This is a genomic window from Saccharopolyspora sp. ASAGF58 (genome assembly GCF_012277335.1).
GTDB lineage: Bacteria > Actinomycetota > Actinomycetes > Mycobacteriales > Pseudonocardiaceae > Saccharopolyspora > Saccharopolyspora hattusasensis.
This window is the reverse complement of the sequence record NZ_CP040605.1, coordinates 57,672-288,357: the sequence shown is the minus strand read 5'-3', so window position 1 is coordinate 288,357 and position 230,686 is coordinate 57,672. Positions and strand designations below refer to the sequence as shown.

187 protein-coding genes and 10 pseudogenes (1 of these 197 running past the window's edge) are annotated in these 230,686 nt (G+C 68.2%); 88 read left to right on the top strand and 109 right to left on the bottom strand.

Translation table 11 applies throughout. The annotated features are described in order from the left end of the window. The first annotated feature begins 155 nt into the window (after positions 1-155). A complete protein-coding gene (locus FDZ84_RS01085; protein WP_246868718.1) occupies positions 156-347 on the top strand; it encodes a hypothetical protein in 192 nt (63 codons plus the stop codon). An 86-nt stretch (positions 348-433) separates the two neighbouring features. Here FDZ84_RS01085 and FDZ84_RS01080 read toward each other — a convergent pair whose 3' ends face one another. Both FDZ84_RS01080 and FDZ84_RS01075 read right to left on the bottom strand, forming a co-directional pair. Then, positions 434-1,135 (bottom strand): Mut7-C ubiquitin/RNAse domain-containing protein, encoded by a 702-nt coding sequence (locus tag FDZ84_RS01080; protein ID WP_246868717.1) that lies wholly within the window; start codon positions 1,133-1,135, stop codon positions 434-436. Between the two features lie 513 nt (positions 1,136-1,648). Further along, the gene (locus FDZ84_RS01075) at positions 1,649-1,843 is read right to left on the bottom strand and encodes a hypothetical protein (RefSeq protein ID WP_168584311.1); all 195 of its coding nucleotides are present in this window, start codon (positions 1,841-1,843) and stop codon (positions 1,649-1,651) included. Between FDZ84_RS01075 and FDZ84_RS01070 the strand changes: the two genes are divergently transcribed. From FDZ84_RS01070 to FDZ84_RS01060, 3 genes are all read left to right on the top strand, one after another. Further along, positions 1,842-2,333: a hypothetical protein gene (locus FDZ84_RS01070; protein WP_168584310.1), complete on the top strand. Its 492-nt coding sequence runs from the start codon at positions 1,842-1,844 to the stop codon at positions 2,331-2,333. The two genes, FDZ84_RS01075 and FDZ84_RS01070, sit on opposite strands and share 2 nt — an antisense overlap. Before the next feature lie 94 nt (positions 2,334-2,427). Then, positions 2,428-2,781, top strand: a complete 354-nt coding sequence (locus FDZ84_RS01065) for a VOC family protein (protein ID WP_210435388.1) — start codon at positions 2,428-2,430, stop codon at positions 2,779-2,781. 572 nt (positions 2,782-3,353) lie between these two features. Continuing rightward, positions 3,354-4,046 (top strand): hypothetical protein, encoded by a 693-nt coding sequence (locus FDZ84_RS01060; RefSeq protein ID WP_246868716.1) that lies wholly within the window; start codon positions 3,354-3,356, stop codon positions 4,044-4,046. A gap of 122 nt (positions 4,047-4,168) precedes the next feature. On the opposite strand, the gene FDZ84_RS01055 is transcribed toward FDZ84_RS01060, so the two are convergent. The 5 genes from FDZ84_RS01055 to efeU form a co-directional block, all read right to left on the bottom strand. Continuing rightward, on the bottom strand, positions 4,169-5,314 hold the full coding sequence (locus FDZ84_RS01055; protein WP_168584309.1) for a cation:proton antiporter: 1,146 nt from the start codon (positions 5,312-5,314) through the stop codon (positions 4,169-4,171). A gap of 6 nt (positions 5,315-5,320) precedes the next feature. Beyond that, on the bottom strand, positions 5,321-5,800 hold the full coding sequence (locus FDZ84_RS01050; RefSeq protein WP_168584308.1) for a cation:proton antiporter regulatory subunit: 480 nt from the start codon (positions 5,798-5,800) through the stop codon (positions 5,321-5,323). Positions 5,801-6,041: 241 nt separating this feature from the next. After that, positions 6,042-7,274: an iron uptake transporter deferrochelatase/peroxidase subunit gene (efeB, locus tag FDZ84_RS01045; protein ID WP_168584307.1), complete on the bottom strand. Its 1,233-nt coding sequence runs from the start codon at positions 7,272-7,274 to the stop codon at positions 6,042-6,044. After that, complete coding sequence (gene efeO, locus FDZ84_RS01040; RefSeq protein ID WP_168584306.1) at positions 7,271-8,386, bottom strand: iron uptake system protein EfeO; 1,116 nt, start codon at positions 8,384-8,386, stop codon at positions 7,271-7,273. Before efeO ends, efeB begins: the two co-directional genes overlap by 4 nt. Beyond that, entirely contained in the window at positions 8,383-9,228 is an 846-nt protein-coding gene (efeU, locus tag FDZ84_RS01035; protein ID WP_168584305.1) for an iron uptake transporter permease EfeU, read from the bottom strand. The genes efeO and efeU overlap by 4 nt, the downstream gene beginning before the upstream one ends. A gap of 803 nt (positions 9,229-10,031) precedes the next feature. Between efeU and FDZ84_RS01030 the strand changes: the two genes are divergently transcribed. The 4 genes from FDZ84_RS01030 (at position 10,032) to FDZ84_RS01010 (ending at position 13,063) form a co-directional block, all read left to right on the top strand. After that, the gene (locus FDZ84_RS01030) at positions 10,032-10,268 is read left to right on the top strand and encodes a biotin/lipoyl-containing protein (RefSeq protein WP_168584304.1); all 237 of its coding nucleotides are present in this window, start codon (positions 10,032-10,034) and stop codon (positions 10,266-10,268) included. Positions 10,269-10,342: 74 nt separating this feature from the next. Beyond that, positions 10,343-11,419 carry a J domain-containing protein gene (locus tag FDZ84_RS01025; protein WP_168584303.1) on the top strand — a complete coding sequence of 359 codons (1,077 nt, stop codon included), beginning with the start codon at positions 10,343-10,345 and terminating at the stop codon, positions 11,417-11,419. Between the two features lie 100 nt (positions 11,420-11,519). Further along, positions 11,520-11,921, top strand: coding sequence for a DoxX family protein (locus FDZ84_RS01020; RefSeq protein ID WP_168584302.1), 402 nt, complete (start codon positions 11,520-11,522; stop codon positions 11,919-11,921). Between the two features lie 455 nt (positions 11,922-12,376). Next, positions 12,377-13,063 (top strand): dienelactone hydrolase family protein, encoded by a 687-nt coding sequence (locus FDZ84_RS01010; protein ID WP_210435387.1) that lies wholly within the window; start codon positions 12,377-12,379, stop codon positions 13,061-13,063. Positions 13,064-13,152: 89 nt separating this feature from the next. On the opposite strand, the gene FDZ84_RS38450 is transcribed toward FDZ84_RS01010, so the two are convergent. Continuing rightward, entirely contained in the window at positions 13,153-13,533 is a 381-nt protein-coding gene (locus FDZ84_RS38450) for a hypothetical protein (RefSeq protein WP_246868715.1), read from the bottom strand. Between the two features lie 659 nt (positions 13,534-14,192). Here FDZ84_RS38450 and FDZ84_RS00995 point away from each other — a divergent pair. Further along, positions 14,193-15,521 (top strand): MFS transporter, encoded by a 1,329-nt coding sequence (locus FDZ84_RS00995; protein ID WP_168584300.1) that lies wholly within the window; start codon positions 14,193-14,195, stop codon positions 15,519-15,521. 66 nt (positions 15,522-15,587) lie between these two features. Here FDZ84_RS00995 and FDZ84_RS00990 read toward each other — a convergent pair. The 3 genes and pseudogenes from FDZ84_RS00990 to FDZ84_RS40460 form a co-directional block, all read right to left on the bottom strand. Further along, positions 15,588-15,779: pseudogene (locus FDZ84_RS00990) on the bottom strand (ATP-binding cassette domain-containing protein); the annotation flags it as partial. Positions 15,780-16,003: 224 nt separating this feature from the next. Beyond that, complete coding sequence (locus FDZ84_RS00985; protein WP_246868714.1) at positions 16,004-16,456, bottom strand: Imm1 family immunity protein; 453 nt, start codon at positions 16,454-16,456, stop codon at positions 16,004-16,006. Continuing rightward, complete coding sequence (locus FDZ84_RS40460) at positions 16,369-16,599, bottom strand: DddA-like double-stranded DNA deaminase toxin (protein ID WP_168584298.1); 231 nt, start codon at positions 16,597-16,599, stop codon at positions 16,369-16,371. The genes FDZ84_RS00985 and FDZ84_RS40460 overlap by 88 nt, the downstream gene beginning before the upstream one ends. A 100-nt stretch (positions 16,600-16,699) precedes the next feature. Between FDZ84_RS40460 and FDZ84_RS00975 the strand changes: the two genes are divergently transcribed. Together FDZ84_RS00975 and FDZ84_RS00970 are read left to right on the top strand one after the other, a co-directional pair. After that, the gene (locus FDZ84_RS00975; protein ID WP_168584297.1) at positions 16,700-16,945 is read left to right on the top strand and encodes a hypothetical protein; all 246 of its coding nucleotides are present in this window, start codon (positions 16,700-16,702) and stop codon (positions 16,943-16,945) included. 325 nt (positions 16,946-17,270) lie between these two features. Further along, a pseudogene (locus FDZ84_RS00970) lies at positions 17,271-17,930 on the top strand (MFS transporter); the annotation flags it as partial. Between the two features lie 256 nt (positions 17,931-18,186). Here the strand turns inward: FDZ84_RS00970 and FDZ84_RS00965 are convergent. The 5 genes and pseudogenes from FDZ84_RS00965 to tnpA (FDZ84_RS00945) form a co-directional block, all read right to left on the bottom strand. After that, the gene (locus FDZ84_RS00965; RefSeq protein WP_168584296.1) at positions 18,187-18,675 is read right to left on the bottom strand and encodes a histidine phosphatase family protein; all 489 of its coding nucleotides are present in this window, start codon (positions 18,673-18,675) and stop codon (positions 18,187-18,189) included. 326 nt (positions 18,676-19,001) lie between these two features. Further along, a complete protein-coding gene (locus FDZ84_RS00960) occupies positions 19,002-19,529 on the bottom strand; it encodes a GNAT family N-acetyltransferase (protein ID WP_168584295.1) in 528 nt (175 codons plus the stop codon). After that, a complete protein-coding gene (locus FDZ84_RS00955) occupies positions 19,505-20,026 on the bottom strand; it encodes a GNAT family N-acetyltransferase (protein WP_371812754.1) in 522 nt (173 codons plus the stop codon). Before FDZ84_RS00955 ends, FDZ84_RS00960 begins: the two co-directional genes overlap by 25 nt. Then, positions 20,023-20,508: a GNAT family N-acetyltransferase gene (locus FDZ84_RS00950; protein WP_168584294.1), complete on the bottom strand. Its 486-nt coding sequence runs from the start codon at positions 20,506-20,508 to the stop codon at positions 20,023-20,025. The genes FDZ84_RS00955 and FDZ84_RS00950 overlap by 4 nt, the downstream gene beginning before the upstream one ends. A gap of 76 nt (positions 20,509-20,584) precedes the next feature. Continuing rightward, positions 20,585-20,957 (bottom strand): annotated as a pseudogene (tnpA, locus tag FDZ84_RS00945) (IS200/IS605 family transposase). 73 nt (positions 20,958-21,030) lie between these two features. On the opposite strand from tnpA (FDZ84_RS00945), the gene FDZ84_RS00940 reads away from it, so the two are divergent. After that, the gene (locus tag FDZ84_RS00940; protein ID WP_168584293.1) at positions 21,031-22,233 is read left to right on the top strand and encodes an RNA-guided endonuclease TnpB family protein; all 1,203 of its coding nucleotides are present in this window, start codon (positions 21,031-21,033) and stop codon (positions 22,231-22,233) included. A gap of 474 nt (positions 22,234-22,707) precedes the next feature. On the opposite strand, the gene FDZ84_RS37580 is transcribed toward FDZ84_RS00940, so the two are convergent. Beyond that, a complete protein-coding gene (locus tag FDZ84_RS37580) occupies positions 22,708-22,941 on the bottom strand; it encodes a hypothetical protein (RefSeq protein ID WP_210435386.1) in 234 nt (77 codons plus the stop codon). Between the two features lie 190 nt (positions 22,942-23,131). On the opposite strand from FDZ84_RS37580, the gene FDZ84_RS00930 reads away from it, so the two are divergent. Both FDZ84_RS00930 and FDZ84_RS00925 read left to right on the top strand, forming a co-directional pair. Further along, positions 23,132-23,587, top strand: coding sequence for a DUF4383 domain-containing protein (locus tag FDZ84_RS00930; RefSeq protein ID WP_168584292.1), 456 nt, complete (start codon positions 23,132-23,134; stop codon positions 23,585-23,587). Between the two features lie 362 nt (positions 23,588-23,949). Beyond that, positions 23,950-26,313 (top strand): xanthine dehydrogenase family protein molybdopterin-binding subunit, encoded by a 2,364-nt coding sequence (locus tag FDZ84_RS00925; protein WP_168584291.1) that lies wholly within the window; start codon positions 23,950-23,952, stop codon positions 26,311-26,313. A 54-nt stretch (positions 26,314-26,367) separates the two neighbouring features. Here FDZ84_RS00925 and FDZ84_RS00920 read toward each other — a convergent pair whose 3' ends face one another. Next, positions 26,368-26,907, bottom strand: coding sequence for a CGNR zinc finger domain-containing protein (locus tag FDZ84_RS00920; protein ID WP_168584290.1), 540 nt, complete (start codon positions 26,905-26,907; stop codon positions 26,368-26,370). An 80-nt stretch (positions 26,908-26,987) separates the two neighbouring features. On the opposite strand from FDZ84_RS00920, the gene FDZ84_RS00915 reads away from it, so the two are divergent. The 3 genes from FDZ84_RS00915 (at position 26,988) to lysX (ending at position 31,722) form a co-directional block, all read left to right on the top strand. Beyond that, positions 26,988-27,806 carry an alpha/beta fold hydrolase gene (locus tag FDZ84_RS00915; RefSeq protein ID WP_168584289.1) on the top strand — a complete coding sequence of 273 codons (819 nt, stop codon included), beginning with the start codon at positions 26,988-26,990 and terminating at the stop codon, positions 27,804-27,806. 156 nt (positions 27,807-27,962) lie between these two features. Continuing rightward, positions 27,963-28,349 (top strand): hypothetical protein, encoded by a 387-nt coding sequence (locus tag FDZ84_RS00910; RefSeq protein ID WP_168584288.1) that lies wholly within the window; start codon positions 27,963-27,965, stop codon positions 28,347-28,349. Between the two features lie 118 nt (positions 28,350-28,467). After that, a complete protein-coding gene (lysX, locus tag FDZ84_RS00905) occupies positions 28,468-31,722 on the top strand; it encodes a bifunctional lysylphosphatidylglycerol synthetase/lysine--tRNA ligase LysX (protein WP_371812947.1) in 3,255 nt (1,084 codons plus the stop codon). On the opposite strand, the gene FDZ84_RS00900 is transcribed toward lysX, so the two are convergent. Both FDZ84_RS00900 and FDZ84_RS00895 read right to left on the bottom strand, forming a co-directional pair. Then, a complete protein-coding gene (locus tag FDZ84_RS00900) occupies positions 31,694-31,834 on the bottom strand; it encodes a hypothetical protein (RefSeq protein WP_168584286.1) in 141 nt (46 codons plus the stop codon). The two genes, lysX and FDZ84_RS00900, sit on opposite strands and share 29 nt — an antisense overlap. 360 nt (positions 31,835-32,194) lie before the next feature. Further along, positions 32,195-33,316 carry an esterase family protein gene (locus FDZ84_RS00895; RefSeq protein ID WP_168584285.1) on the bottom strand — a complete coding sequence of 374 codons (1,122 nt, stop codon included), beginning with the start codon at positions 33,314-33,316 and terminating at the stop codon, positions 32,195-32,197. Between the two features lie 163 nt (positions 33,317-33,479). Here FDZ84_RS00895 and FDZ84_RS00890 point away from each other — a divergent pair, with 163 nt between their 5' ends. Beyond that, positions 33,480-34,574, top strand: a complete 1,095-nt coding sequence (locus FDZ84_RS00890; protein WP_168584284.1) for an alpha/beta hydrolase family protein — start codon at positions 33,480-33,482, stop codon at positions 34,572-34,574. Between the two features lie 137 nt (positions 34,575-34,711). Here the strand turns inward: FDZ84_RS00890 and FDZ84_RS40455 are convergent, their stop codons facing one another. Continuing rightward, positions 34,712-35,140 (bottom strand): UbiD family decarboxylase domain-containing protein, encoded by a 429-nt coding sequence (locus FDZ84_RS40455; protein WP_210435385.1) that lies wholly within the window; start codon positions 35,138-35,140, stop codon positions 34,712-34,714. Positions 35,141-35,153: 13 nt separating this feature from the next. Here FDZ84_RS40455 and FDZ84_RS00880 point away from each other — a divergent pair. After that, positions 35,154-35,484, top strand: a pseudogene (locus FDZ84_RS00880) (molybdopterin cofactor-binding domain-containing protein); the annotation flags it as partial. A 91-nt stretch (positions 35,485-35,575) separates the two neighbouring features. On the opposite strand, the gene FDZ84_RS00875 reads toward FDZ84_RS00880, so the two are convergent. The 8 genes from FDZ84_RS00875 to FDZ84_RS40445 form a co-directional block, all read right to left on the bottom strand. Continuing rightward, the gene (locus FDZ84_RS00875) at positions 35,576-36,244 is read right to left on the bottom strand and encodes a maleylpyruvate isomerase family mycothiol-dependent enzyme (RefSeq protein WP_246868713.1); all 669 of its coding nucleotides are present in this window, start codon (positions 36,242-36,244) and stop codon (positions 35,576-35,578) included. Positions 36,245-36,426: 182 nt separating this feature from the next. Continuing rightward, entirely contained in the window at positions 36,427-36,801 is a 375-nt protein-coding gene (locus FDZ84_RS00870) for a Zn-ribbon domain-containing OB-fold protein (protein ID WP_168584282.1), read from the bottom strand. A 217-nt stretch (positions 36,802-37,018) separates the two neighbouring features. After that, positions 37,019-38,197, bottom strand: coding sequence for a thiolase family protein (locus tag FDZ84_RS00865; RefSeq protein ID WP_371812753.1), 1,179 nt, complete (start codon positions 38,195-38,197; stop codon positions 37,019-37,021). Positions 38,198-38,915: 718 nt separating this feature from the next. Further along, positions 38,916-40,055: an LLM class flavin-dependent oxidoreductase gene (locus tag FDZ84_RS00860; protein ID WP_168584281.1), complete on the bottom strand. Its 1,140-nt coding sequence runs from the start codon at positions 40,053-40,055 to the stop codon at positions 38,916-38,918. Between the two features lie 61 nt (positions 40,056-40,116). Further along, on the bottom strand, positions 40,117-41,127 hold the full coding sequence (locus tag FDZ84_RS00855) for an ABC transporter substrate-binding protein (protein ID WP_371812752.1): 1,011 nt from the start codon (positions 41,125-41,127) through the stop codon (positions 40,117-40,119). Positions 41,128-41,219: 92 nt separating this feature from the next. Next, positions 41,220-41,300 carry a putative leader peptide gene (locus tag FDZ84_RS40450; RefSeq protein WP_371812946.1) on the bottom strand — a complete coding sequence of 27 codons (81 nt, stop codon included), beginning with the start codon at positions 41,298-41,300 and terminating at the stop codon, positions 41,220-41,222. Positions 41,301-41,377: 77 nt separating this feature from the next. Further along, positions 41,378-42,235 carry an NAD(P)-dependent oxidoreductase gene (locus FDZ84_RS00850; protein WP_168584279.1) on the bottom strand — a complete coding sequence of 286 codons (858 nt, stop codon included), beginning with the start codon at positions 42,233-42,235 and terminating at the stop codon, positions 41,378-41,380. Positions 42,236-42,332: 97 nt separating this feature from the next. Further along, on the bottom strand, positions 42,333-42,590 hold the full coding sequence (locus FDZ84_RS40445; protein WP_371812950.1) for a hypothetical protein: 258 nt from the start codon (positions 42,588-42,590) through the stop codon (positions 42,333-42,335). On the opposite strand from FDZ84_RS40445, the pseudogene FDZ84_RS00845 reads away from it, so the two are divergent. Continuing rightward, positions 42,487-43,010 (top strand): annotated as a pseudogene (locus FDZ84_RS00845) (aldo/keto reductase); the annotation flags it as partial. The gene FDZ84_RS40445 and the pseudogene FDZ84_RS00845 sit on opposite strands and share 104 nt — an antisense overlap. A gap of 26 nt (positions 43,011-43,036) precedes the next feature. On the opposite strand, the gene FDZ84_RS00840 reads toward FDZ84_RS00845, so the two are convergent. Continuing rightward, positions 43,037-43,303, bottom strand: a complete 267-nt coding sequence (locus tag FDZ84_RS00840) for a DUF3040 domain-containing protein (RefSeq protein ID WP_168589706.1) — start codon at positions 43,301-43,303, stop codon at positions 43,037-43,039. A 136-nt stretch (positions 43,304-43,439) separates the two neighbouring features. On the opposite strand from FDZ84_RS00840, the gene FDZ84_RS00835 reads away from it, so the two are divergent. Beyond that, on the top strand, positions 43,440-43,796 hold the full coding sequence (locus FDZ84_RS00835) for an arsenate reductase family protein (protein ID WP_168584278.1): 357 nt from the start codon (positions 43,440-43,442) through the stop codon (positions 43,794-43,796). A 56-nt stretch (positions 43,797-43,852) separates the two neighbouring features. Here the strand turns inward: FDZ84_RS00835 and FDZ84_RS00830 are convergent, their stop codons facing one another. Beyond that, positions 43,853-44,203, bottom strand: coding sequence for a gamma-glutamylcyclotransferase (locus FDZ84_RS00830; protein ID WP_168584277.1), 351 nt, complete (start codon positions 44,201-44,203; stop codon positions 43,853-43,855). A gap of 97 nt (positions 44,204-44,300) precedes the next feature. Next, complete coding sequence (locus tag FDZ84_RS00825; RefSeq protein ID WP_168584276.1) at positions 44,301-46,790, bottom strand: ATP-dependent Clp protease ATP-binding subunit; 2,490 nt, start codon at positions 46,788-46,790, stop codon at positions 44,301-44,303. 199 nt (positions 46,791-46,989) lie between these two features. Between FDZ84_RS00825 and FDZ84_RS37575 the strand changes: the two genes are divergently transcribed. From FDZ84_RS37575 to FDZ84_RS00810, 3 genes are all read left to right on the top strand, one after another. After that, positions 46,990-47,319, top strand: coding sequence for a hypothetical protein (locus tag FDZ84_RS37575; protein WP_210435384.1), 330 nt, complete (start codon positions 46,990-46,992; stop codon positions 47,317-47,319). A gap of 819 nt (positions 47,320-48,138) precedes the next feature. Then, positions 48,139-48,768, top strand: a complete 630-nt coding sequence (locus FDZ84_RS00815; protein WP_168584275.1) for a class I SAM-dependent methyltransferase — start codon at positions 48,139-48,141, stop codon at positions 48,766-48,768. Positions 48,769-48,829: 61 nt separating this feature from the next. Further along, positions 48,830-49,330 carry an XdhC family protein gene (locus tag FDZ84_RS00810; protein WP_168584274.1) on the top strand — a complete coding sequence of 167 codons (501 nt, stop codon included), beginning with the start codon at positions 48,830-48,832 and terminating at the stop codon, positions 49,328-49,330. A 409-nt stretch (positions 49,331-49,739) separates the two neighbouring features. Here FDZ84_RS00810 and recQ read toward each other — a convergent pair whose 3' ends face one another. After that, complete coding sequence (gene recQ / locus FDZ84_RS00805; protein ID WP_168584273.1) at positions 49,740-51,593, bottom strand: DNA helicase RecQ; 1,854 nt, start codon at positions 51,591-51,593, stop codon at positions 49,740-49,742. Positions 51,594-52,252: 659 nt separating this feature from the next. Here recQ and FDZ84_RS00800 point away from each other — a divergent pair. From FDZ84_RS00800 to FDZ84_RS00790, 3 genes are all read left to right on the top strand, one after another. Beyond that, complete coding sequence (locus FDZ84_RS00800) at positions 52,253-53,368, top strand: LLM class flavin-dependent oxidoreductase (protein ID WP_168584272.1); 1,116 nt, start codon at positions 52,253-52,255, stop codon at positions 53,366-53,368. Next, complete coding sequence (locus tag FDZ84_RS00795; protein WP_168584271.1) at positions 53,365-53,976, top strand: FMN reductase; 612 nt, start codon at positions 53,365-53,367, stop codon at positions 53,974-53,976. The genes FDZ84_RS00800 and FDZ84_RS00795 overlap by 4 nt, the downstream gene beginning before the upstream one ends. A 138-nt stretch (positions 53,977-54,114) precedes the next feature. Then, positions 54,115-55,491 carry a glutamine synthetase family protein gene (locus FDZ84_RS00790; protein ID WP_168584270.1) on the top strand — a complete coding sequence of 459 codons (1,377 nt, stop codon included), beginning with the start codon at positions 54,115-54,117 and terminating at the stop codon, positions 55,489-55,491. Here FDZ84_RS00790 and FDZ84_RS39895 read toward each other — a convergent pair. Continuing rightward, the gene (locus tag FDZ84_RS39895) at positions 55,472-55,597 is read right to left on the bottom strand and encodes a hypothetical protein (protein WP_256413641.1); all 126 of its coding nucleotides are present in this window, start codon (positions 55,595-55,597) and stop codon (positions 55,472-55,474) included. The two genes, FDZ84_RS00790 and FDZ84_RS39895, sit on opposite strands and share 20 nt — an antisense overlap. Positions 55,598-56,389: 792 nt before the next feature. Between FDZ84_RS39895 and FDZ84_RS00785 the strand changes: the two genes are divergently transcribed. From FDZ84_RS00785 to FDZ84_RS00770, 4 genes are all read left to right on the top strand, one after another. Continuing rightward, positions 56,390-57,583: a TetR/AcrR family transcriptional regulator gene (locus FDZ84_RS00785; RefSeq protein ID WP_168584269.1), complete on the top strand. Its 1,194-nt coding sequence runs from the start codon at positions 56,390-56,392 to the stop codon at positions 57,581-57,583. Between the two features lie 286 nt (positions 57,584-57,869). After that, positions 57,870-59,510 carry an acyl-CoA carboxylase subunit beta gene (locus FDZ84_RS00780; RefSeq protein WP_168584268.1) on the top strand — a complete coding sequence of 547 codons (1,641 nt, stop codon included), beginning with the start codon at positions 57,870-57,872 and terminating at the stop codon, positions 59,508-59,510. A 28-nt stretch (positions 59,511-59,538) separates the two neighbouring features. After that, the gene (locus tag FDZ84_RS00775) at positions 59,539-59,790 is read left to right on the top strand and encodes an acyl-CoA carboxylase subunit epsilon (RefSeq protein WP_168584267.1); all 252 of its coding nucleotides are present in this window, start codon (positions 59,539-59,541) and stop codon (positions 59,788-59,790) included. Between the two features lie 69 nt (positions 59,791-59,859). After that, a complete protein-coding gene (locus FDZ84_RS00770) occupies positions 59,860-61,623 on the top strand; it encodes an acetyl/propionyl/methylcrotonyl-CoA carboxylase subunit alpha (protein WP_168589705.1) in 1,764 nt (587 codons plus the stop codon). A gap of 1 nt (position 61,624) precedes the next feature. Here the strand turns inward: FDZ84_RS00770 and FDZ84_RS39890 are convergent, their stop codons facing one another. From FDZ84_RS39890 to FDZ84_RS00760, 3 genes are all read right to left on the bottom strand, one after another. Next, positions 61,625-61,759: a hypothetical protein gene (locus FDZ84_RS39890; protein WP_256413639.1), complete on the bottom strand. Its 135-nt coding sequence runs from the start codon at positions 61,757-61,759 to the stop codon at positions 61,625-61,627. 137 nt (positions 61,760-61,896) lie between these two features. Then, complete coding sequence (locus FDZ84_RS00765) at positions 61,897-62,073, bottom strand: DUF397 domain-containing protein (RefSeq protein ID WP_168584266.1); 177 nt, start codon at positions 62,071-62,073, stop codon at positions 61,897-61,899. Then, positions 62,070-62,906 (bottom strand): helix-turn-helix transcriptional regulator, encoded by an 837-nt coding sequence (locus FDZ84_RS00760; protein ID WP_168589704.1) that lies wholly within the window; start codon positions 62,904-62,906, stop codon positions 62,070-62,072. The genes FDZ84_RS00765 and FDZ84_RS00760 overlap by 4 nt, the downstream gene beginning before the upstream one ends. A gap of 349 nt (positions 62,907-63,255) precedes the next feature. Here FDZ84_RS00760 and FDZ84_RS00755 point away from each other — a divergent pair, with 349 nt between their 5' ends. Next, positions 63,256-63,528: a hypothetical protein gene (locus FDZ84_RS00755; protein WP_168584265.1), complete on the top strand. Its 273-nt coding sequence runs from the start codon at positions 63,256-63,258 to the stop codon at positions 63,526-63,528. A 3-nt stretch (positions 63,529-63,531) separates the two neighbouring features. Here FDZ84_RS00755 and FDZ84_RS00750 read toward each other — a convergent pair whose 3' ends face one another. Genes FDZ84_RS00750 through FDZ84_RS00740 form a run of 3 tightly spaced genes read right to left on the bottom strand, consistent with a single transcriptional unit; the run spans position 63,532 to position 64,763 of the window. Beyond that, on the bottom strand, positions 63,532-64,149 hold the full coding sequence (locus tag FDZ84_RS00750) for a hypothetical protein (RefSeq protein WP_168584264.1): 618 nt from the start codon (positions 64,147-64,149) through the stop codon (positions 63,532-63,534). Continuing rightward, the gene (locus tag FDZ84_RS00745) at positions 64,091-64,480 is read right to left on the bottom strand and encodes a hypothetical protein (protein WP_168584263.1); all 390 of its coding nucleotides are present in this window, start codon (positions 64,478-64,480) and stop codon (positions 64,091-64,093) included. The genes FDZ84_RS00750 and FDZ84_RS00745 overlap by 59 nt, the downstream gene beginning before the upstream one ends. 25 nt (positions 64,481-64,505) lie before the next feature. Beyond that, positions 64,506-64,763, bottom strand: coding sequence for a hypothetical protein (locus FDZ84_RS00740; RefSeq protein ID WP_168584262.1), 258 nt, complete (start codon positions 64,761-64,763; stop codon positions 64,506-64,508). Positions 64,764-64,920: 157 nt separating this feature from the next. On the opposite strand from FDZ84_RS00740, the gene FDZ84_RS00735 reads away from it, so the two are divergent. From FDZ84_RS00735 to FDZ84_RS00715, 5 genes are all read left to right on the top strand, one after another. Continuing rightward, entirely contained in the window at positions 64,921-66,774 is a 1,854-nt protein-coding gene (locus tag FDZ84_RS00735) for a hypothetical protein (RefSeq protein WP_168584261.1), read from the top strand. 18 nt (positions 66,775-66,792) lie between these two features. Then, on the top strand, positions 66,793-68,307 hold the full coding sequence (locus FDZ84_RS00730) for an ABC transporter substrate-binding protein (RefSeq protein WP_168584260.1): 1,515 nt from the start codon (positions 66,793-66,795) through the stop codon (positions 68,305-68,307). A 453-nt stretch (positions 68,308-68,760) separates the two neighbouring features. After that, on the top strand, positions 68,761-69,789 hold the full coding sequence (locus FDZ84_RS00725) for an MBL fold metallo-hydrolase (protein WP_168584259.1): 1,029 nt from the start codon (positions 68,761-68,763) through the stop codon (positions 69,787-69,789). 58 nt (positions 69,790-69,847) lie between these two features. Next, a complete protein-coding gene (locus FDZ84_RS00720; protein ID WP_168584258.1) occupies positions 69,848-70,159 on the top strand; it encodes a hypothetical protein in 312 nt (103 codons plus the stop codon). A gap of 77 nt (positions 70,160-70,236) precedes the next feature. Continuing rightward, positions 70,237-70,515, top strand: coding sequence for a DUF3040 domain-containing protein (locus FDZ84_RS00715; protein WP_168584257.1), 279 nt, complete (start codon positions 70,237-70,239; stop codon positions 70,513-70,515). 26 nt (positions 70,516-70,541) lie between these two features. On the opposite strand, the gene FDZ84_RS00710 is transcribed toward FDZ84_RS00715, so the two are convergent. Next, positions 70,542-70,739, bottom strand: coding sequence for a DUF2795 domain-containing protein (locus FDZ84_RS00710; protein WP_168584256.1), 198 nt, complete (start codon positions 70,737-70,739; stop codon positions 70,542-70,544). Between the two features lie 228 nt (positions 70,740-70,967). Here FDZ84_RS00710 and FDZ84_RS39885 point away from each other — a divergent pair, with 228 nt between their 5' ends. Next, a complete protein-coding gene (locus tag FDZ84_RS39885) occupies positions 70,968-71,096 on the top strand; it encodes a hypothetical protein (RefSeq protein WP_256413638.1) in 129 nt (42 codons plus the stop codon). An 84-nt stretch (positions 71,097-71,180) separates the two neighbouring features. On the opposite strand, the gene FDZ84_RS00705 is transcribed toward FDZ84_RS39885, so the two are convergent. From FDZ84_RS00705 to FDZ84_RS00695, 3 genes are all read right to left on the bottom strand, one after another. Continuing rightward, the gene (locus tag FDZ84_RS00705; RefSeq protein ID WP_168584255.1) at positions 71,181-73,004 is read right to left on the bottom strand and encodes a transketolase; all 1,824 of its coding nucleotides are present in this window, start codon (positions 73,002-73,004) and stop codon (positions 71,181-71,183) included. Between the two features lie 139 nt (positions 73,005-73,143). After that, positions 73,144-73,656 carry an ATP-binding protein gene (locus FDZ84_RS00700; RefSeq protein ID WP_168584254.1) on the bottom strand — a complete coding sequence of 171 codons (513 nt, stop codon included), beginning with the start codon at positions 73,654-73,656 and terminating at the stop codon, positions 73,144-73,146. Between the two features lie 475 nt (positions 73,657-74,131). Further along, entirely contained in the window at positions 74,132-75,394 is a 1,263-nt protein-coding gene (locus FDZ84_RS00695) for an aspartate aminotransferase family protein (protein WP_168584253.1), read from the bottom strand. 219 nt (positions 75,395-75,613) lie between these two features. Here FDZ84_RS00695 and FDZ84_RS00690 point away from each other — a divergent pair, with 219 nt between their 5' ends. The 3 genes from FDZ84_RS00690 (at position 75,614) to ssuE (ending at position 77,624) form a co-directional block, all read left to right on the top strand. After that, positions 75,614-76,606, top strand: coding sequence for a hypothetical protein (locus tag FDZ84_RS00690; RefSeq protein ID WP_210435381.1), 993 nt, complete (start codon positions 75,614-75,616; stop codon positions 76,604-76,606). A 36-nt stretch (positions 76,607-76,642) separates the two neighbouring features. Further along, complete coding sequence (locus FDZ84_RS00685; RefSeq protein ID WP_168584252.1) at positions 76,643-76,894, top strand: hypothetical protein; 252 nt, start codon at positions 76,643-76,645, stop codon at positions 76,892-76,894. 169 nt (positions 76,895-77,063) lie between these two features. Next, complete coding sequence (gene ssuE, locus FDZ84_RS00680) at positions 77,064-77,624, top strand: NADPH-dependent FMN reductase (protein WP_168584251.1); 561 nt, start codon at positions 77,064-77,066, stop codon at positions 77,622-77,624. A 213-nt stretch (positions 77,625-77,837) separates the two neighbouring features. On the opposite strand, the gene FDZ84_RS00675 is transcribed toward ssuE, so the two are convergent. Together FDZ84_RS00675 and FDZ84_RS00670 are read right to left on the bottom strand one after the other, a co-directional pair. Then, positions 77,838-78,422, bottom strand: coding sequence for a TetR/AcrR family transcriptional regulator (locus FDZ84_RS00675; RefSeq protein ID WP_168584250.1), 585 nt, complete (start codon positions 78,420-78,422; stop codon positions 77,838-77,840). 10 nt (positions 78,423-78,432) lie between these two features. Further along, entirely contained in the window at positions 78,433-79,887 is a 1,455-nt protein-coding gene (locus FDZ84_RS00670; RefSeq protein ID WP_168584249.1) for an MFS transporter, read from the bottom strand. Between the two features lie 447 nt (positions 79,888-80,334). Between FDZ84_RS00670 and FDZ84_RS00665 the strand changes: the two genes are divergently transcribed. The 3 genes from FDZ84_RS00665 (at position 80,335) to FDZ84_RS00655 (ending at position 82,809) form a co-directional block, all read left to right on the top strand. Then, entirely contained in the window at positions 80,335-81,492 is a 1,158-nt protein-coding gene (locus tag FDZ84_RS00665) for an LLM class flavin-dependent oxidoreductase (protein WP_168584248.1), read from the top strand. A gap of 316 nt (positions 81,493-81,808) precedes the next feature. Beyond that, positions 81,809-81,979, top strand: coding sequence for a hypothetical protein (locus FDZ84_RS37570; protein ID WP_210435380.1), 171 nt, complete (start codon positions 81,809-81,811; stop codon positions 81,977-81,979). 23 nt (positions 81,980-82,002) lie between these two features. Continuing rightward, positions 82,003-82,809 (top strand): GNAT family N-acetyltransferase, encoded by an 807-nt coding sequence (locus FDZ84_RS00655; RefSeq protein ID WP_210435379.1) that lies wholly within the window; start codon positions 82,003-82,005, stop codon positions 82,807-82,809. A 128-nt stretch (positions 82,810-82,937) separates the two neighbouring features. On the opposite strand, the gene FDZ84_RS00650 is transcribed toward FDZ84_RS00655, so the two are convergent. Beyond that, positions 82,938-83,105 (bottom strand): hypothetical protein, encoded by a 168-nt coding sequence (locus FDZ84_RS00650; RefSeq protein WP_168584247.1) that lies wholly within the window; start codon positions 83,103-83,105, stop codon positions 82,938-82,940. Positions 83,106-83,176: 71 nt separating this feature from the next. On the opposite strand from FDZ84_RS00650, the gene FDZ84_RS39880 reads away from it, so the two are divergent. After that, entirely contained in the window at positions 83,177-84,106 is a 930-nt protein-coding gene (locus FDZ84_RS39880; RefSeq protein ID WP_168584246.1) for an STAS domain-containing protein, read from the top strand. Positions 84,107-84,424: 318 nt separating this feature from the next. Here the strand turns inward: FDZ84_RS39880 and FDZ84_RS00640 are convergent, their stop codons facing one another. Both FDZ84_RS00640 and FDZ84_RS00635 read right to left on the bottom strand, forming a co-directional pair. Next, positions 84,425-86,713 carry a cation-translocating P-type ATPase gene (locus tag FDZ84_RS00640; RefSeq protein ID WP_168584245.1) on the bottom strand — a complete coding sequence of 763 codons (2,289 nt, stop codon included), beginning with the start codon at positions 86,711-86,713 and terminating at the stop codon, positions 84,425-84,427. Between the two features lie 244 nt (positions 86,714-86,957). Continuing rightward, entirely contained in the window at positions 86,958-87,167 is a 210-nt protein-coding gene (locus FDZ84_RS00635) for a heavy-metal-associated domain-containing protein (RefSeq protein ID WP_168584244.1), read from the bottom strand. A 241-nt stretch (positions 87,168-87,408) separates the two neighbouring features. Between FDZ84_RS00635 and FDZ84_RS00630 the strand changes: the two genes are divergently transcribed. Beyond that, entirely contained in the window at positions 87,409-89,031 is a 1,623-nt protein-coding gene (locus FDZ84_RS00630; protein ID WP_168584243.1) for a UDP-N-acetylmuramoyl-L-alanyl-D-glutamate--2,6-diaminopimelate ligase, read from the top strand. A 96-nt stretch (positions 89,032-89,127) separates the two neighbouring features. Here the strand turns inward: FDZ84_RS00630 and FDZ84_RS00625 are convergent, their stop codons facing one another. The 14 genes and pseudogenes from FDZ84_RS00625 to FDZ84_RS00560 all read right to left on the bottom strand — a co-directional run bounded on the left by FDZ84_RS00625 (position 89,128) and on the right by FDZ84_RS00560 (position 99,796). After that, on the bottom strand, positions 89,128-89,877 hold the full coding sequence (locus FDZ84_RS00625) for a bifunctional 2-polyprenyl-6-hydroxyphenol methylase/3-demethylubiquinol 3-O-methyltransferase UbiG (protein ID WP_168584242.1): 750 nt from the start codon (positions 89,875-89,877) through the stop codon (positions 89,128-89,130). 310 nt (positions 89,878-90,187) lie between these two features. Then, a complete protein-coding gene (locus tag FDZ84_RS00620; RefSeq protein WP_168584241.1) occupies positions 90,188-91,009 on the bottom strand; it encodes an ABC transporter permease in 822 nt (273 codons plus the stop codon). Beyond that, on the bottom strand, positions 90,969-91,778 hold the full coding sequence (locus FDZ84_RS00615) for an ABC transporter ATP-binding protein (protein WP_168584240.1): 810 nt from the start codon (positions 91,776-91,778) through the stop codon (positions 90,969-90,971). The genes FDZ84_RS00620 and FDZ84_RS00615 overlap by 41 nt, the downstream gene beginning before the upstream one ends. Further along, complete coding sequence (locus tag FDZ84_RS00610) at positions 91,702-92,235, bottom strand: MarR family winged helix-turn-helix transcriptional regulator (protein ID WP_168584239.1); 534 nt, start codon at positions 92,233-92,235, stop codon at positions 91,702-91,704. Before FDZ84_RS00610 ends, FDZ84_RS00615 begins: the two co-directional genes overlap by 77 nt. A 281-nt stretch (positions 92,236-92,516) precedes the next feature. After that, positions 92,517-93,608 carry a pyrroloquinoline quinone biosynthesis protein PqqE gene (pqqE, locus tag FDZ84_RS00605; protein ID WP_168584238.1) on the bottom strand — a complete coding sequence of 364 codons (1,092 nt, stop codon included), beginning with the start codon at positions 93,606-93,608 and terminating at the stop codon, positions 92,517-92,519. Beyond that, positions 93,601-93,882: a pyrroloquinoline quinone biosynthesis peptide chaperone PqqD gene (pqqD, locus tag FDZ84_RS00600; RefSeq protein ID WP_168584237.1), complete on the bottom strand. Its 282-nt coding sequence runs from the start codon at positions 93,880-93,882 to the stop codon at positions 93,601-93,603. The genes pqqE and pqqD overlap by 8 nt, the downstream gene beginning before the upstream one ends. Then, complete coding sequence (pqqC, locus tag FDZ84_RS00595; RefSeq protein WP_168584236.1) at positions 93,879-94,589, bottom strand: pyrroloquinoline-quinone synthase PqqC; 711 nt, start codon at positions 94,587-94,589, stop codon at positions 93,879-93,881. The genes pqqD and pqqC overlap by 4 nt, the downstream gene beginning before the upstream one ends. Then, positions 94,586-95,482, bottom strand: a complete 897-nt coding sequence (gene pqqB, locus FDZ84_RS00590) for a pyrroloquinoline quinone biosynthesis protein PqqB (RefSeq protein WP_168584235.1) — start codon at positions 95,480-95,482, stop codon at positions 94,586-94,588. Before pqqB ends, pqqC begins: the two co-directional genes overlap by 4 nt. A 143-nt stretch (positions 95,483-95,625) precedes the next feature. Next, positions 95,626-95,769, bottom strand: coding sequence for a pyrroloquinoline quinone precursor peptide PqqA (gene pqqA / locus FDZ84_RS00585; RefSeq protein ID WP_168584234.1), 144 nt, complete (start codon positions 95,767-95,769; stop codon positions 95,626-95,628). A gap of 42 nt (positions 95,770-95,811) precedes the next feature. Beyond that, positions 95,812-97,497, bottom strand: a complete 1,686-nt coding sequence (locus FDZ84_RS00580; RefSeq protein WP_168584233.1) for a PQQ-dependent dehydrogenase, methanol/ethanol family — start codon at positions 97,495-97,497, stop codon at positions 95,812-95,814. Positions 97,498-97,510: 13 nt separating this feature from the next. After that, positions 97,511-97,972, bottom strand: a complete 462-nt coding sequence (locus FDZ84_RS00575) for an MSMEG_3727 family PQQ-associated protein (RefSeq protein ID WP_168584232.1) — start codon at positions 97,970-97,972, stop codon at positions 97,511-97,513. Between the two features lie 500 nt (positions 97,973-98,472). Continuing rightward, entirely contained in the window at positions 98,473-98,643 is a 171-nt protein-coding gene (locus FDZ84_RS38440; RefSeq protein WP_168584231.1) for a hypothetical protein, read from the bottom strand. A 176-nt stretch (positions 98,644-98,819) separates the two neighbouring features. Beyond that, positions 98,820-99,260 (bottom strand): annotated as a pseudogene (locus FDZ84_RS00565) (MFS transporter); the annotation flags it as partial. Positions 99,261-99,301: 41 nt separating this feature from the next. After that, the gene (locus tag FDZ84_RS00560; protein ID WP_168584230.1) at positions 99,302-99,796 is read right to left on the bottom strand and encodes a MarR family winged helix-turn-helix transcriptional regulator; all 495 of its coding nucleotides are present in this window, start codon (positions 99,794-99,796) and stop codon (positions 99,302-99,304) included. 75 nt (positions 99,797-99,871) lie between these two features. Between FDZ84_RS00560 and FDZ84_RS00555 the strand changes: the two genes are divergently transcribed. Continuing rightward, positions 99,872-100,294 (top strand): SPW repeat protein, encoded by a 423-nt coding sequence (locus FDZ84_RS00555; RefSeq protein ID WP_168584229.1) that lies wholly within the window; start codon positions 99,872-99,874, stop codon positions 100,292-100,294. 348 nt (positions 100,295-100,642) lie between these two features. Here FDZ84_RS00555 and FDZ84_RS00550 read toward each other — a convergent pair whose 3' ends face one another. The 3 genes from FDZ84_RS00550 to FDZ84_RS00540 all read right to left on the bottom strand — a co-directional run bounded on the left by FDZ84_RS00550 (position 100,643) and on the right by FDZ84_RS00540 (position 103,410). Then, positions 100,643-101,368 (bottom strand): class I SAM-dependent methyltransferase, encoded by a 726-nt coding sequence (locus tag FDZ84_RS00550; protein ID WP_168584228.1) that lies wholly within the window; start codon positions 101,366-101,368, stop codon positions 100,643-100,645. 648 nt (positions 101,369-102,016) lie between these two features. Beyond that, a complete protein-coding gene (locus FDZ84_RS00545) occupies positions 102,017-102,475 on the bottom strand; it encodes an RICIN domain-containing protein (RefSeq protein WP_246869283.1) in 459 nt (152 codons plus the stop codon). Positions 102,476-102,579: 104 nt separating this feature from the next. Beyond that, the gene (locus FDZ84_RS00540; protein WP_246868712.1) at positions 102,580-103,410 is read right to left on the bottom strand and encodes a YncE family protein; all 831 of its coding nucleotides are present in this window, start codon (positions 103,408-103,410) and stop codon (positions 102,580-102,582) included. Between the two features lie 12 nt (positions 103,411-103,422). Between FDZ84_RS00540 and FDZ84_RS00535 the strand changes: the two genes are divergently transcribed. The 6 genes from FDZ84_RS00535 (at position 103,423) to FDZ84_RS00510 (ending at position 111,307) form a co-directional block, all read left to right on the top strand. Continuing rightward, on the top strand, positions 103,423-104,820 hold the full coding sequence (locus tag FDZ84_RS00535) for a sugar porter family MFS transporter (protein WP_168584226.1): 1,398 nt from the start codon (positions 103,423-103,425) through the stop codon (positions 104,818-104,820). 16 nt (positions 104,821-104,836) lie between these two features. Beyond that, the gene (locus FDZ84_RS00530) at positions 104,837-105,922 is read left to right on the top strand and encodes a glycoside hydrolase family 172 protein (RefSeq protein ID WP_168584225.1); all 1,086 of its coding nucleotides are present in this window, start codon (positions 104,837-104,839) and stop codon (positions 105,920-105,922) included. Positions 105,923-105,954: 32 nt separating this feature from the next. Beyond that, a complete protein-coding gene (locus tag FDZ84_RS00525) occupies positions 105,955-107,748 on the top strand; it encodes a DUF4185 domain-containing protein (RefSeq protein WP_168584224.1) in 1,794 nt (597 codons plus the stop codon). A gap of 953 nt (positions 107,749-108,701) precedes the next feature. Further along, complete coding sequence (locus FDZ84_RS00520; protein ID WP_168584223.1) at positions 108,702-109,316, top strand: hypothetical protein; 615 nt, start codon at positions 108,702-108,704, stop codon at positions 109,314-109,316. A 71-nt stretch (positions 109,317-109,387) separates the two neighbouring features. Continuing rightward, positions 109,388-110,809 carry an MFS transporter gene (locus FDZ84_RS00515; protein WP_168584222.1) on the top strand — a complete coding sequence of 474 codons (1,422 nt, stop codon included), beginning with the start codon at positions 109,388-109,390 and terminating at the stop codon, positions 110,807-110,809. A 309-nt stretch (positions 110,810-111,118) separates the two neighbouring features. Further along, a complete protein-coding gene (locus FDZ84_RS00510; RefSeq protein WP_168584221.1) occupies positions 111,119-111,307 on the top strand; it encodes a CsbD family protein in 189 nt (62 codons plus the stop codon). A 369-nt stretch (positions 111,308-111,676) separates the two neighbouring features. On the opposite strand, the gene FDZ84_RS00505 is transcribed toward FDZ84_RS00510, so the two are convergent. Both FDZ84_RS00505 and FDZ84_RS00500 read right to left on the bottom strand, forming a co-directional pair. After that, the gene (locus FDZ84_RS00505; RefSeq protein WP_168584220.1) at positions 111,677-113,479 is read right to left on the bottom strand and encodes a glycoside hydrolase family 15 protein; all 1,803 of its coding nucleotides are present in this window, start codon (positions 113,477-113,479) and stop codon (positions 111,677-111,679) included. Between the two features lie 437 nt (positions 113,480-113,916). Continuing rightward, a complete protein-coding gene (locus tag FDZ84_RS00500; RefSeq protein ID WP_168584219.1) occupies positions 113,917-114,795 on the bottom strand; it encodes an alpha/beta hydrolase in 879 nt (292 codons plus the stop codon). A gap of 289 nt (positions 114,796-115,084) precedes the next feature. Here FDZ84_RS00500 and FDZ84_RS37565 point away from each other — a divergent pair, with 289 nt between their 5' ends. Next, on the top strand, positions 115,085-115,516 hold the full coding sequence (locus FDZ84_RS37565; RefSeq protein WP_210435378.1) for a transposase: 432 nt from the start codon (positions 115,085-115,087) through the stop codon (positions 115,514-115,516). 87 nt (positions 115,517-115,603) lie between these two features. On the opposite strand, the gene lexA is transcribed toward FDZ84_RS37565, so the two are convergent. Beyond that, positions 115,604-116,278, bottom strand: a complete 675-nt coding sequence (lexA, locus tag FDZ84_RS00490; RefSeq protein WP_168584218.1) for a transcriptional repressor LexA — start codon at positions 116,276-116,278, stop codon at positions 115,604-115,606. Between the two features lie 948 nt (positions 116,279-117,226). Here lexA and FDZ84_RS00485 point away from each other — a divergent pair. The 4 genes from FDZ84_RS00485 (at position 117,227) to ppk2 (ending at position 120,358) form a co-directional block, all read left to right on the top strand. Continuing rightward, complete coding sequence (locus FDZ84_RS00485; RefSeq protein WP_168584217.1) at positions 117,227-117,463, top strand: hypothetical protein; 237 nt, start codon at positions 117,227-117,229, stop codon at positions 117,461-117,463. Positions 117,464-117,558: 95 nt separating this feature from the next. Continuing rightward, entirely contained in the window at positions 117,559-118,545 is a 987-nt protein-coding gene (locus FDZ84_RS00480; RefSeq protein ID WP_168584216.1) for a nitroreductase family protein, read from the top strand. Between the two features lie 46 nt (positions 118,546-118,591). Then, a complete protein-coding gene (locus tag FDZ84_RS00475; protein WP_168584215.1) occupies positions 118,592-119,476 on the top strand; it encodes a universal stress protein in 885 nt (294 codons plus the stop codon). Positions 119,477-119,518: 42 nt separating this feature from the next. Next, positions 119,519-120,358, top strand: a complete 840-nt coding sequence (gene ppk2, locus FDZ84_RS00470; protein ID WP_168584214.1) for a polyphosphate kinase 2 — start codon at positions 119,519-119,521, stop codon at positions 120,356-120,358. Positions 120,359-120,384: 26 nt separating this feature from the next. Here the strand turns inward: ppk2 and FDZ84_RS00465 are convergent, their stop codons facing one another. The 4 genes from FDZ84_RS00465 to FDZ84_RS00450 all read right to left on the bottom strand — a co-directional run bounded on the left by FDZ84_RS00465 (position 120,385) and on the right by FDZ84_RS00450 (position 124,683). After that, positions 120,385-120,816 carry a universal stress protein gene (locus FDZ84_RS00465; protein WP_168584213.1) on the bottom strand — a complete coding sequence of 144 codons (432 nt, stop codon included), beginning with the start codon at positions 120,814-120,816 and terminating at the stop codon, positions 120,385-120,387. 171 nt (positions 120,817-120,987) lie between these two features. Further along, the gene (locus tag FDZ84_RS00460) at positions 120,988-121,473 is read right to left on the bottom strand and encodes a (2Fe-2S)-binding protein (RefSeq protein ID WP_168584212.1); all 486 of its coding nucleotides are present in this window, start codon (positions 121,471-121,473) and stop codon (positions 120,988-120,990) included. Then, positions 121,466-122,317: a xanthine dehydrogenase family protein subunit M gene (locus FDZ84_RS00455; RefSeq protein ID WP_168584211.1), complete on the bottom strand. Its 852-nt coding sequence runs from the start codon at positions 122,315-122,317 to the stop codon at positions 121,466-121,468. Before FDZ84_RS00455 ends, FDZ84_RS00460 begins: the two co-directional genes overlap by 8 nt. Next, on the bottom strand, positions 122,314-124,683 hold the full coding sequence (locus tag FDZ84_RS00450; protein WP_168584210.1) for a xanthine dehydrogenase family protein molybdopterin-binding subunit: 2,370 nt from the start codon (positions 124,681-124,683) through the stop codon (positions 122,314-122,316). Before FDZ84_RS00450 ends, FDZ84_RS00455 begins: the two co-directional genes overlap by 4 nt. Positions 124,684-125,119: 436 nt before the next feature. Between FDZ84_RS00450 and FDZ84_RS00445 the strand changes: the two genes are divergently transcribed. Continuing rightward, complete coding sequence (locus FDZ84_RS00445; RefSeq protein WP_168584209.1) at positions 125,120-130,645, top strand: biotin carboxylase N-terminal domain-containing protein; 5,526 nt, start codon at positions 125,120-125,122, stop codon at positions 130,643-130,645. 573 nt (positions 130,646-131,218) lie between these two features. On the opposite strand, the gene FDZ84_RS00440 is transcribed toward FDZ84_RS00445, so the two are convergent. Beyond that, a complete protein-coding gene (locus tag FDZ84_RS00440; protein WP_168584208.1) occupies positions 131,219-131,905 on the bottom strand; it encodes a DUF899 family protein in 687 nt (228 codons plus the stop codon). Positions 131,906-132,104: 199 nt separating this feature from the next. Here FDZ84_RS00440 and FDZ84_RS00435 point away from each other — a divergent pair, with 199 nt between their 5' ends. The 4 genes and pseudogenes from FDZ84_RS00435 to FDZ84_RS39875 form a co-directional block, all read left to right on the top strand. Continuing rightward, positions 132,105-133,229 carry a GMC family oxidoreductase gene (locus FDZ84_RS00435; RefSeq protein WP_246868711.1) on the top strand — a complete coding sequence of 375 codons (1,125 nt, stop codon included), beginning with the start codon at positions 132,105-132,107 and terminating at the stop codon, positions 133,227-133,229. Between the two features lie 341 nt (positions 133,230-133,570). Next, the gene (locus FDZ84_RS00430) at positions 133,571-134,257 is read left to right on the top strand and encodes a DddA-like double-stranded DNA deaminase toxin (protein WP_168584207.1); all 687 of its coding nucleotides are present in this window, start codon (positions 133,571-133,573) and stop codon (positions 134,255-134,257) included. Then, positions 134,254-134,670 carry an Imm1 family immunity protein gene (locus tag FDZ84_RS00425; protein ID WP_168584206.1) on the top strand — a complete coding sequence of 139 codons (417 nt, stop codon included), beginning with the start codon at positions 134,254-134,256 and terminating at the stop codon, positions 134,668-134,670. Before FDZ84_RS00430 ends, FDZ84_RS00425 begins: the two co-directional genes overlap by 4 nt. Positions 134,671-135,041: 371 nt before the next feature. Continuing rightward, positions 135,042-135,308 (top strand): annotated as a pseudogene (locus tag FDZ84_RS39875) (GH25 family lysozyme); the annotation flags it as partial. 44 nt (positions 135,309-135,352) lie between these two features. Here the strand turns inward: FDZ84_RS39875 and FDZ84_RS38425 are convergent. Continuing rightward, a complete protein-coding gene (locus FDZ84_RS38425; RefSeq protein WP_246868710.1) occupies positions 135,353-135,649 on the bottom strand; it encodes an Imm1 family immunity protein in 297 nt (98 codons plus the stop codon). A gap of 472 nt (positions 135,650-136,121) precedes the next feature. On the opposite strand from FDZ84_RS38425, the gene FDZ84_RS38420 reads away from it, so the two are divergent. Continuing rightward, on the top strand, positions 136,122-136,307 hold the full coding sequence (locus tag FDZ84_RS38420) for a hypothetical protein (RefSeq protein WP_246868709.1): 186 nt from the start codon (positions 136,122-136,124) through the stop codon (positions 136,305-136,307). A 29-nt stretch (positions 136,308-136,336) separates the two neighbouring features. On the opposite strand, the gene cutA is transcribed toward FDZ84_RS38420, so the two are convergent. The 11 genes from cutA to FDZ84_RS00355 form a co-directional block, all read right to left on the bottom strand. Continuing rightward, complete coding sequence (gene cutA / locus FDZ84_RS00405) at positions 136,337-136,597, bottom strand: divalent-cation tolerance protein CutA (protein ID WP_246868708.1); 261 nt, start codon at positions 136,595-136,597, stop codon at positions 136,337-136,339. Positions 136,598-136,808: 211 nt separating this feature from the next. After that, positions 136,809-137,585, bottom strand: a complete 777-nt coding sequence (locus FDZ84_RS00400; protein WP_168584204.1) for an IclR family transcriptional regulator C-terminal domain-containing protein — start codon at positions 137,583-137,585, stop codon at positions 136,809-136,811. Positions 137,586-137,676: 91 nt separating this feature from the next. Next, a complete protein-coding gene (locus FDZ84_RS00395; protein ID WP_168584203.1) occupies positions 137,677-139,977 on the bottom strand; it encodes a PQQ-dependent sugar dehydrogenase in 2,301 nt (766 codons plus the stop codon). Between the two features lie 210 nt (positions 139,978-140,187). After that, the gene (locus FDZ84_RS00390) at positions 140,188-141,063 is read right to left on the bottom strand and encodes a sugar phosphate isomerase/epimerase (RefSeq protein WP_168584202.1); all 876 of its coding nucleotides are present in this window, start codon (positions 141,061-141,063) and stop codon (positions 140,188-140,190) included. Further along, the gene (locus tag FDZ84_RS00385; RefSeq protein WP_168584201.1) at positions 141,060-142,217 is read right to left on the bottom strand and encodes a dihydrodipicolinate synthase family protein; all 1,158 of its coding nucleotides are present in this window, start codon (positions 142,215-142,217) and stop codon (positions 141,060-141,062) included. Before FDZ84_RS00385 ends, FDZ84_RS00390 begins: the two co-directional genes overlap by 4 nt. Further along, entirely contained in the window at positions 142,214-143,368 is a 1,155-nt protein-coding gene (locus FDZ84_RS00380; RefSeq protein ID WP_210435377.1) for a Gfo/Idh/MocA family protein, read from the bottom strand. The genes FDZ84_RS00385 and FDZ84_RS00380 overlap by 4 nt, the downstream gene beginning before the upstream one ends. Continuing rightward, a complete protein-coding gene (locus FDZ84_RS00375) occupies positions 143,365-144,159 on the bottom strand; it encodes an ABC transporter ATP-binding protein (RefSeq protein WP_168584200.1) in 795 nt (264 codons plus the stop codon). The genes FDZ84_RS00380 and FDZ84_RS00375 overlap by 4 nt, the downstream gene beginning before the upstream one ends. Beyond that, positions 144,149-144,883, bottom strand: a complete 735-nt coding sequence (locus FDZ84_RS00370; RefSeq protein ID WP_168584199.1) for an ABC transporter ATP-binding protein — start codon at positions 144,881-144,883, stop codon at positions 144,149-144,151. Before FDZ84_RS00370 ends, FDZ84_RS00375 begins: the two co-directional genes overlap by 11 nt. After that, positions 144,880-145,932, bottom strand: a complete 1,053-nt coding sequence (locus FDZ84_RS00365) for a branched-chain amino acid ABC transporter permease (protein ID WP_168584198.1) — start codon at positions 145,930-145,932, stop codon at positions 144,880-144,882. The genes FDZ84_RS00370 and FDZ84_RS00365 overlap by 4 nt, the downstream gene beginning before the upstream one ends. Beyond that, positions 145,916-146,800, bottom strand: coding sequence for a branched-chain amino acid ABC transporter permease (locus FDZ84_RS00360; RefSeq protein ID WP_168584197.1), 885 nt, complete (start codon positions 146,798-146,800; stop codon positions 145,916-145,918). Before FDZ84_RS00360 ends, FDZ84_RS00365 begins: the two co-directional genes overlap by 17 nt. 259 nt (positions 146,801-147,059) lie before the next feature. Beyond that, positions 147,060-148,238, bottom strand: a complete 1,179-nt coding sequence (locus FDZ84_RS00355; protein WP_168584196.1) for an amino acid ABC transporter substrate-binding protein — start codon at positions 148,236-148,238, stop codon at positions 147,060-147,062. Between the two features lie 181 nt (positions 148,239-148,419). Here FDZ84_RS00355 and FDZ84_RS00350 point away from each other — a divergent pair, with 181 nt between their 5' ends. Next, positions 148,420-149,460 (top strand): LacI family DNA-binding transcriptional regulator, encoded by a 1,041-nt coding sequence (locus FDZ84_RS00350; RefSeq protein ID WP_168584195.1) that lies wholly within the window; start codon positions 148,420-148,422, stop codon positions 149,458-149,460. 111 nt (positions 149,461-149,571) lie between these two features. On the opposite strand, the gene FDZ84_RS00345 is transcribed toward FDZ84_RS00350, so the two are convergent. Then, complete coding sequence (locus tag FDZ84_RS00345; protein WP_168584194.1) at positions 149,572-149,886, bottom strand: universal stress protein; 315 nt, start codon at positions 149,884-149,886, stop codon at positions 149,572-149,574. Between the two features lie 121 nt (positions 149,887-150,007). Here FDZ84_RS00345 and FDZ84_RS00340 point away from each other — a divergent pair, with 121 nt between their 5' ends. The 5 genes from FDZ84_RS00340 to FDZ84_RS00325 all read left to right on the top strand — a co-directional run bounded on the left by FDZ84_RS00340 (position 150,008) and on the right by FDZ84_RS00325 (position 152,169). Further along, positions 150,008-150,265, top strand: coding sequence for an SHOCT domain-containing protein (locus tag FDZ84_RS00340; RefSeq protein WP_210435376.1), 258 nt, complete (start codon positions 150,008-150,010; stop codon positions 150,263-150,265). 223 nt (positions 150,266-150,488) lie between these two features. Continuing rightward, positions 150,489-151,085 carry a hypothetical protein gene (locus tag FDZ84_RS00335; RefSeq protein WP_168584192.1) on the top strand — a complete coding sequence of 199 codons (597 nt, stop codon included), beginning with the start codon at positions 150,489-150,491 and terminating at the stop codon, positions 151,083-151,085. A 46-nt stretch (positions 151,086-151,131) separates the two neighbouring features. After that, complete coding sequence (locus FDZ84_RS40440) at positions 151,132-151,308, top strand: universal stress protein (RefSeq protein ID WP_371812945.1); 177 nt, start codon at positions 151,132-151,134, stop codon at positions 151,306-151,308. Further along, positions 151,305-151,748: a helix-turn-helix transcriptional regulator gene (locus FDZ84_RS00330; RefSeq protein WP_168584191.1), complete on the top strand. Its 444-nt coding sequence runs from the start codon at positions 151,305-151,307 to the stop codon at positions 151,746-151,748. The genes FDZ84_RS40440 and FDZ84_RS00330 overlap by 4 nt, the downstream gene beginning before the upstream one ends. Positions 151,749-151,758: 10 nt before the next feature. Next, the gene (locus tag FDZ84_RS00325) at positions 151,759-152,169 is read left to right on the top strand and encodes a VOC family protein (protein WP_168584190.1); all 411 of its coding nucleotides are present in this window, start codon (positions 151,759-151,761) and stop codon (positions 152,167-152,169) included. Between the two features lie 224 nt (positions 152,170-152,393). Here FDZ84_RS00325 and FDZ84_RS00320 read toward each other — a convergent pair whose 3' ends face one another. Further along, positions 152,394-153,755 carry a deoxyribodipyrimidine photo-lyase gene (locus FDZ84_RS00320; RefSeq protein WP_168584189.1) on the bottom strand — a complete coding sequence of 454 codons (1,362 nt, stop codon included), beginning with the start codon at positions 153,753-153,755 and terminating at the stop codon, positions 152,394-152,396. Positions 153,756-153,919: 164 nt separating this feature from the next. Between FDZ84_RS00320 and FDZ84_RS00315 the strand changes: the two genes are divergently transcribed. The 3 genes from FDZ84_RS00315 (at position 153,920) to FDZ84_RS00305 (ending at position 157,104) form a co-directional block, all read left to right on the top strand. Beyond that, positions 153,920-155,407, top strand: coding sequence for an SDR family oxidoreductase (locus FDZ84_RS00315; protein ID WP_168584188.1), 1,488 nt, complete (start codon positions 153,920-153,922; stop codon positions 155,405-155,407). Next, entirely contained in the window at positions 155,407-155,748 is a 342-nt protein-coding gene (locus tag FDZ84_RS00310; RefSeq protein ID WP_168584187.1) for a hypothetical protein, read from the top strand. Before FDZ84_RS00315 ends, FDZ84_RS00310 begins: the two co-directional genes overlap by 1 nt. Before the next feature lie 210 nt (positions 155,749-155,958). Further along, positions 155,959-157,104: a magnesium and cobalt transport protein CorA gene (locus FDZ84_RS00305; RefSeq protein WP_168584186.1), complete on the top strand. Its 1,146-nt coding sequence runs from the start codon at positions 155,959-155,961 to the stop codon at positions 157,102-157,104. A gap of 170 nt (positions 157,105-157,274) precedes the next feature. Here the strand turns inward: FDZ84_RS00305 and FDZ84_RS00300 are convergent. Next, positions 157,275-157,412: pseudogene (locus FDZ84_RS00300) on the bottom strand (gluconate transporter); the annotation flags it as partial. A gap of 224 nt (positions 157,413-157,636) precedes the next feature. On the opposite strand from FDZ84_RS00300, the pseudogene FDZ84_RS38415 reads away from it, so the two are divergent. Continuing rightward, positions 157,637-157,735: pseudogene (locus FDZ84_RS38415) on the top strand (IS982 family transposase); the annotation flags it as partial. Between the two features lie 50 nt (positions 157,736-157,785). On the opposite strand, the gene tal reads toward FDZ84_RS38415, so the two are convergent. From tal to FDZ84_RS00265, 6 genes are all read right to left on the bottom strand, one after another. Further along, positions 157,786-158,889 carry a transaldolase gene (gene tal, locus FDZ84_RS00290; RefSeq protein ID WP_168584185.1) on the bottom strand — a complete coding sequence of 368 codons (1,104 nt, stop codon included), beginning with the start codon at positions 158,887-158,889 and terminating at the stop codon, positions 157,786-157,788. Between the two features lie 92 nt (positions 158,890-158,981). Next, positions 158,982-160,121, bottom strand: a complete 1,140-nt coding sequence (locus tag FDZ84_RS00285) for a glutamate--cysteine ligase (protein WP_168584184.1) — start codon at positions 160,119-160,121, stop codon at positions 158,982-158,984. Between the two features lie 150 nt (positions 160,122-160,271). After that, on the bottom strand, positions 160,272-161,153 hold the full coding sequence (locus tag FDZ84_RS00280) for a formylglycine-generating enzyme family protein (RefSeq protein ID WP_371812749.1): 882 nt from the start codon (positions 161,151-161,153) through the stop codon (positions 160,272-160,274). A 219-nt stretch (positions 161,154-161,372) separates the two neighbouring features. Continuing rightward, a complete protein-coding gene (locus FDZ84_RS00275; protein ID WP_168589698.1) occupies positions 161,373-161,879 on the bottom strand; it encodes a metallophosphoesterase in 507 nt (168 codons plus the stop codon). 127 nt (positions 161,880-162,006) lie between these two features. Then, positions 162,007-162,186 (bottom strand): hypothetical protein, encoded by a 180-nt coding sequence (locus FDZ84_RS37560; protein ID WP_210435375.1) that lies wholly within the window; start codon positions 162,184-162,186, stop codon positions 162,007-162,009. Between the two features lie 48 nt (positions 162,187-162,234). Next, complete coding sequence (locus tag FDZ84_RS00265; RefSeq protein ID WP_168584183.1) at positions 162,235-162,822, bottom strand: TetR/AcrR family transcriptional regulator; 588 nt, start codon at positions 162,820-162,822, stop codon at positions 162,235-162,237. 239 nt (positions 162,823-163,061) lie between these two features. Here FDZ84_RS00265 and FDZ84_RS00260 point away from each other — a divergent pair, with 239 nt between their 5' ends. From FDZ84_RS00260 to FDZ84_RS00250, 3 genes are read left to right on the top strand one after another with little or no spacing between them, the layout of a single operon-like run. Beyond that, positions 163,062-163,514, top strand: a complete 453-nt coding sequence (locus tag FDZ84_RS00260) for a (2Fe-2S)-binding protein (protein ID WP_168584182.1) — start codon at positions 163,062-163,064, stop codon at positions 163,512-163,514. After that, positions 163,501-164,463, top strand: coding sequence for a xanthine dehydrogenase family protein subunit M (locus tag FDZ84_RS00255; RefSeq protein ID WP_168584181.1), 963 nt, complete (start codon positions 163,501-163,503; stop codon positions 164,461-164,463). Before FDZ84_RS00260 ends, FDZ84_RS00255 begins: the two co-directional genes overlap by 14 nt. Continuing rightward, on the top strand, positions 164,460-166,619 hold the full coding sequence (locus FDZ84_RS00250; RefSeq protein WP_168584180.1) for a xanthine dehydrogenase family protein molybdopterin-binding subunit: 2,160 nt from the start codon (positions 164,460-164,462) through the stop codon (positions 166,617-166,619). The genes FDZ84_RS00255 and FDZ84_RS00250 overlap by 4 nt, the downstream gene beginning before the upstream one ends. A 292-nt stretch (positions 166,620-166,911) precedes the next feature. Here FDZ84_RS00250 and FDZ84_RS00245 read toward each other — a convergent pair whose 3' ends face one another. The 5 genes from FDZ84_RS00245 to FDZ84_RS00225 all read right to left on the bottom strand — a co-directional run bounded on the left by FDZ84_RS00245 (position 166,912) and on the right by FDZ84_RS00225 (position 170,388). Continuing rightward, positions 166,912-167,625 carry a hypothetical protein gene (locus tag FDZ84_RS00245; protein ID WP_246868707.1) on the bottom strand — a complete coding sequence of 238 codons (714 nt, stop codon included), beginning with the start codon at positions 167,623-167,625 and terminating at the stop codon, positions 166,912-166,914. After that, positions 167,606-168,823 carry an RNA-guided endonuclease TnpB family protein gene (locus FDZ84_RS00240; protein WP_168584179.1) on the bottom strand — a complete coding sequence of 406 codons (1,218 nt, stop codon included), beginning with the start codon at positions 168,821-168,823 and terminating at the stop codon, positions 167,606-167,608. The genes FDZ84_RS00245 and FDZ84_RS00240 overlap by 20 nt, the downstream gene beginning before the upstream one ends. A 4-nt stretch (positions 168,824-168,827) precedes the next feature. Next, a complete protein-coding gene (tnpA, locus tag FDZ84_RS00235) occupies positions 168,828-169,226 on the bottom strand; it encodes an IS200/IS605 family transposase (protein ID WP_168584178.1) in 399 nt (132 codons plus the stop codon). A 116-nt stretch (positions 169,227-169,342) separates the two neighbouring features. Further along, positions 169,343-169,720 (bottom strand): MFS transporter, encoded by a 378-nt coding sequence (locus FDZ84_RS00230; RefSeq protein WP_246868706.1) that lies wholly within the window; start codon positions 169,718-169,720, stop codon positions 169,343-169,345. Next, on the bottom strand, positions 169,717-170,388 hold the full coding sequence (locus tag FDZ84_RS00225) for a TetR/AcrR family transcriptional regulator (protein WP_246868705.1): 672 nt from the start codon (positions 170,386-170,388) through the stop codon (positions 169,717-169,719). Before FDZ84_RS00225 ends, FDZ84_RS00230 begins: the two co-directional genes overlap by 4 nt. Before the next feature lie 246 nt (positions 170,389-170,634). Between FDZ84_RS00225 and FDZ84_RS00220 the strand changes: the two genes are divergently transcribed. Further along, positions 170,635-170,778: a hypothetical protein gene (locus tag FDZ84_RS00220; RefSeq protein WP_168584177.1), complete on the top strand. Its 144-nt coding sequence runs from the start codon at positions 170,635-170,637 to the stop codon at positions 170,776-170,778. 647 nt (positions 170,779-171,425) lie between these two features. Beyond that, positions 171,426-171,818, top strand: a complete 393-nt coding sequence (locus tag FDZ84_RS00215) for an SsgA family sporulation/cell division regulator (RefSeq protein WP_246868704.1) — start codon at positions 171,426-171,428, stop codon at positions 171,816-171,818. A gap of 84 nt (positions 171,819-171,902) precedes the next feature. Here FDZ84_RS00215 and FDZ84_RS00210 read toward each other — a convergent pair whose 3' ends face one another. Next, positions 171,903-172,100 (bottom strand): hypothetical protein, encoded by a 198-nt coding sequence (locus FDZ84_RS00210; protein WP_168584175.1) that lies wholly within the window; start codon positions 172,098-172,100, stop codon positions 171,903-171,905. A gap of 129 nt (positions 172,101-172,229) precedes the next feature. On the opposite strand from FDZ84_RS00210, the gene FDZ84_RS00205 reads away from it, so the two are divergent. Beyond that, complete coding sequence (locus FDZ84_RS00205; protein ID WP_246868703.1) at positions 172,230-172,730, top strand: DUF6314 family protein; 501 nt, start codon at positions 172,230-172,232, stop codon at positions 172,728-172,730. Beyond that, positions 172,730-173,101, top strand: coding sequence for a zinc ribbon domain-containing protein (locus FDZ84_RS00200; RefSeq protein WP_210435374.1), 372 nt, complete (start codon positions 172,730-172,732; stop codon positions 173,099-173,101). The genes FDZ84_RS00205 and FDZ84_RS00200 overlap by 1 nt, the downstream gene beginning before the upstream one ends. 681 nt (positions 173,102-173,782) lie before the next feature. Here FDZ84_RS00200 and FDZ84_RS40435 read toward each other — a convergent pair. The 3 genes and pseudogenes from FDZ84_RS40435 to FDZ84_RS00185 all read right to left on the bottom strand — a co-directional run bounded on the left by FDZ84_RS40435 (position 173,783) and on the right by FDZ84_RS00185 (position 175,618). Continuing rightward, the gene (locus FDZ84_RS40435) at positions 173,783-174,280 is read right to left on the bottom strand and encodes a nucleoside monophosphate kinase (RefSeq protein WP_168584174.1); all 498 of its coding nucleotides are present in this window, start codon (positions 174,278-174,280) and stop codon (positions 173,783-173,785) included. Between the two features lie 108 nt (positions 174,281-174,388). Then, positions 174,389-174,728, bottom strand: a pseudogene (locus FDZ84_RS00190) (GAF domain-containing protein); the annotation flags it as partial. A 644-nt stretch (positions 174,729-175,372) separates the two neighbouring features. Beyond that, entirely contained in the window at positions 175,373-175,618 is a 246-nt protein-coding gene (locus FDZ84_RS00185) for a hypothetical protein (RefSeq protein ID WP_168584073.1), read from the bottom strand. 186 nt (positions 175,619-175,804) lie between these two features. Here FDZ84_RS00185 and FDZ84_RS00180 point away from each other — a divergent pair, with 186 nt between their 5' ends. The 6 genes from FDZ84_RS00180 (at position 175,805) to FDZ84_RS40430 (ending at position 225,512) form a co-directional block, all read left to right on the top strand. Next, a complete protein-coding gene (locus FDZ84_RS00180; RefSeq protein WP_168584072.1) occupies positions 175,805-187,198 on the top strand; it encodes a hypothetical protein in 11,394 nt (3,797 codons plus the stop codon). 4,009 nt (positions 187,199-191,207) lie between these two features. Beyond that, the gene (locus tag FDZ84_RS00170; RefSeq protein ID WP_168584071.1) at positions 191,208-212,948 is read left to right on the top strand and encodes a hypothetical protein; all 21,741 of its coding nucleotides are present in this window, start codon (positions 191,208-191,210) and stop codon (positions 212,946-212,948) included. A gap of 353 nt (positions 212,949-213,301) precedes the next feature. Further along, a complete protein-coding gene (locus FDZ84_RS39870; protein WP_256413635.1) occupies positions 213,302-213,424 on the top strand; it encodes a hypothetical protein in 123 nt (40 codons plus the stop codon). Between the two features lie 517 nt (positions 213,425-213,941). Then, a complete protein-coding gene (locus FDZ84_RS00165) occupies positions 213,942-216,878 on the top strand; it encodes a hypothetical protein (protein ID WP_168584173.1) in 2,937 nt (978 codons plus the stop codon). A gap of 2,255 nt (positions 216,879-219,133) precedes the next feature. Further along, positions 219,134-224,122 carry a hypothetical protein gene (locus tag FDZ84_RS37555; RefSeq protein ID WP_210435373.1) on the top strand — a complete coding sequence of 1,663 codons (4,989 nt, stop codon included), beginning with the start codon at positions 219,134-219,136 and terminating at the stop codon, positions 224,120-224,122. 721 nt (positions 224,123-224,843) lie between these two features. Then, a complete protein-coding gene (locus FDZ84_RS40430) occupies positions 224,844-225,512 on the top strand; it encodes a hypothetical protein (protein WP_371812747.1) in 669 nt (222 codons plus the stop codon). Between the two features lie 217 nt (positions 225,513-225,729). On the opposite strand, the gene FDZ84_RS00145 is transcribed toward FDZ84_RS40430, so the two are convergent. Next, entirely contained in the window at positions 225,730-225,948 is a 219-nt protein-coding gene (locus FDZ84_RS00145; protein WP_210435372.1) for a hypothetical protein, read from the bottom strand. Between the two features lie 280 nt (positions 225,949-226,228). Between FDZ84_RS00145 and FDZ84_RS39865 the strand changes: the two genes are divergently transcribed. Then, a complete protein-coding gene (locus FDZ84_RS39865; protein WP_256413634.1) occupies positions 226,229-226,354 on the top strand; it encodes a hypothetical protein in 126 nt (41 codons plus the stop codon). Between the two features lie 16 nt (positions 226,355-226,370). On the opposite strand, the gene FDZ84_RS00140 is transcribed toward FDZ84_RS39865, so the two are convergent. The 4 genes from FDZ84_RS00140 to FDZ84_RS00125 all read right to left on the bottom strand — a co-directional run. After that, on the bottom strand, positions 226,371-226,610 hold the full coding sequence (locus FDZ84_RS00140; RefSeq protein ID WP_168584171.1) for a hypothetical protein: 240 nt from the start codon (positions 226,608-226,610) through the stop codon (positions 226,371-226,373). 343 nt (positions 226,611-226,953) lie between these two features. Then, positions 226,954-227,958: a 3-oxoacyl-ACP synthase gene (locus FDZ84_RS00135; protein WP_168584170.1), complete on the bottom strand. Its 1,005-nt coding sequence runs from the start codon at positions 227,956-227,958 to the stop codon at positions 226,954-226,956. Positions 227,959-227,966: 8 nt separating this feature from the next. Continuing rightward, positions 227,967-229,022 (bottom strand): alcohol dehydrogenase catalytic domain-containing protein, encoded by a 1,056-nt coding sequence (locus tag FDZ84_RS00130; protein ID WP_168589696.1) that lies wholly within the window; start codon positions 229,020-229,022, stop codon positions 227,967-227,969. A gap of 40 nt (positions 229,023-229,062) precedes the next feature. Continuing rightward, positions 229,063-230,686: the 3' portion of an acetolactate synthase large subunit gene (locus FDZ84_RS00125; RefSeq protein ID WP_168584169.1), read on the bottom strand. It continues 446 nt past the right edge of the window; only the last 1,624 of its 2,070 coding nucleotides appear in the window; the start codon falls outside the window, past its right edge — the gene reads right to left on this strand; it ends in the stop codon at positions 229,063-229,065.

Here is a 230,686-nt window from a genome sequence, read left to right as displayed (position 1 = left end):
GCCTTCCACGGCTTGCCGATCTCCCAGTCGAGCAGCAGCGTCAGGTCGTCGTGGAGCAGGGCCCATCGCCTCAACCGCGGCGGCCACCGCGGTCTGGCGGTGCTCGAAGGTCGTCTGCGCCCACGTGCGCTGCGCCCTGGCAGCAGTTGGCCGAGGTGATCTCGGGGCGTGCGAAGGCGGCCTGGTTCACCTTCGCCGACGCCCGCGACGCGCCCGCCGGGCACGGCGTCTGCTCCTCCGACGAGTGGATCAACGGCCCGAGCAGCCCGCTGGTGGAGTCCTTCCACCCGGACGTCGACGGCCACGCCAAGGCGTACCTGCCGGTACGCAACGACATCACCGGCTGACTGCCTGCACTTGGTGGCGGGTGGCGATTTCGCGCGAAATCGCCACCCGCTTCGCACCAGACCCGCCGATTTCGCGCGAAATCGCCTCAACCGCCGGGGTGCGCGGCGCGGGCGGACCGGATGATCGCGTCGATCCGCCGGGAGTGCGCGCCTCGCCAGTACACCTGCGCGCAGTCCTCGCAGCGCGCGTAGTCGTCGTAGTGGCGGCGAGTCCCCGGCTCGATCTCGGCCTGGACGTCCTCTTTGGACACCGGGCGCAGGACGCCGTTGCAGGCCGTGCAGCGGGTCCACGGCTCGAGGGGAGGCGCGAACCGGCCGATGACGTCGACCATCTGCCGCGCCGGGTCCGCACCCCGCACGTAGGCCCCCGCCCGCAGTACCCGGCGGCGCAGGATGCCGCGGTCCTGGGTCAGCAGCACCCGCCGCTCCCGTTCGGCCTGCTGGATCAGCTCGTCGTCGGTGGCATCGTTGCGATAGGCGGTGTCGATGCCCAGCAGCCGCAGCCGCCGGGCCAACTTCCCGAGGTGCACGTCCAGCACGAACCGCGGTGGCGACGACTGCGGCCGGTCGACGGGCCGGATGTCGATCGCCGCACCGGGATGCGGTTGCAGAGCGGGTGTTGCAGGCGAGCCGTCGACCAGGAAGCGGCCCACCTCGGTCAGTGGAACGCCCAGCGACTCGGCGATGTGCCCGACCGTCGCGGTGCCGTCGTAGGGCAGGTCGAGGCGCGCCACCCGATGCCGAGGAGCGGTGAAGAACCACAGCTCGGGATCGATGCGCACCCGCACGCTCGCTTCCGCTACCACCTGTCCATGGTTTGCCGCCGCAGGAGATCCTGCTCGGTTTGGCCACCCCGCCGAACTACCGGACGCCCGCAGCAGCCGGATTCACGAACACCCCTCACGATTTAACCTCGAGCCAGAGGGCAAGGGACAAGCCCAGTTGGTTCCAGGGCTGGCGCCTGTGAGCCAGATGGATGTGACCGCCATCCGCACAGGCGCCAGCAGCTGCAGGCTATGGGCAAGGACGTGGGATCCAAATGGCATGGATCACGTTTCAGCCCCCTACTTCCGTGGGCGACCACGTGTTCGCTGCCAGTGAGGAATGCTCTGCGGCGAGGTCGGGAGGGTGAGGGTGAGACCTGCGCCCCGGCACTGCGGACAGAGGCGCCGGCCGCTGACGAACTCAGGGGAATTGCTTCCGCTGTAGTGGGCTTGACGGCCTCGACTTCACGTTCGTCGTTGCAGTGGGCGCATTTGCCCGAGGCCAGCAGATGCTCGGCAGCGCTTCGGCCGCCCGGATCACTCGCATCCGCAGTTCGCGGAGGTGATCCGTTCCTCGTCCGGTCGTGCGTGGCGTCCGGCGACCTCGGCTTCGACCAGTGCGGCTTCGACCAGTGCGGCTTCGACCAGTGCGGCTTCGACCAGTGCGGCTTCGTAGGCGCGCACGGCCTTTTCGACGGCGGGTCCGACCTCGGTCCGCTCGGGTTGGCGCATGATCGTCGGCCGTTCGATCCTCCCGCCCCTTGGTCAGCCGCCCATGGAGGCGGTAGACCGTCATGACGATCGCGATGCACCAGAAAATCGCCGGCGGCAGCGTGCGGCGCGGATCGCGGACCTCCTCGCCCGCTGTGGAGACCGTGTCCATCCCGATGTCGGAGAAGACACCATGGACGCGGCGGTACCGATGCCCGTGATGCCGAACGGCGGGTCCGCGACGGACCCGACCGGCGGGCGAATGTTCTTGCGCGGCACCACGTTGCCCGACGGCCGACGGGCCGATGCGCTGCTGGTTTCGGACCAGGCCAGGGTGGTTCTGGACCTGCCGCCGGTGGGGCTGCGACCCGGAGACCCGACCGGACTCCTCGCGATCCGGGCGGCGGACCTGGACGAAGCGGCGGCGGGCGCGACCGAGGATCGGGCCGTCTTCCACCGCAGCCGACTCGTCGCCCGGGCCCAGGTGACCACGGCACTGCATCACTACTGAGCGCGGCGCCGATGAGTTCTGGGCTCGCGGGCGGTCTGCACCTTCGGAACACCCCGCGAGCCCAGCGGCTCGCCCGATCAGGAAGGCACCTGCCGTGGCCATTCAGCCCATAATTATCACGTCCGACCTGGACCGGTTGCTGAACTTCTACACGAAGCTGTTCGGCGCGGTCGAGAAGTACCGCATCCCCGACGGCGAGCCGGCGTTCTTCATCGGCTTGCAGATCGACGACACCGAGCTCGGCCTGGTGATCGACCGGGACGTCGAGGTGGGCACGACCGGGCGCGTGCTGCTGAGCTTCGACGTCAGCGACGTCGACGCGCTGCTCGACCAGGTGGAAGCGCTCGGCGGCCGGGTCCAGGGCCCGCCGAACGACATGTCGTGGGGCCAGCGGGTCGCCCACATCTTCGACCCCGACGGCAACGCCGTGAACCTCACCTCCTCGTGAGTGGCAATTCCGGTTGTTACCGGCACGAGCACTCACGACTCCGCGCTGACGGCGGGGGCTCCTCGTGAGTGGCAATTCCGGTTGTTACCGGCACGAGCACTCACGAACCTCACGGGGGTTGGCGGCGGGGGCTGCCCGTGAGTGGCAATTCGGGTTCTTATACCGGAGTATTCACCCGCAAGGTGCACGCAGTTTATCCACATGGAGCCGAATTATCCACAGATTCTCCACGACCCCTGTTCAGCGCGCGGTTTCGCCCGGATTCTCGGTACATGTCGAAGAAACCAAAGTGGTCTCCTGATGCGAACCTATCGGTGGAGGACCAGGATCGATGGGCAAAGACGGTAACTTCCCAACACGACGTCGTCGGAGTCGGCCAGCTCCGTGACTTCGGGCTGTCCAGACATGTCATCCAGGCTCAGGTCGAAGCCCAGCGGTGGCGCCGGGTCCTACCAGGTGTCTACTCGCTGTTCACCGGGCCACTGCCGAGATCATCCCTTATCTCCGCTGCTTTGCTTTACGGCGGGGCGTGGGCGCTTCTCAGCCACCGAACAGCGGCCGAGGAATGGGGCATGTTTCCGGTTTCTGCGGACTCGCCGGTGCACATCACCCTGCCGTACAAGCAGTCGAGCGTCTCGCAACCGCCACTCGTCCAAGTGCACCGGTCCAGGGCGTTCAACTACATCGTCGCGCCGTCGGAACCACCTCGAACGAATCGGGAGGACACCATCATGGATCTCGCGGCCGCCGAACCGTCCGAGGACGCCGCACGAAACCTTTTCATCGATCTCGTTGGTTCGAACCGGATCGATCTGCGGAGGATCCACGACCAACTCGAGAAGCGACCACCGTTCCGCTACCGGGGGGTGATGAGGCACGCTCTGGACCTTCTCACCGGAGGTGCTCTTTCTGCCTTGGAAGCGGAGTACGTCCTCAAAGTCGAGCAAGCGCACGGGCTGCCGAGTGGGCGTCGGCAGGTCCCGTTCGTCGTTGACGGAATCAGGCTCTGGGAGGACGTCACCTACGACGACCACGAGGTCCGGCTGACGGTACGGCTGGATGGGCGGCAGTTCCACTCGACGAGTCGGATCGCATTCCGGGACAGGCGGCGTGACAACGCAGCAGAACTGGCCAACCGCTCCCGGCTGGTGTACGGCTGGCACGAAGTTCACCACGATCCGTGCGGCGTTGCGGTGGAGGTCCGGCGCGTTCTGGAGCGGGAAGGTTGGAGCGGAAGCGGCGAGAGCTGCCGAGATTGCGGGTGAACAAGACTCGTGAGTGCTCGTGCCGGTTCTTACCGGCACGAGCACTCACGACTCCGCGCTGACGGCGGGGGCTCCTCGTGAGTGGCAATTCCGGTTGTTACCGGCACGAGCACTCACGAACCTCACGGGGGTTGGCGGACAGGCGGGCTGAACCACCAGGTGATCAGCGGGCCAGCCACCGCCAGGACCAGGACGTAGCTGGTGGTCAGGGGGCCGAGGAGGGCGTCGTGGACGGTCACCAGGCTGACGATGATGATCGAGAACTCGCCGCGGACGATCAGCACGCTGCCCGCGCGCAACCGGCCCCGCCGCCCCGCCCCGGCACGGGCCGCCGCGTACCAGCCGCTGCCGATCTTGGTGAGTGCCGTCACGGCGGCCAGCGCGATCGCCACCGGCAGCACCGGCAGCAGCGAGGACGGGGCCACGGAGATGCCGATCGCCAGGAAGAACGCCGCCGCGAACAGGTCGCGCAGCGGCGCGACCACCGAGCGCACCCGGTCGGCCAACGGGCCGGTCAGCGCCAGCCCCACCAGAAACGCCCCGACCGCCGCCGAAGTGCCGGCCAGCTCCGCGATCGCGGCTACCACCAGCGCCAACCCGACGATCCGCAGCAGCAGCTGCTCGGTGTCGCGGTCCTCGACCAGGTGCCCGACGCGGTGCCCCCAGCGCCGGGACGCGCCCAGCGCCAGCAGCAGGACACCCACCGCGACCGCGACGCTCGCCAGGCCGTGCAGCGCCGTGCCCCCGGTGGCCAGCACCGCCAGGATCGGCAGGTACACCGCCATCGCGAAGTCCTCCAGCAGCAGGATCGACAGCACCGCCGGGGTTTCCCGGTTGCCCAGCCGGTGCAGGTCGTCCAGCAGCCGGGACACGATCGTCGATGACGACACCCAGGTGATCCCGGCCAGCGCCACGATGCCGGTCACGTCCAGCCCGAGCAGCCAGCCCGCCAGCGCGCCCGGCGCGGCGTTGACCACCATGTCCAGCAGCCCGGACGGGACGTGCTGGCGCAGCGTCACGGTGAACTCCTCGATGGAGAACTCCAGGCCGAGGGTCAGCAGCAGGAGCACTACCCCGATCGACGCGCCGACCTCCACGAAGTCGCGGGCCGCAGGCAGCGGCGCGATGCCGCCCTCGCCCACCGCCAGCCCCACCAGCAGGTACAGCGGGATCGGCGACACCCCGAAGCGCCGGGTCACCGCGCCGAGCGCACCGAGCACGATCAGGACGATCCCGAGTTCCAGCAGGAGGGCGATCGAGGTGTGCACGGCAGTTCATCCCGCCAGGATGCGTTCCACCCCGGTGATGCCCTGCTGCGTGCCGATCACCACGAGGATGTCCCCCGCCAGCAACCGCTGGCTCGGTGCGGGGGAGGCGATGACGTCCTCGCCGCGCACGATCGCCACGATCGACGCGCCGGTGCGGGTGCGCGCGCGTGTTTCGCCGAGGGTGCGGCCGTCGAACGCCGAGCCCGCGGTCACCTCCACCTGACCGGCGTTGAGCCCCGGCACCTCGCGGGTCAGATCGGCGAAGCGCTCGGCGATCCGCGGGGCGCCCAGGATCTCGGTGACGGCGTCGGCCTCTTCCGCGCTGAGCCGGAACAGCATCCGGACATCGTCGGGATCATCGCCAGGGTAGGCGACGAAGTCGAAGTCGCCGCGCCGCCGAGCCACCACGCCGATGCGCTGGCCATCGGTGGTGGTGAACTCGTACCGCAGCCCGACCCCGGGGAGCAGAACTTCGGTGACGTCCATGCGCTCATCATCGCGCCGCCGCGTCGCACCCGCCGGGTACGCGTCACGCGGTGACGCAGGTTGCTGCCGGCGGGCTCGCCGAGGTGGCCGGGGTCGATCTGCGTTGCCTGCCGCTACTGGCCACCGGCGGTTCGCGGCGCGGTAGCCGACCTGGCGCCGGGTGCAGCCGCCGACATGTATCGGGCCTATGTGGACGGCCCAGCGGGCCGAGTCGCGCTATTCTGGCGCTCGGCGTCCGGTGTCAGGATTCGAACAGGGAGTCGCCCCAGTGGCCTCCGGGTTGGGTTCCCGGTGGGCAGGCGAAGATCGCCGAACCGTTGTGCTGCAGGTACTCCATCATCGAGTCCTTTTTGGACAGCAGGCGCTGTACCGGGATGAACTGGGTGCGCGGGTCCCGGTTGAAGCACACGAAGAACAGCCCGGCGTCCAGCCGTCCGAGGCCGTCGGAGCCGTCGGTGAAGTTGTAGCCACGGCGCAACATCCTCGCCCCGCCGTGCGTTTCGGGCGCCGCCAGCCGGATGTGCGAGTCCTCCGCGATCCGCAACTCGCCGTCCGCGCCGCGGGCCTGCAGGTCGACCCGGTCGAACTCGCCGGTTCCGCCGTGCGGGGCGCCACTGCCCTTGGTGCGGCCGACGATGGTTTCCTGTTCGCCCAGCGACGTCCGGTCCCAGGTTTCGATGTGCATCCGGATCCGCCGCGCCACCAGGTAGGTGCCGCCGGACATCCACTGCGGGCCGTCGCCGGGCTGGGCCCACACGTGCCGGTCCAGCTCCTCGGTGTCCTCGGCCTTGAGGTTGTTCGTGCCGTCCTTGAAGCCGAAGAGGTTGCGCGGTGTGCTCTGCGATCGTGAGGTGGTGGAGGTCCGGCCGAACCCGAGCTGCGACCAGCGCACCGCGACCTTGCCGAATCCGATGCGCGCCAGGTTGCGCACCGCGTGCACCGCCACCTGCGGATCGTTGGCGCAGGCCTGCACGCACAGGTCGCCGCCGCTGCGCGCCGGGTCGAGGGCGTCGGCGGGGAAGTGCGGCAGGTCGACCAGCGCCGGGGGACGCCGGTCGGCGAGGCCGAAGCGCCCGTCGAACAGCGACGGGCCGAAACCAATGGTCAGCGTCAGCGCGGACGCGGACAGGTCGAGGGCCTCGCCGGTGTCGCCGGGCGGTGCCTCGGCGTGCCCGGCGACCGCGCCGTGCTCGACCGCCTCCAGCCCGGCGGTCATCCGCTCCGCGGCCTGGGTCCATTCCGCCAGCAGCGCGACCAGTTCCGCGCGGTCGGTCGTGGTCACGTCGAAGGCGACGAAGTGCATGCGGTCCTGGGCCGGGGTGGTGATGCCCGCCTGGTGCGGGCCGTGGAACGGCACCGTCGGTGCCTCGTCGCCGTGACTGCCCACGACGTATCCCGCCCCGGTGCCCACACCGGCCACCGCGACACCGGCTCCGGCCAGCCCGAACAGCCGGCGGCGGGAGACCCCGGTCATCGAGCCACCACGCCGGCGGTCTTGCTCAGCGGCTCGCTCAGCGCGTCCACGGCCGCCGCCAGTTCCTTGACCTGCTCCGGGGTCAGCTCGGTGTAGAGCCGGTACCCGTCGCCGACCTGGTAACGCGCCAGCAGCGCGTCCACCGCGGCGAACTTCTCGTCCAGGGTGGCCACCAGTTTCGGGTCCTTCTCGGTCAGGACCGGGCGCAGCGCGGTGACCACCTGCTTCGCGCCGTCCACATTGGCCTTGAAGTCCCACAGGTCGGTGTGCGAGAAGATCTCTTCCTCGCCGGTGACCTTGCCGGTGGCGACCTCGTCGAGCAGCTCCTTCGCGCCGTTGGCGGCACCCGACGGGGTCAGCTCGACGGTCCGGGTCTGCGCCACGAGCTGGTCGACGTCGGCGAGGAGCTGGTCGGCGATCGCCGGGGTGTCCGGCTGCGGTCCGGTGACCCAGAGGTCCTTCTCCAGCCGGTGGAAACCGGTGAACTGCTGGCCCGGCTCCAGGTCGGCCTCCCGGCCGTCCATCCGCGGGTCCAGGTCGCCGAAGCTCTCCGCGACCGGCTCGATGCGCTCCCACGGAATCCGGGCTTGGGCGTACAGCTGCTTGGCCTGCGCCACATCGCCGGCCTTGACCGCCGCGACGAACCGGGTGGTCCTGGCCTTGAGCTCATCGGCCTGCTCGTCCACGTAGCGCTTGTAGTCGGTGACGGCCTGCGCCGCGGCGCCGCCCTGCGCGGCGGCCGTGCCGGTCACGGTGAAGTCGCCGCGGATGCCGTCGCCGCGCATGCCGGGCTTGCACGCGGTCGTGTACTTGCCGCCCTGCGGCACCTCGGCGACCAGCTGGCGGTTGAGGCCGGGGCCGATGTTCTCGACCTCGCTGATGATCCGGTCGCCCTCGCCGTAGAGGTAGAACTCGGTTACCTGGCTGCCCTTGTTGGTGATGTCGAAGCGGATCGTGCCGGCCGGGGCGGAGGTCGCCGACAGCGTGCAGGCGTCGTCCGAGGCGTCCACGGTGATGGCGCCGGGGGCGTCGCCGGCGGGTTGCCCGGCGCATCCGGCGGCGAGCAGGATCGCGCCGAGCGCGGGCAGCAGGGTGCGGGCGTTGGTGGTCACTTGGCGTCTCCGGTGCGGGTTTCGACGGGCCGGGCGGCACCGCGGTGGGGGCGGAGGAACAGGGCCAGCACGATCACGACGTAGCCGCCCCAGACGACGGCCTCGAGCACCGTGGTCTGCGGGGAGAAGTTGAAGATCCCCTTCAGCAGCGCGCCGTACCAGGAATTCGGCGGGACGTACTCGCTGACGTCGAAGGCCAGGGTGTGCAGGCCGGGCAGCAGCGAGGCCTCCTGTAGGTCGTGCACGCCGTAGGCGAAGACCCCGGCGGCGACGAAGACCAGCAGCACGCCGGTCACGGTGAAGAACTTCGACAGGTTGACCTTGATCGCCCCGGCGTAGAGCAGCCAGCCGAGCAGGATCGAGATCGTGATGCCGATCAGGAACCCGACCAGCGGCAGAGCGGTGCCGCCACCGGCGGACTGCACGCTGGAGAAGAAGAACACCGCGGTCTCCAGCCCTTCGCGCGCGACCGCCAGGAAGGCCACGGTGGCCACGGCGACCGGGCCCAGCTGCAGCGCCTCGTCGAGCTGTCCGCGCAGTTGGGCCGCCAGGGTGCGGCCGGCGCGGCGCATCCAGAAGATCATGCCGGTAACGAAGGCGACCGCGATGATCGAGGCGATCCCGCCGAAGGCCTCCTGGGCCTCGAAGCTCAACGTCGCCGCGGTGTAGGTGAGCACCGCGCCCAGCCCAACCGACAGCGCCACCGCCACGCCGACCCCGGCCCAGACCAACGGCAGCGCGCGGCGGCGTTCGGTGCGGACGAGGAATGCGACCAGAATGCTCACCACGAGTACGGCCTCCAGGCCTTCGCGCAGTCCGATCAACGCATTACTGAAAAGCATTCGCATCTTCCTCTGCCGGCGATCGACGGGGCATCAAGAAACTAGGTAAGCCTCACCTTGGTGTCAAACGAGTGTGAACTCCATGACACCCCGGTCGCGACCAGGCCCGACGATCTATTTCGGCCCGGTTTGACCTGGTTTTTCGATGCATGTCCGGAATGGTCGAATGCCTTTCTGGCCGAACCGGGCGGGGCGGCCACACTTGTTCCCAAGATCATTTGGTCGCCGGCCGGAATTCGATTCTGTCCTTTGTGGATCGAACTGCGGTTCCGGCAGGCTGGATCGCGAATTCCTTGATCTTGTTCGCCGAGTCGCGTCGGGTGTGCGGATTGTGGTTCGCGGGAGCATTGGGTCAGGTTTCGTCCCACGGGGCGAGGAATATCGGTTAAGCTGGCGGGGCATCGGTGGGTTTGACCGCCCGCCGACGACGACCTGGCGGTGCCGGGTGGGTCGCCGGAGCATCCCCGCTCCCCGGCCCGTCGTCTCGGCGTTCGACCGCAGAGCTAGCCGTGCCGGTCCAAGGCGCCACCTCAGACCGCGCGGCTGTCCCGGGTGGTCAAAAGGGAGAGGCGGCGAGAGCCGTCTCGGCCGCCCGCGTGGAAGAGCCCGCTGACCGGGAGGTCAGCGGGTTTTTTCGCTCCTCGGGCGGGGCGGCCGGCGGAGGCTCGTCCCCAACCGAGGTCGCGGCGAGCCCTGCTGGTCATGCCGGCTCCGCAAGGAACGCGCTCGGCACCCAAGCGATTGTTGAGCGGAATCGAGGCGGCGACTGGCGGCTCGGCGGGGGAGGGCGCACCGTACCGGGTATGTCCACTGTCAAAGCCAAGCAATCAGGCGTGTTCTACCGGCGTCCGGCCCCGGAGGCCGACCCGTATGTGCGCGAAGGCGGCCACGTCGACCCCGGCCAGACCATCGCGGTGATCGAGGCGGTGAAGACCTACAACCCGGTGAAGTCGGAAACCGGCGGCACCGTGACCCGGTTCCTGCTGGACGACGGAGCCCAGGTCTCCCCAGGACAAGAAGTCGCCGAAGTCACCGACTGAATTCCCCACGCGGTTGATCTTGAATCCTGCGCAAGCCCTATCATGGCCGCGCAGTGGTGGGAGGCGGGAGGACCGTGCGCGGGGTCGACTATTACGAGCTGCTGGGCGTGAACCGCGGCGCGACGGCAGCCGAGATCAAGTCCGCCTACCGGTCGCTGGCGCGCAGCATGCACCCCGATGTCGGCGGCACCGCGGGAACCTTCCGGTTGCTGCAGGAGGCCTACGAGACGCTCAATGACCCGGTGCGCCGTGCCGGCTACGACCGCGCGGACGAACCGGCTCGCCGCCCGCGGCCGGCGGAACGGCGCAGGCGGCGGCATTTCGGCGAAGACCCGGCCTACGTGCCGAAGATGCCGCGGCTGCGCTTGGACGACCTCCCGTGGTGGGACGCCGTCGATCCGGACACCCGGGTCCGCTACCTGCCCGTCACCGGCCCGGACCGCACGCCGACGCTGGCGCTGGTCGGCGGCTGGTCGCTGCTGCTGCTGGCCGGGCTCGCCGTCGAGCTCAGTGCGATGCTGCTGGCCGCGTGGCTTTCCCTGCTGGTGGCGTCCGGCGTGGTGATCGTGCTGCTGCTGCGGCGGCACATCCGGGCGCACCGGATCGACCGGTCGTTCACCGCGGAGTTCGGCGGCCGCCGGATCTTCGGCCTGCCGGACGGGCAGGACGAGCGGGCCCAGCAGCTGACCGCCGAGCTCTGCGCGAAGTACCTGACCCGGCTGCCGGGCGTGCGGGTGTTCCACGGGCTGGCGTGGCCGGACTCGGTGTTCGAGGACGTGCACCACGCGGTGCTGTGCGGGCGGCGGCTGGTGCTGGTGGAGTCCAAGAGCTGGCTGCCCGGCCACTACACCTCCGACGAGACGAGCGCGTTGTGGCGCAACGGCCATCCGTTCCGCGGCGGCACGACGAGCTTGCCGGACGGCATCGCCGCTTTCGAGGAGCTGCTGCCCGGTGTCGAGATCCGCGGCGTGGTGCTGATCTATCCCTGCCGCGCCGGTGACGTCACGACGGTGGAGCAGGACGGCGATCCGGTTTCCCCGATGACTCCGGCCCAATTCGTCCGCGACATCGGGCGCTGGCTCGCGCAGGACGCGGCATCGGTGGACCGCGAGGTGTTCACGGCGCTGCTGGACCAGGTCGTCAGGGACTGATCCGGCGCGACTCCTTCCGCCGGTGCCGATGAGTTTTCGCTCCGTCCCTTGTCGATACTGGTAGTCGGCAACATCAACGACGTGGAAAGGGCGTAACGCCATGACTACCAGTTCGAATGCGGCGGTTTCCCAGGGGCGGGGCGTGCACGTGGCGCTGTGGGTGCTCCAGGCACTGCTCGCGGCGTTCTTCGTGTTCGCCGCGGCCCCGAAGCTCCTCGGCGACCCGACGACGGTCCAGATGTTCGACTTGATCGGGTTCGGGCAGTGGTTCCGGTACCTGACCGGCACTCTCGAACTGCTGGGTGCCATCGGCCTGCTCGTGCCGCGGCTGGCCGGGCCGGCCGCGCTCGGCCTCGCCGGTGTCATGATCGGTGCGACGATCACCCAGGTGTTCGCGTTCCACGATCCGGGCACGGCGCTCATGCCGCTCGTCCTGGTGGTGGTGTTCCTGGCGGTCGCCTGGGGACGCCGCGCGTCGATCCCGTTCCTGACCGGTCGCTGACCGGCCGACTCCTGATGGCGGAACCCGGTGTCCCCGACCTCGGCCCGCAGATCGGCCGGGATCGCAGCGGGGCAAGCCGGCGGAGTGACGGCCGAGGCCACCGGGCACGCCCACCCGCACCCCGGAATCCGGTACCTGTCCACCTCCGACGCCGCACCCGTCACTGTCCACCCGACCTGGAACCCGCATCCTGCGCATCCGCGGTCCCGACCTTCCGGGAGCACACCCGGCGCGTCGTCGCCGCTGCCGTGTGACGCCAGTTCGATGCATCCCAAGAGGTTTCGCGAGGTTGGGATAATGCGTTGGGGCCCTGGCAGGCGGTCGTCGTCCTCGATACCTTGTCGATCTTCGCGGGGGCCGGCCCCGCGAGCGCCCGGCGGTGTGACCGTGTGCGATCAGCCCGGCCGGGCGCGAGGATGGGCCGGTCGGGGTCTGCCGGACGAAGGAGTACCAGCGTGACGAATCCGCACCAGAACGTCAGTTTCGCCAGCAACGGGCGCACCGCGCACGGTTACCTGGCGACGCCGTCCGGTTCGGGCCCCGGTGTGGTGGTGATCCAGGAGTGGTGGGGGCTCACGGACCACGTCGCCGATGTCGCGAACCGGCTGGCGGCCGAGGGGTTCGTCGCGCTCGCCCCGGATCTCTACGGCGGGCACACCACGCACGACGCCGCTGAAGCCGCGCGGCTGATGAAAGAGCTGCCCGTGGACCAGGCGGCGCGGGACCTCTCCGGTGCGGTCGACTACCTGCTGGCGCACGATTCGGTGACGAGTCCAGCCGTCGGGGTCGTCGGGTTCTGCATGGGCGGCAAGTTCGCGATCGTGCTCGCCGCGCAGCAGGGCGACCGGGTAGGCGCCGTGGTGCCCTTCTACGGGATGCCGTCGGTGGCGGACACGGACTTCTCCGGCCTGACGGCGCCGATGCTGTGTCACTTCGGCGAATACGACCGCAGCATCAGCATGGACGCGGTCGCCGAACTGCGCGACAAGATCCAGCAGCAGTCCGGCGTCCGTCCGCAAATCCACGTCTACCCGGCGGGGCACGCGTTCTTCAACGACCAGAACCGGGCGACGTACCACGAAGATGCGGCCCGCACCGCCTGGCCCCGAACCCTCGACTTCCTCCGCCGCCACCTGACCTGACGGCGGATTCGCGCGGGTTTGGTGCGGCGAACGGCCTGTTTACTTCTTCTCTCGGAGCGAACAGTCCGTTCGCTCCACCAGCAGCGCCGTCACTGCTGGCCGGCGAAGCGGGCGGGTTTCAGCGTCGGCAGGCCGGACTTGCCGACCAGCCGCTGCGGGCGGAAGCCGGCCAGGACTTCCGCCGGGCCGCCGGTGAGCAGTTCCTGGGCCGCGAGCTTGCCCAGCAGCGGGCCGAGGGTAGAGCTCGACGGCGATCGGGTATAACCTCGCGCAATTGACCGATCAATAGTGCTTTGGGTTGGTCGAATCTCAAGCGCATATGTACGGCCAATGTCTTTCGCGGGACAGCGTCGAGTGGATTGCCAACATTGTTCTGGCAAGGCAATGCTGGCGAACAATTGGCCGTACAAATCTTCCTCGCGCCAGCGATCGCGGGCGGCCAGTCGCGGGCTCTCCGCGAACTCCGCCATCGTGCGCATCCGCGCATTGGCGATGCCTATCTCCTCCAGTCGGGGCCTCGATCTCCGCGCTCGTCAGCCCCGCGAACACCGCCTCGATGGCCACAGTCAGCTCCGTGAATTTCCCGACCCCGCTTGGGGTTGGCGTCGAACCGCGGGTTGGCGGCCGGTTCTGGCTTCCGCGGCGACTTCGTCGAGCAGCCGGTCAGCCCCGCCAGCGCGGGCTTGGGCCTTTCTGCCGCCACACCAGCGCTATTGGGATCGGCGGGGCGTCGTGCACCGGAACCAGCAACAGGCCGGGAAACTTTCAGTTGCGCGGCGGTAGACGGCACCAAACTGATGCTGTCGTCCAGCCTCAGCCTCAGCCTCAGCCTCAGCTCGCACCGGTCCTCCGTCGGCACCGGCCGCAGCAGCCCGGGTGCGGGTGACTCCGTTTTCAATTGAAAAATTGAAACCGCGCGTCGTGCGGAACGCCTTGTGTCCACAGTGGATTGTAATACGGGTTTCTGGTCTTGGCGGGGAAAACGGACACTCGTGCGGAGTGTGGTGCAATGCACGTGCGGTTCCCGTAACCCTGCGTCGGCTTGTGGCGACAGACCTGTTGAACGACCAAATCATCGATGATCTTGGTTTCGACTTTTGCTGTACAGAACTGAACAAGGAGGTCTTTCGTGGCTGCCGACCGACCGGAGAGTCGGGCATGGTGGATCTGGAGCGCGGCGGTGGTCGCCTACCTCGCCGCGGTATTTCACAGGGGCAGCTTGGGGGTCGCCGGAACGCAGGCGCTCGACCGGTTCGACGTCGGGCCGGCCGCGCTGAGCGCGTTCACGGTACTGCAGGTCGGCATCTACGCCGGCATGCAGATTCCCACCGGATTGCTGGTGGACCGCTTCGGTTCCCGAAGGGTGATCACCGTCGCGGTGGTCTTGCTGGGTGCCGGGCAAATGCTTTTCGCGTTCGCCGATTCGTATTCGATGGGTCTGCTCGCACGCGCGGTGCTGGGCCTGGGTGATGCGTTGATGTGGGTCAGCATCCTGCGGCTGGTGGCGGCGCACTTCTCCGCCCGCCGCTACGCACTGGTGGCAACGGTGTCCAGCGCGCTGGGGGCGCTGGGCGGTGTTGCGGCCACGTTCCCGCTCGCGCTGGCACTGCAAAACATGGGCTGGACGGCGACGTTCCTGCTGGTGGGCGCGTTGACGCTCGGCTACGCGGCGGTGACCGGAACGGTCGTGCGGGACGCCTCGCTCGGCGGATCGCAACCGCGCAGCAGCGGTGCGGTCTTCCAGCAGGTGCGTGACGCGTGGTCCGTGCCGGGCACGCGGCTGGCGTTCTGGGCACACTTCTGCACGATGTTCGTCTCGGGTGCGCTGACCCTGCTGTGGGGTTTCCCGTACCTCGTGAACGGGCTGGGCGTGCCGGCCTCGACGGCAAGCGTGCTGCTGAGTCTGCTGATCATCGGGCAGGTCGTCGGCGGGCCCGTGGTGGGTGCGCTGATCGGCCGCCGCCCGGAGTGCAGAATGTGGATCGTGATGGGCTACCTGCTGCTCAACGCCCTGTCCTGGGTGGTGCTGCTGGGCTGGCCGGAAGGGCGCCCGCCGCTGGCGGTGATCGCGGCCGTGTTCCTGGTCTTCGCCCTGGGCGGCCCGGTTTCGGCGGTGGCGTTCGCCCTGGTGCGGGACTACAACCCGGTCCGCCACGTCGGGACGGCGACCGGCGTGGCGAACGCAGGCGGCCACTCCGCGACGGCGCTCGGCGTCCTGTTGGTGGGCCTGGTCCTCGACCTGGCGCAGGGCATGCCGGGCGGCTCGGAGTACCGGGTGGCGATGCTGGCGCTGGTGGCGATGCTGCTGTTCGGCGCGTTCCGAACGGCGGTCTGGTGGCGCCGGGCCCGAGCGGCGGTGTTCGCGGCGGAGGCCCGAGGCGAAGGTGTGCCGGTGGTGCTGACCCGCCACCGCTGGGACCTCGACCTCGACCTGCCCCGCGCAACCGTCGACGCCTGATCCGATCAGGCGACGAGTGAAGGGCGCCTTCGAACGACTCACTTGCCCGGAGGCGCCCTTCGCCTACTTCGAACCGTCCACCAGGCGGTCCGGGAGTGCGAGCAGCTGGTCCACGTCCGCGAGGTGCAGGCCCGTCGTCGGTTCGTCGAGGACGTAGATCACCGCGTTCGCCGCCATGTGGATCGCGAGCTTCAGGCGCTGCCGTTCGCAGCCGGACAGGGTGGTCAGGGGCTGGCCGAGGCGGAGGTAGCTCAGCCCCGGCGGGCGAGGTGAACGCCCTTTTCCTGCCCGAGAACCGCGAGCGGGAGTTCAGGAACGGCATGGCCGGTCCCAAACGTAAATCCGGGATGCGTTCAGCGGATGCCGCTCGTAGACCACCGCGCGAACCAACTGCTCGATCGCCGCTGGAGGAGAATGGTGGAACCGCTTATCAATGATCTCGTCATCGTAGAAGTCGTGGCGACTATCTATTGGAGTTGCGCTCAAAACCACCGCCCCTGCTGCCACTGCACGCAGGTCGGCCGCCGCCCGGTCCGGCAGAACTCCGCCACGGCTTTGTCGATCGCGTCGATCGGGAGCACCGCGGAGCGCTCGAACGGAGTCGGAGTCGGAGTCGTCGCGTCGAACCACACCGTGGGGACATCGGCAGGCGGCTCAGGATTGTGGGTGTCCCAAGCACCACCACCGTCGCCTTCCCGCACAAAGTTGATCGCACCCCAAGCCGTCGATTCGTCCACATTCACACGGAGTTGATGCCCTGGTCGGTCATCGGGCGACCTGTCGTGCGGCCGATCCTGAACGTAGAAGCACACACCACTCGCACGCTCTTCGCCGAGGCACTCCCGGATCAGCTCTCGAACGCCAATCGTGTCGAAGGCGAATCGACGCTCCCGCCCGAACAATGCAGTGACCACCGTCCGCGTTCTCGTTGCCATGTCTCCGCTTCTCCCTCGAATACGATCGGTTTCCGTGCTCCTGGTTCCCATACTGCCGGCGTGAACCCTCGTCCAAGGACTGCGGGCACCGCCGACCGGCAACCATATTCCTCCTCGCACACGGAATTGTTGATCGCAATCACCCCATAGGGACACCTTGTTCCTGCATGCGTTGTGCGGCCTTGACTTCCACGTGCTTCGCCACCTCAGGGCTAGCGTGGGGCTAGCGTTTGAGGACATGGGATGTTTCGGACGGCGCTGTGGCAGGTGTCGAAGCCGGATAGCGCGGCGATCGAATCGTCCGGGTGGCTGCGCTGGTGGCTGGGCGACCAGGCTGGACTTCGTGACCTGACCGCCGAGCAGATCGCCTCCGGCGCGCTGGCCGACTACGACGTGCTGGTCGTGCCGAACGGGCCGGGTACGGAAGCCCCCGATTCGCTGCGCGAGCAGGGAAAGGCGGCGTTGACCGAGTCGGTGCATGCTAATTAGCGGGAACAATGATCACGTCGTTGAGCGACTCTTCCGGTAAGGACCGGCAGCATCACTCACGATCCGGCGGGCTCTCGTCGTGAGTGATTGTTCCGGTAAGGACCGGCATTGCCACTCACGACCCCACGGACACCCGTCCGTGCGAAAGCACGCACGGCCGCCCGCAAAAACACCCGGGTGGTCCCGAGATCCAGCGCACGCCACCGAGCTCCAGTTTTCGTTTCTGTCGCAGCTGTTCTGGGCGCATCGCCTCAGGTCACTCGGGTTCGTGTGGACAGTGGACAGTGGACAGTCTCCGTCGTGTTCTGCTGGCGTGGCGTGTTCGATGCGCCGTTGCCCTTGGCGTCTACCGCCGTCGTTGCAGGGGCAGTGCGATGGTCTTCCGCTGATCTTCGGGAGAAACTCTCCGCTCTTCCACGCGGGGCGAAGGTTTGTAACTGGGTCGAACACATCTGCCGTGAGTATCCTGCTCCCGTCGATCAGCGCGGACCTCGGGACACCCGTCGCGACGCTCCAGTGGGCGGTGACCGGGTACCTGCTCGTCGGGGCTGCCGTGATCGTCACTTCCGGCGCGATGGGTGACGTTTTCGGCCGTCGACGCATGTTCCAGGTCGGTCTCGTCCTGTTCGTGATCTCCTGCGTGTTGATCGGTCTCGCCGGGACCGGGTTGCAGGTGATCCTCGGGCGGTTGATCCAGGGCGCGGCCGGATCGACCATCCTCGCCTGCGGTCTGAGCCTGCTCTCGGTGACGTCTTCCGGCAACACGCAGGTGAAGGCGGTCGCCCTTTGGGGTGCGGCGGCCGCAGCCGGGGCCGCGGCCGGCCCGGTGGTCGGCGGCGTGCTCAACGAGGTCGCCGGCTGGCAAGGCCTGTTCTGGATCGATGCGGCCATCGCAGTCGTGTGCATCCTGGTCACCCTTGCCAAGGTTCCGGAATCGCGCGACCCGAACCGCCCCCGGACGATCGATCTGCTGGGTACCGTGCAGGTCGCCGCCGCACTCGTGCCGTTCGTGTTCGCCATGACCGAGGGCTCCTCGTGGGGGTGGCTGTCGGCACCGACGCTCGTGTGCCTGATCGGGGGCTGGAGGCTGTTCTGGATGTGCTGGTTGAAGCGAACGGACAGTGCCACCTATCGGGGCGAACAGTCCGTTCGCTCCACACCGGTTGGCGAGGCGGAACCGCAGCACTCCGGCTGGGGGCTGCCACCGGAACCTCCAGCCAGAACAAGTTCCCGAACAGCCTCTAGCCGCGGGGTTTGGCGTAGGTCGCGTCGGTTGCCCAGGATTCCGCTACCTCGGACCACTCCGCGGGGCTGGAGAGGAGCGCGATCGCCGCTGTTTTCAGCTCCGCCGGTTCGCCCGTGAGGAGTTCGGTCAGGTCTTCCAAGCCCGGGTTGTGGCCGACCACGACCGCCGTCATGACCGCGGGCGGGATCTCGTGGATGACCGCCAGGAGTTCGCGGGCCGAGGCCGCGTAGATCCGGTCGTCGTACTTGAGCGCCGGTTCGGCCGGGATCTCCGGGGCGGCCAGCTCCCAGGTCCGCCGGGCGCGCGCCGCAGGGGAGCACAGCACGAGCTCGATCGCCGCGGCATGCTTGCGCAGCCATCGGCCGACCTCGGGTGCGTCGCGGCGGCCCCGGTCGGCCAGCGGACGGTCGAAGTCGTCGGCGTCGTCCGGCCAGGACGACTTCGCGTGCCGGATCAGCACAAGTTTTCGCTGCGCATCGGTCATGTCGTGCCGCCCACCTGCTCGCCGGGACTACTCGCCCCACCGTAACCGGTCCGAGCCGATCAACGTGCTTCCGCATCGCGGAATCCGGTGCATTGAATCGTCGGGCGCTCGGTGTAAACGATGACGGACCCGGTCCTGGCCACGTCGAGGTAGAGCTTAATGGCTTCGCGCACCGCTAGGACTACGTCGCGGGAGCAGCGGTCGAGGCGACTGTTCCAACGCCACCTCCGGACCTGGAGCAAACAGTATGGCATGCGGCTGTCGTCAGGAAACGGGAATTGACGAACTTGTGCTATTGGGCAGTTTCCCCTTAATTAGAGGGAGGTTCAGCTCGCGTCGTGGTTGAGAGTCAGGCGCCAGGTCAGTTCTCCGTCGTGCCATTGGCCCGTTGGTTCCAGACCGGTCGCCGTTGCCACCGCCGCGGATGCTCGGTGGTCCGGGTGGATGTGGGCGAGCACCGCGCGCACCGGCTTTCGGCGGAGCCAGTCCACCAGGCCTCGCGTCGCTTCCTTGGCGATGCCTCGGCGTTGCCAGGCGGTTCCCACGATCCAGGCGATCTCGGCGACCGGTCCCGGGTAGCCGGGGCCGATCGTCGCCTGGACCGTGCCGACGAGGCGCGGCTCGTCGCGCACCTGGATCACCCAGTTGCACCAGGAAACCTCGGGATCCGGTGAGCCGGCGAGCATCCGCTCGTAGCGGGACCGAAGTTCCCGCGGCGTCAGCGGCGCACCACCGATGAAGTCGTACAGCGCCGGGTCGGCCAGCGCGCTCGACATCTCCTCCGCGTGGTCGATGCGCAGCGGCACCAGCCCGAGCCGTTCGGTCGGGATCACCTGCGGTCTGATGCCACCCATGCCACCGCCTTTCGACGAATCGCCCGGCTCACCGCAGGTGCTCGCGGAAGTGGATCAACTCGTAGGACCGCGCCGGGGTTCGGTGCGTCTCGTTGTAGCCCATGCGCCGGTAGAGCCGGAGGTTTCGCGGTGCTGTGCTCGCCGGTGAACAGCTCGATCGCCGCTACCTGCGGGGGAAGATTCCGCTCGGCGTGCAGCAGCAGCCCAGTGCCGAGACCGTGGCGCTGCCGGTCGGGAGCGACCATCAACCGGCCCAGCGCCGCCGTTGTCCCGTCGAGCTCCACGCGGACCGAGCCGACCAGCCGCTCCGCCTCGCGGAAGCCCCAGGTGAGGCAGGACGGCCGGGCGAGGTCTGCGTGCACTTCGTCGAGGGTTTGCGTCAGCGGCGGCAGCTGGACGTCGTCGTGGACCTGCACTTCGGTCACGTACGCCGCGCGTTGCAGCGTCAGCACTTCGCCGGCGTCCGCAACCGTCAGGCGCTCGAGTTTCCCGTTCATGGCAGCTTCTTCTCGAACCAGTGCTCGGCGTAAGGGCCGTTGTTGTACGCCGGGATTTCTCGGAAACCGTGCTTGGCGTAGAGGTTGCGCGCCTCCACGAGATCGTCCCGGGTGTCCAGGCGGATCGCCTGGAACCCGAGGTCCTGCGCGTGCTGCTCGACGGCGGCCAGCAGCCGGGCAGCGACGCCGAGGCCGCGGGCCTGAGGCCGGACGTACATCCGCTTGAGCTCGGCGATACCGGGTTCGAGCGGGCGGATACCGACGCAGCCGAACGGCTCCGCCCCGTCGCGGACCAGCAGGAACACGCCCTCCGGCGGGTACAGGCCGTCGTTGGGGTCTTCCGCGATGGCCTCGTCGACCTCGGCCCCGGTGGCCGGTCGGCCGTAGTACCTGCTGGCCATCTCGTCCGTGTACTCGCGCAGCAGCCCGACGACGACGGGTTCGCCCACGCCGACCGGTTCGACAGTCCAGTGCTGGTTCACCGAAGAAACGTAGCGCGGATGCCCCGTCTTTTAGGGCGGGGAGGAAGCGCATCAATTCCGTGCTTAAGCCGACCACTCAGGCAGCGGGGCGGGTTTGCCGTTCGATGTACTGGCGCACCACGGAAATCGGTGCGCCTCCGACCGACCCGGCAAAGTAGGAGCCCGACCACAACCGGACACCTCTCCAGTAAGCGAACCGCAGGTCTTCGTACTCCTTACGCAACAGCCGGGAGGATACCCCCTTTGAGGGAGTTGACCAGTTTCGACACCGCGACCTTGGGTGGGAAGCTGACCAGCAGATGCACGTGGTTGGCTTCGCCGTTGAACTCTTCCAGTTCGGTGTCGAAGTCGCCGCATACCTCCCGCATGATTTTTTCCATGCGGGTCAGGTGTGCGTCGGTGAACACGGGGTGCCGGTACTTCGTGACGAAAACCAAGTGAGCATGCATGCGGAAAACTACGTGTCTTCCTGTACGGGAACTCGCTGTCGATGGCCATAAACCCAATGCTACGGTGATCCATATGGCAGCAACAGTGAAGACCGAGGATGCCGGGCACGCCCGGTACACCTATCGGCTTCGTTTGTCGCTGACCTCCCGGCATGCGCTGCTGGCCGAGTGGGATCGGTGCCGGTGGGTATGGAACCAGTGCGTGGCCACCTCCCGTCAGGCGTACCGTGCGGGCGAGAAATGCGGTCCCGCGCACCTGTGCAAGCTGCTGACCGGATGGCGGAGTGAACACGACTGGCTGAGTGCCGGCGGTTCGGTTCCGCAGCAGCGGATCATCCGTGACTTCGCCAAGTCCCGCGCCAAGGCGTTGAAGGACGTCAAGGCCCGGTTGCCGATGCGGCAGCGGGCGGGCATGCCGAAGTTCAAGAAAAAGGCGCTCGCGCGTCCGAGCTTGAACTACACGCGGCGCGGGTACCGGATCACCGACGGTCGCCTGCACCTGGCGGGTGGCATCGTGTGCGCGGTGGTGTGGTCCCGCGAGCTTCCCTGCGCGCCGTCGTCGGTGCGTGTGTACCAGGACGCCCAAGGGCACTGGTATTGCTCGTTCGTGGTCGCGACCGAGGTACGGTCATTGCCGGAAACCGGTCAGGTGATCGGCATCGACTGGGGTGTGACCGAGACCGCTACGACCACATCCGAAGCGCACGATCTTCCGCATGCCGAGCACGGCAAGCGTGCGGCGGTGAAGCTGGCCCGCTATCAGCGGATGATGGCCCGGCGTCGGCCGGCGAAGGGCAAGCCCGCTTCAAAGGGATACCGCAAAGCCCAACGCCGGGCCGCGAAAGCGCACGCGAAGGTCGCCCGCCAGCGTCAGGACACGGCCCGTAAATGGGCCTTGCGCGTGGCGAGGGACCACGATGCGATCGCGGTGGAGGACTTCCGCCCGAAATTTCTCGCGAAGACCACGATGGCCAGGAAAGCGGCTGATGCTGCGATCTCGGCCACGAAAAACGAACTGATCATGATGGGGCGCAAGCACGGACGCCTGGTGATGCTTGTCGATCCGAAGCACACGACAATGGACTGTGGACAGTGCGGGGCGAGAACCAAGCACGCGCTGCCGCTGTCGGAACGAACCTATACCTGTACCGCGTGCGGGCACGTCTGTCCGAGAGACAAGAACTCCGCGCCTGTGATGCTGGTCCGGGCTGGGCTGTACCCGGCTGGTGTTGAGGGCGCAAGACCTCCCGAGGCGCTGCCCCGGGAGGCTGCCTGAGCCAGGAATCCCCACTACGCCTGGAGACGAGGGACGAAGAATCCCCCGCCTTCAGGCGGGGGAGCAGTCAAGCATTGCATTCTCATCGGCCTGTCCACCGAATACTGGCCAGGCCGCCGGCTCCGTTCGCGAACCGGACTTTGACCTGCGTCGACCTCGGCTGGGCCGGCTGCGCGAGGACGTGCGCAAGCCGCGCCCCACGCGATCGGCAGCGCCACCGTGAAGCCGAGCTCGACGATCACCGTCTACGCGGTGATGGAGGTGCCGCTCATCGGATCGCCGCCGATGGGGATCAGCAGGCCGAAGGCGACCGCCGTGCCCGCCGACGATGCCGCCAGCCTGCGGCAGCTTGGACAGGGCGGGGATTACCCACAGCACGTTGGTCCAGCCGATCCGGCCCAGCCGCGGCGGCAGGTCGTTGAAGCCGGACGGCGCGGGTTTGCCGGTGCGGATCGTCCAGCGGGCGAGCTCGGCCTACACCGCGACCTTCACGGTGGTGGACATGATCACCAGCCACAGCAAGGCGAATCTGGCTTCGGCGCCGAGCGCGGTGGTGGCGATGAGCTCGCCGGACCCGACGATCGAGGCGCTGATGATCAGGCCCGGCCCGAGGTAGCGGAGGCTGGACTTCCAGCCCATCGGTGGTTCCTCGATGCCCTTGGCGGTCAGCAGGTATGGATCTTCGTCAGACGCGGCACTTGTTCCCATCGAGCACCCTTATGTGCCGACCCCGCGCAGTTCCGGGCTCCGGGAGACCCTGGGTTTTCACATCCGTGAAGCAGCCGCTTGGTCCGTGGAAAGTACAGCCACGATCAAGCGGGTCAACGGGCCTCGGCGGCAGGTTTCGATCGGTCCACAACGGGCATTCGGTAGCGGAGAGCGTGCCCGGAGGTGGTAGATGGATTCCCGTTGGGCCTCGCGCTGGCGGCGCCCGGAGACGCGTTGGCAGCTGCTGCTCGGCGCGGAGGGACTGGTGTTGGTCCTGCTCGGCTTACTGGGGCTGGCGAATGCCGGTTGGCGGGCATCTGGGGACGTCCCGGTGCTGGTGGTCTTCCACTTCAACACGGCGCACAGCGTCCTGCTGCTGATCGTCGGCGTGCTGGCGCTGCTCGCCGCTCCGTGGCGGCGCGCGGTGGCGTTGTTCGCCGCGCTGCAGATGGTCGGCGGCGTTTTGCTGTTCGTCTACGGCACCGCGGAAAGCACTGCGGGCGAAGGGAGAACGCCGTTCCTGCTGCACCCCGCCGAGAACTTCCTGCACGCGGCGCTGGCCATGCTGGGCTTCATCATCCTGTGCGGAGTGGAGTCGACGCCCCGCCCGGCCCGACCACGTCGCCGCCTGGTCGCCAGGCACTGAGGCGGGAGCCGGGCGTGCGCCCACGCCTTCGATCCGGCGACCGGGATGTTGCGGGCGCTGTCGCGTTTCCTCGCCGGGCAGGGAATTCCGGCGATCGGGCGGGTGCCGAAGGTGCTGGAACTGGTGCTTTCCGCCGCATCGTCCGGAATCGGCCGGTTGCCGCCATCGTGGACGGACCGCCGCGGCCCCGCAGGGGGTTGGCCTAGAAACTCACGGGTGCTCGGGCCGTACGTCCGCCTGGCCGGAGTGGTCGGGTCCGGATCCGGGCAGGCGGGAATTTTTGCCGGATGTTCGTTGTTGCGCTCCGTCCGCAACCGGTTTTTTCGATGCTTGTCGGCGACTGGACGGATAGGGTTTCGAACATGGTGGGTTCATTACTGGGGACCGAGGTCCAACGGGTCGAAGACCCGGAACTGCTCCGCGGTCGGGGCACCTACGTCGGCAACCTCGAACTGGAGGGCATGCTGCACCTCGGGTTCGTCCGCTCGCCGGTCGCGCACGCGCAGATCGGCAGCATTGACGTCGCAGCGGCCGCCGCCGCGCCGGGCATCGTCGCCGCGTTCTCCGCGGCCGACCTGGACGTGCCGATCCCACCGCCGTTCGTCGACCTCAACCCGAACGTCAAGCGACCCCCGCTGGCCACCGACCGGGTTCGGTTCGTCGGCGAGGCGGTCGCGGTGGTCGTCGGCGTGAGCGCCGCTGCGGTCGCCGACGCGATCGAGCTGGTCGACGTCGACTACGACCCGCTGCCCGTCGTCGCGGACCCGGAGCAGGCCCTGGATCCCGAGGCGGAGCAGCAGTTCCCGGAGCTGGGGTCGAACGTGGCCGGTGGGTACCGTGACCCGGCCGGGGCGGACGTGCTGGCCGAGGCGGATGTCGTGGTGCGGGCCCGCATCGAGAACCAGCGCGTCGCGGTGGTTCCGCTGGAGGGCAACGCGATCGCGGTGCAGCCGGGCGGCCCGGACGAGGAGTACGAGGTCACGGTGCACGTCTCGACGCAGATGCCGCACGTCCTGCGCGACGGGGTGGCCAAGGCCTTCGGTTGGGAGCCGGAGCGGGTGCGGGTGAGCTCCCCGCACGTCGGCGGCGGGTTCGGCGGCAAGGCCGGGGTGACCTCGGAGCACGCGGTCGCCATCGCGGCGGCCAAGCGCCTGGGACGCCCGGTCCGGTGGATCGAGACGCGCTCGGAGAACATGCAGGCGATGCCGCACGGTCGCGCGCAGGTGCAGTACGCGGAGCTGGGGCTCAAGCGCGACGGCACCATCGTCGGCCTGCGCTGCCGTGTCATCGGCGACTCCGGCGCTTACGCGGGCTGGGGCGGCGCGCTGGCCTTGAGCTCGACGCGCATGATGGCGCAGGGCGTCTACCAGATCCCGAAGATCAGCTACGACGCGCTCGCCGCTATCACCAACACCACGCCGACCGGCGCATTCCGTGGTGCGGGGCGGCCGGAGGCAGCGGCGATGCTGGAGCGGCTGATGGACCTGGCCGCGGCCGAGCTTGAGATGGATCCGATTGCGTTGCGGCGCAAGAACTTCCTCGTTCCGGAGGCCTTCCCGTACAAGACGGTGGTCGGCGCCAATTACGACAGCGGCGACTACGCGCTGCCCTTCGACGAGGCGCTCCGGCTGGCCGACTACGACGCGCTGCGTGCCGAGCAGGCGCGTCGCATCGACGCCGGTGAGAAAGTGCTGCTGGGGATCGGGGTGAGCGCCTACGTGGAGATCACCGGCGGTGGTGCGGGTGACTACGCCGAGGTCGAGGTGCACGAGAACGGCGCCCGGATCAAGGTCGGCACGTCCGCGCACGGCCAGGGACACGCCACCTCCTTCGCGATGATCGTCTCCGACACGCTGGGCATTCCGATGGAGTCGATCGAGTTCGTGCAGTCCGACACGGCGGAGGTGCCGCGCGGCGGCGGGACGGGCGGGTCCCGGTCGCTGCAGATCGCCGGCAGCGCCGTGCAGGAGGCCGGCCAGGAAGTGTTGCAGAAGGCCAAGGAGCTGGCCGCGTCCCGGCTGGAGGCGTCCGTCGACGACATCCAGCTGTCCGACGGCGGCGAGCTCGGCGTGGCCGGGGTGCCGAGCGCGACGATCGCCTGGGCGGAGCTCGCCCGCGCCGCCGGCGAGGACGGCGGGCGGCTGGCCGCGAACATCGACTTCGTGCCCGGCGGCGCGACGTTCCCGTTCGGCGCCCACGTTTCGGTGGTCGAGGTGGACGTGGAGACCGGGTTCGTCCGGCCGCTGCGGCACATCGCGGTGGACGACTGCGGCCGGGTGCTCAACCCGATGATCGTGCGCGGCCAGCAGCACGGCGGCGCGGCCCAGGGCATCGCGCAGGCGCTGTGGGAGCAGGTGACCTTCGACGCCGAGGGCAACCCGGAGACCGGCACCCTCGCCGACTACACGATCCCGTCCGCGGCGGACCTGCCGTCCTTCGAGGCGTCGAACACCGAGACGCCGAGCCCGCACAACCCGTTGGGCGCCAAGGGAATCGGCGAGTCCGCCACCGTCGGTTCCACGCCTGCGGTGCAGAACGCGGTGGTGGACGCGCTCAGGCACCTCGGGGTGCGGCACGTCGACATGCCCACCACCCCGGAGCGGGTGTGGAAGGCGATCCAGGCCGGTGGATCGGCGACGCACTGGCAGGAGCCGCCGGCGGCCTTCGACGCGCTGCCGGTGCGCCCCGAGGACGCGCCGGACGACGCGGACGAAGCCGTGGCCTGATCCCGTCCTGTTCGAGGTGAGGGGCACCCCCGACCGAGCGGTCGAGGGTGCCCCTCACTCATTCCCCGAACGGGTTCGGCGCGTTCGGTAGGCGCGCATCTTGTGGCGTGCTCCGCAGATGTCCATGCTGCACCAGATGCTGTTGTTGCCGGGGGAGCGGTCGTAGTAGAGCCAGCGGCAGACTTCGGCGCGGCAGACCTTGAGCCGGCCAGGCTTGCCGGTCAGCCCGTCGATGACCAGGGTCGCGATCAGCCGGCCGATCAGCCGCTCGGCCGCGGTGGCGTGCGCCGTCGGGATCACCACCTGGCCGTCCTGCCACTGCGGCGGCCGCAGGAAGCGGCGCGCGTAGTCGTTCACCTCCGCTGAGTCGGTTCCGGCGAGATACTCGCGGATCGCCTCGCGGGCGCGCACCAGTTCTCGGTGCGCGGATTCGTCCAGTTCGCCGGCCGCGTCGTGCCATTCGTGCGTGCGCAACCAGTCCCGGGTGCTAGCCAGGTCCGCGAAGGCGTCCTCGCCGTGCAGGAAACGTGCGGAATTGCCGAACGCCTCGACTGCTTGGAGGTCGCCCGGCGCGGCCGGTCGGTCGTATGCCACGAATAAAGATTACCGGCATCGCACCTCAGCTGGTAACGTTACTGGCAGAACTTTCTAGACGGTAACTGGAGGAGGTGGGCATGGGCTGGGATCTGCCGGAGCAGTACGAGTCGCCGCACGGGACGGTCCGGTGGGCGAGCCTGGGGCGGGGGGACCCGGTGGTGCTGCTGCACGGGACACCGTTCTCGTCGTACGTCTGGCGCGACGTCGCCGGTGTGCTCAGCGCCCGGCACCAGGTGTTCGTCTGGGACATGCCGGGCTACGGGCGGTCGGAAAAGCGCGACGGCCAGGACGTCTCGCTGGCGGCCCAACAGGAGGTGTTCACCGGCTTGCTGCGGCACTGGGGCTTGCGCGCTCCCCCGGTGGTCGCCCACGATTTCGGCGGAGCGGTGGCGCTGCGATCGACGTTGCTCGACGGTGTCCGATATGGACGGCTGGCGCTGGTCGACGCGGTCAGCGTGCGCCCGTGGGGATCGGACTTCTTCCGCCTGGTGCAGGAGAATTCCGAGGTCTTTGCGGCGTTGCCGCCGAACCTGCACGAGGCGCTGGTCCGCACCTACATCGCGACGGCGGCGCACCGCGAACTGCGCGGCGAGGTGCTCGACGCGCTGGTCGCACCTTGGCTTGGCGAGGCTGGCCAGCCGGCGTTCTACCGCCAGATCGGTCAGGCCGACGAACGCTTCACTCGAGAGATGGAGGACCGCTATGCGGAAGTCGACTGCCCGGTCGTGATCGCCTGGGGTGACCACGACACCTGGCTACCGCCGGACCGCGCGAAGAACCTGGCGCAGCGGATCCCGCATGCCGACCTGAACTGGATCGCCGGGGCCGGGCACCTGGTCCAGGAAGACAACCCGGCGGCCTGCGCAACGCTGATCAACGACTTCCTCGCCGGCTAACCGATGTGCCTGCCTGGGCGGGTCCCCGATCCAGGCAGTGTGACGATGGACGCCGTCAGCAGGTAAACGCCCTTTTCCTGCCATTTCGGGCTCTTCGATTTCAACGGTTCCCGCATCGGGGCTCCTGCAGCAGACCCGCTTTGCGGCCATTGCCGGGTGATGCTGCCAGAACCCGGCGCGGCCGCCGCGACGTTGCCCGTGGTGCTGCTGAGCGCTGATGGGCCGAAAGAGGTTCGGGAGTGTCTCGACGGGCAGGAGATCTCGCTGCCGTTGGTGACCGGTCCGGACGTCTGCGACGTCAACAGCGTTCCGGGCCCGCCGTATGCCGTGGTCACCACCGGTTCCGGTGTGGTGCTGTCGCACGGCGGCGCGAACCGGCCGGAGCAGCTGGCGAGCCTGGTGGCATTGCCGGGAGCTGACTGCGGGATCCCAATCGGCCGATTGGTCCTCTGTGGGCGGACATCGCCGAATTGGGTACCAAGATCAAGGAAATCGCGTGAGGTGTGGTCGGGGTGGCGGCGCGGAGTACCCGACCGGTCGTAGATTGGTGGCGGCGCGAATGCGGTGAGCCGACCCCGACGACCGCACCGCCGATCCACGCCCGGGGAGGGACGCAGTGGCCCAGCAGGAGGAGACCGCGCGGCGACGGTGGCGCAGCCGGATGCCGAGCATCACCGCCGGCACAGTGCTCGTCGTGGCGCTGCTGTGCGTGGCCTCGGCGGTGGGCCTTGCGCTGTTCGGGAACATGCAGCCGGTGCGCAAGTTCGTCGACAACGTCCTGTTCCCCGCTCCGCCGAACCTAGCTTACGGGGCGTTCCTGGCGGTGCTGGCGGCCGCGCTGAAACGCAGGAAGTGGCTGGCGCTGTGGATCCTGATCGGCATCCTGGCGCTGCAGGTGCTCGGCGACGTCGTGGTGCTCGTGGTGCTGGGCGACCGCATCGAGGCGCTGTGGATGGAGGAGCTGGGCGCCCGCTACCACGTGCCGATCGCCCACGAATGGGTCTTCGGCGCCAACATCATCGTCTCGGCGCTGGCGTTCGTGCCCCTGTGGCTGGCGCGCGGCGAGTTCTACGGCCGCGCCAAACGCGGCAGCGGTTACCAGGCGGCGGTGGTGTTCGTGCTGCTCATCGCCGCGTTCGTGGGGCTCGGCTACGGCCTGGTCTCGTTGTTCCCGGGTTCCCTGCGAGGCGCGCAGGAACGGTTGACCTGGACCCTCGAGCGGGTGCTTGGCGGCGCGATCGACTTCAACATCACCGGGGTCGGGCATGCGCCAGGCTGGGTCAACTTCGTCCTCGGCCTGTTCGGCGCGGCCGCCCTGTTCACCGCGCTGTTCCTGTTGCTGCGCGCCCAGCGGCTTGCCGCCGCCCTGCGTCCCGACGAGGAACAGCAAGTCCGGCGCCTGCTCGCCGAGCACGGCGAACGCGATTCGCTGGGCTACTTCGCCACCCGCCGCGACAAGGCGGTGCTGTTCTCCGACAGCGGCAAGGCCGCAATTACCTACCGAGTGGTAGCCGGGGTCTGCCTGGCCAGCGGTGATCCGCTCGGCGACCCGGAGGCCTGGCGGCCGGCGATCGCCAAGTGGCTGGCGATGTGCCGGGAGTACACCTGGACGCCGGCGGTGATGGGCGTCAGCGAACCCGGTGCGACGGCGTACTCGCGCGCGGGGATGAAGATCCTGCAGCTCGGCGACGAAGCGGTGCTGCACGTCGCGGAGTTCAGCCTGGACGGCCGGGACATGCGCCCGGTGCGGCAGGCGGTGAACCGGGTTCAGCGCGCCGGGCACACCGCGCGCATCCGGCGGCACCGGGAGGTGCCGGAGACGGAGATGGCCGAGATCGCGCGGCTGGCCGAAGCCTGGCGCGACACCGAGAGCGAGCGCGGCTTCTCGATGGCGCTCGGCCGGCTCGGCGACCCGGAGGACGGCGACTGCGTGCTGGTCGAGGCACAGACCGACCGCGGCGAGCTGGTGGCGCTGCTTTCGCTGGTGCCGTGGGGCCACAAAGGGTTGTCGCTGGACGTCATGCGCCGCGACCGCAACGCGGACAACGGCGTCGTCGAGTTCATGGTCAGCTCGCTGGCTCAGGCCGCGCCGCGGCTCGGGGTGGAGCGGATCTCGCTGAACTTCGCGATGTTCCGCTCCGCGTTCGAGGAAGGCGCGCGGATCGGCGCTGGTCCGGTGCTGCGGGCCTGGCGAGGCCTGCTGCTGTTCTTCTCCCGGTGGTGGCAGCTGGAGTCGCTGTACCGGTCGAACGTCAAGTACCTGCCGCACTGGTTCCCGCGTTACGTGGCGTTCGCCGAGCGGCGCGACCTCGCACGGGTCGGCATCGCCTCGGCGGTCGCGGAGGGCTTCCTGCCCACGCCGCGCCAAAAGTCCACATTGGATGATTCGGTGGAACTCCCGGAGCTGGAAACGGAATCCGAGGTGCCGCGGCGCGTCGGATCGGAGCAGCAGCAGGTGCGGCGGGACAAGCTGGACGCCTTGCGGGCCAACGGCATCGAACCCTACCCGGTCGCGGTGCCGCGCACCGAGCGCTGCCGGGCCGTCGCCGTGAACTACCGGGACCTCCCGGCCGACGCCAGGACCGGCGAGCACACTTCGGTGGCCGGGCGCGTGGTGCTGCTGCGCGACCACGGCGGGGTCTGCTTCGCGACGCTGCGGGACTTCTCCGGCGACCTGCAGGTAATGCTCACCACCAAGGAATCCGGGACCGAGCTGCAGCAGGCCTGGCGGCAGCGAGTCGACATCGGCGATCAGGTGTCGGTGACCGGCGAAGTGGTCACGTCGCGGCGCGGCGAGGTGTCGGTGCTGGCGAGCGGCTGGCAGCTGGCGGCGAAGTGCCTGCACCCGCTGCCGGACAAGCACCGGGGCCTGCTCGATCCCGAAGCCCGGGTGCGGCAGCGCCACGTGGACCTGATCATGCGCCCGGAAGCCCGCGACACCCTGCGGGCCCGCGGCGCCGCGGTGCACGCGCTGCGGGAAACGCTGGTTCGATCGGATTTCCTCGAAGTCGAGACGCCGATGCTGCAGCCGGTGCACGGCGGGGCGAACGCGCGGCCGTTCACCACCCACAGCAACGCCTACGACATGCGTCTGTACCTGCGAATCGCCCCGGAGCTGTACCTCAAGCGGCTGTGCGTGGGCGGCGTGGAGCGGCTGTTCGAGATCGGCCGGAACTTCCGCAACGAAGGCGTTTCGCACAAGCACAATCCCGAGTTCACGATGCTGGAGGCGTACCAGGCCTTCGGCGACTACACGACGATGCGCGAGCTGTGCCGGGAGCTGGTGCTGGCGGCCGCGACCGCCGCGCGCGGCACGCCCACGGCCGTCGGCCCGGACGGCGAGTTCGACCTCGGTGGTGACTGGCCGGTTGTGTCGGTCAACGACGCGGTGTCGGCGGCGCTGGGCGAGGAAGTCACCGCCGACACCGAGCTGGCCCGCCTCCGGAAGCTGTGCGACGCGGCGTCGGTGCCGCACCAGGAGAGCTGGGTGCGCGGCGCGGTGCTGCTGGAGATGTACGAGCGGCTGGTGGAAGCCCGTACCACCGAGCCCACGTTCTACACCGACTTCCCGGCCGAGGTCTCGCCGCTGACCAGGCCGCACCGGACCGATCCGCGCCTAGCGGAGCGCTGGGACCTGGTCGCGTTCGGCACCGAGCTGGGCACGGGCTACTCCGAGCTGGTCGATCCGATCGAGCAGCGCCGCCGGCTCACCGAGCAGTCCATGCACGCCGCGGGCGGCGACCCGGAGGCGATGGAGCTCGACGAGGACTTCCTCGCGGCCCTGGAGTACGCGATGCCGCCCACCGGCGGGCTGGGGCTCGGCGTGGACCGGCTGATCATGCTGCTCACCGGCGGATCGATCCGCGAGACCCTGGCGTTCCCGCTGGTCAGGGCGGACCTCGCCGCTCGGCGCTGAGCCGCTTCGGCGCCTTGTGCCGCCACGCGAGCTCGACTAGTTCGGCGAGCCGCTCGGTCGGGATCCGGGCGATGTCGACCCGGATCCCGACCAGCTTGTCGAAGCGTCGCACTTCCTCGACGATGCCGGGATCATTTTGGGGTGGCGTAGAGCCCGCCTGGGAACTTGTTGTGGGGCGAGTGGTGTACCTGCGGGTTGTTGGTGTGGGGCGAACGGACTGTTCGCGTCAATAAGGTGTGCCGTATGGTCCGTTTCGCCTCACACCCATCACCGGCACTGCCCCGGCAAGTTCGGGTGCCCCGGCTCCGCGAGGGCGCGGCAAGGGCCTTGGTGTTTCGAGGCACGAGCGGCGCCGCCACAACGCCACATCCCGGACAGTCGCCATGGCGACTAGCCACCGACTACGACTACGACGGACCCGGCGCGACTAGCCGCCGCTCGTGGGCTTTGACGTGCGGAGCCGGTGGTTCCGTCAGTGGTGTTCTTGTGGTTGGCCGGCGGTGAAGTTCTCTGCGGCGAAGGTCAGCAGGTAGGGCAGGCCGATGCGGGCGTTGCGCCACGTGTGCCATTCGCCAGGTTCGGTGCGCACCGCGACGTTCGCGCCGTGGGCGGCGAGCTGGTCGCCGAGCCGGTATGCGAGGTCGACGTCGGAGTGCGCGACGACACCGGCGTGCAGCATCACCGAGAGCGGTCGCGTCAGCGGCAACGCCGGGAGGTACTCGCGCGGGGTGTTGGCGCGCAGCAGGTCGGGGTGGCCGTCCAGCAAGGTGGTTTCGGGGTCGTCGTAGGGCTCGCTGGCCAGGATCACCGAGTAGGTGTTCTGGTTGCGCAGCGCCAGGTTCAGCGCGCAGAACGCGCCGCCGCTCATCCCGCCGATCGCCCGGGCGCCCCGGTCGGGCAGCGTGCGGAATCGGGCGTCGATCGCTTGCGGCACGGTCGTGGTCAGGTACGACTCCAGCTGCGGGCCGCCCGGCACGTTCAGGCACTCCCAGTCGGTGCCGGTGCCCGCAGTGGCGTCCACCGCGACGACGATCATCGGCCGCGCGGCGCGGGCGTCCGACAGCGCCTGCAAGGTCTGTACCGCGCCACCCGGGCCGAGCCAGTCGTCCGGGCCGCCGCTGGGGTAGCCGTGCACGAGGTAGACCACCGGATAGCGCTCGTTGGCCCGCCCCGGGTCATCGTATCCGGGCGGCAGCAGCACCCGGGTGCGGCCGGTCGGGATACCCAGCCGCGGATCGGGCAGTGAGACGTCGGTCACCCGCACGCCGCCCGGCACCAGGTTCGGCTGCATCGCAGTTGGTTCGGTGTCGCTGTTGCCGCCGCTGGCGAGCATCAGCAACCGACCGAAGTCGTCGAGCGACCGAACGTAGCCGACGTAGCTGTTGACCCCGGCCGCGCATGTCAGCAGCGCCAGCAGAACCGGGACGGAATAGGCGATTCTGCGCAATTTCCACCGCTTCACGACCACGATCGCGCCTATGGTCAGCAGTGTGAGCACCCCCACCAGCACCACGGACTCCAGTGGACTGCGCCCGCCCGCCTGTTCGGTGACCGAAGCGGGGAGCTGCGGTCCCGTGCCTATGCCACTCGTCAATGCCACCCGCACGAAGACGATTATTACCCATCGAGTGGAATCGCTGTGCCGTCCGGCGATTTCGTCCGTATGACCCGGTTTTCCGGTTTGTTCCGGCAAAACCCCCGGTACGCTGGCGGGCGTCCACATCGGTCGGTGTCGGGATTCTGGGAGGTTGCCGGGAATGCGGTGGTTGGCCGATTTCTGCGCGGATCTCTCACTGGTCGACTTTTGGCCGGTGCGCGCGCTGCTGCTGGCCGCAGCACTGGTGTTGCTCGTGGTGCTGGTGTGGCGATTCCGCGACCGCGCTGCGCGCTGGCTGCTCGTCCCGCTCGTCGTGGGTGCGCTCGCGCTGAACGCGCTGGTCGGGGTGAACGCGTACTTCGGCTACTACCTGACGCTCGCCCAGGCGCTCGGGGTGGCCGAGGAGAGCGAGGGTTCGCTGGAGATGCTCAACGCCCAGATGGCACCGCCGGCGTCCGGCATGGTGGTCACCGTCGACATTCCGGTCCAGGCCTCGGGATTCCAGGCACGCCCCGCCAACGTGTACCTGCCGCCCGCGTGGTTCGCCAGCCCGCGGCCGAGGTTGCCGGTGATCGTCCTGCTGCACGGCACTCCGGGCAGCCCGACGGACTGGCTGGACGGCGGAGCGGCGCAGCGGACCGCCGACCGGTGGGCGGCCCAGCACGGTGGCGTAGCGCCGATCGTCGTGATCCCCGATGTCAACGGCGGCGTCTTCGCGGACACCGAATGCGTCGACAGCGCCCGCGGCAACGCCGAGACCTACCTGACCGAGGACGTCCCCCGGTTCGTGCACAGCAGATTCCTCACCCGCGACCCCGGACGGGACTGGGCGGTGGCGGGGCTCAGTGAAGGCGGCAGCTGCGCGATCATGCTCGCGTTGCGCCATCCCGATGTGTTCGCGACTTTCGGGGACTTCGGCGGCCTGCTCGGCCCGCGCGATGGCGACGTGAACGACCCGGCGGGGGCTGCCGATGCGTTGTTCGGCGGCTCGCAGCAGGATTTCGACGCCCACGAGCCGTCCTGGCTGCTGACCCACCGCAGGTTTCCCGGACTGCACGGGTTCTTCGTGGTCGGCGACAACGACCCGGAACCGCGAGCGGCCGTGAACCGGCTAGCCGAGCTGTCGCGGGTGGCCGGGATCGACACCGAGCTGGTGGTGATCCCCGACGGCGGGCACACCTTCGACGTCTGGCGCACGGCCTTCGCCGACGCCCTGCCGTGGATCTCCCACCGACTAGGCCTGAACCCAGGATGATCTGTTCCCCAGGGTCGTTTTGCGTGACGGTGCGGGTGGCGGAGCCCCAGACGCCATCTGGTCTCCGGGATTTCCAATAACGCGGCTTTGGGACTGTCCTCGCCGGAGGACGTCTGAGAACTCGCGGCGGTGCGAGCCTACCTCTCACCAAGATCAACCCAGGCTAAGCGGTATTGTTCGCGGCTATGGCAGAGGCTATGGCACCGAAAAGCGCTCACGGGACTTGAGCGGCCGAAACCGAGGCCGTGCAGGATTGGAGGCCTTCGGTGAGGTGCTCGGGTCGAGGTTGCGGCCGATGAACACCACCTTGCTGCCCCGCGCGTGGAGAGAAGGCCCGTTCGGCGAGTTCGCCGGATACTCGCCGGATACTCCTCGCACAGCCGCCACAGGTCGCCCCGCGAGTGCAGGCTGGTGGCGAGTTCGGTGGGAGAGTGCACCATCGACCGGCGGCAGCTCGTGTTGCCGACTCCGGTCTCCGCGTCCTCGATGATCACGAGCCCACTGGTGATGTAGGGCGCGCGATCGGAGGCGAAGTGCTGGAGGATCGTAATCGTCGAGAGATCCACATCGGACGATAACCAGGGCGAACCGGTTCGCGTTGAACGCCGCCGACGACCCGGAGACGGCGCGGCAGGCGGCCAGGCTCGTCCAAGTCGACTACGAATCCCTCGACCCGTTGACCGATGCGGAACTCGCGCTCGAAGACGCGCGCCGAGTGCACCCGGACGGAAACCTGGTGCGGCACGTCAAGATTCGCCACGGCGATCTCACCGCCGCGCGCGAGCAGGCCGACGTGGTCGTGACCGGCGAGTACGAGGTCGGCATGCAGGATCAGGCATGCCTCGGCCCGGAGTCCGGCTTGGCGCTGCCCACCGAGGACGGCGGCGTCGAGCTGTACGTGTCGTCGCAAGCGTTCGTGAGCGAATCTTCCGGTTCTTACCGGAAAATTCGCTCACGACCGTGCCCTGAGTGGTGATCCCGGTTCTCACCGGCGCAAGCGTTCACGAACCGATCGGAGCGCGGCCGGAGCCTGGTGCACCGGCGAAGGCCTGCGCGATCGTCAGCGACTGGCGCGCGGTGTCGCCGACGGCACCGATCGCCAGGTCGTCGCGGTACCGGCGCTGCGCCACCAGCAGGCAGAAGTCCAGCGCCGGCCGCTGACTCGGTCGGCGGCGGCTTCCGGGCCCCAGGCCCACTCGCCGCTTCCCCGCTCGCGGAGTTCGACGCGCAGCGGCCCGCCGGGGACGGGAATATCGTTGGTGCTGAAGGAGGATCCGAAGGTTCGCACGTCCAGGTGTGCGACGTGGCGCAGCCGCGGTGGTGGGTTCGCGCGTGACGCCGAGGGCGTCGGCGACGTCATGGCCGTGTGCCCAGGTCTCCGTGATCCGCGCGGTGGCCATCGACGCGGGCGTCATCGGCGGCCCGTACCAGACCAGGCGACCGTTGGCCGGGGCGGCGGTGAGCGCGGCCGGCAGCCGGTCGCGTCCCGCGCGCCAGCGCGCGAGCAGCTTGCCGGGCTCGGTACGGACGCCTTCGGCGGCTCCGGCGTAGACGCCGATGTCCTCCGAGTCCCGGCGCTGCCGCCCACGAACTCGTCGGGATCGGCGATGGCGAGGTGCGACTTGTCGTCGCTCCAGGCCAGGTGCGCGATCTGGTGGGCGATGGTTCACCCGGCCGCCAGCGTGGTCGTCGCCCACCTCTCCGGGGCCAGCCGGGCGACCATCGCGTCCAGGTCCGCGCTTTCCGCCCGCAGGTCGTCCAGCAGTTCGGCAAGCATCCAGCGCCTGTCCTCGTGAGCGGCACATGGGGCCGCAGTGGTCCCACAGCAAGCCACCTGCGAAGCGCGCTCTGGTCAGACGGCGTGGAAAACCGGCACGGCTTCGCCGTCCTCGTGCCGCTCGAAGCCCACGCCGAGCGCGATCCCCTCGGCGAGGTCCTCGGGCGCGACGTCGAGGATCCGCGCGTGCAACCAGGGCCCTTCGGCGAGCTCGACGATGCCGGCGACGACGTGGCCGCCGCCGGGAACGGGCACCACGGTCCAGGTCACCACCGTCGCGGCACCGCTCGCGGGTTCCCAGCTGAGCTCGGTGGAGCCGCAGGCCGGGCACTGCGGCACGTTGGGCGCGATGACCGGCGAGCACTGCGGGCAGCGTCGGACGAGCAGTTCGCCGCGGGCGCTGCCGTCGAAGAACGCGGCGGACGCCTCGTTGCGGGCAACGGAGATCACGGTTCCTCCCGGATTCAGCGATGATCTTTTCCATAAGCGGCGGTAGCCGCTTGCGGTGTGGGACTCAGCTTGCACCGGCGCGGGTTCTCCGGGGAGGTCTCGCGAGGACAGCCCCGACGTGGTGAATTGGCATTCATGATGTCGGGGATCCCAGAGCTAGACGGCGCCCGAGGTGCCGCTACCCGCACCGCTACGCAAACCATTTTTGAAACACTCGTTAATCGAGGGAGTTCGGGCTGAGCACGACGGTGGAGTGGTGGGCCAGGATGCCGCCGTTGCCGCTGACCAGGACCACGTCGTTGCGCGGTGCCTGCCGCTCTCCGCCGTGGCCGCGGGCCTGGATCACCGCCTCGGACAGCGGGGTCATGCCCCACATGTAATAGGCGGACAGCTGGCCGCCGCCGGTGTTGACCGGCAGGGTTCCGCCCGGCGCCAGCGCGCCGGAGGCGACGAACTCGCCGCCCTCGCCCTTGGCGCAGAAGCCGTAGTCCTCCAGCGTGATCAGCACCGTGAAGGTGTAGCAGTCGTACAACTCGACGACGTCGACGTCGGAGATCGACAACCCGGCCATCTTCAATGCGGCCGGACCGGCCTGCGCCGCCCCGCTGACCAGGCCGAATTCGCTGCCGCGCGCGGCCGGGTAGTTGGGGTGGCACTGCGCGAAGCCGAGCACGTTCACCGGCGGTTGCCGCAGGTCGGCGGCGCGGTCGGCGGAGGTGACCAGGACGGCGATGCCGCCGTTGCTGACCAGGCAGCAGTCCAGCAGCCGCAACGGGTCGGCGATCATCCGCGACGTCTGGTGGTCGGCGAGCGTGATCGGTTCCCGCAACTGCGCCAACGGGTTGCGCGCGGCCCACTCCCGCTGTGCCACGGCGATCGCGCCGAGCTGCTCGGAGGTGGTCCCGTAGGTGTTCATGTGCCGCCGGGCCGCCTGAGCGTACATGGCGTTCACACTGGTCAGGCCGCTTGCGCCGAGCAGGCCTTCGAAGCCGGTCGGCTTGCGCCGCCAGGTGTAGGCGGCGGCCACGCTGCCCTTGTCGGGCTGGCGGGGCGCGTCGGCGAACACGCACACGACGGTGTCGGCCATGCCGGACTGCACGGCCATCGAGGCGTAGGCGAGCATCGAGCCGGCCGACGAGCCGAACGCCTGCATCTCGGTCAGCAGCCGCAGGTCGCGGACCTGGAGTTCCTGCTGCAGCGTCCAGATGTCGACGCCGCCGGACATCCCGGAGTTGGTGAGGATTCCGTCCACATCGGACAGCTTGAGCCCGGCGTCGGCGACGGCGGCGCGCACGGCGTCCGCGGCGAACTGCCCCGCGGTGCGGCCGTAGACCTTGCCAAGTTCGGTCATGCCCAGACCGGCGATCACCGGCTGGCGTCCTGCGGAGCCCGTCAACGCTGCCTCCTCTGCGCGGCACCGGAGATTTCAGACCGCTTCGGTCCAGAATCTCCCCACCATGGTGACGCGCCCGCCCCCACCACACAAGACACCGCACCGACCGCAATTTCCATTGAAATCGAAGGTCCGATTTCAATGGAAATTGCGGATCTTCGGCGTGTCGGGACACGACACGCCGAAGATTGCGGATAACTTCTGCGATTTCCGGCTCTTCTGCTTCTTCCGTGAGTTATGCGTGTCCGGGGATTGACACATCTACCGAGACACGACACCGGTAAGAACCGGCTCCGAAGAACCGGCATTGCCGCTCACGACCAGGTGGGGACTGGTGGTGAGTGTTTGTTCCGGTAAGAACCGGCATTGCCGCTCACGACCAGGTGGGGACTGGTGGTGAGTGTTTGTTCCGGTAAGAACCGGCATTGCCGCTCACGACCTGGTGACACTCGTGCCTACGCGCACGCACGTGTACCACCACCACTTCGGCGGTCTCGTTGAACTCGGCATCCTCGATGACCATGCTCCGGTCGACGCCCACCACAACACGCCATAAACCGGCCTTCGGCACGCCGTTGTCCGCTCCTCGGTTCCTGACTCTGGACAAGCCAGAAACCTAGACGTAGCAACGGTGTGCCCCCGTCTCCAGAACCAAAATCCAAGCTCAAACCACCCACAGAAAAGTCACAAGAGCCCAATTTCCATCGAAATTGCGGGTAGGTCACCTGGCGGTTGCCAGCTCGGGTGCCGGGGACTCGGCCGAAGCGAGCAGGCCTCGGCGGACCAGTTCCGGGTGCACTCCTTCGCCGAACCAGTACGCCTCTTCCAGGTGCGGGTAGCCGGAGAGCACGAATTCCTCGATGCCCACCGCGTGGTATTCCTCGATCAGATCCGCGACCTCGGCGTGGCTGCCGACGAACGCGGTGCCCGCGCCGCCGCGCAGCAGACCGACCCCCGCCCACAGCCCGGGGTGGATCTCCAGCTCCCGCGCGTCGCCGCGCAGCACACCGCCGTGCAGGGCGGCCATGTTTCGCTGGCCGGTGGATTCGGTGGTCGCGAACTTCGCCTGGGAGCGGGCCACATCGGCGGGATCCATCTGGTCGACGAACTTCTGCGCGGTGGCCCAGGCCTCGGCGCTGGTGTCCCGGGTGATGATGTGGGCGCGGATGCCGAACCGCAGAGTGCGGCCCTCGTCGGCGGCGAGCTCGCGCAGCCGCTGCACCTTCCGGGCCACCGCGCCCGGCGGCTCGCCCCAGGTCAGGTGCACGTCGGCGTGCCGCGCCGCCACCGGCAGGGCGGCGTCCGAGGAACCGCCGAAGTACAGCGGGGGCTGCGGGTCCGGCGCCTCGAACGCGGTGGCGCCGCGGAGCTGGTAGTGCTCGCCATCGAAGTCGAGCGGCTCGCCGGTGAAGATGCCGCGCAGCGCGGCGAGGAACTCGTCGGTGCGCGCGTACCGCTGGTCGTGGTCCAGCCAGTCGCCGTAGCGCTGCTGCTCGACGGATTCGCCGCCGGTGACGATGTTGAGCAGTAGCCGCCCGCCGGAGACCCGCTGGTAGGTGGTGGCCAGCTGGGCCGCCAGCGTCGGGGTCAGCGAGCCGGGCCGGAACGCGACCAGGAACTTGATCCGCCGGGTGCGAGCCAGCAGCGCCGCCGTGGTGATCCAGGCGTCCTGGCACCAGGTTCCGGTGGGGGTGAGCATCCCGGTGAAACCGAGGTGCTCGGCGGCCTGCGCAACCTGCGCCAGGTAGTCGATGTCGGGCTGACGCGGGGTGTCGGCCCCGGTCGGCGTGACGTGCGGCCTGTCCACAATGGACCTGCCGTCGCCGTGGGTGGGCAAGAACCAGTGCGTGGTGACGCTCATGCGGTGTTCTCCCGGATTCCTCGGAGTCTGCTTGTCGTCGTGGGAAGCGGCGACAGTCGTGTCAGACGGCGGTGAGCTGGGTCGCGAATCGGGTGTCGACGAACCCGGCGAACTCGAACCGGCGGGGGATCTCCTTGGCTGCCACGAACGCGTCCGCGAGTTCCTGCTCCGAGCGGATCACTGCGTCGTCCAGCGGCACCGGCAGGTCCGGCCCCAGGCCGGTGGCCCGCCGGGTCACCTCGATCGGCAGCCCGGTGTCCGCCGACCAGGCCTGCGCGCGCTGCTCCCGGTTGCCGTCGGCGAAGCGCTGCGCCTTGGCCAGCCGCACCAGGTAGTCGGCGATGGCGGTGTTGCGGCCCGCGTCGGCCAGCGCGGCGGTTCCCGCGACCTGGAAGCTCAGGCCGTTGGCGGTGCCCTGGCCGTCGGCGATCACCCGGGCGCCCGATTCCAGCTGGATCTGCGAGAAGTACGGGTCCCAGATCGCCCACGCGTCCACGGAGCCCTGCTTGAACGCGCCGAGCGCGTCGGAGGGCTGCAGGAACACCAGCTCGACGTCGTCGACCGTGAGCCCGGCCGCGCGCAACGTCAACAGGATCTGGCCGTGTGCCGAACTTCCCTTGGCGACCGCGATCTTGCGGCCCCGGAGCTGGTCGCGGCCCCGCAGCGGCGAGTTCGGCAGCACCACCAGGGCATCGCTGGCGACGTTGCCCTTCGAGGTGGCGATGATCTTGATCTTAGCCCCGGCCGCGGCGGCGAACAGCGGCGGCGTGTTGCCGACCCCGCCGAGGTCGATCGCGTCCGCCGACACCGCTTCCAGCAGCGGCGGACCGGACGGGAAGGTCGCCCACTGCACCGTGTACGGGAAGTCGTCCAGACCGGCCGATCGCAGCAGGGAACGTGAATTGCCCTTCTGGTCGCCGACGCGCAGGGTCACCTGCGCCAGTCGCCCGGCGTCGACGGGCGCGGGCACCGGCGCCTGGGCCGGGTCGTCCCGGCCGCTCGCGCAGGCGCTGAGCAGTCCGGCGGAGGCGGTGGAAAGGGCAAGGGCAGCAAGGAAATCACGACGACGCACGGTCGATTGCTCCATCGTTGCGGGAAACGGCGCGCGGGCAGGAGGGAACGGCCCCGGAACTGCGGGGTTTGCGAGGATTCAGCGCGAGGAACTCAGCGGGGACGACAGGCGGCGCTGGCCTGCCGTCGCAGATCGACGTGCAGGCGCCAGGTCAACGCGATGCGTCCGGACACGAGCACGATGCTGTCAGCCGCCCGCGGCGAAGGTCAACGACGGCTCGGTGGCTCCCACGCTTCGAGAAACCCGGGAGTCAATCCTGGAACGATGCGAAGTAGGCGGCGGCCATGTCCTCGTCGCCATGACCGGCCGCCTTCGCCCGCCGGAACCGCTCCCGCACCGCGTCGGCGAGGTCGAGCCGCACCGAATCTCCCGCGGCCTCGGCGACCAGCTCCGCGTCTTTGCCCGCGGCGCGCAACGCGAACGACGGCGTGAAGTCGCCGTTGATGATGGCTGATCCCTTGACCTGCGCGTATGCCGAATCCGTCGCTGTTCCGCCGATCGCGGACAGGAAGTCCGCGGGGTCCACGCCCAGCGCACCGGACAGCGCCATCGCCTCGCCCACCGCGTTCGTGAGCGTCAGGATCCAGTTGTTGACGACGAGTTTCAGCCGTGTTGCGGCCGCGGCCGCGGCGTCCTCGCCGAGCCAGAGGGTGCGTTGCCCGATGGCGTCGAACAGCGGTTGCACGCGGTCGCGCACCTCGGTCGGCCCTGCGGCCAGCACGACGAGTTCGCCGCGCTCCGCCGGGAGTTTCGTGCCCACCACGGGCGCGTCGACCAGCGTCACCCCGCCTGCGGCGGCATGTGCTTCGGCCAGACCTGCCAGTCCGATCGTGCCCATCTGCACCCACATCGCGCCCGGCGCCAGTTCGGCGACTGCCGCCTCGCCCGCCGCGACCGTGGAGGGCGCGTCCAGCAACATCGTGATCAGCACGTCAGCGCCCCGGGCGGCCTCCGCCGGCGTCTCCGCGACGGTTGCGCCATCGGCCGACAGCGATGCCGCCTTGGCGCGCGTGCGGTTCCAGACCCGGACCGGGAAACCGGCTCCCAGCAGGGTTCGCGCCATCGCGGCGCCCATCGTGCCGGTGCCCAGGAACGCCACAGAGGTCATCGAATTCTCCTATCACCGGAGGTGAACTCATGGCGATTGTGCTACCGCTCGCCGGTTTGTGCCGCACAACTCCTGACAGCCGGAAAAGGAAAACCCTTCAGCTGGCTACTGTGGACAGTGATCGGCGTGCGGGCACCGGGTGCGGTGTCCTGGGCAGGCGCGAAACAATCGTGCGCAGGACCGGCATGACCGTGTCCCGGATCGCCTTCGGCACCGGGCAGCTCGGCGGGATTGGGGGTTCTTCGACGAGCGTGCCGCCATCGAAGCGATCCGGCACGCGCGCGAGCTCGGCACCAACTTGTTCGGCACCGCGCAGGCCTACGGGTTCGGGCGGGTCCGAGGAGGTGCTCGGCACCGCGCTTCGGGACGAGCCGACCAGCGACCGCGACAGCCTGGTGATAGCGACGAAGGGCGGTATCGATCCCGGTGGCGGCCGATCGCGCGATGCCGGTCGGGCGTGGCTGCGCCAGGGCATCGACGAGAGCCTGCGGGCGCTGCGGCTCGACCACGTCGACCTCTACCGGATGCACTGGCCAAACCCCGGCACGCCGACCGGGGAACCCGCCGGTGCGCTGCAGGAACTGGTCGACGAGGGCGAGGTCGGCACGTCGGGGTGTCCAACTACGACGCCCGGCAGCTGGCCGAGTCCGACCGCTTCCGGCCGGTCGAGACCCTGCAGCCGCCCTACCACCGGTTCCGGCGCGAGATCGAACTGGAGATCCTGCCCTATCCCCGCGAGCACAACATCGGGGTGCTCGCCTACAGCAGGCGTGGCCTGACCGGGACCTTGCGTTTCCGGGCTCATTCCAGGCGGATCTGCCAGTTTCGGGAGAGGAACACGATCACGGCCAACGCCCCGGCGGACAACACGCCACCGCCTTCGCCTAGGAACAGGCACACCACTGCGATGACCGCGGCGAACACGACCAGCGCCATCCGCGGCGACATCAGCGCCCACAGCCGCCGCCACGCGCTGGTCTCGGTCAACCGGCGGGCCAGTTTGGGATCATCGCCGATGAGCTGCTGCTCGATCTCCCGCAGGCGGCGCCGCTCATCCCTCGGAAGCATGGCCCACCTCCAACGGCTCATCCGTCAGTTGAGCAAGTATCGCAACGATGGCTTCCGCTGTGAAGGGACCATCGGCACGTGTGACGGGCGGCGCGGTTAGCCTATGTCCGCAGTCGTCGTGGCAGGGGAGTTTCCGATGGAGATCTGGGTCAATCCGGCGTGTTCGAAGTGCCATTCGGCGGTGTCACTGCTGGACGAGGCGGGAGTGGACTACACCGTGCGCCGGTACCTGGACGAGCCGCCGACGGCCGCGGAGCTGGCCGAGGTGCTGGAACGGCTCGGGCTGGAGCCGTGGGACATCGCCAGGACGGCCGAGCCGGTGGCGAAGGAACTCGGCCTGAAGACCTGGGCGCGGGAGCCGTCGACCCGGGACCAGTGGATCGAGGCGCTGGTGGCGAACCCGAAGCTCATCCAGCGCCCGATCATCACGGCCGACGACGGCACCACGGTAGTCGCCCGGACCCCGGAAGCCGTGCAGTCGGCGCTGCCCTGAGCCGTCCCGGTGCTGCCGGAAACTGTCCAACTCGCGGGGCATTCGGTCGGTTCTCACTACGGCCAGCCGTGGGGGAGCGGGCTCATGCCGCTGACCGGGCCGCGCCAGGCGTAGACCCAGCACGGCTCGCCGTCGAGTTCGATCCGGCGGCGCTCGTACTCCGGTCCTTCGTACTCGTCGAGCACCGGCCAGGCGCGTTCCGGATCGTGCAGCCGGAAAACCTGTGCGGGCACACGGGAATCCTCGCCGAGTTTCAGCGCGGGATAGCCGTTGGCGGTGTCGTACAGCGCGCCGGGCAACCACGTCGGCACCGCCGGTCCGACGACCAGCGGTGCCAACAACTGCCAAGCGGTCGCGCCGTGTTGGAGCGTCCCGTAGACGGCGATGCGATCGGACACGCCCGCCATGATGCACCTATCGTCCCCGCGACGCGACGGTCCTTCCCTTCTTCCGCAAGGAAAACGGGGCGGGCGCTTGTCGCGTCCGCCCCGTCGCGGTGCCGGATCAGGCCGCCGTCGCGGCCGGTTCGCCGACCTGGAAGGTCAGCTCGCCGCCCGCCACGGACACCCGAAGTTCGGCTCCCTCGGGCAGTTCGCCGTCCAGGAGCAGGTCGCTGATCCGGTCGCCGACCTCCCGCTCGATCGCCCGCCGCAGCGGCCGGGCCCCGAACTCGGGCCGGTAGCCGCGCTCGGCGATCCAGGCCACCGCCGCCGCGTCGAACTCGACGCCGATGCCCATCGCCTGCAGCCGGCCCACGGTCTGCTCCAGCAGCATCCGGGTAATCGTGTGCAGCTGCTCGCCGTCGAGCCGCTTGAAGACCACGATCTCGTTGATGCGGTTGAGGAATTCCGGCCGGAACGCCTCGCGCAGCCGCGGCATGATCCGCTCGTCGAGCGCCGGGTCGGCGTCCGAAGCAGCGAAGCCGATCTTGCCGCCGACGCTGGAGACGACCTCCGAGCCGAGGTTGCTCGTCATGATCAGCACCGTGTTGGTGAAGTCGACGGTGCGGCCCTGGCCATCGGTCAACCGGCCGTCGTCGAGCACCTGCAGCAGAGTGTTGAACACGTCCGGGTGTGCCTTCTCGACCTCGTCCAGCAGGATCACCGAGTATGGGTGCCGCCGCACGGCCTCGGTCAGCTCACCGGCCTCGCCGTGCCCGACGTAGCCGGGCGGTGCGCCGACGAGCCGGCTGGCGGTGTGCCGCTCCTGGAACTCGCTCATGTCCAGCCGGACCATCCGCTGCTCATCGCCGAACAGCGACTCGGCCAGCGCCTTGGCCAGCTCGGTCTTGCCGACGCCGGTAGGGCCGAGGAACAGGAAGCTGCCGACCGGCCGGTCGGGGTCGCCCAGCCCGCTGCGCGAGCGCCGCACCGCGCGGGCCAGTGCCCGCACCGCGTCGTCCTGGCCGACCACGCGCTGGTGCAGTTCCTGCTCCAGCCCTTGCAGCCGGACCTTCTCGGCGGCGGTCAGGCGGCTGACCGGCACCCCGGTCGCCCGCGCGACGACCTCGGCGATGTCCTCGGCGGTCACCTCCAGGACCCCCGCCTCGCCGGCTCCGCCGAGCTCGCCCTGCGCCTCGTTGATCTCGTCGCGCAGCGCGGAAGCCCGCTCGTAGTCCTCCGCGGCGACCGCCGCGTCCTTCTCCTGCTCCAGCCGCTCGATCCGGCTGCGCAGCTCGGCGCCGTCCGGCGCCACCGCCGACAGCCGCTTGCGCGCCCCAGCCTGGTCGATCAGGTCGATCGCCTTGTCCGGCAGGAACCGGTCGTTGATGTACTGGTCGGACAGCTGCGCCGCGGCCTGCACCGCGTCGTCGGTGTAGCGGACCTGGTGGTGCGCCTCGTAGTGCTCGCGCAGGCCCTGCAGGATCGAGACGGTGTCCGGCACGCTCGGCTCGGGCACCTGAACCGGCTGGAAGCGGCGCTCCAGGGCCGGGTCCTTCTCGATGTGCTTGCGGTACTCGTCCAGCGTCGTCGCGCCGACCACGTGCAACTCGCCGCGGGCGAGTCGGGGCTTGAGCATGTTGCCCGCGTCCATCGCGCCTTCGGCGCCGCCGGCACCGACGACGGTGTGCAGTTCGTCGATGAACACGATCAGCTCACCGCTGTGCTCCGAGATCTCGTCGATGACCTTGGTCATCCGCTCCTCGAAGTCGCCGCGGTACCGGGTGCCGGCCAGCATCCCTGACAGGTCCAGCTGAATCACGCGCTTGCCGGAGAGCACCCGAGGCACCTCGCCGGCTGCGATGCGCTGGGCCAGGCCCTCGACGATCGCGGTCTTGCCGACGCCTGCCTCGCCGATGAGCACCGGGTTGTTCTTAGTGCGCCGCGACAGGATCTCGATGGTCTGCTCGATCTCGTCGGCGCGACCGATCACCGGGTCCAGCTCGCCGTCGCGGGCGCGGGCGGTGAGGTCCCGGCCGTACTGGTTGAGCGTGGGGGTGTTGCTGTCCTCGCGCGGCTGGTCTTGTTCGGTGCGGGGACGCTGACTCGCGGCGCGCAACGCCTCGGGCCCGGCGCCTGCGGCGCTGAGCAGCCGCCCGGTTTCCGAGTCGGCGCTCGCCGACATCGCCAGCAGGACGTGGTGCGGGCCGATGTAGGTGGAGCCGAGCGCGCGGGCCACCCGGTGTGCGTCGGCGAGCACCGTCCGGGCCGCCAGCGTCAACGCCACCGGCCGGTCGCCGACCGCCTCACCGGCCGCCGGTAGGTGCTCCTCGACCTGCGCGGCGAACGCGTCTACGTCCACGCCTACCTGCGCCAACTGCTCGCGGGTCGGGGTCTCGTGCGCGGCCGACCACAGCAGGTGCAGCGCGTCCAGGTCGGTTTGCCCGCGGTCCCGGGCGAAGCGCGCGGCGCCGCTCAGCAGCTGCTGAGCCTGCTCGGTCATCAGCTGGGTGATGTCGATCCGGCGCGAGCCCGGCGCGGCGTCGTCGGCACCGGAGAAGCGCGCGAAGTACTCGTCGAAAGGGCCGCCGGCCGATCCGAAGAACGTCGCCATTCCTAACCTCCTCGCGACGGTGTTGCTGGCTTCCGCCGCCATCTACTTGAGTCTGATGCTATCAACCAACATCAGTCGCACCCAGCTAATTCCATCCAGTCCCACAAGTGGCGCGCGTCACCACTTGTCGCATCCCGCCGCGATCAATATGGTTCTCTGGAAATATTCTCTTGTCGGAATATGCCCTGATGGGGGTGGGGTGGACGACAAGCTGCGGCGGCTCGCCGACGGCCGGTACGAGCTGCGGTTCGAGCGCGGGCTCGCGCACGTGCAGGAGAAGGTGTGGCGGGCGATCGCCGATCCGGCGCGGCTGCGGGCGTGGTTCGTGGAGATCCTCGACTACGACCGCAGCCGCCTGGGCTTCGCCGCCGGGGCCGAGCTGGCACTACCCGCGAACCAGGCGGGCTGGGCGCGACGGCGAGCGGCGCCCAGTGGGTCGTCGACGGTTACACGTTGTGCCTGTCGGTGTTCATGCTCACCGGCGGCTCGCTGGGCGACCGGTTCGGCCGCAAGCGAAGAACACCCGTGAGTGTTTGTGGGTGCTATGGCACCCAAAAACGCTCACGGGTGTTCTTCCGCCACGCGAAGGGGGGCCAGTCGGCAGACGTGCCCACCAGCATCGGTTGCGGCCTCGGCCACTCACCCTAGGGACGAGTAAGTCCAACTTCCTGCGGGCATGAGGCGAGGGCGTCCATGATCCGTTTGTGAAGACCGGCCTGGACACCCTCGTTCTCGCACTCTGCGTCAAAATCGACTGATGACCTGGCCGGTTAAGCGCGGCTGCCAGGTTGGCCACCCAAGCTCAGCCACTCCGAGTTACTGTGTCTGGCCGTCATGCAGGCGATGCTGGGCTTTCATAGTGAGGCCCGATGGCTGCGCTACACGGCACACACCTGCGGCACCGTTCCCTTACCTGCCCGGACAGTCCGGGTACAACAAGCGCCTGCGGGCCGCGCTGCCGCAGATCAAACGGATCATCCGGGTACTGGCCCGCGACACCGACTTCTGGCATGAACTGTGTGGATCACCGGCTCCACACCGGGGTCGACGCTGAGATGATCAAGGGTCGGGCTCGTCTGGTACTGATCAGCGACAAAGGTTTCGCCTCGTAGGCCCTCGAACGGTCACTGTCCGTTCGCATCGTCTTGCGCGGCATCAGCGCTGGGCCCCCACGTAGTACGCCCAGTAGCCCCGCCAGACGCCGTACCGGGCGGCGAGGTCGTTGCTCCGCGCATATTGTGTGTGCGCTTATCGCCCACCACGGGGGCCGCGATGGGGCTTGACTTCCAGTTAGCTCGAAGTTTCAAGCTGTCGTCGGCAGATCAGGCAGTCTTGAAGGGTTACGGGTATGGAGATTTCGGTGGACCGCTCGGCGTTCGACGCCGCCTATGAGGAGAACACCGCTCCTTGGTTGATCGGCGAGCCGCAGCCGGCGATCGTCGAGCTGGAGAAGGCCGGCGGCATCAGTGGAGCCGTGCTCGACCCCGGCTGCGGTGCCGGTGAGCACACGATCCTGCTGGCCAAGCTGGGCTACGACGTGCGGGGCGTGGACTTCTCGGCCCCGGCGATCGAGAAGGCCCGGGCCAACGCCGCCGACCAGCGCGTCGACGCCCGCTTCGAGGTCGCCGACGCGCTGCAGCTGACCGGAGGGCCGTACGACACCGTCGTGGACAGCGCGCTGTTCCACGTTTTCGGGCCGGAAGACCGGGAGAAGTACGTGCGCAGCCTGCACGGCGTGTGCCGACCCGGCGCGACCGTGCACGTCCTGGCGCTGGCCGACGTCGAGCGCGGTTTCGGGCCGCGTATCCCCGAAGCCGTGCTCCGCGACGCCTTCGGCGGCGAGGGGTGGCGGCTGGAGGAGATCCGGCTGACCACCTACCGGGGGGTCGCGCGGGGTGAGCGGGCGGAAGCGTTAGAGGTCGAGGACGGCGCGCACGTCGACCTGCCAGCCTGGCTGGCCGACGTCACCCGGCTCTGACGTCCACATCGGACCATCTTGGGATGTGGTCCCGGCCGTGTGCGGCTGGCACACTGGGTGGATGACCGAGGATTCTGCGTGTGCGGTGGCGCACGGTGAAGTTCCGGACCAGGCCGCCGGTGGCCGCGCGCTGGTGGCGGTTTTCGCCTCGCCGGTGGCGGAATTCCTGCTGCGCTACGGCCGGGAACTCGGCTTCCGGACGGTGCTGGTCGAACCGGACGCCGAGCGCGCGGCCGGGCTCGACGCGGTTTCGGCGGTGCCGGACCTGGGGGCCGACGCGGACGTGGTGGTCACCGACCACCACCGCCCGGAACTCGGTCCGGTGCTGCGGGACGTGCTGAAGCGCGACGTCCGCTGGGTGGGCATCATGGGCAACCCGCGCCACGTCGGCCCGCACGTGGCCGCGCTCCAGGAGCTCGGCGTCCCGGCTGCGGAGATCGAGCGGGTGCACCGGCCGATCGGCCTGAACATCGGCTCCCGCACTCCACCGGAGATCGCCGTCGCGACCCTCGCGGGCCTGCTGGCCGACCGCAACGGCAAGCCCGGCGGCTTCGCCTTCTGAGCGACTCTCTCGCTTATTCCGGGGCGACGTGGTTGTGTCCGGGCGCCCTACGCCGTGGATGGTCCGGCAGCTGACCCCGGACCACAACAGTGAATCTCTGTTGACGACATAGCTGAGAGCCTGTCAGTACCCGTGGATACGCTCACCCCGGTGCGGAGGTCAGTCAACTGTGGACGGTGCCGATGTTCCACACCGACGGCTGGTGCTTCCCGCGGGCGGTGACGGCGGCCGGGGCGGTGCACCACTGCCTGCGCAAGTCCCTGAGATGTCCACGGGCAAGCCCCAGAAGAACGTCCTCCGGGCCCGGCGCGGGCCAGGCCAGGGGCAGCGCCACGAGCCTCGTGAGCACTTTTCGGTGCTATAGCAGGCCGTTGTAGGAGCCCAAAGCACTCCCGAGGGACATCGACGATCACTCCTCGGCGGCGAGGGTGTCGAGCACGGCCTGCCCGTACTTGGCGAGCTTCTGCTCGCCCACACCGCTGATACCGGCCAGTTCGTCCAGGGTGGACGGTTGCGACGCGGCGATCTGCCGGAGCGTGGAGTCGTGGAAGATGATGAAGGGCGCCTTGTTCTCCTCACGGGCGGTTGCCGCACGCCAGGCCCGCAGCCGCTGGAAGACCGGCTCGGCCTCCGGCGGCATGTCCTGAGCGGCCTGCTTGGGCGCCTTGGACTTGGTGGCCGGGGCGGCGACGCGCTTGGGTTCGGTGCGCAACATGACCTTGCGCGGGTCGTCCCGGCGCAGCACCTCGCCGCTGGATCCGGTGAGCATCAGCGTGCCGTAGTCGCCTTCCACCGACAGCAGGCGCTGGGCCAGTAGCTGGCGGATCACGCCGCGCCACTCGTTGTCGCTCAGGTCGACGCCGACGCCGAACACGCTCAGCGAATCGTGCCGGAACTGCTCGACCTTGGCGGTCTTCTTGCCACGCAGGATGTCGATAATCTGGCCGGCACCGAACTTCTGGTTGCGTTCGCGGTCCAGGCGAACCACGGTCGACAGCAACTTCTGCGCCGCGACCGTCCCGTCCCACGACTCCGGCGGAGCCAGGCACGTGTCGCAGTTGCGGCAGACCCCTGGAGCGTCCTGGCCGAAGTACGCGAGCAGCTGTGTGCGGCGGCATTCGACGGTCTCGCACAGGGCCAGCATCGCGTCCAGGTGCCGCGACAACGTGCGGCGATGTGCGTCCTCGCCCTCGGAGAGCTCGATCAGCTTGCGCTGCTGCACCACGTCTTGGAGGCCGTAGGCCATCCAGGCGGTCGAGGGCAGCCCGTCGCGGCCCGCGCGGCCGGTCTCCTGGTAGTAGCCCTCGACCGACTTGGGCAGGTCGAGGTGCGCGACGAAGCGCACGTCGGGCTTGTCGATGCCCATGCCGAAGGCGATGGTGGCGACCATGACCAGGCCGTCCTCGCGCAGGAACCGGGCCTGGTGGGCGGCGCGGACCTCCTTGTCCAGGCCCGCATGGTAGGGCAGCGCGTTGATCCCGTTGGCCACCAGGAATTCCGCGGTCCGCTCCACCTCGGCGCGGGAAAGCCGGTAGACGATGCCCGCCTCGCCTGCGTGCTCGGTGCGCAGCAGTTGCAGCAGCTGCTTCTTCGGGTCGTTCTTCGGCACGATCCGGTACTGGATGTTCGGCCGGTCGAAGTCGGCGACGAAGTGCCGGGCCCCGGTCAGCTCCAGGCGGGTGGCGATCTCCTTGCGGGTCGCCTGGGTGGCGGTGGCGGTCAGCGCGATGCGGGGGATCGACGGCCAGCGCTCGTGCAGCACCGAAAGCGCCAGGTAGTCGGGGCGGAAGTCGTGGCCCCACTGCGCGACGCAGTGGGCTTCGTCGATGGCGAACACCGAAACCTTGCCGCGGTCGAGCAGATCCAGCGTCGAGTCCAGCCGCAGGCGCTCGGGCGCCAGGTAGAGCAGGTCGAGGTCGCCGGAGACGAACGTGTCCTCGGTCTGCCGGCGCTGCTCGTAGTTCTGGGTGGAGTTGAGGAAACCGGCCCGCACGCCGAGCTCGTTGAGCGCGTCGACCTGGTCCTGCATCAGCGCGATCAGCGGCGAGACGACGACGCCCACACCGGGGCGCACCAGCGACGGGATCTGGTAGCACAGCGACTTGCCACCGCCGGTGGGCATCAGCACGAGAGCATCGCCACCGCCGATGACGTGATCCACGATCTCCTGCTGGGAGCCGCGGAAGGAGTCGTAGCCGAACACCCTTTGCAGAACCTGATGGGCGTCAGTCACCTCAAGATCGGGGGAAGCCACGGCGCGCATTTTAGATCCTGTCTCCGAACTCGTTTTGCGTGGCGGTGCGTGGCGGTGCGTGGCGGAACCTCAGACGCCGTCTGGCCTCCAGGATCCCCGATTTGTGCATGTCCAATACGCGGCATCGGGGGCTGGCCTCGCCAAGAGCCCCGACGGGGTGGGCACAGTCTGAGAGCCTGTCGGCGAATGCCGTCCGCGCCTTTGGAAGCGGCGTAGCCGCTTGCATTCACCTTGCCAAGACGACCATCGGCGGCTTCTGAGAGGTTTTCTGGCGAGGACGGCCCCTCCGCCGCGTATTGGACATACATCAGGAGGGGCACCCGCAGTCCAGGGAACCTCTCAGGTTCCGCTAAGCGACCACCCACCCAGACCATTCACCAATAGGCTCTGAGACCCCGCGGCGGTGCGAGTTGCTCGGGTGGGCTAAGCGGCTGCGCCGCTTCAAAGACGAAGCCAAGGCAGGTTGTAGCAGCACCCCGGACTGGAAGCGGGCCCCTGCGGGCCCGACATGCGTCGGTGTGTCGGTGCGAGCGCCGGGATTTGGTGTGACGTACGTCCCGTCGGGGGCGGTAGGGCACACACGCGGAATAACTCGCACGGCAGAATCGTTCGCGGAAGTAGTTGAATCTCGTATCAAATGGCGGGATCTGGCCAGCGAGGGAGTTCACATGCAGTTCGGGATCTTCACTATCGGTGACGTCACCACCGACCCGACTACCGGCCGCACGCCCTCCGAGGCCGAGCGGATCAAGGCCATGGTGCGGATCGCGCTCAAGGCGGAGGAGATTGGGCTTGACGTCTTCGCCACCGGCGAGCACCACAACACGCCCTTCGTGCCGTCCTCGCCGACGACCATGCTCGGCTACGTCGCGGCCCGCACCGAGCGGCTGATCCTGTCCACCTCGACCACGCTGATCACCACGAACGACCCGGTCAAGATCGCCGAGGACTTCGCGATGCTGCAGCATCTGGCCGACGGCCGGGTCGACCTGATGATGGGCCGCGGCAACACCGGGCCGGTGTACCCGTGGTTCGGCCAAGACATCCGCCAGGGCATCCCGCTGGCCATCGAGAACTACCACCTGCTGCACCAGCTGTGGCGGGAAGACGTGGTCGACTGGGAGGGCAAGTTCCGCACCCCGCTGCAGTCGTTCACCTCGACCCCGCGGCCGCTGGACGGCGTGCCGCCGTTCGTCTGGCACGGCTCCATCCGCAGCCCGGAGATCGCCGAGCAGGCCGCCTACTACGGCGACGGCTTCTTCCACAACAACATCTTCTGGCCCAAGGAGCACACCCAGCGGATGGTCGGGCTGTACCGGCGGCGGTTCGAGCACTACGGGCACGGCTCGGCGGACCAGGCGATCGTCGGCCTCGGCGGCCAGGTGTTCATGCGCAAAAACTCCCAGGACGCGGTCCGCGAGTTCCGGCCGTACTTCGACCACGCGCCGGTGTACGGCGGCGGGCCGTCGCTGGAGGAGTTCACCGAGCAGACGCCGCTGACGGTGGGCAGCCCGCAGGAGGTCATCGACCGGACGCTGGGCTTCCGCGAGTACGTCGGCGACTACCAGCGCCAGCTGTTCCTGATGGACCACGCGGGGCTGCCGCTGAAGACCGTCCTGGAACAGCTCGACCTGCTCGGCGAGGAGGTCGTTCCGGTGCTGCGCAAGGAATTCGAGTCGCTGCGGCCCGCGCACGTGCCGGACGCCCCGACGCACGCGTCGCTGCTGGCCGCGAAGGAAGCGAAGAAGGCGGAGGAAGCGAAGAAGGCGGAGGCAGCGAAATGAGCGAGCGGAACCTGGTGGTGGTCTCGGCGGGCCTGAGCCAGCCGTCGTCGACCCGGCTGCTGGCCGACCGGCTGGCCGCGGCGACCGGCCGCGCGCTGGCCGAGCCGCCGCAGGTCGAGGTCGTGGAGCTGCGCGACCACGCCAAGGACGTGGCGAACAACCTGGTCACCGGCTTCCCTGGCGGTGAGCTGCGGAAGGTGCTCGACCAGGTGGCCGCGGCCGATGGGCTGATCGCGGTGACGCCGATCTTCCAGGCGTCCTACAGTGGGCTGTTCAAGTCGTTCTTCGACGTGGTGGACAACGAATCACTGTTGGGTAAACCGGTGCTGATCGGCGCCACCGGCGGGTCGCCGCGCCACTCGCTGGCGCTGGAGCACGCGATGCGCCCGATGTTCAGCTACCTGCGGGCGGTGGTGGTGCCGACGGCGGTGTACGCGGCGTCGGAGGACTGGGGTTCGTCGGGCGACGGCGCGGCCTTGGCCGACCGGATCGACCGCTCGGCGGGCGAGTTCGCGGCCCTCGTCGACCGCCGCCCGGCCCCACCCCGGCCCGATGCCTTCGACGAACCGATCCCCTTCGACCAGCTCCTGTCCCAGACCCAGAACTGAATCCCCGGCGCGAAGGGCGCCTTGCTGCCAACTCGGCTGGCGGCAAGGCGCCCTTCACGCTTCACCCGAACGAGGGGTGCGGCCGGAATGCTCGTCGGCGGCGCCCTTTTGCTTCCGCCGCCGGATAACGTGGCGAGCATGAGCGAGCGGATTCCGGGGGCCGAGCGGTCCGGGTTGGCCGGCGACGTCGCGAGGTTGCGCGGCGAGGGTGTCGAAATGGTCGAGATGTCCTTTGTGGACAATGCAGGGATCGTCCGGGTCAAGGCGGTTCCGTTGGACCGGTTGGCCGTCGCGGCGCGGTACGGCGTCGGGGCCTCGCCGTGCTTCGAGACCTTCACCTTCGACGACGCGATGGTGCGAGGCCGCTACCTCGGTGGGCCGGACGGCGACCTGCGGCTGGTGCCCGACCTCGACCGGCTGGTGCGGCTGGCGGCGCTACCGGGCTGGGCGTGGGCGCCAGCCGACAAGTTCGGCCAGGACGGGCAGCCGTTCGTCGCCTGCCAGCGGGCGTTCGCGGCCCGCCAGGTACGGGCCGCCGCGGATGCCGGACTGACCGCCCTAGCCGCCTTCGAGCACGAATGGGCGCTGGGCGCACCCGGCGCAGCGGAGTTCGTCCCGGCCTTCACCGGGCCCGGCTACGGCCAGGTGCGCCTGGAGGCAACGGCCGACTACGCGCTCGAACTGGTCGCCGTGCTGCGCGAGCAGGCGCTTGACGTGCAGCAATTCCACCCCGAATACGCGCTCGGTCAGGTCGAGTTGTCGGTGGCAGCCAAGGATCCGCTCGGTGCCGCCGACGACGCCCTGCTCGTGCGGCACACCGTGCGCGCGGTCTCGCGCCGCCACGGCTGGCGCGCGAGTTTCGCGCCCTGCCTGGTGCCCGGCGGTGCGGGCTCCGGCGCACATCTGCACCTGTCCGTGCACGGTGCGGACGGCAACCTGCTCGCGGACGGCCCGGGGCGCTACGGCCTGCGGCCTCCCGGGGAGGCGTTCCTGGCCGGTGTGCTGCGGGAACTTCCCGCGCTGCAGGCGATCGGCGGCGGCAACCCGGCGAGCTTCCTGCGGCTGGAGCCGTCTCGCTGGGCCGGGGTGTGGCAGGTGTGGGGCAGGGAGACGCGGGAGGCGGCTGTGCGGCTGATCACCGGCACAACCGGCACCGAGCAGTGGGCCGCGAACGCCGAGGTGAAGTGCTTCGACGCCACCGCGAATCCGTACCTGGTCGTCGGCGCGGTGCTGGCAGCGGGGCTCGCGGGCGTGCGCGAGGAACTGTGGCTGCCCGCGGAGATCACCGGCGACCCGGCGGCTCTGTCCGACGACGAACGCGCTGCGGCGGGAATCAACCGGCTACCCACGAACGCGGCGGAAGCGGCCGATGCGTTGGAAGCATCAGCGGTGCTGGCCGACGCGCTGGGCAAGGAACTGCACGACGCGATGCTCACGGTTCGCCGAGCCGAGGCGGAGCGATTTGCCGACAGCTCTCCCGAGGAGCTAGCCGCGCTCACCCGCTGGCGTTGGTGATCGGGAAAGCGCGCAGCGCGCCCTCAGCCCAGAATCTCCCGGCGTTCTCCGGGTTCACCGCGTTGTCCGCGTTCACCGCGTTGTCCGAGTTGTCCGCAATTTCCAATTGAAATCGAACCTTTAACGGCTCTTGTGACGTTTCTGTCGGTGGTTTGAGCTGGGTTCTTGGGTCTGGAGACGGGGGCACGCCGTTGCTTCGTCTAGGTTTCTGGCTTGTCCAGAGTCAGGAACCGAGGAGCGGAGAACGGCGTGCCGAAGGCCGGTTTATGGCGTGCTGTGGTGGGCGTCGACCGGAGCATGCTCATCGAGGATGTCGAGTTCGACGAGACCGCCGAAGTGGTGGTGCACGTGCGTGTGCGTAGGCACGGGTGTCCGTGGGGTCGTGAGCGGCAATGCCGGTTCTTACCGGATTAGTCACTCACGAGGGGTGTGGGTGGGGTCGTGAGCGGCAATGCCGGTTCTTACCGGATTAGTCACTCACGAGGGGTGTGGGTGGGGTCGTGAGTGGTGATGCCGGTTCTTACCGGATTAGTCACTCACGAGGGGTGTCCGTGGGGCCGGGTGTGCGTTCTGCGAGGGAGCTGTGAGCGCGGGACGGCAGGCTCGGTCGCAAGGACACCGCACCGGGGCCGGCCACGTGCACCGATCCCGAGCGGATTCGCGAGGTTCTGACTCCGCCGGTCGGTCGAGGGAGGCGGCAGCGGAAGCATTGACCGCGTAGGAGCAGGCCGGTTCCGTCGTGCCCTCGTGAGCGCTTCGCCGCAGCGGTGGAAAACCGTTGCCGGACGGTGGCTTCGCCGGTGATCTCCGTGGGGTGTTGTCCGCCATGCAGCGCTGACGTCGGCCGAACGCCGTGCGCAAGTATGCTCGCTGTGCTGGGCGAACAGGGGAGGCGGCGATGGCTGAGGTGACCAACCCACCTGCTCGCAACACGCGCCCCCGCAACCGCCGGGCGCTGATCACCGCGGCGGCCGCGGACCTGTTCTACCGGCTCGGCTACGCGCGGGTCGGGATGAGCGACATCGCCGAGGCCGTCGGGGTCGGGTCGTCGGCGCTGTACCGGCACTTCGCGGGCAAGCAGCAGCTGCTCACCCGGGTCGTGCTCGACGAGCTCCACCCGTTCAGCTCGATCACCGCGCAGGTGGCCGACCGGGACCTCGACGAGGTGGTCGCGCAGCTCGCCGCCGCCGCGTTGGACCACCGCCAGCTGGGCGTGCTGTGGCAGCGCGAAGCCCGGCATCTGCCGGAGGAGCAGCGCGACGTGCTGCGCGAGGAGCTGCGTGGCGTCGCCAGCGGGCTCGCCGAGGTGGCGCGCGCCTTCCGGCACGAGCTGACCGGCGAGGACGCCCGGTTCCGCGCGTGGTGCATGTTCAGCGTCCTGACCAGCCCGTCCTACCACCAGGTGGACCTGTCCCGGCGCGAGTTCGAGCAGCTGCTGCGGGCCATGGTGGTGGTCATCGGGACGCACCCGCCACAGCGGTTCGCCGACCACCGCGCGGCCGACTCCGACCAGCGGTCCGCCCTGTTCGCCGGGCGTGCCTCCCGGCGCCGGCTGCTGCTGTCCGCGGCGATGCGGCTGTTCTCCGACGCCGGCTACACCAAGGTGACGACCGAGGACGTCGGAGCGGCGGCGGGCATCGCCGGGCCCAGCCTGTACAACTACTTCGCCAGCAAGCAGGAACTGCTCGGCACCGTGATCACCCGCGGCAACGCGTGGCTGGAGGTCGAGCTCGAACGGATCCTGGCCAACACCCCGGCCGCCGACGACGCGCTGCGCGAGCTGCTGCGCTCCTACATCACGTTCGCCTTCGACCACGGACGGTTCATCGACATCCTGGTCAGCGAGGTCAACCACCTGCCGGATGCGGAACGGCATCGGGCGCGGCAGACCCAGCACGCCTACGTGGCCGAGTGGGTCGGGCTGCTGTGCGAGGCGCGGCCGGAGCTCGACCCGGTGCGTTCCCGGATCCTGGTGCAGGCGGCGTTGACGGCGGCCAACGACATGGCTCGCACCGGCTCGGTGCGCGACGTCGATGCGCTGTCGCGGATCGGGGCGGCGCTGATGCTGCACACCCCGGCCTCGTCCATGTGATCGACCACATGGCCTGCTACCGGCTATTCACTTAAGCATCATCCCTGCAGGAGGCAGGTTTGTGTGGGTCGGTGATGGCCTAGGGATTGCTCACTTCGAAATTGACTTCGAAGGGCGGGCCGAACTACGCTCCGCGAAGAGTTGGTCTGCCCCCGCGTGTGCGTGCCCAGCGCTAGAGAGACCGGTTGGCCTCGTGCGCCGCGTGATGACCCGCGTCCGAGCCTGGAACGCCGCGGGCGGGCGGCCGACACTGGAGCTGAGCAGGTAACGAGGACGGGTTGGTTGCATGAGCAGCGCGACGGAGCCGGTCGGTCAGCCGCCGGTTGACGTGCCGGACATCCACACGACCGCCGGCAAGCTGGCGGATCTGTACCGGCGGAATGACGAGGCGGTGCACGCCGGCTCGGCGCGCGCGGTGGCCAAGCAGCACGCGAAGGGCAAGAACACCGCCCGCGAACGCATCGACATGCTGCTGGACCCGGGTTCGTTCGTGGAACTCGACGAGCACGCGCGGCACCGCTCCACGAACTTCGGCATGGACGCGAACCGCCCCTACGGCGACGGCGTGGTGACCGGTTACGGCACCGTCGACGGCCGCAAGGTGTGCGTGTTCTCCCAGGACTTCACCGTCTTCGGCGGGTCGCTGGGCGAGGTGTTCGGCGAGAAGATCGTCAAGGTCATGGACCTGGCGCTGAAGACTGGCTGCCCGCTGATCGGCATCAACGATTCCGGCGGCGCGCGTATCCAGGAGGGCGTCGCCGCGCTCGGCCTGTACGCCGAGATCTTCAAGCGCAACACCCACGCCTCCGGCGTCATCCCGCAGATCTCGCTGATCATGGGCCCGTGCGCGGGCGGCGCGGTGTACTCCCCGGCGATCACCGACTTCACCGTGATGGTCGACCAGACCTCGCACATGTTCATCACCGGCCCGGACGTGATCAAGACGGTCACCGGCGAGGACGTGACCTTCGAGGAGCTCGGCGGCGCGCGCACCCACAACTCGCGCTCCGGCAACGCGCACTACCTGGCCACCGACGAGGCGGACGCCATCGCCTACGTCAAGGAGCTGCTGTCGTACCTGCCCAGCAACAACCTGGCCGAGGCGCCGGTGTTCGAGGGCTCCGACACCGGCACCGGCTCGGTCGCCGAGTCGATCACAGACGCGGACCGCGAGCTGGACGCGCTGGTTCCCGACTCGCCGAACCAGCCCTACGACATGCACGAGGTCATCTCCCGCGTCGTGGACGACGAGGAGTTCCTGGAGGTCGGGGCGCTGTTCGCGCCGAACATCATCACCGGCTACGGACGCATCGAGGGCCACCCGGTGGGTGTGGTGGCCAACCAGCCCACCCAGTTCGCCGGCACCCTGGACATCGACGCCAGCGAGAAGGCCGCGCGGTTCGTGCGAACCTGCGACGCCTTCAACATCCCGGTGCTGACCTTCGTGGATGTGCCGGGCTTCCTGCCGGGCACCGACCAGGAGTGGAACGGCATCATCCGGCGCGGCGCGAAGCTGCTGTACGCCTACGCCGAGGCGACCGTTCCGCTGGTCACCGTGATCACCCGCAAGGCCTACGGCGGCGCCTACGACGTGATGGGCTCCAAGCACCTGGGGGCCGACGTCAACCTGGCGTGGCCGACCGCGCAGATCGCGGTGATGGGTGCGCAGGGCGCGGCGAACATCCTGTACCGGCGGCAGCTGGCGGAGGCGGCGGACAACGGCGAGGACGTCGAGGCCGTGCGCGCGCAGTTGCAGCAGGAGTACGAGGACGCCCTATGCAACCCGTACGTGGCCGCCGAACGCGGCTACGTCGACTCGGTGATCCCGCCGTCCTACACCCGCGGGTACGTGGCGCGGTCGCTGCGGATGCTCCGCGACAAGCGCGCCAGCCTGCCCGCGAAGAAGCACGGCAACATCCCGCTGTGACGTCGTCCCACCCGCTAGGAGGTGCCCGATGAGCCACGACGTGACGCCGGATCAGCGACCGGTGCTGCGCATCGTGCGCGGCAATCCCGACGACGCCGAGATCGCCGCGCTGACCGCGGCGCTGACCGGTCTAGCCGCCGCGAAGTCCGTGGCGCCGCCACAGCAGCGGAAGCCTATGTCGCTGTGGGGCGACCCGGCCGCCGCGCTGCGGCACCCGGCGGGCCGCCGCCCACTGCGCCCCGGCCCGCACTCCTGGCGCGCTTCGGCCCTTCCGGGCTGATGTCGTTGCCCGCCAACAAGATTTCGCCAGCCGTCCGGCGTCGCGCCGGGAAATGAGGAGTTGACCACTGTGGACCTGACGCCGATCAGCAAGGTCCTGATCGCCAACCGTGGTGAGATCGCGGTGCGGGTGATCCGCGCCTGCAAGGACGAGGACATCGCCTCCGTCGCCGTTTACGCCGAGCCCGACGCCGACGCGGTGTTCGTGCGGCTGGCCGACGAGGCCTTCGCGCTGGGCGGTTCGACGCCCGGCGAGTCGTACCTGAACATCGACAAGATCATCGACGTCGCGAAGCGCGCGGAAGCCGACGCGGTGCACCCCGGCTACGGGTTCCTGTCGGAGAACGCCGAGTTCGCCCAGGCGGTGCTCGACGCGGGGCTGATCTGGATCGGGCCGTCGCCGCAGTCGATCCGGGACCTCGGCGACAAGGTCACCGCGCGGCACATCGCGACCCGCGCCGGGGCACCCCTGGTGCCGGGGACAAAGGACCCGGTGTCGGGCGCCGACGAGGTCGTCAAGTTCGCCGAGGAGCACGGGTTGCCGGTGGCCATCAAGGCCGCGTTCGGCGGCGGCGGCCGGGGCCTGAAGGTCGCCCGGACGCTGGAGGAGATCCCCGAGCTATACGCGTCGGCGGTGCGCGAGGCCGAGACGGCGTTCGGCCGCGGCGAGTGCTTCGTGGAGCGCTACCTGGACCGGCCACGGCACGTCGAGGCGCAGGTCCTCGCCGATCAGCACCGCAACGTGGTGGTCGTGGGCACCCGCGACTGCTCGCTGCAGCGGCGGCACCAGAAGCTGGTCGAGGAGGCCCCGGCACCGTTCCTCAGCGACGAGCAGCGCCGCACCATCCACGAGGCGGCGCGGGCCATCTGCGCCGAGGCCGGCTACTACGGCGCGGGTACCGTGGAGTTCCTGGTGGGACTGGACGGGACGATCTCGTTCCTGGAGGTCAACACCCGCCTGCAGGTCGAGCATCCGGTCTCGGAGGAGACCACCGGCCTGGACCTGGTCCGCGAGCAGTTCCGCATCGCCGCCGGGGAGAAGCTGCGGATCACCGCCGACCCCGAGCCGCGCGGCCACTCGATCGAGTTCCGGATCAACGGTGAGGACGCGGGCCGCAACTTCCTGCCCGCGCCGGGCACCGTGACCCGTTTCGTCGCGCCGCACGGACCGGGTGCCCGGGTGGACGCCGGGGTGGAGTCGGGCAGCGTGATCGGCGGCCAGTTCGACTCGCTGCTGGCCAAGGTGATCGTCACCGGCGCGGACCGCCAGCAGGCCCTGGAACGGTCGCGGCGGGTGCTGGACGAGATGGTCGTAGAGGGCATGGCCACGGTGCTGCCGTTTCACCGCGCGATCGTCCGCGACCCGGCGTTCGTCGGCACCGACGGTTTCGCCGTGCACACCCGCTGGATCGAGACGGAGTTCGACAACACCATCGAGCCATTCACCGGAGGTGTCGAGGCGGCGGAGCCGGAGCCGCGGCAGACGATCACCGTCGAGGTCGGCGGACGCCGCCTGGAGGTCTCGCTGCCGGCGGAGCTGGCGGTGTCCTCGGCCGCCCCGGCGGCGACGGCGAAGCCGCGCAAGCGTTCCGCAGGCAAGGCCGGGGCGGCGGTGTCCGGCGACGCGGTGACCGCGCCGATGCAGGGCACCATCGTGAAGATCGCGGTCACCGACGGCCAGGAGGTCGCGGCGGGCGACCTGATCGCGGTGCTGGAAGCGATGAAGATGGAGAACCCGGTGACGGCCCACAAGGCGGGCACGGTCACCGGCCTGTCGGCCCAGCCGGGCGACTCGGTCTCCCAGGGCACCGCGCTCTGCGAACTCAAGGACTAAGTCAGAGGTTGCGCGTGTGTTCCTGAGCCGCGATTTCGCGCGAAATCGTCACCTGGCAGGCATGGGGAGCGGCGATTTCGCGCGAAATCGTCACCTGGCACGCGTGGGGAGCGGCGATTTCGCGCGAAATCGTCACCTGGCACGCGTGGGGAGCGGCGATTTCGCGCGAAATCGCCGCCCCCGGCTCCAGGCGACGTGCCCGAGCTGCGCGACCAGTAAGGAGATTGAGCGCAGGTCGGCCCCGCCCGAACCCGGGCGGGGCCGAACTCTGTTTCAGCGGTCGAACCGTCCGCTCTTGACGGCCTGCACGAACCCAGCGACGTCGACACGCAGCGTGGGGCCATGCGGGTCCTTGGAGTCACGGATCTCGTCAAGGTCGGTTGTTAATTCTACGCAGGTTGTGGTGTTCTGACTGCGGGACGACTTGATCCATATCTTCGAGTTGGTCATTTCTTGCGCTCCATCCTGCCAATCAAGTCCGCGATGAGCTTTGCCGAATCTTCAGGACCCAGCGCCGCTTGTCGTACCATCTCGATCGCTTGCCTGTACATGCGAATGTCTGCTTCTTCATGAAGAAAAAGCCCGGACTTGCGGTTCTCAAGATGGACTGCCACCCCAGAAGGGGTTTCGATCAGCATGAATGGTCCGTCCAGCGCGGGGTTCCAGCCAGTGTCCGACCTGATGATCCGTAGTTCGATGTTTGGGCGTCGCCCGGCTTTCAGGAGGTACCTGAGCTGCTCTGCGAGGACTTCAGGGGAGCCGATGACCTGCTTCAGCGCCTGCTGGCCGATCAGGGCCGCGAACTTCACGGGCTTGCGGCCAGTCAGCGCTTCTCGTCGCCCAACTCGGATCGAAACACGGGTCGCAAGTTCTCCAGCGGGCAGACCTGAGGCCATGATGCCCCGGATGTAATCGGTTGTTTGCACCAATCCGGGGATCAGCAGGGGCGACACCTCGGTTATCTTGGTCGCGCTTTGCTCCAGGTCGAGCAGGGCAGCGAGCTGCTGCCGATTCTCGGGGAGTGTTGTCGCCACCCAGCTCGAATCACTTGCGCCATAAGCCAAATCGATGATCTCTTCGTAGCGCTGCCCGTTAACGCCCAGCGAGGTCAAGATCTGAGCGACCTGCTCCGGCTTGGGTATCCGATCGCCAGTTTCCCATCTTGACAAGACCCCAGGGTCTCGGCCAAGCCGGGTGGCAAAGCCACGGACTGTCAGTCCTTGCTCCTGGCGGGCCTCGCGGAGCGCACTCCCAAGTGCTCGTCCTCTTGGGGTTCGCGTCATGATCTTCTCCGTTCGCACGCTGGTCACCTGTTGCGTCCATGATCACGGCGTTGTTGATGGTGTCATGTTGCAGCACACTTCAGTAATGACCACATCGGGTGGTTGAGGACGAGAGAACATGGCGAGGAGGGCGATGTCCATGGAATCGGAATTTGGTTCATCTATCCGACCAGTAAACCAGATTCGGCATTTCCAGTACCGGCAGGGAGTTGTGCCGGAGTGGTGTCGGTTCGCGCATATCCGTTGCGGCGCAGGCGATTCGTTGGTCCGGTCTTGGTGTGGCCAGCTGTTTCAAGCTGGAGAGGTGGAGGACTGCTCGCAGCCGGGGGAGTCTTGTCCCAGGCCATCGGTGGGCAAGCAGGAGTGCGCGGATTGCTTTGTGGCATCCCGGTTTCCGGGCCTTGCCGTCCGCACCGCGATGGACGGGATGATTCCGGCGCGGATCGACACACCGCGCGAGATGGCATCAGCGATGCTGGTGCTGCACCAGGACCTCGCGGACGAAGCGAGCCGCATTCCGGCCGGTGATGTTGACACAGAGCGCCTGGGCCGCCTGGCAGCGGACACCGAGCGCTTCGCCAGTGCCCTGCGCCGCTTCGGTTGGCTGGCCGCGCAGGGCTGACGGTCAAATCGATGGATACTTGAACACCGGGATTGGTGGGACGGGCTCGGGAAACGCGTCGAGCACCTCTGACTCGGCCAATATCGCGATCACCTGATCCACAGTGGATGTAGACAGCTCTGCGAGGGCGATGTGGAAGTTGTCGCCTCCGTGTCGTTCTGCAGCCAGGATCGTGGGTATTTGCCGAACCAGGGACTCGGCGTCGGAACGGGCCTTGGTCCACCACTGTTCGAAGCCGCGCAGCAGGATGCCGCCGCCCCAGATGGAGCCCGAGCTGATCCCTTGGATCAACGCGGGGACGAAATTTGCTTCCACCGTCGTGGGTTTGTGAACCGTTCCCTCTCGCATGTACTGGTCGGGATTGGTGCGGGCGAGGTTGATCTGGACACCCACTCCGACGGCCGAGGTGAAGTGATCCACGAACGGCTCGTACAACCGGGGCGGCATATCGACGTGCAGCCCGATCTGGGTCCGCAGCGTGCGACCGAAGTCGGGGTTCTCGTGGACGATGATCGTTGGCCCGGACGTCACCGGCGTTTCATGCCCGTCCCGGGCCGGTTCGTCATCGACGATGTTCAGCGACGCAAAGATGTTCTCCCAGTCGTTGATGAAGTCGCACATGTCGATCGGTAGTGGTACTGATTCCATGATCGTGCGAAGTTCGTCCCGCTCCGACCATGAGATCGGCGGCCGTGATGTGCACGGATGCTGGGTCGGGGTGTGGTTCGGGCACTCCCTCCCAGGCGTCGTACGGCGTGGTGCCGAGGTGCTGTTCGAGTCCATGGTCTGCCTGATCGTAGGCCTGGCGCTCGGACTCCAGTGTGACCGCTTGGGCATCGCGTGCCCAGTTGTGCAGCCGGTCGGCGATGCCGTTGGTCAGCAGTTCCATTGCCAGGCCGCGTTCGTATTCGTATGTTGCCTTGATCTTGGAAGTGATCGTTTTGACGGCCATGTACTTGCCAGCTTCCGCGCCCAGTTCAGTGAGCTCGACCCATGGATTTTCGGCGTAAGAGGCCAAGCGCAGAGAAGATGTCCAGATCGCCGACCGTCTCGTTGAGTTTCGCGATGCTCGCCTGAGCGTTTCGCACCGCCTTGGACATCACACGGCACGATTCGCTCAGTGCACTGCACGCGGAGGTGAGCACCGGCAGGACCTCTGAGGTGCCGCACAGCTGGGACTTGGTGGCCCAGTACTGGCGGATGCTGTCGAAGACTGCACCACGGTTCGACTCCACCAAACCGTTGATCAGTTCATCGCCGGATCGCGAGACATCCCGCCAATTCCTGTACTTGCGGCAACTTGGCGTAATTTCTCCCTTTTCGCTTGACGGGCTACAGCGGATGACGACATTGTGGCTCGTCTGGCGGTCAGTGAGGGGGGTGGAACGCCGGATGGTGGGCGAGGTCGAATTGCCCGGGCGCGCAGGCATTGTCAAGAAGCTCGTCGGGGAATGCGTGCGGCGGCAGAAACCACGAGGTGGTGGGGAACCCGGCCGGGAGCTGCCGGTCATCGTATTGTTCGGTCCGCGGGGTAGCGGTAAGACCGCGACGCTCGCCAACATTGTGCGGAACTGCGCTCATCAGGTGCCGCACGCTTCGATCGATGTGGCCAAGCGGGCGAGGGCACCGAGGGAGATCATCACCGAACTCCACTTCGATCTCAGCAAGAAGCACGAAGGTGTCCACCGGATCCCCTTTCGCCAGCTGGACCTTTGCCTCTTGGCGGTCGGCGCCGAGCCGGACCCGAACAACCGGGAGAAGGCGCTGGCGCAGGTCCGCGCCGCCGCTTCGGCGGACGTCGAGCTGTCCGATCGGACCCGGAGCAGCATCGAGAGCGTGATCGACGGCTTGCTGCAGGCCGGGGCGCTGCCCTGGTGGTCGAAGCTGCCCATCGGCGCGTTGTTCCACGCCGTCGAGACGTTCCGCTGGCGGCGGAAGCTGCGGCGCGGGGCGGGCATCAAACAGTCGATGCCGAAGCGGTCGGCGAAGGTGCTGGACGTCCTGGTGGACATCGGCGTCGCCGACGCCGACCTGCTGGACGAAGTGTTCTGCGCCGCGTTCCTGGCCGACCTGCGCGCCGCATACCTGAGGCGTTTCAGGTGGCGCAGGGGGAACTGCGTGGTGCTGCTGGACAACATCGACGCGGCGGGCGGGAGCCGGTTCGCCGACCTGCTGCTGAGCATCCGGGAGCGGAGCCCCCGAGAACCTGATCCGCTCGTGCTGATCGCGACCAGCCGGCAGTGGAATCCGAGGTGGGGGTCGCAGGGGAGCAGCTACCGCACCCCGGAGCAAGCCGGACTGGCGGACTGGACCAACGGCCGAGACGTCGATCTCGGACGGGACTCCTGGTGGTACCCGGTCGAATTGAGGGATCTCACGGTGTCTGAGGTCGCCAACGTCGGTCGCACCGCGGCCGACACCACGTCGGCGCCGTTCCTGCACGAGCTGACGCGCGGTCATCCGTGGAGCACGCGCGAACTGCGCGCGACGTTGGGGGATCGACCGACCGGCCTGGCGATGCGAACCGTGCTCGAACGCGGAGTCGAGCGCCCGTTCGCCGACCGGGCGCGCGACTACCTGCTGCAGGATTTCGATCCGGCGCAGCGCGAAGTGCTGGTGGGGATGTCGGCGGCGCCGAACCTGGACCTGGCCACCCACGCGGGTGTCAGGGGCGGCACGGAAGGCGATGCCGGTGCCCTGCACGAGATCCGGAACCGGCTGTGGTCGGTGTTCGGCGAGCAGTTGGTGCTGCACCCGTGGCTGCGCCGGTTGCTGCTGCACGAGCTGGGGAACCGCCCAGCTGATCATCCCCAGCGGTGGGCGGTGGTGCACACCCGGCATCGTGATCACCACCGCGAAAGCGGGAACGTCGCGCTGTCCCTGTACCACGCGCTCGCGCTGGAGGACCTGAACTCCGCGGTTAAGCACCTCCGGCACCAGTTCGAGCAGATCGACGACGAAGCCGCGGTCCGGCAGTGGTTGCAGCTCCTGGAACTGATCACTTCCGCGCCCAACAGGTTGCCCACCGACCGGGAACCGCGAGACCAGGTCGAGGAGCTGGTCCGGACGGCCCCAGCGGATGCGAACCTGGCCCGCCTGGTGGCGGCCCGGTGGTTGATGTCGGACCCCTTGGGCGATCCGGGCAGGTCCTTGCGAAGCATCGTGCGCAGCGAGTTCGAGCAACTGGCGAAGGAAGCCCGGGTCGGGTTCGTGTTGTTGTTCGCGGAGAGCGAGAAGTACGCCTGAGCGCTGGGGAGGCAGTCCGTGGATAGCTACGTGGAACGGTCCTGGTGGCAGCGGAACCGGCGGAAGGTCCTCGTCGCGTCCGTCGTCCTGGTGCTGGTGGCAGGAGGTGTCGTCGGCTTGGCGTGGTGGGGCGGCCAGTGCGCGGCGGGTGTCCACGAGGTCGACGGCGAGTGCGTCGGGATGACGGACGGCTCCTACAAGTTCGGTTCCGACGACCCGGCCGAGAACCCGCTGGCGGACGTGCTGCAACGAATCAAGGAGGAGAACGACCGGGTACTGGCGGAGGGCAAGGACTACGTCAGCATCGCCTACCTCGCACCGATGAGCCTCGCCGAGGGCGACACGGTCACCCTGGAAGCCACCCGCAACGCGCTGCGGGGCGCCCATCTCGCCCAACTGCGCGCGAATCGCGAGAAAGGCGGCTGGGAGGGTGACTTCCCGTTGATCCGGCTCTTACCTACCAACCCAGGTAGCCAGCTGCAGAAGTGGGATCCGGTGGTCAAGCAGATCCACGCAGCCCAGTTCACCCCGGACCGGGTGGTGGCAGTGGCGGGTCTCGGACAGAGCCACGAAAGCACTGCCAAGGCGATCCAGTGGCTGTCCGAGCAGCGCATCCCGATGGTCGGGGCCACCATCACGGCCGACACTTTCACCGATCTCGAAGCCCGCGGCGAGTTCAGCGGGTTGGTGAGGGTGTCGCCGACGAACACTGAACAGGTCCGGGCCATCGTCCAGCGCCTCTCGGGCACTCGAAAGGCGATGCTGGTGAAGGACATAAACCAGTCGGACCTGCTCGCGAACAACCTCAGTTCGGCGTTCACCCGCGAATACGAGAGAGACGGTCGTGACGTCGTGCTGGCGGAGTACGACACTTCGCGCGGCACCGCGAACATCTTCCCCGGAATGGTGCGCAACATCTGCGCCGCCCAGCCAGGTGCGATCTTCTTCTCCGGCCGCTACAACGACCTGACGTTGCTGCTGGGCGCGCTGAAGAACCGGCCGTGCGGGGACCTGAATCTGCGGGTGGTGACCCTCGACAGCGTGGTGGACATCGCCGGCGTCGACGAGGTCCGCAAGAACCTGTCACTGAACACCATCCTGGAGTACACCAACTTGTCCGCGCCGCAGGCGTGGAATGCGGTTCCGGAGGCGTTCGACGGGGCGGCGACCGGGTACTTCCGCGACTCCTACCGCGAGCTCTTCGGGCTCGGCTCGACCGGAGACGGGATGGCCATCACCTCCTACGACGCGGTGGGTGTGGCGGTGACGGCAATCAACCGCGCAGCCGACAACCGGAGAGACCTAAAGTCGATCACCGCCGACACTGTTGCTGGGCAGTTGCTCGCGATGAGGGGGACCGAAGGTGTCCGCGGCGCCAGCGGTTGCATTTCCTTCGACAGCGTCGGCCATCCGGTTGACAAGGCGATTTCGGTCTTCAGACTGTCGATCGACGACACGAGCAGCTCAGCCGAAATCGTCCCTGCCGTCGTCTCGGGCTCCGGCAACGTTCTGCCCGGCCGTTGCAAGACGTAGCTCAGCTGAAAGCGCCAGCCCCCGCCGTAAAAGCTCGTGAGCGGTTTGGGGTGCTATGACGCCCCAAAGCGCTCACGAGCCCCTGACCAGACGAAACGTTGCGCCCTGCCGGATTCCCGCAGAGCGGTTGAGCGGCTGAAAGTGACGAACGACACGATTTCGGCATCGACCTGTCGGAAATTGTCCTATGTGGACGATTCTGGCGGCGGTTCGTGGGCTTGTCGGGCGGTCGACCGGGCCGTTCGCGTGGCTAAATTCCGCAGCTCGGCCGCGATTCGCACGGGCTCCCGCGCCTGGCGACGGCCGGGGTGGCGCCGGGCGCGGCGGCTAGGTGAGGCAGGACGCCGGGGCTTCGCGGGCGTTGCGTTGTGGCCCTCGGCGTACTGACTGGTTGGTATGGGTGTGGTACTTCTGATGGACCGCCCAGGTCGGGGCGCGCTTGGAGGTGTGGTCATGGCCGATTCGCGGCACGAGTGGATGGCGCCGGGTGCGTACGAAGTCGCGCCTGGCGTGCACCGGATCCCGCTGCCCCTTCCCAACGACGGCCTCCGCGCCGTGAACGTCTACGCGATCGCCGACGGCGACACGCTGACGCTGGTTGACGGCGGCTGGGCGCTGGAGGAGTCGCGCGAGCAACTCGCCACCGCGCTGCGCGGGATCGGTGCCGGGCTGGGCGACATCAGCCGGTTCCTGGTCACCCACGCACACCGCGACCACTACACCCAGGCCGTGGCGCTGCGGCGCGAGTACGGCTCCAAGGTGCTGCTGGGTGAGGACGAGCGGCACACCATCCGCACCCTGATGGACCCGGAGCACACGCTGCTGGCCAAGCAGATCGAGCTGCTCGCCGAATGCGGCGCGAAGCCGGTGCGCGACGCGGTCGTGGCCGCCCGCGAGGACGGCCCGCGCGGCCCGCACTTCTGGGAAGAACCCGACGAGTGGATCGGGAAGTCCACCGACATCACCCTCGCCGATCGGCCCCTGCGCGCCGTGGCCACGCCGGGCCACACCCGTGGGCACCTGGTGTTCATCGACGATGCCGCCGAGCTGATGTTCGCCGGCGACCACGTGCTGCCGCACATCACGCCGTCCGTCGGCTTCGAGCAGGCCCCCAGCGAGGTTCCGCTGCGCGACTACCTGGCGTCGCTGCGGCTCGTCCGCGCGATGCCCGACATGCGGCTGCTTCCCGCGCACGGCCCGGCCACCGACAGCGTCCACCGGCGCGTCGACGAACTCCTCGACCACCACGACACCCGCCTGGACGCGACCGCTGGAATCGTCGAGAAGGGCGCGAGCACCGCGTACGAGGTGGCTCGGGCGTTGACCTGGACCCGCCGCGAGCGGACCTTCGACGAACTCGGCGATCCCTTCAACCAGATGTTGGCGGTGCTGGAAACCGCCGCCCACCTGGACGTGCTGAGCCTGCAGGGGAGGCTCGCGAAGGAGGAGACCGAAGGGGTCGTGCACTACTCGCTGGCCTGACAGGTGCGGACCAAGAACGAGACCGGCAGCAGGACGGGCTGTCCAGCAGGATCCAGCGTTGAACGTATTGTCGGGTTCGGACGGCGGCGCTCAGATCATCGTCGACGGCCACTCCTGGTCACCGGCCCGCGGCAGGCAGCGGCGGGCGGGCTGCGGACGGCTGCGGACGGCTGCGGACGGGCTGCGGACGGGCTGCGGACGGGCTGCGGACGGGCTGCGGAAGGGGCGCGACGCGGCAACATGGTCATTGTTCATGCCTCCCGCCGTCGCCCCGGGGACAACCTTCCGTAATCGCCGGATGTTGCTGTGCGTGCAGGAAAATCACCCGGTCGCCGCGTACGGTGACGATCCCCGGCGTGCAAGGCTGTAGGGGCCCTTCCGGGGCTTGAGGCAATTGGGGGGCGGGTACCTCGTTGGGGTCGAAGGGAACGTCGCTAGGAGCTCGTCATGTTGAGCAGGCACGAGCGGGACAGGCTGGCGGAGATCGAATCCGCGCTGGTGTCCGGTGATCCTCGGCTGGCGGAGAAGTTCGACCGGTTCGACGGTGGTCGGAGCTGGGGCGGAGCACGCCGGGTCCTGTTGTTCCTGATGCTTGCCCTCGTGGCGTTGCTGGCGTTGTTGTGCCTAGTGAGCGGGCTGGTGCTGAGCTCGATCACGTTGGCCCTGAGCGCCGTTGCGGGCGCCGTTGGCGTTTGGTGGCACGCCAGGCGGAAACGGCAGCGATGAGATCTTGCTCGTCTTATGTGGACGATTCACGGAGTCGGGCGCGGGAGTGCTTGCAGCACCGTATCGGGCTCGACGAAGACGCCATCGGGCAGGCTGTCGATGCGTTCCAGGTGCGCCGTCGGCGCGCCTAGGGCGACGCACTGCTGGTAGATCTCCTGCTTGGTGGCGGGGAAGTGCACGTGGCAGAGGAACCTGAGCAGTTCTCCGCGGTCGGGTACGGGCATCTTCGCTCCCACCGGTCGAGCCGGTAGTGTCGACAACCGACTACCCACCCCGCGTGGCGGGCACACGCGGTGCCGCGAGGACCGGACGGATGTTTCGGGTGGGTCGACGGTGACCCGCGGTCGTGCGGGTTCGGGCATCACCGACTTCTCGGGTCTGGTGCTTCCTCGGGTCTGGCACCTTCTCGGGTCTGGTGCGCAATTTCCATTGAAATCGAAGGTTCGATTTCAATGGAAATTGCGGATCTGATCTCTGATGGGGTCGTGCGGGGGCGTGGTGAGCCGGCCCTCGCGGACCTCGGCGCCGATGCACTCCCGGGGGCCGACACCGTCGGCGGGGATGGCGGAAAGCCCTGGTGAGCGAGCTTTCCGAATCGGGCATCCGGCGCGTCCTGGGTGGTGCTGTGCGTCACCGGGAGCACCAGCTGTGATCATCCACAGTGGTCAGATGCCGACCATCTCCCGGGCCGCGATGGCGATGGCGGATGCGTCGATGCCCGTCTGCCCCAACAGCTCGGCTGGGGTGCCGGAACCGGGCATTCCGCGCACCGCCAGCACGCGCACCGGGGCGCCGGTGCCCGCCAGGGCGCTGAGCACGGCCTCCCCGAGGCCGCCCTCCGGCCAGTGGTCCTCGGCGGTGATCAGCCCGCCCGTCTCGGCGGCGGCCCGGCGCAGCGCCTCGGCGTCCACCGGTTTGATCGAGTACAGATCGATGACGCGGGCCTGGATTCCTTCCCTGGCAAGCGTTTCCGCCGCGCTGAGTGCCTCGTGCAGGGTGATGCCCGCGCCGACGAGCGTGACGTCGTCGCCGTCACGCACCATCCGCGAGCCGCCGATGGGGAAGTCCTCGCCCGGTTCGTAGATCACTCGCGTGGCGCCGCGGGTGGTCCGCACGTAGCTGATCCCCGTCCGGTCGGCCATCTCCTCGATCAGCCGCACGGTCTGGTTGGCGTCGCACGGGTAGAGCACCGCGCTGCCGTGCACCGCGCGGAACGCCGCGAGATCCTCCATTGCCATCTGCGACGGCCCGTCCTCGCCGATGGACACTCCCGCGTGCGAGCCCATCAGGCGCAGGTTCGCCCGGCTCACCGCGGCCATCCGGATGAAGTCGTAGGCGCGGGTGAGGAACGCGGCGAACGTCGAGGCGAACGGCACCCAGCCGCGCACCTGCATGCCGATCGCCGCGGCGATCAGCTGCTGCTCGGCGATGTACATCTCGAAGTAGCGGTCCGGGTGGGCATCGCGGAACAGCTCCGCGAACGTCGAGTTCGACACCTCGCCGTCCATCGCCACCACGTCGCCGCGCCGGTCGCCGAGGGCGCGCAGCGCCTCGCCGTAGGCCTTGCGGGTGGCGACCTTGGTGCCGAGCTCGAACGCGGGCAGCCCGCCGCCGGTCACCGGGAAGACGTGGGGCGTCTCGTCGCTGGTCGGCTTGGCGTAGTTGACCCGCAGGTCGCGGATGCCGCCGAGTTCGTGGATCGCCTCGTCGGGGTGCACCAGCGGCTTGCCGTGGAAGCCCGGCTTGTCCTCGACCTCGGCGACGCCCTTGCCCTTCTTGGTGGCCGCCAGCACGGCGACTGGTCGCCCGTCACCGGCCTCGGCATCCTTCAGCGCCTCTTCGATCTGCTCCGGGTCGTGGCCGTCGATCTCGATGGTGCGCCACCCGGCCGCGATCGCCCGGGCGGCGTAGGCGTCGAGGTCCCAGCCGTGCATCGTCTGCCCGGTCTGGCCGAGCCGGTTGACGTCGATCAGCGCGATGAGGTTGTCCAGCCGCTCGTGCCCGGCATGCTCCAGCGCTTCCCAGACCGAACCCTCGGCCATCTCGCTGTCGCCGCAGAGCACCCACACCCGGTACGGCAGCCGGTCCAGCCGCTGCGCCGCGAGCGCCAGGCCCACCCCGATCGGCAACCCCTGCCCGAGCGAACCGGTCGCGACGTCGACCCAGGGCAGCACCGGTGTCGGGTGGCCCTCCAGGCGGCTGCCGAACTTGCGGAAGGTGAGCAGCTCGGCGTCGTCGATCGCGCCGACCGCCTTCAGGCACGAGTAATACAGCGGCGAAGCGTGGCCCTTGGAGAAGATCAGGTGGTCGTTGCGCGGATCGTGCGGCTTGGCGAAGTCCAGCCGCAGGTGGCCGTCCAGCAGCGCGGCCATCAGGTCAGCGGCGGACATCGACGACGTGGGGTGCCCCGAACCGGCGGCGCTACTGGCGCGCACGGAGTCGACCCGCAGCTGCTGCGCCAACTCGAAGCGGAAGGTCAGATGGTCCATGCCACGGGAGTTGCCCGCAGATACCACCGGTGAAACCAACACCAGCGGATCACGGTTTCAATTGAAACTGTGCATGGGAGAGGCGCCGCGGGATCACGGTTTGTATTGAAACCGTGATCCCATGCCGACGCCCGGGGTGTCAGGTGGGGTCGGGGTTGCTCAGACCGGAGAGCAGGCGCTTGATTACCTCGGGATCGATCTCGGCTGTTTCGTCGACGGGGTGTTCGGCCTGGCCCGCCCGCCTGTTGCGGGAGCGGCGGGGCAGCGGCACCGCGTTCGCCGAGACACCACCCGGCAGCGGCACCTCGCACCACACGAGCACGCCGCCACCGCGCAAGGCGGCCGCACCGCAGTGTCCGTTGGCGAAACCGGGCGCCATGGCCGGTGGGGCCTTCGCCTGCTCGTCCTCGACCTCGGCCACGAGGCTCTCTCCGCTGAGGCGCAGCCGGACGGTGATGAAGCCGGGGGAGTTGGGGGCGGCGCTGTCGACCGCCGCGGTCACGAGCGCGGTGGTGAGCTGGGACGTCTCGTCGATCAGTTCCCGCAGGGACCACTCGGCGAGGGTGAACTGGACGAACATCTCCGTGCAGTTCACGGCGCTGGGCAGCGCAATGAGCCGCAGGTCGTCGACTTGTGTGGTCTGGGTGTTCACCTGGTTGTCGTCCTCCGTCCGCTGTGCGCCATCACCCGCGAGCCTTATTTTGCCAACTCAGGTGGGTGGCTTGTCTACAGGGGGCGGTGACTTCTCGAATCGCCGCTCGTGGCTCGGTTTCCGGGTGTCGTGTCGATTTCTCCGGCGTGCGCACCGCGCCGGTGAGCGGTCGGCCCCGCCCGGCGCGGCGCACCTCAGGTGACTCGGTGCATGTCGCCATCCCTCGACTGTCTGTTGTGGACGATCGTCGGCGAATCTTGTTCCGGTGCAGTATGTTTCGGTGCTGGGTGTGGAACGTGTCGAGCACCGTGCGGGCCGCTGCCAGTGGTCTGGCCAGAAACGTACGGCACGAATCGCGTTTGGTACAGACCGGTAGGTATCGGTTGCGCAACAGGGGTGCTCCAGCCCGATGCCCAGGAGGGTTACGGGAGGGTCGGATGTCCCCGAATGATCTGTCCGCGGCCACCCGATCGAGTTACGCGAGGGAGTCCAGGCCCTCCCACATCGCCTTGCCGATCAGCTCGATCTCCGACTCGCTGATGATCAGTGGCGGCGAGACCGCCAGTGCCTTGCCCAGCGGGCGCACGATCACGCCGAAGTCGCGGATCGCGAGCTGCGCGCGGGTCAGCGCGCCGGGGTCGGCGGCCAGCAGGTCGGGGGCCAGTTCAACCGCGCCGAGCAGGCCCACGCCGCCGCGCACCTCGCCCACGGCGGGGTGGTCGGCGAGCTGCCGCAGCGCGTCGTGCAGCGGGCGCTCCAGCTCGTCGGCCCGCGGCAGCAGCTTCTCGCGCTCCAGGATGTCGATGTTGGCCAGCGCGGCGGCGGCCACCGTGGGGTGTCCGGAGTAGGTCGCGCCGTGCCGGAACGGGCGGCCCGGGTGGTTCCAGAACGGCTCGGCCACCCGCTCGGCGATCACCACGCCGCCCAGCGGCAGGTATCCGCTGGTCACGCCCTTGGCGAAGGTGATCATGTCGGGCTGCAGGCCCCACCGCTCCACGCCGAACCAGCTGCCGACCCGGCCGAACCCGCAGATCACCGAGTCGGCGACGAACAGGATCTCGTGTTCGGCGCAGATCTTGGCGACCGCCTCCAGGTAGCCCGGCGCCGGCGGGTACAGCCCGCCGGCGCCCATCACCGGTTCGGCGAAGAACGCCGCCACCCGGTCGGCACCGAGCCGGTCGATGGCCTCCCGCAGGCTCTCGGCGTCGTCGTGGGCGACCCGGCTGGCCTCCGGCACGAGCTGGCCGAACCCGGCCTGGTTGGCCTCGATCCCGCCAATGCTGGTGCCCATGCCGTTGGTGCCGTGGTAGGCGTTGCCGCGGCTGAGGATGTGGGTGCGCTGCGGCTGCCCGCGCTGCGCCCAGTACTGCCGGGCCAGCTTGGCGGCGGTGTCGATCGACTCGCCGCCACCGGTGGTGAGGAAGATCTTCGCGCCTTCCATCGGCGCGAGCTGGGAGAGCCGGTCGGCCAGCGCCTCGGCCGGTGGATTGGTGAAGTCGTTGAATACGAAGTAGGACTCGAGCTCGCGCATCTGGGCGGCGGCGGCCTCGACGATCTCGGTGCGGCCGTGGCCGACGTTGGCGTACCACAGGCTCGCGGTGCCGTCGAGGTAGCGGCGTCCCTCCTGGTCGTAGATCCAGACCCCGTCGGCCTTGCTGACGCAGAACTGGTTGTTCTTGACCTGGGACATGTCCGCGAACGGGTGCCACAACGCGGTGTTGCGCGGTGCTGTCGACATGCGTTCCTCCTTCGTGTCGCGCCCCCAGCTTCGTCGGCCCACCCGCCGGTACGCCAGTGCCAAAACGCCGAAATTCGCCGGACCGGTTGGCCAGATCGCCACGAGCGGGGCAGAGCCCGTCGCTGCGGTGCTGGTCACAGACGGGACTTTGGCCTCTGCTGGAGGGATGCCACCGACGGCACGGTCATGGTGCTTGCCCGTCGTGGAGGTGATCAACGCATGAACTGGTACCCGATGCTCCGTCGGCAGCCGCACGAAGCCGCCGACGAGCGCCCTTGGACACCGGAGGAGGTGGCAGCGCTGGCCGAAGCGGTGCGCCGGGCGCCTTCCGTGCACAATACGCAGCCCTGGTCGCTGCGGTTGCAGGGGCGGGCGGCCAGGTTGCGGATACGTTCGATGCCGGAGCTGGTCCAGCACGATCCGGACGGTCGCAACCGGCGGATGTCGTGCGGCGCGGCGGTCACCAACCTGGCGATCGCGATGCGCGCGCTCGGCTGGGCGACCGACATACGCTGGTACACCGACAAGCACGGGGACGGCGAGGGGACCGTCGTCGGCACCCATCGGCAGCCGCCGAGCGCGATCGACCGGCAACGCCGGCGGGCCATCGACCGTCGGAGCAGCTTCCGGCGCCCCTTCGCCGACCGGCGGATCCCGCACCTGGCGCGCACCACCGTGGTTGCCGCGTCGACCACGCAGGCGACCTGGGTGCACGGGCCGATGGAGGAGCAGGCGCTGGCGCGGCTGCTCGCCTACGCCGCGCGGGCTCACCACGACGACAAGAACTACCAGCGCGAGCTGGGTGCCTGGATCGCACCGTCCTCGGACGAGGGGCTGCCCGAGGACGCGCTGTCCGAGCGCGGGCTGCCCGCGATCGGGTTGGCGACCGGTGCCACCCGGCTGCCGGACCAGGCACAGATCGCGCAGTGGGTGGCGAAGGAGTCGGTGCTGGTGTTCAGCACGATCACCGACGACCCGCGGGATCATCTGTTAGCGGGCGAGGCCGCCGAGCGGGCTTGGCTGGAGGCGACGCGGCTGGGTCTGGTCGCGTCGGTGATGACCCAGCCGCTGCGGCTGTCCGAGGTCCGCTCTGCGCTGAGCGACGAGCTCGACCTCGGCGGGGTGCCGCAGTTGCTGATGCGGATCGGCTACCCCGCTGCGATCCCGGTGCCGCGGGCGAGCCGCCGACCGCTTCCGGACGTCTTCGGCTGACCGTCCACTCGCAAGCACGTCGCGCGCAGCAAGGTGTTGCCGGACAACGACGAACCGCGTCTCGGGAAGCGGCTGGACCTGGTGATGGCCGCCTTGACGCACTGCCGGGAGCGCACCGCCGCGGAGTACCGGGCGCTGCTCGCGCGGGCGGGACCGCGTGTCGAGGGCCACATCGCGACCGGCTCGGCCTCCAGCATGGTGGTCGCCGTGCTCGGCTTATGGTGCGTCCGGTTGGTGGGAAGCGCGGATCGCCCGATTGACATGCCGCTGCTGCTCTGTTGCGATTGATTCGTGATGTTCCCGGTGTTCACGAAGCGGCGGCACGTGGATTTCCGCCGCGTGTCGGCCCAAGCGTGTCGTCCCTAGCGCTCCGCCAGCCCGGTTTCCGCCGCAGCGCGGAGATCCGGATCAGCAACAGTCCGCAGTGGACTGGAAGTCTCGGACCCAGGGAGCACATGTGTCCAGCGTTCTCGTAATCTCCGGCAGCCCGTCGCGCACTTCGAAGACCGAACGGATCGGCGAGCACGTCGCCCAGCGACTCGCGGCCTCCGGACGCACCGCCGACCACCTGCGCGTCCGCACCTTGCCCGCGGATGCGCTGCTCGGCGCCGACACCCGCGCCCCGGCGATCGCCGACGCCATCGGCAAGGTCATCAAGGCCGACGGCATTGTGCTGGCCACCCCCACGTACAAGGCGGCGTATTCCGGACTGCTCAAGGCCTTCCTGGACCTGCTGCCGCAGTTCGGCTTCGCCGGCAAGGCGGTGCTGCCGCTGGCCACCGGCGGCACCATCGCCCACGTCCTGGCCATCGACTACGCGCTGCGCCCGGTCGTGCACTCGCTGGGTGCCCGCCACACGGTGCAGAGTTTCTTCCTGCTGGACAAGCACATTTCGGTGGTGGACGACCAGCTCAGCGTCCACCCGGACAGCGCGGATCCGCTGGCGGACGTGATCGAGCAGTTCAGCAAGGCCCTCGACGGCGTCCCGCATTCCACGGTGCTAGGCCGCACGGCTTAGTCCAGCGAGACGAAGGGCTGCACGATCCGCTCGTAGGCAAGCGTTGATCTCGGGGTGTCGCCCGGGGTTTTTGGCTGGGTGTCGCCCGTGAGTGGTTTTGGGGGCTATCGCGCCTGAAACCGCTCACGGCACCTGGCCTGGGGAAACGTCGGGCTGGGGCGGTGTGACCAGGCGCCCGGTGCTACAGGGGGCCGGTGCTACAGGGGGCCGGTGCTACAGGGGGCCGTCGATCCAGTTTTGGAGCAACGGGGCAGTTATTGCTATCAGGTTTTCCTTCGGTTCAGCGCTGATCGCTTTGGTGCGCAGGACCAGGCGGGTCGCTCCCAGGCCCATCAGGTGGCTGCAGACCAGTTCCGCCCGGAGGCGGGCCTTCGGGCCCGTCAGGCGCTTCGTCAGGCGGGTGACCAGTTGGCGTTCGAAGTTCGCTCGGAACTGGGCTCCCGCCGGTCGCGACGACGTGAACACCGCACGCATCAGCGGGTCTCCCTGGGTTCGGTCGTGGTAGTCCAGCAGCGTTCGGACCAGGTGTTCGCCGAGGTTGGGCAGTTCGCAGTCCAGCAGGCGCTCCGCGTCCTGCTCGAAGCCCGATGCCTCGGCGAACAGGCTTTCCTTGCTGCCGAAGTACTTCATCACCAGGGCCGCGCTGACCTCCGCATCCGCCGCGATGTCGCGCAGCGTCACGTCGGCGTACCCGCACGACGAGAAACGGCGGCGCGCCGCCTTGAGGATGGCTTCGCGGGTGGCGCACGCGTCGCGCCGGTCCTCGCCGACCGTTGTGGCCGGAGCCGTGCTGGGCATGTCGTTCAGGTTAGCGCGACGTCCCGAGCGTGGTCGCCACCTTGGCGGTAACAGGCGCGTACCGGCGGGTCCTCGGGGTCGCCGCGGCGATCAGCGCGGCCAGCAGCGCCGCCGTGCCCGCCACCAGGAACACCCATGAATAGGCGAACACCGACGGGTAGTTCACGCCGGCGATCTGCACCACCGATCCGGTCGTCAGCGCGACCACGATGGCGCTGCAGCTGGACGTGCCGATGGACCGGGCCAGGCTGTTCAGGCTGTTCGCGGCGGCGGTTTCGGTCTGCGGCACCGCCTGCATGATCAGCGTCGGCAGGGCGCCGTAGGACAGCGCGCCGCCGATCGCGCCCACGGTCAGGTTGAACACCACCAGCGGCAGCGGGGAGTGCAGGAACGATCCTGCCAGGTTGCCCAGCATCAGCACCGTGCCGCCCAGGATCAGCGTGGTCCGAGGCCCGCGCCGCCGCGAGATCCGCGCCGAGACGGGGGAGAACGCGCCCATGGCGGCGCCGATGGGCAGCAGCACCAGGCCCGTCACCACCAGCGACATGCCGAAGCCGTAGCCGGTGTCCTCCGGGGCCTGCATGATCTGCGAGCCCACCAGGAACCCGGCGAACATCGCGATGCCGACCAGCACCGAGGCGATGTTGGTCAGCAGCACCGCCGGCCGCGCCGACACCCGGAGGTCCACCAGCGGCGCGCTGACGCGCAGCTCGTAGAGCCCCCACACCAGGAACAACGCCGTCGCCCCGACGAGCAGGCCGAGGATGACCCCGCTGGTCCAGCCCCATTCGTTGCCCTTGGAGATCGCCAGCAGCAGGCAGGTCAGGGCCGCCGACAGCCCCACCGCGCCGATGAAGTCGAACCGGCCGCCGGTGCGCAGGGGCGATTCCGGCACCACCCGCAGGATCAGCACGATCTCGAGGAGCGCGAACACCGCCGCACCGACGAACAGCCAGTGCCAGTTCAGGTTCTCCGCCACCACCCCGGTCACCGGCAGGCCGACCGCGCCACCGATGCCCAGGGTCGCGCTCATCAGGGCCACGCCTGAACCGACCCGGTCCTCGGGTAACTCGTCGCGCATGATGCTGATGCCCAGCGGCACCACGCCGACCGCCGCGCCCTGCAGCACCCGGCCGACCAGCACGGCGGCGAAGTCGTCGCTGACGGCGCCGATCGCGCTGCCCACCGCCATCGTGGCCAGCGATATCAGCAGCATCCGGCGCTTGCCGTACATGTCGCCGAGCCGCCCGAGGACGGGTGCGCACACCGCGCCGGCCACCAGCGGCGCGGTGACCAGCCAGCCCGCGTTGGACCGGGACGTGTCGAGGAGCCTGGGGAATTCCGGGAGCAGCGGTATGACCAGGGTCTGCATCAACGACACCGCGATCCCGCACGAGGCGAGCACCCCGATGACCAGCCTCGAACGTCGTGACGCGGCGGCGGGAACGGGCGTGGCGCAGCTCATCGGGCTCCTCTCGAGTTGGCGTGAACTTGCGTTCACCAAGCAAGTAAACACGCGTTCACCTGGTGTCGCAAGATGCTGCTGGTGTCGATTCAGTGTGATTTGGGAAGATTCGCCCACAGTCCCGTCCATTGTGGATATACCTGAGTGGGGATTGCGGGAACCGCGATGAGGTGCGGTCTGGTAGGCGGCCGTCCTGGTGTGCATCATGCGGCTGTCCGGCCGCAATGCCGCCCCGGCGATGGGAAGGAGCGCGCATGCGCACCGCGTTGACCGAGGACAGCGGGAAACCGGGATGCCGCCGAATGGATCACCGACCGGTTGGTACGACAACGACGTCGCGCCTAATGATCCAATAGGCGCAAGCTATTCCGGAGGTGTCCGGTCGGGTGATTGCAGACCGGCGGCGACTTTAGTGAACTGGGAGGCCCATGGCCCCAGGAGGTAGTCGTGAGCAAGCTGCGTTTCGGCGTTTTCCTGGCTCCCTTCCACACCGCAGGCCAGAACCCGACCCTGGCACTGCACCGAGATCTCGAACTCGTCCGGCACCTCGACGCGCTCGGCTACGACGAGGCGTGGATCGGCGAACACCACTCGGCGGGCAGCGAACTCATCGCCTCGCCGGAGATCTTCATCGCCGCGGCGGCCGAGCGCACCCGCCACATCAAGCTCGGCACCGGCGTGATCTCGCTGGCGTACCACAACCCGCTGTGGGTGGCCGACCGGATGGTGCTGCTCGACCACCTCACCCGCGGCCGGGTCATGCTCGGCGTCGGGCCGGGCTCGCTACCCACGGATTCGGCGATGATCGGGCTGAACCCGACCGAGACCCGCGAACTGCTCGACGCGAACATCGACATCGTGCTGCGCCTGCTGCGGGGCGAGTCGGTCACGGCGCAGACCCGCACGCACAACCTGGTCGACGCGCGCCTGCAGTTGCGCCCCTACTCGGATCCGCTGTTCGACGTCGCGGTCGCCGCGGTGGCGTCCCCGACCGGTCCGCGGCTGGCCGGTCGCCACGGCGTCGGGTTGCTGTCGATCGGCGCGACCCTCACGGCCGAGGGCTTCGACGCGCTGGGCTACCACTGGAGGATCATGACCGAGCGCGCCGAGGCCTTCGATACCAGCGTGGATCGCAGCGCGTGGCGGCTGGTCGGCCCGATGCACGTCGCGGAGACGCGGGAGCAGGCGTACCGGGACGTCGAGCACGGGATCGTGGACTGGTTCGAGTACTTCCAGAAGATCGCGGCGTTTCCGCAGCTGCACGTAGCAGGTGGCAACCTCGAGGAGATGATCGCGTTCATCCGCGATTCGGGCGTCGGCGTGATCGGCACCCCGGAGGATGCGGAAGAGCAGGTGCAGCGGCTCGTCGACCAGTCCGGCGGCTTCGGCGCGATGCTGATGATGGCGCACGACTGGGCCGACCCGGCGGCGACGAAGCGCTCCTACGAGCTGATCGCCCAGCACGTGATGCCGGCCTTCCAGGGCCAACGACAATCCACTTTGGACGCCAAGGCGAGGGCCGGCGCCACCCGCGAAGGCCACGCCCAGGCCCAGCACGACGCGGTCGCGCACATGACGAAGAAGTACGAATCCGAGCGCTCGTGACCAAGGCCGGGTGGCGATTTCGCGCGAAATCGCCATCTCCTCCTCACACGACCCGGCGATTTCGCGCGAAATCGCCGCTCCAAGCCAACCCGATCTGCCACCGGCCACGAGGTCGTCGACGTGCAGCGGGGCACGCTCGGGCTCTGGAGGCCGAGCGTGGGTTCGCCCAGAGCACTGTTCTGGAGCAGGCGGTGAAGCTGGGCGAGGAGGTGGGCGAGGAGGTGGGCGAGGAGGTGGGTGAGCTGTTCTAAGCGATCCGGAAGCAAGCCGACCTTCCGGTCGATCACCGGTCGATCACCGGTCGATCACCGGGACGGTGGCCGAAGAACTCGTCGACATCGCGATCTACGTCCTGGCGATCGCGAACCGCCAGGGCATCGATCTCGAAGGAGCGCTCCGGGAGAAGGAAGCGCGAAACGAGGAGCGGACCTGGAGGACGGCGGGGGAGCAGGGCGAAAAGGACGTGCGCGACCTGCCGCACGTGTGATGGGATCCGATGTCGTGGAACCGATGGCGAATCCCGGCTCCGGCGAGGGTGACCTGCTGATCAGGATGGAGCAGAACCTGGCCGAACACGCTTGCCACCTGCACCGGCAGATACCGGGTGCGGCCGTGGCGGAGGCCGACGATCTCCTGGTTGCCGACAGCGGGCTTGACGACGACACCTTCAACATCGTCGCTGCGGTCCGCTTCACGACCGGCACCGCGCAGGCGCGGATCAACGAAGCAGTCCGGGAGCTGGCCACCACTGGACGTCCCTTCTCCTGGTGGGTGGGCCCCGCTTCCACGCCGCCGGACCTGAGCGCCCGCTTGTCGGCCGCCGGTCTGCCCGCCGCGGAGCGGGAGACGGCGATGTGGGCAGAGCTGGACGATTCCCTGCCGCGGCCCCGGGTGGACCGGCTGGAGATCCGCCCGGTGACAACGCCCGAGCAGCTCGCCGACTATGCCGCGGTCCTCGCCGCCAATTGGGATCCGCCCGCCGGCACCGTCCGCAGCTTCTTCGCCCGGGCCGCTGCCCAGGCACTGGCCACCGATTGCCCGGCGCGCTACCTGGTCGGCTACGTGGCGGACCGTCCGGCCTGCTCGGCCGAGGTCTTCTGCCACGCGGGAGTCGCCGGGATCTACAACATCTGCACGCTGGCCGCCCACCGCCGACGCGGCTACGGCGGTGCCATCACCCTCGCCGCGCTCCACGCGGCGCGCAGCCGTGACCACCGCGTCGCGGTCCTGCAGGCATCCGCGGACGGCGAACCCGTCTACCGCCGCTTGGGATTCCGCTCCTGCGGGCGGTTCACCGAACACGCCATCGCCCCCTGAAGCCTCGGCGTGTCTCCAATACCTCCGGGGAACTCCGGCAGCGGTCTAAGAGGATAGTCGCGGGCCCGGTAGCCGACGGAGCCGGATTCACGACAGGTCGACGGTCACGTCGTGCTCCGCCAAGGCAGCTACCACGTCCTCCGGATGCGGGTGAGCTCGGGGAAGGTCACGCCGACCGGCGCCGCGCCGCCATCCTCGGCGAGCACGCGCCGCAGCCCGAGCAGGCCGCGGCAACGGGTGCCGTCGCGCGACTTGTCGGCCAAACGGCTTGCGAAGACCGTCGACCGTGTTGCCATAGCGTTCCTGCCACGCCGGTTCTGTTGGCATACTCGAGAAGACTGCTCAGGGAGGCGCTGTGGAACTCGGGATGACCAACGTCAGGCTGTCCGAGGGGATCATCCTGGTCGAGGTGGCCGGTGAGCTCGACGTCTACACCGCGCCCAGCCTGCGGGAGCGGTTCGTCGATGCGCTGGGCGGCGACGAGGTCCGGCTGGTTGTGGACCTGAACGGGCTGGACTTCCTGGACAGCACCGGGCTCGGCGTGCTGGTCGGCGGGTTGAAGCGGGCGCGCGCTCGCGGCGGTGAATTGATCGTGGTGTGCAGTACCGAGCGGTTGCTCAAGATCTTCCGGATCACGGGACTGACCAGGGTCTTCCGGATCGTGCCCGACGTGGCCTCGGCCCGGGCCCTGCTCGTGGACCGCGCGGCGTTGGCCGCGCAGCCGGACCCGGATGCCGAAACCATCGGCTGGCACTGGGTTCCCGGTCGGATCTACCTCAGCGACGAGCGGGATCACCAGGCCGTGGCGGACGCGGCGGAACGAGTGGTCGAGGCCTTCGGCCTGGAGTTCGCCCACGCCTTCCCGCCCGTGGTCGGGTCGTGGTTCGGCGAGTTCCTGATCCGGTTGAAGAATTCGGGGCAGCTGCCGACGAAGGAGGAGCAGTTCGTCAAGCTCAGCCGGGCCCTGGACCTGCGCCTGCTGGACCGCCAGCAGGCCGAGGTCGATGCCGCGCAGGGAGCCGCGGTGGCGGGGCTGATCCAGTCGCTGTCGAACACCCCGCGCGCCATCGTGCAGATCGGATCGGTGCTCCTGGTCAAGGTGGACGAGGTGGTCGTGGTGCGCAACCTGACCCAGTTGGAACTGGCGCACTGGGAGCGCAACCCGGCACTGTTCCGCGACCCCGCCGCCGCGCTGCAGGAACTCCAGCAAGCGACGTCCAACGGAGCGGGGCTCGAGCCGGCGGCGGACGCAGGCGAACACGAGACGGCTTCGAGCTCGCGAAGGTCCGCCGACTAGGGTTTTGCCGCAGCCATGGGCGATGTGGCTGTTCGCGCACCTAATTAGCCGGGCCGCTGCGTTCACGTCATTTCCGCGGTTTGCGTTGGCAAGCGGCCAGGGCGGTTGACGTGAGTTCCACGGCCGATTCGCCGAACTTCCCCCGATTCCGGATTCCGGCCCTGATCGCGGGGATGAGCTGGTGGCAGCAGCGGTGCAGCGCGGCTTCCAGGCTCGCGTGCACCGGTCCTCGCTGGTGCGTCCGTTGTAGACGGACGAGTGTTCAAATCGGTAGTCCTTTCGGCTGCGGATAGACGTCGCGAGACCGGGCACAGGGGATCAGTCTCGACGTGCCGCAGCCGGAACCGGCTCGCTCGCTTCGGTTCCGGGCATCGGTCCGGTCGTGCTGGTGCTGCGGAAGCGGCGCAGCCGTAGGCTGTTGCCGACCACGAACACCGAGCTGAACGCCATCGCGGCACCGGCGATCATCGGGTTGAGCAGCCCAGCCGCCGCAAGCGGCAGGGCCGCCACGTTGTAGGCGAAGGCCCAGAACAGGTTGCCCTTGATGGTGCCGAGTGTCCGGCGGGACAGCCGGATCGCGTCCACCGCCGCGCGCAGGTCGCCGCGGACCAGGGTCAGGTCGCCGGCCTCGATGGCCACGTCGGTGCCGGTGCCCATGGCCAGGCCGAGGTCGGCCTGGGCCAGGGCGGCGGCGTCGTTGACGCCATCACCGACCATCGCCACCACGCGACCTTCGGACTGCAGCCGCTTGACGGCGTCGACCTTGTCCTGCGGCAGGACCTCGGCGATGACCTCGTCGATACCGGTCTCGGCCGCCACCGCGCGCGCCACCGTGTCGTTGTCGCCGGTGAGCAGGACCGGCTTCAAGCCGAGCTTGCGCAGTCCGGCGATGGCCGCTGCGGATGTCGGCTTGACGGTGTCGGCGACCGCCAATACGGCGCGGGCGGCACCGTCCCATGCCACCGCGACGGCGGTCCGGCCCTGCTTCTCAACCTTGGTCTGCGCCGCGACCAGTTCGGCGGGAAGCGGCCGGCTCCACTGCGCGAGCAGCGCCGGGCGTCCGACGAGCACGGCGCGGCCGTCGATGACGGCCTGCACGCCGAGTCCTTCGACGTTGCTGAACTCCTCGACGGCCGGAAGCTCGCCCACTCGCTCGGCTGCCCCTCGCGCGATCGCTTTGGCGATCGGGTGTTCCGACGCGTGTTCGGCCGCACCTGCCAGGCGCAGCACCGCTTCCTCGTCGATCCCGTCCGCGGCGTGCACGGCGACCAGCGACATCTGTCCACTGGTGACGGTGCCGGTCTTGTCCAGCACCACGGTGTCGATGCGCCGGGTCGACTCCAGCACCTCCGGACCCTTGATCAGGATGCCCAGCTGCGCGCCGCGCCCGGTGCCGACCAGCAGCGCGGTCGGCGTGGCCAGGCCCAGCGCGCACGGGCAGGCGATGATCAGCACCGCGACGGCGGCGGTGAACGCGGCGGCGGCACCGGCACCGGTGGCGAGCCAGGAGATCAGCGTCCCGAGCGCCAGCAGGATCACGATGGGGACGAACACCGCGGAGATCCGGTCGGCCAGCCGCTGCACGGCGGCCTTGCCGTTCTGGGCGTCCTCGACGAGCTTGGCCATCTGGGCCAGCTGGGTGTCCGCGCCGATCCGCGTGGCGCGGACGACCAGCCGCCCGCCCGCGTTGACGGTGGCGCCGACTACGGCGTCACCTGCGGCGACCTCGACCGGCACGGATTCGCCGGTGAGCATGCTCGCGTCGACGGCGGAGCTGCCCTCCTCGATGATCCCGTCGGTCGCGATCTTCTCCCCGGGGCGGACCACGAACCGGTCGCCGACGGCGAGTCGATCGGTGGGGATGCGGACCTCGACGCCGTCGCGTAGCACCGCGACGTCCTTGGCGCCGAGCTCCAGCAGCGCGCGCAGCGCGGCACCCGCCCGGCGCTTGGAGCGCACCTCGAAATAGCGCCCGGCGAGGATGAACGTCGTGACCCCGGCCGCTACTTCGAGGTAGATGTTCCCGTCGCCGCCCATGCGCTGGATGGTGAGTTCGAACCCGTGCGTCATGCCGGGGGTGCCGGCGGTGCCGAACAGCAGCGCGTAGAGCGACCACGCGTAGGCCGCCAGCGTGCCCAAGGAGATCAGGGTGTCCATGGTGGCCGCGCCGTGGCGCAGGTTCGTCCAGGCGGCACGGTGGAACGGCCACGCGCCCCACGCCACGACCGGCGTGGCGATAACGAGCGAGATCCACTGCCAGTTGGTGAACTGCAGCGCCGGGATCATCGCCAACGCGATCACCGGAGCCGACAGCACGGCCGAGTGGAGCAGCCGGTTCCGCAAGGACTTCGTCGGGTCTTCGGCTTCGGCCGCCGGTTCGAGGGGCAGTTCGGCCGTGTAGCCGGCCGCCTCGACCTGTTCGACCAGCTGCTGCAGATCGAGCGTTTCCGGGAAGGCGACCTTGGCCTTCTCGGTGGCGTAGTTGACCGTGGCCGTGACGCCTTCGAGCTTGCCGAGCCGCCGCTCGACGCGCCTGGCGCACGACGCGCACGTCATGCCGCCGATGGCCAGTTCGATCTCTGCGGTGGGGCTCGTCCCAGTGCTCATCGGGGTTCTCCTGCGTGGCCGTCGTCGGCGGGGCCCCGCGGCCCGTCCGCCGGCTGCTGCGCGTCGACTGCGATTTCCGCGGCGCGGACCTGGTGCGTCTCCATGGCGCCGGATGGCATCTCGAGGTCGAAGGCGATGCTAGGCCCGGCGTGTGCGCCCATCGTTGGTGGGGAGGCGCCGAGGTCCGGTCTCCGCTGGGTGTGAAGGCGGCGAACACGGCGGTCCTCGGGTTGGGTGGCGCTCGTTACCTGGCGGCCAGTTCGTAACCGGCTTCCTCGACGGCCGCGCGCACGTCGGCGTCGTTCACCGGCTCGGAGCTGCGCACGGTCACGGCACCGGTGGGCAGGCTCACCGACACGCCCGAGACCTTGTTGATCTTGCTGACCTCCTCGGTCACCGACCGCGCGCAGTGGTCGCAGGTCATGCCGGTCACGGTGTAGCTGGCCTCGATCACGTCGACCTCCCTTCCGCTGACTCGTCGTCGGTCCGGCGGCCGACACCTCATTTATACCCTAGGGGGGTAATGTAGTCAAAGTGGAGCGGAACCTCAGCTGCCACTCCCGTTTCTCCAGTGCCCACAACCGATCAGCCGGGAACCGCGCTGCCATCCGGGCGACTCGCGGACCGGCGGCAGCGGGTCGACACTGCTTACCTGACGCGAGTCAGCGCGGCCGAAGCGGCGCTTCGGGTGACGGATGGTGCCACGTCTCGGGGCGACGGTGGACGTCCGGGAAGTTGACGGGTGCGACATGGAATGCGGTTGTCAGCACGCAGGAATCAGCCTGTCGAAGGCCACGCGGGACCTCCCCGGGGCCGAGCTGCGCGGGGACGCCGACGTCCTGGACGTCACCGACGACAGCAGGTGTGTGCGCCAGGGCGCGCTGTTCTGCGCCGTGCCCGGAACGCAGCGGGACGGGCACGCATTCGTGGACGATGCGGTGGCGGCGGGGGCCAGCGCGCTGCTGGTGAAACGGTTCGTCGACGCGCCGGTGCCCCAAGTGCGGGTGCCCGCCGTGCGGCCGGCGGTGGGACCGGTGGCCGCCGCGGTGCACGGGTATCCCGCAGATGCGCTGGCCGTCGCCGCCGTGACCGGAACGGACGGCAAGACCACCACGGTGCACCTGATCGAGGCTGCGCTCGCCGCCGCCGGCTACCGCACCGGCCTGGTCTCCACGGTCGAGGCCAGGATGCCCGGGGCGCGCAGCCCGGCGGCATTGACCACGCCCGGCGCCGCGGAGCTCCAGCGGACGTTGTGCCGCATGCGTGCGGAAGGAGTCCAGGCGGCGGGGATGGAGGTATCCTCGCACGCCGTTGACCAGCACCGCACCGACGCCGTGACGGCCGACGTCGCCGTGTTCACCAACCTCAGCCCGGAGCACCTCGATTACCACGGCACCGTCGAGCAGTACTACGCGACCAAAGCGGCCCTGTTCACCCCGGACTGCTGCCGCCGGGCGGTGATCAACATCGACGATTCGTGGGGGAAGCGGCTGGCTGCCCAGGCGAAGGTGCCGACCGTGACCGTGGGGCGAGCCGGGCAGGCGGACGTGCGTGTCGCCTCGACCTCTGATGAGCTGCGGGTCGTCGTCCAGGACGGCGTCGACCGGGTGGAGCTGGCCACGCCCGCCGTGGGCCAGGCCGCGAACCTGGCCGCCGCCTATGCGGCCGCCCGGCTGATGGGGGTGTCGCGGCGGGACGCAGTGGTCGGGCTGGGCGCGGCCCCGCCACCCGGCCGCTACCAGCGGGTGGACGCCGACCAGCCGTTCCAGGTGGTGGTCGACTTCGCGCACACGCCGCGCGCCCTGACCCAGCTGATCGCCACCGCGCGCCGGGCGAGCCGGGGCCGGGTGCACCTGGTGGTGGGCAGCGCGGGAAACCGGGACCGGTTCAACCGCCCCGACATGGGACGCGTCGCGCTGACCGCCGACAGCGCGATCTTCACCGCCGATGATCCCCACGACGAGGTGCCCGAGGAGATCATCGCCCAGATGCTCACCGGGACGATCGGCCGTGCCGGGGCGGCGATCGTGGTGGAGCGCGACCGGTGGAAGGCGATCACCGCTGCGATCGAGCGCGCCGAGCCCGGTGACGTGGTGCTCATCGCCGGGCGAGGCCACGAGCGGTACCAAACCGTCGAGGGGATCCAGCACCCCTTCAGTGACGTCGCCGTGGCCGAAGCCGCGCTGGCCGACAAGGGCTGGTCACGCCGCCCCGCAGCATCCCGGCCGAACTCGGCCGCGCCAACGGGCGTGCCGCGAATGAGATCTGCGCACCCTGGCTGGCGGCGCTCAGGGGAGTCCCGGGGCGAATGTCGCTGAGCGGCAGGTCGGCATCCTTGCTTCCCGGGTCTTGTGGATCTCGTTGTCCACAATGGACGATCGCTTTTCTCGCTTCTGGCACGGAAGTGATTGGTGTCATGGAAGTCGTGCAGGTCGCGTTCCCAGGATGAAGAAGTCCGCGCTGACGGGGTGGGCGTATTCGGGTAGGAGCTGGTCGTGGCGAGTACCGCTCTGGAATCCGCCTGCGGCGAACAGCGCCCGCGTGCGATCCAGGGTCAGGCCCGCCCAGTGCGGCGTCGCGTTGCCGATCTGCGCGTAGTCGTGCAGGAGTTGCCAGAGGAACTGGTGGTCGCCGCCCGGCCGCAGCGATGCGGCGAGCCGGCGGCCGTCGTGCCGCCAGGTGTGCCAGAGCCCGTCCGCGAGCAGCAGGCCGCCGCCGGGGGTGATGACCTCGCGCCAGGTCCGCAGCGCGGCGACCGGATCGGGCAGCGTCCACAGGACGTATCGCGCGGTCACGAGGTCGAACTCGGTGTCCAGCCTCGCGACGTCGTGAGCGCCGCAGGCAATGGTCCGCACCTCGACGCCCCGGCGGTCTGCTTCGGCGCGGGCGTAGTCGAGCATCGCGCCGGACGGGTCGATCGCGGTCACGTGGTGCCCGAGTTCGGCCAGCAGCGTCGAGAGGAACCCGGTCCCGGTGCCGACGTCGAGGACCTTCAGTGGCTCGTCGCGCCGCGCGAACAGCTCGCCGAGGATCTTCTCGTAGGCCGCGCGCCACGCATCGCGTTTGTCCTGCGTGTAGTCCCGGTAGAAGCGGTCGTACCCCGCCGCCCGTCGATTCCAGTTGGCTCGGACCGCATCGAGTGCTGCTCGACGGTTGTTGCTCACCGGGACCTTCCCTTCTCATGTCGGCGCTACCGCCAGAGTCTAGTTGCAACTGCTTTGCAACAGTCGTGGGCCGGGTTGGTGCTAGTCGTCGCGGCGCAACCTCCCACGCGGAATTCGGGCAGCCCAAGGTTGGTGGTCTATTCCGGATGGTCGTGGCCGGCACCTGGACGTCGTTGGGTGCGGCGATTTCGCGCGAAATCGCCATCGTGCACGCGTCGGGTGTGGCGATTTCGCGCGAAATCGCCATCGTGCACGCGTCAGGTGCGGCGATTTCGCGCGAAATCGGCGGAAGTCTTGTCCCCGGGGCCGTTCACCGGGCCAGGCGGCCGAGGAGTGCCGAGGCGATGCTGATCATGGTGCCGGCGGCGACGACCAGGACGGCGAAGTCCAGCGCCAGGTGGGCGGGCGTGCCGATCAGGAGGCCGCGCAACGCGTCCACCTCGTAGCCGAGCGGGTTCGCATAGTTGGCCACCTTTAGCCATTCCGGCATCAGATCGACCGGGTACAGCGCATTGGAGGCGAAGAACAGCGGCATCGTGATCGCCTGCCCGATTCCCATCAGCCGATCCCTGGACAGCACCAGTCCCGCGATGGTGATGGACAGGCAGCAGAAGAACGCCGAGCCGAGGACCACCACCACGGCCATCGCGAGCAGGTTCACCGGGTTGGCGGTGAGGCCGACGCCGAGCAGCGCGGCCAGCATCAGCACCACCAGCGCCTGCACCAGCGCGCGCACCCCGGCGGCGAACGCCTTGCCGGTGACCAGGGCGACCCGCGGCGTGGGCGTGACCAGCAGCTTCGCCAGCACGCCGGCATCCCGTTCCCAGATGATCTGGATGCCGTAGAAGATCGCGATGAACAGCGCCGACTGCGCGAGGATCCCCGGCGCCAGGTAGTCCAGGTACGGGATGTTCCCGGTGGGGATCGCCCGCAGCCTGGTGAACACCTCGCCGAAGATCAGCAGCCACAGCGCGGGCTGGATGGCCCTGGTGAGCAGCTCGGTCCGGTCGTGCCGCAACTTCTGCAGCTCTACCAGGCACATCGCCGCCACCCGCGCCAACAGCAGGCCCGGCAGGCTGCGCCGCACCGGTTCAACCGAGGCGGCTGGAAGTACGTCGAGCCGCGCGGACATCTCGCATCCCTTCCCCCGTTCCGGCGCCGAAGGCGTCGGTGCTGATCGTCCGGAAGACGTCGTCGAGCGTGGCGTCCGGCCCCACGGCGGCCTTGAGCTCCGCCGGAGTGCCGCGCGCGCGAATCCGCCCGCGGTGCATGAGGGCGATCCGCTCGCAGTGCTGGTCCGCCTCGTCCATGTAGTGCGTCGTCACCAGCACGGTCATGCCGGTCTCGGCGCGGATCTCGCGGATCCGGTCCCACACGCTCTCCCGCCCGATGGGGTCGAGGCCGATCGTCGGCTCGTCCAGCACCAGCAGCTTCGGCCCGCTGACGAGCGCCTGGGCGAGTTCCAGGCGGCGCACCATGCCGCCCGAGTAGGTGTTGGCCAGTCGCTCGGCGGCATCGGCGAGCCCGACCGCGCCCAGCGCGGCACGCACCACCGATCGCCGTTGCGCTCGGGGGACGTCGAAGAGCCGGGCGAACAGCGCGACGTTCTCCCGCCCGGTCAGCGACCCGTCGGCCGAAAGCTGCTGCGGCACATAGCCGATCAGTCGTCGCGCCGCCAGCTTGTGGCGCGCCACATCGACGCCGAAGACCTCGACCGTTCCCGCCCTGGTGGGCAGGAGCGTGGTGATCGCCCGGATCGTGGTGGTCTTGCCCGCGCCGTTGGGTCCCAGCAACCCGAACACCTCGCCGGGCCGCACGTCCAGATCAACCCCGTCGACCGCGATCTGGTCGCCGAACGCGTGCCGCAGACCCTTGCATCGCACGGCCATCCGCTCGGTCATCGGCGCCACCTCCTTCCAGGGCCTCGACCAGCGCGTGCAAACCGCGCAGCGCACCGGCAACGGCCTTCTGGTCTGCTGTGGACAGTTCGGCGAGCGCATCGCCGACGAGGCCGGTTCTCGCCTGCCGCCAGGCCGCGAGCCGGTGCGCGGCGGTGTCGGTCAGGTGCAGCCGGATCGCGCGGCGGTCGTCGGGATCGGTGTCGCGGCGCAGCAGGCCGACGCGGGCAAGCTGGTTGACCAACGTGCTGACGGAGTTCGCCGCCATCCGCAGTTGCAGGGCGGCGGCGGTCACGCTGATGCCCTGCTGCTGTTCGACGACCCGCAGCAGTTCGACCTGGGCACCCCGCAGGTCTGGCGTCGGCAGCTCGGCGCGAAGACTACGGCGCACTGTCCGCCGCAGCGCCGCGATCACGGTCATCAGCTCGTCGGCGACGACCCGCGCGTCCACATCGCCCACACGACAACGTTACCTCGCATTGAGAGGTATTCGCGCAAATGCGCGTTATCGCGTTGCGGATAGGCCAGGATGAAACAGGCGCAACTCAAGTTGCAGGCGCCCGGTGGGGCCAGCGGTGTTCGGCGTGGTGATGGACGCGCCGTTGGCCTTGAGGGTCGCTTCGAGATCGTCGATGCTCTCGCCGCGTCAGGGCCCGTGAGTGTTTTTGGGTGCTATGGCACCCAAAAACACTCACGGGCCGTCAGCCTCCGGCGAGTACCTGGTTTACCTGTACCACCTCTCTACCGGGTGTCTCGCGGGTGCGGGCGTGGTGTCAGGGCCTCCGCGAGGGGCCTCGTCTCCTCGTTGGCGGCGCGCACCGCGTCGGCCACGATCTCGTGGTCCGGCGAGAGGATGCAGACCGGGTCGGTGCGGGCCGCGTCCCCGGTGAGCAGGAACGCTTGGCAGCGGCAGCCGCCGAAGTCGATCTCGCGGCGCGGGCAGCTCCGGCACGGCTCGGGCATCCAGTCGGTGCCGCGGAAGCGCTGGAACACCGGCGATTCCGCCCAGATCCAGGCGAGCGACTTCTCGCGCACGCTCGCGCGCGGCAGCGGCAGGGTGTGCGCGGCGGGGCAGGGCAGGACGTCGCCGTTGGGCGTCACGGTGAGCTGTCGCCGTCCCCAACCGTCCATGCAGGGCTTGGGGTACTGGGAGTAGTAGTCGGGCAGGATGTAGATGATCGTCGTCTTCCCCTCCAGGCGCTTGTTCGCGGCGCGTACGACGGCCGCCGCCCGATCGATCTGTTTCCTGCTGGGCAGGAGCGCGGAGCGGTTGTGCAAGGCCCAGCCGTAGTACTGGGTGTTCGCCAACTCGATGCGGTCGGCGTGCAGTCGCTCGGCCAGGGCGATGATGTCGGAGATGCGGTCGATGTTCATCCGGTGCAGGACGATGTTCAACGTCAGCGGCCAGCCCAGCTCCTTCACCAGCCGTGCCGCCGCGACCTTGCGCTCGAAGGAGGGCGTGCCCGCGATGCTGTCGGACACGGTCGCCTCGTGGGACTGGATGCTGATCTGCACGTGGTCGAGACCGGCCGCTCGCAGCTGTTCCGCGCGGCGCGGTGAGAGGCCGATCGCGCTCGTGATGAGGTTCGTGTACAGGCCCAACTCGTTGGCGCTGCGTGCGATCTCCACCACGTCCCGGCGCTGCAGCGGCTCGCCGCCCGACATGTGGAGCTGCACGACACCCAGCTCGCGGGCCTCGGTCAGCACCTGCTGCCACTGCGCCGTGGTCAGTTCTTCCCCGTAGTCGGCCAGGTTGAGCGGGTTGGAGCAGTACGGGCAGTGCAGCGGGCATGCATACGTGAGCTCGGCCAGCAAACCGAAGGGGCTAGTCATCGTCGACCTCCACGTACCGCTTGGCGGCGAGGCGGCTGAGGAAGCCCAGCACCTCGTCGCATGCCAGGTGGTCGGACTGGCCACGCAGCTCGGCCACGATCTCGGCGACCGTCCGCCGCCCGTCGCACAGGCCCAGTACGGCCGCGCCGGTCGGGTTCAGTACCGACACCGACTCCGGTGCCAACAGCATGTGCCGCTCGCGCACCTGGTCGAAGACCAGGCGCACGTACGACGCCATCCTGGGGCGGCTCGCCGATTCCACTGCCGTGCTCATAGCGTTCCCGCATCGCCGGAGTCGGGAAAAGCTTGGTCGATGGCATCGAGGATGCTCCAGAGCACTTCGCACTTGAATGACAGCGCCGCCACGGCGCGCGCCTGCTCGTCGGCCGAGCGGCAGTGCTCGGTCACCACCTGCAGGGCGTGTTCGGCGTCGCGGGGCGCTTGGGCGAGGCGGGACCGGAAGTAGCCGAGGCCGTCGCGGTCGATCCAGGGGTAGCGGCGTTCGAACGCGGCGAGCCGGTCGGCCATCAGGTCCGGCGCGAAGAGCTCGGTCAGCGAGGACGCCACCGCCTCGACCCACGGCCGCGTGCGGGCGAAGTTCACGTACGCGTCGACGGCGAACCGTACCCCGGGGACGAGATGGCGCTCGTCGAGCACCTCCTCCCGGGCCAGCCCCACCGCCTCGGCCAGGCGCAGCCAGGCGCCGATGCCGCCTTCGTCGCCAGCCGTGCCGTCGTGGTCGAGGACTCGCAGGACCCATCGCCGGCGCACTCCGCGATCCGGGCAGTTGGCGAGGATGGCGGCATCCTTGCGGGGGATGTTCGCCTGGTAGTAGAAGCGGTTGGCCACCCATCCCCGGATCTGCCGACGGCTCAGCCGCCCCTCGTTCATCTTGACGTGGAACGGGTGCTGGTCGTGGTAGCGCCGCGACTGGGCGCGCAGCTGCGCGGTGAAGCTGCCGGTGTCGGTAAGCGTCGTCACGCCACTCGCACCTCCAATCCGTCCGCGGCCACTTCCATGCCGCGCTGCTCGAGGGCACGCCGCTCGGGTGCGTCGTCCAGCAGGATCGGGTTGGTGTTGTTGATGTGGATGTAGATCTTGCGCTCGATGGGCAGCGGTGACAGCTGTTCGAGGCTGCCCCCAGGGTCCCCGATCGGCAGGTGTCCCATGTCGCGCGCCGTCTTCCGGGCCAGGCCGAGCCGGATCAGCTCGTCGTCGTGCCAGCAGGTCCCGTCGACGAGCAGGCAGCCGCAGTCATCCAGCTCCGCGAGCACTTCGGCGGTGAGCTCCTGCACCCCCGGCAGGTACACGACCGCCCGGCCGCTGGACTCGTCGGTCAGCCGGTAGCCCACGACCCGTCCCTGCTCGCGGCCTGCCCCGAAGCGGGGCGGTTTGCTGGTGGGGACGTCGAAGGCCCGGTAGGAAAGCCCGCCATCCAGGCGCACGTCGGCGCCCGGAACGACCGGTCGCCAGGTGACCTGGCAGTAGGCTTCAAGCGTTCGCAGCACTGCTGTCCCATCGCACAACGTCTCCTGCACCGCGGGCGTGGCGTGCAGCTCGATGGCTTTCGCCTCCCGCAACAGCAACATGCCGAGCGTGTGGTCGATCTCGGCATCGGTGAGCAGCACCGCGCGCAGTGGTGTCGCCCGCTCGCCGCTCGGCTGCAGGGCGGCGAAGGCCTCGATCTGGGTCCGGACATCGGGAGATGCGTTGAACAGGAACCACTTCCGGTAGTCGCCGCTCACCGCGATCGCCGACTGGGTACGCGGCCGGCAGGGCCGGGAACCGTCGCGGACGGCGCGGCAGTTCGGGCAGGCGCAGTTCCACTGCGGAAAGCCGCCGCCCGCTGCCGATCCGAGCACCCGCACCCACATTCCGCTCCTCCGCCCGTGCATTCGGCACCAGTGCCGAGCGGGGTCGTGATTCTTTTGGGTTGCTATCACAGCCCAAAAGAATCACGACCCGGGCGCCGGACTCGACCCCGGCGCCCGTGCCTCAGCCGCTGGTCCTCCGGCCGCTAGTCCTCCCATCGCGCGACGTACATGTACATCGTCACTTCGGATGTGCACTGGAGCTCCTCGAACTCCGGTGGCTCCCAGTCGACTTCGGCGAACTCGGGCGACTCCCATTCAAGAGTTGGCCGAGTTGCAACGGATTCCATGACTGCACCTCCTCCCTGCGGATGTCCGGCCCGCATCCGGGACTATTCCTGCGGAAGCGCGAAGGCGAAGAGGGCGTCCCCGTGGGGAGCCCCGAGCATCCCGGGAAGGAATCCTTCGACCCATGCACCCCACCCGACGGGCACGGCCAGGTACTGCCTGCCGTCGATGCTGTAGGCCGTGGGGCTGCTGTGGTGGCCGCAGCCCGTCTGGAACTGCCACAGCAGCTCGCCGGTGCGCGCGTCGAACGCGTTGAACTCCCCGGTAGGTTCACCCGCGAACACCAGGTCCCCGCCGGTGGCCAGCACCGAACCGCACATCGGCACGTCGTTGCGCCAGCGCCACACCTCGTTGCCGTTGGACGGATCGAAGGCCGACACCGACCCCGCCATGTCGTCGGAGTCCACGGTGACGCTCGCACCCCAGTAGGGGATGCTCTCCTTGAACTCCCGGCGGCGACGCGTGACCGACGCGCCGACGTCCTGGACCGGGACGTAGCACAGCTGCGTCCGCGGGCTGTACGCCGCGTGTGTCCATTCCTTCCCGCCGGCGGGCCCCGGCCAGAAATGGACCTCTTCCCCTTCCTTCTCGGGATAGATCTTGGGCGTCACCTTGCCGTTCGGGTCGATCTCGCCCCACGTGATGCGGTCGACGAAGGGCGACACCCGGACCAGTTCGCCGTTCGTGCGGTCGAGGACGAAGAAGTACCCGTTCTTGTCGAAGTGCGCCAGCAGCTTGCGTCCGTCCAGCTCGAAGAGGATGTGCTCCATCGTGCTGTCGTAGTCCCACAGGTCGTGCGGGTTGTACTGGTAGTGCCAGCGGATCTCGCCGTTGTCCGGGTCCACGGCGATGACGCTGTCGGTGTACAGGTTGTCGCCCTCGCGGAGGCCCCCGTCGAAGTCGGGTGCCGGGTTGCCGGTTCCCCAGTACATGAGGTTCAGCTCCGGGTCGAAGGTGCCCGTGACCCAGCAGTTGCCGCCGCCCCGTGTCCAGGCCGGACCATCCGGCCAGGTTTCGGAGCCTCGCTCGCCGGGCTTCGGCACGGTGTAGCACCGCCAGATGTGCCGCCCGGTGTCCAGCTCGAAGGCGTCGAGGTGGCCGCGCACGCCGAATTCCCCGCCGGAGCTCCCGACGACGACCATGTCCTTGACGACCAGCGGCGCGACCGTGGCGCTCTCGCCCGCCCGCACGTCGCCGTACGTCACGTCCCAGACGAGCTCGCCGTTGGTGGCGTCGAGCGCGATCACGTGGGCGTTGAGCGTGACGACGAAGACCTTCCCCTTCGCCACCGCGACCCCGCGGTTCACGTTGCCGCAGCACAGCGACGTGTCGTAGGGGATGGCGTGCTTGTACCGCCACATCACCTGCCCGGTCCGGCCGTCGATGGCCCACACGAAGCCGTCCCACCCGGAGACGAACATGATGCCGTCCACGACGATCGGGGCGGCCTCGAACGAGTAGGTCGATGGGCCCGCGTGGAGACCGGCCGACCCGGACTGGAACACCCATGCGGGAGCGAGGTGCTTGACGTTCTCAGTGTTGATCTGGTCCAGCGGGCTGTACCGCTGCCCGTCGTAGGCGCCGTAGTAGGTGAGCCAGTTCTGCGGTTCCGAGCGGGCCTGCAGAATGCGTTCGTACGTGACGTCCTGGACCACCGGCGGCGCAATGCCAGCCAGGCCGCTCAGCGATGCCTGGCCGACGGCCCGCCCTGCATCCACGTATTCCGTCATCACCCGCTCCTTCCTATGGTCGTGGCTGGTCCGGGCGGTCGAGGCGGGCCTGCTGCGGGGCGTCGCCGAGCACGACGATCGCCCCGATCAGGCCGCGGCCCTCGTCGTTGCCGATGGGCGAGCTGTACCAGTAGTAGCCCGGGCCGTCGAGGTTCAGTGCGGCGGTTCCCCGGGAGTGGATCGGCAGCCAGATGAACTGGCTGTCACCGTTGCTCGGAAAGAGCGCGCAGTGCGTGTTCTGGTCGTCGTTGAAGATCTCGAGTTCCAGGTCGCCCCCGTGCGGCAGGACGAGGATCGCGGGATCCCAGACCAGCTCGTCCGGCGGAATCCGGATCTGGGCGTGCATCCGGCCGTCCGCGCCCTCCTCGGCGTAACCGAGGTTGCCGTGGGCTATCAACCGGCCGAGCGTCGCCTTGTTCTGCTTGTCCAATCCGAGCTTGCTCACGAGCGCCGACAGATCTTCCGCGGTTGCCATCGGCCTCATCTCCTAATCCCGAATGCTCCACCGTGCGGTGCGCCCGCCGGTGGACGACGGGTTCGTGCTTGATTCCCAAGCGATTGGTTCCGGGTGGCGGTCGATCGGGACTACCGCCCGGAAACGGTTTGTGAGGAACGAGAATCATCCCGCTCCCGGTCGCCGCGCCGTCCCCGATCCGGCTTCCGGCGTTGAGCGCGCCGACGAGCTTCAGCGCAGAATCGGTTTCCGGCCAGCCGCCGGCTGACTGCTCGCGGTCGGATCAGCCGAGAACTCCCCAACGGCAACCGCGGAGCGAGCGGGCCGGGTATCGCAGGGAGGCCGCCGACACCGGTTGCGCCCGGCGCAACCCGCACGGCCAACCCCGTCTGGACCACCCGACACCTCCCGCCGCGTGTGTCCTACCGCAGGTGAAGGGTAACTCCGCTGCCGCGCTTGCGTAAGTCGCCGAAGCCGGTGTGCACGCTGGCGCACGGGCCGGATTGCCCGCTCCCGCAACATCATTCGCTCGCGGCTCGGGGCGGATCCGGTTGCTGGAGCCCGATCGGCGCGGGGCCCGGCACCGCGGCTTCCTCCTGGCGTGCTGGGGGGACGGTCCGGGGCGGGACGGGTTCCGGTGGTTCGGCGTAGACGTACTTGCCGCCGCGCAGCCAGGATGCGATGGCGGCCACCAGGCAGGAGGCCACCGCGAAACCGAAGGCGATGGCCAGCCCCTGGGAGAACGGCGGGGAGATCAGCGCGGGGAAGAAGCTCCGGCCGGTGAGGTACGCGGCGTGGTCGGCGGGCAGCTGCTGGAGCGCGCTCGGGCCGAGCAGGGACTGGATCGGGTTGTACCCGAGCAGCGCGGCCACCAGTCCGGCCGCGAATGCTCGGTGGTGCCGGTGTCGCGCAGCTTCCAGTACGCCCAGCAGGTGCCGAACAATCCGACCGGGACCGACGCCAGGAAGACCAGGTGCCACTGCACCGGTGCCAGCAGCCCGCCGAGGATCAGGCCGATGAACGACCCCGCGAGGCCCGCCACCTGGTTCAGGCCCAACGCCAATCCGCGTTGCTGGACGGGGAAGACGTCGGTGAGGATAGCGCTGGAGTTCGCCATCAGCATCGCGCCGCCGACCCCTTGCAGCACGCGCATTCCGATCAGCCACAGCGCGCCGGCCGTGCCTTGCATCCACGTCACCGACAGCAGCACGGAGAACACCGTGAACACGGCGAAACCGGCGTTGTACATGCGGACTCGGCCGATCATGTCGCCCAGCCGCCCGAAGGTGACCACCAGCACCGCGGTGACCTTACTGTTGGTTGCGTCGTGCAACAAGTGGGCGGCGGGGATCAGCCGTGCGGATAGGGCACCAGGTCGCCAAGTGCTTCGTCCGCGGCCGCGAGTTTCGTCAGACGCCACAAGGCCTTGGCGGCCCCGTCGACATCTCGTGGATCGAGCTGCCCCAGCAGGCGGGAGAGGGTTTCGCGCCGGGACGTCAGCACGCGGTGTACCAGCTCGCCGCCCGCCGCGGTGAGGCCGAGCGTGACCACGCTGCGGTTGCCCGGCTCGCGAGTCCGGGAGAGCAGACCGACGAGCTCCAAGCGGTCGCCGAGACGCGTCACCGATGAGGCGTTCAATCCCAGGGCGGCCGCGGCCCGCGAAGACGGAAGCGGTCCTCTGTCCGCGAGCGCCGCGAGGAGCCGGAACTGCGGAAGGGTCACGGTTTCGCCCGCCAGGCTCCTGGTCGCGAGCCCCACCAACATGCGCGTCGCCGCTTCGAACGCGTCGATGGCGTCCGCGTGGCGCTTCCTGGGCGCGGCATCCCGGGAGGGCGAAGACTTCATGAGAACAAGACTTGCATGCCGCAAATCTGCATGTCAAGCTGGGTTTAGCACCGAAAGGTATTTGGGAGGTGCATCATGACGAGCCAGCAGATTCCCATCGCGGGACACCCCGATCTGACGGAGCTCCGGTCCCGCTACGAGCACATCGCCGAGACCCCCATCGCGCAGGCCGCGTACGGCTTGATGGTTTTGGCCGGGCTGTACGTCGCCCTGTCGCCGTGGATCGTCGGCTTCGCGGGCATGAGCCCGCTCGCGGTCAACAACCTGATCATCGGTCTCACCGTCGCCGGGCTGGCGGTCGGCTACGCCTCGGCCTTCGGCCGGCTGCACGGCGTCGCGTGGCTGGTCCCCGCCCTCGGGGTGTGGACGATCATCGCGGAATGGGTCATGAGCGGTGCGGTCGCGACGATGCCGGTCGTGATCAGCAACGTGGTCAGCGGCGCCATCGTGGTGCTGCTGGGGATCGCGGCCGCGGGCCTGGTCCTGCAGCATCGCTGAAGTCCGGCGAAGCGGTGCTCCCGGTGACCGCCGGCATCCGAATGCCGGTGGTCACCACCGTGATCGCCACGTCCCGCGCGCAGTCCTGAACACCGCGCCCGACGACGCGGACCCGGGTTCCGTCACCCGGGGTGGGCGCAATTTCGCGCGAAATTGCGCCCACCCCGGGTGACGGGGTGCGCGTGCTGTCGCGAGAGCCCGCGCCCCGGGTCCCAACTCGCCGGCGAGGCGGTACAGGACGAAGCGGTGCACCCCGGCCGGCCTCCGCCTTCCTCGCCGCCGGCTACCGCCACGCGATCGCGCCCCAGTGGCCGATCCGGGGGCGACATCGCCCTCGACGCCCGTTGATCAGCTGGTCGCAGGTTGTTCGAGGATGTCGCTCAGGGCGGCGACCTCCCACAGTCCAAGGGCCTTGTCCGCGTACCTTCCGGCTCCTTCGCGGCAGCCTTCGGTGATGAGCTCGGCCGGGGCGGGGAACCCGAACGGCGCCAGCTGGAAGTTGAGCGGACGCCAGTCGCCGGTTTCCACGTCCACGTTCACCCGCAGCTCCGGGAAGGTCGTGATCAGCAAGTACGTCGCTCCGCTGGCGCGGATGTTGCGCAGCGCGGCCCAGATCTGCTCGAAGGCGAGGTGCACGAGGCAATCCCGGCACAGCACCAGATCCGCGGTCGGCAACGGGTCACGGGTCAGGTTCAGGACCCCGAACCGCCGCGATGGCCGCGCATAGGACTTCCGGTTGTGCTCGATGAGTTCGGGGACGATGTCGCCGCCGAAGTAGCTGTCCACGCCCAGTTCGCTCCTGCTGAGCCAACCGAAGTCCCCGCAGGGCACGTCGGCGATGGACCGCACGCCCCGTCGGCGCAACAGGGCCGGGATCTCAGCGCGGAGACGTGCCGTGGCGGCGTCCTCCGATCCCTGCCCGGACACCGACTCCCGGCTGCCCCACAAGTTGTGCCGGTAGATGTAGCGGAACACCTCGCCCGTTCCGTGCCGGACGAGGTGCTCGCGGTGCTCGCGGAAGTTGACGTTCGTTGCGAGTTCCGGACGTCCCCACGCCGCCTCATCGGCGCCCATCGCATCATCCTTCCTGTCGCGCGAACACGCGGCATCGGTACTGCGCCCCGCACACCCAGGGTGGTCGCGATTTCGGTTGTCCCATACCGCCCGCCGGTTGATCTCGGATCGTCGCGGCCGCAAGCCGTTGATCACGGTCCCACCAGCCGACTTCGGCTCCAATGCGTTCTAAGGCAACGAGTTCCGCGGCTCAAAGCTACTTCCGCTCGGCCAGCGAATCGGGGCCGTGCTCCGGGGTGTAGCCGAGGCTAGCGGCTGCTCGGCCGGAGTCGTAGACCCGGTCGATTCGCCGCCGCGGTAGAACCGGGGCGCGGCCCGGGCCGCGCGGGGTTCGCGGTCGCCTCGACGTTGACCGATCGAAATTCCTGCTCGGGGAAGATGTTCGACGTGCGGCGCGTGCAGCGCGGCTGTGTGCACGACGCTGTCGATGCCCTCCACTAGCTAACCGCTGGCCAGCGCGACTACCTCACGTCCTGGCAGTTCGGCACCTGCTCTGCCAGGCGTTCGAGTGATGGCGTCCGAAGGGGGCGGAGACCGGCTGCCCCCGCCCGCTCGGAAACCACTCGGATCGGGTACCTCACCCGGAGATGGGTGAGCGGCGATTTCGCGCGAAATCGCCGGCTAGGACACCCGACCCCGCGTGGCTCGTTACCTCATCTCCCACTGCTGCGCCGGGTTCGAGGGGTCGCAGCTGAACAGCCGCACCTGCTCCTGGCCGAGGTTGCCGAGGCAGCTGTTGGTGGCCGGGTGCCAGATCAGGCTGCCCGAGTCGGCGGGCTCGATCCGCCACTGCTGGGTCCTGTCGTAGGAGTCGCACGCGGAAAGACGCACGTTGGGGCCGTCGACCTGGCCCAGACAGCTGTTCGTGCCGTTGACCCGGAGCAGCTCCGCGTTGCCGAGGTACTCGCGGGACCAGTTCTGGCTCGCGCTGCTCGGGTTGCACTCGGCCAGTGCGACCCCGTAGCCGTCCGAGCTGTACAGGCACCCGTCATCGGCCACGTTGTGCAGCGGGGTTTCCCGGGGGGCGGGGGCCGCCGCCGCGAGCGGCAGCGCGACCGAGCCGCTTAGGCACAGCGCGCCCAATGCCGCCAGGGTCCAGTGGCTCACTTTACGCAATGAACTCACCTCGTAGAATCTAGATTCACGTAGCACGCGTCGTTCGAGCACGTGCGTCACCGAGTTCACTGCTATCCCAGCGGAAAATCCCCGATTCACACCACTGTGGGCGAGCACTGGCCCAAGAAGCGCGAACCGGGTACAACCCGCAACGAAAGCCTTCGGCAGATTTCGACGGCACTCTTCGAAAACCGTCTCGTCGTCCGCGTCGCTGCGGGCGGCCGAGCGGTGGTGGAGCCGTCGGCGGTGGTGTTGCCCATGTCCGGGCTTCCGCCGCCGGGGATTCGCCACTTGGTGATGGCCGCGCCGGTGCGGGCGTCGAGCACGCTGACGCTGCCCTCGTGGCGGTTGCTGACGTAGAGCTGCTGCGCATCCCGGGAGAGGTAGAGCCCGTGCGCGCCCACGCCGGTCGAGATGAAGCGCAGGACCTTCGTCGCCGCCACGTCGAGTACCCACAAGCCGTTCGCGTCCGAGTCGGCGATGTAGTACACCGAGCCGTCCGGTGCGAGCTTGATGTCCTGCGGGCCCATGCGGGTGTGCCGGCGGGGCATCGGAAGAACCCGCAACACCTTGTGCGATGACACGTCGAGCACCACCACCGCGCCGGCGAATTCGCAGGTGAACACCGCCGTGCGGCCGTCGGGGGAGAAGTCGGCGTGGTCGATCCCGGCGCACTCCGGCACCCGCGTGGCGTCCAGCTGGGCCCAGGTGTGCGCGTTACGCTCAGAGTTTCCCTTGCGCCGTAGGTGGATGCCAACCGCACGAGCGCGGTGCAGGTATTGCGGGCCGCGCTGCGGGGTACCAGGAACGTGATGGGCGCGCCGAGGGGGCGGCGCGATCGACGTCCACCCGTTTGCGCTCTCCCGGTGCCCGTCGCCGCGATGGAGAGCAGCCGAACCCGGAATGCGGCGCAGCCGTTTCCGCATCGGAGGTGATCGATGGGAACGCCGTCGCCGAAGCCCGAGCTCGCCACGCGGCGTGTCTACGCCCTGGGGTCGCTGGCCGCGATCCTGTTCGGCTACGACAACGGGATCATCTCGGCCGCCATCCTGTTCATCCCGCACGAGCTGCCGCTGACGCCGCTGCTCAAGGGCGCCGTGGTCAGTGCCACGGTCGTCGGAGCGATGGTGGGAGCGCTGGCCAGCGGGCCGGCCGCCGACTGGCAGGGACGGCAGCGCCTGCTGCTCGCGGCCGGGGTGGTGTTCACCATCGGGGCGCTCGGCGCGGGCGTGGCACCGACAGTCGCCACGCTGGTGCTGTTCCGGTTCATCATCGGGCTGGGGATCGGCATCGCGTCGGTGGTGGTGCCGCTCTACCTGGCCGAGATGGCACCCGCCGGTGGCCGCGGCTGGATCACCTCGCTGAACCAGTACATGATCATCGTGGGCACGGCGCTGGCCGCCGCCTGCGGGTACGCGCTGGCCTTCTCCGCCTCGTGGCGCTGGATGATCCTCATCGGCGTGTTCCCCGCAGCGGTGCTGGTCCTGGGGTTGCTGGCCGCACCGGACACGCCCCGGTCGCTGGTCCGCCGGGGTCACCCCGAGCGGGCACGCACGCTGCTCGTCGGCCTGCGCGGCGACCAGGACGCCGCCGACCGGGAACTCGCCGAGATCACCGAGCTCGAACGCCAGCAGCGGGACGCCAGGCTCGGTGCCCGCATGTCCGCGCCGTGGGTGCGCCGCCTGCTCGTGCTGGGCGCGCTGCTCGCCGTGTTCCAGCAGATCACCGGAATCAACACGATCGTCTACTACGCGCCCACCGTGCTGACGACCTTCGGGGTTTCCGACGTCACGGCACTGCTGTTCACGTTCCTGAACGGGCTGGTGAACATCGCGACGATCGCGGTGGTGGTGCGGCTCAAGATCGTGGATCGCTGGGGTCGCAAGCCCGTCTTGCTCGTCGGCCTGGTGGGCATGTCGGCGAGCCTGTTCGCGGTCGGGGCGGCGGCGTCGCTCCTGTCTCCCGAGTCGCCGGCGCTGTTCGGGATCGCGGTCGCCGCGTTCGTGGTGTACACGAACACCTTCTCCGCCACCTGGGGGCCGGTGCTGTGGGTGGTGCTGGCGGAGATCTTCCCGCTGGCGATCCGCGGTGCGGCGATGGCAGTCGCCACGTTGTTCAACTGGCTGACGGACTTCTTCGTCGCGCTCACCTTCCCCACCTTCACCTCGCTGGTGGGCGCGGGGATCGTGTTCATCGCCTACGCGGCAGCGGGGGTGATCATCTTCCCGGTCGTCTGGTGGATGGTGCCGGAAACCAAGCAGCGAAGCCTGGAATCGCTGGAGAAGGCCTTCCGCCGGAGCAAGCGGTTCCGCTTCTCGGAAGGACCGGACCGATGAGTTCAGGAGTTGTACGATGACCGTCGACTACGGCCCGCACGGATCCAGCCTGCGTGACCTGCCGCGCCTGCGGAGCAGTCGCCGGGGGCGCGCGTCCAGCTGGGACCGCAGCGGGGGCAACGACGACCGCCTCACGATCGAACCGGGCCAGACCGCCACCCTCGCCGAAATCCGCGGGGCCGGGAGCATCAATCACATCTGGGTGACCGTCGCGAACGAACGCATGCTGCGCGATCCCTGGATGCGCGAGCCAGACTACCTGCGCAAGCTGGTGCTGCGCGCCTACTGGGACGGCGAGCGGAGCCCGAGCGTCGCCGTCCCGGTGGGCGACTTCTTCGGGGTCGGGCACGGCCGCACGACCAACTTCGTTTCCGCGCCGCTGCAGATGAGCCCGCAGGACGGCAAGGCGTTCAACTGCTTCTTCCCGATGCCGTTCGGCTCGGATGCGCGGTTGGAGGTCACCAGCGAGCTCCTCCACGAGCGGGTTTTCTTCTACTACTACGTCGATTACGAGTTCTTCGACGAGCTCGGCGCGGACATCGGCCGGTTCCACGCGCAGTGGCGGCGCAGCAACCCCTGCCCGGGCGTCGACCAGGGCGCGGAGACCAACGACCGGTTCCTGCTCACCGGCACGAACCTCGACGGCCTGGACAACTACACGATCCTCGAAGCGGCCGGGCGCGGCCACTACGTCGGCTGCGTGCTCAACATCCACAACCTGCGCGAAACCAACGAGTGGAACTGGTACGGCGAGGGCGACGACATGATCTTCATCGACGGCGAGCGCTGGCCGCCCGCGCTGCACGGCACCGGGACCGAGGACTACTTCAACACCGCCTGGTGCCCGTCGCAGACCTACCACGCACCGCACCACGGCATCACGCTTCCCGGCGGCGACAACTGGTCGGGGCAGATCAGCCTCTACCGCTTCCACATCGAGGACCCGATCCCGTTCCGGCGGTCGATCCGGGTCAGCATCGAGCACGGCCACGCGAACAAGCGTTCCGACGACTACTCGTCGGTGGCGTACTGGTACCAGGAGGAGCCGCACGCCCCGTTCTCCCTCGCACCCGTCGAGCAGCGCATCCCGCGGGCGCAATGACAGCCCGGGATGGTGTGAACCGGCGCCAGTTCGTGAAGTTCTCACTCGCGGGGGCGGCAGCGGTGCTGCTCGGGGGCGCGCCGCGCGCCGTCGACGCCGCCGTCGACGCCACCGCCGGACCGACCGTCGTCGACCCGGCCAGCACTTTCTTCGCGACCGCGTTCACCGAGTACGCGGCCAGCGTCACCAGCAACAGCACCGGGGACCTGTGGCCGACCTGCTGGGCGGACGACGACTACGTCTACACGGCCAACGGGGACGGGCAGGGTTTCGGCAACGAGCCGATGGCCGCGATCGTGGTGAACCGGATCGCCGGGATGCCGGAGACCGGCCTGCGCGGCGAGCGCCTGGCCGCCGGTGACGCCGTCGCCAAGGTGCACGCCGATTCCAAGCTGTACAACGCGAAACCCACCGGGATCGTCGCGGTCGACGGCAACGGAGACGGCCGCGACGAGCTGTACCTGGCCGTGCAGGACCTGCGCTACGCGCCCGCCGAGACGGCGTTCGACGACGCGCCGAACGCGAGCATCGTCAAGTCGGAGGACTACGGGCGCACCTGGCAGCAGCCGTCCGGGCCGATGTTCACCGACCACATCTTCACCACGATCATGTTTCTCGACTTCGGACGCAGCCAGGAACACGCCCTAACGCTTGGCCCGGAGGCCGCCGGGTACGTGTACGCCTACGGCCTGGACCACAATTGGCGCGACTCCTACACCAACACGGTGCCGTCCCCGACGAGCCTCTACCTGGCCCGGGTTCCCCGGAACGCGATCCAGCAGCGGGCCGCGTGGCGGTTCTACACCGGCACCGGGCAGGACGGTCGTCCGCAGTGGAGTGCCGACATCGGGGCGAAGGCACCGGTGCTCACCGACGAACGCCGGCTCTACACCGACCTGCTCGGCGAAGGCCGTCACGACCTCAGCGTGATCTCCCAGGGAGGTGTCCTCTACAACGCCCCGATGCGCCGGTTCCTCTACACCTCGTGGAGCGAGTACACCTTCGAGTTCTACGAGGCGCCGACACCCTGGGGGCCTTGGCAGCTGTTCATGTCCAAGGACTTCGGCGCCCAGCCCTGGTTCGGCCACCCTGGCCGCGTCCGGATCATCCCCGTGCCGGGCGGCCACGACATCCCGACGCCGGAGGCCGGCGAGGGCGAGCCGGCGTGCGCCGGCCCGAAGAACGGCGGCTACGCCCCGACGATCCCGGCGAAGTTCGTCTCGCCCGACGGAACGCGGATGTGGTTGCAGTCCAACTGGTTCCTGAACGTGGCGTGCGGGCTGCCCAACTACCGCTTCTCATTGCGGCAGCTCCATCTGTCCGCCCGCCAGCTGGGCGATCCCGCCAACAACCCGCCGAACCCGATGGCCAACCTGGCCCGGCCGGAGAGGGGACCTTTCCCCATCGAGAGGACGGCCCACTACGGCCGCGGCGACTACTTCAACAACGGCATCCGGGAGGAGAGCGAGGACAGCTTCGGCGGCTCCCGGAAGCAGGCCGATTTCTGGGGCTACACCTGGAAGGACGAGTACTGGGTCGACCGCGTCGTCTACACGACGGGCAGCATGTTCTCCGACGGCGGCTGGTTCGCCCGCGACCTGACGGTGCAGGTGCGTCAGGGAGCCGACTGGGTGAACGTCACCGGCCTGACGACCACCCCGGCGTACCCGTACGACAACACGGCGGGACCGAACAAGACCTACGCGCTGACGTTCGACCCGATCGTCGGCGACGGCGTCCGGATCGTCGGAGTCCCCGGTGGTTCGGCCACGTTCACCTCGATCGGCGAGCTGGAGGTGTACTTCGACGGCAGACCGCCCCGGTGACCGGAGACCTGGCCGTTGGGTCTGGTGGTTGGGGACCCGGCCGTAGGGTCCGGTGGTCGACGGTCCGCAATTTCCATTGAAATCGGACCCGCCCATCCGATTTCAATGGAAATTGGGTTCTTGTGACTGATCCGTGGGTGGTTTGAGTTGGTTTTTGGGTCCGGAGACGGGGGCACGCCGTTGCTTCGTCTAGTTTCTGGCGTGTCCAGAGTCAGGAACCGAGGAGTGGAGAACGGCGTGCCGAAGGCCGGTTTATGGCGTGCCGTCGTGGGCGTCGTCGGTGGCGGGCGCTGGACCTCGGGACCACTCGGGTGTTTGGACCGGAGTTGTCACTCACGAGGGGGGCCATCCGGTCGTGAGTGGTGATGCCGGTTCTTACCGGAGTTGTCACTCACGACGGGTGTCCGTCGGGTCGTGAGTGGTGATGCCGGTTCTTACCGGAGTTGTCACTCACGATGGGTGTCCGTCGGGTCGCGCATCGAACTTCGGAGTCCACAATGGATTATTGGAGTCCCGCCGTGGCCAGCGCCGCACATAGCAACACGATGTGTGGGGGAAAGCGAAGCGGGGTAGCTGGAAGGAGACGACTCCCGGCCGGATCGGGCCAGCTGCCGGGCCACCCGGCGCTCCCGATGCCGTGGAGCCGGGAGTTTCCCGTTGAGCGGGGGTGTTCTTCGTGATTGTGCTAGGGGTAATCCTATTGCTCCTCGGTTTCTTCCTCAACATTTCGATCCTGTGGACGCTGGGAGCCGTGTTGACCGTGGTAGGCGTCGTGTTCGCCGTTGCAGGTGCGAGCGGACGTGCTATCGGTGGCCGGAAGCACTGGTTCTGACCGACCGCGGGCGGGATGGGTTGCCCGAGCGTTCGCTCGGGTAGCCCCCGGGCGTTGATCGAAAGTGTGCGGACTTGTGGAAGCCGCCCACGACGTTCACCCGGAGATGAGGAGCGCAACGATGGAACTGGTGACCTTGCGCCACGTGTACGAGCAGGAGGGGCCGTTCGCGACGGTCTACCTGGAGGCCCGCGTCCCGGGCGAGGACGCGAGCAAGCAGGTCGAGTTGCGGTGGCGGGCGCTCCGCGATCGGCTCCACGTGGCAGGCGCACCAGCGGAAACGCTGGACGCCATCGAGTCGGAGCTGGGCGAGGCGACGGGGCACGAGCAGGCCTGCGGCCGAGTGCTCGTGGCAGCCGGGTCCGCCGTGCTGCTCGACGAGGAGTGGGACGTAGAGCCCGGCACTGGCGACGACGCGTTCTGGGATCCGCTGCCGCAACTCGGCAGCTACGTGCGGGAGGCCGCGCGCTCGGTTTCCGAGCTCGTGGTGATCGCGGATCAGGAAGGCGCGCAGGTGCGCCAGGACGTGGTGACCGAGCACCACGGGCCGCGCGAGGTCGACACCGATGTCGTGGAAGGCAGCGGCCACGGCGGCGTGCACAAGCCGCGTCACGGGGCGTTGTCCCACAAGCGCATCCACCGCCGCGCCGAGAAAACGTTGCGGCGCAACGCAAAGGATGTCGTGGCCCACATGAACGGGGTCGCTGCGAACTCGTGTCCGCGGGGACCGGGCTGACCGATGGGGCGGGGGCGATCCTGCGCTTCCCGGTGCAGCAGTGAGCGCGAGCGGGCGGAGGGTTGGTCGTCATGGGGGCAGCCGACGGACAGCGCGATCGGCGCGGCAGCGGTCGTGACGAGCCGGAAGCGACCATTGTGGACGAACGGCAGACCAAGCGGGCCGTCGCCGCGGCCGCCATCGGCAACACGATGGAATGGTTCGACTTCGGCGTGTACAGCTACATCGCCGTCATCATCAGCCAGGTCTTCTTCCCGCCCACCAACGCGACAGCGCAATTGCTGTCCACCTTCGCCACGTTCGCGGTGGCGTTCCTGGTCCGGCCGCTGGGCGGGTTCTTCTTCGGTCCTCTGGGCGACCGCATCGGCCGCCGGAAGGTGCTGGCCACCACCATGGTCACGATGGCGTTGGGAACGCTGGCGATCGGGCTGATCCCCAGCTACGCCACGATCGGCATCTGGGCGCCGGTGCTGCTGCTGGTGGCCCGGCTCGTCCAGGGGTTCTCCACCGGCGGCGAGTACGGCGGCGCGGCCACGTTCGTCTCGGAGTACTCGCCGGACCGGCGGCGCGGATTCATGGCCAGCTGGCTGGAATTCGGCACGCTGACCGGATACTCGCTCGGTGCCGCGCTTGTCACAGTGCTGACCGTGACGATGGCCCCGCAGGACCTGACGACCTGGGGTTGGCGGATCCCGTTCCTGGTGGCCGGTCCGCTCGGGATCATCGGGCTCTACCTCCGGTTCCGGTTGGAGGAAACCCCCGCCTACCGCAAGAACTCCGAAGACGAGCAGCCGCAGGCGGCGGCGACCTGGCGCAGCCTGCGCACGATCTTCGGCCGCCACTGGCGCCCGATGCTGAAGTGCGTCGGCCTGGTGCTGGTGTTCAACGTGACGAACTACCTGCTCACCTCCTACATGCCGACGTACCTCTCGGCCGTGCTCGGCTTCCAGCACACCAGCTCGCTGATCCTCGTTCTTGTGACGATGGTGCTGGTGATGGGCCTGATCGTGGTGCTGGGCCGGTTCTCCGACCGGATCGGCAGGCTGCCCATCGCGGGGTTCGGCAGCGTCGCGCTGATCGTGCTGTCGTTCCCGGCGTTCCTGCTGATCGCCCAGGGCAGCGTGGGGGCGGTGCTGGGTGGTCTGCTGGTCATCGGTCTGACGTTGATCTGCTTCAGCAGCACGATGCCCTCGACGCTGCCGGCGCTGTTCCCTACCGAGATCCGCTACGGCGCGGTGTCGGTCGGGTTCAACATCTCGGTCGCGCTGTTCGGTGGCACCACGCCGCTGATCGCCGAAGCGCTCGTCGCGGTGACCGGGGTGAAGTCGATCCCGGCGGTCCTGCTCGTCGCAGCCGGTGCGGTTGGGCTGGTAGCGGTGTACTTCACGCGTGAACCTGCCGGTCGTTCCCTCCCCGGAGCACGGCCCACCGCGGCAAACCGCGCGGAGGCGCGGCGGCGCGTCCGAGATGAGCGCGGTGAAGATCAGGATTAGCGCCTCGGCGCATCGGGTAGGCCGTGCGTAGCGGCGTTGCCGCCGATGTGATCGTCGAGGTGTCTGTGATGGGCGCAGAAGGTGCGGGAGCGCGCGTACGTTCCCGGTTGCGGGGAGATGGCGTGGAACACGTCGTCTCTGGGCATCAATCGGGTCAACTGCATGGCGCAGCGTCCACTGTGGATTTCGCTGGCCCCCACGCTGTTCGGGCAGCAAGCCGGTGGGTGGCGAGACGCAACCCCAGCCGAGTAGCTCGTCGGGTACCCGACAGGGAGAAGCACCAACGCAGTGAACGGAAGGAGTGCCGCGATGGCTGGCGAGGACAAGGCGAAGAACAAGGCAGAAGAGCTGAAGGGCAAGGTGGAGAAGAAGGTCGGCGAGGCCACCGATAACGAGCAGCTGGAAGCGGAGGGCAAGGGCAAGGAGGTGAAGGGGGGCCTCAAGCAGGCCGGTGAGAAGGCCAAGGACGCCTTGACCGGTGACGAGGACAAGAAATGATCCAGTGTGCATGGTGACCCCGCCTGCGCACGGTGAATCGAGCGGAGGCCGCGAACTCGGAGTTCGCGGCCTCTGCTCGTGTCCGGGTTCATTTCCGGTGTCGTCTGCGGCGTGGTGTGTCCGGCGGGACCCTGGGGCCCGTGTGCAGAAGCGGGTCGGGTTCGCGTCCTGGCGTCAGCGCTCGACCTCTGGTGCCCGGTTTGGTGCGCGAACGCGCGAATCGCTCGCGCAGTTGCGCCGCCATGCTCCGAAGTCGCGTGTTCCACATCAGGTCGAAGACCTCCCCGTTGCTGGGACCAACTGCCTCAACACGAGGGTTTACCCACGCACGAGCGCGAAAAACTCCATCGCTGGTCTGGATCGGCTCGGTCAACGCGATCTGCCTGGTCCCCTGGCCGGGGTAGCGGGCGTCGAGAGCCGGATGGCGGATTCGAGCAGGAGCGCGTGGACGAAGGCTTGGGGCAGGTTGCCGCGCAGCTGACGCTGCTGCACGTCGTATTCCTCGGAGAGGAGTCCGGGCGGGCCGCAGGCGGCGCGGTTTCGCTCGAACCAACGCAGGGCGTGTGCTTCATTGCCCTGTTGGTGCTCGGCGAGAGCCATGACGAATCCGCACAGCAGGAAGGCGCCTTCGGCCTCCCCAGGACGCTGGGTGCGCTGCGGGAACCGGTAGAGGTAGCCATCTTCGGCCAGGGTGCGGCGCACTTTCGTGAGCGTGGCCCGGGTGCGCGGGTCGTCTCCTGGCAGAGCGCCTCGCACCGGCGGCAGTAGCAGCGCCGCGTCAGGGCCGGTGTGCTGGGAACTCTGTTGCCAGTAGCCGTTCGGGTGCAGGCATCGGCGCGTTGTTTCGGCCAGGATGACTTCGGCTAGCGAGGTCATGCGGTCGGAGTCCTCGCGGGTTGGAGCGGCGGGAGCCGCGGCGCGCAGTCCTGCGACGCACGCGAGCCGGGAGTGCGTCCACCACTCGTCGTCCAGTTCCCACAGGCCGGCGTCGGGCCGCTGCCAGCGCCGGTCGATGGCCTCCGCCGCGACGCGGATGGCGCGCGCGCCGTCGGTGTCGAGGTGCCCGTGGCGCGCCGCCGCGGCCAGCAGCTGGAGGAGTTCGCCGAACGCGTCGAGTTGAGATTGCCTGGTGACCCGGTTTCCCAGGACGACCTCGTGGCCGCCGGGGTAGCCGGGCAGGTCCAGCCGCCTTTCGTCGGGCACCCCGCCGCCGTCGATGGTGTAGGCGGGGTTCAGGTCTTCGCCGTCGTCGAGCAGGCGGGCGGTCAGGAAGGACACGGCGTCGTCCAGGAGCGGGAAGGGACCGGCAGCGGTGACGGCGACGGCGGCGTAGCACTGGTCGCGGACCCAGGCGTAGCGGTAGTCGTAGTTGCGCCCTTGCTCGGCCCGTTCGGGCAGGGACGTGGTCGCGGCCGCGGCCATGCCACCGCGCGGAGACGTCATCCCGCGCAGGACGGCGTACGCGTGCTGGGTGTCGCGCGGCGCGATGCTCTCGCCGAGATCGGGGATGTCGCTGTGCCAGGCGTGTTCCGTGCGATGCCAAGCGAGATCGGGATCGATGGGCGCGCCCAACGAGGCGCGCGTGATCTCCAGGACCAGGTCGTGACGGCCACCGGCGGGAACGGTGATCTCCATGCGCAGTGCGCCATCGCTGCCGACTGCGGCGTCGGCACCGCCGCTCCAGCGCAGCCGCAGATCGCCGCTGTGCGCGACCCACCGGCCGTGCTCGTCCAGGTGCGGCTCGGCCATCGGATGCGTCCCGAATCCAGCTCGCACGTCCAGTTCGACCCGCAGCACGACTTCGCGCTCGACGGCTTCGACGCGACGGAGCAGCAGCAGGCGGTTCGGGTCCCCCGGATACGCGAGGGCGTCCCGGCACTCGACGATCGTGGACGTGGTCACCCACCGGTTGCGCCAGATCAGCGACCGAGGTTCGTAGTACCCGCCCCAGGTGGACGGCTCGACGGGCGTGACCGCGTAGACCCCGGGGCCGCCGAGCAGGGCGGCGAACACGGCATCGTCGTGCCAGGTCGGAGCGCACAGCCAAACCAGATCGCCGTGCGGACCGCAGATCGCGCCACGACGCCCGTCGGCCAGCAGCGCGTACTCCCGCAGCGCGTGCGGTGGGAAGCGATGTTGGATGTGGTCGCTGATGCCGTCAGGTCCAATCATGCCGCTGCCTCGGTCGTCGTCCGGCCCGGGTCGTTTCGGTCGCGCGGACTGGCCGGGGGCGTTCGCGCTGGTGCGACCGGCCGGAGCCGGGTCGAGGCCCGCGGACGATGTGGATTTTCTCCTTGCGCCACAACGATCCCGCCCCACGAACACCAGTGCAGCGGGTGTTCACCGGGATCGCTTCCATGGTATTTGCCGTCCCCGCCCGCGGCAGCGCCTCAGAGCCTGTTGGTGAATGGTCTGGGTGGGTGGTCGCTTAGCGGAACCTGAGAGGTTCCCTGGACTGCGGGTGCCCCTCCTGATGTATGTCCAATACGCGGCGGAGGGGCCGTCCTCGCCAGAAAACCTCTCAGAACCCGCCGATGGTCGTCTTGGCAAGGTGAATGCAAGCGGCTACGCCGCTTCCAAAGGCGCGGACGGCATTCGCCGACAGGCTCTCAGGCCTTCAGGTGGGCGTCGAGCCAGTCCACGATCTCGTCGAGCACCTGTTCCCGCTCCGGCTCGTTGTGCGCCTCGTGGTAGAGCCCTTCGTAGACCCGCAGGGTGAGGTCCGACGACCGGGCGTGGGTGCGCACCAGCTCGCTGGCGGCCGGTGGCATCAGCCGGTCCGCGCCGCCGTGCAGGACGAACAGCGGCATGGTCAGCGAAGCCAGGCGCTGCGGCATGGCCTCGACGGCCAGCATGATCTCGACGGCGGTCCGCGCTCGCATCTTCCCGGCGTGGTTGAGCGGGTCGGTGCGGTAGTCCCGCACCACCTCGGGGTCGCGGCTGATGGTGTTCGCGTCGAGGCTGCGCACACCGAGGTCGGGCAGCAGTTTGGACAGCAGCGGTGAGATGACCTTCTCCACGGCTGACACCGCGCCGGTGTTGAGGGCCGGGGCGGAGATCACGGCACCGACGATTCGGTCCAGCGGCGTCCCGGTGAGGTACTGCAGGGAGATCAGCCCGCCGAGGCTGTGCCCGTAGACGAACAGCGGCACGTCCTCGTGGCGCTGACCGGCCAGCCGCGCCAGGAGGTCGACCCCCGCGACGGCAGCGGCCATGCTGCCGATGTTGCCGCGCGTTCCCGGCGAGCGGCCGTGCCCGGGATGGTCGATGGCATAGACCGCGTAGCCGGCCGCGTTGAGCCGCTCCGCGACGCGGCGGTAGCGACCGCTGTGCTCGTGCACACCGTGGACGAGCACGACCACCCCCGTAGCCTGGACACCGCGACTCCCGGGTTGATCGACGGTCCAGCTCTGCCAGTACTGCCCCGAGGACAGGGTTCCTTCGAGGTGCGATGCCGTCGGCCGTGCATCGTCGTCGGGCTGCGTCATCGAGTACCTACCTGTCCTGCCATGCGTGCTGGTCGCCTTCGCGGAAGGCCCGGGTGTTGCGGGCAAGCCTCATCCGGTGATCGGATCTCGGCGACTCCGGGAGGTGGGTGCCTGCAAAGGTACGCGCAGCCTAACGAGGTTCGGGCACAAGCCGGAACCATGCTTGGCACATTCCCGGATGGAGCAGAAGTCCCCGCACACCTTTCGGTGTACGGGGACTTCTGCTGATCGCGACGTCAGCGCAGGCCGGTGGCGCGGGCGAACGCCTCCCAGCGGATCAACTTGACCGGTGCTTGAGTTGGCAGTACGACGCGCAGACGGTATCTATCTGGACCACCTCTGGGCGCATCAAGAACGTCCGCTTCGCCTGCTCCCCGATGCGCTCAAGACGTTGCGAGAGCACCGGCGGGGAGAGTCCGATCTGATCCAGCGCGACGGCGTGTTCTATCTGGTCGCCACGTGCGAGGTTCCCGAGGCCGGGCAGTTCGAGCCGGAACGGTTCATCGGCGTGGACCTTGGCATTGCCAACATCGCCACTACCTCAACCGGCTACCGCGCCGCAGGACGTGGCCTGAACCGGTATCGCAAACGGCAACTCGAACTCCGCCGCAAGTTACAGGCCAAAGGAACTAAATCCGCCAAGCGACTGCTCAAGAAGCGTACCGGCGCGAACAGCGCCACGCCGCCAACCAGAATCATATCGTCGCCAAGACGATCGTGACCGAGGCTGAACGCACCTCGGCCGGAATCGCCCTGGAAGAACTCAGGGGAATCAGCAGAGGGTACGGCTGCGCAAGCCCCCGGTCCTTTAGGACCGAGAAGCTGACATGCTGCGCAGTACCGAGACGACGGTGCCCAGCACGACGGCGGTGTCACCGTCGATGACCTCGTAAGCCGGGTTGCGAGGCTCCAGGTAGACGTGGCCGTTGCGGCGGCGGTACACCTTGACGGTCGCCTCGCCGTCGATCATCGCGGCGACGATCTGTCCGGAATGCGCCTCGGGCTGCTGCCGGACCACGACGATGTCGCCGTCGCAGATCGCGGCGTCGATCATCGAGTCACCGCGCACACGCAGACCGAAAACGTTGCCGCGACCGGTGAGTTCGCGGGGCAACGACAGAACGTCGTCGACGTGTTCTTCGGCCGCGATGGGAATTCCGGCGGCGATATCGCCGACCACGGGCACGCTCACCGAGTCATCGCCGGACTGCCGCGCCGTGGGCCGCAGGAAGGCCCGCACGTCGATCGGCCGGGACATCGTCGTGCTGCGCCGCAGAAAACCCTTCTCCTCCAGGCTCGTCAGGTGCTTCGACACCGACGAGGACGACCTGAGTCCGACGGCATCGCCGATCTGGCGCGTGCTCGGCGAATACCCATACCTGGTCACCCAGTCCCGGATCGTGGCCAGGATTCTCTGCTGACGCAGCGGCAGGGTCGAGGGGTCCAGGTGCTCGAACGCGTCGAGATCGTCGTAGGCGGCCACCTGCGGAATGTTAGAGGTCGACGTCCGCGACCAAGCCACCGGCCCGGACCGGCGACTGCGAAGCCGGCTCTTACCGGTTCTCGCACTCCCGACCGGTACTTCGTGACGAAAACCAAGTGAGCATGCATGCGGAAAACTACGTGTCTTCCTGTACGGAACTCGCTGTCGATGGCCATAAACCCAATGCTACGGTGATCCATATGGCAGCAACAGTGAAGACCGAGGATGCCGGGCACGCCCGGTACACCTATCGGCTTCGTTTGTCGCTGACCTCCCGGCATGCGCTGCTGGCCGAGTGGGATCGGTGCCGGTGGGTATGGAACCAGTGCGTGGCCACCTCCCGTCAGGCGTACCGTGCGGGCGAGAAATGCGGTCCCGCGCACCTGTGCAAGCTGCTGACCGGATGGCGGAGTGAACACGACTGTGGCCGGTGCGGAAGTTGTGCCGGATCGCGGCGGCCAGGGCCAGCACACGCTGGGCGACGCGCCCTGTTCGGGGCACGTCTGCCGATGGCCACCTTCGCGTGGCGGAAGAACACCCGTGAGCGTTTGTGGGTGCCATAGCACCCAAAAACACGCACGGCGTCCTTCGCTGCGGATCATGGACGCCCTCGCCTCATGCCCGCACGGTTCACCCGTCGGCGAACCACCTAGCACCTCACACACCGCCCGATAGCGGTACTCCACCGGAACTGGTGACGCCGCTGCGGCGGGTGCACGCAGGGGAGCGGGTCGTGGCACCGGAACTGGCGGCCTCTCCTGTCGGCTTCCCACATCCTGGCCGATCTCACTCCCGCGCCGGTCACCCCGGTGCACGACTACCCGCGATGGACCCTGCATTTCGGAGACGAATAAGGGCTGAAAGTCCTCGTCGCAGTGACGGAGGTGCGGGGATACTGACTGGTAGGCCCGACATCAAGTGGCTTCTGGTCGGAAGATGAGGCGCGCCTTGTTCGAACCCGTAGCGCGTTGGTTTGCCGGAGTATCAGATTGGCATCCCCTTGCCCTGTACGAGATCGTTCTCGAACGCAATGGCCCCAAGTGGCAGGTGACCTACCTGATGCACGGTGAGCAGCATGCCCGCATCGGCTTCGAAAGCGAAGCCGACGCTCGACGCGACGTCGAGTACCTGATGAGCCGTGGCCCGGCCGGGGAGCAGTGGCACGAGGCCTACCCGGATCGCTGAGCCGCGGCACACGAACCAGGGATGGAGCGCGGCGGGGGAGTCGCTGGTCTGCCAAACTCGGCTCGGGGTCCGGCGACGTACCCGGGGGGCGGGAGATGGCTTCATTCCCAACCGCGTTGGGCTTGTCCGCGGAGCAGACCGAGGACGTGGTGCAGCAGGCCGGCCTGGCACCGTCGTTGCACAACAGCCAGCCATGGCGCTTCCGTCTTTCGGAACAGGTGATCGAGCTGCACAGCGACCCGCGGCGGCGGCTGCCCGCTGCGGATCCGGCCGACCGGGAACTGCGGTTGGCCTGCGGTGCGGCGTTGTTGAACCTCCGCCTGGCATTGGAGCACTTCGGCGTGCGGCCGGTCGTCGCGCTGCTGCCGCGGCTTGCCGGGCCGACCTCGTTGGCCGAGCTGCGCAGCGGGGGACCGGCGACGCAAGCGCCGGAGGAACTGGCGCTGTACCAAGCGATTCCCAAGCGACGCAGCAACCGGCGTCCGTTCCTGGAGAACCCGGTCCCGGCCGCGCACCGGCACGCGCTGGCCGCCGCGGTGCGTCGCGAGCAGGGCTCGTTGCGCACGATGACACGCCCGGAGTTGGGGAGCCTGGAGGGCTTAATGCACCGTGCGCACCGGATGCAGATGGCGGACGTGCGCTTCCGGGATGAGCTGGCGAAGTGGACGGGGCGGCCGAAAGGCGCGGCCGAAGGCGTGCCGGCTGCCGCGGCGGGGCCGCTGCCGGAGCCCCAGGACCAGTGGGTGCTGCGGGATTTCTCCGGTGGTCAGGCGCGTGTGCGGGTTCCCGGCAAGGACTTCGAGTCCGATCCGCTGATGGTCGTGGTGTGCTCGAACCACGACAGCAGGCTCGACGACCTGCGCGCGGGGCAGGCGATGCAGCGCATGCTGCTCACCGCGACGGCACTGGGCCTGGCGTCGTCGCTGCTGTCGGCGGTCGTGGAGGTCGAGGAGACCCGGGATGAACTGCGGCAGCTGCTCGGGGGAGGGTTGTACCCGCAGGCCGTGGTGCGGATCGGATACGGCTCGCCGACACCCGCGACTCCGCGTCGTGACCTGCGGGAATTGCTGATCGACGACTAGCGCTTCCAACGGTTCCGCCGTGAGCGGCCGGGCGGGAGGATGCCGGATGCAGGCGTTCGACGTGGTGGGCATCGACGGCTCGGACGTCGCGGCGGATGCGGTCAGGTGGGCCGCAGCGGACGCCGCGCTCCACCGGGCAGCGTTGCGGCTGGTATGTGTCGTTGCTGGTGGGGCGGATGATGCCGGTGATGGGATGCCGACGTCGCCGAACGTTCTCGACGTCATCGTGAACCAGCGCCGCCGATGGCTGTCGCAGGCGGCGGAGCTGGCCGCGACGGTCGCCGGCGACGTGGCGATCACCCAGGAACTACGCCACGGCAAGCCGGCCGCGGTCCTCGTCGAGGAGTCGGCCGGGGCTCGGCGGGTGGTCGTCGGCACCCGCGGCCTGGGTGACGCCACCGGGGTGAAACGGGCGTTGGGGTCCACGGCGGAAACCGTCGCCATGCTGGCGCAGTGCCCGGTGGTCGTCGTCCCGGCCGCCCGGACGGATCCCGGCGTGGCACGAACTCGGCCGGTCGTCGTCGGAGTGGACGGATCGGCGGTCAGCGAGCGCGCCCTAGAGGCCGCGTTCGAGGAAGCGTCCGTGCGGCGCGTTCCGCTGGTGGCCCTCCACGTGTGGAGCGACACCGCCATCGATGAATGGTTCGCCCTGGACGCGGAACGTGACTGGGATGCGATCGAGGCAAGAGAAGGCAGGGTGCTCGCCGAGCGGCTGGCGGGGTGGCAGGAGCGGTACCCGGACGTGCGGGTGCAGCGCGTCGTGGAGCGGGACCGACCGGTGCGGTTCCTGGCCTTGCACGGCGCAGACGCGCAGCTCATCGTCGTAGGTAGCCGTGGGCGCGGAGGCCTCACCGGGATGCTCCTGGGCTCGACCAGTCGCGCCCTCGTCCATTCGGCGCCCTGTCCAGTGCTCGTGGTGCGGGCGGGATGAGCTCCGGGGCACGCGCCGCGCCGCGTGCTGGAGGTGAGCGACATGACCAGTGCCGGTGATGCGGCTCGGTCCGATGTGGCGCACCCCGGGCCGCGGCGGTTGCCACGTGCCACCTACGAACGCGAGCTCTTGCGGCTGCAAGCGGAGCTCGTGAAGCTGCAGGAATGGGTCCGGGCCGAGCGCGAGCGGCTCGTGGTGCTGTTCGAGGGGCGCGATGCGGCGGGGAAGGGCAGCACGATCAGGCGCGTCGCGGAATACCTCAACCCCCGGGTGGCCCGGATCGCCGCGCTGCCCGTCCCGACCGAGCGGGAGCGAACGCAGTGGTACTTCCAGCGCTACATCGCGCAGCTGCCCGCGGCGGGGGAAATCGTGCTGTTCGACCGGAGTTGGTACAACCGCGCCGGGGTGGAGCACGTCATGGGTTTCTGCACGGAGGACGAGCACCGGCGTTTCCTGGAGCAGTGCCCGATCTTCGAACGGCTGCTCATCGACGACGGGCTGCTGCTGCGCAAGTACTGGTTCTCGATCAGCCGCACCGAGCAGGAGCGTCGGCTGCGCAAACGCGTCGAGGACCCGATGCGCCAGTGGAAGCTCTCGCACGTGGACCTGGAGTCGGTGACCCGCTGGGACGATTACTCCCGCGCGCGGGACGAGATGCTCGCCGCGACGGACACCCCGGAATCTCCTTGGTACCTGGTGGAAAGCGAGGACAAGCGGCGTGCGCGGATCAACATGATCGCTCACCTGCTGTCGAGCGTGCCGTACCATGAGGTTCCGCGCCCCCGGGTGGACCTGCCCGCGCGGGCGGGCGCCAGCGGCTACCGGCGTCCGCCCCGCGACGCGTTCAGGTACGTGCCCGACCACGCCGCATCGCTCGGGTGATCGAGGTTTCCGCGGGCCGCGACTGGTCAGGAGTCGCCGCGGACCACGACCACGGGGCAGCGGGCGTGGTGCACGCAGTGCTGGCTGACCGAGCCGAGGAGCGCCTCGGTGAATCCGCCGTGACCGCGGCTGCCCACGACGAGCAGATCCGCGTTGGACGACTCGGCGGCGTCCAGCAGCGCCCGCGCCGGGTGCCCCTGCGCGACTTCCCTGCTGATCTCCACGTCGGAGTCGCCGGCAACATCGTTGACCACCTCGTGCAGGTGCTTGGCGGTGGTGGTGGCGAAGTCCTCGAGCCCGGGGGCTTCCCAGTTGTAGATGAGCGGAGCGTCCCAGGCCATCAGGGCGGTGATGCCGCCGTCGACCAGTCTCGCCTGCCAGACGGCCCACCGCAGGGCCGCCTTGGAAGCGGGCGAGCCGTCGACGCCGACGACGATGGTGTACCGGTGCTCGTTCATTGCGTCCTCCCAGTGCCGGCTTCCAGACCTGCGAAGCTCCCTCGCACATGAGGAGTACCCAACCTGCCGGAGATGTCAGCACCGCGTTCGTGGCCGTCCTCGGCCGCGCCGGGGATCTGCCGATCGGGCACGGAGGTGGGATCAGGCGGCCACGTCACCCGCACGGGTCGCTCAGCCAGGGGCGCGGCCCCATGCTTCGTTCACGGCGTCGACGATGTGCTGGTATCCCGTGCAGCGGCAGAGGTTTCCCGACAGCAGTTCGCGGATCGAGGCGTCGTCGGGGTGATCACCGGGGTCGGCGGCGGACAGCGTCACGACGAATCCCGGTGTGCAGAAACCGCATTGGAGTCCGTGGCAGTCCTTGAAGGCCTGTTGCATCGGGCTCAGGCCATCGTCGGGGGTGATGCCTTCCACCGTGGTGACCTCGGTGCCGTCGGCCTGCACGGCCAGGGTGATGCAGGAACGCGCGGGTTCGCCGTCGATGAGCACGGTGCAGGCGCCGCAGATGCCGTGCTCGCAACCGGCGTGGGTGCCGGTGTGGCCGAGGTCGTCGCGCAGGAAGTCCACGAGCAGCCGGCGCACCGGGACAAGGCGCTGGACCTTCCGGCCGTTGACGGTGAGCGTGATCTCGCGGTGTGCGGTGGGGTTGTCAGCCATGCGCCACCTGCTCCAGGGCTCGCTGCGCGGCCGCCTGCAGTGCGGCGCGGCGGGTTGCGGGGTCGGCGTGGAGGTCGTCGGGCGGGCTTGCGGAGTCCGCGGCGGCCCGGGCCGCCGCGTTGATGGACTCCGCGGTGAGCGCCCGCCCGCGCAGCGACTCTTCGGCTTCGGCGAGTCGTCGGACCGTGCCGCCGATGCCCAGGCCGGCCAGCCGCGCGCGGGTCACGGTCCCGTCGTCGAACTCCAGCGCCGCGGCGACTCCTGCGATGGCGAAATCGCCGGAGCGCCGGGTGATCTCGGCGAAGCCGCAGCGGGCGGTTTCGCGAATCGGCACTCGCACCTCGGTGAGGATTTCGTCGGCGGCCAGCGAAGTTTCGTAGGGCGCGAGGAACAGGTCGGTGGCGGCGATGGTGCGCCGGCCGCCGACACCGGTCACCACGACGTCGGCGTCCAGCGCGCACGCGGACGCGCACAGCTCGGCGGCCGGATCGGCGTGTGCCAGGGATCCGCCGACGGTGCCGCGGGAGCGGATCTGGTGGTGGCCGACGTGGCGCAGCGCGCGTCCGAGCAGCGGGCAGGTCTGCCGGACCAGCTGGGAGGTCTCGGCCGCCCGCTGCCGAACGCCGGCTCCGATGATCAGCACGTCGTCCTCGCGGCGCAGCTCGGTCAGCTCCGGCAGCCGGCCGATGTCGACCAGGATGCTGGGGCGGGCGAGCCGGAAGTTCATCATCGGCAGCAGACTTTGGCCGCCCGCAAGGACTTTCGCGTCCTCGTCGGAGGCGAGCAGCCGCACCGCTTCGCCGAGGGTCTCGGGGCGGGCGTAGTCGAACGGTGGGGGCTTCAAGACGCGGCCTCCTCGATCAGGCGCCGCACCGCCGACGGAGTCAGCGGGGTGGTGTCGATGTCGGCCACGCCCAGTGGTTCCAGGGCGTGCTCGACGGCGCGCACGATCGCGGCCGGCGGGCCGATGATGCCCGCCTCGCCCACGCCCTTGATGCCGAAGGGGGTTTCGGGCGCGGGACTGCTGAGCTCCTCGGTTTCGATCTCGGGGATCTCGCAGGCGGTGGGCAGCACGTAGTCCATGAACGTGGTGGCCAGCGGTTGGCCGTCGTCGTAGGGCAGCTGCTCGTAGAGCGTGCCGCCGATGCCCTGCGCGACACCGCCGTGGATCTGGCCGGCCACGGTCAGCGGGTTGATGACGCGCCCGCAGTCGTGCACCACGGCATACCGCACCACCTTCACCACCCCCGTGGCGGTGTCGACCTCGACGATCGCGGCGTGCGTGGCGTTGCTGTAGGTGGCCGAACCGTTCATCTTGCCGTCGGGCCGGGGCGCGTGGTCCATTCCGGGCGGCTCGTAGCTCGCGCGCGCGTCGAGCCCGGGTTCGACGCCCGGCGGCAGCTCGAACGTGCGGGTCAGCGCCACCCGCGCCACCTGCGCCCAGGACACCGAGCTGCCCGGGCTGCCGCGCACCTGGAACCCGCCGTCGGCCAGCTCCAGGTCGTCCGGGGCGGCTTCCAGCAGATGCGCCGCGATGTCGGTTCCCTTGCGCCGCAGCACTTCGGTGGCCCGCGCGATCGCGCCGCCGGCGACGACGGCGCTGCGACTCGCCCAGCTGCCCAGGCCGAACGGGGCGGTGTCGGTGTCGCCCATCACCACCCGCACCTGCTCGATCGGCAGGCCCAGTTCCTCGGCGACCAGGGTGGCAACCATGGTGTGCGCGCCTTGCCCCATGGCCGAGATGCCGACCGCCACGGTGACCCCGCCGTCGGCGTCGAAGCGCACGTCGGCGGAGTCCTGTCCGCTCCAGTTGCCGGTGATCGAGAACGCGCTGGCGGCGACACCTTCGATGTAGGTGGCGTAGCCGACGCCGAGGAGCGCGTCGGGTGCGGCGCGTTCGCGTTCGGCGGCCAGCAGCCGTTCGCCGATCTCGACGGCGCGATCGAAGGCCTCGCGGTGGCTCCCGGAGTCCAGCCGCGCGCCGGCGGCCGTCTCGTAGGGCAGCTCGTGCGGTTCGATGATCATCCGGCGGCGCAGTTCGAGCGGGTCGATGCCCAGTTCGCGGCCGATCTTGTCCACCAGCCGCTCGATGGCGAAAGTGCCTTCGGGCATGCCGAAACCGCGGTAGGCGCCGAGCGGGGTCTTGTTGGTGACCACGCCCTGGACCGCCACGCACTGGTGCGCAATCCGGTAGGGCCCGCACAGCGATCCGACGGCCACCAGGCTGGGACCGAATCCGGCGGGGAACATCTCGCCGGAACCGAGGTCGGTGCGGATCCGCCCGCGCAGGGCCTCGATGGTGCCGTCGTCGCGGACCGCGGCGGACAGTTCGATGCGCATGTCGCGGGCGTGGCACGCGGTGATCAGGTGCTCGTGGCGGTCCTCGATCCAGCGCACCGGGCGGCGCAGCCGCATCGCCAGCCACGGGATCACGTAGTCCTCGGTGTAGATCTCGTTCTTCTGGCCGAACCCGCCGCCGACGTCGGGCGTGATCACCCGGATGTCGCGCTCCGGCAGGCCCAGCACGGCGGACAGCATCGACCGCACCATGAAGGCGGCCTGGGTGGAGGTCCACACCGACAGCCGCCCGTCGCGGTACTCGGCCACGACGCCGCGCGGTTCCATGGGAACGGCCGCGTGGCGGTGGGTCGTGTAGGTGCCGCTGATCACGCGCAGCCGGTCGAACGCCTCGTCCACGGCCGGGTTCTCCGGGGCCAGCGACAGGAGGAGGTTGTCGTTCCACTCCGGGTAGAGCAGCGGCGCGTCCGCGGCGAGGGCCGCGTCGACGGTGTCGATGGTGGGCAGCGGTTCGAGGTCGACGTCGACGAGTTCGGCGGCGTCCTCGGCGAGGTAACGGTCGTCGGCGACCACCACCGCGAGCGGGCAGCCGACGTAGCGGACCCGGTCGCGCGCCAGCGGGAAGTGCCGAACGGGGCGGACCCAGGTCATCAGGTCCGGAACCGCGGGGATGCCGAGGTCCGAACCGCCGAACGCCGCGCACACCCCGGGCGAATCCAGCGCGGCCGACGTGGTGACGCCGCGCACCTGGGCGTGCGGGACTTCGCTGCGGACGAACGCGGCCTCCACCATGCCCGGCAGGACCACGTCGGCGACGTAGCGGCCACGCCCGGTGACCAGTCGGTCGTCCTCGATGCGCGGCACCCGGACACCCAGCAGCGTCGGGCCCGTGCTCGGCGCTGGCAGCACCATCCGGCCTCCCCGGTCACCGCGCTCGGCGGGAGCCACCCGGTCTCAGAGCCTGTTGGTGAACGAGTGGTGACGGTCATAGTCGTGATCCCCGGGGTAGCGTGCTGCAACCCCGGTTCGGGCGCAATCCACCGGATGGACGGCTCGGGTACCGACCGGGTGACCGAATCGGCCGGTGCAGGGCCCGTGAGTGTTTCCGGGTGCTATAGCACCGCAAAGTGCTCACGGGCACCTACCGCCCGATGAGATATGGATCACTAAAATTGCTGCGCCGGGGCAGTCGGGAGGGCCGCCGGTCGGGTCGATTTGGCGATGCCCGACGATTTTCGGGGCGCACCACGCCGTAGTTGCGACATATCCATACCAACCGGTAGCCAGGAAGGTGTGCTTAGCGGGGTGTTGTTGCCCCCAGGAGAGAAAGCTGCAGGAGGTCTGCTCGGTGTTCAGTCGTGTTGCGATCGTCAATCGCGGGGAAGCTGCGATGCGGCTGATCCATGCCGTGCGGGAGGTCGCGGCGGAAACCGGGGCCCGGATCGAGACCGTGGCCCTCTATACCGACGCCGACCGCACGGCCGCCTTCGTGCGCGAGGCCGATCTGAGCTACGACCTCGGCCCGGCGCACGCGCGGCCCTACCTGGACCTCGGCGTCCTGGAGCGGGCGCTGACCGAAACCGGTGCCGACGCGGCGTGGGTCGGTTGGGGGTTCGTCGCCGAGGACCCGGCGTTCGCCGAGCTCTGCCAGAAGCTGGGCGTGACCTTCATCGGGCCGAGCCCTGAGGCGATGCGCAAGCTCGGCGACAAGATCGGCGCGAAGCTGATCGCCGAGGAGGTCGGCGTCCCGGTGGCGCCGTGGAGCCGCGGTGAGGTCGCCGACCTGGACGCGGCGATCCGCAGCGCGACCGAGATCGGCTACCCGCTGATGCTGAAGGCGACCGCCGGTGGTGGCGGCCGCGGCATCCGGATGATCAACGACGAGCGGGAACTGGTCGACGCCTACGAGCGCACCCGGATGGAGGCCGAGCGCGCCTTCGGCAGCGGCGCGGTCTTCCTCGAAAGGCTGGTCACGGGTGCCCGGCATGTCGAGGTCCAGGTGATCGCCGACGGGCAGGGCACGGCGTGGGCGCTGGGGGTGCGGGACTGCTCGATCCAGCGGCGCAACCAGAAGGTCATCGAGGAATCGGCCTCCCCGGTGCTCAGCACCGAGCAGAGCGGGGAGCTCAAGGCCGCCGCCGAGCGGCTCGCCCTCGCCGTGGGCTACCAGGGCGCGGGGACCGTGGAGTTCCTCTACCACCCCGGCGAGCGGCTGTTCGCCTTCCTGGAGGTCAACACCCGCCTCCAGGTGGAGCACCCGATCACCGAGGCCACCACCGGCGTCGACCTGGTCAAGGCCCAGCTGCATGTGGCGGGCGGCGGCAAGCTGGAGGGCGAGCCGCCCGCCGAGAGCGGGCACGCCGTCGAGGCCAGGCTGAACGCCGAAGACCCGGACCGCGACTTCGCCCCGTCCCCGGGCAAGATCGTCCGCCTCGACTTCCCGGCCGGTCCCGGCATCCGGGTGGACACCGGGGTCAGCGAGGGCGACACCATTCCCGCCGACTTCGACTCGATGATCGCCAAGATCATCGCGTTCGGCCGGGACCGCGACGAGGCGCTGGGCCGGCTGCGCCGGGCGATGGCGCAGACCACGGTCATCGTCTCCGGCGGCGCGACTAACAAAAGCTTCGTGCTCGACCTGCTCGACCGGCCCGAGGTGATCGAGGCCACCGCCGACACCGGGTGGATCGACCGGGTGCGTGCGCAGGGCGAGCTCCAGGCGCACCGGCACTCCGCGATCGCGCTGGCCGCGGCCGCCATCAAGGACTACGAAGACGCCGAACTCGCCGAACGGCAGCGGTTCCTGGCCGCCGCGCACGGCGGCCGACCCCAGGCGCGCCACGAGAGCGGTCGACCGCTGGAGCTCAAGCTGCGGGGCGCCGATTACCGGGTGCAGGTGGCGCGCGTAGGTGACCAGCGGTTCCGGGTCGGCATCGCTACCGCAAACGGCGGCGACGTCCACCCCGCGGACGTCGAGGTCGAGCGGTTCGACTCGCACGCCGGGCAGATCGCGGTCAACGGGCAGCGGTTCCGGCTGGTCACCGACACCCACGGCCCCGTGCACCTGGTGGAGGTCGACGGCGTCGCCCACCGGGTCAGCCGGGACGAGGGCGGTGTGCTGCGCGCACCGGCGCCTGCCCTGGTGGTCGCCACCCCGCTGGAGGCCGGCGCCGAGGTCGAAGCCGGTGCTCCCGTGATCGTGCTGGAGAGCATGAAGATGGAGACCGTGGTGCGCGCGCCGTTCCGCGCGAAGCTGCGGGAATGCATGGTGCGGGCGGGCAGCCAGGTCGAGACCGGCGCGCCGCTGCTGCGGCTGGAACCGCTCGGCGACCAGGACGAGGCCGGCTCCGAGCAGCCCACCGGGGAAGCCGCCGCCGACCTCGCCCTGCCCCCGGGGCCGGACGGTCTCGGCGCGCAGCAGCGGGCGACCCGCGGCCAGCAGGATCTGCGCAGCCTGCTGCTCGGGTTCGACGTGGACCCGCACGACGAGCGCCGGGTGCTGACGGACTACCTGACCGCCCGGGCGGAACTCGTCGAGGCCGGGCAGCGCCCGCTCGCCGAGGAGATCGAACTGCTGGCGGTGTTCGCCGACCTCTCCGAGCTGAGCCGCAACCGGCCGGTCGGGGAGGAGACGAAGGCAGACTCGCGGGTGCACAGCCCCCGCGAGTACTTCCACACCTACCTGCAGAGCCTGGACGTCGAGCGGGCCGGGCTCTCCGAGACGTTCCAGCAGCGCCTCGTCCGGGTGCTCGGTAACTACGGGGTCCAGGAGCTGGACCGGACGCCCGAGCTGGAAGAGGCCGTCTTCCGGATCTTCCTAGCCCAGCAGCGCGCCACGACGGACGCGGCGGTGGTGACCGCCCTGCTGCGGCAGTGGCTCGCCGAGGCACCCCCGTCCGGGGCGGCTCGCCAGGCCGCGGGACTGGCGCTGGAACACCTGATCGCGGCCACCCAGCTCCGGTTCCCCGCCGTCTCCGACCTGGCCCGCACCGTGGTCTTCCGCTGGTTCGCCCAGCCCATGCTGCGGCGCAGCCGCGCGGAGGTCTACGCGGGCGTGCGCAAGCACTTGCGCCACCTCGACCAGCACCCGGACGCACCGGACCGGGCGGAGCGGATCTCCGCCATGGTCACCAGCGCCGAACCGCTGGTCCGGCTGGTCGGGCAGCGCATCGGTCGCGAGGGCACCGATCCGGCGCCGCTGCTGGAGGTGCTCACCCGCCGCTACTACGGCAACCGTGAACTCGAAGACGTCCGCACGACCCGGGTCGCGGGCTGCACGTTCGTCAGCGCCGAGCACCGGAGCGCGCACTCGCGCGTGGCGGCCACCGCGGTCGACTTCGTAGCCCTGCCCGCTGCCGTGCGGGCGTTGGGCGAACTGGGGCCGGAAGGCGAGCTGGCGCCGGAAGGCGAGCTGGTCGCCGACATCTACCTCGTCTGGGCCGATCAGCCCGAGGACACCGACGCGATGGCGGCAGAGCTGGCCGAGGTGCTCGCGGCCCAACCGCTGCCTAGCCAGGTCAGCCGCATCACCACCACCGTGGCGGGCCGCAGCGGCGCGGTGATGCACCACCACTTCACGTTCCGCCCGTCGCCGACCGGCTTCGCCGAGGAACGCCTGATCCGCGGGTTGCACCCGCGCATCGCCGAGCGGATGCAGTTGGAGCGGCTGGGCGAATTCGACCTCACCCGCCTGCCTTCGGCCGACGAGGAGGTCTATCTCTTCCGCTGCGTGGCGCCGAACAACCCCTCCGACGAGCGGTTCGTGGCGCTGGCCCAGGTGCGGGACCTGACCCCGCTCCGGGACGACGATGGCAGGCTCGTCGCGCTGCCCGCCGCGGAAGGCGTGCTCACCGCGTGCCTCGACGCGGTCCGCAAGGCGCAAGCGAAACCCGGTGCGCCCAATGGAAACAACCAGTCCGGCACCAACCGGATCACCATCTACGTGTGGCCGCCGAGCGAGCTGTCCACGGATGAGCTGAACACGATCGCGCAACGGGTGCTGCCCACGACCGCCGGTGCCGGGCTGGAGGAAGTGCTGTTCCTCGGGCGCCGGCGCGACCCGGAGACCGGCGAGCTCCGCGAATTCGCCGTGCGGATCGGCTACGACGCCGGTACCGGGATGCAGCTGTCCGCCATCGAGCCGCCGACCGAACCGATCGAGCCGCTGGACAGCTACCGCCAGAAGGTGCTGCGCGCCGCGAAGCGCGGCACGGCCTACCCGTACGAGCTGACCGGCATGCTCGCCGGGCCCGGCGGCACGTTCGTCGAGCACGACCTCGACGAGACCGGCGTGCTGGCGCCGGTGGACCGCCCGAAGGGCAAGAACTCGGCGGCCATCGTCGCCGGCGTCGTCAGCACGCCGACCGAGCTCCATCCCGAGGGAGTGACCCGGGTGGTGCTGCTGGGCGATCCGACCAAGGCGCTCGGCGCGCTGTCGGAACCGGAGTGCTCGCGCGTGATCGCAGCCCTGGACCTGGCCGAACGGCTGCAGGTGCCGCTGGAGTGGTTCGCGCTGTCGGCGGGTGCCCGGATCTCGATGGATTCCGGCACGGAGAACATGGACTGGGTGGCCGCCGCGCTCAAGCGGATCGTCCAGTTCACCCAGGACGGCGGCGAGATCAACATCGTGGTGGCGGGGATCAACGTCGGCGCCCAGCCGTACTGGAACGCCGAGGCCACGATGCTCATGCACACCAAGGGAATCCTGGTGATGACGCCGGATTCGGCGATGGTGCTGACCGGCAAGCAGTCGCTGGACTTCTCCGGCGGCGTGTCGGCCGAGGACAACTTCGGCATCGGCGGCTACGACCGGGTGATGGGGCCGAACGGCCAGGCCCAGTACTGGGCACCGAACCTCGGTGCCGCGCGTGACGTGCTGATGACGCACTACGACCACACCTACGTCGTCCCGGGCGAGTCCGCGCCGCGGCGGGCCGGCACCACCGACCCGCACGACCGGGACATCTCCGGTTTCCCGCACGCGTTGGCGGGCAGCGACTTCACCACGGTGGGCGAGATCTTCGCCGCGGCGAGCAACCCGGACCGCAAGAAGTCCTTCGACATCCGCACGGTGCTGCGGGCGGTCGCCGACCAGGACCACCCCGTTCTGGAGCGCTGGGCCGGGATGGCCGACGCGGACACCGCGGTCGTGCAGGACGCGCACCTCGGCGGCTGGCCGGTGTGCCTGCTCGGGATCGAATCTCAGCCGGTGGCACGCCGCGGTTTCCCGCCCACCGACGGGCCGGACTCCTACACCGCCGGCACGTTGTTCCCGCGCTCGTCGAAGAAGGCGGCGCGGGCGATCAACGCGGCCAGCGGGAACCGGCCGCTCGTGGTGCTGGCGAACCTGTCCGGGTTCGACGGCTCGCCGGAGTCGATGCGGAAGCTGCAGCTGGAGTACGGCGCCGAAATCGGCCGGGCCATCGTGAACTTCCGCGGCCCGATCGTGTTCTGCGTGATCTCCAGGTACCACGGCGGCGCCTTCGTGGTGTTCTCCAAGGCCCTGAACCCGAACATGACGGTGCTCGCCGTGGAGGGTTCTTTCGCCTCGGTGATCGGCGGCGCGCCGGCGGCCGCGGTGGTCTTCGCGGGCGAGGTCAACGCGCGGACGGCGAACGACCCCGCGGTGCGCGAGCTCGAAGAGCTCGTCGCCGAGGCACACGGCAGCACCGAGCGGGCGACGCTGAACCTGAAGCTGGCCGATGTCCGGGCGGCGGTGCGCGCGGAGAAGCTCAGCGACGTGGCGGCGGAGTTCGACCGGGTGCACAGCATCCAGCGGGCCGTAGCGGTCGGGTCGGTCGACGCGATCGTCCGCGCCGACGAACTGCGGCCGCGGATCATCGATGCCATCGAGCGCGGAATGCGCCGCGGGTGACGAATCGTGAGTGCGAAAGCCGGTTCTTGCCGGCTTTCGCACTCACGACCGGTCCCGCGGTCTTCTTGCTGGAGGCGTTCGACACCTTGCGCCCGAGCACCACGAAATGTTCCTGACTGCGCATCGGCCGGGTGGACGACGAGGAGTTGTCGCGTATCGAAGACCCCCTCATGCCGCAAGTTCCATTGAAATCGAAGGTGCGATTTCAATGGAAATCGAAGGTGCGATTTCAATGGAAATCGAAGGTGCGATTTCAATGGAAATCGAAGGTCCGGTTTCAATGGAAATTGCGCAGCGCGGGGGTCCGCATGGCGAAGTACCGGCAGCGGATCGAGGACATCGCCGACGAACTGCTGGACGAGGCGATCGAGCGCGGCAGCTTCGACCTGCTCCGCGACTGCGCCGGCCTGCTGCCGCTCCGGGTGAGCTGCGACCTGCTCGGACTGTCCCAAGTGGACGCCGGCCGGTTTGGGCGCCACCAAGCCGTGATGCACCGCGTGACGTCGGTGGTCCGCGGCCTGGCCTCGTTCCCGGTCGTCCCGGGCAAGATCGATAAGTGCCTGAACTACCCCGTCAATCATCCGAGCCGTAGTGCGCGGCGATGTCTTCGGAGCTGGCCCACCGGCTGTAGGTGGGTCCCTGCGGCCAGCCCTCGGGCGAGTCTTGCCACTCCTCCTGCCGCCCGTACGGCAGCAGGTCGATCAGCGCGAAGGTGTGGCTGATCTGCTCGGTGCCGCGGCCGTTGGTGTGCCAGGTGCGATAAACGGTATCGCCGTCGCGCAGGAACACGTTGACGGCGAATCCTCCACCGGGTGGTGCGCCGACGTCGGTGCCGAATGAGCTGTTCGCGGTGGAGTACCAGGCCATCTTGTTCCCGACCCGCCGCTTGTAGGCGAGCGCCTCGTCGATCGGTCCTTGCGTGACGATGACGAACCGGGCGTCCCAGTTCTCCAGGAACTCCAACCGGGTGAACTGCGAGGTGAACCCGGTGCAGCCGGGGCACTGCCACTGCTTCCCGGGGGACCACATGTGGTTGTAGACGATCAGCTGCGACATGCCCCCGAAAATGTCTGCCAGCCGGACCGGTCCCTGCTCGCCCTCGAGGGTGTAGTCGGGCATCTCGACCATCGGCATGCGGCGGCGCTGGGCGGCGATCGCATCGAGTTCTCGGGTCGCGGCCTTCTCCCGGGCGCGCAAGGCATCGAGTTGGCGCTGCCAGGTGTGGGCATCGACGACGGGAGGTAGTGCGTTGGGGCTCATGGGTTCTCTCCTTGATCACGCTCACCGCTTGCGGTTCGCAGGTATAGACCCCGTCCGGGCGCCGAACTCATCGGCCCTGTTTTCTGAAATGCGGATACAGCTCATGCGCCCGCTGCATCGAGGTGTGGCACTTGACCGTGCTCGTGCGGTGTCGCCGGGAAATCCGTTGCGCCCTCCGAGGCGGCGAACGTCGCACGAGATGCCGGAGGCGTGGCGGTCACCGAACCCGATGCGCGCGCTGCTGGACCCCGAGGCAACCCGGCCCCTGGTGTGGCCGGGGCTCAACGCGTCGCGGACCGAGAAGCAGAAGCCGGCGCCGTACTGGCGCGGGCGCGGGGCCGGCGGCAGCTCGGCGATCAACGGGCAGATCGCGATCCGTCCGCCGGTGGAGGACTTCGAGGACTGGGCCCGAGCGGGATGCACCGGCTGGGCGCGCGAGGACGTGTTGCCCTACTTCGCGAAGCTGGAGGACGACGAGGAGTTCGGCGACGCCCCGTACCACGGCCGCGGCGGTCCGATCCCGATCTACCGGACACCGGAGGCGGAGTGGGGAGCGGTGGACGCGGCGCTGGCCCGGGCGGCCCGCGCCGCCGGGTACGGCTGGGCCGCGGACGTGAACGCCCCTGGCGCGACCGGAATTTCGCCGTACCCCATCAATTCGCGCCTGGGCCGTCGGGTGTCGACCAACGACGCCTACCTGGATCCCGCCCGTGACCTGCCCAACCTGGTGGTCCGGGGCGACGCGGTGGTCGACCGCGTCCTGGTCTCCGGTGGGCGGGCCACCGGTGTCCGGGTGCTCGTGGACGGTGCGATGACCGATGAGCACGCGGACCTCGTCGTGCTGAGCGCGGGCGCGAGCCACACGCCGTCGATCCTGCTGCGCTCCGGCATCGGCCCGGCCGGGCAGCTGCGTTCGCTGGGCATCGACGTGCTGCGGGACCTGCCGGTCGGCCAGGGCCTGCAGGACCACCCGGTGGTCTTCGTCGGCATCCCGCTGAACGAGGAATCGGCGATGCGCACGCCCGACGATCGGCACACGAACGTCTGCATCCGCTACACCAGCGACGCTCGAAGAGCTGGCCGGCTCGACGCTGCTGCACACCGACTACAACCCGTTGAACGTCCTTATCGACAAGGCAGGCGCGGCGCACCTCATCGATTGGGCGTGGCCTACGCGGGGCGCGGCGTTCATCGACCCGTGCGTCCTGGTGTACCGGCTGATCGCCGACGGGCACACGTCCGCCAGCGCGGAAGCGTGGGTCGCCGACACGCCCGCGTGGACCGCCGCGTCGGCGGAGGCGGTCGACGTCTTCGCCCGCGCTAACGCCCGCGTGTGGGAACAGATCGCCCGCGACGACCCGCACCCGTGGAAACGGCAAATGGCGGCCGTTACCCGTGAGTGGTCCGAGAGCTGACGAGGCGCGTCCCGCCGCTGACTCCGAGCCTGTTTGCGCAGCTCCATTACCATGATCACCCACCGCCGGCGCAACCGCGGGGTGATCTTGAAACAGGGTGTCGGTGACGCCCGGCATGATCGGCCGTCCGACTGCAACGGCGACAGGATCGGGGCGTACGGGTGTCGGTAGAGGATGTCGGCAAGGGGTTGGCAAACGCCGTCGGCAAGCTCGACACGGCGAGACCAGTCAGATAGACACCGCGCTCACATTGTGCGACGAGAGCCGGGAGGCGCTCGGACAGGCTCTCTCCGGCTCCAATGATCTGGAGGCGGCGGAGGCGCTCGGCTTGCAGCGGTCGGCGGCCGACCAGCTCGACGAGGCACGCGCCAAGGTGGCGGCGATCAGGGAGCGGATCGAGCAGTACCGCCGGTGCATCGGCGCGGGGGCGAGCTCGGCCGCCGGGAGCAAGCCGCCGGAACCGGAGCGCCTGGCCGTGCCGAAGCGCCCGCCGAACGCCGTCGGCGTCGACGGGTCGGAGTACCCAGGGGCGGCGGCGTGGGCGGTCGACGAAGGATTACCGCCACGTGTGCAGCGTGGCGCGGGCTCGCCGACGGTCGGCTACGTCCGTGTGAACGGGCTCCCGACGCGGGTTCAGTCCGGGGCCGACGGATTCTCGGACACGGTCGACCAACGGCTACGGGAGATCGGCGTTCGCCGCCCGTTCGACCTGCGGCGACACGTCGAAATGAAGATCGCGGCGATGATGACCCGAACCGGTGATCAACATCAGGAAGTCGTGATCAACCACGCCCCGTGTGGCTCGGAGCCGGGGCAGACACGGGGATGCCATGACATGCTTGAACGGTTCTTGCCACGGGGGCGCTCGATGACCGTGTACGGAACGACGGCCGACGGGAAACCGTTCAGCCACACCTACCACGGGAAGGGATCATGACGGCGCGTACGAGCGATCTGCTACGGAGCAACGACATCGATGTCCGGCAGCTTACGCCGGATGTGGATCTGGTCGACGCGATTCGGCAACTGAGCCAAGATCCGGAGCTCGGCTGTCCCTGGTCGTGGACGTTGTCGAGCCTCCGCGATGATCTTCCGTGGTACGAGCAACCGGCGTTGTCGGTAGGCGTCCGCGACGCCGAGACGGGTGCACTCGCCTGGCAGGATCAACCGCCGATGGTTCCGGCGAACGGCACCAATACGGAGCCCGTCGACTACTGGCTAGGCGGGCTTCACCACACGCCGATGGACGCGCACACGGAGTTGCCGATGGAGCTCGTTCTACGGGCCGTCGCCGAGTACGTCCGCACTGGCGAGCGCCCGGCGTGTGTTGAGTGGATCGCGGCGCGCTAACACGTAGAAAACGCCCCCGATCTCCCCGGGAAGCGAGCACAACACGGGAGATCGGGGGCGTTTCGTATGCCCGGCGCAGCCAGTACCGGGCGGGTCGCCGAGCGTCCCTCAATAGGCGAGTCGGTCGGCGGAGCCGGTACGAGCGGTTTCCCGTCGGCCGTCTGAGACCGGGCCGCCGGGGTGGCCCTACGACGCGTCCACCGTGTCAGGGCGACCGACACAGCGACGCCGAGCGCGGACAGGCGGATCGTGAACGCGTTCGCCTGCTGCACGCTGAGCCACATCGCACCGACGGCGAGCGGCCGTTGGCTCAGTAGAGCTGGCTGGCGCCTGGTCTGGCACCGGCACCCTTGGCGACCCGGTGATTCCTCCTGCGGCGATTTCGCGCGAAATCGCCACTTGGCAGGCGTTGGGGGCGGCGATTTCGCGCGAAATCGCCGCAGTTTCGCCGCCACCTCGACCAGGCGCGCGCCGCTGGCCTGCTGCACACGGCCTACCACTACCAAGAGGGCGGTATCAGCGCCGCAGAGCAGGCCGAGCACATCATGCGCACCGTTCCCCGCGAGGTCGGGGTGATCCTCGACGTCGAGGCCGGCGGTGGGAACGCTGCGCTCGCCCGCGATTCCACGCAGCGGCTCACCCGCCGCACCACCGGCGCGGAACGTGACCGCCGTCGAGCGGGTTACTCGCCCGCGGCCTCGGGGTGCTCGTCGCGCCACGTCACCGAGGCGGGCCGGTCGGCGCTGTTGAGGAACTCGACGAGGACCTCGGTAAACCGCTCGACCGGCAGGCCCGAACCCGGCGGAAAGTCATCGTCGTCGAACTCGCAGCCTTCCGAGGCGGGGTCGCCCTCGGGGTACGCCTTGCCGCGGGTGGCATCCTGGTAGGAGCTGTAGCCGAACCCGTCGCGGACGGTGGCGAACACGTCGTGGTCGGGAAAATTCGTTTCCGCGTCCCACAGCGGGCGGCCGTTGTGCACCAGCCGCGCACAGCGCCACGGTGCGCCGCCTGCTCGAAGCGACCACCCGTGAGCAAGACCGCCGCCGGTTGCTGTCCGCGGCCGGGGAAACCGAGGCGCTTGCCGGATGGCTCGCGTTCGACCTGGCACGGCCGCGCGAAGCGGTGAGCCGGTACAGGCGAGCGCTTGAGCTCGCTGACGAGGCAGGCGACGGACCGCTGACCGCCTGCACCTTGAACTACTGGTCATACCTACTTGCCTCGCAGGACAAGACCGCCGAGGCCGTGCAGCTTCTCGGCGAAGCGGGCGAGCACGTCCGAGGCTCGACAGCCACAACGCAGGCGTGGGTCGCGGCGCGGCAAGCGATAGAGGCGAGCAGGCTCGGCAGTCTCGCCGTTTCGTCGTACGGCGATTGGGCCACCGCGAGACCGACTCTCTCGCCGGGTCGCTGCTCTCAGCGCTGTCGCCGACCGAGACAAAGGTTCGAGCGCTCGTGGTCGCCGACCTCGCCCTTTCGGCCGCAACACGGTCGGACGTCGACCGGGCTGACGAGCTGGCGGCCGAAGCCTTGCCGCTCGCCGTCCGAATCGAGGCAAGCCTCGCTCAAGATCGGCTGTGGGAACTAACCGAGGTGCTGCCGCAGGACAGCGGACGAGGCACGGCCGAAGCCCTGCGGTAGCGGGTTACGTCGGGGCTGCTTGCGAATTCTCAGGCTTGAGTTTCCTCGTCGACCCACGACAGGTAGGCATCACTGCCGCCGGTGATCGGTGTCGCGATGATCTCGGGCACGTCGTAGGTGTGGTGCTCGTTGATGTGCTTGATCAGCGCGTCGAGCCGCCCGGCCGACGTCTTGATCTGGAGCTGCCATTCCGGGTCATCCTGAACGGCGTTCGCCCACCGGTAGAAGCTGCGGATCGGCACCACCTGCACACAGGCGCCGCCCTTCGCTTCCACGATGCTCCGCGCCAAGGTGGCCGCCGCTTATTCCGAGTCCGTCGTCGTCACAACCTGCACGTAGTCAGCCATGCGATCAGGGTATCGAGCAGAGCGCCCGAGCAGAGGGGCGGCGATTTCGCGCGAAATCGCCACTTGGCAGGCGTAGGGGGCGGCGATTTCGCGCGAAATCGCCACCTTCCTGAAGGCGGGTTCAGCGTGCTGCGGTCCACTTCGGACGGATGGCTCAGATGAGTTGGTTGTGCAGTTCGCCGGCCGCTTCGCGCAGGAGCGTCAGGACCTGGTCGTGCATGGCCTCGGGGGAGATCCGCTCGATGCTGCATCCCACGTGCAGGGCCGCGACGACCCGGCCGTCCCACCGCCGCAGGGGCACGGCGATCGAATGCGCTCCCGGTTCGACGTCGTTGGCGACGTAGCAGAAGCCGTCCCGCTCGATGCCGTCGAGCGACGCCGCCCCGGCGCCGATAGCACCGAGCGCGCTCGCCTGCTCCTGCGGCGGCAGGTGCGCGAGGAGGACCTTGCCCAGCGACGAGATGGCGGCCGGGGTCCGGTAACCGATGCCGCTGCCCACCTGGATCAGCCGGTTCGGCACGGCGCGGGCGATCACGACGGCGTCCGCGCCGTCGAGCACGGCGACGGAGCACGCCTCCTGCACCTGCGCGCAGATCCGGTCGCAGACGGGCTGCATGACGGAGCCGGTGACGTTGGAGGTCAGGTATCCGGCGGCCAGCCGCAGGATCTGCGGGCTGAGCTCGTACGCGTGACCGTCGGCGACGAGATACCCGAGGTGCTCGAGGGTCAGCACGGCGCGCCGAACCGTGGCGCGCGAGAGGTCGAGCTTGCGGGCAAGATCGGCCTGCGTCAGCCGCCGGTTCTCACCGTCGAAGGCGGACAGCACCGCCATGCCCCGCGCCAGCGCTTCGGAGAAGTCCGCGGCGTTAGGAGCGTTGGCGAGCTTCCGCTGCTTCCGGACGGCACTGTCCTTGTCCGCAAGTCGGCCCATACCGCAATTCCCGTCAGGCAACGATGATTTCAGCCAATCTACGTCTCCGAACTCATGTGCGTCAATCGAACATCCGCCCCGCGTTGGGGTTTTACCGTTGGAAGAAGCGGTGGTACTGGTGGTTGATCATTGCTGGTTGTGCCGCCGTGTTCAGGAACATCAGCGAGTCCATCCGGCAGTTGCACGGGCTTCGCTCCGCCGTGTTCTGCGGGAAGCTGCCGCCGATCTTGATTCCTCGCGGGTTCGTCTTCGTCGTACCGGACCCGTCGAGCCGCCACGGGTCGCCCGGGACCGTGTAGACGCCCGGGAGCGGCTGGCCGTTGCGGTAGAGGGCGATTTCGCCGGTCGTGTAGTCGAACGTCGCCGCCAGGTGCACCCATTCGCCGGGCGGCAGTATCTCGCGCCAGTCCTGCCGGGCGGCGAATGTCTGGGTGTTGCCTCCGTCGATGCGGCGGCCCAGCCCCACCAGCCGCAGTTCACCGTCGACCTGGGTCAACTCCAGCAGCGCCCGGACGTCGTGGCCATCGGAGCTGCCGCTGAGGATCCCGGCCAAGCCGACGGCGTTGTACCGGTCGCCCGGGTCCGGCGTGTTCGAGTTGGGGCTGGGGTTCTCGCCGGTCATCTTGAACCAGCCCATCACGGTCGCGCCCCCGGTGCCATTGAACGCGCTGAGCGACGAGACGCCGTTGCCGTCCCAGACACCGGCCTTCCAGTCGTCCTTGCCGGCCACTCCGGGGTTGACCTGCTGAGCTTGGAGGGCGTTGTTGCTGCCGGGGAACGCGCCGTCGGACACCCGCATGTCCGCACCGCCGCCCAGCAGGCTCAGCAGGGTACGTGACGAGCCGCGGTCGAGCTCGCGGGAATCGTCGGCGGCGAAGGGCCGCTCGAAGTCGTAGTAGGCGACCAGGTTCCGCTTTACCTGCGCGGTGACCTCCGAGCCGGGGGCCATCCGCGTTCCGGCCACCTTCCAGATCTTTCCGTTGGCCTTGGCGAGCAGGTACAGGTTGCGCCGCGAGTCGGTGCCGAAGCGCAGGTCCACCCGACCATCCCCGGCGAAGTCCGTCATCCGCAGCTGCTTGCCCGCGGTGTCGAACAGCTGCAACTCGTGCAGGGGCGCGCGCTCCGCGCCGCGCTTCATCCGGTTGACGTCGGTGTAGAACACGCGGCCGTCCACCAGGTCGCCGAAGACGTACTTGCCCTGCAGCAGCGGAAATTGCGCTCCCCGGTACACCTGGCCACCGGAGATCCCGTGGCCGCTGTCGGAGTTGCACGGCCAGCCCTGCGGCGGATCGTGGTCGTAGGCGGCCACCGGGTAGACGTAACCGTACTTCTCGTCGTCCGCCGGCAGCGGGTACAGGTAGCACTGGTTCTCCGGGCGGAAGGTGAAGTCACCCTCGCGCTCGCTCCACCCGAAGTTGTCCCCGGCGCGGACCTCGTACACCGCTTCGATCGCGTGCTGGCCGATGTGGCCGAGGTACATCGCGTGCTGCCCCTCGGGGTCCCAGCTGAACCGGTGCGGGTCACGCATGCCGACGGCGTAGATCTCGCCCAGCGCGCCGGGCGTGCCGGCGAACGGGTTCGACGCCGGAATGCCGTACTGGCCGTTGGGTGCGTCCGTGCCCGCCGGGTCGATCCGCAGGATCTTGCCCGCCGGGGTGCTCATGTCCTGAGGCACGTCGGAGTCCAGGCCGATGCCGCCGTCACCGACTCCCAGGTACAGCAGGCCGTAGTCGGGGTCGCCCGGCTTGGCGGTGGGGTTGAAGTCGATCTGCTGGATGGCGTGCAGCTGGGTGGTGAACCCGAACCGGAAGATTTCCCGCTGGGAACCGGTGAACACGTCGGCGGCCGGATCGTCGGCGGTCCACTCGGTCACCACGCTCTGCACGGACGCCTTCGGCTGGTTCGGATAGGTCGGCTCCTCGGAGTCGATGGCCGCCTCGTCCTCGCTGTGCACCGTGTAGAACTTGCCGTTGCGCGCGAAGTCGGGGTGGAAGGCGACGAAACCGAAGCCGCTGCCCATCCCGCGCCCGGAGAAGAAGTGCTCGAAGCGCGCCTTGAAGTCCAGGTACACGTGTTGCTGACCGCCGTCCAGCAGGTACAGCGGGCCGTTGAGGTCGGGCACGAACATCCGCCCGGAGCCGTCGGGCACCTCGCCGATGTAGTTGATCCGGTTGTGCCGGACCAGCCGCGGGTCGGTCGCCGGGGGCGTCGCCTCGGACGCGGGCAGCTGCGCGACTTCCTGGAGCACCAGGCCGAGCCGGGACTGCTGCGGCTCTTCGGGGATCGGATCGGTGATCGGTTCGTCGGCGGGGCCGGCCGCCGGTGGTGCTAACAGGGTCGCTGCGGCCACCACTGCGGTGATCGCGGCGCCCCAGGATCTGCGCACGCGCATGGTAGGACTCCATCCCTCGCCGTTGTGGGTTGGTCATGCATCGCAGGCCGCCGGTGGAAAGCGGTGGACTGCGGGAGAAGAACCGGAAACCGCTGTCAGGGGAGCGGGAGTGCCGATGATGGTGACGTCGCGGACGCGCCCGTAGTCGTCGTTTGTTCTTCGTCTCATGTGGACTCCTCCTGGCGGCTAGCGGTGCGGCTAGCGGTGCGGCTAAAGGTGCGGCTCCACGAACTCGACGTACCGGCGGGTCAGGGTGGCGACAATATCGGAGCCGGGGGCGGCCCAGACGTCGGCGTTGAAGATCTCGACCTCGACGTCCCCGCGGTACCCGGCAGCGGAAACCGCGCGCGTGAGCGCCGCGAAGTCGATGTGGCCGTCGCCCACCATCCCGCGGCTGAGCAGCGTGTCCGCGGGTAGCGGGGTGATCCAGTCGCAGATCTGGTAGCTGACGATCCGCTGCCCGGCGCGCGCGATCTGCTCCAGTACGCCCGGCTCCCACCACACGTGGAACGTGTCGACCACGACGCCGACCAGGTCCGGCGGGTGCCGCTCGGCGATGTCCAGGGCCTGGGCGAGCGTCGAGATGACCCCGCGGTCGGCGGCGAAGACCGGGTGCATCGGCTCGATGCCCAGCCGCACCCCGCGTTCGCGTGCGTGCGGGACCAGTGCGGCGACGGCGTCGGCCACGCGCTGCCGGGCACCGGCGAGATCGCGGTCGCCCGCGGGCAGCCCGCCGGGCACGAGCACCAGCGCGTCGCAGCCGAGAGCTGCGGCCTCGTCGAGGGCGGTGACGTTGTCGCCGATCGGATCGCCGGAGGTGAAGAAACCACCACGGCACAGCGAAGAAACCCGCAGTCCGGCATCGCGGACCATCCGCGCGGCGACCTCCAACCCGACCTCCGCAACCGGTTCGCGCCAGACCCCGATGGAGCCGAGCCCGGCGGCCACGCAGCCCTCCACCGCTTCGCGCAGCGACCAGTTGGCGGCCGTGCGCTGGTTCAGCGAAAGCCGGACCAACCGCGGGTCACCGGGCTGCGGAGTCGGTACCCGGGCCGGTGCGCTCATCGGCACGTCGCGCGCGCTCATGCGGCGGCCCCCGCAGCCTCGAACCACAACCGCATCCGGTACGCGGCGAACTCCGGATCGACCAGCAGCTGCGCATCGTTGGCCAGCGCGAAGATCCGCGCCAGGTGCACGATGCTGCGCGCGGACTGCAATCCGCCGAGCATCGTGAAGCCCGGCTGGTGGCCGTTCAGCCAGGCCAGGAAGGCGATCCCGGTCTTGTAGCAGAAGGTCGGTGCGCTGAACACGTGCCGCGACAGCGGGAGCGTCGCAGCCATTTCCGCGTCGTAGGCTGCGAGGTCGCCGTCGTCGAGCGCGGCCAGCGCCGCCGACGCGGCCGGGGCGATCGCGGCGAACGCGCCGAGCAGCGCGTCCGAGTGGTGTTGCGAGTCGCCGCGGATCAGCTCCGGGTAGTTGTAGTCGTCACCGGTGTAGAGCCGCACGCCGGCTGGCAGTGCGGCGCGCAGACCACGTTCGTGCCCGGCCGACAGCAGGGACACCTTCACGCCGTCGACCTTCGTGGCGTGGTCGCGGACCAGATCGAGGAAGGCCTCGGTGGCGGTGGTCAGGTCGGTCGAGCCCCAGTAACCGGCCAGGTGTGGGTCGAAGACCTCGCCGAGCCAGTGCAGGATCACCGGCTCGGCGACCTGCCCGAGCACCGCGTCGTACACCCGCCGGTAGTCGTCGGTGCCGCCGGCGATGGCGGCCAGCTGACGGGAGGCCATCACGATCACCTGCGAGCCGGTCGACTCCACGAAGCCGACCTGCTCCTCGTAGGCCGCGACGACCTCGTCGAGGGTGGTGGCCCCGGCCCGGTGGTCGGTGCCCGCCCCGGAGGCGATCCGGGCGCCGAAGGAGCGGGCCTGCCCGGCGCTGCGGCGGACGAGTTCCCGCACCGCGGGCCAGTCCAGGCCCATGTTGCGCTGCGCGGTGTCCATCGCCTCCGCCACCCCGAGCCCATAGCGGAACAGCTCCCGGCGGAAGGCCAATGTGGATTCCCAGTCCACTGCCGCGGGCGCCCCCGGGGTGTTGTCGCCGAGCGGATCGGCGACCACGTGCGCGGCGGCGAACGCGACCCGCGAGCCGTACGGCCGCGGATGTTCCTTCCACCGCCTGGGTTCGCGCAGCACGACCTCCGTCCAGGTGCCCCGGTCGGTGGGCAGTTCGATCGCGCTCATGCCGCGCCGCCGGTGGGCAGCTCGATGCGGCGGCCCGCGGCCGACGAGGTGAGCCCGGCGTGGGCGAGCCGGAGGCCGCGCACCCCGGCCGCCAGGTCGTAGGGGTGCGGCCTGCCGTGGTGCACGTCCAGCAGGAAGCGTTCCCACTGCGCGCGGAAACCGTTGCGGAAATCCGCATTGTCGGGGATCTCGTCCCACTGGCCGCGGAAGTCCTCGGTGGTGGGCAGGTCCGGGTTCCACGACGGCCGCGGGGTGCGCACCCGCGGCTGGACGCGGCAGCCGAACAGGCCCGCGACCGCCGAACCGTGCGTGCCGTCGACCTGAAACTCCAGCAGTTCCTTGCGTTCCACCCGCACCGCCCACGACGAGTTGATCTGCGCGATGATCCCGCCGTCGAGCTCGAAGATCGCGTAAGCCGCGTCGTCGGCGGTGGCGTCGTAACGCCGCCCGTTCTCGTCCCAGCGCTCCGGGATGTGCGTGACGGCCTTCGCGGTGACCGCGCGGACCCGGCCGAAGATGTTCTCCAGCACGTAGTTCCAGTGGCAGAACATGTCCAGCACCACGCCGCCGCCCTCCTCGGCCCGGTAGTTCCAGCTCGGCCGCTGCGCGGGCAGCAGGTCGCCCTCGAAGACCCAGTAGCCGAATTCCCCGCGCACGGAGAGGATCCGGCCGAAGAATCCCGCGTCCACCAGCCGTTTTAGCTTCTGCAAGCCCGGCAGGAAGATCTTGTCGTGCACGACGCCGTTGACGACCCCGGCGTCTTCGGCCGCCGTCACCATTTCGTCGCCTTCGGCCACGGTCTCGGCCACGGGTTTCTCGGTGTAGACGTGCTTACCCGCGGCCACGGCCTTCAGCACCGCCTTGCGGCGCTCGCTGGTGACCTGGGTGTCGAAGTAGATCTCCGCGGCGTCCTCGGCCAGTAGCGCGTCGAGATCGGTGCTCCACTCGGCGATGTCGTGGTCGGCGGCGATGCGGGCCAGCTTCCCGGCGTTGCGGCCGACCAGCACCGGCTCGACCTGGATGTGGCTGCCGTCGGCGAGCGGTACGCCGCCGTCGTCGCGGATCGCCAGGACCGAGCGCAGCAGGTGCTGGCGGTAGCCCATCCGGCCGGTGACGCCGTTCATCAGGATGCGGTAGGTGCGATCGGTCATGCTCGCGGGCCCCCTGTCTTCAACGTCTTCGACGATGTGGTGCTGGAGCGTCGGTTGCCGAGGTAGAGCTCGCCGAGCTGCGGGTCGGCGAGGAGGTGGGCTGCCGGGCCGGAGATGTGCACCCGGCCGAGGTCGAGCACGCAGCCCAGGTCGGCGACCTCCAAAGCGCGGCGGGCGTTCTGCTCCACCAGCAGCACCGCCGTCCCCGCGTCGCGCATCCGCGCCACCTGGGCGAACACGGCCTCGGTCGCCTTGGGGTCCAGGCCCATCGACGGCTCGTCGAGCAGCACGACCTTCGGGCTGACCATCAGGGACCGGGCGAACTCCACCTGCTTCTGCTGGCCGCCGGAAAGCGCCCCGGCCAGCGCGTTCCACCGCTCGGCCACGACCGGGAAGAGGTCCTGGACGAAGGCCACACGGCCGGCGATCTCGGATTTGTCCCGCAGCGTGTACGCGCCGAGCAGCACGTTCTCCGCGACCGTCATCTCCTTGAACACGCTGTGCCCCTGGAGGACGTGGGACAGTCCGGCTTCGAGCATCTGCTGCGGCCGGCGGCTCGTGACGTCCTTGCCGCACACCAGAATCCGGCCGGATCGCGGCGCGAGCATGCCGCTGGCGACCTTGAGCACCGTGGACTTCCCGGCGCCGTTGGGCCCCACGAGGCAGACCACGCTGGCCGGCGGCACCCGCACCGTCAGCCCGCGCAGCACCGGCGCCGCGCGCCCGTACCCGGCCTCGACGTCGACGAGTTCGAGCAGGTGCTCGCCCGAACCCCGCTGCTCAGATCCCAAGGTAGGCCTCCAGGACTCGCGGGTCGTTGCGGACCTCGTCGGGCGGGCCCGCGGCGATCGGCCGTCCGCGGTCGAAGACGACCACGTGGTCCGACAGGCTCATCACCAGGTCCATGTTGTGTTCCACGATCAGGAAGGTCCGGCCCTCGGCGTTGAGCGCGCGCACCAGCTCCCCGATCCGCTCGATCAGCGCCGGGTTCACCCCGCCCGCCGGCTCGTCGAGCAGCACCGTCTCGGGATCGGCCATCAGCACCCCGGCGAGCTCGAGGAGTTTCTGCTGGCCGTAGGACAGGTCGCGGGCCTGCACGTCGGCGAGGTGCTCGATGCCGACGCGGGTGAGCAGTTCGCGCGCCCGGTCCAGGTCGGCGCGCTGGCGCGCGGCGACCAGCTGGCCGAGCAGGGTCCGGGAGCGGACCGGGACCAGCAGGTTCTCCAGCGCCGTCATCCGCGGGAAGATCCGGCACAGCTGGAAGCTGCGGCCGATGCCCGCGCGGGCGATCCGGTGCGGCGGGCGGCCGGTGATGTCCCGGCCGCGGTAGCTCGCGGAGCCGGAATCGGGCCTGATCATCCCGGTGACGCAGTTGAAGAACGTGGTCTTGCCCGATCCGTTGGGGCCGATCAGCGCGTTGACCTTGCCGTGCCGGAAGGCGACGGTGGCCCCGTCGACGGCGCGCACCCCGCCGAAGGACTTGGTCAGGCCGGTGGTTTCCAGTCCCGTGCTCACAGGCGCGCCTCCTCGACGGTCCCGGCCCGGCGCTGCTCGGCGAGCTCGGCCTGGCTGACTTCCCGGATCGACGCCGTCCGCGGGCGGAGCCGGTGCAGCAGGTCGCGCAGCGCCGGGATGATCCCGTCGGGCATGAACAGCACCACCGCGGCGAGCAGCGCCCCCAGCGCGACCAGGTGCAGCTGGGTGTCGCCGTACTGGGCCTTGAAGTACTCCACGGCGTAGCCGGTGATCACCGCGCCGAGCACCGGCCCGAACAGGCTCCGCACGCCGCCGAGCAGGCTCATCAGCACCAGGTAGGAACCGGTCAGCACGGAGAACTGGAAGATCGGGTCCAGGAACCCGAACCACAGCGCGTAGAGCCCGCCGCCCAGCGCGGTGAAGAACGCCGAGACGACGAACGCGACGAGCTTGTAGGTGAACGTCGGCACCCCGAGCGCCTCGGCCTTGTCCTCGTCCTCCCGGATCGCTTTCAGCCCGGAGCCGAACCGGGAGCGGTCGATCGCCCACCAGCACAGCAGGGCGACGGCCAGCAGCGCGGCGTGCAGGTAGAAGAACCGCTCGTGCTGCTCCGGGCGGAGCACGTCCGGACCGAACGGGCGCGGCACGCGCAAACCGTTGGAACCGCCCGTGAAATCCCCCCAGCTCTGGAAGACCAGCAGCGTGATCAGCACCAGCGCGATCGAGACGATGACGAACGATGCACCGCGCACCCGAAGGCTCGCGACGCCGATCGGCACCGCGAGCACCGCGACGACCACGCCGCCGAGGACCAGCGCGAGCCACGGGTTCAGGTCCGCGCGCACGACCAGCAGCGCGGTGGCGTAACCGCCGAGCCCGGAGTACGCCGCGTGGCCCAGCGAGATGTAGCCGGTGAATCCGCCCACGAAGTTCCACGACGTGGCCAGCACGGCGTAGCTCATGATCACCACGCCGACCGACAGGATGAACGGATCCGGCGCCAGCGCGGGGAAAGCGACCACCAGCGCGGCCAGCGCGAGCAGGCCGACGAGCTTCGCGGCGCGGGCGGGATCAGAAACGCTGCGCAAGGCGGCCTCCGAAGAATCCCTGGGGGTGCAGCAGCAGGGTGGCGAACAGGGCTACGTAGAAAACCGTTTGCGCCCAGGTCGTTCCGAGCGGCAGCTGGAGCAGGCTCTGGCCGAGCCCCAGCACCATGGCGGCGATCGCCGCACCGGGGACGCTGCCCAGTCCGCCCACCACGATGATCGCCATCAGCGGCCCGATCCAGTGCCAGTGCAGCGACGGGTAGATCGTGGAGTCCAGGGCCAGCGCGGTTCCGCCGATCGCCGCGGTGGCCAGGCCCAACCCGAACCCGTAGCCGGCGATCCGGCCGGTGTTGATGCCGACCAGTTGCGCGGCCTCCCGGTGCTGGATCGTGGCACGCAGCGCCTGGCCGAACCGGGTCTTCTTCAGCAGCATGTAGAGCCCGGCCAGCGACACCGCGGCGAGACCGAACGCGATCAGCTTCACCACCGGGACGCTGGCGCCGAAGAACCGGATGTCCGCGCCGGAGTAAGGCAGCTGGATGCGCCGGTGGGTGCCGCTGAAGACGAGCCCGAGCGCGCCTTCGATCACCAGCGCGATGGCGAACGTCAGCAGCACCGACATCATGGTCAGCGTCGCCGGGCGCAGCCGCGAGATCAGCAACCGCTGCATGAGCACGCCGACCGCGAAGAACAGCGGGACGGTCACCAGCAGCGACAGCAGCGGGTCCAAGCCGGTCTGGATGTTGAAGAACCACGCCAGGTATGCCGCCAGGATCAGGAAGGCGGAGTGCGCCAGCATCACCACGCGCATCACGCCGAAGTACAGCGTCAGGCCCGCGGCCAGCAGGGCGTAGAGCCCGCCGAGCAGCACGCCGAGCACCAGGCTCTGCAACAGGAGCGATCCGGTCATTGAGAGCCTCTCTCCAGACTCGTTACCAGTCTCTTAGAGCCTGTTGGTGGATGGTCTGGGTGGGTGGTCGCTTAGCGGAACCTGAGAGCTTCCCTGGACTGCGGGTGCCCCTCCTTATGTATGTCCAATACGCGGCGGAGGGGCCGTCCTCGCCAGAAAACCTCTCAGAACCCGCCGATGGTCGTCCTGGCAAGGTGGATGCAAGCGGCTGCGCCGCTTCCAAAGGCGCAGACGGCATTCGCCGACAGTCTCTTATGCATCACCACGGCGGCTTGGGGTGGACCAGGTCGGCTTCCTTGGTCTCCGCGGGCAGCACGATGCGGATCCGGCCGCCGACGTACTGCTGGATCAGGTGCGCGCCGCGCGGTTTTCCGGTGGCGTCCCAGCTGAGCTTGCCGACCACGGTGTCCACCTCGTTGTGGTGCAGCCAGTCGATGAGCCTGCGCTGGCAGTCGGGGGCCGGATCGGCGCAACCGACGGCCTGCACGGCGGCGGCCACGACCTGGCCGGTGGTCCACGCGTTGGCCTCGTCCTCGTTGGGCGGGGAGTTGAACATCCGGGTGTAGTGCTCGACGAACTCCTTGTTGGACGGGAAGTTCGCGTCCGGTGTGTAGCCGGTGGGGGAGAGGATTCCCTCGGTCTGCTCGCCGATCGCCTTGGGGAACTCCGGATTGGTCGGTGCGGTGGAGAAAGCCGCCATCGAAGGCTGGTAGCCGAGTTGGCGCAGCGCCAGGATGAGGTTCACCGCGTCCTGGTACTGCGTTCCGCCGACGACGAGGTCCGCGCGCGAATCGGCGATCTTGGCCGCGATGGAACCGAAATCCGTGGTGTTGGGCGGGTAGACCTCATCGACCACCGTGCGGACTCCCGCCGCTTCGAGCTTGCCCTTCAAGCCGTAGGCCGTGCCCTGCGCGAACGGGTCGTCCATCGCGGCGTAAGCGGCGGTCTTCGGGCGTTGGCCGGCGGGCATCGCCAGGATCGCCGCGGCCAAGTGGTTGTAGTGGTCCTCCGCGACGGCGGGCGCGGCGTAGAAGAGGTTGTCGAAGCCCTGGTTGAACACTTCCCCGGCGGCGCCGGCCGGCTCGACGAACAGGAAGCCGTAGTCCTTGGCGACCTGCGCGGCCGGGATCACCAGCCGCGTGGAGAACGGTCCGAAGACCAGGTCAGCGCCGTCCTGGTTGATCAGCTTCTCGTAGTCGGCCGCGACGCGGTCGGCGTTGGACTGGTCGTCGAGGATGGTCAGCTCGACCTTGCGGCCCAACAACCCGCCGCGGGCGTTGACGTAGTCGGCCCACGCTTCGTAACCGCGGCGGACGCCCTTGCCGGGCTCGGAGAAGTCGCCGGTGAGGGGCAGGGAGATGCCGATCCGGACGCTGTCGTCGTTGCCTCCGGCGCCCGAACTGAGGCAGCCGGTCAGCGCGAGGCTCGCGCTGGTCACGAGTACACCTAGCCGAAGACGTTGTGAAATTTTCATGGTCCACCCGTCGTTGGGGCCTCCGTAAGCGTTTTCGTAAGCGCTTACGGCAGAATAGGAACCATCGGGTGATGTGGCAAGGGTCACGGATCATGATGGTGGGCGCGGTCCGTGAGGCGGACCGGAGCGGAAGGGGCAGGCACGGATGCCACAGCAACGCGCGAGGCTCAGGCTCATCGACGTCGCCGAGCGGGCCGGGGTGTCGATCGCGGCGGCGTCGCGGGCGCTGTCCGGGTCCGCGGGCGTCAGCGACGCCATCGCCGAGCGGGTGCGCGAAGTCGCCGCGCAAATGGGCTACGTCGCCAACGTGCACGCCCGCACGCTGGCCGGCGGCGCGAGCACCAGCGTCGGGCTGCTCGTGCACGAGATCGGCGACCCCTACTTCACCGAGATCGCCAGCGGGGTGCTGCGCGTCGGCGCGCAGCAGGGCCTGACCGTGCAGATCTGCCACACCGGGCGCGACCCGGAGAACGAGCTCGTCCAGGTCCGCACGCTGATCGCCAACCGGGTCCGGGCGATCATCATCGCGGGATCGGGTTTCGTGGACGCGCGGACGCAGGCGTCGGTGAAGCAGGACCTCCAAGCGTTCCAGGAAACCGGCGGCCGCGTCGCGGTGATCGGACGCCACCACTTCGGCACCGACGCGGTGCTGCCGGACAACACCGCGGGCGGCCGGTCCATCACCGAACACGTGCTTTCCCTTGGACACCGGCAGATAGCCTTCGTCGCCGGGCCACGGATCCTGACCACAGTGGCCGATCGACTCGCGGGAGCGGCGCAGGCGCTGGAAGCGGCCGGTCTGTCGATCGAGGACATTCCCGTCATCGAGGAGGCGTTCACGCGCGACGGCGGCACGCAGGCCATGCAGCGCGTCCTCGACGATCACCCCGACGTGACGGCGGTGATCGCGCTCAACGACGACATGGCGATCGGTGTCCTCGCGGCCCTGCGAGCGCGCGGAATGGCTGTGCCGAAAGACATTTCGGTGGCCGGCTTCGACGACGTGGCTGTCGCGGAGCACCTGTCGCCGGCCCTGACGACGGTGCGGTTGCCGATGGCGGAAATGGGGGAGCAGGCGTTGCTCCTCGCGCTGAAGCAACCGTCGGCCCGACCCCGCCGCCGCACCACGACGCACTCCCTGGTGGTGCGCGAGTCCACCGCGCCACCCCCGCCCCGCAAGCGCTGAACCCTCAAAGCTGCCGGAAGCCACGACGCAGCAGCGAAAGCCAGGGCACGCCGAGGCGGCACCCAACCACCACCGGACCACCGGCGCGAGTGTCGTGAGCGGTTTTAGGCGCTATAGCCCCGAAAATCGCGCACGGACCACCTCGGAACGCAACGTGGCCGCGATTCCCAGCAGCAGCGAGCGCCTTTTCCGTGCGCGGTCGCATTCTTCGACGGTGGGCATCGGCCAGTCGTAGAGTTCGGGGAGTTCCCAGGTCATGACGGCGGTGACGTGGCCGTTGTTCGAGCGCGCTTGGCGGACGGCCCACCGCAGAGCGTTCCGGGACGGCGGTGAGCCGTCGATGCCGACGACGATCGAGTAGTCGCGTTGCTCGCTCATGCTGTCCCCGTGCCCGTTCGCGACGACCGTGCGCAGCCCACTCTGCATGGGCCACCCGAGCGCGCGGAAGGGTCGATCGGCCTCGACCCCGGCAGGTGACCATCAGCCCTACCTGGGGCTTCGGTGGTGCGGAATCGTCGATACGGGTGGGATGCTCGGGGAGGTCGAGATGCACTACTGGGATGGCTACGGCATGGGTGCGTGGGGGTTCGTGGTGACGACGGTGAGCATGGTGTTGTTCTGGGTGCTGATCATCGCCGCCATCGTCGCGGTGGTCCGCTACCTCGGGCGCACCGGACGCGTTGAGCGCGGGACCGGCCGAGCGGAGGAAATCCTCGCGGAGCGGTTCGCGCGCGGCGACATCGACGAGGAGGAGTACCGCCGCCGGCTGCAGGCTTTGTCGGAGCACGACCGCCGGAGAACATGATGTGCGGATGCTTCCGCACGGTGGCGTTGGCGGGCAGTCCGGCCAGCACTGCGAACCCGGACGGGCGAGGGCGTCTCCTGGCCGGATCCATGACCACAGTGGACACCCGGTGGCCGCGGCTCGGCGACGGTGCCCCGGCCCCGGACTCGATGACGAAATGCCCTAATCCCGCTTGGGCGGGCGGCCCAATCCTGGGAGGGAGCGAACCTGCCTGGAGCACGTGATGGACGGCAACTCACTGCGAGCCGACGTTCGGTGGCTCGCGCACGCGTTGGGGCGGAATCCGCTGCGGCGGGGGCTGGACCGAGTCGCGGCTTTCGCGATCCTCGTGCTGCTCGGTGCCGCCGTGCTGATGGTCCCGGCGGCGATCGCGGCCGGGAACGCGAACTACGCCGAGGCAGCGCGCGAGGCTGCGGTCGCCGCCTCGACCAGGCGACCGGTGGAGGCCGTCGTGACGAGTGCGCCCGTCGTCCACGTGATCGGCGGAGCCGAGCACGAGTCCACCAGCTACTCGGCAGAGGTTTCGTGGACCGGCACGGACGGCAGGGCGCGTGTGGACGTCGCAGCTGTCCCGGCGAAGACGGTGCTCGGCAGCAAGGTCCGGTTGTGGGTGGACACGGCAGATCGCATCACGGTCGCGCCGCCGAGCGAAGCCCAGCTGCAGGCCTCTGCGGGCGCGGTCGCCTTCGAGATCGTGGTTGCGGGCGAACTGCTGTGCGCCGGGTTGATCTGGTGCGTCCGCGGGTTCGCCGACGCATGCGCCGAGCGTGCCTGGAACCGCGAGTGGGAGATCGTAGAACCGAAGTGGCTGGAACACTGAGGGCGTGGCTGCGAGGCCGGTGGGATGCGCGGGGTGTTCGAGGGTGATGGGGATGCGCGGGTGTTCGAGGGTGATGGGGATGAGCAAACCTGTCGTTGTCGGGTTCGACTTCTCGGAATCGTCCCTGCGCGCGGTCCGGTGGGCGGCTCGCGAAGCCGCCAGCCGATGTCGGCCGCTGCTCGCTAGGCAAACCCGGTGCGACGTGGCACGATCTCGCAGGTGACCAGCAGTCCCGTTCCGGCGCAGCGCCTGCGCGACCTCGCGCTGCTACGCCGCGTCCGCGACCGGATCGACCGGGAGTACGCGCAGCCGCTGGACGTCGAGGCGCTTGCCCGCGGCGTGCACATGTCGGCCGGGCACCTCAGCCGCGAGTTCCGGCGCGCTTACGGAGAGTCGCCGTACTCCTACCTGATGACGCGCCGCATCGAGCGCGCGATGACGCTGCTGCGTCGCGGCGACCTCAGCGTCACCGAGGTCTGCTTCGCGGTCGGCTGCTCGTCGCTGGGCACGTTCAGCACCCGCTTCACCGAGCTGGTCGGCGTGCCGCCCAGCGTCTACCGGAGCCAGGAGGCGCGCGCGACGGTGGGGATGCCGTCGTGCGTGGCGAAGCAGGTGACCAGACCGGTCAGGAATCGAGAAGCGCCGAGCCCGAGCCGCACCTAGCGTGACTGCCATGGACATCACCATCCACAACGCGTTCCTCCCGCACGACGACCCGGCCGCATCGCTGGCCTTCTACCGCGACATCCTCGGCTTCGAAGTCCGCAACGACGTCGGATACAACGGGATGCACTGGATCACGGTCGGCCCTCCCGGCCAGCCCGGCACGTCCATCGTCCTGTACCCGCCGGCGGCCAACCCCGGCATCACCGACGACGAGCGCCGCACCATCGCCGAGATGATGGCCAAGGGCACCTTCGCCATCATCACCCTGGCCACCACCGACCTCGACGGTACCTTCGAGCGGCTGCAGGCCAGCGACGTCGAGGTCGTCCAGGAGCCGACCGAGCAGCCCTACGGCGTTCGCGACTGCGCCGTCCGCGACCCTGCGGGCAACCTGATCCGCATCAACCAGCTCAGCTGAGCCCGCAGGAAAGGCTGACAGCTGGGACGAGATAGATCTCAGGCGCATCTTGACGAGGTGCCCTCGGTCCCCCGACGCCTCGTCCCCGCCGCCCGGGTTTCGCCGGTAACTGTCTCTTGTGGACCTGACGGGGGGCAGGGAGGCGCAGGTTCGGATCTCGACGTTGGTGGAGGCCCGCGCAACGGCATGGAAGATTCAGCGGGCCTCTTCGCGCGGCTCCGGCGTCAGGACTTTCCCCGCGTGTTACGGAAGTGCGCGTTGGCCTCGTCGACGTCGACGAGCGGCGCGGGGTAGCCGAGCCGGTCGCGTTCGGCCGGATCCATGCGCCGGGGATCGTGCAGGGCGGCCGTCGGGAGGCTGGCGAGTTCGGGCACGTACCGGCGGATGTAGTCGCCGTTCGGGTCGTACCGCTCGGCCTGGCGCATCGGGTTCAACACGCGGTTGGGCCGGGTGTCGGCCCCGGTGCCGGCGACCCACTGCCAGTTCATGGCGTTGTTGGCGACATCCCCGTCGACGAGCAGGTCGAAGAAGTGCTGCGCGCCGAGCCGCCAGTCGAGGTAGAGGGTTTTGGTGAGGAAGCTGGCGGTGATCAGCCGTGCTCGGTTGTGCATCCAGCCCTCTCGGCTGAGCTGGCGCATCCCGGCGTCGACGATGGGTATGCCGGTGCGTCCGTCCCGCCACGCCCGGAACGCCGCCGGGTCGTCGCGCCACCGGTCGCCCCGGGAGCGGTAGTCGAGGTGGCTGCACCCCGGCCGCGCGGCCAGCATCTGGTGGTGGAAATCCCGCCAGGCGAGCTGGCGGACGAAAGCGCGTTCGGGTTCGCTGCGGCCGGCGCGCGCGACGATTTCCACCGGCGACAGGCAGCCGAAGTGCAGGTAGGGCGACAGCCGTGACGTCGCGTCCCCCGCGAGGTCGTCGTGCCCCTCGTCGTAATCGGCAACGCCCTGTTCGAACCACTGCAGCATCCGCTGCCGAGCCGTGGTCTCCCCGCCGCGCGGCAGGTCGGGGGACAGCTCGCCCGGGCAGAGGTCCTCGCGGGCCGGCATCGGCCCGGTCCGCACGCCATCGGGCATCCGCAGCGCCTCCGGTGCCGCAGCGGTGCGCCGCGGCGGCGTTTCCACCCAGCGCCGGAAGTACGGGGTGAACACCGCGAAGTGGTCCTTACCGGCCGGCGTGACGCGGCCCGGCGGGTGTGCGGTGACCACTGCTTCGTGGACGTGCAGCGGGCAGCCGCGGTCGGCCAGGGCGAGCCGCAGCCCGTTGTCCCGGGACCGGGCGTAGGCGCTGACGTCCGCGGCGACGTGTACCTCCGTCGCACCCACCTCGTCGACCAGCCGGGCGACCTCGGCGGCCGGGGTGCCGTGCCGGACGACCAGGCCGCCACCGGCCTCGCCCAGCGATCTCCGGAGGTCTCGCAGGCAACCCAGCAGGAACGCGATCCGGTTCGGCCGGGTGAAGGGCAGCCGGAGCAACGTTTCGTCGAACACGAAAAGGGGAACCACGCGATCGGCCCGCGCGGCGTGGTGCAGGACGGGGTTGTCGTGCATCCGCAGATCGCGGGTGAAAAGGCAGATCGCCGTGCGCAATGGCCTCGACCTCGTCCGTCTACACCGGAACCTGACCGACGCTACCAGTCAGTCGGCCGGATCGCGGATGGGCCCGGGAGACGCAATTTCCGCAATTTCCATTGAAATCGAAGGTTCGATTTCAATGGAAATTGCGGACTACGTCGAACGGTAGGGTTGGCGGAATGGCGGCTGGTGCATCGAAGTTGTGCCTGGTGACCGGAGCGACCGGTTACGTCGGCGGTCGGCTCGTGCCGCGTCTGCTCGCCGACGGCCACCGAGTGCGCTGCCTGGTCCGTTCGCCGGAGAAGCTCCGCGACGTGCCGTGGCGGGACCAGGTGGAGGTGGCGCGCGGCGACCTGCTCGACGCCGACGCGGTGCGCGCCGCCTGCGACGGTGCCGATGTCCTGTTCTACCTCGTGCATTCCTTGCGGCAGAAGGGATTCAACGATCTGGACCGGCGTTCGGCGTCCATCGCGGCGCGGGAGGCCGAGCGGGCCGGGATTTCGCGGATCGTGTACCTGGGTGGTGTGCATCCCGCTTCCGGGGAGCTTTCCGAGCACCTCCGCTCGCGTGCCGAGGTCGGGGAGATCCTGCTGGGCAGCGGGGTGCCCACCGCGGTGCTGCAGGCGGCGGTGATCATCGGCTCCGGCTCCGCGAGTTTCGAGATGCTGCGCTACCTCACCGAGCGCCTGCCGGTGATGGTCACGCCGCGCTGGGTGCGCAACCGGGTCCAGCCGATCGCCGTGCGGGACGTGCTGCACTACCTGGCCGCCGCCACCGACCTGCCGGCCGACGTCAACCGGAGCTTCGACATCGGCGGCCCGGACGTGCTGACCTATGCGGACATGATGAACACGTATGCCGAGGTGGCCGGGTTGCCGCGGCGGCGGATGCTGCCGGTCAAGGTCCTCTCGCCCGAGCTCAGTTCCTACTGGATCAACATTGTCACGCCGGTACCGCGCAGCATCGGCGCGCCGCTGATCCAATCGCTGATCAACGAGGCGGTCTGCTCCGACCACGACGTCGGAGATCAACTCCCGCCGCCAGAGGGCGGGCTGACCTCCTTCCGGGAGGCCGTCGCGATGGCGTTGCGCAAGATTCAGCGCGGCGAGGTGGAGACGCGGTGGGCGGACGCCTCGCCGACCGGTGCCCCGTGGGAGGCGCTTCCAACGGACCCACCGTGGTCCGGCGGCACGGTCTACCGGGACGTGCGCGAGGGTGCGTCGAAGTCGTCCCCGGAGGACGTCTGGCGGGTCGTCGAGGGCATCGGCGGCCGCAACGGTTGGTACTCGTTCCCGCTCGCGTGGGCGGTGCGGGGGTGGATCGACCGACTGGCCGGTGGGGTCGGCCTGCGCCGCGGCCGGCGGGATCCGCAACGACTGCGCACCGGAGACGCGCTGGACTGGTGGCGCGTCGAGAAGATGGAGGAGGGCCGGTTTCTCCGGCTGCGCGCCGAGATGAAGGTGCCCGGACGGGCGTGGTTGGAGCTGTCCGTCGAACCCGCGTACGGCGGCGCGCGCTACCGGCAGTGCGCGGTCTTCATCCCGAGGGGGCTGCTGGGACACGTGTACTGGTGGTGTGTCGCGCCCTTCCACGGCTTGGTCTTCGGTGGCATGGTGCGCAGAATCCTCGGCGCAGCCTCGCGCGGTGAGCCCGATCGGCGCTGCTGATGATCCGGTTGCCGGGCAGGCCGCCGATTCGGCGGGCCGAAGTCCGCGCCATCCCGCACCCTCCACGCATGTACGACGAAGAAGTGTTTGGGCTGCACAACCAGATCGTCCACGAGCTCAGCCTGGCGTGCTGGCTGGTCGGCAACTGCCTGGAGCGCGAGGAGTGCTGGTCTTCGCCGCAAGCGCGGGGGCACATCCTGCGGTGCTGCGCAGCGGTGGTGGCCTGCGTTGGACATCTCGCGGACCGGATTTGCGACCAGGACCCGACGGTGGCGGCCGAGGTGCGGCGACTGGCGGCGCTGCTGGAACACCACGGCGAGCAACTCGACCGTCCCGAGTGAGCAAGGTCAAGGGGCCCAGCGCGGACGATCTCGTCGCGGGCCTTCGCGCGACCATCGCGCAGGCCGGCGAGCACAGCTGACGAACGGGCCGGGTAGGCTGGCCGACTTCGACGAACCCCGGATGGCACTGGGTACGCTCAGCGCGGTGGCGACCGGGACGCGCTTGCGTCCCGTGGCCAACGCTTGCCCCGACGGTCCAGGAGGTGTGCGATGTCCGAGTGGCGGCCGTTGCGCCGGGCCAAGCGCGTCCGGGGGGCGGCGAACCCGGATGATCGGGCACGGGCGCCGGAGCGGTCGATGGATCCGCACGTGGCCGAAGAGGTGCCGTTGGCGGATCGGCCGCTGGTGGACACCGCGATCTACCGGGATGGGCGCCGGGTGGCGACGCCGTCCAGCCTCGCCGAGACGTACCGGCACCTGCCCGGGGCGGACGGCACCATGGCCTGGATCGGGCTCTACCGGCCCGCGGAGGAAGAACTGCTGGCCGCGGCCGAGGAATTCGGCCTGCACAAGCTCTCGGTGGAGGACGCGATCGTCGCCCACCAGCGGCCCAAGATCGAGCGCTACGGCGAAACGCTGTTCGTGGTGCTGCGGGCCGCCCGCTACCTGGACGAGCCCGAGGAAGTCAGCTTCAGCGAACTGCACCTGTTCATCGGCCCGAACTTCGTCCTCACGGTCGGCCACGGCCAGGCGCCGGAGCTGGCGGCGGTGCGCCACCGGATGGAGGCCGACCCGGACCTGCTGGGGCGAGGGCCGGAGGCGGTGCTCTACGCGGTGCTGGACAACGTCGTCGACGGTTACGCGCCGGTGATCGCCGGGCTGCAGAACGACATCGACGAGATCGAGACCGAGGTCTTCGGCGCCGATCCGCACGTGTCGCGGCGGATCTACGAGCTCTCGCGCGAGGTCATCGAGTTCCAGCGGGCCACCGGTCCGCTGCTGGGGATCCTGCGCAGCCTGGAGGCAGGTTTCGAGAAGTACGGCATCGACGAGGAGCTCCAGCGGTACCTGCGGGACGTGGCCGACCACGCCACCACCGTCGCCGAGCGGGTCGACGGTTTCCGGCAGATGCTGGACAACATCCTCACGGTCAACGCCACGCTGGTCACCCAGGCCCAGAACGAAGAGATGAAGAAGATGACCGAGGCCAGCTACGTGCAGAACGAGGAGATCAAGAAGATCTCCGCCTGGGCCGCCATCCTGTTCGCCCCCACCCTGATCGGCACGGTGTACGGGATGAACTTCGATGCTATGCCCGAACTGCACTGGGGGCTCGGCTATCCCTTCGCCCTCGCCCTCATGGCCGCCGTGTGTCTCGGCCTGTACGTCATATTCAAACGCCGCGGCTGGCTCTGACCACCGCCAGGGGACGGCAGCGTCCGTTACCCGGCGAACCCGATGCTGCCCGGGTTTGTCCCGCGGCTGCAAGGTTTTCGCAACTGGCTGTCTCCTATGGACCTGGCCGGGGCTGGGGGAGAAGGTTCGAACCCTGTCAGCCCGGCGGACTGCTTCGTGACCGACTTTCACTCCTTGACCAGCCAGAAGCCGGCGTCGTTGACGTGGGAGAAGAACAGCGAGCCGGCACCGATGGCCAGCACGACCAGAGCCAGGTGCGTCGGCGGCAGGTCGGCGGCGAACGTCCACACGTCGGCCGCGGCACGGACCAGCATCAGCACCACGGGGGTGAGGACCGTGACGAGCGTCCAGGTGAAGCTCGGGCGGCGCGTGCGCTCGCCCTCGGCCGACCCTGCGGGCATGAGGCGAGGGCGTCCATGATCCGCAGCGAAGGACGCCGTGCGTGTTTTTGGGTGCTATGGCACCCACAAACGCTCACGGGTGTTCTTCCGCCACGCGAAGGTGGCCATCGGCAGACATGCCCCGAACAGGGCGCGTCGCCCAGCGTGTGCTGGCCCTGGCTGCCGCGATCTGGCACAACTTCCGCACCGGCCAGCCAGTCACTCGCTCGCTCACCGCCTACGATCACTGATCGTATTCAGACTTACTCGTCTAATTAGCGCGCAGTTCGAACGAGGGCGCTCACGTCCGCACCAGTTGGTCGCGTTTGTGCGTGATCTCGTCGAACAACTTCCGGAATGAGGCGGCGAACTTGTCCACTCCCTCGCGTTCCAGCACGGCGGTCACGTCGTCGTAGTCGACACCAGCGGCGGCGAACCGGTCGAAGGTGCGGCGGGCCTCGTCCACATCGCGTTCCAGCGTGTTCGCGACGTGCCCGTGGTCCTGGAAGTCCTGCAGCGTCTCCCTCGTCATGGTGTTGACCGTCTGGGGACCGATGAGCTCTTCGACGTAGAGAACGTCGCGGTACTGCGGGTTCTTGGTCGAAGTGGAGGCCCAGAGGCAGCGCTGCGGGCTCGCGCCGGCCGCAGCGAGTTCTTCCCAGTCGGCACCGGTGAACAACTCCTTGTAGGTCTGGTAAGCGAGTTTGGCGTTCGCGATCGCGAGGGTGCCCTTGATCTCGTCGTGCCCACCGATCGCGTCCAGTCGGCGGTCGGCTTCGGTATCCACCCGCGAGACGAAGAACGACGCCACGGACGTGACCGACCGCAGGTCCCCGCCGTTGTCGCGGAGTCGCCGCAACCCCCGCAAGTAAGCCCCGGCGGCGCCGCGGTGCCGCTCCAGGGAGAACAGCAGCGTCACGTTGACCGGGATCCCGCCGGCGATCGTTTCCTCGATCGCCGACAGGCCGGCCTGCGTACCGGGGATCTTCACGAACAGATTCGGGCGATCGATCATCCGGTGCAGGCGAGCGGCCTCGTCGATGGTGGCCTGTGTGTCATTCGCCAGTTGCGGATCGACTTCCAAGGAGACCCATCCGTCCCGGGTGCCCGCGCTGCGGTCGAAGACCGGGCGGAGCACGTCGCACGCGGACCGGATGTCGTCGCGCGCGATGGCCAGGAAGACCTCCTTGGGGTCGGTCTCGGTGGCCAGCACCTCGCGGAGCTGGTCATCGTAGTAGTCGCCTTCCGCGATGGCGCCCTGGAAGATCGTGGGATTCGACGTCACCCCGGCCAATCCCCGCTCCACGAGCTCGGCCAAGTCACCGTCGCGGACGAACCGCCGGGACAAGTAATCGACCCAAGGACTCTGTCCGTGCTCTGCCAGGGCGTGCAGTGGTGTCCTCATGGCATCTCCTGTCCGAGTCATATACAGGGACCTACCCGGAAGATCCGCCGCAAACACGTGATCCGCCCCCAGCAGCGAAGCCGAAACGGCGGTCAGGGCATGTTCTCGGAGACTCGCGTGCGGCACGTCTCGGTCACGGCGTGGTCGACGACATCCCTGATGTCGAGGCGGCGGCCGTACACCGAACGCTGGCGGCTCGCGGCGCTGCCGCGCGCCCGCAAGGTCTGCAACAGCTGGGTGACCAACTCGAGATCGCCGTTGTCTTCGAGCACCGGGCGCAGGAGTTCGACCAGACCGGTCAGAAGCTGCCAAGCGGGGACCAGCCGACCGGTGGCGGCGTCCAGGGCATCTCCCTCGAGCCCGTCCCGGGCGGCGCGCCAGCACGCGGCCCACAGCATCTGGTCATCAACGTGTTCGGGGCCGCGCAGCCGCTCGTCCGGTGCGAGCGCGGCGGTCACCGATGCGCGGGTGAGCCCGGCGAGCAACACGGCCTCGTCCACGGTCGCGGCGGCGTCGGCGACCCGAACCTCCAGGGTCGGCACGTGCGCGGAAGGCCGCGCATACCAGTAGAGCATGCCGGGGTCGATCACCATGCCGGATGCCAGGAGGCAGTCGAGGATGCCGCGGTAGTGCGCCACCGAGGTTAAGTGGGGCGCCGGGCGCGCGGTCGGCAACCGCGACCACAGGGCGAAGCGCCAGCTCGCGTAGCCGGTATCGACGCCGCGGTAGAACGGCGAATTCGTGGTGACCAGCAGCAGGGCCGGCAGCCACGGGCGCAGCCAGTTGCTCGCGCGCAGCGTCGACTCCAGGTCGGGAGTGCCCACGTGCACGTGGCACCCGCACACCCCTTGCCCCTCGACGATCGGGCCGTACTCGGCGTATATCCGCCGGTATCGGGGCGTGTCGGTGACCGGCGGTGGTCCCGGCTGCCCGGTCGGCGCCGCCCCGATGGCCGCCAGTCGCCAGCCGTGCTCGGCGGCGGCGGTGGCGAGCTCCATGCGCAGCTGGATCAACGTCCGGCGCAGTTCGTGGAGGTCGCGGCACACCGAGCTCGCCGCCTCGATCTGGGCGGGAGCCAACTCGGGGTGCACCTCACCTTCACCGCCGCCGTGCCGGACGCGCGAAACAGCCACCCCGCTGCCCGCAGGCTGCAATGTCTCCGGATCCACGAGGAGGAACTCCTCCTCGACTCCCAGGGTGAGCAGGGTTGGCCGATCGCCTGGCCTGACCATTTCCGCTCCCCGCTGGCAGGACGTGCTCGGCCGGGCCGGTCACGTGGGGTGAACAGAGCGTTGCCGATGCGGTACCCGCTCCAGGACCGGTTCAACCGTGGCGCTCGGCCCGGCACCGGGCACCGGTCGCGAAGCCCCGTCGAATCAAGCTCACACGTCGGCCGCTGTCCGGAATCCGGTGTTGCCACTGGAACTATCCGGCGTGTTCGCGGTGCGTGCGGCGACCCGGTAGCGGTTGCAGTAGGAGTCGTGGCACAGGTACGAACCGCCGCGCAGCGACCGGCTCTGCTCGCCCGGGTCGAACCAGTCGGCGCACCATTCCCACACGTTGCCGGACACATTGTGCAGCCCGAAGCCGTTCGGCTGATATGCGTCGACGGCAGCGGTGCCGATGTGCCCGTCCTCCGCGCTGTTGTGCACGGGGAACCGGCCCTGCCAGATGTTGCACCGGTGCTCCCCGTTCGGGGTCAGCTCGTCGCCCCAGGGGTAGCGGGCCTGGTCGAAGCCACCGCGGGCCGCGTACTCCCATTCGGCTTCCGTCGGCAGCCGCCGTCCGGCCCAGGCGCAGTAGGCGGCGGCATCGTGCCAGGACACGTGCACGACGGGGTGGTTCCAGCGGTCGTCGACGTCGCTGCCCGGTCCCTCCGGGCATCGCCAGAACGCGCCTTGCGCCCCACACCACCACGGTGTCTGGTCCGGGCGCGGCGAGGCCCCGCGGATGCGCCCGGGGAGGAACTTCGCGAACACGTAGCTCCAGCCGAAGCGTTCGGCGTCCGTGCGGTAGCCCGTGGTGTCGACGAACGCGGCGAAGCGAGCGTTGGACACGCAGTGCACGTCGATCGCGAACGGCGCGACGGTGACGGGACGTACTGGGCCTTCCCGGTCCTCCGGGATGCGGTCGGGATCGTCCGTGCCCATGCGGAACGTGCCGCCGGGCAGCTTGACGAGCGGTCCCTCGTCGAACCCGTGCCCGGGGACGATCCGGTCGGGCAGGGCATCGCCCGCTCTCGCGGGCGGACAGCAGCCGGACAACGCCGTGCACCTCCACTTCGGTCGCGTGGCGGATCGCGATGTTCCTCGCCAACGTCGTCCTGGCAGGGTCCCACATGACGGGTTTCAGCCATGAAGTCACGTGACCGCGTTGTGGTCGCTGCTGTCCAGAACCGCTTCTGTCGGCGGCGCGCTGATGATGGAAGCTCGGGCGGATGTGCGACAAGCTCGTGCTCGAGCTGTGCTGACCTAATGAGTCTTTCAACCGGAGCGCGGCGGTAGGCGGTGGAGCACGACGTTTCCGATGTGCTCGCCGGAGAGCTCAGCGGTCAGGTACGTGCAGTGCGGCTGGCGGCGGCGGTCGGTGGGCGAACCGGGGTTGAGCAGTCGGAGACCGCCAGGCGTGGTGGTGTCCCACGGGATGTGGCTGTGCCCGAACACGAGCACGTCGGTGTCCGGGAACCACCGGTCGCACCTGGCCTCCCGGCCCTGGGCGGGGCCGGTTTCGTGGATCACCGCGAGCCGGACCCCGTCCAACTCGGCGCGGGCGATCTCGGGTAGCCGTTTCCGCAGTTCCGGACCGTCGTTGTTGCCGTACACGCCGATCGTCCGCGCGCCGCGCGCCTCCAGTTCGTCCAGCAGTGCGACATCGACCCAGTCGCCGGCGTGGATGACGATGTCGGCGGCTGACACCGCGTCCCAGACCTCCTCCGGCAGGGCTTTGGCGCGTTTCGGGAGGTGCGTGTCGGCGATCAGCAGCAGGTGCATGCCCCGAGTGTCGAGGAGCCCGGTGCCGGTGCGCCACAGTGCGGTGACCGCGGCGGAACCTGCGCTGACGAAGCGGGCTTCGCCCTGCACTTCCGGGGCGGACGGTCACGGGACGTCGCTGCCTCCGTCACCCTGGGGTGGCGCAATTTCTCGCGAAATTGCGCCATCCCCGGGTGACGCGGGTCAGCCGAGGGCCGTGCACGTCCGCCCCGGAAGCCGCCAGTGCGTCGAAGTGCCGCTCGTAGTCGTCGCCGTCGCACGCAGTGCGGCCGCTCGGGGCGGCGTCGCGTCCGGTTCCTCCGGTCATGGCTCGATCATCGCAAGCCGCGTCCGGGAGGTGAGAGGGCGCCCGCGGTCAGCTTCCCGGGTGGCCTTCGCCCGTGCGCATACCTCGCCACAGCAGGTCGATGAGCCTGGCGGTCGGGCCCTGCCAGTCGCCGTTCGGATCGAGGTAGAACAGGCCGCCCAGCCCGCGCAGGACCGTTTCCGGATCCAGGTCGGCGCGGACGGTTCCGGCCTCGACGTTGGCCTCCAGCAGCATGGCGACCGCGCCGGCCATCGCCTCGTGGGCGTTGGCGGGCAGTTCGCCGTGCGACGACCTGGTGGCGCCGAGGGCCCTGGCCAGGCCTCGCTTGGTCATCATGTAGTGCGTCAGGTGGTCGGTGACCCAGATCTGGAACGCCTGTTGCGGGGAATACTGCTCGAGCAGGGGCGGCACGACGTCGACGAGGTGCCGCAATTCGCGCTGGTAGACCGCCAGGATGAGCGCCTCGGGAGCGGGGAAGTGCCGGTACACCGTGCCGACGCCCACGCCGGCCTGCTTCGCGATGGCGTTGAACGAGATCTCGCCCGAACCGGCCAGCGACTTCGCCGCCGCGGTGAGGATGCGCTCGTGGTTGCGCCGGGTGTCCGCGCGTCGGGGACTTACCGCGCCCGTCGTCATCGTCCCTCCCGGTTGGCTGCCGCGTCCTCCCCGGAATGTAATGCACCGACCGCGCTCGACCAGGGGCAACCTTCGGGCGAGCGCTCTCGTTGCAGTGCGGATAAGAATCCGCTAGCGTGGTTTCCGGGACCTGAAACGGATAATTATCCGGTTCAGTGATGGTATCGGCGTAGTTCCCACCACGACAACCCACGCCGCCATGCTCGTCCCATCCGGTCGATCTGCGGGAAAGAGATCCAGTGGACATCTCACTCGAAATCAATGGCAGGACGGAACAGCTGGCCGTCGATCCCGGCGTGACGCTGCTGGACGCCTTGCGGGAACACCTCGGCGTCACCGGCCCGAAGAAGGGCTGCGACCGGGGGCAGTGCGGCGCCTGCACCGTGCACGTCGACGGCAGGCCCGTGCTTTCGTGCCTCACCCTGGCCGCCACCGTGAAGCGGCCGGTGACCACGGTGGAGGGCCTGTCCGACGGGGATCGGCTGCACCCGGTCCAGCAGGCGTTCGTAGACCAGGACGCCCTGCAGTGCGGGTTCTGCACGTCCGGGCAGGTCATGTCGGCCGTAGCCGCGGTCGAGCAGGGCGTCGAGGACGTCCGCGAGTTCATGTCCGGCAACATCTGCCGCTGCGCGGCCTACCCGAACATCATCGCGGCAGTCGAACAGGCGAGGCAGGCTGATGCGTCCCTTTGAACTCACGGCACCGCCGACCGTCGAAGCCGCGCTCGCTTCGCCCGGCACGTTCCTGGCCGGCGGGACCACCCTCGTCGACCTGATGAAGCTCAACGTCCTCACGCCGCAACAAGTCCTGGACATCAACGAGTTGCCGCTGCGTGGCATCGACACGAGCGACGGGTTGCGGATCGGCGCGTTGGAGCGGATGACCGACGTCGCCGAGCATGCCGGTGTGTACCCGGCGATCTCCCGCGCCCTGCTGCAGAGCGCCTCCCAGCAGTTGCGGAACATGGCCAGCATCGGCGGGAACCTTCTGCAGCGCACCCGCTGCACGTACTTCCGCGACGTCGCCACGCCCTGCAACCGCCGGGAACCCGGCAGCGGCTGCCCCGCGATCTCGGGGGCGAACCGGATGCACGCGGTGCTGGGCACCAGCGACTCGTGCGTGGCGACGCACGCCAGCGACCTGGCGGTCGCGCTGGTCGCGCTCGATGCGGGGCTCCGGCTGGTCAGCGCCACCGGGAGCCGCACCGTCAAGCTGGCCGACTTCTACCGCCTGCCAGGGGAAACGCCCGAGGTGGAAACCGGTCTGCGCCCCGGCGAACTGATCGGTGAGGTCCTGGTGCCGCGGCTGGACTGGGCGGCGCGTTCCACCTACGTCAAGGTGCGGGACCGGCAGTCCTACGAATTCGCGCTGTGCTCCGTCGCGGTCGCGCTGGACGTCCAGGACTCCCGCATCGCCGACGCCCGGGTGGCGGCCGGCGGGGTGGCGACCGTGCCGTGGCGGCTGCCCGCGGTCGAGGATGCCCTGCGCGGTGCGCCCGCGACCCTGGCGGCCTTCGAGGACGCGGCGTCCGTGGCGGCCGACGGTGCTCGGCCGTTGCCCGGGAACGGTTTCAAGGTGTCTTTGCTGAAGCGGACCGTCGTCCGCGCACTGCTCGAACTGACCGAAGGGAGCCGCCTGTGACCAGTCGGCTGGACGGCCCGCTGAAAGTCACCGGCCAAGCCAAGTACGGGGCGGACAACAACTTCCCCGGCATGGTGTACGGGTACGTCGTGCTCAGCACGATCGCGCACGGCGAGATCGAGGCCATGGACGTCACGGCCGCGAAGAGCGCTCCCGGCGTGCTCGGCGTGTACACGCCGTTCGACCCGCTGGAACTGCGCAAACCGAGCTCCCCGGTCTTCGGCGAAACCTGGGTTCCGCTGCAGGACCGGGAGGTCACCTACTACGGCCAGCCGATCGGCTTCGTGGTGGCCGGGACCTTCGAGCAGGCCCGGGACGCGGCGCTGCTCATCGAGGTCACCTACCACGCCCGGCCTGCGCTGACCTCGCTGCAGGACGGCCTGGCTTCGGCCGAACCCGCACCGTCCAACGAGGACATCACGGTCCTCGCGGACGACGTCGAGTCCATTGAGGACGCTCTGGGTGCGAGCCCGGTGGTCGTCGAGGCCACCTACCGCACCGCGACCCAGAACCACGCCGCGATGGAGCCGCACTCCGCAGTCGCGGTGTGGGACTCCGCCGGCCTGACCGTCTACAGCGGAAACCAGGGCTCCGACCTGCAGGCGGGCGAACTGGCCGCCGCGCTGGGCCTGGAGGGCTCGTCGGTCCGCGCGCTGAACCCCTTCGTGGGCGGGGCTTTCGGCGGCAAGGCCCGCACCTCCGCCCCGGCGTTCCTGGCGGCCGCCGCGGCCAAGGCCCTCGGCCGGCCGGTCAAGGCCGCGCTCACCAGGGAGCAGGTCTTCACCGCGACGGCTACCCGCGCCGCGACGGTGCAGAAGATCTCCCTCGGCGCGGATGCCGGCGGCACGCTGATCGCGCTGCGCCACGACTCGTGGTGCAGCACGCCGGCGGACCGGTCCTTCGTGGAGCCGACCTCGCACGGCACCTCGCGGGAGTGGTACGCCACCCAGAACCTGTCGATCAGCCAGAAGATCGTGCCGCTGAACATCCCGCCGACCACGTTCATGCGGGCGCCGGGCGAGGCGCCCGGGTCCTTCGCGTTGGAGAGCGCGATCGACGAACTGGCGGTCGCGCTGAACATGGACCCGATCGAGCTGCGCCTGCGGAACAACTCGCTCGCGCCGCCCGGCAACGACCTGCAGTGGTCCAGCAAGCACCTCGACGAGTGCTTCCAGGTCGGCGCGCAGCGGTTCGGCTGGGCGAACCGCTCGCCGCGCGGCCGCGCCGACGGCGACTGGCTCGTGGGCATGGGGGTGGCCACCGCCATGTTCCCGGCCCTGCGGTTCCCCGCCACCGTCGAGATCACCCTGCGTGAAGACGACACGGCCGTGGTGGCGACCAGCGGTGCGGACCCGGGGACCGGCCTGCTGACCGTGCTCGCCCTGGTTGGTGCGGAATCGCTGGCCATCCCGGCGGACCGGATCACGCCGAAGCTGGGCGACTCGGCGTTGCCCTCTGGTGGCATGTCCGGCGGGTCGACGGGTACGGCGAGCGCGGGTTCGGCCGTCATGATCGCCGCCACCGAGGTGATCGACGCGCTGCTCGCGCTGACGTCGTCACCGGGCGCACCGTTCGAGGGCGCGGAGCTTTCCTACGAAGACGGGCGAGTGCTGGCCGATGACGGCCGCGCGATGACCTTCGGTGAGGTGCTGCGGGCGCTGGGGCGCTCGTCGATCTCCGCGACCGGTTCCTCGGCACCCGGCGAGGAGCTGGCGAAGCACTCGTTCAGCTCGTTCGGCGCCCAGTTCTGCGAGGTCCGCGTGCACAAGTGGACGCGCGAGACCCGGCTGTCGCGGATGCTCGGCGTGTTCGACTGCGGCCGGATCATCAACGAGAAGGCGGCTCGCAGCCAGGCCATCGGCGGGATGATCTGGGGCGTGTCGGCCGCGCTGCACGAGGCCCTGGAGATCGAGGAGAGCGGTCGGCTGGCCAACGCCGACTTCGCCGGCTACCTGGTCCCGGTGAACGCGGACATCCCCGATGTCGACGTCCACTTCGTCAAGTACCCGGACACGCTGCACAACGCCGTCGGCGCGAAGGGACTGGGCGAGATCGGCACGGTCGGCATGGCGGCGGCCGTCGCCAACGCCGTTTACCACGCCACGGGCATCCGGGTCCGCCACATCCCGATCACGATCGAGGACCTCCTGGACTAGGACCTCCTGGACTCGCACGTCTGCGGATGGCCACCTTCGCGTGGCGGAAGAACACCCGTGAGCGTTTGTGGGTGCCATAGCACCCAAAAACACGCACGGCACCTTCGCTGCGGATCATGGACGCCCTCGCCTCATGCCCGCAGGAATTTGGACTTACTCGTCGACGATCGGGAAGACTGGTGGCCTTCACGCTTCTTCGACCACTGCCAGCACGAAAGCTGGTCTGACACGGTCTCCGCGTGCGTTTGGCCTTGCGGCCGGTTCCCACGCAACTCGCGGTACCTGACGTGTTTCACCTGCCGCCGCAGGAAAACCGTTGACCGGGCTTGGCTTTCGCTCGGTCAGCAAGCAATACACCACACCACGCTCGGTCACCCATTGACACCGGCTCCGGAACTGTCAGTAACCCCTGGTGGTTCGCGGGTTCGCGGGTTCGCGGGTTCGCGGCGCCGCCTGCCGAGCCGGCCGCCGGCGCCTTCCGTAACTCGGCCTCCAGCCGCTCTGCCTCCTCGCCGCCGATCGCTTCGCCGCGGGCGACGAGCCCGGCGACGTCCGAGAGCGGGATCTGCTTGAGGACCAGGGCGAGGACGAAGGCGATGCCGATGAACGGCAGGAGGTACCAGAAGACGGGCGCGAGGGCATCGGCGTAGGCCGTGACCACGCCGTCGCGCACCGGTGCGGGAAGCTGGCTCAGCTTCTGGGGATCGAGCGTCGCGGTGGCGGTCGAGGCGTCCGACGCCGAGGCGCCGGACGCGGTGAAGACGCCGGTGAGATTCTCGGTGAGGCGAGTGGTGAAGATCGTGCCGAACACCGCGGTGCCGAGCGCGGCACCGACCTCGCGGAAGTAGTTGTTGGTGCTGGTCGCGGTGCCGATCATGGCGGCGGGGACCGCGTTCTGCACGACCAGCACGACCACCTGCATGATGAGCCCGAGGCCGGCGCCGAAGACGACGAACAGGTAGACGCAGTTGACGTCCTTCCCACGGCTAAAGCCGGGGGATTCCAACCAGCGCTAACGCCGGTTGCGGTTCCTGCTTCACGGACCGCCTAACGGCGAGGTCTCCACAGGCTGTCACCGCCCGTCCGGCGGCGAGAATGTTCTTCGCCGCGTTCACGTCAGCGTGCGCCGTGTGGCCGCACTGGGTACACCGAAAAACCGCTTGGCTCTCACGGCTTTCCGGGTCCACAGCACGGCACACCGCGCACGTCTGCGACGTGTACGCAGCAGGCACCTTCACGATCTCGCTGCCGGTATAGCGGGCAGCGTTACCCAGGGCCAGTTCAAGCTTGTGCCAGCCTTTGTCGAGGATGGCGCGGTTCAGGCCGGACTTTTGGGCGACGTTCCGGCCGGGTTCTCCGGCGGTTCCGCTCGCCGACCGGGTCATGTTCCGGGTACGGAGGTCTTCCAGCACGACCAGCGCGTTGCGGTCGGTGAGCTCGGCCGCGACCTGCGAGCAGAAGTCCGCTCGCCGGTCGCGTTCGCGCCGCTTCAACCGGCGCATCTTGCCGAGCGTCTTCTTACGGTTTGCGCTGCCCCGCTTCTGCCGGGAAAGCTTCTGCTGCAACCCGCGGTAACGCTCATCCTCGCCAGGCGAGACGAAATCGCGGTCAATGAGCTTGCCGTCACTGGTAGCTACCGCTGCCGCGACTCCACGATCGACACCGACGCCGCTGTGGGGTGCGGCGTGCCGTTCTGGGGTGATGGCGCCGTCGTCGACGAGGAACGACACGAACCAGTCCTGGCCGTCGCGGGACACTGTCGCGGACCGCACGGCACCGCCGAGCTGGCGGGTCATGCGGAACTGCACCCACCCCAGCTTCGGGAGCTTCGCCCGTCCCCACCGCTTGTTCAGCCGCTCGACCTCGATGAGCTTGCCCATCGGGAACCGCAACGACGGGTTCCAACGCTGCTTGCCGCGCCACTTAACCCGGAACGTGCCGTGGTCGCGGCACGCCCGGTCCAGGTCCTTCAACGCCTGCTGGAGGATGTGCGACGGCACGGTCTGCAACCAGTCGTGCTCGGTTTTCGCGTCGGCGAGCTGTCCGGCTTGCTCGTTGTAGTTCATCCACGCCCCCCGCCGCCGGTACTCGCGGCGTTGTTCCAGTGCGGTGTTCCACACTGCCCGGCAGATATTGCCGAACTCCTCGCACTGGGCGGCCTGCGCGGTGGTGAGCTTCAAGCGGTAGCGACGTCCCGTCAGCATCGGCTCACCGGGCCTTCTGCTGTTCGACGTAGCGCTTGATGACCGACAGCGGTGCGCCGCCGACCGTCGCGACGAAGTAGCTGTTGGTCCACAGCGTCGGAAGCTTCGACCGCAACCACGGGAACTCTTCCCGCAACACCCGCGACGAACGTCCCTTAATCGCTTTGACCAGCTTGTGCACCCCGTACTGCGGGTCGACTTCGACGAGAAGGTGAACGTGGTCCGGCATCGTTTCCAGCTCCACCAGCCACGCCCCCTTCTCCTCGACGACTTCCCGGATGAGCTGCTTCAAGCGTTCCTCCATCCGGCCACCGATGACCCGGCGCCGGTATTTCGGGCACCACACGACGTGGAACGCGCACTGAAAGGTGATGTTCGCGTTCGATCGCAGCGTGACGGCCATACCCAGAACTATACAGCGCCGAACTATCTAACGTTGGCAGGGTTACCGCTGGGCACGTCAGGATCGGACTTGACGTGCTAACCCCACGGATAAATCCGGGGGTCTGCGCACTACGTCTACCTGATCATGAGCCCGCCGCCGCCCAGCCCCTGCATGGCCCGGAACACCACGAACGCCCAGAAGTCGGTGGCGAACGCGCAGCCCACCGAGGCGAGCGTGAACAGCGCGATCGCGACGAGGAACAGCCGGCGCCGGCCGAGGACGTCGCCGAACTTGCCGTAGACCGGCATGACGATCGTGGTCGCGAGGAGGTAGGCGGTCGTGATCCATACCTGGTGCTCGACGCCGCCGAGGTCGCCGACGATCGTCGGCATGGCGGTCGCGACGATCGTCTGGTCGAGGCTCGAAAGCAGCATGCCCGCGATGAGCGCGCTGAAGATGATCCAGATCCGCCGCTGCGTCAGCAGGAGAGGGGCGGGAGCGGTGGCCGTCATGATTTCCGTTCGGGGTCGGGATTCGGTGCGAAGAGGGCGCGGGCGGCGGCGAGCCGGCGGGCGAGAATCTCCGCGAAGGTGTCGGTGTTCGTCCGGGTGAGGAATTCCCGCGCGGTCGCCCTGGCGAGCGTGCGGATGAGCTGCACGGCGGCGCCGGCGCGAAGATCGCCTGCGGCGAGGCCTTCGCGCTGCTCGACGAGTTCCACGTCGGATTGCTCGTCGCGCAGCAACTTCTCGATGATCCGGGTGAAGAGCCGGGGCTCGCGTTCGAACGCGGTGAGGACTTCGCGGATGCTCTCGGCCGTGATGTCCGAGCGCTCCCAGCGCTGCACCGCCAGCTCGGCGAGGTCGTCGAGCAGGGTCGGGGAGAGCCCGGTGTTCGCGGGGTCACCGCTCGTGGGGTCACCGCTCGTGGGGTCACCGCTCGCCACGAACCCGGCCTTGAGCGCGTCGTCGTCATTGCCGCGTGCCGGAACTCCGAGGACGGCGTCGTCCTTCGAAGCGAAGTAGTTGAAGAAGGTGCGGCGGGAGATATCGACCTGTTCGCAGACCTCCTCGACGGTGAACCCGGACAGACCGCGTTCCGCAGTCAGCCTGCGGGCGTGGGAAGTCACCTGCGCAGCGGTCGCCGCCATACGCCGGCTGCGGATGTTTGTTGCACGATTCATGGCATAGTGCATTATTGCACTCTCGGCCGGTAGGTGCACCGAAGCCCGCTGTGTGCTCGGACGCATTCGCCCGCAGCTTGCGCTTTGGACGTCGCCGACCTGGGCTGCGTGCTCGACCCTGGCCGGGCACATCTCGGGCCCGGCATCCGACCTCTTCGCCGACCCGTAGCTCGGCGAGCTCTACCTCGGCAACCGACGCTCCAGCACCACATCGTCGAAGACGTTGAAGACAGGAAGGCCGCGACCATGACCGATCGCGCCTACCGCATCCCGATGAGCGGCGTCACCGGCCGGATGGGCTACCGCCTGGCGCAGGCACTTTCGATGAAGTGCGGCATCGGCACCGCGGCCCGTCACCGAGCTACCAGGTCAGCGCCACAACGGCAGTAAAGCACTGAGGTGCCGCCGCCCTTGGTGATCATACGCAGTTCCCGTCGTCGGGGATTCATTCTGTATGGCTGCGTTGAGCTCGCTGCGCCCGGTGTCGTTTGCAAGCTCATCGAGTAGCCGAATAAACACCGCGAACGGTCGACGGGACCGATGGGACCCGATTACCTTTGGCGGCCCGGATTCTCACGGCTTCTTTGCCGACCCTGTCGGGTATCGCTGCTATTCCTCCGGCTGTGAGCTTCGGCTGCACTGGGCTCGGAAGTGAGCCATTGTGGGCCTATATCAGATTGCGGGGAGTGCTTCTCGTTGAACTCTGCGTTTTCGGCTGTCCAGAAGAGCGGGGATGCTTCGGGGAATCGAGGAGGTTCATCCGGGCATGCTCGCTGCCCGGGACTCCCCTGTGGAGCGCGAGTGTCGTCGTGACCGGAAGTCGGGGAAATATTGTTGTCCTGTTGGTTCGCCGGTCTTGACGAGCGCGGTGCCTGGGGGTGCGCGTGAAGCTGACGAGGCGGCGAAGCAGACGTGGTTGCGGGGAACCACCATGCTGCGTTTGATGGGGATTCGATGCTTCAGGAGTGCATCTGATGGTTAGGAACCACAGGCTGATCATCCGCTTCGGCACGATCTTCGACCTGGCGACCCCACCAGTGGCGAGCACGCCGATCCAACTTGAACTGCGGTACGACACGCGCGATCCGTACGCGGTGGGCATGATCTTCAATCCCGGCCGGAACAGCCGAGCTCACTGGATGATCGCCCGCGACCTCCTCTCCGCCGGGCTGGTAAGCCGCAGCGGGGAAGGCAACGTCCGCATCAGCCCTCGACCCGACAACCCTGAGCTCGTGGTGATCGCGCTGACCACCCCGTCGGTACAGGGCGTCTTCGAAACGAGGGCTGATGTGCTGGCACGATTCTTGAACGACACCTATGCCGTCATTGCATCCGGCGATGAACACCGGTGGCTGAGCGTCGATGATGTGTTGAGCAAAGTGCTCCTGAACGATCAGCGGAATGACCGAAGTCCCGCCGAGCACGATTGAGACATATTCAACCAATTGTCACATAGGTCTACCGCTGGATGGTCAAAGCCGGTAGTCAAATTCCTGGCAGCTCCATTGTTCGTGTCAGTTCTTGGCTCCTGCGTGGACCCACGACAACGCCACGCACCGGCCACACAACACGATGAAACCGCCACGGACCTGCGTGCGGATCTCGGCGTCAAGGTGGTGGTAGCGGACGACGGTGACCAGGCGCGCCAGAGCGACGACGGTCGCCGCTGCTCCTGCCGATCTCGGCCGGGAGTGCGGCAGCCCGGCGTTCACCCGGGTGAACGTCAATTTCTCGCGAAATTGCGCCCCACCCGGGTGACGACGGCGCTGTCACCTTGACCGGATTTGGTGGATAGAGCCCGATCTCGGCGCTTGGTGCGGCAGAATGCACAGGTGGACTCCGTGCGCACCGCAACCGACTTCCGGGTCATCGACCTCGTCGCTTACTTCGCCGGACGGTGGGAGCTGGACCGGAAGATCGTCGATTCCGCCGGTGCGGGTCTGGCGGTGTTCACCGGCGTTGCGGATTTCACCCCTGACGACGACGCGCTCGTCTACCAGGAGCGTGGAACGCTGGTCATGGGGGAGCACCGGGGACCGGCGACACGGGTCCTTCGTTTCCGGGTGCGTGGCCCGGGGCTGGCCGACGTGCATTTCGACCACGGCGGCTTCTTCCACGATCTCGATCTGCGCGACGGTCGGTGGTCGGTCCGCCATCCCTGCCGCGATGATCGTTACCTGGGCGAGTTCGTCATCCACGGCCCGGATGTCTGGTGGCAGGTGTGGACGGTCGCCGGCCCGGCCAAGAGCTATACGTCCACCACTGCGTTCCGACGCATGCAGTGCACGCGAAGGTCGCCCGCCAGCGTCAGGACACAGCCCGTACCTGGGCCTTGCGTGTAGTGACCGATCACGATGCGATCGCGGTCGAGGACTTCCGCCCGAGGTTTCTCGCGAAGACCACGATGGCCAGGAAAGCGGCTGATGCCGCGATCTCGGCCACGCAGAACGAACTGATCATGATGAAGCCCAAGCACGGCCGCCTGGTGGTGCTTGTCGATCGGAAGCGCACGACGATGGACTGCGGGCAGTGCGGGGCGAGAACCAAGCACGCGCTGCCGCTGTCGGGACGAACCTATACCTGTACCGCGTGCGGACACGTCTGTCCCAGAGACAAGAACTCCGCGCGTGTGATGCTGGGCCGGGCTGGGCTGTACCCGGCCGGTGTCGAGGGCGGAAGACCTCCCGAGGCGCTGCCTCGGGAGGCTGCCTGAGCCAGGAATCCCCACTACGCCAGGAGACGAGGGACGAACAATTCCCGCCTTCACGCGGGGAAGCAGTCAACGGTCGAGTTGTCACGTGCGAACACGACTGCGTAGCAAGAACCATTTGCCTCGACTCGTTATAGACCATGCCGTAGCCGGGTCAGTCAGTCGTAGCCACGGACAATGTGGCTCTCATCGAACTTGGCGACGGCCGGAGCGTCTGTTTGCCTGCGGCAGGCGGGTGAGGCTAGCTCGACCGGCTCGTGGTCGCTGTCCACGGGCTGCCGTTGGCCTGCTGTGAGAAGGGTAGCGGTAGAAAGATCCATTGCGGTGGCTCCTTTTCAGCACCGGGATGTATTCGCCGGCCGGAAAGCGCGAATGGGCGCGGTAGCACCTCGAGAAGGCGTATGGCCAGGTTTTCCGACACCATCCGCCGCATTCGCAGCTCTCCCCGACGCGAACGGAAAGGAATGTGGCATGGGTCACATGGTAGGCATACGTGTTTGTCCCCGCCACGATTCATGTACGTATGGCCCTCCGTCTGGGGTGAACAAGGGCATCGTGCGATGGTCAGTCCCGCCACTGATGCCCGGCAGCAGGCGAGGCCGGGACTTCGCGGTGAGGCTTCGTTGTCGCCCCGCCGCTTACGCCGTTGCAGTCTCGTTGCAGGTTTCAGGTCAGGAGTGTCCACTATGGTCTGCTGTGCCGACAGCGCTGATCGCGGGCCAACGCGCTGCCGCACGCATCGCACGAGCCTTCCACGTGGGGCGGATTGAACTCGACGTGCCAACTGCGACCGCATTCCCGGCACGTTCGCCGACCGAGGTGACGCACGATTTCGTCCTCGCCGACGTGCATTTCCAGGACCGCGTCGATTGTCGGTTCCCGATTGCCGGAGGAGCTGTTGCAGGAACATGGCCAGCTCGACGGTGCGGGGGAAGTCGTCGACCAGGAAGTCACCGGCGGCGTTGCCTTCGTGAGGCAATCGCGCACCGTCTCCAGCGTGATCTCGTCGGCAACCAGCTCGCCCCCGGACCATGAGCGTTTGAGCCGCTCGCCGAGAACGGTTCGGCTACCGACGTGGCGACGGAAGAGGTCTCCGGTGGAGATGTGGGCAACGCCGAGTTGGGTTGCCAGGGTGTGCGCTTGGGTTCCCTTGCCCGCCCCAGGAGGTCTGATGAGGATCACGCGTCGGTGGACGTCTCGCTTCGCCTCCGTGGTCGTGCGGCTGGTTTTCGGTCCACGTCATCTTCGTCTCACCCTCCATAGCGCCCGGCAACAGTGGCCGCATCGTGTTGCTGTTGCCGCGGCGGCAGTGACCAGGGCGACCATCGCCGGGTGAACGGTGCGCAGCGGTCCGCTGATGTCCGCCGAGCCGAGGATCTCACCCATATCCGGGTCGCGAATGGGACTGGCCGCGCACGTCCAGTTGTGATGGGTGCGAACCAGGTGCTCGGCGAAGTAGATCTGCACCGGTTTACCGACGGCGAGCGTGGTGCCCATCGCGTTGGTGCCGATGGCGCTCACCGACCAGCGGGTTCCTTCTGCCAGCCGCACCCGGTCGGCGCGCCGCGCGACCTCGGGCATTGCCCTCGCGCCAGAGGATCAAGCCGTCCCGGTCGGTCACGATCACTAGTGCGGCCACGCCGCAGCTGCGGGAGAAGGCCGGGCGATGACCAGTGTGGCAAGACATTGCTGACTGGCGAGCCTCGAAGCCTGTTGACGAGCCCATGTGTAGAGCCATCGTGCCTGGTCACCAGTCGTGAGTGCGAAAACCGGCTGGAGCCCGTTTTCGCACTCACGACACCCGACCTGCGGCAACGGCACCCTGCACCGGTCGCGATGGAGGTCACGAACAAGCTCGGTGTCGGAGCGAGGCCGATGCCTCTTTTCTTCTCTCACCCGGGTTAAAGGGGCACACTTGTCGGACTTCCGTGGCGGAATGCGGTGTTGTCTGGCAACATCGTTCCGATGTTGCGTGTGCGACGTTGAATGCGCGCATGACGAGAAGTGGTGAGGGGCGATGCTTGGTCAGAAACGTTGGTTTCTGCTGGCAGCCCCACATCCGTTTCCTGATGTCACGGACAGGTTTCTCGACTGGATTCGCCAACCTCGCACAAGACTGATCGCCCAGGTGGGGCTGGGGACCTTTACTTGTGGGACAGCTGTGCGGGGCGTCGGGCTTTCGTACCTAGTTCAGGAACGCGGCACGGGTCGGCTCGACGCGCCACCGCAGGCGCGTCTTGCGGAGGTCGTGGTGTTCTGCAATGAACTCCGTGATCAGCGATGTGGCGGGGCGATCTCGGTCGCGAAGAAAGCCGACGCCGCCGTGAGAATCGCGTTGTCGCGCTTGAGAATCGCGTTGTCGCGCTTGACTTCCGTATTTTCCCGGCGTAGCCGTTGCGACTCCGCTGACTTTTCGGACGCTACACCCGCACGCGCCGCGGTGTCGGTCTCGCTGTGGCGAACCCATCTGCGCACCGTCTCGGCTGTCCCAACACCCGGTGGATCGGCCAGCGCCTGCATCGCTGACCGCTGCGGGGCATGCTCCCCGCGAGTCTCGGTAACCTTTCGGACAGCCCGCTCACGTGACTCCGGCGGGTGCTTCTTCGAACGAGACACGACTCTTTTCTTCCCCACAGATGAAACCCGGGGACGGACCGGGGCGGCTCAAGGCTTTCTAGGCGCTGGTTTGCGGATGGGGTGGGTGTGATGTTTTCGTCGATCATGGTGCCGGAGGGGGTGCGGCGGCTTTTTCAGGTGTTGACCGGTGAGGACATGACGGATGCGGATGAGGGTGTGTTGTTCGCGGTGGCGGATGCGTTGGAGTCGGGTGCGGCGGAGCTGGGTGAGGTGCGGGCGTTGGTGGCGGAGTTGGTGGGGAAGGTGCGGACGGAGTTTTCGGGGAAAGCGGCGGACCGGTTCGCGGACGGGTTGGGGATTTTTGATGGGTTGTTGTCCTCGGGACAGGCGGGGTTACTGGATTTAGCGGCGTTCGTGCGGAAGACGTCGCAGCAGGTGCGGTATCTGAAGTTGGTGACGATTTATAGCTTGCAATTGCTGTGGATAGAGATGGCGTGGGCGATGCAGTTTGCGGGGGCGACCGCTGGTGCGTCGCTGTTGTGGCTGGCGGCGCGGATGGCGGTGATGCGGTTTTTGTTGACGACGTGGTGGGGGCAGTTGTTCATGCGGTTGGCGATGATGGCGGCTGGTGGTGTGGTGTTCAACGTGCTGCCGGACGTGCCGGCCCAGCTGCAGATGCTGGGTGAGGAATCGGCTGAGAAGTGGGATAGGACGCTGACCGAGCAGGCGGCGGGGATGGGGGCGTTCTCGGCGTTGGTGGCGCTGCCGTTGTCGGCGGTGGGCGGTCTGGTCAGCAACATGTTGACGAAGGTCCTGGTGAAGGGCCTGGGCGATGACGTGGACGCGGCGATTCTGGAGGCGGCGGCGAAGAAAGCGGTGGCCGAGCACGCGGAGTTGTATCCGGTGTCGGCGATGGCGAAGTTCGCGGACGCGGTGGGCAAGAGCCTGGATGACTATGCGGGGATGTCGGTGGGGACGATGTGGTGGGCGCGGTTCGGGCATAGCGTGGGGGAGGCGGTGGAGAACGCGTTGTCGGAGTTTTTCGGGGAGGCGGGATATTTGGCGGCCACGGGCCAGGAGGTGACCTGGAACCCGTTTAGTTTGACGGCGGGTTTGTTCGAGACGGTGTTCAGCGGTGTGGGCAATCTGGCGGGTTTGGCGTTGCGGGGCAAGCTGCACCCGGAAGGCCCGAGCCCATACCTCGAGGGCACCGGCGGGGGCGGGGACGGCAGCGACGATGGTGGCGGGTCCGGTGGGGAGAAGACCCCGCTGCCGGGGGCAGGGTCCGGGTCGCAGCCAGGGGACATCCCTGGCTCCCCGGACAAGGACAGCACGTTCATCCCATCCGATGCCTCGCAATCGGATGCCTCGGATGCCTCGCAATCGGATGGCTGGGTTGGCTCGGGTTCCGGGGCCGGGTCGGATTCCTCGAGTGTGTCTGATGTGGACTCTGTGTTCTCGGATACCGGGTCGGTGGATTCGGCGGCGGTGTCGGTGCCTTCTGATGATGGCCTGGTGGTGCCCGCTTCCGCTGTGGTGTCAGCCGTTGTCGTGGGCGGCACGGACGGTAAGGACGGTAAGGACGGCACGGACGGCACGGACGGTAAGCGGGGTGCCGATGGCAGTGTGCCGGGCAGGGACGCGGCCGGTGATGTTCCGGTGGCGCCGGGTGCCGGGCAGCACCGGCCGGGCACACCCCCACCGGCGTATTCCGGTGGGGTACCGGGTGTTGACCCGGACCGGCCGGGCACACCGCTACCCGCACATTCCGGTGGGGTATCGGGTGTTGGTCCGGACCGGCCGGGCACACCGCCGCCGCCGTACAGTCCGGTTGCCGGTGGCGATCAGGCCGTGCCTGGGAAGCGGCCGCTGGAGGTGTCTGCCTCGAAGACACCGGATTCCCCGACGGTGATCCCACATGCGTCCGATGTACCCGCGGATCCCCCGCGCCCGGAGACCGGCAGGCCCGGGTCTGTCGTGGAGTCCGGCAGTGGTGTGCCTGCGGGGCATCAGGTGTCGGAGACTGCCGGGTCCCGGTCTGTCGTGGGCTCTGGCAGTGGTGTGCCCGGGGATCCCTCGCGCCCGGGGACTGTCGGGTCCGGGTCTGCTGCGGACGCCGGCAGTGGTGTGCCTGCGGGGCATCAGGGGGCGTCGGGTGGGGTGACCGGCCGCGATGGGGATCCCGGTGTGGACTCGGTTGCGGGGCGGCGGGATGCGCATCGCCAGGACGAGGCGGTGGTGTCGCCGGATTCGGTGACGCTGCCGGGGGAGGGGGCGCCGGCGGCGCCGTCTCTGCATCGGGATCCGGCGGCGGTGCTGCCGGCGGGCTTGCCGGCGGACACGGTGCAGGTGCCGGTGACCGCGGAGGTGGCTGCTGGTGGCAGGTTGGCGGAGTTCGTGCAGGGTGCCGCGGGTTCCACGGGCGGGCCTGTGCTGCTGGTGTCCGACAGCGATCCGAACGCGAGTGTGGTGGTGCCATCGGGTCAGGGGTCGGCGCTGGCGCAGGAGATAAGGCGCAACGTTGTCGCGATGACGCCGGGACAGGCCGGGCGCGAGCCGCAGTTAACAGTGTTCCCTGCGGATGGTTCTCCTCCCAAGCCGCTGGCCGGGCCTGGTGCCACGGTGCTCGCCGCCGGGCGGAGTGGGGGCGTGGCCGGTCTGGCGGACGCCTCGGCAACGGTCCCGGCCGCCGGTGGCAAGACGGTGGCCCGGGGTAAGGCACCGGCTGCCGGGACGACGTCTGCCCAGCAGAGGTCGGTGGCTGGGGAGGGACAGCCCACGGCGACCACGCCCGATGCCGGGACGGGCACGGTGCGGGATACCAGTCGGATACCGGTGGGTCAGTGGACGCCGTCGGAACTCGCCAGCGCGATCGCCGAGGCGAAGAAGCTGGTCCTGTCCAGCGAGGAAAAGGACGCGGCGAGGCAGATTGCGTGGCGCGCGCATGATGGCGCGGCGTTGGCTCGCGGGGATGCTGTCGTGCCGCTGGAGGATGTGGTGGCGCTGGTCGCGGCCAAGTACCACGACCTCGGCGATGATCATCGGGATCAGGTGGTGGAGTTTTCCGGGGCGCTGGCGGACTTGCTGCGTACGCGGCGCAGCGGGCCAGTCATCCAGGCCGGGGCCGGGCCGGCACGGCTGTCCGGTGTGGAGCCCGCCCCGGTGCCCTTCGGTGAGCTGAAGCCGCTGAAGCCTCCGGTGGATGGGCGGTCTGAGCCGCGTGGCGGCGACGCGGAAGACGGGCGGGATGGGTCACGTGGGTCGTTGCCGGATGTGGTGGATGACCAGCGTGGGGTGCTGAGTGCGGACGATTTGGCGGGGCTTTCTGAGGAGGGGCGCGCGGCGCTGGACGCTTTCCAGGCGGCGACGGGAGTGCCTGCGGCGCCGAGGCTGGCCGACGTTGATGGTCACAACGTCCTGGCGTACCTGCGGATGTGGCTGGACTGGTTGGGCGTTGCGGACCGTGCGGTGGTGGTGAGGAAGCGGAAGACGACGTGGAGAGTCCACTCGTGGTCGTCGGATCTGGACGGTCGGGAGTTGGTGGAGGAGGGCATCGACGCCTGGTATGTGATGGGCGAGTACGCGCCAGGGGCGAGGCCGGATGGCGCCATGCGGCCGGAGGACTTGTGGGGCCCCCTGACCGAGGGGGCGCCGGATCAGGCGACGGTTCCGGAGCATCTGGACCCGAACAGGGAGTTTTCGTCCGATGACGCCGACTTGGAGAACATCGGGGAGTCGTTTGAGTTCTTCGTGCATGTGGTGGATCCGGCTGGTGGCAGGGTGGAGTACGGGCTGGCGGATCCGGGGTTGTGGCGTCGTGGCCGTGAGGTCGAATGGGGTGGGTTGTTCGCGGCTTTGCAGGAGGAGGGGCCTGCGGAGTTGATGGATATGGTCAACCCGGGGGTGCGTGAGAGCCGGTATCTGGCTCAGGTGTTGGGGGTGGATGAGGCCACGGCGCGGGTGTGGCGGATGTGGTCGCACGTGCCCGAAGGGCATGCCGAGGCGTTGCGCCGGGCGATCATCGGGTCGACGGTCAGCACCTACGGCGGGCGAGAGGAAGTCAAGGCACTGGTCGAAGACCTGGTACCGGCCGGTGCGCGGTACCAAGAGCGGTTGAGCGCTCTGGGGCAGTTCATGGTGGGCCTGGCCGATCGCCGCCGTCTGCTGGGGAGGTCGGGCGCGGAACGGCGTGCCCAACCGGGTGTCCCCCGCAGCGCGGCCCAGTACCACGCCGAGCTGCGGCGAGAGGTGGACAGGCTCGGTGGCCTGGACCGGGTGGTGCTTGAGGGTCCGGGACCGCAGCGTGCCGGTGTGTCAGGCCGGCAGCCCAGCCGGCGGGAGCTGAACGTGCTGCGTGAGTTGGTGCATGCCCTGGACGGTCGTGAGTTTGACTACCTCCCGCGCTTCTTCGGTACGGATGGCCTGGTCACCGAGGCGATCGGCGATGATGAGTGGCGTCGCGGCGGCGATCGTGCGGTGATGCGCGGGGTTTTGCTGGACACGTTTCTCGCGGCGTTCGGCGGGCCGGAAGGGGCGGTCGCGCTGGCTGACCGGTTGCGGGAGCTGAGCCTGGGCCCCCTGAAGCAGCTGGGCTTGGAGATGGCCTTGCAGGGGGAGCTCGACCCTCGGAGGGGCATGCAGGTGGCCTCGCAGCGGCTGCCGGACCCGCAAACCGCGAAGACGGTTCTCTTTTTGCTGATGGATGATTTGTTGCCGTGGACTCTGGGTGATCTGGTGGAGTTCGTCGCCGGGGGTGCTGTTCCGGCGGGAGTCCCGGATGGGGAATTGGTGTCTCGCCTCGGCACGGCCCGAGCGGCCTTGGCGACCGGAGTTGTCGAGTCCACGGCTCAGAGGTGGCTGGACGGCAGCCAACAGCCCGAGCCGGAGTATCTGCAGCGGATGCGCGAGGCTGCCCGGCTCCCGAGCTCGGAGCTGGTGCGCTACCTCGGTCCGAGCCGAGCACTCGAGGTGACCGACACCGTCTGGCTTGGTAGCGACGAGTCGGGTGTATGGCAGTGGCTGATGGGGTTCGTCGAGCCCCGCGCGGGGGAAGCTGGGAAGCTGCGCCAGGGTGCTCTGCGGGCTATCCGGGACGGGCTCGTCCCGCCAGCGCCGTCCAGGCGGTTGGGTTGGAGCGTGAGCTGGATACTGGAGGCTGAGCGCCGTCTCGCGTGGGCCGATGCCACAAAGGGAGGCGAGTTCCCGTCCGAGGCTTGGGAACAGTGGAAGAAGGTGAAGGACTCAGTTCGGTCTCTACGGCCCGAATCGCGAAAGGTCATCGATGGGTTGGGGGAGTCGCTGAGGGCTTCGGTCAACTACATCGTTGTTCAGGTTCTGCTCGGCAATGAGATCGCGAAGGCCATGGTGGCGGGCTCGGGCATCGTGATTCCCGACCCGGGTCCCAAGGCGGCCACGGAGTTGCTGGAGCAGATCGCCGACAGCGTCCGCGCCGCGGACGGCATGCTGCACTCTGGTGTGTTGCGGCGGGTGGTGGGAGGTGCGGCGAGTAAGGAGTTCCAGGCCGCGACCGGGGGTGTTGTCCCGCAGCCCCGGCTGACCGGTGGCCCCGATGCCGTGCGGGAGTTCATGGAGCAGTGGGCTGGGGACGACGTTCATTTCCTTGTGCTGAGGATGCCGCCGGCGACCCCGTGGCGAGAGACCTCGCAGGATGTCCCGCAGGCAGTGTATGTGAACGGCAACGGCCCGAATACGTTTCCCTCTGGTGACTTCTTTGAAGGCGGGCCGGCGCATTATTTCCTGCACGCGGTCCGGGGTGATGGCAGAAGGATCGATCCCGCGTCGACGTTGTCGTTGGGTGTGATGGCGGCCGCGGGCGATGCCTTGGCTTGGTGGGCTGTGCCTGGCCGACTGCGCGCCCCCGCGGCCGACAGTGATGGCGATGGTTCCGCAGCGCCCGTGTCTCAGGGGGAGGGTTCGCCGCCGACGGCCGCCGACGTCATTCTGGGGGGGCCGGTGCAGGCGTGGCTGGATGGCCGGTTGCCGCGAGTGCTTCATTTGACGGAGTCCGTGCGGCGGGAGCGGCTCGGTAACCTCGCCGGGCTCGCGGAGGTGGCCGAGTTGGCGGGCTGGATGGAACAGCACCTGAAGGCGATGCGGCCGGGATTCGATCCGGGCGGTGAGCACGCATCCAACCTCGAAGCTGCGAAACGCATGCTCCGGAAGGGAGCCTGGACCTCAACGGATCTGCAGACGGTCGCGGATAGTTTGCCTGGGCTGCGGGAGGCCGAGAAGGCCTGGAAAGACCTGGCGTCCCGGGCAAGGGAAGCGACCGGCGAGCGGAAGCGACGCACCTCCGCTGATCCGGCTGACCCTGCTGATTCCGCTGGTGTGAAACGTCGTCGTCTGTCCTGGCCTGGTGTGGTGCCGGGCGAGGCCACCTCCGCGTCCGCCGCTGGCGGCGAACCTGGTGGTGCGGGCCCGGAACGGGCGGATCCTGGCGGTTTCGGCGGTCCCACACCGGGCCGCATCTCTTCCAGTCCTACGAGGCAGCCGGATCCGGATCCGGATGCGATCGAAACGGCGCCCCCGTTGCAGCCGGCGTTGGTTCCGGCCGCCTCTGGTGGCACGACGGTGGCCGGGGGTGAGGCATCGGCTACCGGGACGGGGTCTGCCCAGGCGAGGTCGGAGGCTGCTGGGGAGGAACAGCCCGCGTCGACCACACCCGGTGCCGGGGCGGGCACGGTACGGGATACCAGTGAGATACCGGTGGGTCAGTGGACGCAGGAGGATCTGGTCCGCGCGATCGCCGAGGCGAAGAAGCTGGACCTGTCCAGCGACGAAAAGGCGAAGGCGGCGCAGATTGTGCGGCGCGCACATGACGTCGTGGCGTTGGCTCGCCGGGATGCCGTCGTGCCGCTGGAGGATGTGGTGGCGCTGGTCGCGGCCAGGTACCACGACCTTGGCCGGGAGCACTGGGCCGAGGTGGTGGAGTTTTCCGGGGAGCTGGCGGACTTGCTGCGTACGCGGCGCAGCGAGCCGGTCATCCACGCCGGGGCCGGGCCGGCACAGCTGTCCGATGTGGATTCCCGCCGGGTGCCCTTCGGTGAGCTGAAGCCTCTGGTGGAGGGGGGGTCTGAGCTGCGTGGCGGGGAGGGGTCGCTGCCGGATGTGGTGGATGGCCGGCGTGTGGTGCTGGGCGCGGAGGATTTGGCGGGGGTTTCAGGGGAGGGGCAGGCGGCGCTGGAGGCTTTCGTGGAAGCGACGGGAGTGGCCGCACGGCCGAGATTGGCTGGGGTGGATGGTCACGCCGAGGTTGATGGTCACCATGTCCTGGCGTCCCTGGAGATGCTGGGCTGGTGGGGTGTTGTGGACCGTGCGGTGGTGGTGAAGAAGCGGACGACGACGTGGAGAGCCCGCAAGTTGTTGTCGGATGTGGACGGTCGGGAGTTGGTGGAGGAGGGCGTCGACGTCTGGTATGTGATGGGCGAGAACGCGCCAGGGAGGCCGGATGGCGCCAACCGGCCCGACGACTTGTGGGCCCCGCTGACCCAGGGGGCGCCGGAGGTGTTGCGGAGGGTGCCGCCGCGTCTGGATCCGAACGGGGAATTGCCGGAGGGTACCTCGTTGGAGAACATCGGGGAGTCGGTGGAGTTCTTCGTGCATGTGGTGGATCCGGCTGGTGTCAGGGTGGAGTACGGGCTGGCGGATCAGGGGTTGTTGCGTCGTGGCCGTGAGGTCGAATGGGAGGGGTTGTTCGCGGCCCTAAACGATGAGGGGCCGGCGGGGTTGATGGGTATGGTCAACCCGGGGGTGTACCGGGACCTGTATCTGGCTCAGGCGTTGGGGGTGGATGAGACCACGGCGTGGGTGTGGCGGATGTGGTCGCACCTGCCCGAAGGGTGGCATGCGGAGGCGTTGCGCCGGGCGATCATCGGGTCGGTGGTCAGCACCTATGGCGGGCGGGAGGAGGTCAAGACACTGGTCGAAGACCTGCTGCCGGACGGTCAGCGGACCAAGGAGCGGTTGCGGGCTCTGGGTGAGCTCATGATGACCCTGGCCGATCGCCGCCGTCGGCTGGAGAGGTGGGGCGAGGTAACGATTGACACCCCCAGCGCGGATGAGTACCGCGACGAGCTGCGGCGCAAGGTGGACGGGCTCGGTGGCCTGGACCAGGTGGTGCTCGCCGCGAGCAAGCCCGACAGCCAGGTGAAACGCGACCTGGGCGGTCCGGCACGGCAGAGTGCCGGTGAGCCAGGCAGGCGGCCCAGTCCGCGGGAGCTGAACGTGCTGCACGAGCTGGCGCAAACCCTGGACGGTGATGAGCTTGGCTACCTCAAGCGCTTCCTCGGCGACTTCTGGGACATTGCCTATGCGGTCGGCGTTTCTGCGGGAGACGTGCAAGAGTGGCGTCGTGGCCGTCCCAGCGATCGTGCGGTGATGCGCGGGATCGTGCTGGACACGATTCTCGCGGTGTTCGGCGGGCCGGAAGGCGCGGTCGCGGTGGAGGACCGATTGCGGGAGCTGACCCGCCTGAGGCGCGTGCGGTTGTTCGCGCACGGGCAGCCGGAGAGGGCAGCTACCGCCGCGGACAAGGTTTTCGGTTTGCCGACCACGCAGGGTTGGTGGGATTGGACTCTTCCCGGGGTGGTGGACTACGTCGCCGGAGCTGCTGTTCCCGCCGACGTCTCGGATGAGGAAGTGGTGCGCGACCTCGGCGCAGCCCGAGCGGCCAAGGTGACCGGAGTTGACGATTCCACGTTGCAGGCGTGGCTGGACGGCAGTAGCCAGCCCCTCCCGTTCCAACAGCGGCTGATGCGCGAGGCTGCCCGGCTTCCGGGTTCGGAGCTGGTGCGCTACCTCGGCCCGGGCCGGGCACTCGAGGTGACTGACAGCGGCGTGGTGTCCGAGCCCGTTGTATGGGGGTGGCTGACGGACGTCGGCGAGCCCTCCGCGGAGCTAGCTGGGAAGCTGCACCAGGGTGCTCTGCGGGCTATCACCGACGGGGTCATGCAGTGGCCGCAGCCGTTGAGGCGGGTGGTGTGGAGCGAGAGCGGGATTCGGGAGGCTGAGCGCCGTCTCGCGTGGGCTGATGCCACGAAGGGGGATGAGTTCCCGTCCGGCGCCCTGGAACAGTGGCAGGAGGTGAACAACTCACTTCGGTCTCTGCGGCCCGAATATCGAGAGGTCATTGATGGGCTGGGGAAGTCGCTGAGGGCTTCGGTCAATTACATCGTTGTTCAGGTGCTGCTGGGCAATGCGTACGCGAGGGCCATGGTGGAGGGCTCGGGCATTGTGATTCCTGCCCCGGGTTCTGAGGCGGCGGCCACGGAGTTGCTGGAGCAGATCGCCGATCATGTCCGCGCGGCGAAGGGTTTGCTGCATTCTGGTGTGTTGCGGCGGGTGGTGGGAGGTGCGGCGAGTGCGGAGTTCCAGGGGGCCACGGGGGGTGTTGTCCCGCAGCTTCGGCTGACCGGTGGTCGTGATGCGGTGCGGGGGTTCATGGAACAGTCGGCGGGGGGCGGTGTTCATTTCCTTGTGTTGAGGGTGCCGCTGGCGGCTTCGCAGGATGTGCCGTCGGCGACCCCGCAGGATGTGCCGTCGGCGACCCCGCAGGATGTGCCGTCGGCGACCCCGCAGGATGTGCCGTCGGCGACCCCGCAGGATGTTCCGCGGGCGGTGTATGTGAAGGGTGACGACGCGACTGCGTTCCTGGCCTCTGGTGACTTCTTTGAAGACGAGTCGGCGCATTATTTCGTGGACGCGGTCCAGGGTGATGACAGAAAGATCGATCCCGAGTCGGTGTCGTCGGAGGTGGTGGCGGGCGCGGGCGATGATGTGGCTTGGTGGGCTGAGCATGGCGGATTGGGTGGGCCGGAGCTGGTGGCGTGGCTGGATGGACGGTTGCCGCGGGTGGCGGGGTCGCTTGATGCGCCGGAGTCCGAGTCGGTGCGGTTGGACCGTAACCTGGCTGGTATTGCGGAGCTGGCGGGGATTGCGGAGCTGGCCAAGTTGGCGGGCTGGATGCAGCGGCATTTGACGGTGATGCGGCCGGGATTCGATCCGGGCGGTGAGCACGCATCCAACCTCGAAGCTGCGAAACGCATGCTCCGGAAGGGAGCCTGGACCTCAACGGATCTGCAGACGGTCGCGGATAGTTTGCCTGGGCTGCGGGAGGCCGAGAAGGCCTGGAAAGACTTGGCGTCCCGGGCAAGGGAAGCGACCGGCGAGGGGAAGCGACGCACCTCCGCTGATTCGGCTGACCCTGCTGATTCCGCTGGTGTGAAACGTCGTCGTCTGTCCTGGCCTGGTGTGGGGCCGGGCGAGGCCACCTCCGCCTCCGCCGCTGGCGGCGAACCTGGTGGTGCGGGCCAGGAACGGGCGGATCCTGGCGGTTTCGGCGGTCCCGTATCCGGCCGCATCTCTTCCAGTCTTACGGGGCAGCCGGGTCCGGATCCGGCTGCGATCGAAACGGCGCCCTCGTTGCAGCCCGCGTTGGTTCCGGCCGCCTCTGGTGGCGAGACGGTGGCCGGGGGTGAGGCATCGGCTACCGGGACGGGGTCTGCCCAGGCGAGGTCGGAGGCTGCTGGGGAGGGACAGCCCGCGTCGACCACGCCCGGTGCCGGGGCGGGCACGGTACGGGATACCAGTCGGATACCGGTGGGGCAGTGGACGCAGGAGGATCTGGTCCGCGCGATCGCCGAGGCGAAGGAGCTGGAGCTGGACCTGTCCAGCGACGAAAAGGAGACGGCCGGGCAGATTGTGTGGATCGCGCATGACGTCGCGGCGTTGGCTCGCGGGGTTGCTGTCGTGCCGCTGGAGGATGTGGTGGCGCTGGTCGCGGCCAGGTACCACGACCTTGGCCGGGAGCACTGGGCCGAGGTGGTGGAGTTTTCCGGGGCGCTGGCGGACATGCTGCGTACGCGGCGCAGCGAGCCGGTCATCCAGGCCGGAGCCGGGCCGGCACGGCTGTCCGGTGTGGATTCCAGCCGGGTGCCCTTCGGTGAGCTGAAGCCTCTGGCGCCGCTGACGCCTTCGGTGGAGGGGGGGTCTGAGCCGCGTGCCGGCGACGCGGAGTACGGGCGGGATGGGTCACGGGGGTCGCTGCCGGATGTGGTGGATGGCCGGTCGGTGCTGGGCGCGGGGGAGCTGGCGGGGGTTTCTGAGGAGGGGCGCGCGGCGCTGGAGGCTTTCCAGGCGGCGACGGGAGTGCCTGCGGAGCCGAGGCTGGCCGACGTTGATGGTCACAACGTCTTGGCGCACCTGCGGATGCGGCTGGACTGGTTGGGCGTTGCGGACCGTGCGGTGGTGGTGAGGAAGTGGAAGACGAAGTGGGAAACCCGCGGCAGGGGGCAGTCGTCGGATCCAACGGTGTTGGTCGAGGAGGTCATCGACGCCTGGAATGTGATGGGCGAGTACGCCTCGCCAGGGGCGAGGCCGGATAGCGCCACGCGGCTGGAGGACTTGTGGGGCCTGTTGCCCCCCAAGGTGGGGCAACACAATGGGGGGTGGTGCCGCCGCATCTGGATCCGGACCGGGTTTTGCCGCCGGGTACCCGGTTGGTGAACGTCGGGGAGTCGGTGGAGTTCTTTGTGCATGTGGTGGATTCGGCTGGTGGCAGGGTGGAGTACGGGCTGGCGGATCCGGGGTTGTGGCGTCGTGGCCGTGAGGTCGAATGGGAGGGGTTGTTCGCGGCTTTGCAGGATGAGGGGCGGCCTGCGGAGTTGATGAATATGGTCAACCCGTCGGTGCGTGAGAGCCGGTATCTGGCTCAGGTGTTGGGGGTGGATGAGGCCACGGCGCGGGTGTGGCGGATGTGGTCCTACTTGCCCGAAGGGCATGCCGAGGCGTTGCGCCGGGCGATCATCGGGTCGGTGGTCAGCACCTATGGCGGGCGGGAGGAGGTCAAGCGTCTGGTCAAAGGCCTGCTGCCGGACGGTCAGCGGACCGAGGAGCGGTTGCGTGCTCTGGGAGAGCTCATGGTGCGCCTGGCCGATCGCCGCCGTCGGCTGGGGAGGTGGGGCGAGGAAGAGCGTGCCCCACGGGGTGGCCCCCGCAGCGCGGACAAGTACCGCGAGGAACTGCGGCGAGAGGTGGCCGGGCTCGGTGGTCTGGACGAGGTGGTGCGTGCCGGGAGCGGGCCCGATATCCGGGTGGAGGTGCCGGTGTTCCGCGGTCCGGCACCGCAGCGTGCCGGTGTGTCAGGCCGGCAGCCCAGTCGGCGGGAGCTGAACGTGCTGCAGGAGTTGGTGCACGCCCTGGACGGTCGTGAGTTTGACTACCTCACGCGCTTCTTCGGTGAGTACTGGCAGGTCGCCCGGGCGATCGGCGTTCGTCCGGACGACGTGAGCGCGTTGCGTCTTGGCCGTGGCGGTGATCGTGCGGTGGTGCGTGGGATCTTGCTGGACACGTTTCTCGCGGCGTTCGGCGGGCCGGAAGGGGCGGTCGCGCTGGCTGACCGGTTGCGGGAGCTGGGCCTGGGTCCCCTGAAGCAGCTGGGCTGGGAGATGGCCTTGCAGGGGGAGTTGGACCCCCGGAGGGGCGTGCAGGTGGCCTCGCAAGGGCAGCCGGACCCCGGGGGGGACGTGCAGAGGGCCTCGCAGGGGAAGGAACTTACCGCCGCGGAAACGGTTCTCGGTTTGCCGGCCATGGAGGGTTTGCTGCCGTGGACTCTGGGCGATGTGGTGGACTACGTCGCCGGGGGTGCTGTTCCGGCGGGAGTCCCGGATGGGGAATTGGTGGCTCGCCTCGGCACGGCCCGCGCGGCCTTGGTGACCGGAGTTAACGAGTCCACGGCTCAGAGGTGGCGGGACGGCAGCCAACAGCCCGCCCCGAACCATCTGCGGTGGATGCGCGAGGCTGCCCGGCTCCCGAGCTCGGAGCTGGTGCGTTACCTCGGTCCGGGCCGAGCGCTCGAGGTGACCGACACCTCCGTCTCGTCTCCTGGACACGAGTCGGAGGTATGGGGGTGGCTGGCGGGCGTCCGCGAGCCCCCCGCGGGGGAGCCTGCGAAGCTGCGCCTGGCTGTCCTGCGGGCTATCCGGGATGGGCTCGTCCCGCCAGCGCCGTCCAGGCGGTTGGGTTGGAGCAAGAACTGGATACGGGAGGCTGAGCGCCGTCTCGCGTGGGCCGATGCCAAGAAGGGAAGCGAGGAGTTCCCGGCCGAGGCTTGGGAGCAGTGGAAGAAGTTCCCGGCCGAGGCTTGGGAACAGTGGAAGAAGGTGACGGCCTCAGTTCCGTCTCTGCGGCCCGAATCGCGAGAGGTCCTCGATGGGCTGGGGAGGTCGCTGAGGGCTTCGGTCAATTACATCGTTGTTCAGGTTCTGCTGGGCAATGAGATCGCGAAGGCCATGGTGGAGGGATCGGGCATCGTGATTCCCGACCCGGGTCCGAAGGCGGCCACGGAGTTGCTGGATCAGATCGCCGATAGCGTCCGTGCCGGGAAAGGCATGCTGCATTCTGGTGTGTTGCGGCGGGTTGTGGGAGGCGCGGCGAGTGAGCAGTTCCAGGCCGCGACCGGGGGTGTTGTCCCGCAGCCCCGGCTGACCGGTGGCCCCGATGCCGTGCGGGAGTTCATGGGGCAGTGGGCGGGGGACGACGTTCATTTCCTTGTACTGAAGGTGCCGTCGGCGACCCCGTGGCGAGAGACCTCGCAGGATGCCCCGCGGGCAGCGTATGTGACGGGCAAGGATGCGACGAATGCGTTCCTGGCCTCTGGTTATTTCTTTAAAGACGGGCCGGCGCATTATTTCGTGGACGCGGTCCAGGGTGATGGCCGTAGGATCCATCCCGGGTCGACGTTGACGCTGGGTGTGATGGCAGCCGCGGGCGATGCTGTGGCTTGGTGGGCTCAGCCTGACGACCTGAGCGCCTCCGCGGCCGACGACAGTGATAGCGATGATTCCTCAGCGCCCGCGTCGCCGGGGGAGGGTTTGCAGCCGGCGTCCGCCGACGTCATTCTCGGTGGGCCGGTGCAGGCGGCGCTGGATGGCCGGTTGCAGCGAGTGCTCGATTTGCCGGAGTCGGTGCGGCGGGAGCGGCTCGGTAACCTCGCCGGGATCGCGGAGGTGGCCGAGTTGGCGGGCCGGATGGAACTGCATCTGGAAGCGATGCCGGGATTCGATCCGGACGGTGAGCGTAAACGGGACGTCGACGTTGCGAAACGCATGGTACGGCAGGGAGCCTGGACCGCAGAGGATCTGCAGTGGGTCAAGGACGGGTTGCCTGGGATGCGGGCGGTCGAGAAGGAATGGCGTGGCCTGGCGAGCTTGTCGAGTCGTGCTGCTGCGGAGCGGGAACTGCTTTGGTCGAGCTATGAGGCCAATGTGGGGTTGGAGGAATTGTCTGGCCCGGAACGGAAAATCTTGTTGGACGGCGCATCCATAACATTGGGGAAGCCATTTAATGGCTCGCCGCAAGCTGTAAGCGTGCTGGCCTATCACATGATGCGTGGAGACGGGGACGGTGAGATCGCGCAGGAACGGAACAGACTGGCCCGTATGTTGGTGGCCTTGACGGCGGTGAGTGCGGGCGCCGGGCCCGGGCCGGGGACGGGCCGGGGTGCGGGGTCCGAATCGGTCGGTGATGCGGGCGGGGTGCCCGCACTGGGTGGGGATGTGCGGCCGGAGTTCACTGGGGATGTGTCGGGTGATCCGGCGACCGCTGCGCGGTCGGAGTCCACCGAGGATGTGGTGGGTTCCACCGGGAGCGATGGTGGTGGGGGTGCGGGAACGTTCGGGCGCGGGAGTCCGGACTCCGAGCAGCGGTTCAAATCGTGGCTGACTGAGATCGCTTTTCTCGGTGAGAATGGTCTCCGTCGGGTGTTCGGCGGTGACGGTGGTGAGGTACCGGCTGGTCAGGTCGACGGCCCGGGGGCTTCTGCGTGGGATGCCGAGCCGAGCGCTGGCACTCCCACTGGCGATGCGCATGTGGCGGGTGCCGCGATCGATGACGCGGTGAGCGACGAATTCGATACCTTCATGGAGAAGGAACAGCCAGGGTTGCTGGATCGGCTTAAGCGCGTGGGCGGAAAGGAGATGCCGTCCGGGAGCTCTATGCGCTCCACGGGGTCTGTTGTGGACGGCGATGCTGTCTCCACTGGTGAGGACGGTGCGCTTCGTCGTCAGGCTCGGCCTGGTGTGGGGAGGAACCAGGATAACTCCACTGATGGTGGTGCCCGGTCGATCGGGGGTTCGCCCGGCTCGGATTCTGGTAGCAGCCGCCCGGTGGATCGAATCGATCGAACCCAGACCAATCTGACCAATCTGACCGGACTGTCCGATGGAACGGATCGGATCGAACGGCCAAGCGATTCCTCCAACGACGGCAAACCGCCAAACCAACCGACAGACGGCGGGTCCGGACCAGCACAGCTGTCCGATGTGGAGCCCGTCCCCTTCGGTGAGTTGAAGCCTCTGGTGGAGGGGGGTCTGAGCCGCGTGGCGGCGACGCGGAGTACGGGCAGGGTGGGTCGAGGGGGTCGCTGCCGGATGTGGTGGATGGCCGGCGTGTGGTGTTGGGCGCGGAGGATTTGGCGGGGGTTTCAGGGGAGGGGCGGGCGGCGCTGGAGGCTTTCGTGGAAGCGACGGGAGTGGCCGCGCGGCCGAGGCTGGCTGGGGTGGATGGTCACGCCGAGGTTGATGGTCACCATGTCCTGGCGTTCCTGCGGATGCTGGACTTTTGGGGTGTTGTGGACCGTGCGGTGGTGGTGAAGAAGCGGACGACGACGTGGAGAGCCCGCAAGTTGTTGTCGGATGTGGACGGTCGGGAGTTGGTGGAGGAGGGCGTCGACGTCTGGTATGTGCTGGGCGAGAACGCGCCAGGGCTAAGGCGGGATGGCGCCAACCGGCCGGAGGACTTGTGGGCCCCGCTGACCCAGGGGGCGCCGGAGGTGTTGGAGGGGGTGCCGCGGCGTCTGGATCCGAACGGGGAATTGCCGCGGGGTACCTGGTTGGACAACATCGGGGAGTCGGTGGAGTTCTTCGTGCATGTGGTGGATCCGGCTGGTGTCAGGGTGGAGTACGGGCTGGCGGATCAGGGGTTGTTGCGTCGTGGCCGTGAGGTCGAATGGGAGGGGTTGTTCGCGGCCCTGAACGATAAGGGGCCGGCGGGGTTGATGAGTATGGTCAACCCGGGGGTGTACCGGGACCTGTATCTGGCTCAGGCGTTGGGGGTGGATGAGACCACGGCGTGGGTGTGGCGGATGTGGTCGCACCTGCCCGAAGGGTGGCATGCGGAGGCGTTGCGCCGGGCGATCATCGGGTCGGTGGTCAGCACCTATGGCGGGCGGGAGGAGGTCAAGACACTGGTCGAAGACCTGCTGCCGGACGGTCAGCGGACCAAGGAGCGGTTGCAGGTTCTGGGGCAGTTCATGGTGCGCCTGGCCGATAGCCGCCGTCGGCTGGAGAACTGGGACGAGGAAGCCCCACCCGCGGCCCAGTACCGCGCCGAACTGCGGGAAGAGGTGGCCGGGCTCGGTCGCCTGGACCAGGTGGTGCTCGCCGCGAGCGAGCCCGACAGCCAGGTGAAACGCGACCCGGGCGGTCCGGCACGGCAGCGTGCCGGTGAGCCAGGCAGGCGGCCCAGTCCGCGGGAGCTGAACGTGCTGCACGAGCTGGCGCAAACCCTGGACGGTGATGAGCTTGGCTACCTCAAGCGCTTCCTCGGCGACTTCTGGGACATTGCCCATGCGGTCGGCGTTTCTGCGGGAGACGTGCAAGAGTGGCGTCGTGGCCGTCCCAGCGATCGTGCGGTGATGCGCGGGATCGTGCTGGACACGATTCTCGCGGCGTTCGGCGGGCCGGAAGGCACGGTCGCGGTGGAGGACCGATTGCGGGAGCTGACCCGCCTGAGGCGCGTGCGGTTGTTCGCGCACGGGCAGCCGGAGAGGGCAGCTGCCGCCGCGGACAAGGTTTTCGGTTTGCCGACCACACAGGGTTGGGATTGGACTCTTCCCGGGGTGGTGGACTACGTCGCCGGAGCTGCTGTTCCCGCCGACGCCCCGGATGAGGAAGTGGTGCGCCACCTCGGCGCAGCCCGAGCGGCCAAGGTGACCGGAGTTGACGATTCCACGTTGCAGGCGTGGCTGGACGGCAGTAGCCAGCCCCTCCCGTTCCAACAGCGGCTGATGCGCGAGGCTGCCCGGCTTCCGGGTTCGGAGCTGGTGCGCTACCTCGGCCCGGGCCGGGCACTCGAGGTGACTGACAGCGGCGTGGTGTCCGAGCCCGTTGTATGGGGGTGGCTGACGGACGTCGGCGAGCCCTTCGCGGGGCTAGCTGGGAAGCTGCACCAGGGTGTTCTGGGGGCTATCACCGACGGGGTCATGCAGTGGCCGCAGCCGTTGAGGCGGGTGGTGTGGAGCGAGAGCGGGATTCGGGAGGCTGAGCGTCGTCTCGTGTGGGCTGATGCCACGAAGGGGGACGAGTTCCCGTCCGGTGCCCTGGAACAGTGGGAGGAGGTGAGCGCCTCAGTTGAGTCTCTGCGGCCCGAATATCGGAAGGTCATCGATAGATTCGGGAGGCCGTTGAGGGCTTCGGTCAATTACATCGTTGTTCAGGTGCTGCTGGGCAATGAGGTCGCGAGGGCCATGGTGGAGGGCTCGGGCATTGTGATTCCCGACCCGGACAGCCCTGATGCGGCGGCTACGGGGTTGCTGGAGCAGATCGCCGATCATGTTCGCGCGGCGAAGGGTTTGCTGCATTCTGGTGTGTTGCGGCGGGTGGTGGGAGGTGCGGCGAGTGCGGAGTTCCAGGAGGCCACGGGGGGTGTTGTCCCGCAGCTTCGGCTGACCGGTGGCCGTGATGCGATGCGGGGGTTCATGAAGCACCCGGCGAACTCGGGGCCCGATGTTCATTTCCTTGTGTTGAGGGTGCCGCTGGCGGGTTCGCAGGATGCACCGTCGGCGACCCCGCAGGATGTTCCGCGGGCGGTGTATGTGAAGGGTGACGACGCGACTGCGTTCCTGGCTTCTGGTGATTTCTTTGAAGACGAGTCGGCGCATTATTTCGTGGACGCGGTCCAGGGTGATGACAGAAAGATCGATCCCGAGTCGTTGTCGTCGAAGGTGGTGGCGCGCGCGGGCGGTGCCTTGGCTTGGTGGGCTGAGCATGGCGGATGGGGTGGCCCGGAGCTGGTGGCGTGGCTGGATGGCCGGTTGCCGCGGGTGGCGGGGTCGCTTGATGCGCTGGAGTCCGAGTCCGTGCGGCTGGACCGTAATCTGGCTGGGATTGCGGGGCTGGCGGGGATTGCGGAGCTGGCCAAGTTGGCGGGCTGGATGGAACAGCATTTGACGGTGATGCGGCCGGGATTCGATCCGGGCGGTGAGCACGCATCCAACCTCGAAGCTGCGAAACGCATGCTCCGGAAGGGAGCCTGGACCTCAACGGATCTGCAGACGGTCGCGGATAGTTTGCCTGGGCTGCGGGAGGCCGAGAAGACCTGGAAAGACCTGGCGTCCCGGGCAAGAGAAGCGACCGGCGAGCGGAAGCGACGCACCTCCGCTGATCCGGCTGACCCTGCTGATTCCGCTCGTGGTGGGAAACGCCGTCGTCTGGCCTGGCCTGGTGTGGTGCCGGGCGAGGTCGCTTCCGTTGGCGGCGAACGTGGTGGTGCGGGCCCGGAAGCGGCGGATCCTGGCGGTTTCGGCGGTCCCACACCCGGCCGCATCGCGTCCAGTCTTACGGGGCAGCCGGGTCCGGGTCCGGATGCGATCGAACCGGCGCCCCCGTTGCAGCCGGTGTTGGTTCCGGCCGCCTCTGGTGGCACGACGGTGGCCGGGGGTGAGGCATCGGCTACCGGGACGGGGTCTGCCCAGGCGAGGTCGGAGGCTGCTGGGGAGGAACGGCCCGCGTCGACCACACCGGGTGCCGGGGCGGGCACGGTGCGGGATACCAGTGGGATACCGGTGGGGCAGTGGACGCAGGAGGATCTGGTCCGCGCGATCGCCGAGGCGAAGGAGCTGGACCTGTCCAGCGACGAAAAGGAGAAGGCCGGGCAGATTGTGTGGATCGCGCATGACGTCGCGGCGTTGGCTCGCGGGGATGTTGTGCCGCTGGAGGATGTGGTGGCGCTGGTCGCGGCCAGGTACCACGACCTTGGCCGGGAGCACTGGGCCGAGGTGGTGGAGTTTTCCCGGGCACTGGCGGACTGGCTGCGTACGCGGGGCAGCGGGCTGAAAATCCAGGCCGGTGCGGGACCAGTACGGCTGTCCGAGGATTTCGGCGGGGTGCCCTTCGGTGAGTCGATGCCGTTGCGGGATCCGGTGGATGGGACGGGTGCGGATTTGCGGACGCAGCGGGAGGAGCCGCACCAGAGTATCGCGGCGGTGCAGGAGGAGTTGGACAAGAAGGAGCGGAATAAAAAGGCAGTAGATCGTGACAGGGAGAGGCGGCATCGTGTCAAACAAGAGCAGGCCGATCGGCGTGAGCGGATTGCGGCAGAGGAGGCGAAGCTGGCGAAGCTGAAGGCTCAGAAGACGGCGTTGGAGGCGTCGTTGGAGGCGTCGTTAGAGGGGCAGAATGCGTTCGATCCGGTCCGGGATGCGATGTCGGCGGGGCGGGCGTTGGATCCGGTTCAGCATCCGGATTTGAGGTCGCTGCAGGAGAGTATCGACACGGTGCAGAAGGAGGTGGACACGCTTAAGAACCTTGAGGAGATCGAGAACGAAAAGGCGGACAGGGCGCGGGAAAAGGCCAGGAACCGGGCGGCCGCAGGGCGGAAGGCGCGGGCTGAGCAGCTTGCACAGTTGAAGGATTCACTGGCGAAGACTGTGGCTGCGCGGGCAAAGTTGAACGAGGTGCCGAGGCATGAGTGGAATGAGGCTCAGGAAAAGGAGGGGAAGGAGCTGGAGCGGGCTAAAACGGATGCGGAGGAGGCTTTGAACAAGTTTGCGGCTGCCAATAAGAGGGGCGACCGGCACAGGGATTACGCGCGTGAGCGGGACAAGGCGCGGGATAGGCTCAAGAACTGGAGGGCCCGCAAGGCCAGGGAGCGGGAGGAGCGGCTTGAGCGGATTGCGGCAAGGCGGGCGGGGCTGGCGGGGCTGGAGGCTCAGAAGGCGGAGTTGGAGAAGTCGTTGCCGGGGCGGGCGTTCGATCCGGTCCGGGATGAGATGTCGGCGGGGCGGGCGTTGGATCCGGTTCAGCACCCGGATTTGAGGTCGCTGCAGGAGCGTATCGACACGGTGCAGAAGGAGGTGGACACGGTTAACGAGTTTGCGGCGGACGATGAGGAGAGGCGCAACCGCGAGAGGGAGCGCGGCAGCGACCGTCGGTCTAGGAAGAGGGAGAGAGAGGAAGAGGAGAGGCGGGTTGCGGCGTTGTCTCGTGTGAGGTCGGCTGATGCTGCGGCGCATCTGCGGGTACTGAGCGAGCAGGCTGACGGGTACTTAAAGGCGCTGCCGTGGACTGACGAGGAAAAGCGCAGGTCGTTGTGGGCGGAGGCGGAGAGGGCGTTGGGGGCGCCTCTTAATGGGGTGCCGGCGTTTGTGAGCGTGATGGCCCATAGCTTGCACATGATGGACGTTGGCTTGTCTCCGGATGAACCCGCGGAGCGTGTTGAGCGTGCGGAGCGTGTTGAGGAGGTGCGGGGAACGCTGGGCGATTTTTGGAGGGCGGGGGCGCATATCAGTGCGGGCGCGGGTCCGGAGCCGGTTGGGGGCTTGCTGCCAGAGTCCGCTGAGGATGTGCGTGATGCGGGGACCGATGACGCCGGGGGCGGTCTCGGCAAGAAGGCACGGGAGGCGCTGCTGGCCCGGCTTAGTCTCTTGCGGGGAGGCTCGCCGTCGGGGGGAACGTTGCCCGTCGAGGGGACTGGTGGGGGCGGTGGTGCTTTCGGGGTTGCGCTGCGTGAGTTGAAGGGGGCTGACCCGGGCAGCCGGGCCGAGGCGTATGCGTACGCGGACAGTATTTTGGGCGAGCTGTCTGGGGCGAGTCTGAAGGCTCGGGTGCTGATGGCGCATCAGTACCTGACGTCCCCGGATGGTGAAACTGCCGCGGAGCGACTGCGTGTAGAGCGGAAGCGCCAGATGATCGGGCTGGCGCATATCAGTGCGGGCGCGGGTCCGCAGCCGGGTCCGGGGCCGGGTCGGGGTCCGGGGGGGCAGGCAGCGGGACAGTTCGGGGAGTCTTCTGCGGCGGGTGGGGGTTCGGGCCAAAGGCGCGGGCCTTCACAGCCACATGCTGCGGTGCCGGTGAATGAGGGCGCGGGTGTTGCCGGGCACCAGACGGAGCGGGAGCAGCGGGCTAAGCGGATTGAGGAAGGGCTGGCGGAGCTGGCGGAGCTGGCGGCTCAGAAGGCGGAGTTCCCGGGGCAGAAGTTCGATCCGATCCGAGAGGCGATGTTGGAGGGGCGGGCGTTGGATCCGGTTCAGCACCGGGAGTTGGAGGCCCTGCAGGAGCGTATCGAGACGGTGCAGGCGGAGGTGGACACGCTTATTACGGTGCAGGACTGGTATGAGCGATACACGCGGGCCGAGAAGCGGTTACGTGAGTGGGCCGAGATCGTGGGTTTTGATGTTGTGAACCGGTTTTTGACTGATGCGGACGGGATTTTGGGGCCGCTGAAGGCGTCCGGGCGGTTCCGGGTTGTGATGGCGCACTGGTTGGGTGAGCATCGGAATGACGCGCGCGGTGCTCAGGCGGTGCGGGTGGAAATGGCCGGTTATCTGGGCGGTGACTCTGGCATTGGCATGGAGGTGAGTGGTTTGCCTCGCGACGCGTTCGAGGAGGCGAGAGCACAAGAGCAGGAAGCTCGTGCCGGGAACCAGGCGGAGGCTGTGGCCCCGATGGTGCGCGGGGACGCTTATGAAGCAGCGCTGGACGTTATTTCTCGGATTAGCTCGGTACAGCAAGAATTCTCGGACGCCGGTCACGAGTTGGCCAGCGTAAAAAATAAAGATGACGTGGGCCGTTTGTATGATGCCGCGGACGAGGTCTTGGGTCCTCTCGCGGAGTCGAAGCCGTTCCAGGATGTGATGGCACACCTGTTGCTGAAGAAGCTGGAGAACCTGGGGGATAAACCGCAGGAGCAGCAGCAGTTGATGACGAACCCCCAGGCTGATCAGCAGGTGCAGGAGTTGCGGTGGAGACTGGTCAAATACCTGGCTGGTGACACAAGTGCCGGTGAGAATCCGAAAAATGCCGAAAAATTGCTTTCCGCCACGGTGACTCCGGCGCCTGGAATCGGCGTGACTCAGTCTACAGCGATCCAGATGGATTACCGGCACGTGGCGGTGGGCACGGCACTGAGTGGCTTCAAGGGCAGTGAAATCAGAGAGTTGCTGCGAAACGAGGCACTTAAGGCCGCGCTTGGCAAGTATTACGACGCTATCGAGTTGGGGGTGCTTTACAACAGATCCCGGGCATGGGGTGAAAAAGTTCTTGGTGATGCCCGGGAGCGGCTGATCTCCGATTTGAAAAATTCGGTGGAGTCTCTGCAGAAGGTTTTGGAGGGCGAGGCAGACACTAACCTGCGGGAAGAATATGAAGCCAAGATCAAAAGCTGGTTGGATCTAAAAGGGGCGCATCGCAGAACGATCCGTCGTAGGACAGCGGAAGTTGCCGCTGCTGTTGAGTCGCTGGGCCGAAAGCCGTCCAAGCGGGCCGCAGAGCAGTTGCCTGAGCGAGGCAAGATCGCGGGTCAAGATGGCGGGGTCGATGGTGTTGCAGAGTGGCACGCTCGAGGAAGCGAAATAAGGCAAGAATTCGCGGAGGCCGGTCAAGCGTTGGCCAGCGAACAAGATCAAGCTCGCGTGAAGGATTTGTACGCTGCCGCGGGCGAGGTCCTGGGGCCTCTCGCGGAGTCGAAGCCGTTCAAGGATGTGATGGCACACGCGTTGCTGAAGAAGCTGGAGAACCTGGGGGATAAACCGCAGGAGCAGCAGCAGTTGATGACGAACCCCCAGGCTGATCAGCAGGTGCAGGAGTTGCGGTGGAGACTGGTCTGTTACCTGGCTGGTGACCTGAGTGGCCGTCCGGAACCGAGCACTGCCGACAACTCGCGTCCCGCTGCGGCCACCCGGGCGCCTAAAAAAAATCGACCTGAAGCACTGAGGATTTATCAGCGGAACATAGCGGTCGGCAAGGCGCTTAGTGGTTTGCGGGACGATACTGCTGTCAACGAAATGCTGCAGGCCGACGCAATTGCGGAGGCACGTCGCAGGGGGTACACCGGTGAGGGTTTGGCAAAACGGTTCAACAGAGCCCCAAATTGGGGTTCCAAAGTCCTTGCGGACATCAAGAAGTCGCTGATCTCCGAATTGAATTCTGCGGTGGAGTCTCTGCGGCAGATTTTGATCGAGGAGGAAAGTCCTGACCTGTCGGACAAATATCACGCCAAAATCGAAAAGTGGTCGAATCTAGATCGGGCGCATGCCAGTACGATCCGTAGTCGGGTAACGGAAGTAGAGGAAGCTGTCGCTGCTCTTCGCGAGTTGGGGGAGCAACGTCAAAGGGAGCGCAGGGCCACCCGGATGCTGGTGCTCTGGAAAGAGCAGTCCAAGCAGGCCGCGGACCAGTTGGCTGGGTGGGACAAGATCGCGGGTGAAGGCGCTGCGGACCGGTTGTTGCATGATGCGAAGAGTATTTTGGGGCCGCTGAGGGTGTCGAAGTCGTTCCGGGATGTGATGGCACACGAGTTGATGAAACCGCCGGCTGATCAGCAGGTGCAGAAGTTGCGGGAGAAACTGGTCCGTTACCTGGCTGGTGACCTGATTGGCGGTTCGAAACCGAGCGATCGATCTGAAGCAATGAAGATTTATAAGCGGCGCGTGGCGTCCGGCGAGGAGCTTAGTGGTTTGGGGGCCGATGCTGTCGAGGACGTGCTGCGGAAGGAGGCATTTAATGCGGCGCTTCTCCGGGAATACGGCCCCGAAGATTTGGGAGAATTGTTCAACAGAGCCAAGAATTGGGGTGCCAGTGTTCTTGTGGAAGTCAAGAAGGAACTGTCCTCCAATTTGGAAAATTCGGTGAAGTCTCTGCGACACATTTTGGCGGAGGCGGAGGCGGAGGCGGAGGCGGCGGAGGCGGAGGCGGGGGCGGAGGCGGCGGAGAGAATCACTAAACTACGGAATGCTTATCGCGCCAAGATTGAGGAATGGGAGAATAATATAGATAAGGTGGCAACCAAGACAGTCTTCCGTCGGTCATCGGAAGCTGCCGCTGCTGTTCAGGAGTTGCGGGGAGGGTACCGAAATTACGCGGTGCAGAAATTGCGGTGGATTTACGAGACAACGAGAGGCGGGTTCGCGCAACTGCAAGATCGGTACGGTCAAGATGTTGAGGTCCGCGACTTCTACCAGATTTTCAGGGGATTGCAGGGTGATCTTCAATTGCGGGATGCGGTCGCGCATCGGCTGGTGACAAATGGCCGTCAGTTAAAGGATGCGGAGGAGTTTCTGCAGCGACTGCGTGGTCTGAGGCTCGCGGCATCGGCCGTGAGTGCGGGCGCGGGTCCGGAGCCGGATAAGAGGGGCCTGGTGCCGGAGTCCGAGTTTTCCCAGGCGTTGGCGGGCGAGCTGGGTACGCAGGGCAGCGGGCTGAGCGTCCAGGCCGGAGCGGGACCGGAGGATCAGGCAGCGGGGCCATCAGGGGAGTCTTCAATACGTGAGTTGGCGTTGCGAGACTGGAACGAGCGGGTTGAGCGGGCCGAGGCGCAGGTGAATGAGTGGCGCGAGTCCAAGATTCGTTTCGCGCGCCAGTTGTTGAGTGATACGGACGTGATTTTGGGGCCGCTGAGGGTGTTGGAGCGGTTCCGGAATGTGATGGCGCACTGGTTGGGCGAGCATCCGGATGACGGGCACGGTGCTCAGGCGTTGCGTGTGGAACTGGCCGGCTATCTGGCCGATGACGATCGTGACCCTGAAATCGGCGTGGCGGTGAGTGGTTTGAGTCGCGACGAGATCCAGAAGGTGAGAGCGGAAGAGGAGCGTTGGCAGGCGGATCGTGCTCGGGATCAGGCGGAGGTTGCGGCCGTAAGCTTGATAAAGCAGGAATTCGCGGAGGCCGGTCAAGCGTTGGCCGGTCAAGCGTTGGTCAGCGAACAAGATCGAGCTCGCGTGAAGGATTTGTACGCTGCCGCGGGCGAGGTCTTGGGGCCTCTCGCGGAGTCGAAGCCGTTCAAGGATGTGATGGCACACGCGTTGCTGAAGAAGCTGGAGAACCTGGGGGATAAACCGCAGGAGCAGCAGCAGTTGATGACGAACCCCCTGGCTGATCAGCAGGTGCAGGAGTTGCGGTGGAAACTGATCTGTTACCTGGCTGGTGACCTGAGTGGCCGTCCGGAACCGAGCACTGCCGACACCACGGTGACCTCAAGGCCTAGAGCCGATCGAGCTGACGGACGGCATCATCAGCGGCGCCTGTGGGTTGGCGCGGAGCTTAGTGGTTTGTGGGGCCCGGATGCTGTCAGCAAGGTGCTGCGGGAGGAGGCGATTGCGGAGGCGCTTCGCACGGAATACGCCACCGCCGCCGTTTTGGCGGCTCGGTTCGCGAGAGCTGAGGATTGGGGTACCAGAGTTTTTAGGGAGGTCCGGAAGCAGCTGGCCTCCGATTTGAAGGCTACGGTGGACTCGCTGCAGCAGATTTTGGCGAAGCTGGAGAACACTGACCTGCAGAGAAAATATGATCCCAAGATCGAGGAGTGGTTGAATAACATAGATTCGGCGTATATCAAGTCGGTCCGTAATCGGGCAGCGGAAGCTGCCGCTGCTCTTCAAGAGTTGCAAGATGCGCTCGTGACGCATGGAGGTCAGGAGAATCGGATAGCGGATGCGCAGCAGTTCCTGCAGCGACCGAATCTTCCGAGCCTCGCCGTGAATGAGGGCGCGGGGCCGGAGCCGGGGCCGAGTAGGGACATGCAGCGGGAGTCTGACTATGTGTGGGGAAATGCGGGGACCATCGTCGACGAGACCATCGTCGACGAGATGATCGTTGACGAGACCGTCGTCGGCGAGACGGAACAGCAGCTTGCGGGGCTTCATGGCGAGGATCCGTCGCAGCCGCTCGGCTCCGGTGGATTGAATCAGGCGGCAGGCTCAGGGGAGTCTTCTGCGGTGGCCGAGCTGAGTGCGTGGATCGCTGAGGCGGACGCTGGGCTGAAGAGGATGCGCGATGAGGAGGGGCAATCAGTAGACGATCTGATCGATGGAGTGAAGCCGAGCATGGGAGCTATTGGGGTCCATGACGGAGCCCGGCGTGTGATGGCGCACTACATTATGAGTCATCCGGAGAATCGCGCCGGCATCGAGGAGAGGCATCAAACACTACGTAATCTCGTGGTGCGGGACCCGCAGTTGTATCAAGAACTACGTGAATTGGCGGTGCGGGACTGGGACGAGCGATACAACCGGGCCGAGGCGCAGTTGCGTGAGTGGTTCGGGAGCGCGGATCGTGCGGTCGGGTTGTTGACTGATGCGGACAGGATTTTGGGGCCGTTGAGTAGGTCGGAGCGGTTCCGGTTTGTGATGGCGCACTGGTTGGCCGGGCATCCGAAGGACGCGCGCGGTGCTGAGGCGGTGCGGGGGGAAATGGCCGATTATCTGGCCCGTGACCTTGGTGACCTTGGTGACCTTGGCGTCGTGGTGAGTGGTCTGCCTCACGACGAGATCGAGGCGGTGCGGGGGGAAATGGCCGATTATCTGGCTCGTGATCTTGGTGATCTTGGTGATCTTGGTGATCTTGGTGATCTTGGTGATCTTGGTGTGGTGGTGAGTGGTCTGCCTCACGACGCGATCGAGGCGGTGAGAACGGAAGAGAAGAAAAATCTGATAATGCGGGAATTCGCGGAGGCTCGTCAAGCGTTGGACGATCAAGCTTTGGCCAGCGAACAAGATCGAGCTCGCGTGGCCGGTTTGTACGCTGCCGCGGACGAGGTCTTGGGGCCTCTCGCGGAGTCGATCCCGTTCCGGGATGTGATGGCACGCGAGTTGATGAAACCGCCGGCTGATCAGCAGGTGAAGGAGTTGCGGTGGAAACTGATCTGTTACCTGGCTGGTGACCTGAGTGGCCGTCCGGAACCGAGCACTGCCGACACCACGGTGGCCTCAGAGCCTAGAGCCGATCAAGCTGACGAAGGGCTGAGTAATGGGCGCCTGTGGGTTGGCGCGCAGCTTAGTGGTTTGTGGGACACGGATGCTGTCGCCAGGGTGCTGCGAAACGAGGCGATTGCGGAGGCGCTTCGCACGGAATACACCACCGCCGCCGGTTTGGCAGCTCGGTTCGCGAGATCTAGGGCTTGGATTAGCCACTATGTTCTAAAGGAGGTCCGGAAGCAGCTGGCCTCCGATTTGAAGGCTACGGTGAAGTCGCTGGAGCAGATTTTGGCGGAGCCGGAGATGAACAGTGGCCTGCGGAACAAATATAAAGCCAAGATTAGGATGTGGTTGCTGTATCTAGATTCGGTTCAGATCAAAACGCTCCGTGGTCGGGTATCGGAGGCTGTCGCTGATGTTGAGAAGTTGCAGAGGGGGTACTCAGAATACGCGACACGGGAATTGCAGGCGATTCACGCTATAGCGAGCGGCGGGTTCGAGCGACTGCTAGGTCTGTACGATTCAGATGTTGTGGTCAGCGTGTTCCGTCGGTACTTCAGTGAAATATGGGATGATACTGAATTGCGGGATGCGGTCGCGCATCGGCTGCTGACGAATGGAGGTCAGTCAGACGATGCGCGGGAGTTTCTGCGGCGACTGCAGCGTCTGAGGCGCGCGGAATCGGCCGTGAGGGCGGGTTCGGGGCCGGAGACGGCATCGGTGGCCGGCGCAGGCGAGCCGGTTACTGGCGGATCCGGGTGGACCCGCCAGAACCGGGACGGGGTGTTCCGTGCGTCGCGGCGGGCGGACGACCGGACGGACACGGGCACCACCAATGGCGGAACCGCCGAGCGGGGCGGGGTAACCGAGCCGGCGGTCAGCCCCGGGGAAGCCGTCGACTATGACGACCTCTGGCGCGGTAGGAAGGAACCCGGGGTCGAGGACCGCGCCTGGCAGCACACCGAGGTGCGGCAGGCGTCGTGGTTCGATCCGCTGCCGAGCCCGCTGAAGCCCGACGCGTGGGAGCACCTGCGGAATACGATTCCCGATGGCTCAGTGGCCTTCGAGGTCAGGGATGTCCGGATGTCCAGCCGGCCCAACAGGTTGGTGACCGGAACGGGCGTTGTCAGCTATGACTGGCGGCGCTTCGAGGTGGCGCCGGGGCGTGGGGTGCAGGAGTTCACGTTCAAGGCGCACCTGAACTCCGGCGAGTTCCTGGCGCCGTTCCGGGAGAGCGCCGAGGGTGAACTGCGGCTTGCCAGGGAAGCAGAGAACGCCGCCGACAATGCCGAGGCGGCTGTCCGGGAACTCGAACAGCAACTGGATTCGTCGCCGGGCAACGCCGCGGTGCTTGACGGTGCGCAGGCCGACGCCGATGCCGCCCGGCGGCGGGCCGACGCACAGTCGGCCAAGGCGCATAAGGCCGGTGTGGAGCTGGATCAGCGGCAGCACGTGATCGACGACCTAAAGCGGCGCGCCGGCGATTGGGTGGATGAGCTGTTCAACCGGGGTTACCGGATGGCCCATTCCGGCGACCAGTTCCACTTCCGGCTTGAGTTTGTTGACGACCCGGCGCAGGCCCATCGGTCGATCGGCCTCCGCACCGACCCGGACGCGGGTACCAACCAGGTCATTTGGAACCCGTACACGCTCGCTTCGACGTTCGCCCACGAGCTCGGGCACTACCTCGGTCTGCCCGATGAGTATTTCGACACGGGGGCTTACACGCTCGGTCGCCGACAGACCGTGGACGGTGTGTCGCTGCGGGAGTACACGGTCCGGACGTACCTGGACACGGACGAGTATCTGAGTCCGCTGCGGGACAAGGTGGGTGCCGGCGAGCGGTGGGCCGCGGAAGCGGAGGCGGACGCGGCACGCGAACCGCACGATGCTGCGTTGCGGGAGGAGGCGCAGCGGTTGCGGGCGAAGGCGGACGAGTCGAAGCGGCGGCTCGCGGATGCCCAGCGGGAGGTCGATGAGCTGAAGGACCGTGCGATCAGCGGGGTCACGGAGTTGTTCCGGCCCGAGCGGATGCACCCGGACGCGGGGTATTTCGTCAAGCTGGAGTTCAGCGACAAACGGGCCGAGTCGCACTTCTTCGTCGACCTCCGGCAGTCTGCCGACGGGGATCTGAGGGGCTGGGGCATTCGGGCCAGCGGGTATGGCCTCGCCACCAAGGTCGGTTCCCACCTGGGGCTCACGCCCGATTTCCTTCAGCGGTTGCGCGGGGGCCAGGTCGGGGACCTCCAGGAGCGTCCGAAGGCCGATGACCGCCGGGCGTTCAACCGGGCCGATCCGCCGATGCCCATCGATACTGCTACCGGCCGACCGTACAGCTCGCAGAACTCCTACATACCCGATGACGGGGTGATGACGAGCAAGCAGGGGGCGTTCCTGCCACGGAGCCTGTGGCGGATCGAGGAAATCGCGATTGCGCAGGGACTGCGTCCGGATGTGCTGGTGCCGGGCCCGCAGCGTCGGGCGCGGACGTTGGATCACCTGCTGTCGCGGGAGCCCGTCGAGGAGAGTGCCGTGCTGCGTGAGCTGGGCGAGCTGCGCGGGGATCCGGCCGCCGTCCAGGAGGTGCGGGACGCGTTCCTGGCGAATACGAGGAACACACTGGACGCGGTTCTACGCATGGTGCTCGGCGAGGACGGTCACAAACGCGCCATGCAGCACCTGGTGTCGCGGGACTCGGACGCTCCGGCAGCCTCGGCGGTCGACGCGGAGAACTACCGGGTAGCCAGGTCCTCGGGCGACCGAGCAGACGTGCGGGAAGCCGATCGTCCGGAGACCACTGGCGGGGAAACCGCCGAGCGGGGCGGGGAAACCGAGCGGGGATCGGTTCGTCGGAGTGGTCCCGAACCGGGGACCACTCCGGCCGATCCGCAGACGGTGTCTACGGCCCCGACGGAGACTGCTCGCGAGGCTCGGGAGCAGTCTGCATCGTTGTACCGTTCCAGTGGATCACCGGGGTTCGGTGGTCGGAGTGCCGGGGATGATGGGGAGTTCTTGGCTGACGACTCGTCGGAGTCGTCGTCGGAGTCGTCGTCGGATTCGGGCGCGTCGGAGTCTTGGCTTACGGAGGATCGGGCAGCGGGACGATCAGGTGCGGGCGCGGGGCCGGCCCCGGGTAGGGACACGCTGTCGGAGTCCGCTGACGATCCGGGGTCGGAGACCGTTGGGGACACGCTGTCGGAGTCCATGACGCTTGTGCCGGGTGATGTGGCGACCGGTGGCACTGGGAGGGTCTTTGGCGAGGCGACCCCGGCAGAGTCGCCGGGGCGGCTTGATCGCTTGAGCGCAGAGACGGAGTCGGCGGAAGGGACGATGCCCGCCGCGGAGTCTGCTGTGGATGGTGGTGCTGTCTCGGTACAGAGCGACGCGGTTTCACAGGCGACCTCGGGAGGGTGGCAGTTCGATTCGGATGAAACGGATTCGGCGGGCTCAGGTGCGGTGGCTGGGCCCAGCGGTCGTCCGGGGGTTGGCGGGGAAAGTCGCGCGGATAGTGCGACGGGTCCGATTGATGTGGACCGTGCGGAGGAGGCGCGCGGTGTGTTGGAGTATTACGAGGCTATCGCGGGTGGCCGGACTGAGTTGGCCGAAACGATCGGGTTGCATCATCAGGAGCGGGGCTTCCGGCGGTTCAGCCCGCGGTGGGTGACCAATTATGAGCAGCGTTTGGTCAATATCACCCGGCTGATGTTGGACGTGTTCGGCAGGGACCCGGGTGAAGATCCGTCTCCTGCCGAATTGCCGCGGATAGCGGCTTTCTCGGACTTGCGTGACGTTCGTCGGCTGTTCGACGCGGTTCGACGCCGCTACCCGGATGTTGGCGAGAGCGTCACGATCGATCATGTGCGGCAGATGGTGCGGGACTTTAACCCGGCTGACGAACGGCCGGTGTCGGATGCGGACGTGCAGATGCTGGTGGAGCTCGTCGAAATCGCGAGGGATCGTTGGCGTGGGGCCACCTTCGAAAGCTTGCAGAGTGTTTGGCGCGCGCAGACGGCGCCTGTGGAGCTCCCCGGCCTTGTGGTGCTGGGTGCTCTGGAGCCCATTGCCGGCCGGTTGGTGGCCAATCGCGCGTGGCTGGAGGCGAACAACCGGAGGGGCTTGCTGGCTCGTGTCGATGTTTTCCGGGCTAACGTCCGGGAGGAGAGGGGGACGCCTTGGCGGCCGACCGACCGTTCTCGTTTGAACTCGTTGGGTGATCTCCTGATCACCGGTGAATGGCTGATCCAGGAGGAGAGCGCCGATGTGAGCGATCGTGCCGTGGCCGCGCTGGTGGCGTTGGCGGAGGAGCACGGTGGCGGACGCGCTGTGGCCCAAGCGGTTGGCGTGGATTCACGGTATGCGGCACGGGACCGGCAGAACCTGCGCGACACTGTGGATCGGGTGTGGCAGGAGTTGGCCATCGTTGTGCGGTTGGCGATGGACAGAGATGGCGACCGGCCGACTCTGGATCAGGTGCGGCAGGCCGCGGACATTGATCTGCTGTGGCCGCGCCTGCGGGGGTTGCGGGTGCAGGGTGCGGACGACCGGCTCGGTCCGATGCCTGCCGATCTGGACGAAGCGAGGCTGGCCGGGTATCTGCGGTCGGTGGTTGAGTTGTGGGCGGCGGGTCCCGGCCCGGAGGGTCAGGTCGGGGGCGCTGTTGCGCGTCCGGTGACTGACGACGATGTGCGTCATCTGGCCGATCTGATGATGTCGCGGGCACGTGAGGGGGTGGTGACGTGGTCGAGGCTGAAGCGGGCCTGGAGGTTTGAGCGCAGCGCGGTGACTGAACGTGTCGAGAGCGCGGTGGTTGCGTTGCGGCGGGGTGCTGTGGCGCGGATGACGGAGGATTTGGCGTCGTTGCCGAGTTGGTACCGGGGGGATCTGCGGGTACTGGCCGACGGGATAGCGTCGGTTGCCGGTGCGCAGGTCTTCCGGGATATGGAGAGCGGCCTGGTGCTGTTGCGGCCGGCGGATGCGCTGGTGGCGGATCGGCTGGAGCAGCTCGAGGTCCATGCTATGGAGCTGGCCGCGCAGATTCGGGCGGCGCGTGAGGCGGCCGATCTTGTGCCGGTGGGTCCGTTGATGCTGGCCGATGAGTTGGTCCGGCGGTTCGGCCGCGACGAGCTGGGTGTGGCCGGGGATGGTGCGCTGGGCGACGCTGATCGGCGTCGGATCGTTCGTCTTGGCGCGTTGGCGTCGGTGCTTGCCGATGTTCGTAGCGCCGCGGATCTGGACGTGGAGGATGTGCGGCACGCCCGGCAGGTGGCCGGTGCGTTGGAGGACGCTAATGCGGGCTTGAGGGCGACGGGGGTGGGTCCAGAGAACCTGCGGAGTGTTGTTCGTGACTTCCTCGGTTTGCCCGCTGGCGCACGGGTGTCGCATGAGGACATCCGAAGCCTCGCGACCCAACTCGTTGCTGTTGCGCCGGAACCCGGGATGTTGCGGGAGGTGGGTTCGCGGTGGGTGTCGGACCGGATCAATTCGGCGTTGTCCGGGTTGTGGAGTGCGTATGACCGGATTGCCGCGGATCTGGCGGACTTGCCGGGTGACTACCGGCCGGATTTGCGGGCGGCGATGGCGGAGGCCGCGCGTTTCCGGGGACCGGTGAACGTGCGGCGCTGGGCTGTGGAGGACGGGCACCAGGTGCTGCGTCTGGAGGAGTCGCGGTCGGGTCTGGAATCCCTCGCCCGTGATGTGTCGACGGGGGTCCCGGACGCGGATGGTCCATTGAGGACGATGGTTCGGGCCGTCGAGTTGCCGGAGTCGCGCAGCGCGGCGCCCAGGGTGGGGGTGGGCCGCAGCGATGACAGCGGTTCAGATGAGGCCTCTGAGCGGGATGCGGCACCCGGTCTGGATGGTGTTGGGGGTGCTTTCCAGAGCGTGCTGCGGCAGGAGCCCCGTGCGATCCGGGCCGGGTTGTTCCTGCGGTCCGGGCTTTCCGATGATGATCTTCTTCTTGGTGCTGCGCAGCGGATCTCGTATCGACGTGACCGGTTTGTGGTGGTGGCGCGTGGTGATGGACTTGGTGGGGTGTTGGTGGATGGGCGGTCGGTGGATGCGCGCACGCTGGCCGATGTGATCCGGCGGTCACCCAACTGGGATCCTCCGGAGGCTGGGGCGTCGGTGTGGTTGTTCGCGTGTGCGGTGTCGAAGGAAAATGTGACGGAGTTGAAGGCGCTACTGAATTCGCCGGTGCGGCTTGGTGTGGGCGGGTTGACGTGGATCGGGCCAGGCACCGGTGATTCCCTCGCGATGGTGACCACGGCGGTGGTGACGGCGGATGGTGTGATGCGGCCGCAGGAACCGCCGACCGGCCGGGTGCTGGAGCACCTGCCGGGGGTCGATGAACCGGTGGACCTTGGGCCGGATGGATTTGTGCTCGACGCAGAAACACCGCGTGATTTGGAATTGCCGCACCCGGTGCACCTGCGCGCGCCGGTGGACGAACGCGCTGCCGCGCCGGAGGTGCAGGAGATTGAGGACCCGGCGCAGGAGATTGCGGACCCAGAGCGGGGACCCTGGGATTCGTTCCGCGTGGCGCCGCTGTCTGAGGAGTTGGCGGCGAGGCTTGCTCCGCAGTTCGCGGGGGAGGGTGGGGATGGTTGGCAGAGACTGGCGCAGGAGGTCGGGCTGGGGGACGTAACTAATCTGCCGGCTGATGCCCGGCAGTCGCTGGAGAATCTGGCGGAGTTGTACTGGGAGATAGATCCGGATCTGTCCAGCGTTGACGATGCTTTGCTGGGGATGCGGCGGCTCCGGTTGTTGATCGATGCCGGCTTCGGTGACCGTAGTGGAAGTGATGACTTCTACGCCCGGACGCTGAACGATCTTCGGGACCTGGTGGCCGATGTGTCCCGCCCAGTGTCCAACGCTCAGACCGGACAGCAGGAGTTTCGGTCGCCCGAGTCTGTGCGGGTCGACGAGGTTCGTGCCTGGCTCGAGCTGATGGACGTGGACAACGAGACGCCGGATGTGGAAACGTTGCATAGCCTGGCGTGGTTGGCCAACCAGTTTGATGCCGAGTCGTCGACCATTTCGTTGTCATCCCTTACCGACATGGTTGCGCGCTTTGAAGGCCGTGAGTCCGACTCCATTGGGGACGTGCGCGGCTTGGTGCGGTTGGCAGGGAGGGCGAGACGGGTCGTTGATCGGCTGGATTCTGTTCAAGTGGATGCCGGTGGCGATCGGCAGGTCAGTCCGGGGCGGGCTTTGGAGGCGATTTGGAAGGCCGACAAGCCTTGGCGGACGGTGGCGGACAGGCTGGCCGAGCTCACGGAAACCGCGCGTGACGAGCAGACGGCGCAGTGGGCTCGGGGGTTGCTGGGTGAGATCGAGGGTGCCCGGTCCGTGGTATTCACGAATCCGGCGGAGTCGCAGGCGCGGCTGAACGCTGTTGTCCTGCCGTCGTTCGTGACGAGGATTGCTGAGCGGTTTGAGGGCGGCTGGAGCGAGGCTGCCGTGGCGATAGGGCTGGGGGACGTAACTAATCTGCCGGCTGATGCCCGGCAGTCGCTGGAGAATCTGGCGGAGTTGTACTGGGAGATAGATCCGGATCTGTCCAGCGTTGACGATGCTTTGCTGGGGATGCGGCGGCTCCGGTTGTTGATCGATGCCGGCTTCGGTGACCGTAGTGGAAGTGATGACTTCTACGCCCGGACGCTGAACGATCTTCGGGACCTGGTGGCCGATGTGTCCCGCCCAGTGTCCAACGCTCAGACCGGACAGCAGGAGTCTCGGTCGCCCGAGTCTGTGCGGGTCGACGAGATTCGTGCCTGGCTCGAGCTGATGGACATGGCGGACCACGGTGGTGGTTACCGCGCGTTAGTCGGTGAGATCGGCGAGGGCTTGGTGGGCGGCAGGCGGCTGTTCCCGGTCATACGGCTGGCAAAGCAGTTGTACGGCGGGCGGCCGGCGATGCAGACGCTCCGCGGCCTGGCGTGGTTGGCCAGCCATCTTGATCCCGGGTCGTCGAACATTTCGTTGTCGTCTCTTGAAAACGTGGTTGCGCGCTTCGAAGACCGTCGTGAGCGGGCCCACCTCTATTGGTACGTGAATGACTTGGTGCGATTGGCGGGGAGGGCGCCGCGGGTCGTTGAGCGGCTGGATTCTGTTCAAGTGGATGCCGGTGGCGATCGGCAGGTCAGTCCGGGGCGGGCTTTGGAGGCGATTTGGAAGGCCGACAAGCCTTGGCGGACGGTGGCGGACAGGCTGGCCGAGCTCACGGAAACCGCGCGTGACGAGCAGACGGCGCAGTGGGCTCGGGGGTTGCTGGGTGAGATCGAGGATGCCCGGTCCGTGGTATTCACGAATCCGGCGGAGTCGTTGGCGCGGCTGAAAGCCGTTGCCCGGGATGCGTTCATGACGAGGATTGCGGAGTCACTTGGGCCCGGCTGGAAAGAGCTTGCCGCGACGATACTGGACGAGACCGATCTGTTGCTGGCGGGGCTTGCTCAGGCGTTCGCACGGGATGGCAGCGATGGCTGGGAAGAACTGGCGCGGGAGATCGGGCTGGACAGCGACGCGGACGATTTCGAGGCGTCCTTGAGGCACCTGGCGGAGTTGGCTCAGGAGGTCAACCCCAACCTGCGAGTGCATTATGCGCGGGATCAGGTGGAGAAGCTGCGAGAGCTCCGGACGCGGATCGACGCCGGTTTCGCTGACGGCAGAGAGGGTGCTGCCTTCTACCAGCGAACAATTGGCGATCTGTGGAGTCTGTGGGAGGATCTGAAAGGACAGTACGAGACTCCGCCCGAGCATATGCCGGACTTCGGTATTCAACACGTATTCGCGCTGATGGACACGTTGCACGATTTTGGTGGTGCCCGCGCGCTTCGCGACACGATCGGCCCGGAATTGATGGGCGGCAGTCGCCTGTATCGGGTCGTGAATGTGGCCTCGCATTTCCAGGACAAGCCGGACATGAAGACGCTCGACGACCTGGCGTGGTTGGCCAAACAGCTTGATCCTGCGTCGTCGGACATTTCGTACGGAGCCCTCAAAAACTTGGTTGCGCGCCTCGAAGGCCGTGAGTCCGCCTCCTATGCAGACGTGCGTGACTTGGTGCGGTTGGCGGGGAGGGCGCGACGGGTCGTTGATCGGCTGGATTCTGTTCAAGTGGATGCCGGTGGCGATCGGCAGGTCAGTCCCGGGCGGGCTTTGGAGGCGATTTGGAAGGCCGATAAGCCTTGGCGGACGGTGGCGGATAGGCTGGCCGAGCTCACGGAAACCGCGCCTGACGAGCAGACGGCGCAGTGGGCTCGGGGGTTGCTGGGTGAGATCGAGGATGCCCGGTCTGTGGTATTCACGGATCCGGCGGAGTCGCAGGCGCGGCTGAAAGCCGTTGCCCGGGATCCGTTCATGACGAGGATTGCGAAGCCACTTGGGCGCGGCTGGGAAGAGCTTGCCGCGACGATACTGGACGAGACCGATCTGTTGCTGGCGGGGCTTGCTCAGGCGTTCGCACGGGATGGCAGCGATGGCTGGGAAAAACTGGCGCGGGAGATCGGGCTGGACAGCGACGCGGACGGCTTCGAGGCGTCCTTGTGGCATCTGGCGGAGTTGGCGCAGGAGGTCGTCCCCCACCTGCGAGTGCATTGGGTAGGGAATCAGGTGAAGATGCTGCGGGAGCTCCGGACGCGTATCGACGCCGGTCTCGCTGCCGGCAGAGGGGAAGGGGGTGCTGCCTTATACCAGCGAACGATTCGCGATCTGTGGGGTCTGTGGGACGACCTGACGGGACAGCACGAGACTCCGCCCGAGCATGTGCGGGGCGGTATTCGTCGCGTATTCGAGCTGATGGACACGCTGCACGATTTTGGTGGTGCCCGTGCGATTCGCGACAAGATCGGCCCGGAATTGATGGGCGGCAGTCGCCTGTTCCGGGTCGCGGATCTGGCAGAACAGTTGTACGGCAAGACGTCGCCGGGCATGAAGACGCTCGACGACCTGGCGTGGTTGGCCAAACAGCTTGATCCTGCATCGTCGAACATTTCGTACGAGGCCCTCAAAAATTGGTTGCGCGCTTCGAAGGCCGTGAGTCCGCCTCCGATGCAGACGTGCGTGGCGTGGTGCGGTTGGCGGGGAGGGTGCGCACGGTACTTGGTCGGCTCGCCGGCGATCCGGAGCAGGTGTTGGAGGCGCTTTGGAAGCAGGAGAGGGACCAGCGCAACACCGTCATGCGTGGGCGGAAGAGAAAGGCTGAGGAGATCACGCGGGATGTGGAATTGCCGGGTGAGGGGGCGTCTTCGTCTGCGGGTGGGCCCGCTGCCGCGAGCTTGCTGGGGGCTATGACGGCTAACCGTGTCGAGTTTGTAGAACTGATAGAGAGCATGAATCGGTCTTTGGCGGCGTTGCCGGCGGACTACCGTCCGGATGTGCGTGCCAGGGTCGCGGCAGAGACGAGGAGGGCGCGGTCGGGAACCTTGACCCCACAGCAGCTGGAAAGGGTCAGTTCGAGGCTGCCGGCAACGCGGATGGCCGAGCGCGCGTTGTGGAATGCCGCACGCTCGCGGGGGCTGTGCCGGCAGAGGTTTCCGACGGCGGCGTGGCACGGCGGGACGCGGCGGGTGAGCCGGTGCCGACGGTGGCGCCGATTCCGGTTGGCTTGTTCCTGCGGTCGGGGCATTCCGACGATGGTCTCCTTTATGGCGCTGCGCAGCGGATACCTCCTGGGCGCGACCGGTTTGTGGTGGTGGTGCGTGGTGATCGACGTGGTGGTGTGCTGGTGGATGGGCGATCGGTATCTCCGCGGACCCTGGCTGATCTGATTCGGTGGTCGCCGAACTGGGATCCGGATGCTGTGGGGTCGGTATGGCTGTATGCCTGTGGGGTCTCTGAAAGATTTGCGCGGGAGGTGGACGCGGAGCTGGATGTTCGGGTCCGCTGGACGCGGGAAATGGTGTGGTTCGGTCCGGGCACTGGTGGGTTCGCTTCTATTGTTTCCGGCGCGTACATGGGTGATGGGGGTCGGTTGCTTCCGGTTTTGCCGCCCAACGGCAGGTGGGAGCCGACTCGGCCGGACGCTGATGGGCAACCAGAGGTGGACCCGTACGACCTTCCCTTGCCGGAGAGGCAGCACGGGTTGAGTCCCGAGTGGGTGCACCTGCGCGCGCCGGCGGACCAACGCGCTGCCGCGCCGAAGGCGCAGGCGCTTGGGGACCTGGCGCGGGCGTACCTGGAGCAGGGACTCGGGGAGGAGATGGATCCGTTTGAGAATCTAATGCGGAGATTCCGGGCGGATGTGCGTCGACTCCGCGCGGGGCGGCTTTTCCTGGTGAGGAGTTGGTGGCGGAGCTTGCTCGGCCGTTCGTGGGGGAGGGTGGGGATGGTTGGGAGGGGCTGGCGCGGGAGGTCGGGCTGGATGTTGGGAGGGATGATTTCCGGGAGGCTTTGAAGTCTCTGGCGGAGTTGGCGTGGGATGTTGGTTTCGATGGGCGTAAGTCGGCACCGGTGTACGTGTCGCGGATGAAACTGCTCCGGGTGTTGATCGACGCCGGTTTCGAAGACGGCAGGCAGGGTGCTGCTTTCTATGACCGGACGGTTGGCGATCTGCGGGAGCTGGTGGCGGATCTGGCGGAGCCGGTGTTCAACCATGTGACGGGTCAGCGCGAGAAACCGCGGCCGGAGAATGTGTCCGACGACGAGATTCGTCGCTGGATCGAGCCGATGGAACTTGTGCATTACGTTGGTGGTTACCGCAAGCTCGTCGGTGAGATCGGCGCGGATTTGGTGAGCGGCAGGCGACTGTTACGGGTTGTGCGTGTGGCGTACGAGTTGTACGACGAGAATCCGGACATGGCGACGCTGCGCAGCCTGGCGTGGTTGGCCAGCCAGCTTGATCCCGTGTCGTCGAACATTTCGTTGTCGTCCCTTGCCAAAATGGTTGCGCGGTTCGAACGTCGAGACGGCGGCGCCTTTGATTCGGAAGTGCGTGACTTGGTGAAGTTGGCGGGGAGGGCGCGGGACGTCCTTGGTCGGCTGGATTCCGTTCAAGTCGATGCCGATGCCGATGGCGATCAGCAGGTCCGTGCGGAGAAGGCGTTGGAGGCGATGTGGAAGGCCGACAAGCGTTGGCGGCGAGTGGAGGGCAGGCTGGCCGGGTTTGCAATCCCGGGGCCCGCGCGTGACGAACAGACGGTGCAGTGGGCCCGGGGGTTGGCTGGGTTCGAGGATGCTCGGGCTGTGGTGGTCAGGGAGCCGGCGGAGTCGCAGGCGCTCCTGGACGCCGTTGTCTTGACTCCGTTCGTGACGGGGATTGCTGAGTGGTTTGGGGGTGACTGGGGGGCGGTTGCGGCGGAGGTAGGGCTTGGGGACGTAACTAATCTACCGGCTGATTACCGGGAGTCCCTGCTGAATTTGGCGGCGTTGCACTGGGACACACAACCGATCCTCCTTCGCAACGCTGTGCCGGTGATGCGGCGGCTCCGGTTGTTGATCGATGCCGGTTTGGATGACGGCAGGGAGGGTGCCGCCCGCTACGCCCGGACGGTCGATGATCTTCGGGCGCTGGTGGCCGAACTGCCGGTGTTCGACCCTCAGACCGGACGGCAGCTGCGTCTTAGGTCGACCAGGGCTGTGGGGGACGTGGAGATTTATCTCTGGCTGGACCGGATGGACGTGGTGCACGATCTTGGCGGTGTTGGCGCAGTTGTCGGTGCGGTCGGCGCGGATTTGGTGGGTGGTAGGCGGTTTTTCCCGGTCATAACGCTGGCACAGCAGTTATACGGCCAAAATCCGGACATGGCGACGCTACGCAGCCTGGCGTGGTTGGCCAGCCAGCTTGATCCCGTGTCGTCGAACATTTCTTGGTTGTACCTTGCCAAAATGGTTGCGCGCTTCGAAGGCCGAGGCGGCCGCGCCTTTCCTTCGGAAGTGCGTGACTTGGTGTCGTTGGCTGAGAGGGCGCGACTGGTCCTTGGTCGGCTGGATTCCGTTCAAGCCGATGCCGATGCCTATGCCGATGGCGATCAGCAGGTCGGTCCGGAGAAGGCGTTGGAGGCGATGTGGAAGGCCGACAAGCGTTGGCGGCGAGTGGAGGGCAGGCTGGCCACGCTTGCAATCCCGGGGCCCGGGCGTGACGAACAGACGGTGCGGTGGGCCCGGGGGTTGCTGGCTGGGTTCGAGGACGCTCGGGCTGTGGTGGTTAGGGAGCCGGCGGAGTCGCAGGCGCGTCTGAACGCCGTTGTCTTGACTCCGTTCGTGACGAGGATTGCTGAGGGGTTTGGGGGTGACTGGAGGGCGGTTGCGGCGGAGGTAGGGCTTGGGGACGTAACTAATCTGCCGGCTGATTACCGGGAGTCCCTGCTGAATTTGGCGGCGTTGTACTGGGAGACAGAACCGATCCTTTTTGACAACGCTGTGCCGGTGATGCGGCGGCTCCGGTTGTTGATCGATGCCGGTTTGAGTGACGGCAGGGAGGGTGCCGCCCGCTACGCCAGAACGGTCGATGAGCTTCGGAGCCTGGTGGCCGATCTGCGGGTGTTCGAGCTTCAGGCCGGACGGCAGCAGCATCTTCGGTCGCCCGGGCCTGTGACGGGCGAGGAGATTCGTAGCTGGCTCTGGCGGATGGATCTTGTGCACGATCTTGGTGGTGTTGGCGCGGTTGTGGGTGCGGTCGGCGCGGATTTGGTGGGTGGTAGGCGGTTTTTACCGGTTATAGCGCTGGCACAGCAGTTGTATAACGCACGGCGGCCGGGGATGGCGACGCTGCGTGGCCTGGCGTGGTTGGCCAGCCGGCTTGATCCCGTGTCGTCGAACATTTCGCCGGCGTCCCTTGCCCGCATGGCGGCGGATTTCGAAGGCCGAGAGGATTGGCACGGCTCCCTTCCGGAAATGCATCGCTTGGTGGAGTTGGCGGGAATCGCGCGAGAGGACGGTGGTCAGGTCGACGGCGATCCGGTGCAGGCGTTGAAGGCGATGTGGAACGCCGACAAGCCTTGGCAGCGAATCGGGTACAAGCTGGCCGCGCTTGCACACCCGGAGTCCAGGCGTGAGGAACAGACGGTGCAGTGGGCCCGGGGGTTGCTGATTGAGTTCGAGGAAGCTCGGTCTGTGGTGGTTAGGGAGCCGGCGGAGTCGCAGGCGCGTCTGAACGCCGTTGTCTTGACTCCGTTCGTGACGAGGATTGCTGAGGGGTTTGGGGGTGACTGGGGGGCGGTTGCGGCGGAGGTAGGGCTTGGGACGTATCTAATCTGCCGGCTGATTACCGGGAGTCCCTGCTGAATTTGGCGGCGTTGTACTGGGAGACAGAACCGATCCTCTTTGACAACGCTTTGTCGGGGATGCGGCGGCTCCGGTTGTTGATCGATGCCGGTTTGGATGACGGCAGGGTGGGTGCTGCCTCTTACGCCAGGACGGTCGATGAGCTTCGGAGCCTGGTGGCCGATCTGCGGGTGTTCGAGCCTCAGGCCGTACGGCAGCAGCTTCTTCGGTCGCCCGAGCCTGTGACGAGCTGGGAGATTCGTAGCTGGCTCTGGCGGATGGATCTTGTGCACCACGTTGGTGGTGTTGGCGCGGTTGTCGGTGCGGTCGGCGCGGATTTGGTGGGTGGTAGGCGGTTTTTCCCGGTCATAGCGCTGGCACAGCGGTTGTATGGCGCGCTGCGGCCGGAGATGGCGACGCTGCGTGGCCTGGCGTGGTTGGCCAGCCAGCTTGATCCTGTGTCGTCGAACATTTCGTCGGCGTCTCTCGCCCGCATGGCGGCGGATTTCGAAGGCCGAGAGGATGGGCAGGCCTCCCCTTCGGAAGTGCATCGCTTGGTGGAGTTGGCGGGGATCGCGCGAGAGGACGGTGGTCGAGTCGACGGCGATCCGGTGCAGGCGTTGGAGGCGATGTGGAACGCCGACAAGCTTTGGCACCGGATGGGGGACAGGCTGGGCGCGCTCGTGGAGACCGGGCGGGACGAGCAGGCGGTGGAGTGGGCCCTGGGAGTGCTTGTTGAGTTCGAGGAAGCTCGGTCTGTGGTGGTTAGGGAGCCGGCGGAGTCGCAGGCGCGTCTGAACGCCGTTGTCTTGACTCCGTTCGTGACGAGGATTGCTGAGGGGTTTGGGGGTGACTGGAGGGCGGTTGCGGCGGAGGTAGGGCTTGGGGACGTATCTAATCTGCCGGCTGATGACCGGGAGTACCGGGAGTCCCTGCTGAATTTGGCGGCGTTGCACTGGGAGACAGAACCGATCCTCCTCGTTGGCAACGCTTTGTTGGGGATGCGGCGGCTCCGGCTGTTGATCGATGCCGGCTTGGATGACGGCAGGGAGGGTGCCGCCCGCTACGCCAGGACGGTCGATGATCTTCGGGCGCTGGTGGCCGATCTGCCGGTGATCGACCCTCAGACCGGACGGCAGCGGCGTCTTGGGTCGACCGGGGCTGTGGGGGACGTGGAGATTCATCGCTGGCTGGACCGGATGGACGTGGTGCACGATCTTGGTGGTGTCGGCGCGGTTGTCGGTGCGGTCGGCGCGGATTTGGTGGGCGGTAGGCGGCTGTTCTCGGCCATAACGCGGGCAGAGCAGTTGTACGGCGCGCGTCCGGGGATCGAGAAACTGCACGACGTGGCTCGGGAGCTGCGGGTTACGGAGGTGCGGAAGTCGCTGCAGCAGCACATGGCTCGGAAGGGGTTGTTGGAGCCGCTCCTGGAGCTGGATGAGTCTCGGCAGGCGGAGTTGGATTCGTTGCCGGAGCGGGTCGAGGATGGGCCGGCGGAGTTGGATTCGTTGCCGGAGCAGGTCGAGTCTCAACAGGCGGAGCGGGATTCGTTGCGGGAGCGTATTGGGACTCGGCGGGCGGAGATCGAGGCGTTGACGGGTCGTATCGAGGCTGAGCAGGCGGTGTTGGACGGGTTGGTCAGCGACGCAGTCCGAGTTGGGAAGAAGAGAACGGCTGATGAGCTGACGGGGGGCGCGGAATCGTCCGATGGCCGGCGGGTTCGCTTGCGGGGGGCTGTGCCGGAGGAGATTCAGAAATTAGCGGAGGTGGCCCGGCGTATGGACGCGCATTTCGCGGCGTTGCCCGCAAGTTTCCGTCCGGATTTGCGTGCCAAGGTCGCCTATGCGAGGCAGTTTGCGGAGCAGGGGAACTGGACCCAGGAGGATTTGGACAAGGTCAAGGCGAAGCAGCCGGGGATGGAGGCGGCTGAGCGCTGGTTGCGAGACAAGGCATTGCCTGGTGCGGGGGCGTCTTCGTCTGCTGGTGCGGGTTTGCGGGAGGCTGGGGCGGCTGGGGTTTCGGGCGATGATGTGGAAGGACTGGGTGCGCCGGTGCAGGGGGTGGTGATTCCGGCTGGCATGTTCGTGCGGTCCGGGGATTCCGATGATGGTCTTCTTCTTGGCGCTGCGCAGCGGATCCCGTATCGAAGCGACCGGTTTGTGGTGGTGGCGCGTGGTGATGGACTTGGTGGGGTGATGGTGGATGGGCGGTCGGTGGATGCGCGCAGGTTGGCTGGGGTGATTCGGCAGTCGTCGAACTGGGATCCGGATGCTGTGGTGTGGCTGTATGCGTGTGAGGTCTCCGAGGCGTATGCGCTGGCGTTGGATGAGGCGTCGGGGTCTGAAGTTCGCTGGACGCGGTACATGGTGTGGTTCGGTCCGGATACCGGCGGGTTCGCTTCGATGGTTACCGACGCGTCCGTGGGTGATGATCGTCGGCTGCTTCCGTTGTCGCTGCCCAACGGCGGGTGGGAGTCCACTCGGCCGGACGCGGGTGGGCAACCGGCGGCGGGCCCCTATGACGACCTTCCCTTGCCGGAAGACCAGCGCGGGCTGAGTCCGGACTGGGTGCACCTGCGCGCGCCGGCGGACCAACGCGCTGCCGCGCCGGAGGCGCAGGCGGCTGCGGACCTGGCGCAGGCGCACCTGGAGCAGGGACTCAGGGAGGAGATGGATCCGTTTGAGGATCTAATGCGGGGATTCCAGGCGGATGTGGATCGACGACTCCGCGCGGACGTGCCGCTGCTTTTTTCTGGTGAGGAGTTGGTGGCGGGGCTTGCTCAGCCGTTCGCGGGGGAGGGTGGGGATGGTTGGGAGGGGCTGGCGCGGGAGGTCGGGCTGGATGTTGGCAGGGATGATTTCCGGGAGGCTTTGAGGTCTCTGGCGGAGTTGGCGTGGGATGTTGGTTTCGATGGCCGCGAGTCGGCCGCGGTGGATGTGTCGTGGATGAAACTGCTCCGGGTGTTGATCGATGTCGGTTTCGAAGACGGCAGGCAGGGTGCTGCTTTCTATGACCGGACGCTTGACGATCTGTGGGAGCTGGTGGCGGATCTGGAGGAGTCGGTCGACCATGTGACGGGTCAGCGCGAGAAAAAGCGGCCGGAGGGTCTGCCGGACAGCGAGGTTCGTCGCTGGATCATGCGGATGGACGTGGTGCTCCATCTTGGTGAGGTCCATGCGGCAGGTGACAACTCGCGCCTGCCGCTCACCACTCTGGTGGGCGGCAGGGGCGGGTTGCCGGTCATAGGGTTGGCGAGGCAGTTGTATGGCGCGAAACCAGACATGGAAGCGTTAGACGACCTGAGGTGGTTGGCCGGTCAGCTTGATCCCGTGTCGTCGAATATTTCGCGGGTGTCCCTTGACCGCATGATGGCGGGTTTCGACGGCCGAGCCGATATGAATGTGTCTGGTTCGGAAGTGCGTGAGTTGGTGGGGTTGGCGGGGAGGACGCGAAAGGTCCTTGGTCGGCTCGGTTCCGTCCAAACCGGTGCCGGTGCCGGTGCCGGTGCCGGTGCTGATGGGGGTCAGCGGGTCAGTCCGGTGCAGGCGTTGGAGGCGATGTGGAACGCCGATCAGCCTTGGCAGCGGGCGAGGGGCAGGCTGAACGCGCTCGCGAGGACCATGCGGGACGAGCAGACGGTGGAGTGGGCCCGGGGGTTGATGGCTAGGCTCGAGGAAGCTCGGTCTGTGGTGCTCGAGGAGCCGACGGAGTCGCAGGCGCGTCTGAACGCCGTTGTCCTGACTTCGGTCGTGGAGAGGATTGCTGAGCGGTTTGAGGGCGACTGGAGCGAGCTTGCGGCGGAGGTCGGGCTGGGCGACGGGACCGAGCTGTCGGCCGATTCCAAGGAGTCTCTGCTGAATCTGGCGGAGTTGTACTGGGAGATAGATCCGGATCTGTCCCGATTTGACAAGGCTCCGCTGTGGATGCGGCGGATCCGGTTGTTGATCGATGCCGGTTTTGAGGACGGCAAGGTGGGTGCTGCCTTCTATCAGCGGACGATGGGTGAGCTGCGGAGCCTGGTGGCCGTTGCGTACGGGCCGGTGTTCAACTCTGAGACCGGACAGCGGGAGCTTCGGTCGCCCGGGGATATGCGACTCGACGAGATTCGTCCCTGGCTCGAGCGGATGGACGTAGTGCATGACGTTGGGGGTTACGACGAGTTCGTCGGTGAGGTCGGCGCGGATTTGGTGGGCGGCAGGCGGCTGTTCCGGGTCATACGGCTGGCAGTGGAGTTGTACGGCAAGCAGCCGGGATTGGAGATGCTGCGCGGTCTGGGGTGGTGGGCGGCCAACCAGCTTGAAGCCGAGCCGTCGACCATGTCGTTGTGGTCATCCCTTATCAACATGGTTGCGGGCTTCGAAGGCCTATCCATTGAAAACATCGACGAGCCGAAGGTGCGCGACCTGGTGTCGTTGGTGGGGAGGGCGCGGGAGCACCTTGGTCAGGTCGACGGCGATCCGAAGAACGCGTTGGAGGCGATGTGGAACGCCGACAAGCCTTGGCAGCAAGCGAAGGACAGGCTGAACGCGCTCGTAAGGACCGCGGTTGACAAAGACGTCGTACCGATGGCGGAGTGGGCCCGCGGGTTGATGGCTAGGCTCGAGGAAGCTCGGTCTGTGGTGCTCGAGGAGCCGGCGAAGTCACAGGCGAGCCTGAACGCCGTTGTTCTGCCTCCGGTCGTGGAGAGGATTGCTGCTGCGCGGTTTGAGGGCGACTGGAGCAAGCTTGCGGCGGAGGTAGGGCTTAGCGACGGGACCGAGCTGCCGGCCGATGCCCGGCAGTCCCTGCTGAATCTGGCGGGACTGTACTGGGAGATAGATCCGGACCTGTCCCGATTTGAGGACGCTCCGCGGTGGATGCGGCGGATCCGGGTGTTGATCGATGCCGGTTTTGAGGACGGCAAGGAGGGTGCTGCCTTCTATAAGCGGACGATGGGTGAGCTCGGGAGCCTGGTAGCCGTTGCGTACGGGCCGGTATTCAACCCTGAGACCGGACAGCAGGAGCCCCAGCCCCCCGGCGAGGTGGGCCTCGTCGAGATCCGTCTCTGGCTCGAGCAGATGGACGTAGTGCATGACGTTGGGGGTTACCACGAGTTCGTCGGTGCGGTCGGCGCGGATTTGGTGGGCGGCAGGCGGCTGATGCCGGTCATGCGGCTGGCAGTGGAGTTGTATGGCGAGCAGCCGGGTTTGGAGATGCTGCGCGGTCTGGGGTGGTGGGCGGCCAACCAGCTTGATGTCGAGCCGTCGACCATGTCGTTGTGGTCGTCCCTTACCGACATGATTGCGGGCTTCGAAGCCCTACCCCGTGAACACGTCGACGTTCTTGATGTGCGTGACCTGGTGTCGTTGGTGGGTAGGGCGCGGGAGCACCTTGGTCAGGTTGACGGCGATCCGAAGAACGCGTTGGAGGCGATGTGGAACGCCGACAAGCCTTGGCAGCAAGTGAGGGACAGGCTGGCCGCGCTCGTAAGGACCGCGGTTGACAAAGACGACGTACCGATGGCGGAGTGGGCCCGCGGGTTGATGGCTAGGCTCGAGGAAGCTCGGTCTGTGGTGGTCAGGGAGCCGGCGAAGTCACAGGCGAGCCTGAACGCCGTTGTTCTGCCTCCGGTCGTGGAGAGGATTGCTGAGCGGTTTGAGGGCGATTGGAGCAAGCTTGCGGCGGAGGTAGGGCTGGGGGACGGGACTGGTCTGCCGGCCGATTTCGAGCAGTCCCTGCTGAATCTGGCGGAGTTGTACTGGGAGATAGATCCGCACCTGTCCCGATTTGACAAGGCTCCGCTGTGGATGCGGCGGATCCGGGTGTTGATCGATGCCGGCTTCGAGGACGGCAAGGAGGGTGCCGACTTCTACGCCAGGACGTTTGACGATCTCCAAAACCTGCTGGCCGATCTGTGGCTCCCGGTGTTCAACCCTTCCACCGGCCAGGACGACGCTCGGCCATCCATCGGGTTCAAGACGTTTCGTCGCTGGCTCAAGCGGATGGATCTGGTGCACGATCTTGGTGGTGTCGACAAGATTGCCGGTGAGGTCGGCGCGGATTTGGTGGGTGGTGGGCGGCTGTTCCCGGTTGTACGGCTGGCAGAGAAGTTGCACGACGAGACGGCGGATATGGAAATGTTCCACGGTCTGGCGTGGCTGGCCAACCAGCTTGATCCCGTGTCGTCGAACATTTCGTTGGAGTACCTCACCAACGTGTTTGCGGGCTTCGAAGGCCAAGCCGGTGACCATTCCCTTTCGGAGGTGTACCACTTGGCGTTGTTGGCGGGGAGAGCGCAAGAGTTTCTTGGTCAGGTCGACGGCGATTGGAAGGGAGCGTTGGAGGCGATTTGGAAGGCCGACAGGCTCTGGGAGAGGAAGGAGAACTGGCTGAAAGAGATCGAGGATAATGCGATCGAGGAGGGTGACGAACAGACGGCGCAGTGGGCCATGGGAAGGCTGTTCGACTTCGCGGACGCTCGGGCTGTGGAGGTCAGGGAGCCGGCGGAGTCGCAGGCGCGCCTGAACGCCGTTGTCCTGACTCCGGTCGTGGAGAGGATCGCTGAGCGGTTTGAGGGCGGCTGGGGCGAGCTTGCGGCGGAGGTAGGGCTGGGGGACGGTGCCGAGCTGCCGGCCGATGCCTGGCAGTCCCTGCTGAATCTGACGGATTTGTACGGGGAGATAGATCCGGATCTGTCCCGATTTGACGAGGCTCCGCTGTGGATGCGGCGAATCCGGGTCTTGATCGATGCCGGCTTCGACGACGGCACGGAGGGTGCCGCCTCTTATGCCCGGACGATTGATGATCTACGGAGCCTGGTGGCCGATCTGCCGAGGGTCGATCGTCAGACCGGACAGGACGAGCCTCGGTCGCCCGGGACTGTGGGGGGCTGGGAGATTCGTCGCTGGCTTGGGCGTATGGACGCGCTGGCAGAGCATTCGTACGGCGAGCGGTCGGGGATCGAGAAACTGCGCCACTTGGCGCGACAGCTGCGGGTTGCGGAGGTGCGGGAGTCCCTGCAGCAGGCTGAGTCTCGGCAGGCGGTGTTGGCGGCGTCGCTGCAGCAGGCCGAGTCTCGGCAGGCGGAGTTGGCGGCGTTGTCGGCGCGAAATGCCGGTGAGGGTGTGGAGTTGGGGTTGCGGGAGCGTATTGGGGCTCTGCGGGCGGAGATCGAGGAGTTGGCGGGGCGTATCGAGGCCGAGCAGCGGGTGTTGGAGGGGTTGGTGAGCGACGCGCCGCAGGAGAGCGGGCAGGACGACGCAGTCGAGCGTATGGCGGAAGACTGAGAAGCTGACGGGGGGCGCGGAATCGTCTGGTGCGGGGCATCTTCGTCCGCTGGTGCGGGTTGCGGGGGCCTGAGTCGGCCGAGGTTTCGGAGCGCCGGGATAAACCGGCGGATTGTTGGTTGCCGGCCGCGTAGCGGCACGGTGAGTCCGCTGATCGCGCCACCTTTCCAGCGCAGACTGGCCGCCGCCGCTGTCCGCCGCCGCTGTCCGCCGCCGCAACCGATGCTGGTGGGCACGTCTGCCGATGGCCACCTTCGCATTGCTCGAACAGCCGTGAGCGTTTTTGGGTGCCATAGCACCCAAAAACACTCACGGCTGTTCTTCGCTTACCGAAACGCTCGTCGCGATCCGCATAACAGCGAACACGCCCCCGCCGCTTCCCGCCATGGCGCGGCCAGGCGTGACGAACACCGGACGGTGAGATTCCTCAACTCGGAGTGGCTGAGCTATCGACGCTTCCCGTGCAGAGGAGGCGGCGATTTCGCGCGAAATCGCCACCCTTGGGTGGCCGACCTGGCAGCCGCGCTAAACCGGCCAGGTCATCGTCGATTTGACGTAGAGTGCGATCACGAGGGTGTCCAGGTCAGTCTTCACAAACGGATCATGGACGCCCTCGCCTCATGCCCGCAGGAATTTGGACTTACTCGTCTAGCCGATCCCTGCGGCTCCCCGGGTAGCCGGATGTACCGCACCGGCGACTATCTGCGTACGTTGGACAACGGTGTGCTCGACTTCGTGGGGCGTGTCGACCGAATGGTCAAGGTCCGCGGACGGAAACCGGGTCGAGCCGGAGGAGGTCGAAGCGAACCTGGCACGCAATCCGTCGGTCCGCCAGGTCACCGCGCTCGCCCCGCATGACGAGCAAGGGCAGCGGTATCTACTGGCGTTCGTGGTGTCCGTCGTCGGCAGTCGATTGTCGGAGTCGGACCTGCGGGCGACCGCAGAGGTATCGCTGCCTGACTGGATGGTGCCCGCGAGGTTCGTGCTCCGGGATACGCTTCCCGTCACCGACACGGGCACACGCCACCTTCCACAGCCTACTCGCCCAGGGCGTCGAGTTTTGGGAGTGCTCTCGACGCCTGGGCTGGTCATTGAACACGGTAAGCGCAGCGGGCGTGAGCAGCGTGCCGACGCCGCCCACCCGTGCGCGGGTCCTTCTCCCCTACACCTCCGGACGAGGAGCGGCCAGGGGTTGCATCAGCGCGGCGGACCTGGCGCCGGTCTCGCGGTCGAGGAGGGCTTTGATGACGGTCATTCCGTCCCGGGCAACGGTATAGTGCAGCTCCCGCGACTCATGCTGTGGTGGCAGCGGGCCAGTATTCTCCCGCCCGGCCCGAAACCCGGAAACCCAAGCCGCGGAGGCACCCAACCATCAGCGCGAGTGTCGTGAGTGGTTTCGGGCGCTATAGCACCGAAAACCACGCACGGGCCACCTCGGAACGCAGCGATCACCACCACCCACACCATCTGCTTTCCGGTAAGAGCCGGAACGAACACTTACGAGCGACGATCCAGTCCGGCGCGCTCTGGGTGGAGGAGGACTATCCGGTCATCAACCGGTGAACGGGGTGGCGGTCCGCGATGCGGACAGGGCTTGGGTCGGGTCTTCAGGTGAGGTGGTCTTCCAGCGCGTCGGCACCGGCTATCGCACCTCCGCAGTCGCGGACGATCTGGCGCATCGCGCCAAGATTGGCGCGCACCTGCTCGTCTGCCGCAAGATAGTTCACTGTGGTACGCAGTTGGTGCGCGGTTAGCGTGGAAGCATCCAGGCGACGCCCGAGGCCGAGTTCATCGACGCGGTCGGCGTTCGCGGCTTGTTCGGCCATTTGCGGGAAGGCTATCTGCCCAGGGCGTGTGCTAGGTTGATCTGAGGGTTGCGGCGGGTTTCTGTCCAGGTGGGACGCGAGACGAGGGCGCGGTTTCCGGTGGGAGATCATCGGGTTGTCCAAGCCGTGACGGTCTATCCAGGAGCCGCGCTCTTGTGTTCTTGGCTTCCCTGATTCGGGTTGTGCTTGACCGGCCCACCGTCACAGTCGAGTCCTTGCGGGGTCGTGTGGACGGTCTCTGGCGGGCTCTGGAGACGGTGGGCGGGGAATCCTGTATGGGTTGCCGTTGCTGCCGTTGCTGCCGTTGCTGCCGTTGCTGCCGGCCCTGGCGGTGCTGGCGGTGACCGCCGGTGCGAAGACGTTCATCGAGTCCGCCTCGGCGGAGAGAAGCCGCAAGTTCCATTGAAATCGAACCTTCGATTTCAATGGAACTTGCGGACCGTCGGCGTGTCGCTCCCCGACACGCCGATGCCTGTGGACAACCTCCGCAATTTCAATGGAAATCGTGGGCGGGCACGGACGTGCCAGGGCCCGCAGCCTGAAAGGTCCTTGTTCTGGACGGAAACCTGCGAACCGATCTGCTCGGGGCCCGGCAGGGCATCCGGATATGGCGCTGGCGTCGCCCGAACGGCAAAGCCGCCGGTATCGAAACGGTCCACCACCTGGCCAACCTGCCCCCCACCTGGCCAATCTGCCACCCATCTCCCTATCCGAAACTACCTAAACCGGACAGGTCAACCTTGCACACGCCCTGGCTATCTGCCACCGCCGGGCTTCGTCGTAGATACCGCGTGCTGCGCGAGTGGTTCGGGCCCGCTGATCCGTGCCGCCCGAGGAACTCGGCGCCGTCGGCGCAACCGTGAGAGGTGAGGGGCACCCTCGAGCGACTATGCCGATGACTATGCCGCCCAAGGGTGCCCCTGGTCGCGGGGCGGAACCCGAAAGGATCCGCTTCGCAGATTCGAACCAGAATATCTGCTCGATGTTGCCGGACGTGGCAGTAGCTCAGTTGCGCAGCAGCAATGCGGTCACGTGTAGTCCGCATGCGACTGCCACGATCAGCGTGTACTCGGTGGTGATCTCGTCGAGGTAGTAGGCGAGATTGACCGGGTAGGTGGCCACGGTCATGTTGCCGTGCTCGGCGAGGGTGTCCAGGTAATCACGGGGTTTGATGCGCTCGTTCCAGTGGTCCATCAGGATCCGGGAACCCTGGTGGGTCATGAGGGTCACCTGGTTCGGGTCTACGTCATTGCGTTTGAGCAGGTCAAGCGCCACTACTGCGACGGCGTCCTTGACCAGCCCGCCGAGGTCCTCGATCCCGGTCTGCGTCATGTCGTAGGTCGGGGTCGGCAGCCCGGTGACCGGATCGGTGGGGAGCAGCGTGAGTCCGTTGAGGTGCAACGTTCTCATGGTCATGGTCAGGCCGTGGTATTGGCTGCTTGCGGTCTGCGTCAAGTGGTCAACGACCACGAATCGATCGGACGGACCGACCACCGCCGCGCCGGCCGCGTCTCCGATGCTGACCGCGTGGCCTTTGGTGTAGTCCATGTGCCCGGTCCAGTTGGCGCCGCAGGCGACCAGCGAGTTGCGGGTCCGGCCGGCCTCTACTGCCTCGGCGGCGTGCACGACGCCGAGCAGGAAGTTGCTGTACTCGCTGTTGATCGGTACGACCATGACTTCAGGGGGAAGCCCCAGCAGGTGGTGCACGTGGTACAGGCTGTTGGGAGTGAGGTATTCCGGCACGGTGATGTAGCCGTACAACCGGTCGATGTCGGCGGGCTCGAGCCCTGCTTTGCCCAGCGCGGCATCAGCGGCCTTGACGACATGGTCTTCGATGCGTTCGCCCTTGGCGAGCACTCGGCGCCGATCGAGGCCGCGGAAGACGGCCGCCTCGATCACGCCCTGGGCGTTGCGGTTCTGATTCAGCGAAGCGTAGGCCGGGTCGTCGTTGCGCCGGACCCCGTTCGGGACCGAATAGCCAGCGCCGAGAATGCCTGCAGTCTGTGTCATGTTGTCCCTCAGTACGTGATCAGCGGCTTGATAATTCCGTCAGCGCGTGAAGCGAGAAGATCGAAGGCTTTCGCCGCGTCCGCGAAGCCGAAGCGGTGCGTAGTCATCGGTGTGGGGTCGATGCGCTTGTTGACCATGAGCCGGAACAACCGCTGAAGGCGCTCGGAGCCACCGGGGCAGAGCATCGCCCGGATTGTCTTGCCACCCATGCCGAAACCGAAGGCCACTAGCGGAATCGGCAGGTGCCCGGTGGACTGCCAGCCGTGGTAGCCGGCATTGACCACGGTGCCTCCGGCTTTCGTTGCGCGAACGGCCTGCTCGAAGGTCTGGTGGGTGCCGAGTGCCTCGATGGCGCAATCGACCCCGTGCTGGCCAACGACGTCCCGGATCGCGTTGATCGCGTCCTCGTGGCGTGGGTTGATGACCAGATCACTGCCGAACTGCGCGGACAGGCGGGCGTTGAGCGGGCGAGTCGCGGTGGTTATGACTGTGCCGGCGCCGAGCAAGCGGGCTCCTGCCGTGACGGACAGACCGACCGCGCCCTGAGCGAACACCGCAACTGTCCCGCCAAGTGGAATGTTGGCCTGTTCGGCTGCGGCGAGCCCCGTGCTCATGGAGTCGGTCGCGTACAACGCCTGCTCGTCGGTCAGCTCGTCGGGGATCCTGGCGACGTTGAAATCGGCGTCCGGCACGACGAAATATTCAGCCAGGCTTCCGTCCTGCTGTGTGGTGAACTTGTAGCCACCAACCCCACCACCGCACTGCTGTGGTGCCCCGCTCTGGCAGAAATCGCAGCATCCACACGGCGTGACTGAGGTAACCGCCACCCGTTCGCCTTCGCGTACTCGTGTCACCGCGTCACCAACGCGGCTCACGATCCCCACACTTTCGTGTCCAAGGATCCGGCCCACCGGCACGGCCATTGCGCCGCTTAGATTGTGTACATCGCTCGCGCACATCATCGATGCGGTGGTACGCACTACCACATCGCGCGGGCCCGGGTGCGGTACCGGCCGTTCTGCCAACGCGACCTCGTTGTGCGCCACGAGGGTGAGCGCTTTCATGGTCGCGCGTCGCTGACGTGGCAAGCTCGTAGTTTCTTGGCTAACCGATTGCGTTGTGACCGAGCCGCTCGTACTCATCACTTTCCTCCTGTACTGTAGCTTTGCATTCGAGAACATCCGCCAGGTCCCGGAGGCTGTCCACCAAGGATTCGCCACGAACCCCGGAGGGTCCCAAGGACAGTTCCAGATATTGCTGTCCGCCGTGGTTTTCCAGCGACATCCGGTCTATGGTGAGGCCGCAGCGGCGCACTGTGGCCGTAACGCGCGGTACTACGTAAGGCGTGTCCCGTGCAACCACGAAAACTGCGCGAGGCGGGGCGCCGGCCAACTCGGTACTCGCGTTTCTCGCGATGACTTCCTCGCGAACGGTGCTCGTATCCCAGCGTGGTGAAATACCGCGGGCGATCGAAATGTCATCGTTGCTGGCGCCGGGACCGACCATCGGCCACACCAACTCGTTGGCCGGTACCTGGAAATCGATGACGGCGGGAACGTCGGTGATTTCCAGAGCGTCCCGAACCACTTCGTCGATTTCATCGGCCTTCGTGCATCGAAGGCCGACGCAGCCGTATGCTTCGGCGAGCCGCACGAAATCCGGCGCTGCCCCAACGGCGTTCAACTCGGAGTGCGAGTACCGCTCGTCGTAGAAAAGGTTCTGCCACTGCCGGACCATGCCATAACTACCGTTGTTGATCACGGCGATCTTGATGGGGATTCGTTCGGCTACGCACGTGGCCAGCTCCTGATGCGTCATCTGGAAGCAGCCGTCGCCGTCGATCGCCCAGACCTCGCGCTCGGGCAAAGCCAATTTCGCGCCCATGGCCGCAGGGACCGCCACTCCCATCGTGCCAAGCCCGCCCGAGGTGATCAGCGAGCGCGGACGTTCGAAGCCGATGCACTGGGCAGTCCACATCTGGTGCTGGCCAACCCCGGTCACGTAGACCGCGTCCGGCGCGGCCAGTTCGCTCAGCCGGCGTAGCACGTGTGGGGCAGACAGCCCGTCCGCGGGCTGTTCGTAGGCCGGGCGATAGGTCTTCTGATATCTCTGCAAGACACTCGTCCAGGCCGTGAAGTCGTAGCGAAGGGCTTCTGCGGCGCTTAGCCGGTGGAGTTCGCCGAGGACCTGTTTGCAATCGCCGACCAGGGGCACGTCGGCGTGCCTGACCCGGGAAATCTCGGTGGCGTCGATGTCGATGTGGACGACCTTTGCTCCGGGAGCGAACGTGGACAGTTGTCCGGTCACTCGGTCGTCGAAGCGAACTCCGACCGCGATGAGCAAGTCGGCCTGCTGCAGGGCGCCGACGGCCGCCACTGATCCGTGCATACCCGGCATGCCCATGTGCAATGGATGGCTGTCCGGGAAAACGCCGAGCCCCATGAGCGTGGTCACCACAGGTATCCCGGCATGCTCTGCGAAGCGCAACAGTTCCGGGGCAGCTTCCCCGAGAACGGCACCGCCGCCGACGTATAGCACTGGCCGCGATGCCGAACGCAACAGCTTTAGGGCGCTACGCAGCAATCCCTCGTCACACATGGCGGGCGCCTGAGGCGTTGGCGCTCGTGGTTTGGTGAAGGGAGTGGCGGCGAGCAAGGCATCCTTGCACACGTCGACAACCACCGGCCCGGGTCTGCCGGTCCTGGCAATCCGAAATGCGTCAGCGATC

What these genes read in the sequence shown, in the direction of transcription:
- pqqD (WP_168584237.1), bottom strand. Translation starts at nt 93,882, where the DNA reads ATGAGCACGGCAGTGGAATCGGCGAGCCGCCCCAGGATGGCGTCGTAC.
- FDZ84_RS00400 (WP_168584204.1), bottom strand. Translation starts at nt 137,585, where the DNA reads ATGGGCCGACTTGCGGACAAGGACAGTGCCGTCCGGAAGCAGCGGAAG.
- FDZ84_RS00955 (WP_371812754.1), bottom strand. Translation starts at nt 20,026, where the DNA reads ATGAACGGGAAACTCGAGCGCCTGACGGTTGCGGACGCCGGCGAAGTG.
- FDZ84_RS00345 (WP_168584194.1), bottom strand. Translation starts at nt 149,886, where the DNA reads ATGCAGAGTGGGCTGCGCACGGTCGTCGCGAACGGGCACGGGGACAGC.
- FDZ84_RS00575 (WP_168584232.1), bottom strand. Translation starts at nt 97,972, where the DNA reads ATGGCAACCGCGGAAGATCTGTCGGCGCTCGTGAGCAAGCTCGGATTG.
- FDZ84_RS00715 (WP_168584257.1), top strand. Translation starts at nt 70,237, where the DNA reads ATGTTGAGCAGGCACGAGCGGGACAGGCTGGCGGAGATCGAATCCGCG.
- FDZ84_RS00810 (WP_168584274.1), top strand. Translation starts at nt 48,830, where the DNA reads ATGACCGAGGATTCTGCGTGTGCGGTGGCGCACGGTGAAGTTCCGGAC.
- FDZ84_RS00930 (WP_168584292.1), top strand. Translation starts at nt 23,132, where the DNA reads ATGGATTCCCGTTGGGCCTCGCGCTGGCGGCGCCCGGAGACGCGTTGG.
- FDZ84_RS00350 (WP_168584195.1), top strand. Translation starts at nt 148,420, where the DNA reads ATGCCACAGCAACGCGCGAGGCTCAGGCTCATCGACGTCGCCGAGCGG.
- efeU (WP_168584305.1), bottom strand. Translation starts at nt 9,228, where the DNA reads ATGCTTTTCAGTAATGCGTTGATCGGACTGCGCGAAGGCCTGGAGGCC.
- FDZ84_RS37580 (WP_210435386.1), bottom strand. Translation starts at nt 22,941, where the DNA reads ATGGGAACAAGTGCCGCGTCTGACGAAGATCCATACCTGCTGACCGCC.
- FDZ84_RS00825 (WP_168584276.1), bottom strand. Translation starts at nt 46,790, where the DNA reads ATGGCGACGTTCTTCGGATCGGCCGGCGGCCCTTTCGACGAGTACTTC.
- FDZ84_RS00460 (WP_168584212.1), bottom strand. Translation starts at nt 121,473, where the DNA reads ATGGCTGACAACCCCACCGCACACCGCGAGATCACGCTCACCGTCAAC.
- FDZ84_RS00560 (WP_168584230.1), bottom strand. Translation starts at nt 99,796, where the DNA reads ATGAAGTCTTCGCCCTCCCGGGATGCCGCGCCCAGGAAGCGCCACGCG.
- FDZ84_RS00780 (WP_168584268.1), top strand. Translation starts at nt 57,870, where the DNA reads ATGAGCAGCGCGACGGAGCCGGTCGGTCAGCCGCCGGTTGACGTGCCG.
- FDZ84_RS00435 (WP_246868711.1), top strand. Translation starts at nt 132,105, where the DNA reads ATGCCGGAGGCGTGGCGGTCACCGAACCCGATGCGCGCGCTGCTGGAC.
- FDZ84_RS40440 (WP_371812945.1), top strand. Translation starts at nt 151,132, where the DNA reads ATGGGGATGCGCGGGTGTTCGAGGGTGATGGGGATGAGCAAACCTGTC.
- FDZ84_RS00130 (WP_168589696.1), bottom strand. Translation starts at nt 229,022, where the DNA reads ATGAAAGCGCTCACCCTCGTGGCGCACAACGAGGTCGCGTTGGCAGAA.
- FDZ84_RS00550 (WP_168584228.1), bottom strand. Translation starts at nt 101,368, where the DNA reads ATGGGCGCCGATGAGGCGGCGTGGGGACGTCCGGAACTCGCAACGAAC.
- tnpA (WP_168584178.1), bottom strand. Translation starts at nt 169,226, where the DNA reads ATGGCCGTCACGCTGCGATCGAACGCGAACATCACCTTTCAGTGCGCG.
- tal (WP_168584185.1), bottom strand. Translation starts at nt 158,889, where the DNA reads ATGAGGACACCACTGCACGCCCTGGCAGAGCACGGACAGAGTCCTTGG.
- FDZ84_RS00310 (WP_168584187.1), top strand. Translation starts at nt 155,407, where the DNA reads ATGATCCGGTTGCCGGGCAGGCCGCCGATTCGGCGGGCCGAAGTCCGC.
- pqqE (WP_168584238.1), bottom strand. Translation starts at nt 93,608, where the DNA reads ATGACTAGCCCCTTCGGTTTGCTGGCCGAGCTCACGTATGCATGCCCG.
- FDZ84_RS00965 (WP_168584296.1), bottom strand. Translation starts at nt 18,675, where the DNA reads ATGACCGATGCGCAGCGAAAACTTGTGCTGATCCGGCACGCGAAGTCG.
- FDZ84_RS00725 (WP_168584259.1), top strand. Translation starts at nt 68,761, where the DNA reads ATGGCCGATTCGCGGCACGAGTGGATGGCGCCGGGTGCGTACGAAGTC.
- FDZ84_RS00475 (WP_168584215.1), top strand. Translation starts at nt 118,592, where the DNA reads ATGCAGGCGTTCGACGTGGTGGGCATCGACGGCTCGGACGTCGCGGCG.
- FDZ84_RS00515 (WP_168584222.1), top strand. Translation starts at nt 109,388, where the DNA reads ATGGGGGCAGCCGACGGACAGCGCGATCGGCGCGGCAGCGGTCGTGAC.
- FDZ84_RS00960 (WP_168584295.1), bottom strand. Translation starts at nt 19,529, where the DNA reads ATGGGTGGCATCAGACCGCAGGTGATCCCGACCGAACGGCTCGGGCTG.
- FDZ84_RS00480 (WP_168584216.1), top strand. Translation starts at nt 117,559, where the DNA reads ATGGCTTCATTCCCAACCGCGTTGGGCTTGTCCGCGGAGCAGACCGAG.
- FDZ84_RS00705 (WP_168584255.1), bottom strand. Translation starts at nt 73,004, where the DNA reads ATGGACCATCTGACCTTCCGCTTCGAGTTGGCGCAGCAGCTGCGGGTC.
- FDZ84_RS00850 (WP_168584279.1), bottom strand. Translation starts at nt 42,235, where the DNA reads ATGACCTCTGTGGCGTTCCTGGGCACCGGCACGATGGGCGCCGCGATG.
- FDZ84_RS00785 (WP_168584269.1), top strand. Translation starts at nt 56,390, where the DNA reads ATGGCTGAGGTGACCAACCCACCTGCTCGCAACACGCGCCCCCGCAAC.
- FDZ84_RS38450 (WP_246868715.1), bottom strand. Translation starts at nt 13,533, where the DNA reads ATGGCGGAGTTCGCGGAGAGCCCGCGACTGGCCGCCCGCGATCGCTGG.
- FDZ84_RS00335 (WP_168584192.1), top strand. Translation starts at nt 150,489, where the DNA reads ATGGACGGCAACTCACTGCGAGCCGACGTTCGGTGGCTCGCGCACGCG.
- pqqB (WP_168584235.1), bottom strand. Translation starts at nt 95,482, where the DNA reads ATGTGGGTGCGGGTGCTCGGATCGGCAGCGGGCGGCGGCTTTCCGCAG.
- FDZ84_RS00240 (WP_168584179.1), bottom strand. Translation starts at nt 168,823, where the DNA reads ATGCTGACGGGACGTCGCTACCGCTTGAAGCTCACCACCGCGCAGGCC.
- FDZ84_RS00500 (WP_168584219.1), bottom strand. Translation starts at nt 114,795, where the DNA reads ATGACGCAGCCCGACGACGATGCACGGCCGACGGCATCGCACCTCGAA.
- FDZ84_RS00860 (WP_168584281.1), bottom strand. Translation starts at nt 40,055, where the DNA reads ATGAGCGTCACCACGCACTGGTTCTTGCCCACCCACGGCGACGGCAGG.
- FDZ84_RS00185 (WP_168584073.1), bottom strand. Translation starts at nt 175,618, where the DNA reads ATGCAGGCGCTGGCCGATCCACCGGGTGTTGGGACAGCCGAGACGGTG.
- ppk2 (WP_168584214.1), top strand. Translation starts at nt 119,519, where the DNA reads ATGACCAGTGCCGGTGATGCGGCTCGGTCCGATGTGGCGCACCCCGGG.
- FDZ84_RS00440 (WP_168584208.1), bottom strand. Translation starts at nt 131,905, where the DNA reads ATGAGCCCCAACGCACTACCTCCCGTCGTCGATGCCCACACCTGGCAG.
- FDZ84_RS00915 (WP_168584289.1), top strand. Translation starts at nt 26,988, where the DNA reads ATGGGCTGGGATCTGCCGGAGCAGTACGAGTCGCCGCACGGGACGGTC.
- FDZ84_RS01030 (WP_168584304.1), top strand. Translation starts at nt 10,032, where the DNA reads ATGTCCACTGTCAAAGCCAAGCAATCAGGCGTGTTCTACCGGCGTCCG.
- FDZ84_RS00815 (WP_168584275.1), top strand. Translation starts at nt 48,139, where the DNA reads ATGGAGATTTCGGTGGACCGCTCGGCGTTCGACGCCGCCTATGAGGAG.
- FDZ84_RS00640 (WP_168584245.1), bottom strand. Translation starts at nt 86,713, where the DNA reads ATGAGCACTGGGACGAGCCCCACCGCAGAGATCGAACTGGCCATCGGC.
- FDZ84_RS00360 (WP_168584197.1), bottom strand. Translation starts at nt 146,800, where the DNA reads ATGACCGGATCGCTCCTGTTGCAGAGCCTGGTGCTCGGCGTGCTGCTC.
- FDZ84_RS00230 (WP_246868706.1), bottom strand. Translation starts at nt 169,720, where the DNA reads ATGACGGCCACCGCTCCCGCCCCTCTCCTGCTGACGCAGCGGCGGATC.
- FDZ84_RS01020 (WP_168584302.1), top strand. Translation starts at nt 11,520, where the DNA reads ATGACTACCAGTTCGAATGCGGCGGTTTCCCAGGGGCGGGGCGTGCAC.
- FDZ84_RS00735 (WP_168584261.1), top strand. Translation starts at nt 64,921, where the DNA reads ATGGTGGGCGAGGTCGAATTGCCCGGGCGCGCAGGCATTGTCAAGAAG.
- FDZ84_RS00745 (WP_168584263.1), bottom strand. Translation starts at nt 64,480, where the DNA reads ATGGCCGTCAAAACGATCACTTCCAAGATCAAGGCAACATACGAATAC.
- FDZ84_RS39885 (WP_256413638.1), top strand. Translation starts at nt 70,968, where the DNA reads ATGGAAATTGCGGATCTGATCTCTGATGGGGTCGTGCGGGGGCGTGGT.
- FDZ84_RS00390 (WP_168584202.1), bottom strand. Translation starts at nt 141,063, where the DNA reads ATGAGCGCGCGCGACGTGCCGATGAGCGCACCGGCCCGGGTACCGACT.
- FDZ84_RS00305 (WP_168584186.1), top strand. Translation starts at nt 155,959, where the DNA reads ATGTCCGAGTGGCGGCCGTTGCGCCGGGCCAAGCGCGTCCGGGGGGCG.
- FDZ84_RS00975 (WP_168584297.1), top strand. Translation starts at nt 16,700, where the DNA reads ATGTTTCGGACGGCGCTGTGGCAGGTGTCGAAGCCGGATAGCGCGGCG.
- FDZ84_RS00890 (WP_168584284.1), top strand. Translation starts at nt 33,480, where the DNA reads ATGCGGTGGTTGGCCGATTTCTGCGCGGATCTCTCACTGGTCGACTTT.
- FDZ84_RS00690 (WP_210435381.1), top strand. Translation starts at nt 75,614, where the DNA reads ATGAACTGGTACCCGATGCTCCGTCGGCAGCCGCACGAAGCCGCCGAC.
- FDZ84_RS01075 (WP_168584311.1), bottom strand. Translation starts at nt 1,843, where the DNA reads ATGCGCCAACCCGAGCGGACCGAGGTCGGACCCGCCGTCGAAAAGGCC.
- FDZ84_RS00630 (WP_168584243.1), top strand. Translation starts at nt 87,409, where the DNA reads ATGGTGCCACGTCTCGGGGCGACGGTGGACGTCCGGGAAGTTGACGGG.
- FDZ84_RS00380 (WP_210435377.1), bottom strand. Translation starts at nt 143,368, where the DNA reads ATGACCGATCGCACCTACCGCATCCTGATGAACGGCGTCACCGGCCGG.
- FDZ84_RS00505 (WP_168584220.1), bottom strand. Translation starts at nt 113,479, where the DNA reads ATGATTGGACCTGACGGCATCAGCGACCACATCCAACATCGCTTCCCA.
- FDZ84_RS01070 (WP_168584310.1), top strand. Translation starts at nt 1,842, where the DNA reads ATGATCGTCGGCCGTTCGATCCTCCCGCCCCTTGGTCAGCCGCCCATG.
- FDZ84_RS39880 (WP_168584246.1), top strand. Translation starts at nt 83,177, where the DNA reads ATGACCAACGTCAGGCTGTCCGAGGGGATCATCCTGGTCGAGGTGGCC.
- FDZ84_RS00145 (WP_210435372.1), bottom strand. Translation starts at nt 225,948, where the DNA reads ATGGCCGAACAAGCCGCGAACGCCGACCGCGTCGATGAACTCGGCCTC.
- recQ (WP_168584273.1), bottom strand. Translation starts at nt 51,593, where the DNA reads ATGCGCGCCGTGGCTTCCCCCGATCTTGAGGTGACTGACGCCCATCAG.
- FDZ84_RS00750 (WP_168584264.1), bottom strand. Translation starts at nt 64,149, where the DNA reads ATGTGCGACTTCATCAACGACTGGGAGAACATCTTTGCGTCGCTGAAC.
- FDZ84_RS00555 (WP_168584229.1), top strand. Translation starts at nt 99,872, where the DNA reads ATGACGAGCCAGCAGATTCCCATCGCGGGACACCCCGATCTGACGGAG.
- FDZ84_RS00775 (WP_168584267.1), top strand. Translation starts at nt 59,539, where the DNA reads ATGAGCCACGACGTGACGCCGGATCAGCGACCGGTGCTGCGCATCGTG.
- lysX (WP_371812947.1), top strand. Translation starts at nt 28,468, where the DNA reads ATGCCGAGCATCACCGCCGGCACAGTGCTCGTCGTGGCGCTGCTGTGC.
- FDZ84_RS00450 (WP_168584210.1), bottom strand. Translation starts at nt 124,683, where the DNA reads ATGGTGCTGCCAGCGCCGAGCACGGGCCCGACGCTGCTGGGTGTCCGG.
- FDZ84_RS00265 (WP_168584183.1), bottom strand. Translation starts at nt 162,822, where the DNA reads ATGACGACGGGCGCGGTAAGTCCCCGACGCGCGGACACCCGGCGCAAC.
- FDZ84_RS00510 (WP_168584221.1), top strand. Translation starts at nt 111,119, where the DNA reads ATGGCTGGCGAGGACAAGGCGAAGAACAAGGCAGAAGAGCTGAAGGGC.
- FDZ84_RS00760 (WP_168589704.1), bottom strand. Translation starts at nt 62,906, where the DNA reads ATGACGCGAACCCCAAGAGGACGAGCACTTGGGAGTGCGCTCCGCGAG.
- FDZ84_RS00830 (WP_168584277.1), bottom strand. Translation starts at nt 44,203, where the DNA reads ATGGCGGGCGTGTCCGATCGCATCGCCGTCTACGGGACGCTCCAACAC.
- FDZ84_RS00385 (WP_168584201.1), bottom strand. Translation starts at nt 142,217, where the DNA reads ATGAGCGCGATCGAACTGCCCACCGACCGGGGCACCTGGACGGAGGTC.
- FDZ84_RS00540 (WP_246868712.1), bottom strand. Translation starts at nt 103,410, where the DNA reads ATGCGGAAACGGCTGCGCCGCATTCCGGGTTCGGCTGCTCTCCATCGC.
- FDZ84_RS00985 (WP_246868714.1), bottom strand. Translation starts at nt 16,456, where the DNA reads ATGGCAACGAGAACGCGGACGGTGGTCACTGCATTGTTCGGGCGGGAG.
- FDZ84_RS00285 (WP_168584184.1), bottom strand. Translation starts at nt 160,121, where the DNA reads ATGGTCAGGCCAGGCGATCGGCCAACCCTGCTCACCCTGGGAGTCGAG.
- FDZ84_RS01050 (WP_168584308.1), bottom strand. Translation starts at nt 5,800, where the DNA reads ATGGACGTCACCGAAGTTCTGCTCCCCGGGGTCGGGCTGCGGTACGAG.
- FDZ84_RS00255 (WP_168584181.1), top strand. Translation starts at nt 163,501, where the DNA reads ATGCGTCCCTTTGAACTCACGGCACCGCCGACCGTCGAAGCCGCGCTC.
- FDZ84_RS00800 (WP_168584272.1), top strand. Translation starts at nt 52,253, where the DNA reads ATGCAGTTCGGGATCTTCACTATCGGTGACGTCACCACCGACCCGACT.
- pqqA (WP_168584234.1), bottom strand. Translation starts at nt 95,769, where the DNA reads ATGGAATCCGTTGCAACTCGGCCAACTCTTGAATGGGAGTCGCCCGAG.
- FDZ84_RS00655 (WP_210435379.1), top strand. Translation starts at nt 82,003, where the DNA reads ATGGCGAATCCCGGCTCCGGCGAGGGTGACCTGCTGATCAGGATGGAG.
- efeB (WP_168584307.1), bottom strand. Translation starts at nt 7,274, where the DNA reads ATGACCGGGGTCTCCCGCCGCCGGCTGTTCGGGCTGGCCGGAGCCGGT.
- FDZ84_RS00615 (WP_168584240.1), bottom strand. Translation starts at nt 91,778, where the DNA reads ATGACCGAGCGGATGGCCGTGCGATGCAAGGGTCTGCGGCACGCGTTC.
- FDZ84_RS00795 (WP_168584271.1), top strand. Translation starts at nt 53,365, where the DNA reads ATGAGCGAGCGGAACCTGGTGGTGGTCTCGGCGGGCCTGAGCCAGCCG.
- FDZ84_RS00840 (WP_168589706.1), bottom strand. Translation starts at nt 43,303, where the DNA reads ATGCTTCCGAGGGATGAGCGGCGCCGCCTGCGGGAGATCGAGCAGCAG.
- FDZ84_RS00535 (WP_168584226.1), top strand. Translation starts at nt 103,423, where the DNA reads ATGGGAACGCCGTCGCCGAAGCCCGAGCTCGCCACGCGGCGTGTCTAC.
- FDZ84_RS00325 (WP_168584190.1), top strand. Translation starts at nt 151,759, where the DNA reads ATGGACATCACCATCCACAACGCGTTCCTCCCGCACGACGACCCGGCC.
- FDZ84_RS37560 (WP_210435375.1), bottom strand. Translation starts at nt 162,186, where the DNA reads ATGACCGGAGGAACCGGACGCGACGCCGCCCCGAGCGGCCGCACTGCG.
- FDZ84_RS00835 (WP_168584278.1), top strand. Translation starts at nt 43,440, where the DNA reads ATGGAGATCTGGGTCAATCCGGCGTGTTCGAAGTGCCATTCGGCGGTG.
- FDZ84_RS00225 (WP_246868705.1), bottom strand. Translation starts at nt 170,388, where the DNA reads ATGAATCGTGCAACAAACATCCGCAGCCGGCGTATGGCGGCGACCGCT.
- FDZ84_RS00135 (WP_168584170.1), bottom strand. Translation starts at nt 227,958, where the DNA reads ATGACACAGACTGCAGGCATTCTCGGCGCTGGCTATTCGGTCCCGAAC.
- FDZ84_RS00580 (WP_168584233.1), bottom strand. Translation starts at nt 97,497, where the DNA reads ATGACGGAATACGTGGATGCAGGGCGGGCCGTCGGCCAGGCATCGCTG.
- FDZ84_RS01060 (WP_246868716.1), top strand. Translation starts at nt 3,354, where the DNA reads ATGTTTCCGGTTTCTGCGGACTCGCCGGTGCACATCACCCTGCCGTAC.
- FDZ84_RS00315 (WP_168584188.1), top strand. Translation starts at nt 153,920, where the DNA reads ATGGCGGCTGGTGCATCGAAGTTGTGCCTGGTGACCGGAGCGACCGGT.
- FDZ84_RS00710 (WP_168584256.1), bottom strand. Translation starts at nt 70,739, where the DNA reads ATGCCCGTACCCGACCGCGGAGAACTGCTCAGGTTCCTCTGCCACGTG.
- FDZ84_RS00940 (WP_168584293.1), top strand. Translation starts at nt 21,031, where the DNA reads ATGGCAGCAACAGTGAAGACCGAGGATGCCGGGCACGCCCGGTACACC.
- FDZ84_RS00925 (WP_168584291.1), top strand. Translation starts at nt 23,950, where the DNA reads ATGGTGGGTTCATTACTGGGGACCGAGGTCCAACGGGTCGAAGACCCG.
- FDZ84_RS00670 (WP_168584249.1), bottom strand. Translation starts at nt 79,887, where the DNA reads ATGAGCTGCGCCACGCCCGTTCCCGCCGCCGCGTCACGACGTTCGAGG.
- FDZ84_RS00425 (WP_168584206.1), top strand. Translation starts at nt 134,254, where the DNA reads ATGACGGCGCGTACGAGCGATCTGCTACGGAGCAACGACATCGATGTC.
- FDZ84_RS00675 (WP_168584250.1), bottom strand. Translation starts at nt 78,422, where the DNA reads ATGCCCAGCACGGCTCCGGCCACAACGGTCGGCGAGGACCGGCGCGAC.
- FDZ84_RS00395 (WP_168584203.1), bottom strand. Translation starts at nt 139,977, where the DNA reads ATGCGCGTGCGCAGATCCTGGGGCGCCGCGATCACCGCAGTGGTGGCC.
- FDZ84_RS00465 (WP_168584213.1), bottom strand. Translation starts at nt 120,816, where the DNA reads ATGAACGAGCACCGGTACACCATCGTCGTCGGCGTCGACGGCTCGCCC.
- FDZ84_RS00620 (WP_168584241.1), bottom strand. Translation starts at nt 91,009, where the DNA reads ATGTCCGCGCGGCTCGACGTACTTCCAGCCGCCTCGGTTGAACCGGTG.
- FDZ84_RS00650 (WP_168584247.1), bottom strand. Translation starts at nt 83,105, where the DNA reads ATGGCAACACGGTCGACGGTCTTCGCAAGCCGTTTGGCCGACAAGTCG.
- FDZ84_RS00340 (WP_210435376.1), top strand. Translation starts at nt 150,008, where the DNA reads ATGCACTACTGGGATGGCTACGGCATGGGTGCGTGGGGGTTCGTGGTG.
- FDZ84_RS00695 (WP_168584253.1), bottom strand. Translation starts at nt 75,394, where the DNA reads ATGTCGACAGCACCGCGCAACACCGCGTTGTGGCACCCGTTCGCGGAC.
- FDZ84_RS39870 (WP_256413635.1), top strand. Translation starts at nt 213,302, where the DNA reads ATGGCGCTGCGCAGCGGATACCTCCTGGGCGCGACCGGTTTGTGGTGG.
- FDZ84_RS00180 (WP_168584072.1), top strand. Translation starts at nt 175,805, where the DNA reads ATGTTTTCGTCGATCATGGTGCCGGAGGGGGTGCGGCGGCTTTTTCAG.
- FDZ84_RS00220 (WP_168584177.1), top strand. Translation starts at nt 170,635, where the DNA reads ATGACCGATCGCGCCTACCGCATCCCGATGAGCGGCGTCACCGGCCGG.
- FDZ84_RS00790 (WP_168584270.1), top strand. Translation starts at nt 54,115, where the DNA reads ATGAGCGAGCGGATTCCGGGGGCCGAGCGGTCCGGGTTGGCCGGCGAC.
- FDZ84_RS00765 (WP_168584266.1), bottom strand. Translation starts at nt 62,073, where the DNA reads ATGACCAACTCGAAGATATGGATCAAGTCGTCCCGCAGTCAGAACACC.
- FDZ84_RS00275 (WP_168589698.1), bottom strand. Translation starts at nt 161,879, where the DNA reads ATGCACCTGCTGCTGATCGCCGACACGCACCTCCCGAAACGCGCCAAA.
- FDZ84_RS00520 (WP_168584223.1), top strand. Translation starts at nt 108,702, where the DNA reads ATGGAACTGGTGACCTTGCGCCACGTGTACGAGCAGGAGGGGCCGTTC.
- FDZ84_RS00530 (WP_168584225.1), top strand. Translation starts at nt 104,837, where the DNA reads ATGACCGTCGACTACGGCCCGCACGGATCCAGCCTGCGTGACCTGCCG.